This is a genomic window from Methanococcus maripaludis (genome assembly GCF_002945325.1).
GTDB classification, from domain to species: Archaea; AGJL01; Methanococci; order Methanococcales; family Methanococcaceae; genus Methanococcus; species Methanococcus maripaludis.
The window spans coordinates 688,637-919,322 of the sequence record NZ_CP026606.1; the positions used below are offsets into that span (position 1 = coordinate 688,637).

246 protein-coding genes, 8 tRNA genes, 1 rRNA gene and 2 pseudogenes (2 of these 257 cut by a window edge) are annotated in these 230,686 nt (G+C 32.9%); 109 read left to right on the top strand and 148 right to left on the bottom strand.

Annotation, left to right across the window (positions count from 1 at the left end; genetic code table 11):
* Positions 1-56, bottom strand: partial view of a fructose-1,6-bisphosphate aldolase/phosphatase gene (gene fbp / locus MMJJ_RS03680; RefSeq protein WP_013998745.1) — the beginning only. It extends 1,096 nt beyond the left edge of the window; the window shows 56 of its 1,152 coding nt (coding positions 1-56); it begins with the start codon at positions 54-56; the stop codon falls past the left edge of the window.
* A gap of 367 nt (positions 57-423) precedes the next feature.
* On the opposite strand from fbp, the gene iorA reads away from it, so the two are divergent.
* The 3 genes from iorA to MMJJ_RS03695 are packed head-to-tail and all read left to right on the top strand — an operon-like array spanning position 424 to position 4,095.
* The gene (gene iorA, locus MMJJ_RS03685; RefSeq protein WP_104837736.1) at positions 424-2,262 is read left to right on the top strand and encodes an indolepyruvate ferredoxin oxidoreductase subunit alpha; all 1,839 of its coding nucleotides are present in this window, start codon (positions 424-426) and stop codon (positions 2,260-2,262) included.
* Entirely contained in the window at positions 2,259-2,858 is a 600-nt protein-coding gene (locus tag MMJJ_RS03690; protein ID WP_104837737.1) for an indolepyruvate oxidoreductase subunit beta, read from the top strand. The genes iorA and MMJJ_RS03690 overlap by 4 nt, the downstream gene beginning before the upstream one ends.
* Positions 2,851-4,095 (top strand): phenylacetate--CoA ligase family protein, encoded by a 1,245-nt coding sequence (locus MMJJ_RS03695; protein ID WP_104837738.1) that lies wholly within the window; start codon positions 2,851-2,853, stop codon positions 4,093-4,095. Before MMJJ_RS03690 ends, MMJJ_RS03695 begins: the two co-directional genes overlap by 8 nt.
* 289 nt (positions 4,096-4,384) lie before the next feature.
* Here MMJJ_RS03695 and MMJJ_RS03700 read toward each other — a convergent pair whose 3' ends face one another.
* From MMJJ_RS03700 to MMJJ_RS03730, 7 genes are all read right to left on the bottom strand, one after another.
* On the bottom strand, positions 4,385-4,840 hold the full coding sequence (locus MMJJ_RS03700) for a hypothetical protein (RefSeq protein WP_104837739.1): 456 nt from the start codon (positions 4,838-4,840) through the stop codon (positions 4,385-4,387).
* Positions 4,841-4,848: 8 nt separating this feature from the next.
* Positions 4,849-5,289: a methanogenesis marker 5 protein gene (locus MMJJ_RS03705; protein ID WP_011170256.1), complete on the bottom strand. Its 441-nt coding sequence runs from the start codon at positions 5,287-5,289 to the stop codon at positions 4,849-4,851.
* Between the two features lie 20 nt (positions 5,290-5,309).
* Entirely contained in the window at positions 5,310-5,693 is a 384-nt protein-coding gene (locus tag MMJJ_RS03710; protein ID WP_104837740.1) for a DUF2111 domain-containing protein, read from the bottom strand.
* Positions 5,694-5,747: 54 nt separating this feature from the next.
* Positions 5,748-6,332 (bottom strand): tRNA(Phe) 7-((3-amino-3-carboxypropyl)-4-demethylwyosine(37)-N(4))-methyltransferase Taw3, encoded by a 585-nt coding sequence (gene taw3 / locus MMJJ_RS03715; protein WP_104837741.1) that lies wholly within the window; start codon positions 6,330-6,332, stop codon positions 5,748-5,750.
* Positions 6,333-6,455: 123 nt separating this feature from the next.
* Complete coding sequence (locus MMJJ_RS03720) at positions 6,456-6,800, bottom strand: DsrE/DsrF/TusD sulfur relay family protein (protein WP_011170253.1); 345 nt, start codon at positions 6,798-6,800, stop codon at positions 6,456-6,458.
* Between the two features lie 9 nt (positions 6,801-6,809).
* Complete coding sequence (locus MMJJ_RS03725; RefSeq protein WP_011170252.1) at positions 6,810-7,022, bottom strand: sulfurtransferase TusA family protein; 213 nt, start codon at positions 7,020-7,022, stop codon at positions 6,810-6,812.
* 156 nt (positions 7,023-7,178) lie between these two features.
* The gene (locus tag MMJJ_RS03730; RefSeq protein ID WP_104837742.1) at positions 7,179-7,868 is read right to left on the bottom strand and encodes an SWIM zinc finger family protein; all 690 of its coding nucleotides are present in this window, start codon (positions 7,866-7,868) and stop codon (positions 7,179-7,181) included.
* Positions 7,869-7,940: 72 nt separating this feature from the next.
* Here MMJJ_RS03730 and MMJJ_RS03735 point away from each other — a divergent pair, with 72 nt between their 5' ends.
* The 4 genes from MMJJ_RS03735 to MMJJ_RS03750 all read left to right on the top strand — a co-directional run bounded on the left by MMJJ_RS03735 (position 7,941) and on the right by MMJJ_RS03750 (position 11,527).
* The gene (locus MMJJ_RS03735) at positions 7,941-9,653 is read left to right on the top strand and encodes a 2-oxoacid:acceptor oxidoreductase subunit alpha (protein ID WP_104837743.1); all 1,713 of its coding nucleotides are present in this window, start codon (positions 7,941-7,943) and stop codon (positions 9,651-9,653) included.
* Between the two features lie 5 nt (positions 9,654-9,658).
* Positions 9,659-10,519: a thiamine pyrophosphate-dependent enzyme gene (locus MMJJ_RS03740; protein ID WP_104837744.1), complete on the top strand. Its 861-nt coding sequence runs from the start codon at positions 9,659-9,661 to the stop codon at positions 10,517-10,519.
* 46 nt (positions 10,520-10,565) lie between these two features.
* Positions 10,566-11,324 (top strand): N-glycosylase/DNA lyase, encoded by a 759-nt coding sequence (locus MMJJ_RS03745; protein WP_104837745.1) that lies wholly within the window; start codon positions 10,566-10,568, stop codon positions 11,322-11,324.
* A 65-nt stretch (positions 11,325-11,389) separates the two neighbouring features.
* Positions 11,390-11,527: a rubredoxin gene (locus MMJJ_RS03750; RefSeq protein WP_011170247.1), complete on the top strand. Its 138-nt coding sequence runs from the start codon at positions 11,390-11,392 to the stop codon at positions 11,525-11,527.
* A 20-nt stretch (positions 11,528-11,547) separates the two neighbouring features.
* Here MMJJ_RS03750 and MMJJ_RS03755 read toward each other — a convergent pair whose 3' ends face one another.
* From MMJJ_RS03755 to MMJJ_RS03775, 5 genes are all read right to left on the bottom strand, one after another.
* Positions 11,548-11,907: a hypothetical protein gene (locus tag MMJJ_RS03755; RefSeq protein WP_011170246.1), complete on the bottom strand. Its 360-nt coding sequence runs from the start codon at positions 11,905-11,907 to the stop codon at positions 11,548-11,550.
* A gap of 198 nt (positions 11,908-12,105) precedes the next feature.
* Positions 12,106-12,486 carry a hydrogenase maturation nickel metallochaperone HypA gene (hypA, locus tag MMJJ_RS03760; RefSeq protein WP_011170245.1) on the bottom strand — a complete coding sequence of 127 codons (381 nt, stop codon included), beginning with the start codon at positions 12,484-12,486 and terminating at the stop codon, positions 12,106-12,108.
* Complete coding sequence (locus MMJJ_RS03765; protein WP_104837746.1) at positions 12,486-12,947, bottom strand: RNA-binding domain-containing protein; 462 nt, start codon at positions 12,945-12,947, stop codon at positions 12,486-12,488. Before MMJJ_RS03765 ends, hypA begins: the two co-directional genes overlap by 1 nt.
* A 259-nt stretch (positions 12,948-13,206) precedes the next feature.
* Positions 13,207-13,455, bottom strand: coding sequence for a hypothetical protein (locus MMJJ_RS03770; RefSeq protein ID WP_104837747.1), 249 nt, complete (start codon positions 13,453-13,455; stop codon positions 13,207-13,209).
* A gap of 963 nt (positions 13,456-14,418) precedes the next feature.
* Entirely contained in the window at positions 14,419-15,003 is a 585-nt protein-coding gene (locus MMJJ_RS03775) for a 50S ribosomal protein L15e (RefSeq protein WP_104837748.1), read from the bottom strand.
* 226 nt (positions 15,004-15,229) lie between these two features.
* On the opposite strand from MMJJ_RS03775, the gene MMJJ_RS03780 reads away from it, so the two are divergent.
* Both MMJJ_RS03780 and MMJJ_RS03785 read left to right on the top strand, forming a co-directional pair.
* The gene (locus tag MMJJ_RS03780; protein WP_011170241.1) at positions 15,230-15,646 is read left to right on the top strand and encodes a translation initiation factor IF-2 subunit beta; all 417 of its coding nucleotides are present in this window, start codon (positions 15,230-15,232) and stop codon (positions 15,644-15,646) included.
* A gap of 57 nt (positions 15,647-15,703) precedes the next feature.
* Positions 15,704-16,792, top strand: coding sequence for a 60S ribosomal export protein NMD3 (locus MMJJ_RS03785; protein ID WP_104837749.1), 1,089 nt, complete (start codon positions 15,704-15,706; stop codon positions 16,790-16,792).
* Positions 16,793-16,829: 37 nt separating this feature from the next.
* Here MMJJ_RS03785 and MMJJ_RS03790 read toward each other — a convergent pair whose 3' ends face one another.
* Both MMJJ_RS03790 and MMJJ_RS03795 read right to left on the bottom strand, forming a co-directional pair.
* Positions 16,830-17,735 carry a homoserine kinase gene (locus tag MMJJ_RS03790; RefSeq protein ID WP_104837750.1) on the bottom strand — a complete coding sequence of 302 codons (906 nt, stop codon included), beginning with the start codon at positions 17,733-17,735 and terminating at the stop codon, positions 16,830-16,832.
* Between the two features lie 123 nt (positions 17,736-17,858).
* The gene (locus MMJJ_RS03795) at positions 17,859-18,827 is read right to left on the bottom strand and encodes a PQQ-binding-like beta-propeller repeat protein (protein ID WP_104837751.1); all 969 of its coding nucleotides are present in this window, start codon (positions 18,825-18,827) and stop codon (positions 17,859-17,861) included.
* 158 nt (positions 18,828-18,985) lie between these two features.
* Here MMJJ_RS03795 and MMJJ_RS03800 point away from each other — a divergent pair, with 158 nt between their 5' ends.
* Together MMJJ_RS03800 and MMJJ_RS03805 are read left to right on the top strand one after the other, a co-directional pair.
* Positions 18,986-19,912 carry a beta/alpha barrel domain-containing protein gene (locus MMJJ_RS03800; protein WP_104837752.1) on the top strand — a complete coding sequence of 309 codons (927 nt, stop codon included), beginning with the start codon at positions 18,986-18,988 and terminating at the stop codon, positions 19,910-19,912.
* Between the two features lie 11 nt (positions 19,913-19,923).
* On the top strand, positions 19,924-20,109 hold the full coding sequence (locus MMJJ_RS03805) for a hypothetical protein (RefSeq protein ID WP_104837753.1): 186 nt from the start codon (positions 19,924-19,926) through the stop codon (positions 20,107-20,109).
* Here the strand turns inward: MMJJ_RS03805 and MMJJ_RS03810 are convergent.
* Together MMJJ_RS03810 and MMJJ_RS03815 are read right to left on the bottom strand one after the other, a co-directional pair.
* The gene (locus MMJJ_RS03810) at positions 20,106-21,449 is read right to left on the bottom strand and encodes an AIR synthase-related protein (RefSeq protein ID WP_104837754.1); all 1,344 of its coding nucleotides are present in this window, start codon (positions 21,447-21,449) and stop codon (positions 20,106-20,108) included. The two genes, MMJJ_RS03805 and MMJJ_RS03810, sit on opposite strands and share 4 nt — an antisense overlap.
* Positions 21,450-21,521: 72 nt before the next feature.
* A complete protein-coding gene (locus MMJJ_RS03815; protein ID WP_104837755.1) occupies positions 21,522-21,902 on the bottom strand; it encodes a nascent polypeptide-associated complex protein in 381 nt (126 codons plus the stop codon).
* A 245-nt stretch (positions 21,903-22,147) separates the two neighbouring features.
* Between MMJJ_RS03815 and hypD the strand changes: the two genes are divergently transcribed.
* Entirely contained in the window at positions 22,148-23,230 is a 1,083-nt protein-coding gene (gene hypD / locus MMJJ_RS03820; RefSeq protein WP_104837756.1) for a hydrogenase formation protein HypD, read from the top strand.
* Positions 23,231-23,255: 25 nt separating this feature from the next.
* On the opposite strand, the gene MMJJ_RS03825 is transcribed toward hypD, so the two are convergent.
* The 6 genes from MMJJ_RS03825 to MMJJ_RS03850 form a co-directional block, all read right to left on the bottom strand.
* A complete protein-coding gene (locus MMJJ_RS03825) occupies positions 23,256-23,996 on the bottom strand; it encodes a heparan-alpha-glucosaminide N-acetyltransferase (RefSeq protein WP_104837757.1) in 741 nt (246 codons plus the stop codon).
* A 37-nt stretch (positions 23,997-24,033) separates the two neighbouring features.
* A complete protein-coding gene (locus MMJJ_RS03830; protein ID WP_104837758.1) occupies positions 24,034-24,828 on the bottom strand; it encodes a CBS domain-containing ParB/RepB/Spo0J family partition protein in 795 nt (264 codons plus the stop codon).
* 5 nt (positions 24,829-24,833) lie between these two features.
* Positions 24,834-25,064, bottom strand: coding sequence for a DUF504 domain-containing protein (locus MMJJ_RS03835; RefSeq protein WP_011170230.1), 231 nt, complete (start codon positions 25,062-25,064; stop codon positions 24,834-24,836).
* A gap of 9 nt (positions 25,065-25,073) precedes the next feature.
* Positions 25,074-26,534: a DHH family phosphoesterase gene (locus MMJJ_RS03840; protein WP_104837759.1), complete on the bottom strand. Its 1,461-nt coding sequence runs from the start codon at positions 26,532-26,534 to the stop codon at positions 25,074-25,076.
* A 134-nt stretch (positions 26,535-26,668) separates the two neighbouring features.
* Entirely contained in the window at positions 26,669-28,465 is a 1,797-nt protein-coding gene (gene infB, locus MMJJ_RS03845) for a translation initiation factor IF-2 (RefSeq protein WP_011170228.1), read from the bottom strand.
* A gap of 159 nt (positions 28,466-28,624) precedes the next feature.
* The gene (locus MMJJ_RS03850; protein WP_104837760.1) at positions 28,625-29,044 is read right to left on the bottom strand and encodes a nucleoside-diphosphate kinase; all 420 of its coding nucleotides are present in this window, start codon (positions 29,042-29,044) and stop codon (positions 28,625-28,627) included.
* A 199-nt stretch (positions 29,045-29,243) separates the two neighbouring features.
* On the opposite strand from MMJJ_RS03850, the gene purE reads away from it, so the two are divergent.
* A complete protein-coding gene (purE, locus tag MMJJ_RS03855; protein ID WP_104837761.1) occupies positions 29,244-29,720 on the top strand; it encodes a 5-(carboxyamino)imidazole ribonucleotide mutase in 477 nt (158 codons plus the stop codon).
* A 1-nt stretch (position 29,721) separates the two neighbouring features.
* Here the strand turns inward: purE and MMJJ_RS03860 are convergent, their stop codons facing one another.
* The 4 genes from MMJJ_RS03860 to MMJJ_RS03875 are packed head-to-tail and all read right to left on the bottom strand — an operon-like array spanning position 29,722 to position 33,536.
* Positions 29,722-31,614, bottom strand: coding sequence for a PINc/VapC family ATPase (locus MMJJ_RS03860; protein ID WP_104837762.1), 1,893 nt, complete (start codon positions 31,612-31,614; stop codon positions 29,722-29,724).
* Positions 31,615-31,674: 60 nt separating this feature from the next.
* Positions 31,675-32,064 (bottom strand): phosphoribosyl-AMP cyclohydrolase, encoded by a 390-nt coding sequence (gene hisI / locus MMJJ_RS03865; RefSeq protein WP_104837763.1) that lies wholly within the window; start codon positions 32,062-32,064, stop codon positions 31,675-31,677.
* Between the two features lie 20 nt (positions 32,065-32,084).
* Positions 32,085-33,062, bottom strand: coding sequence for a beta-ribofuranosylaminobenzene 5'-phosphate synthase (locus tag MMJJ_RS03870; protein WP_104837764.1), 978 nt, complete (start codon positions 33,060-33,062; stop codon positions 32,085-32,087).
* A gap of 12 nt (positions 33,063-33,074) precedes the next feature.
* A complete protein-coding gene (locus MMJJ_RS03875; RefSeq protein ID WP_104837765.1) occupies positions 33,075-33,536 on the bottom strand; it encodes a CBS domain-containing protein in 462 nt (153 codons plus the stop codon).
* 75 nt (positions 33,537-33,611) lie between these two features.
* On the opposite strand from MMJJ_RS03875, the gene MMJJ_RS03880 reads away from it, so the two are divergent.
* Positions 33,612-34,754 (top strand): TraB/GumN family protein, encoded by a 1,143-nt coding sequence (locus MMJJ_RS03880; protein ID WP_104837766.1) that lies wholly within the window; start codon positions 33,612-33,614, stop codon positions 34,752-34,754.
* A 129-nt stretch (positions 34,755-34,883) separates the two neighbouring features.
* Complete coding sequence (locus tag MMJJ_RS03885) at positions 34,884-35,918, top strand: tetratricopeptide repeat protein (RefSeq protein ID WP_104837767.1); 1,035 nt, start codon at positions 34,884-34,886, stop codon at positions 35,916-35,918.
* Between the two features lie 24 nt (positions 35,919-35,942).
* Here the strand turns inward: MMJJ_RS03885 and MMJJ_RS03890 are convergent, their stop codons facing one another.
* Both MMJJ_RS03890 and hypE read right to left on the bottom strand, forming a co-directional pair.
* Complete coding sequence (locus MMJJ_RS03890; protein WP_104837768.1) at positions 35,943-38,720, bottom strand: NosD domain-containing protein; 2,778 nt, start codon at positions 38,718-38,720, stop codon at positions 35,943-35,945.
* A gap of 250 nt (positions 38,721-38,970) precedes the next feature.
* Positions 38,971-39,975 carry a hydrogenase expression/formation protein HypE gene (hypE, locus tag MMJJ_RS03895; protein ID WP_104837769.1) on the bottom strand — a complete coding sequence of 335 codons (1,005 nt, stop codon included), beginning with the start codon at positions 39,973-39,975 and terminating at the stop codon, positions 38,971-38,973.
* A gap of 211 nt (positions 39,976-40,186) precedes the next feature.
* Here hypE and comA point away from each other — a divergent pair, with 211 nt between their 5' ends.
* The 4 genes from comA to MMJJ_RS03915 are packed head-to-tail and all read left to right on the top strand — an operon-like array spanning position 40,187 to position 43,137.
* On the top strand, positions 40,187-40,942 hold the full coding sequence (comA, locus tag MMJJ_RS03900; RefSeq protein WP_104837770.1) for a phosphosulfolactate synthase: 756 nt from the start codon (positions 40,187-40,189) through the stop codon (positions 40,940-40,942).
* 18 nt (positions 40,943-40,960) lie between these two features.
* Positions 40,961-41,752 (top strand): ATP-binding cassette domain-containing protein, encoded by a 792-nt coding sequence (locus tag MMJJ_RS03905; protein ID WP_104837771.1) that lies wholly within the window; start codon positions 40,961-40,963, stop codon positions 41,750-41,752.
* 25 nt (positions 41,753-41,777) lie between these two features.
* Positions 41,778-42,476 (top strand): GTP-binding protein, encoded by a 699-nt coding sequence (locus MMJJ_RS03910; protein ID WP_104838583.1) that lies wholly within the window; start codon positions 41,778-41,780, stop codon positions 42,474-42,476.
* 1 nt (position 42,477) lies between these two features.
* Positions 42,478-43,137 carry a (Fe-S)-binding protein gene (locus MMJJ_RS03915; RefSeq protein ID WP_104837772.1) on the top strand — a complete coding sequence of 220 codons (660 nt, stop codon included), beginning with the start codon at positions 42,478-42,480 and terminating at the stop codon, positions 43,135-43,137.
* A 9-nt stretch (positions 43,138-43,146) separates the two neighbouring features.
* Here MMJJ_RS03915 and larC read toward each other — a convergent pair whose 3' ends face one another.
* The gene (gene larC, locus MMJJ_RS03920) at positions 43,147-44,361 is read right to left on the bottom strand and encodes a nickel pincer cofactor biosynthesis protein LarC (RefSeq protein ID WP_104837773.1); all 1,215 of its coding nucleotides are present in this window, start codon (positions 44,359-44,361) and stop codon (positions 43,147-43,149) included.
* Between the two features lie 256 nt (positions 44,362-44,617).
* Between larC and truA the strand changes: the two genes are divergently transcribed.
* Genes truA through MMJJ_RS03935 form a run of 3 tightly spaced genes read left to right on the top strand, consistent with a single transcriptional unit; the run spans position 44,618 to position 46,797 of the window.
* On the top strand, positions 44,618-45,406 hold the full coding sequence (truA, locus tag MMJJ_RS03925; RefSeq protein ID WP_104837774.1) for a tRNA pseudouridine(38-40) synthase TruA: 789 nt from the start codon (positions 44,618-44,620) through the stop codon (positions 45,404-45,406).
* 13 nt (positions 45,407-45,419) lie between these two features.
* Positions 45,420-46,136, top strand: a complete 717-nt coding sequence (locus tag MMJJ_RS03930) for a hypothetical protein (protein WP_104837775.1) — start codon at positions 45,420-45,422, stop codon at positions 46,134-46,136.
* A 19-nt stretch (positions 46,137-46,155) separates the two neighbouring features.
* Positions 46,156-46,797, top strand: a complete 642-nt coding sequence (locus MMJJ_RS03935) for a MarC family protein (RefSeq protein ID WP_011170210.1) — start codon at positions 46,156-46,158, stop codon at positions 46,795-46,797.
* Positions 46,798-46,836: 39 nt separating this feature from the next.
* Here MMJJ_RS03935 and MMJJ_RS03940 read toward each other — a convergent pair whose 3' ends face one another.
* From MMJJ_RS03940 to MMJJ_RS03955, 4 genes are all read right to left on the bottom strand, one after another.
* A complete protein-coding gene (locus MMJJ_RS03940) occupies positions 46,837-47,280 on the bottom strand; it encodes a DMT family transporter (protein WP_104837776.1) in 444 nt (147 codons plus the stop codon).
* Positions 47,281-47,314: 34 nt separating this feature from the next.
* Positions 47,315-48,370, bottom strand: coding sequence for a mechanosensitive ion channel family protein (locus MMJJ_RS03945; RefSeq protein WP_104837777.1), 1,056 nt, complete (start codon positions 48,368-48,370; stop codon positions 47,315-47,317).
* Between the two features lie 17 nt (positions 48,371-48,387).
* Entirely contained in the window at positions 48,388-49,317 is a 930-nt protein-coding gene (locus MMJJ_RS03950; protein ID WP_104837778.1) for a tyrosine--tRNA ligase, read from the bottom strand.
* 232 nt (positions 49,318-49,549) lie between these two features.
* Complete coding sequence (locus tag MMJJ_RS03955) at positions 49,550-49,747, bottom strand: hypothetical protein (RefSeq protein WP_104837779.1); 198 nt, start codon at positions 49,745-49,747, stop codon at positions 49,550-49,552.
* A 668-nt stretch (positions 49,748-50,415) separates the two neighbouring features.
* On the opposite strand from MMJJ_RS03955, the gene MMJJ_RS03960 reads away from it, so the two are divergent.
* The 7 genes from MMJJ_RS03960 to hisH all read left to right on the top strand — a co-directional run bounded on the left by MMJJ_RS03960 (position 50,416) and on the right by hisH (position 54,842).
* Positions 50,416-51,033: a DUF2067 domain-containing protein gene (locus tag MMJJ_RS03960; protein WP_104837780.1), complete on the top strand. Its 618-nt coding sequence runs from the start codon at positions 50,416-50,418 to the stop codon at positions 51,031-51,033.
* Positions 51,030-51,320, top strand: coding sequence for a DNA-directed RNA polymerase subunit L (locus MMJJ_RS03965; RefSeq protein ID WP_013998699.1), 291 nt, complete (start codon positions 51,030-51,032; stop codon positions 51,318-51,320). The genes MMJJ_RS03960 and MMJJ_RS03965 overlap by 4 nt, the downstream gene beginning before the upstream one ends.
* Before the next feature lie 178 nt (positions 51,321-51,498).
* Entirely contained in the window at positions 51,499-52,140 is a 642-nt protein-coding gene (locus MMJJ_RS03970; protein WP_011170204.1) for a 50S ribosomal protein L1, read from the top strand.
* A 13-nt stretch (positions 52,141-52,153) separates the two neighbouring features.
* Positions 52,154-53,161: a 50S ribosomal protein L10 gene (locus MMJJ_RS03975; RefSeq protein WP_104837781.1), complete on the top strand. Its 1,008-nt coding sequence runs from the start codon at positions 52,154-52,156 to the stop codon at positions 53,159-53,161.
* Positions 53,162-53,242: 81 nt separating this feature from the next.
* On the top strand, positions 53,243-53,542 hold the full coding sequence (gene rpl12p, locus MMJJ_RS03980) for a 50S ribosomal protein P1 (protein ID WP_011170202.1): 300 nt from the start codon (positions 53,243-53,245) through the stop codon (positions 53,540-53,542).
* Between the two features lie 131 nt (positions 53,543-53,673).
* On the top strand, positions 53,674-54,219 hold the full coding sequence (locus MMJJ_RS03985; protein ID WP_011170201.1) for a TATA-box-binding protein: 546 nt from the start codon (positions 53,674-53,676) through the stop codon (positions 54,217-54,219).
* An 11-nt stretch (positions 54,220-54,230) separates the two neighbouring features.
* Positions 54,231-54,842 (top strand): imidazole glycerol phosphate synthase subunit HisH, encoded by a 612-nt coding sequence (gene hisH, locus MMJJ_RS03990; RefSeq protein ID WP_104837782.1) that lies wholly within the window; start codon positions 54,231-54,233, stop codon positions 54,840-54,842.
* 34 nt (positions 54,843-54,876) lie between these two features.
* On the opposite strand, the gene MMJJ_RS03995 is transcribed toward hisH, so the two are convergent.
* Both MMJJ_RS03995 and MMJJ_RS04000 read right to left on the bottom strand, forming a co-directional pair.
* Positions 54,877-55,776, bottom strand: coding sequence for a PHP-associated domain-containing protein (locus MMJJ_RS03995; RefSeq protein ID WP_104837783.1), 900 nt, complete (start codon positions 55,774-55,776; stop codon positions 54,877-54,879).
* Between the two features lie 20 nt (positions 55,777-55,796).
* Positions 55,797-57,323, bottom strand: a complete 1,527-nt coding sequence (locus tag MMJJ_RS04000) for an NAD(P)H-hydrate dehydratase (RefSeq protein WP_104837784.1) — start codon at positions 57,321-57,323, stop codon at positions 55,797-55,799.
* Positions 57,324-57,471: 148 nt separating this feature from the next.
* Here MMJJ_RS04000 and MMJJ_RS04005 point away from each other — a divergent pair, with 148 nt between their 5' ends.
* Entirely contained in the window at positions 57,472-59,580 is a 2,109-nt protein-coding gene (locus MMJJ_RS04005; RefSeq protein WP_104837785.1) for an acetate--CoA ligase family protein, read from the top strand.
* Between the two features lie 62 nt (positions 59,581-59,642).
* Here the strand turns inward: MMJJ_RS04005 and MMJJ_RS09495 are convergent, their stop codons facing one another.
* Positions 59,643-59,939 (bottom strand): iron-sulfur cluster biosynthesis family protein, encoded by a 297-nt coding sequence (locus MMJJ_RS09495; RefSeq protein WP_276329394.1) that lies wholly within the window; start codon positions 59,937-59,939, stop codon positions 59,643-59,645.
* Positions 59,940-60,112: 173 nt separating this feature from the next.
* Between MMJJ_RS09495 and psmA the strand changes: the two genes are divergently transcribed.
* From psmA to MMJJ_RS04055, 10 genes are all read left to right on the top strand, one after another.
* Positions 60,113-60,892, top strand: a complete 780-nt coding sequence (gene psmA / locus MMJJ_RS04010; protein ID WP_104837786.1) for an archaeal proteasome endopeptidase complex subunit alpha — start codon at positions 60,113-60,115, stop codon at positions 60,890-60,892.
* 98 nt (positions 60,893-60,990) lie between these two features.
* Complete coding sequence (locus tag MMJJ_RS04015; RefSeq protein ID WP_104837787.1) at positions 60,991-61,695, top strand: ribosome assembly factor SBDS; 705 nt, start codon at positions 60,991-60,993, stop codon at positions 61,693-61,695.
* A 29-nt stretch (positions 61,696-61,724) separates the two neighbouring features.
* A complete protein-coding gene (rpl37A, locus tag MMJJ_RS04020) occupies positions 61,725-62,015 on the top strand; it encodes a 50S ribosomal protein L37Ae (protein WP_011170193.1) in 291 nt (96 codons plus the stop codon).
* 54 nt (positions 62,016-62,069) lie between these two features.
* Complete coding sequence (locus tag MMJJ_RS04025) at positions 62,070-62,210, top strand: DNA-directed RNA polymerase subunit P (protein ID WP_011869173.1); 141 nt, start codon at positions 62,070-62,072, stop codon at positions 62,208-62,210.
* Positions 62,210-62,704, top strand: coding sequence for an rRNA maturation protein (locus MMJJ_RS04030; protein WP_104837788.1), 495 nt, complete (start codon positions 62,210-62,212; stop codon positions 62,702-62,704). Before MMJJ_RS04025 ends, MMJJ_RS04030 begins: the two co-directional genes overlap by 1 nt.
* Before the next feature lie 7 nt (positions 62,705-62,711).
* Complete coding sequence (locus tag MMJJ_RS04035) at positions 62,712-62,963, top strand: KEOPS complex subunit Pcc1 (RefSeq protein ID WP_013998692.1); 252 nt, start codon at positions 62,712-62,714, stop codon at positions 62,961-62,963.
* 57 nt (positions 62,964-63,020) lie between these two features.
* Positions 63,021-63,362 carry a prefoldin subunit beta gene (locus MMJJ_RS04040; RefSeq protein WP_011170189.1) on the top strand — a complete coding sequence of 114 codons (342 nt, stop codon included), beginning with the start codon at positions 63,021-63,023 and terminating at the stop codon, positions 63,360-63,362.
* A 37-nt stretch (positions 63,363-63,399) separates the two neighbouring features.
* Entirely contained in the window at positions 63,400-64,416 is a 1,017-nt protein-coding gene (locus tag MMJJ_RS04045; RefSeq protein ID WP_104837789.1) for a DHH family phosphoesterase, read from the top strand.
* Complete coding sequence (locus MMJJ_RS04050) at positions 64,409-64,783, top strand: dihydroneopterin aldolase family protein (RefSeq protein ID WP_104837790.1); 375 nt, start codon at positions 64,409-64,411, stop codon at positions 64,781-64,783. Before MMJJ_RS04045 ends, MMJJ_RS04050 begins: the two co-directional genes overlap by 8 nt.
* A 12-nt stretch (positions 64,784-64,795) precedes the next feature.
* Positions 64,796-65,065, top strand: a complete 270-nt coding sequence (locus MMJJ_RS04055; RefSeq protein ID WP_104837791.1) for a NifB/NifX family molybdenum-iron cluster-binding protein — start codon at positions 64,796-64,798, stop codon at positions 65,063-65,065.
* Between the two features lie 9 nt (positions 65,066-65,074).
* Here the strand turns inward: MMJJ_RS04055 and MMJJ_RS04060 are convergent, their stop codons facing one another.
* The 12 genes from MMJJ_RS04060 to MMJJ_RS04110 form a co-directional block, all read right to left on the bottom strand.
* A complete protein-coding gene (locus MMJJ_RS04060; RefSeq protein WP_104837792.1) occupies positions 65,075-66,865 on the bottom strand; it encodes a DUF2341 domain-containing protein in 1,791 nt (596 codons plus the stop codon).
* Between the two features lie 11 nt (positions 66,866-66,876).
* Positions 66,877-67,401, bottom strand: a complete 525-nt coding sequence (locus MMJJ_RS04065) for a hypothetical protein (RefSeq protein ID WP_104837793.1) — start codon at positions 67,399-67,401, stop codon at positions 66,877-66,879.
* A gap of 10 nt (positions 67,402-67,411) precedes the next feature.
* Positions 67,412-69,085, bottom strand: a complete 1,674-nt coding sequence (locus tag MMJJ_RS04070; protein WP_244901563.1) for a DUF2341 domain-containing protein — start codon at positions 69,083-69,085, stop codon at positions 67,412-67,414.
* Between the two features lie 20 nt (positions 69,086-69,105).
* A complete protein-coding gene (locus MMJJ_RS09430; protein ID WP_244901564.1) occupies positions 69,106-69,282 on the bottom strand; it encodes a hypothetical protein in 177 nt (58 codons plus the stop codon).
* 1 nt (position 69,283) lies between these two features.
* Complete coding sequence (locus MMJJ_RS04075; RefSeq protein WP_104837794.1) at positions 69,284-69,802, bottom strand: hypothetical protein; 519 nt, start codon at positions 69,800-69,802, stop codon at positions 69,284-69,286.
* Positions 69,768-70,217, bottom strand: a complete 450-nt coding sequence (locus MMJJ_RS04080) for a hypothetical protein (RefSeq protein WP_104837795.1) — start codon at positions 70,215-70,217, stop codon at positions 69,768-69,770. The genes MMJJ_RS04075 and MMJJ_RS04080 overlap by 35 nt, the downstream gene beginning before the upstream one ends.
* The gene (locus MMJJ_RS04085) at positions 70,195-70,611 is read right to left on the bottom strand and encodes a class III signal peptide-containing protein (protein ID WP_104837796.1); all 417 of its coding nucleotides are present in this window, start codon (positions 70,609-70,611) and stop codon (positions 70,195-70,197) included. The genes MMJJ_RS04080 and MMJJ_RS04085 overlap by 23 nt, the downstream gene beginning before the upstream one ends.
* A 33-nt stretch (positions 70,612-70,644) precedes the next feature.
* Positions 70,645-71,538, bottom strand: coding sequence for a hypothetical protein (locus MMJJ_RS04090; protein ID WP_104837797.1), 894 nt, complete (start codon positions 71,536-71,538; stop codon positions 70,645-70,647).
* The gene (locus MMJJ_RS04095) at positions 71,538-72,686 is read right to left on the bottom strand and encodes a DUF515 domain-containing protein (protein WP_104837798.1); all 1,149 of its coding nucleotides are present in this window, start codon (positions 72,684-72,686) and stop codon (positions 71,538-71,540) included. The genes MMJJ_RS04090 and MMJJ_RS04095 overlap by 1 nt, the downstream gene beginning before the upstream one ends.
* A gap of 125 nt (positions 72,687-72,811) precedes the next feature.
* Positions 72,812-73,201 (bottom strand): class III signal peptide-containing protein, encoded by a 390-nt coding sequence (locus MMJJ_RS04100; protein ID WP_104837799.1) that lies wholly within the window; start codon positions 73,199-73,201, stop codon positions 72,812-72,814.
* 1 nt (position 73,202) lies between these two features.
* On the bottom strand, positions 73,203-74,243 hold the full coding sequence (locus MMJJ_RS04105; protein ID WP_104838584.1) for an A24 family peptidase C-terminal domain-containing protein: 1,041 nt from the start codon (positions 74,241-74,243) through the stop codon (positions 73,203-73,205).
* Positions 74,244-74,256: 13 nt separating this feature from the next.
* The gene (locus MMJJ_RS04110) at positions 74,257-74,625 is read right to left on the bottom strand and encodes a cysteine-rich small domain-containing protein (protein ID WP_104837800.1); all 369 of its coding nucleotides are present in this window, start codon (positions 74,623-74,625) and stop codon (positions 74,257-74,259) included.
* 81 nt (positions 74,626-74,706) lie between these two features.
* Between MMJJ_RS04110 and MMJJ_RS04115 the strand changes: the two genes are divergently transcribed.
* Together MMJJ_RS04115 and MMJJ_RS04120 are read left to right on the top strand one after the other, a co-directional pair.
* Complete coding sequence (locus MMJJ_RS04115) at positions 74,707-75,393, top strand: HDIG domain-containing metalloprotein (protein ID WP_104837801.1); 687 nt, start codon at positions 74,707-74,709, stop codon at positions 75,391-75,393.
* Positions 75,394-75,433: 40 nt separating this feature from the next.
* Positions 75,434-76,165, top strand: a complete 732-nt coding sequence (locus MMJJ_RS04120) for an amino acid ABC transporter ATP-binding protein (RefSeq protein WP_104837802.1) — start codon at positions 75,434-75,436, stop codon at positions 76,163-76,165.
* Positions 76,166-76,193: 28 nt separating this feature from the next.
* On the opposite strand, the gene MMJJ_RS04125 is transcribed toward MMJJ_RS04120, so the two are convergent.
* Positions 76,194-77,315: a tRNA (guanine(10)-N(2))-dimethyltransferase gene (locus tag MMJJ_RS04125; RefSeq protein WP_104837803.1), complete on the bottom strand. Its 1,122-nt coding sequence runs from the start codon at positions 77,313-77,315 to the stop codon at positions 76,194-76,196.
* A 231-nt stretch (positions 77,316-77,546) separates the two neighbouring features.
* Here MMJJ_RS04125 and nrdD point away from each other — a divergent pair, with 231 nt between their 5' ends.
* The 3 genes from nrdD (at position 77,547) to MMJJ_RS04140 (ending at position 81,712) form a co-directional block, all read left to right on the top strand.
* Complete coding sequence (gene nrdD, locus MMJJ_RS04130) at positions 77,547-79,859, top strand: anaerobic ribonucleoside-triphosphate reductase (protein ID WP_104837804.1); 2,313 nt, start codon at positions 77,547-77,549, stop codon at positions 79,857-79,859.
* 131 nt (positions 79,860-79,990) lie between these two features.
* Entirely contained in the window at positions 79,991-80,692 is a 702-nt protein-coding gene (gene queC / locus MMJJ_RS04135; protein ID WP_104837805.1) for a 7-cyano-7-deazaguanine synthase QueC, read from the top strand.
* A gap of 15 nt (positions 80,693-80,707) precedes the next feature.
* A complete protein-coding gene (locus MMJJ_RS04140; RefSeq protein WP_104837806.1) occupies positions 80,708-81,712 on the top strand; it encodes an iron-containing alcohol dehydrogenase in 1,005 nt (334 codons plus the stop codon).
* 47 nt (positions 81,713-81,759) lie between these two features.
* Here MMJJ_RS04140 and hemL read toward each other — a convergent pair whose 3' ends face one another.
* The 7 genes from hemL to MMJJ_RS04175 all read right to left on the bottom strand — a co-directional run bounded on the left by hemL (position 81,760) and on the right by MMJJ_RS04175 (position 88,981).
* Positions 81,760-83,043: a glutamate-1-semialdehyde 2,1-aminomutase gene (gene hemL / locus MMJJ_RS04145; RefSeq protein WP_104837807.1), complete on the bottom strand. Its 1,284-nt coding sequence runs from the start codon at positions 83,041-83,043 to the stop codon at positions 81,760-81,762.
* Between the two features lie 9 nt (positions 83,044-83,052).
* Complete coding sequence (locus MMJJ_RS04150) at positions 83,053-83,331, bottom strand: EMC6-like membrane protein (protein WP_104837808.1); 279 nt, start codon at positions 83,329-83,331, stop codon at positions 83,053-83,055.
* A gap of 9 nt (positions 83,332-83,340) precedes the next feature.
* Entirely contained in the window at positions 83,341-83,580 is a 240-nt protein-coding gene (locus MMJJ_RS04155; RefSeq protein WP_104837809.1) for a hypothetical protein, read from the bottom strand.
* A gap of 78 nt (positions 83,581-83,658) precedes the next feature.
* Positions 83,659-85,137, bottom strand: a complete 1,479-nt coding sequence (gene putP / locus MMJJ_RS04160) for a sodium/proline symporter PutP (RefSeq protein WP_011170165.1) — start codon at positions 85,135-85,137, stop codon at positions 83,659-83,661.
* Between the two features lie 197 nt (positions 85,138-85,334).
* Positions 85,335-86,804, bottom strand: coding sequence for a sodium:solute symporter family protein (locus MMJJ_RS04165; RefSeq protein ID WP_104837810.1), 1,470 nt, complete (start codon positions 86,802-86,804; stop codon positions 85,335-85,337).
* 146 nt (positions 86,805-86,950) lie between these two features.
* Positions 86,951-87,874, bottom strand: a complete 924-nt coding sequence (locus tag MMJJ_RS04170) for a manganese-dependent inorganic pyrophosphatase (protein WP_104837811.1) — start codon at positions 87,872-87,874, stop codon at positions 86,951-86,953.
* A gap of 369 nt (positions 87,875-88,243) precedes the next feature.
* Positions 88,244-88,981: a hypothetical protein gene (locus MMJJ_RS04175; RefSeq protein WP_104837812.1), complete on the bottom strand. Its 738-nt coding sequence runs from the start codon at positions 88,979-88,981 to the stop codon at positions 88,244-88,246.
* Between the two features lie 120 nt (positions 88,982-89,101).
* Here MMJJ_RS04175 and MMJJ_RS04180 point away from each other — a divergent pair, with 120 nt between their 5' ends.
* Positions 89,102-89,446, top strand: a complete 345-nt coding sequence (locus MMJJ_RS04180; RefSeq protein ID WP_104837813.1) for an ArsR/SmtB family transcription factor — start codon at positions 89,102-89,104, stop codon at positions 89,444-89,446.
* Positions 89,447-89,448: 2 nt separating this feature from the next.
* A complete protein-coding gene (locus MMJJ_RS04185; protein ID WP_104837814.1) occupies positions 89,449-91,524 on the top strand; it encodes a heavy metal translocating P-type ATPase in 2,076 nt (691 codons plus the stop codon).
* A gap of 22 nt (positions 91,525-91,546) precedes the next feature.
* On the opposite strand, the gene MMJJ_RS04190 is transcribed toward MMJJ_RS04185, so the two are convergent.
* A complete protein-coding gene (locus MMJJ_RS04190; protein ID WP_104837815.1) occupies positions 91,547-91,957 on the bottom strand; it encodes a hypothetical protein in 411 nt (136 codons plus the stop codon).
* Between the two features lie 113 nt (positions 91,958-92,070).
* Here MMJJ_RS04190 and MMJJ_RS04195 point away from each other — a divergent pair, with 113 nt between their 5' ends.
* From MMJJ_RS04195 to glyS, 3 genes are read left to right on the top strand one after another with little or no spacing between them, the layout of a single operon-like run.
* Complete coding sequence (locus MMJJ_RS04195; protein ID WP_104837816.1) at positions 92,071-92,625, top strand: XTP/dITP diphosphatase; 555 nt, start codon at positions 92,071-92,073, stop codon at positions 92,623-92,625.
* An 11-nt stretch (positions 92,626-92,636) separates the two neighbouring features.
* On the top strand, positions 92,637-93,518 hold the full coding sequence (locus MMJJ_RS04200; RefSeq protein ID WP_104837817.1) for a triphosphoribosyl-dephospho-CoA synthase: 882 nt from the start codon (positions 92,637-92,639) through the stop codon (positions 93,516-93,518).
* An 11-nt stretch (positions 93,519-93,529) separates the two neighbouring features.
* Entirely contained in the window at positions 93,530-95,254 is a 1,725-nt protein-coding gene (gene glyS, locus MMJJ_RS04205) for a glycine--tRNA ligase (protein WP_104837818.1), read from the top strand.
* 1 nt (position 95,255) lies between these two features.
* Here the strand turns inward: glyS and MMJJ_RS04210 are convergent, their stop codons facing one another.
* Both MMJJ_RS04210 and MMJJ_RS04215 read right to left on the bottom strand, forming a co-directional pair.
* On the bottom strand, positions 95,256-95,924 hold the full coding sequence (locus MMJJ_RS04210; RefSeq protein WP_104837819.1) for a DUF434 domain-containing protein: 669 nt from the start codon (positions 95,922-95,924) through the stop codon (positions 95,256-95,258).
* A gap of 94 nt (positions 95,925-96,018) precedes the next feature.
* Positions 96,019-96,918 (bottom strand): DMT family transporter, encoded by a 900-nt coding sequence (locus MMJJ_RS04215; protein WP_104837820.1) that lies wholly within the window; start codon positions 96,916-96,918, stop codon positions 96,019-96,021.
* A gap of 137 nt (positions 96,919-97,055) precedes the next feature.
* Between MMJJ_RS04215 and MMJJ_RS09540 the strand changes: the two are divergent.
* Positions 97,056-97,609: pseudogene (locus tag MMJJ_RS09540) on the top strand (helix-turn-helix domain-containing protein).
* A 16-nt stretch (positions 97,610-97,625) separates the two neighbouring features.
* Here MMJJ_RS09540 and MMJJ_RS04225 read toward each other — a convergent pair.
* The 15 genes from MMJJ_RS04225 to MMJJ_RS04295 form a co-directional block, all read right to left on the bottom strand.
* A complete protein-coding gene (locus MMJJ_RS04225; RefSeq protein ID WP_104837821.1) occupies positions 97,626-98,855 on the bottom strand; it encodes an aldo/keto reductase in 1,230 nt (409 codons plus the stop codon).
* A gap of 157 nt (positions 98,856-99,012) precedes the next feature.
* Positions 99,013-100,155 carry an ABC transporter ATP-binding protein gene (locus MMJJ_RS04230; protein ID WP_104837822.1) on the bottom strand — a complete coding sequence of 381 codons (1,143 nt, stop codon included), beginning with the start codon at positions 100,153-100,155 and terminating at the stop codon, positions 99,013-99,015.
* A 9-nt stretch (positions 100,156-100,164) separates the two neighbouring features.
* Positions 100,165-100,830 (bottom strand): molybdate ABC transporter permease subunit, encoded by a 666-nt coding sequence (gene modB / locus MMJJ_RS04235; RefSeq protein ID WP_104837823.1) that lies wholly within the window; start codon positions 100,828-100,830, stop codon positions 100,165-100,167.
* Between the two features lie 9 nt (positions 100,831-100,839).
* Positions 100,840-101,643, bottom strand: a complete 804-nt coding sequence (gene modA / locus MMJJ_RS04240) for a molybdate ABC transporter substrate-binding protein (protein ID WP_104837824.1) — start codon at positions 101,641-101,643, stop codon at positions 100,840-100,842.
* Between the two features lie 526 nt (positions 101,644-102,169).
* On the bottom strand, positions 102,170-102,700 hold the full coding sequence (locus MMJJ_RS04245) for a flavoprotein (protein WP_104837825.1): 531 nt from the start codon (positions 102,698-102,700) through the stop codon (positions 102,170-102,172).
* Positions 102,701-102,769: 69 nt separating this feature from the next.
* Positions 102,770-103,003 carry a thioredoxin family protein gene (locus tag MMJJ_RS04250; protein WP_104837826.1) on the bottom strand — a complete coding sequence of 78 codons (234 nt, stop codon included), beginning with the start codon at positions 103,001-103,003 and terminating at the stop codon, positions 102,770-102,772.
* Between the two features lie 42 nt (positions 103,004-103,045).
* Positions 103,046-104,002, bottom strand: a complete 957-nt coding sequence (locus tag MMJJ_RS04255; protein ID WP_104837827.1) for a permease — start codon at positions 104,000-104,002, stop codon at positions 103,046-103,048.
* A gap of 819 nt (positions 104,003-104,821) precedes the next feature.
* Positions 104,822-105,949 (bottom strand): molybdopterin molybdotransferase MoeA, encoded by a 1,128-nt coding sequence (locus MMJJ_RS04260; RefSeq protein WP_104837828.1) that lies wholly within the window; start codon positions 105,947-105,949, stop codon positions 104,822-104,824.
* A 26-nt stretch (positions 105,950-105,975) separates the two neighbouring features.
* Positions 105,976-106,560 (bottom strand): FmdE family protein, encoded by a 585-nt coding sequence (locus tag MMJJ_RS04265; RefSeq protein WP_104837829.1) that lies wholly within the window; start codon positions 106,558-106,560, stop codon positions 105,976-105,978.
* A 17-nt stretch (positions 106,561-106,577) separates the two neighbouring features.
* A complete protein-coding gene (locus MMJJ_RS04270; RefSeq protein WP_104837830.1) occupies positions 106,578-107,354 on the bottom strand; it encodes a Rossmann-like domain-containing protein in 777 nt (258 codons plus the stop codon).
* A 29-nt stretch (positions 107,355-107,383) separates the two neighbouring features.
* The gene (locus MMJJ_RS04275) at positions 107,384-108,166 is read right to left on the bottom strand and encodes an ABC transporter ATP-binding protein (RefSeq protein ID WP_104837831.1); all 783 of its coding nucleotides are present in this window, start codon (positions 108,164-108,166) and stop codon (positions 107,384-107,386) included.
* Entirely contained in the window at positions 108,166-109,125 is a 960-nt protein-coding gene (locus MMJJ_RS04280) for a FecCD family ABC transporter permease (protein WP_011170141.1), read from the bottom strand. Before MMJJ_RS04280 ends, MMJJ_RS04275 begins: the two co-directional genes overlap by 1 nt.
* Positions 109,109-110,170, bottom strand: a complete 1,062-nt coding sequence (locus tag MMJJ_RS04285) for an ABC transporter substrate-binding protein (protein ID WP_104837832.1) — start codon at positions 110,168-110,170, stop codon at positions 109,109-109,111. The genes MMJJ_RS04280 and MMJJ_RS04285 overlap by 17 nt, the downstream gene beginning before the upstream one ends.
* 180 nt (positions 110,171-110,350) lie before the next feature.
* Positions 110,351-110,665: a hypothetical protein gene (locus MMJJ_RS04290; RefSeq protein WP_104837833.1), complete on the bottom strand. Its 315-nt coding sequence runs from the start codon at positions 110,663-110,665 to the stop codon at positions 110,351-110,353.
* 197 nt (positions 110,666-110,862) lie between these two features.
* Positions 110,863-111,681, bottom strand: a complete 819-nt coding sequence (locus MMJJ_RS04295; protein WP_104837834.1) for a DUF2202 domain-containing protein — start codon at positions 111,679-111,681, stop codon at positions 110,863-110,865.
* A 293-nt stretch (positions 111,682-111,974) separates the two neighbouring features.
* Here MMJJ_RS04295 and MMJJ_RS04300 point away from each other — a divergent pair, with 293 nt between their 5' ends.
* Together MMJJ_RS04300 and MMJJ_RS04305 are read left to right on the top strand one after the other, a co-directional pair.
* Complete coding sequence (locus MMJJ_RS04300; protein WP_104838586.1) at positions 111,975-112,199, top strand: hypothetical protein; 225 nt, start codon at positions 111,975-111,977, stop codon at positions 112,197-112,199.
* Positions 112,200-112,431: 232 nt separating this feature from the next.
* The gene (locus tag MMJJ_RS04305; protein WP_104837835.1) at positions 112,432-116,253 is read left to right on the top strand and encodes a NosD domain-containing protein; all 3,822 of its coding nucleotides are present in this window, start codon (positions 112,432-112,434) and stop codon (positions 116,251-116,253) included.
* A 97-nt stretch (positions 116,254-116,350) separates the two neighbouring features.
* Here the strand turns inward: MMJJ_RS04305 and MMJJ_RS04310 are convergent, their stop codons facing one another.
* Positions 116,351-117,376, bottom strand: a complete 1,026-nt coding sequence (locus MMJJ_RS04310) for a hypothetical protein (RefSeq protein ID WP_104837836.1) — start codon at positions 117,374-117,376, stop codon at positions 116,351-116,353.
* Between the two features lie 330 nt (positions 117,377-117,706).
* On the opposite strand from MMJJ_RS04310, the gene MMJJ_RS04315 reads away from it, so the two are divergent.
* Positions 117,707-118,411: an alpha/beta hydrolase gene (locus tag MMJJ_RS04315; RefSeq protein ID WP_104837837.1), complete on the top strand. Its 705-nt coding sequence runs from the start codon at positions 117,707-117,709 to the stop codon at positions 118,409-118,411.
* Between the two features lie 49 nt (positions 118,412-118,460).
* Here the strand turns inward: MMJJ_RS04315 and MMJJ_RS09445 are convergent.
* From MMJJ_RS09445 to MMJJ_RS04350, 7 genes and pseudogenes are all read right to left on the bottom strand, one after another.
* A pseudogene (locus MMJJ_RS09445) lies at positions 118,461-118,769 on the bottom strand (hypothetical protein); the annotation flags it as partial.
* A 554-nt stretch (positions 118,770-119,323) separates the two neighbouring features.
* Positions 119,324-120,292, bottom strand: coding sequence for a tyrosine-type recombinase/integrase (locus MMJJ_RS04325; protein WP_104837838.1), 969 nt, complete (start codon positions 120,290-120,292; stop codon positions 119,324-119,326).
* A 3-nt stretch (positions 120,293-120,295) separates the two neighbouring features.
* Complete coding sequence (locus MMJJ_RS04330; RefSeq protein WP_183547414.1) at positions 120,296-120,550, bottom strand: DUF2540 domain-containing protein; 255 nt, start codon at positions 120,548-120,550, stop codon at positions 120,296-120,298.
* Position 120,551: 1 nt separating this feature from the next.
* A complete protein-coding gene (locus MMJJ_RS04335; RefSeq protein WP_104837839.1) occupies positions 120,552-122,576 on the bottom strand; it encodes an ATP-binding protein in 2,025 nt (674 codons plus the stop codon).
* A 12-nt stretch (positions 122,577-122,588) separates the two neighbouring features.
* Positions 122,589-122,804 carry a hypothetical protein gene (locus MMJJ_RS04340; RefSeq protein ID WP_104837840.1) on the bottom strand — a complete coding sequence of 72 codons (216 nt, stop codon included), beginning with the start codon at positions 122,802-122,804 and terminating at the stop codon, positions 122,589-122,591.
* Between the two features lies 1 nt (position 122,805).
* Positions 122,806-123,030, bottom strand: a complete 225-nt coding sequence (locus MMJJ_RS04345; protein ID WP_104837841.1) for a DUF2080 family transposase-associated protein — start codon at positions 123,028-123,030, stop codon at positions 122,806-122,808.
* Complete coding sequence (locus MMJJ_RS04350) at positions 122,930-123,526, bottom strand: hypothetical protein (protein WP_244901568.1); 597 nt, start codon at positions 123,524-123,526, stop codon at positions 122,930-122,932. Before MMJJ_RS04350 ends, MMJJ_RS04345 begins: the two co-directional genes overlap by 101 nt.
* A gap of 404 nt (positions 123,527-123,930) precedes the next feature.
* Here MMJJ_RS04350 and MMJJ_RS04360 point away from each other — a divergent pair, with 404 nt between their 5' ends.
* Entirely contained in the window at positions 123,931-124,233 is a 303-nt protein-coding gene (locus MMJJ_RS04360; RefSeq protein ID WP_012192937.1) for a winged helix-turn-helix transcriptional regulator, read from the top strand.
* 690 nt (positions 124,234-124,923) lie between these two features.
* On the top strand, positions 124,924-125,202 hold the full coding sequence (locus MMJJ_RS04365; protein ID WP_211286628.1) for a helix-turn-helix transcriptional regulator: 279 nt from the start codon (positions 124,924-124,926) through the stop codon (positions 125,200-125,202).
* Between the two features lie 447 nt (positions 125,203-125,649).
* Here the strand turns inward: MMJJ_RS04365 and MMJJ_RS04370 are convergent, their stop codons facing one another.
* From MMJJ_RS04370 to MMJJ_RS04380, 3 genes are all read right to left on the bottom strand, one after another.
* Positions 125,650-127,311 carry an SIR2 family protein gene (locus MMJJ_RS04370; RefSeq protein WP_104837843.1) on the bottom strand — a complete coding sequence of 554 codons (1,662 nt, stop codon included), beginning with the start codon at positions 127,309-127,311 and terminating at the stop codon, positions 125,650-125,652.
* A 6-nt stretch (positions 127,312-127,317) separates the two neighbouring features.
* On the bottom strand, positions 127,318-127,518 hold the full coding sequence (locus MMJJ_RS04375; RefSeq protein WP_104837844.1) for a hypothetical protein: 201 nt from the start codon (positions 127,516-127,518) through the stop codon (positions 127,318-127,320).
* 551 nt (positions 127,519-128,069) lie between these two features.
* Entirely contained in the window at positions 128,070-129,788 is a 1,719-nt protein-coding gene (locus MMJJ_RS04380; RefSeq protein WP_104837845.1) for a DUF2254 family protein, read from the bottom strand.
* 122 nt (positions 129,789-129,910) lie between these two features.
* Between MMJJ_RS04380 and MMJJ_RS04385 the strand changes: the two genes are divergently transcribed.
* On the top strand, positions 129,911-130,855 hold the full coding sequence (locus MMJJ_RS04385) for an AbiJ-NTD4 domain-containing protein (RefSeq protein WP_104837846.1): 945 nt from the start codon (positions 129,911-129,913) through the stop codon (positions 130,853-130,855).
* 3 nt (positions 130,856-130,858) lie between these two features.
* Here MMJJ_RS04385 and MMJJ_RS09450 read toward each other — a convergent pair whose 3' ends face one another.
* The 5 genes from MMJJ_RS09450 to MMJJ_RS04410 all read right to left on the bottom strand — a co-directional run bounded on the left by MMJJ_RS09450 (position 130,859) and on the right by MMJJ_RS04410 (position 135,593).
* The gene (locus tag MMJJ_RS09450; RefSeq protein WP_244901569.1) at positions 130,859-131,290 is read right to left on the bottom strand and encodes a rhomboid family intramembrane serine protease; all 432 of its coding nucleotides are present in this window, start codon (positions 131,288-131,290) and stop codon (positions 130,859-130,861) included.
* 248 nt (positions 131,291-131,538) lie between these two features.
* Positions 131,539-132,684, bottom strand: coding sequence for a hypothetical protein (locus MMJJ_RS04395; RefSeq protein WP_104837848.1), 1,146 nt, complete (start codon positions 132,682-132,684; stop codon positions 131,539-131,541).
* Positions 132,685-132,801: 117 nt separating this feature from the next.
* Positions 132,802-134,625 carry an AAA family ATPase gene (locus MMJJ_RS04400; protein ID WP_158658971.1) on the bottom strand — a complete coding sequence of 608 codons (1,824 nt, stop codon included), beginning with the start codon at positions 134,623-134,625 and terminating at the stop codon, positions 132,802-132,804.
* Between the two features lie 105 nt (positions 134,626-134,730).
* Positions 134,731-135,099, bottom strand: a complete 369-nt coding sequence (locus MMJJ_RS04405) for a hypothetical protein (RefSeq protein WP_104837850.1) — start codon at positions 135,097-135,099, stop codon at positions 134,731-134,733.
* A gap of 83 nt (positions 135,100-135,182) precedes the next feature.
* Complete coding sequence (locus MMJJ_RS04410; protein ID WP_011868882.1) at positions 135,183-135,593, bottom strand: hypothetical protein; 411 nt, start codon at positions 135,591-135,593, stop codon at positions 135,183-135,185.
* 126 nt (positions 135,594-135,719) lie between these two features.
* Here MMJJ_RS04410 and MMJJ_RS04415 point away from each other — a divergent pair, with 126 nt between their 5' ends.
* Entirely contained in the window at positions 135,720-135,914 is a 195-nt protein-coding gene (locus MMJJ_RS04415) for a hypothetical protein (RefSeq protein WP_011868883.1), read from the top strand.
* Positions 135,915-135,949: 35 nt separating this feature from the next.
* Here the strand turns inward: MMJJ_RS04415 and MMJJ_RS09500 are convergent, their stop codons facing one another.
* The 4 genes from MMJJ_RS09500 to MMJJ_RS04430 all read right to left on the bottom strand — a co-directional run bounded on the left by MMJJ_RS09500 (position 135,950) and on the right by MMJJ_RS04430 (position 137,819).
* Positions 135,950-136,084 (bottom strand): hypothetical protein, encoded by a 135-nt coding sequence (locus tag MMJJ_RS09500; RefSeq protein ID WP_276329395.1) that lies wholly within the window; start codon positions 136,082-136,084, stop codon positions 135,950-135,952.
* Positions 136,085-136,483: 399 nt separating this feature from the next.
* On the bottom strand, positions 136,484-136,771 hold the full coding sequence (locus MMJJ_RS04420; protein ID WP_104837851.1) for a type II toxin-antitoxin system mRNA interferase toxin, RelE/StbE family: 288 nt from the start codon (positions 136,769-136,771) through the stop codon (positions 136,484-136,486).
* The gene (locus MMJJ_RS04425; RefSeq protein ID WP_012193240.1) at positions 136,761-136,991 is read right to left on the bottom strand and encodes a hypothetical protein; all 231 of its coding nucleotides are present in this window, start codon (positions 136,989-136,991) and stop codon (positions 136,761-136,763) included. Before MMJJ_RS04425 ends, MMJJ_RS04420 begins: the two co-directional genes overlap by 11 nt.
* Before the next feature lie 111 nt (positions 136,992-137,102).
* On the bottom strand, positions 137,103-137,819 hold the full coding sequence (locus MMJJ_RS04430; protein ID WP_244901570.1) for a purine NTPase: 717 nt from the start codon (positions 137,817-137,819) through the stop codon (positions 137,103-137,105).
* A 595-nt stretch (positions 137,820-138,414) separates the two neighbouring features.
* Here MMJJ_RS04430 and MMJJ_RS04435 point away from each other — a divergent pair.
* A complete protein-coding gene (locus MMJJ_RS04435; protein WP_104837853.1) occupies positions 138,415-139,341 on the top strand; it encodes an aminoglycoside phosphotransferase family protein in 927 nt (308 codons plus the stop codon).
* A gap of 5 nt (positions 139,342-139,346) precedes the next feature.
* Here the strand turns inward: MMJJ_RS04435 and MMJJ_RS04440 are convergent, their stop codons facing one another.
* The 3 genes from MMJJ_RS04440 to dph2 all read right to left on the bottom strand — a co-directional run bounded on the left by MMJJ_RS04440 (position 139,347) and on the right by dph2 (position 141,157).
* A complete protein-coding gene (locus tag MMJJ_RS04440) occupies positions 139,347-139,724 on the bottom strand; it encodes a hypothetical protein (RefSeq protein WP_012193241.1) in 378 nt (125 codons plus the stop codon).
* A 334-nt stretch (positions 139,725-140,058) separates the two neighbouring features.
* Positions 140,059-140,143 (bottom strand) — tRNA-Leu (locus MMJJ_RS04445).
* An 84-nt stretch (positions 140,144-140,227) separates the two neighbouring features.
* A complete protein-coding gene (gene dph2, locus MMJJ_RS04450; RefSeq protein ID WP_104837854.1) occupies positions 140,228-141,157 on the bottom strand; it encodes a diphthamide biosynthesis enzyme Dph2 in 930 nt (309 codons plus the stop codon).
* An 89-nt stretch (positions 141,158-141,246) separates the two neighbouring features.
* Here dph2 and thiC point away from each other — a divergent pair, with 89 nt between their 5' ends.
* The gene (thiC, locus tag MMJJ_RS04455; protein WP_104837855.1) at positions 141,247-142,527 is read left to right on the top strand and encodes a phosphomethylpyrimidine synthase; all 1,281 of its coding nucleotides are present in this window, start codon (positions 141,247-141,249) and stop codon (positions 142,525-142,527) included.
* Positions 142,528-142,599: 72 nt separating this feature from the next.
* Here the strand turns inward: thiC and MMJJ_RS04460 are convergent, their stop codons facing one another.
* Positions 142,600-143,220 (bottom strand): L-threonylcarbamoyladenylate synthase, encoded by a 621-nt coding sequence (locus tag MMJJ_RS04460; protein WP_104837856.1) that lies wholly within the window; start codon positions 143,218-143,220, stop codon positions 142,600-142,602.
* An 11-nt stretch (positions 143,221-143,231) separates the two neighbouring features.
* A complete protein-coding gene (locus MMJJ_RS04465; protein WP_104837857.1) occupies positions 143,232-143,993 on the bottom strand; it encodes an MTAP family purine nucleoside phosphorylase in 762 nt (253 codons plus the stop codon).
* Between the two features lie 108 nt (positions 143,994-144,101).
* Here MMJJ_RS04465 and ribK point away from each other — a divergent pair, with 108 nt between their 5' ends.
* From ribK to MMJJ_RS04505, 8 genes are all read left to right on the top strand, one after another.
* Complete coding sequence (gene ribK, locus MMJJ_RS04470; RefSeq protein WP_104837858.1) at positions 144,102-144,485, top strand: CTP-dependent riboflavin kinase; 384 nt, start codon at positions 144,102-144,104, stop codon at positions 144,483-144,485.
* A gap of 120 nt (positions 144,486-144,605) precedes the next feature.
* A complete protein-coding gene (gene ribB / locus MMJJ_RS04475; protein WP_104837859.1) occupies positions 144,606-145,349 on the top strand; it encodes a 3,4-dihydroxy-2-butanone-4-phosphate synthase in 744 nt (247 codons plus the stop codon).
* Between the two features lie 170 nt (positions 145,350-145,519).
* On the top strand, positions 145,520-145,732 hold the full coding sequence (locus tag MMJJ_RS04480) for a hypothetical protein (RefSeq protein WP_104837860.1): 213 nt from the start codon (positions 145,520-145,522) through the stop codon (positions 145,730-145,732).
* Positions 145,733-145,875: 143 nt separating this feature from the next.
* Entirely contained in the window at positions 145,876-146,346 is a 471-nt protein-coding gene (gene ribC, locus MMJJ_RS04485) for a riboflavin synthase (RefSeq protein WP_104837861.1), read from the top strand.
* 172 nt (positions 146,347-146,518) lie between these two features.
* On the top strand, positions 146,519-149,488 hold the full coding sequence (locus MMJJ_RS04490; protein ID WP_104837862.1) for a phosphoribosylformylglycinamidine synthase subunit PurL: 2,970 nt from the start codon (positions 146,519-146,521) through the stop codon (positions 149,486-149,488).
* A gap of 9 nt (positions 149,489-149,497) precedes the next feature.
* Positions 149,498-150,307: a phosphoribosylformylglycinamidine synthase I gene (gene purQ, locus MMJJ_RS04495; protein WP_104837863.1), complete on the top strand. Its 810-nt coding sequence runs from the start codon at positions 149,498-149,500 to the stop codon at positions 150,305-150,307.
* 135 nt (positions 150,308-150,442) lie between these two features.
* Positions 150,443-150,802 (top strand): hypothetical protein, encoded by a 360-nt coding sequence (locus tag MMJJ_RS04500; protein WP_104837864.1) that lies wholly within the window; start codon positions 150,443-150,445, stop codon positions 150,800-150,802.
* A 112-nt stretch (positions 150,803-150,914) separates the two neighbouring features.
* Positions 150,915-153,281, top strand: coding sequence for a CDC48 family AAA ATPase (locus tag MMJJ_RS04505; RefSeq protein ID WP_104837865.1), 2,367 nt, complete (start codon positions 150,915-150,917; stop codon positions 153,279-153,281).
* Positions 153,282-153,305: 24 nt separating this feature from the next.
* On the opposite strand, the gene MMJJ_RS04510 is transcribed toward MMJJ_RS04505, so the two are convergent.
* A complete protein-coding gene (locus tag MMJJ_RS04510; protein WP_104837866.1) occupies positions 153,306-153,770 on the bottom strand; it encodes a hypothetical protein in 465 nt (154 codons plus the stop codon).
* Positions 153,771-153,912: 142 nt separating this feature from the next.
* Between MMJJ_RS04510 and MMJJ_RS04515 the strand changes: the two genes are divergently transcribed.
* Entirely contained in the window at positions 153,913-155,289 is a 1,377-nt protein-coding gene (locus tag MMJJ_RS04515) for an HD domain-containing protein (RefSeq protein ID WP_104837867.1), read from the top strand.
* On the opposite strand, the gene cfbE is transcribed toward MMJJ_RS04515, so the two are convergent.
* Entirely contained in the window at positions 155,286-156,488 is a 1,203-nt protein-coding gene (gene cfbE / locus MMJJ_RS04520) for a coenzyme F430 synthase (RefSeq protein WP_104837868.1), read from the bottom strand. The two genes, MMJJ_RS04515 and cfbE, sit on opposite strands and share 4 nt — an antisense overlap.
* An 81-nt stretch (positions 156,489-156,569) precedes the next feature.
* Between cfbE and MMJJ_RS04525 the strand changes: the two genes are divergently transcribed.
* On the top strand, positions 156,570-156,854 hold the full coding sequence (locus MMJJ_RS04525) for a hypothetical protein (protein ID WP_104837869.1): 285 nt from the start codon (positions 156,570-156,572) through the stop codon (positions 156,852-156,854).
* A 2-nt stretch (positions 156,855-156,856) separates the two neighbouring features.
* On the opposite strand, the gene MMJJ_RS04530 is transcribed toward MMJJ_RS04525, so the two are convergent.
* From MMJJ_RS04530 to MMJJ_RS04540, 3 genes are read right to left on the bottom strand one after another with little or no spacing between them, the layout of a single operon-like run.
* A complete protein-coding gene (locus MMJJ_RS04530; RefSeq protein ID WP_048055735.1) occupies positions 156,857-157,603 on the bottom strand; it encodes an ABC transporter permease in 747 nt (248 codons plus the stop codon).
* 3 nt (positions 157,604-157,606) lie between these two features.
* Positions 157,607-158,464 (bottom strand): coenzyme gamma-F420-2:alpha-L-glutamate ligase, encoded by an 858-nt coding sequence (gene cofF, locus MMJJ_RS04535; protein ID WP_104837870.1) that lies wholly within the window; start codon positions 158,462-158,464, stop codon positions 157,607-157,609.
* A 21-nt stretch (positions 158,465-158,485) separates the two neighbouring features.
* A complete protein-coding gene (locus MMJJ_RS04540) occupies positions 158,486-159,613 on the bottom strand; it encodes a site-2 protease family protein (protein WP_104837871.1) in 1,128 nt (375 codons plus the stop codon).
* A 112-nt stretch (positions 159,614-159,725) separates the two neighbouring features.
* On the opposite strand from MMJJ_RS04540, the gene MMJJ_RS04545 reads away from it, so the two are divergent.
* The 5 genes from MMJJ_RS04545 to cfbA all read left to right on the top strand — a co-directional run bounded on the left by MMJJ_RS04545 (position 159,726) and on the right by cfbA (position 163,836).
* Positions 159,726-160,184: a PadR family transcriptional regulator gene (locus tag MMJJ_RS04545; protein WP_104837872.1), complete on the top strand. Its 459-nt coding sequence runs from the start codon at positions 159,726-159,728 to the stop codon at positions 160,182-160,184.
* A 1-nt stretch (position 160,185) separates the two neighbouring features.
* Complete coding sequence (locus MMJJ_RS04550; protein ID WP_104837873.1) at positions 160,186-161,154, top strand: ATP-binding cassette domain-containing protein; 969 nt, start codon at positions 160,186-160,188, stop codon at positions 161,152-161,154.
* Entirely contained in the window at positions 161,155-162,537 is a 1,383-nt protein-coding gene (locus MMJJ_RS04555; RefSeq protein WP_104837874.1) for an MATE family efflux transporter, read from the top strand.
* Between the two features lie 9 nt (positions 162,538-162,546).
* Complete coding sequence (locus MMJJ_RS04560; protein ID WP_104837875.1) at positions 162,547-163,308, top strand: ABC transporter permease; 762 nt, start codon at positions 162,547-162,549, stop codon at positions 163,306-163,308.
* A 90-nt stretch (positions 163,309-163,398) separates the two neighbouring features.
* Complete coding sequence (gene cfbA / locus MMJJ_RS04565) at positions 163,399-163,836, top strand: sirohydrochlorin nickelochelatase (protein WP_104837876.1); 438 nt, start codon at positions 163,399-163,401, stop codon at positions 163,834-163,836.
* 46 nt (positions 163,837-163,882) lie between these two features.
* Here cfbA and MMJJ_RS04570 read toward each other — a convergent pair whose 3' ends face one another.
* Together MMJJ_RS04570 and MMJJ_RS04575 are read right to left on the bottom strand one after the other, a co-directional pair.
* Positions 163,883-164,920 carry a TRC40/GET3/ArsA family transport-energizing ATPase gene (locus tag MMJJ_RS04570; RefSeq protein ID WP_104837877.1) on the bottom strand — a complete coding sequence of 346 codons (1,038 nt, stop codon included), beginning with the start codon at positions 164,918-164,920 and terminating at the stop codon, positions 163,883-163,885.
* A gap of 60 nt (positions 164,921-164,980) precedes the next feature.
* The gene (locus tag MMJJ_RS04575; RefSeq protein WP_011170106.1) at positions 164,981-165,625 is read right to left on the bottom strand and encodes a DUF116 domain-containing protein; all 645 of its coding nucleotides are present in this window, start codon (positions 165,623-165,625) and stop codon (positions 164,981-164,983) included.
* Positions 165,626-165,643: 18 nt separating this feature from the next.
* Between MMJJ_RS04575 and comB the strand changes: the two genes are divergently transcribed.
* Together comB and MMJJ_RS04585 are read left to right on the top strand one after the other, a co-directional pair.
* Positions 165,644-166,390 (top strand): 2-phosphosulfolactate phosphatase, encoded by a 747-nt coding sequence (comB, locus tag MMJJ_RS04580; RefSeq protein ID WP_104837878.1) that lies wholly within the window; start codon positions 165,644-165,646, stop codon positions 166,388-166,390.
* Between the two features lie 151 nt (positions 166,391-166,541).
* Positions 166,542-167,843: a phenylacetate--CoA ligase family protein gene (locus MMJJ_RS04585; protein ID WP_104837879.1), complete on the top strand. Its 1,302-nt coding sequence runs from the start codon at positions 166,542-166,544 to the stop codon at positions 167,841-167,843.
* A 71-nt stretch (positions 167,844-167,914) separates the two neighbouring features.
* On the opposite strand, the gene MMJJ_RS04590 is transcribed toward MMJJ_RS04585, so the two are convergent.
* From MMJJ_RS04590 to yhbY, 5 genes are all read right to left on the bottom strand, one after another.
* Entirely contained in the window at positions 167,915-168,070 is a 156-nt protein-coding gene (locus tag MMJJ_RS04590; RefSeq protein ID WP_011170103.1) for a 50S ribosomal protein L39e, read from the bottom strand.
* A 16-nt stretch (positions 168,071-168,086) separates the two neighbouring features.
* Entirely contained in the window at positions 168,087-168,686 is a 600-nt protein-coding gene (locus MMJJ_RS04595; protein ID WP_011170102.1) for a DUF7411 family protein, read from the bottom strand.
* A complete protein-coding gene (locus MMJJ_RS04600; RefSeq protein WP_011170101.1) occupies positions 168,687-169,046 on the bottom strand; it encodes a DNA-binding protein in 360 nt (119 codons plus the stop codon).
* Positions 169,047-169,071: 25 nt separating this feature from the next.
* Positions 169,072-169,497, bottom strand: coding sequence for a 30S ribosomal protein S19e (locus MMJJ_RS04605; protein ID WP_011170100.1), 426 nt, complete (start codon positions 169,495-169,497; stop codon positions 169,072-169,074).
* 229 nt (positions 169,498-169,726) lie between these two features.
* Positions 169,727-170,110: a ribosome assembly RNA-binding protein YhbY gene (yhbY, locus tag MMJJ_RS04610; RefSeq protein WP_011170099.1), complete on the bottom strand. Its 384-nt coding sequence runs from the start codon at positions 170,108-170,110 to the stop codon at positions 169,727-169,729.
* 236 nt (positions 170,111-170,346) lie between these two features.
* Here yhbY and mmp3 point away from each other — a divergent pair, with 236 nt between their 5' ends.
* Genes mmp3 through MMJJ_RS09305 form a run of 3 tightly spaced genes read left to right on the top strand, consistent with a single transcriptional unit; the run spans position 170,347 to position 173,246 of the window.
* The gene (gene mmp3, locus MMJJ_RS04615) at positions 170,347-171,852 is read left to right on the top strand and encodes a methyl-coenzyme M reductase-associated protein Mmp3 (protein WP_104837880.1); all 1,506 of its coding nucleotides are present in this window, start codon (positions 170,347-170,349) and stop codon (positions 171,850-171,852) included.
* Positions 171,853-171,901: 49 nt separating this feature from the next.
* Positions 171,902-173,062 carry a homocitrate synthase family protein gene (locus tag MMJJ_RS04620; RefSeq protein WP_104837881.1) on the top strand — a complete coding sequence of 387 codons (1,161 nt, stop codon included), beginning with the start codon at positions 171,902-171,904 and terminating at the stop codon, positions 173,060-173,062.
* A gap of 25 nt (positions 173,063-173,087) precedes the next feature.
* Positions 173,088-173,246, top strand: a complete 159-nt coding sequence (locus MMJJ_RS09305) for a hypothetical protein (protein WP_013998612.1) — start codon at positions 173,088-173,090, stop codon at positions 173,244-173,246.
* Between the two features lie 266 nt (positions 173,247-173,512).
* On the opposite strand, the gene MMJJ_RS04625 is transcribed toward MMJJ_RS09305, so the two are convergent.
* The 3 genes from MMJJ_RS04625 to MMJJ_RS04635 form a co-directional block, all read right to left on the bottom strand.
* A complete protein-coding gene (locus MMJJ_RS04625) occupies positions 173,513-174,853 on the bottom strand; it encodes an SLC13 family permease (protein ID WP_104837882.1) in 1,341 nt (446 codons plus the stop codon).
* A 381-nt stretch (positions 174,854-175,234) separates the two neighbouring features.
* Positions 175,235-175,378 carry a 50S ribosomal protein L40e gene (locus MMJJ_RS04630; protein ID WP_011170095.1) on the bottom strand — a complete coding sequence of 48 codons (144 nt, stop codon included), beginning with the start codon at positions 175,376-175,378 and terminating at the stop codon, positions 175,235-175,237.
* Between the two features lie 4 nt (positions 175,379-175,382).
* Positions 175,383-175,898 (bottom strand): DUF367 family protein, encoded by a 516-nt coding sequence (locus MMJJ_RS04635; protein WP_104837883.1) that lies wholly within the window; start codon positions 175,896-175,898, stop codon positions 175,383-175,385.
* 69 nt (positions 175,899-175,967) lie between these two features.
* On the opposite strand from MMJJ_RS04635, the gene MMJJ_RS04640 reads away from it, so the two are divergent.
* The gene (locus MMJJ_RS04640; protein ID WP_104837884.1) at positions 175,968-177,020 is read left to right on the top strand and encodes a TIGR01177 family methyltransferase; all 1,053 of its coding nucleotides are present in this window, start codon (positions 175,968-175,970) and stop codon (positions 177,018-177,020) included.
* A 23-nt stretch (positions 177,021-177,043) separates the two neighbouring features.
* Here the strand turns inward: MMJJ_RS04640 and acs are convergent, their stop codons facing one another.
* On the bottom strand, positions 177,044-178,954 hold the full coding sequence (gene acs / locus MMJJ_RS04645; RefSeq protein WP_104837885.1) for an acetate--CoA ligase: 1,911 nt from the start codon (positions 178,952-178,954) through the stop codon (positions 177,044-177,046).
* Positions 178,955-179,263: 309 nt separating this feature from the next.
* On the opposite strand from acs, the gene nifH reads away from it, so the two are divergent.
* Genes nifH through hypF form a run of 8 tightly spaced genes read left to right on the top strand, consistent with a single transcriptional unit; the run spans position 179,264 to position 188,705 of the window.
* On the top strand, positions 179,264-180,142 hold the full coding sequence (nifH, locus tag MMJJ_RS04650; RefSeq protein ID WP_104837886.1) for a nitrogenase iron protein: 879 nt from the start codon (positions 179,264-179,266) through the stop codon (positions 180,140-180,142).
* Between the two features lie 14 nt (positions 180,143-180,156).
* Positions 180,157-181,563: an FAD-dependent oxidoreductase gene (locus MMJJ_RS04655; protein ID WP_104837887.1), complete on the top strand. Its 1,407-nt coding sequence runs from the start codon at positions 180,157-180,159 to the stop codon at positions 181,561-181,563.
* Between the two features lie 31 nt (positions 181,564-181,594).
* Entirely contained in the window at positions 181,595-182,152 is a 558-nt protein-coding gene (gene hpt, locus MMJJ_RS04660) for a hypoxanthine/guanine phosphoribosyltransferase (protein ID WP_104837888.1), read from the top strand.
* Positions 182,153-182,167: 15 nt separating this feature from the next.
* Positions 182,168-182,776 carry a fumarylacetoacetate hydrolase family protein gene (locus MMJJ_RS04665; protein WP_104837889.1) on the top strand — a complete coding sequence of 203 codons (609 nt, stop codon included), beginning with the start codon at positions 182,168-182,170 and terminating at the stop codon, positions 182,774-182,776.
* A gap of 27 nt (positions 182,777-182,803) precedes the next feature.
* Positions 182,804-183,919 carry a DUF2117 family protein gene (locus tag MMJJ_RS04670; protein WP_104837890.1) on the top strand — a complete coding sequence of 372 codons (1,116 nt, stop codon included), beginning with the start codon at positions 182,804-182,806 and terminating at the stop codon, positions 183,917-183,919.
* A gap of 18 nt (positions 183,920-183,937) precedes the next feature.
* Entirely contained in the window at positions 183,938-185,443 is a 1,506-nt protein-coding gene (locus MMJJ_RS04675) for a thiamine pyrophosphate-binding protein (RefSeq protein ID WP_104837891.1), read from the top strand.
* Positions 185,444-185,472: 29 nt separating this feature from the next.
* Positions 185,473-186,345, top strand: coding sequence for a topoisomerase DNA-binding C4 zinc finger domain-containing protein (locus MMJJ_RS04680; RefSeq protein ID WP_104837892.1), 873 nt, complete (start codon positions 185,473-185,475; stop codon positions 186,343-186,345).
* A 44-nt stretch (positions 186,346-186,389) separates the two neighbouring features.
* Positions 186,390-188,705: a carbamoyltransferase HypF gene (hypF, locus tag MMJJ_RS04685; protein WP_104837893.1), complete on the top strand. Its 2,316-nt coding sequence runs from the start codon at positions 186,390-186,392 to the stop codon at positions 188,703-188,705.
* 49 nt (positions 188,706-188,754) lie between these two features.
* On the opposite strand, the gene MMJJ_RS04690 is transcribed toward hypF, so the two are convergent.
* The 6 genes from MMJJ_RS04690 to MMJJ_RS04715 form a co-directional block, all read right to left on the bottom strand.
* Positions 188,755-189,882 carry a Coenzyme F420 hydrogenase/dehydrogenase, beta subunit C-terminal domain gene (locus MMJJ_RS04690; protein WP_013998601.1) on the bottom strand — a complete coding sequence of 376 codons (1,128 nt, stop codon included), beginning with the start codon at positions 189,880-189,882 and terminating at the stop codon, positions 188,755-188,757.
* Between the two features lie 23 nt (positions 189,883-189,905).
* Positions 189,906-191,936, bottom strand: coding sequence for a formate dehydrogenase subunit alpha (gene fdhF, locus MMJJ_RS04695; protein ID WP_104837894.1), 2,031 nt, complete (start codon positions 191,934-191,936; stop codon positions 189,906-189,908).
* A 635-nt stretch (positions 191,937-192,571) separates the two neighbouring features.
* On the bottom strand, positions 192,572-193,579 hold the full coding sequence (locus tag MMJJ_RS04700; protein WP_104837895.1) for a deoxyhypusine synthase: 1,008 nt from the start codon (positions 193,577-193,579) through the stop codon (positions 192,572-192,574).
* 56 nt (positions 193,580-193,635) lie between these two features.
* Complete coding sequence (locus MMJJ_RS04705) at positions 193,636-194,139, bottom strand: 3-isopropylmalate dehydratase small subunit (RefSeq protein WP_011170080.1); 504 nt, start codon at positions 194,137-194,139, stop codon at positions 193,636-193,638.
* Positions 194,140-194,156: 17 nt separating this feature from the next.
* Entirely contained in the window at positions 194,157-195,371 is a 1,215-nt protein-coding gene (gene thrC, locus MMJJ_RS04710; protein ID WP_104837896.1) for a threonine synthase, read from the bottom strand.
* 271 nt (positions 195,372-195,642) lie between these two features.
* Entirely contained in the window at positions 195,643-195,987 is a 345-nt protein-coding gene (locus MMJJ_RS04715; protein ID WP_104837897.1) for an Sjogren's syndrome/scleroderma autoantigen 1 family protein, read from the bottom strand.
* A 49-nt stretch (positions 195,988-196,036) separates the two neighbouring features.
* On the opposite strand from MMJJ_RS04715, the gene guaB reads away from it, so the two are divergent.
* Positions 196,037-197,539: an IMP dehydrogenase gene (gene guaB / locus MMJJ_RS04720; RefSeq protein ID WP_011170077.1), complete on the top strand. Its 1,503-nt coding sequence runs from the start codon at positions 196,037-196,039 to the stop codon at positions 197,537-197,539.
* Positions 197,540-197,611: 72 nt separating this feature from the next.
* On the opposite strand, the gene ilvE is transcribed toward guaB, so the two are convergent.
* The 4 genes from ilvE to MMJJ_RS04740 form a co-directional block, all read right to left on the bottom strand.
* Positions 197,612-198,475, bottom strand: coding sequence for a branched-chain-amino-acid transaminase (ilvE, locus tag MMJJ_RS04725; RefSeq protein ID WP_104837898.1), 864 nt, complete (start codon positions 198,473-198,475; stop codon positions 197,612-197,614).
* A gap of 49 nt (positions 198,476-198,524) precedes the next feature.
* A complete protein-coding gene (gene mfnA, locus MMJJ_RS04730) occupies positions 198,525-199,679 on the bottom strand; it encodes a tyrosine decarboxylase MfnA (protein ID WP_104837899.1) in 1,155 nt (384 codons plus the stop codon).
* 144 nt (positions 199,680-199,823) lie between these two features.
* On the bottom strand, positions 199,824-200,669 hold the full coding sequence (locus MMJJ_RS04735; RefSeq protein ID WP_104837900.1) for a fumarate hydratase: 846 nt from the start codon (positions 200,667-200,669) through the stop codon (positions 199,824-199,826).
* A 15-nt stretch (positions 200,670-200,684) separates the two neighbouring features.
* The gene (locus MMJJ_RS04740) at positions 200,685-201,341 is read right to left on the bottom strand and encodes a histidinol phosphate phosphatase domain-containing protein (RefSeq protein ID WP_104837901.1); all 657 of its coding nucleotides are present in this window, start codon (positions 201,339-201,341) and stop codon (positions 200,685-200,687) included.
* Between the two features lie 77 nt (positions 201,342-201,418).
* On the opposite strand from MMJJ_RS04740, the gene MMJJ_RS04745 reads away from it, so the two are divergent.
* From MMJJ_RS04745 to MMJJ_RS04765, 5 genes are all read left to right on the top strand, one after another.
* Complete coding sequence (locus MMJJ_RS04745) at positions 201,419-201,988, top strand: cyclase family protein (protein WP_104837902.1); 570 nt, start codon at positions 201,419-201,421, stop codon at positions 201,986-201,988.
* Between the two features lie 305 nt (positions 201,989-202,293).
* Positions 202,294-203,358 (top strand): 5,10-methenyltetrahydromethanopterin hydrogenase, encoded by a 1,065-nt coding sequence (gene hmd, locus MMJJ_RS04750; RefSeq protein WP_104837903.1) that lies wholly within the window; start codon positions 202,294-202,296, stop codon positions 203,356-203,358.
* 59 nt (positions 203,359-203,417) lie between these two features.
* Positions 203,418-204,443, top strand: a complete 1,026-nt coding sequence (gene hmdB / locus MMJJ_RS04755) for a 5,10-methenyltetrahydromethanopterin hydrogenase cofactor biosynthesis protein HmdB (RefSeq protein ID WP_104837904.1) — start codon at positions 203,418-203,420, stop codon at positions 204,441-204,443.
* A gap of 28 nt (positions 204,444-204,471) precedes the next feature.
* Positions 204,472-206,004, top strand: coding sequence for a 5,10-methenyltetrahydromethanopterin hydrogenase cofactor biosynthesis protein HmdC (gene hmdC / locus MMJJ_RS04760; protein WP_104837905.1), 1,533 nt, complete (start codon positions 204,472-204,474; stop codon positions 206,002-206,004).
* Positions 206,005-206,044: 40 nt separating this feature from the next.
* The gene (locus tag MMJJ_RS04765; RefSeq protein WP_104837906.1) at positions 206,045-206,719 is read left to right on the top strand and encodes a metal-dependent hydrolase; all 675 of its coding nucleotides are present in this window, start codon (positions 206,045-206,047) and stop codon (positions 206,717-206,719) included.
* 18 nt (positions 206,720-206,737) lie between these two features.
* Here MMJJ_RS04765 and purT read toward each other — a convergent pair whose 3' ends face one another.
* Positions 206,738-207,904 (bottom strand): formate-dependent phosphoribosylglycinamide formyltransferase, encoded by a 1,167-nt coding sequence (gene purT, locus MMJJ_RS04770; RefSeq protein WP_104837907.1) that lies wholly within the window; start codon positions 207,902-207,904, stop codon positions 206,738-206,740.
* Between the two features lie 180 nt (positions 207,905-208,084).
* Here purT and MMJJ_RS04775 point away from each other — a divergent pair, with 180 nt between their 5' ends.
* From MMJJ_RS04775 to cofC, 6 genes are read left to right on the top strand one after another with little or no spacing between them, the layout of a single operon-like run.
* Positions 208,085-208,996 carry a DNA-binding protein gene (locus MMJJ_RS04775; protein ID WP_104837908.1) on the top strand — a complete coding sequence of 304 codons (912 nt, stop codon included), beginning with the start codon at positions 208,085-208,087 and terminating at the stop codon, positions 208,994-208,996.
* Positions 208,997-208,999: 3 nt separating this feature from the next.
* Complete coding sequence (locus tag MMJJ_RS04780) at positions 209,000-209,317, top strand: nucleic acid-binding protein (RefSeq protein WP_104837909.1); 318 nt, start codon at positions 209,000-209,002, stop codon at positions 209,315-209,317.
* A 12-nt stretch (positions 209,318-209,329) separates the two neighbouring features.
* Entirely contained in the window at positions 209,330-209,716 is a 387-nt protein-coding gene (locus tag MMJJ_RS04785) for an OB-fold nucleic acid binding domain-containing protein (RefSeq protein WP_104837910.1), read from the top strand.
* Positions 209,697-210,422, top strand: a complete 726-nt coding sequence (locus MMJJ_RS04790; RefSeq protein WP_104837911.1) for a biotin--[acetyl-CoA-carboxylase] ligase — start codon at positions 209,697-209,699, stop codon at positions 210,420-210,422. Before MMJJ_RS04785 ends, MMJJ_RS04790 begins: the two co-directional genes overlap by 20 nt.
* Before the next feature lie 12 nt (positions 210,423-210,434).
* Positions 210,435-211,052 carry an MBL fold metallo-hydrolase gene (locus MMJJ_RS04795; protein ID WP_104837912.1) on the top strand — a complete coding sequence of 206 codons (618 nt, stop codon included), beginning with the start codon at positions 210,435-210,437 and terminating at the stop codon, positions 211,050-211,052.
* Positions 211,053-211,098: 46 nt separating this feature from the next.
* Positions 211,099-211,767: a 2-phospho-L-lactate guanylyltransferase gene (gene cofC, locus MMJJ_RS04800; RefSeq protein ID WP_104837913.1), complete on the top strand. Its 669-nt coding sequence runs from the start codon at positions 211,099-211,101 to the stop codon at positions 211,765-211,767.
* 23 nt (positions 211,768-211,790) lie between these two features.
* Here the strand turns inward: cofC and argC are convergent, their stop codons facing one another.
* Both argC and MMJJ_RS04810 read right to left on the bottom strand, forming a co-directional pair.
* A complete protein-coding gene (argC, locus tag MMJJ_RS04805) occupies positions 211,791-212,822 on the bottom strand; it encodes an N-acetyl-gamma-glutamyl-phosphate reductase (protein WP_104837914.1) in 1,032 nt (343 codons plus the stop codon).
* A 133-nt stretch (positions 212,823-212,955) separates the two neighbouring features.
* Positions 212,956-213,477, bottom strand: a complete 522-nt coding sequence (locus MMJJ_RS04810) for a nitroreductase family protein (protein WP_104837915.1) — start codon at positions 213,475-213,477, stop codon at positions 212,956-212,958.
* Positions 213,478-213,645: 168 nt separating this feature from the next.
* Here MMJJ_RS04810 and MMJJ_RS04815 point away from each other — a divergent pair, with 168 nt between their 5' ends.
* Genes MMJJ_RS04815 through MMJJ_RS04830 form a run of 4 tightly spaced genes read left to right on the top strand, consistent with a single transcriptional unit; the run spans position 213,646 to position 216,981 of the window.
* On the top strand, positions 213,646-214,302 hold the full coding sequence (locus MMJJ_RS04815) for a sugar phosphate isomerase/epimerase family protein (RefSeq protein ID WP_104837916.1): 657 nt from the start codon (positions 213,646-213,648) through the stop codon (positions 214,300-214,302).
* 33 nt (positions 214,303-214,335) lie between these two features.
* A complete protein-coding gene (locus MMJJ_RS04820) occupies positions 214,336-215,145 on the top strand; it encodes a hypothetical protein (protein WP_104837917.1) in 810 nt (269 codons plus the stop codon).
* Positions 215,146-215,153: 8 nt separating this feature from the next.
* Positions 215,154-216,434: an alkaline phosphatase family protein gene (locus MMJJ_RS04825; RefSeq protein WP_104838587.1), complete on the top strand. Its 1,281-nt coding sequence runs from the start codon at positions 215,154-215,156 to the stop codon at positions 216,432-216,434.
* 7 nt (positions 216,435-216,441) lie between these two features.
* Positions 216,442-216,981: a zinc dependent phospholipase C family protein gene (locus MMJJ_RS04830; RefSeq protein WP_104837918.1), complete on the top strand. Its 540-nt coding sequence runs from the start codon at positions 216,442-216,444 to the stop codon at positions 216,979-216,981.
* A gap of 3 nt (positions 216,982-216,984) precedes the next feature.
* Here the strand turns inward: MMJJ_RS04830 and MMJJ_RS04835 are convergent, their stop codons facing one another.
* The 17 genes from MMJJ_RS04835 to MMJJ_RS04915 all read right to left on the bottom strand — a co-directional run bounded on the left by MMJJ_RS04835 (position 216,985) and on the right by MMJJ_RS04915 (position 225,933).
* Entirely contained in the window at positions 216,985-217,953 is a 969-nt protein-coding gene (locus MMJJ_RS04835) for an ABC transporter ATP-binding protein (RefSeq protein ID WP_104837919.1), read from the bottom strand.
* Entirely contained in the window at positions 217,944-219,581 is a 1,638-nt protein-coding gene (locus MMJJ_RS04840) for an ABC transporter permease (RefSeq protein ID WP_104837920.1), read from the bottom strand. The genes MMJJ_RS04835 and MMJJ_RS04840 overlap by 10 nt, the downstream gene beginning before the upstream one ends.
* 32 nt (positions 219,582-219,613) lie before the next feature.
* Positions 219,614-220,645, bottom strand: coding sequence for an ABC transporter substrate-binding protein (locus MMJJ_RS04845; RefSeq protein ID WP_104837921.1), 1,032 nt, complete (start codon positions 220,643-220,645; stop codon positions 219,614-219,616).
* 140 nt (positions 220,646-220,785) lie between these two features.
* Complete coding sequence (locus MMJJ_RS04850) at positions 220,786-221,310, bottom strand: energy-coupling factor transporter transmembrane component T (RefSeq protein ID WP_104837922.1); 525 nt, start codon at positions 221,308-221,310, stop codon at positions 220,786-220,788.
* 9 nt (positions 221,311-221,319) lie between these two features.
* The gene (locus MMJJ_RS04855) at positions 221,320-221,880 is read right to left on the bottom strand and encodes a CD3073 family putative ECF transporter S component (RefSeq protein WP_104837923.1); all 561 of its coding nucleotides are present in this window, start codon (positions 221,878-221,880) and stop codon (positions 221,320-221,322) included.
* Between the two features lie 102 nt (positions 221,881-221,982).
* Positions 221,983-222,543, bottom strand: coding sequence for an ECF transporter S component (locus tag MMJJ_RS04860; RefSeq protein WP_169929106.1), 561 nt, complete (start codon positions 222,541-222,543; stop codon positions 221,983-221,985).
* Positions 222,544-222,632: 89 nt separating this feature from the next.
* On the bottom strand, positions 222,633-223,250 hold the full coding sequence (locus MMJJ_RS04865; RefSeq protein WP_104837924.1) for a 4Fe-4S binding protein: 618 nt from the start codon (positions 223,248-223,250) through the stop codon (positions 222,633-222,635).
* A 52-nt stretch (positions 223,251-223,302) separates the two neighbouring features.
* Positions 223,303-223,377 (bottom strand) — tRNA-Asp (locus MMJJ_RS04870).
* A gap of 20 nt (positions 223,378-223,397) precedes the next feature.
* Positions 223,398-223,471 (bottom strand) — tRNA-Lys (locus MMJJ_RS04875).
* Between the two features lie 33 nt (positions 223,472-223,504).
* Positions 223,505-223,579, bottom strand: a tRNA-Asp gene (locus MMJJ_RS04880).
* Between the two features lie 16 nt (positions 223,580-223,595).
* A 5S ribosomal RNA gene (rrf, locus tag MMJJ_RS04885) occupies positions 223,596-223,710 on the bottom strand.
* Positions 223,711-223,750: 40 nt separating this feature from the next.
* A tRNA-Lys gene (locus MMJJ_RS04890) sits at positions 223,751-223,824 on the bottom strand.
* Positions 223,825-223,840: 16 nt separating this feature from the next.
* A tRNA-Tyr gene (locus MMJJ_RS04895) sits at positions 223,841-223,914 on the bottom strand.
* Between the two features lie 8 nt (positions 223,915-223,922).
* Positions 223,923-223,999, bottom strand: a tRNA-Pro gene (locus MMJJ_RS04900).
* 46 nt (positions 224,000-224,045) lie between these two features.
* Positions 224,046-224,119, bottom strand: a tRNA-Thr gene (locus MMJJ_RS04905).
* A 157-nt stretch (positions 224,120-224,276) separates the two neighbouring features.
* The gene (gene pdxS / locus MMJJ_RS04910; RefSeq protein ID WP_104837925.1) at positions 224,277-225,176 is read right to left on the bottom strand and encodes a pyridoxal 5'-phosphate synthase lyase subunit PdxS; all 900 of its coding nucleotides are present in this window, start codon (positions 225,174-225,176) and stop codon (positions 224,277-224,279) included.
* 118 nt (positions 225,177-225,294) lie between these two features.
* Positions 225,295-225,933: a protein-L-isoaspartate O-methyltransferase gene (locus MMJJ_RS04915; protein ID WP_104837926.1), complete on the bottom strand. Its 639-nt coding sequence runs from the start codon at positions 225,931-225,933 to the stop codon at positions 225,295-225,297.
* 89 nt (positions 225,934-226,022) lie between these two features.
* Here MMJJ_RS04915 and MMJJ_RS04920 point away from each other — a divergent pair, with 89 nt between their 5' ends.
* On the top strand, positions 226,023-226,508 hold the full coding sequence (locus MMJJ_RS04920) for a CBS domain-containing protein (RefSeq protein WP_011170045.1): 486 nt from the start codon (positions 226,023-226,025) through the stop codon (positions 226,506-226,508).
* A gap of 14 nt (positions 226,509-226,522) precedes the next feature.
* Positions 226,523-227,701, top strand: coding sequence for a cation:proton antiporter (locus MMJJ_RS04925; RefSeq protein ID WP_011170044.1), 1,179 nt, complete (start codon positions 226,523-226,525; stop codon positions 227,699-227,701).
* A gap of 19 nt (positions 227,702-227,720) precedes the next feature.
* Here the strand turns inward: MMJJ_RS04925 and MMJJ_RS04930 are convergent, their stop codons facing one another.
* Positions 227,721-228,872, bottom strand: a complete 1,152-nt coding sequence (locus MMJJ_RS04930; RefSeq protein WP_104837927.1) for an MFS transporter — start codon at positions 228,870-228,872, stop codon at positions 227,721-227,723.
* A 142-nt stretch (positions 228,873-229,014) separates the two neighbouring features.
* Here MMJJ_RS04930 and MMJJ_RS04935 point away from each other — a divergent pair, with 142 nt between their 5' ends.
* The gene (locus MMJJ_RS04935; RefSeq protein WP_011170042.1) at positions 229,015-229,212 is read left to right on the top strand and encodes a 4Fe-4S dicluster domain-containing protein; all 198 of its coding nucleotides are present in this window, start codon (positions 229,015-229,017) and stop codon (positions 229,210-229,212) included.
* Between the two features lie 30 nt (positions 229,213-229,242).
* Here MMJJ_RS04935 and MMJJ_RS04940 read toward each other — a convergent pair whose 3' ends face one another.
* Entirely contained in the window at positions 229,243-229,791 is a 549-nt protein-coding gene (locus MMJJ_RS04940; protein WP_104837928.1) for a helix-turn-helix domain-containing protein, read from the bottom strand.
* Between the two features lie 124 nt (positions 229,792-229,915).
* Here MMJJ_RS04940 and MMJJ_RS04945 point away from each other — a divergent pair, with 124 nt between their 5' ends.
* Positions 229,916-230,686, top strand: the 5' portion of a protein-coding gene (locus MMJJ_RS04945; RefSeq protein WP_104837929.1) for an aminotransferase-like domain-containing protein. 417 nt of this gene lie beyond the right edge of the window; the window shows 771 of its 1,188 coding nt (coding positions 1-771); its start codon is at positions 229,916-229,918; its stop codon lies beyond the right edge, outside the window.

Sequence of the window (230,686 nt, forward strand, 5' to 3'; positions counted from 1 at the left end):
CCACAAAGCCCTCCAACATCTGCCTTAATAACACTTAAGGTTACTTTTTCTTCCATACTTTTCCACCTTCATCATGTTTCGGATAAATCAAATCTACCTTAGTTCTATATTGTCATTAGAAAATATTTATGTTTTGCCAAATTTCGAAAAACAGTATTTTCAAAAAAATCCAATATACCTATTGATTTAAGTTTTATATATTTATCTAAAATCCGAGATGTTAAATAAATAACATATTAATGATTACTTTATTTTAAAAATAAAACAGTTTTAACTTCTTTTTTTATTATTAATCATTTTAATCTATTTTACGACACCACTAACACGATATCGAAATATTTATATTATATACTGGTTAAATTTTTAAAGTCACAACTTTTAAAGGAAAAATTAGTAATTTTAAAATCTATTAGAGGGAATTTTTTGAATAATAAACATTTTTTAATGGGAAATGAAGCGATTGCATACGGAGCAATTGCTGCAGGATTACAGTTTGGTGCAGGTTATCCAGGAACCCCTTCAACGGAAGTCATGGAAACACTAATTAAAAATGCGAAAAAATATAATTATTACGTTGAATGGTCTACAAATGAAAAAGTTGCACTCGAAACTGCAATTGGGGCCTCATTTTCAGGTGCAAGTTCCATTGTAACTATGAAACAGGTGGGATTAAATGTTGCATCCGACCCGTTGATGAGTTTAACGTATCTTGGAATAAAAGGGCCGTTAGTCCTCCTCGTAACCGATGATCCAGGACCCCATTCCTCCCAGACTGAACAGGATACGCGATCTTTTGGATTATTTTCAAATATTCCGGTACTTGACCCATCAAACTCACAGGAAGCCTACGAAATGACAAAATATGCTTTTGAAATTTCAAAAAGTTATGAAACCCCGGTAATTCTTCGAACTACAACGAGAGTTTCACACAGGTGCGATGATGTAGTACTTGAAGAAATAAAACCATCAAACGAAAATATAGAAGGATTCTCAAAAAGTTCCAGATGGGCAATATTTCCAAAATTAACTGCAAAAAGACATCCAATTTTAGAAAAATTACAAAAAACACTATCTAATGAATTTTCGGATTCAGAATTTAATTTTAAAACCGGAACTGGAAAAATTGGGATAATAACTTCTGGAGCGTCATACCACTACGTAAACGAAACTATTTCAAATAATAAAGAATTATTTTCAGTTTTAAAAATTGGAACTCCACATCCATTTCCCGAAAATAAATTACTCGAATTTACAAACGAAGTTGATTCAATAATCGTAGTTGAAGAACTCGATTCATATTTAGAAGACCAATTACTACAATTACTTGGAAAAATAGGAATTTCAAAGCCAGTTTATGGAAAGAAAAATAATATTTTTCCCTGCTGTGGAGAATACAGCGTAGATATTGTAAAAATTGGAATTAACAAAGTATTGGATAGTTTAAAACTTCAGAAACTCGAAATTTCCGAAAAATTAATCGATAAAACTGATATAATTTCACTTCCGGTAAGACCGCCAAATTTATGTGCTGGATGCATGCACAGAACGGTATTCTACGCATTTAAGGAAGTTTCAAAGGAATTAAAAAAACATAACATTCAAACAATATTTTCAGGAGATATCGGGTGCTACACATTAGGAAATGCTCCCCCATTAGAATTAATCGATACTTGTCTCTGCATGGGTGCAGGAATTAGTATTGCCGGAGGAATTTCGAGAACTACTAAAAATTCAAAGAATGTGGCATTTATTGGGGATTCTACATTTTTCCATTCGGGAATTCCTGCAGTAATTAATGCAGTCTACAATAATGCAGACGTTACAATCGCAGTATTGGATAACCGGACTACTGCAATGACTGGACACCAACCACATCCTGGAACTGGAAAAACTGCGCTTGGGAACCTTACAAAATTAATCGATATTGAGGGAATTTTGAAAAGTTGCGGAGTTGAATTTGTAAAAACGGTCTCTGCAGATGATTTTTCTGCATGTAAAGAAATTTCAAAAGAAGCTATTGATTATAATGGCCCTTCTGCAGTTGTTTTTAGAGGAAATTGTGTTTCAATCGTTAAATCCGATAAAAAATATGCCATTGATAAAAATAAATGTATAAGCTGTAAAATCTGCGTTGAAAGACTTGGATGCCCTGCAATAACTATGACTGGTGAAATTCCAGAAATTATGGAAAACTGTACAGGTTGTGGACTTTGTAAAGCCGTCTGTCCTGCTGATGCAGTAATTGAGGTGACCAAACAATGAACTTCAGTGTAATAATTTGTGGAGTTGGCGGACAGGGTGTTGTTTTAGCATCTCGTCTCCTTGCAATAACTGCAATGAATTCAGGTTTTCACGTAAATACTGCAGAAACGCTTGGAATGTCGCAGAGAGAAGGATCAGTAGTAAGCCACCTGCAGTTTGGTGAAACCATAAAATCTTCATTAATCCCAGAAGGCGGTGCGGACTTGATAATAGGCCTTGAATTATCTGAAGTTGCACGAAATTTACATTTTCTTAAAAAAAATGGTAAAATAATCACAAATTGCAAAATGATTCTTCCAAGTGCAAGATCTTCAAATGAAACATATGATTCAGAACAAATTATAAATTTTATTAATAAATACGTTAAATCAACAATTTGTATCGATTTCTCAAAAATTGCTAAACTCGCAGGAAATCCAAAATCAATGAATGTTTCAGTTCTCAGTGCTGCATTTTATACTGGATTTCTGCCTTTAGATTATAATGACTTTTTAAAAACTATCGAATCAGAAATTCCTGAAAAATATAGGGATATCAATTTAAATGCTGCCAAATTATCCGCAGAAACAATTATGCTGGAGGGCAATAATGAATAATAAACAACTGGAAACGTATGCATTGGTTAAAAAATTACTCCGACACGTTTCAGAGGGTAGTGACTTTTACAAAAACAAATTTTCAAAAACGGGTATAAATATTGATGAAATTAGTTCGCTTGAAGATTTTAAAAAAATTCCGTTCACTGAAAAAGAAGAATTAAGAAATGCATACCCTTTAGGCCTTCAGGCAGTTCCTGATGAAAAAATTGTCAGGATACACTCGTCATCCGGAACAACGGGAAGTCCTGTAATCATACCCTACACCCAAAAAGACGTGGATACGTGGTCAGAAATGATGATGAGATGCTACCAAATGGCGGGCGTTACAAATAAAGATAGAATACAGATCACTCCAGGATACGGATTATGGACAGCAGGGATAGGATTTCAGTTAGGTGCCGAACGTTTGGGTGCAATGGCAATACCAATGGGTCCAGGAAATACTGAAAAACAGCTTCAAATGATGGTGGATTTAAAATCTACCGTTTTAACATCTACTTCGTCTTATGCATTATTACTCGCAGAAGAAATACGGAAAAAAGGAATTCATGATAAAATTCACTTAAAAATAGGTGTAATCGGCTCTGAGAGATGGAGCGAAAAGATGAGAAATAGGATCGAAAGCGAACTTGGGATAAAAAGCTTTGATATTTACGGATTAACTGAAATATATGGGCCAGGAATTGCACTCGACTGCGAATACCACGAAGGAATGCACTACTGGTCTGATCATTTATTATTTGAAATCATCGATCCAGTTACTGGTGAAAATTTACCTGATGGAGAACTTGGAGAACTTGTAATTACAACACTTACAAAAGAAGGAGCCCCGCTTATAAGATACAGGACAAGGGATTTAACGAGAATTATTCCTGAAAAATGTAAATGCGGAAGTGAATATCCCAGAATCGATAGAATTCTTGGAAGGGCTGATGATAGAATCAAAATAAAAGGGGTAAATATATATCCGGGACAGATTGAAGATTTAATACATAAATTAAATGGTGTAAGTAGCGAATACCAGATTATCCTCAGCAGATTCGAAGGTAGAGATTCTATGCTATTTAGGGTAGAAGTTGATGTTTCAGAAAAAGATTTTGAAGAAACAAAACTTGCAATCATAAAAGCATTTAAAACATACATAGGAATTTCACCCGACGTTGAATGTTTAAAAGTTGGAGAACTTCCAAGAAGCGAAAAAAAGAGTAGAAGAGTCTTTGACAATAGGGATTAATTTTTTATTTTTATTTTAAAATTTTGTTTTGAAGAATTTGCATATTACAATAAGTCAGGAAGCCTGTAAACTCCAAAAGCCAATAAAAAAACAGCGATAACAAAAAATACCATCCATAAATAGTAAGATTCTAGCTTAGCGTGTTTTGACATTAGTTTTTTTATTAAACTCATATATATCACGTAGGTAAGTATTATTTCTGAGAAACCTAGTTTTTAAAAATATATATACTTTTGCAGAAAGTGGGACACAGTTCACAAAAATAATCGAAATTAAAAAAATGATATATTTAAAAGAATGACATTAATACATTTACAACTGAGACTTTTATAGAATTTACAATTCCTACTCCTTCCATCCTTATTTTATCTGCCTTTAAAGCACTTTGAGCAGAACTTACAGGATCATCAGAGTCCAAAATTTCCCGAACTGTGATTTCATCCGTATACATATTCATCGTTGCATTTTCCAAACTTCCTTTTTCAAAACTTGTAATAATTCCATTTTCAACAATTATGGAAACCTGTAAATCGCTTTCATTGGTTTTTATATTTAAATTTATTCTTTCATTTTTTGCAATATTTGTTGCAAACGGAATTTTGTCGAGATCTTCTGAATGATTCATTGCAATTGCTTTCATTTCAGAAAAAAGGTCAGTGATTTCTGATAAATTTATTATTTCCCCCGATACTGATGTTAAAACCAGTGAAAAAACCAATAATAACATAAAAGCTGTTTTCTTCATAAAAATCCCTATTTTTCTAAACTTTCCAAAAATAGTGCAATCTTTTTTACAACTACTTTTGCATCTTCATCATTTTCAGGATATTCAATATTTAAAACGGGCATTTCTTTTCTTCGAATGAGATATTTAGTAAGTTCATTTGTCCTTTCACACCCTACGCATCCAAATCCGATTGGCGCATGAACCATTACTATTGCCGCTTCCGCTTCATCAATTAAGGGGCCAATTAAAGACATTCTACCACGAACACCTGATGGAACCTCAATAGCCGCATATTTAAGGCCTTTTTTAGGGTCTTCATCAGTTATATTTAATGGTGGCGTGTCAATTTCGAGGTTTCTTACTTTATCCCCGATTGCATTATTGATCATTAATGGCTTGTGACCAAATCTCTCCACCAGATCTGCCAAAATAAGGCTATTTGATGGGAATATGAATACTTTTTTCAATATATCACCAGAATTGATAGTTATCTTGGAAAAGCTTCGTCAGGCAAAAATTTCGCCAGATCTTTTCTTCGAGTTATTGAATGAATTTCTTCAAATATTCCTGCAGTTAAATCTACAATACCTACTGCACCAGTAATTTCATCTTCTTCTTTTACTGGAACAACCACAACAGGCACTCCTGCGTATGGGCCACAAATAGGGGTTACCCTTAAAATTTCCCCGCAGTCTAAAACCTGCTTTAAAACATATCCTTCGTAATTGTCGTCTAATAATTTTCCTTTTTCAATCCTAACTCCCGGTTTATCCCTAGAACGCATTGTCACTGGCGATTTATTAACCAATATGTGTATAGCATAAGCCAGTGGAAATATGTCCTTAGAACTGGTGCCCTTCAAATCAAGCATGCTCTCACCACCTATTTAAGAACATATGTATCTCAAAGTATTAATATTTTTTAATCAATCTTGAAGTTCGACCAATTTATCATAAAACCGATTTAATGATTTTCTCGCATGTTTTAATTTTAAATTCCCTTCATCAAGCAATATATCCAAATATTCGCGATTAACCACCATTTTTCCATCGTATGCAATTGGAGCATCCATTTTAGCGGTCGTCATAATTTCTACAATGTATCTTTTACTTGAAATCGATTTTATTGAAGAAGCTTTTAGACCGTTGTGGTATGCAAGTTCTAAAAGCTTTTTACTGGTGTCCGCATTTCTTGATGCAACGTGTAAAATTGGAGAATTTAAAACAAATGAAATTTTTTCAAAATTTTCAGATTTTTTTAAAAGTGCTTCATCAATTTCATCGTAATTGGCATAATGGTGCCATTTTCCAAGCCATCTTGAGTTTATTTTTGGATTTTTATCCTTTGGAAACTCAATTATTCCACATCTCCCAATACAGCTACTTGTAGTGTAGTAATCTTTAAATTCATTTATTTTATCTACCAAATACATAACTTCAAGGTCCACAAAATCATTATCAAGTGCTTCTTGGAGTTTTTTTAGAGTAAATTCTTTATCATCATTAAACATATTTTCACTCGTTTTTAGAATAAGTTAAGTTTCAAAAAATAATATAAAAACATTAACCTAAAAGTAATGACTTAAAAATTCGAGTAAAATTATTAAAAAAAGTAAAATCAAAAAATAGAGAAATTAAAAGTTAATTGTTTTATCTGCTTCTTTTACGAAAGCTATTAAATCGTGCATTGTTCCAAAAGCAATTCCGTCAAGAAGTTCTTCTTCAGAAATTCCTCTTGCTTTTCCGCATGGACCGCATGCTTTTACTACTGCTCCTGCTTCAATTGCGTTTTCTAAAAGTTCTGAATATTTAGGAACTCCTGCTGGGTTTTGGTCTTTTTTACCAACATAAACCCCATCTTCGAGTAAAAATATATTAACGTCAATTCCCTCTAAAAGGGCAGTTAGTGCAAATCTTAAAGCAGAGTAAGCTCTTTCTTTTCCGTAAGGTGCATCTCCTATTATAACTGTAAATTTCAAAATTTCACCTTATTTTTTTATAACTATTTTGAATCCGTCTGAACTTTCTTCAGTGGATAGTACTTCATGACCTTTATCTTCCACGAATCTTACGATATTTTGAAGAGCTGGCTTGTAATCTCCAGTAACGGTTAATTCATCTCCAGAAGTTAATGAATCTAATGCTTTTTTTGTTTTTAAAACAGGCATAGGGCATACTGTTCCTGTAACGTCAAGTTCCATAATAAAACCTCCCGATATATATTAGATATACTAATATCTTTTAAAACATTGATTTATTTTTTACCAAAGCGCTAATCTGCTACAATTTATATTTTTAGGCAGATTATATAAATATATTTATTAATTATTCTAATAAAGCTTAAAATATTCTGAAAATTAATATTCCAAGAGTTCAAAGTACTCATAATCAATGATGTTATCTTTTACCATCCACAATTCACGATATTTTCTTGAAAGTTCGATTAATTTCTTTAAAATATCTTTATCAGTTTTTCCCCGCTCAAAAAGCTCGTCAACTATTAAAAATAATATTTCTTCAAGTTTTTTTCGCTCCTGAATGTATTTTATCACTTCAGGAATTATTAAAATAAGTTCTTCATTTCCAGCATTCTTTAAAAATTGATTCCTCAAAAACGAAGTGAAAGTAAATACATTTTTCTTTTCTATTTTTGTAAGTTCTAACATGTTTTTTGCAGTATCAAGAAGGTTTTTATCAGTTTTTATAAATTCATCCCATAAATTGTGTTTTTCGACAATACTTTCAAAAATTTTTAAAATTTCCAATTTATCAAGTTTTGAAAAATTTAAGAATAATTCATCCCCATCAACATATTTTCCAGATTTATAAGACTCTAAAAGAGCATATGCGTGTTTACAGTTGTATTGATAAGGACAAGTACAAATTCCGGTTTTTGTTTTTAAATCCACCTTTGTTATATATTTATTCCCCCCATAAACCGTTCCATGAAGGGTATTCCCTCGTTTTACACAGTATTTTACCATGTTTTTTAAAAAATATTCGCGTCCCCTTTCTCGAACCATTTCATCATATATGTCGTCATTCATGTTATCACGGAATCTAGCAATGTTAAATATATTCAAATTCAAATTTATATGTGTATTTGGTGGAGGGAAAATATGAATCTTGAAAAAGAAGTTTCGATAGTCCTCGGCGGCGCTGCAGGACAGGGGATACAGACAATTGAAGAATCCCTTACAAAAATATTGAAATTATCAGGATACAATGTATTTGCTACAAAAGAATACATGTCAAGAGTTAGGGGCGGAATAAACACTACTGAAATTGTAATATCCTCGGAAAAACAGCGTTCTTTTTTAAAAAGAATAGATTTGCTGGTAACATTTAAAAAAGGTGTTTTAAACCACCTCAAAGATAGAATTTCTGAAAATACAATTATTTTAGGGGAAAAAGAAAATATTGACGAAGAATTTATAAATAATAAAAATATTATTGATATTCCAATCCAAGAAATAAGTAAAAACATTGGAAACGTTTTGTTTTCAAATACGGTAGGTTCAGGAATAATACTTGGAATTTTTGATTGCGATTTAGAGCTTTTTAATAAATATCTCGAAGATAAATTTTCTAAAAAGGGAAAAGAAATCGTAGATAAAAATATAGAAGCTGCAGAAAAAGGATATGAACTTGGAAAAAAAATATTAAAAGATTTAGATTTAAGCTTAAATATAAAAAAAAATGAAAAAATTAATAATGAAATTATTTTAAGCGGTACAGAAGCTGTTGCACTTGGAGCTGCAAAAGCAGGTTGTAATTTTGTATCATTTTACCCGATGACTCCTTCAACAGGAGTTTCCACATTTCTTGCGACTCATTCAAAAGACCTCGGAATTATTGTAGAACAGGTTGAGGATGAAATTTCTGCAATAAATATGGCTATTGGTGCAGGATATGCGGGAGCTAGAAGCCTTGTTACTACATCGGGGGGCGGATTTTCGTTAATGTGTGAAGCGGTAAGCCTTTCGGGAATGACTGAAACTCCAGTTGTGATATATCTTGCACAAAGACCGGGGCCCTCAACTGGGCTTCCAACAAGAACTGCACAGGGGGATTTAGAACTAGCACTTTATTCTGGGCATGGAGAATTTCCTAAAATTATATATGCGCCGGGAAAAATTGAAGAAGCTCATAAAATAAGTCAGATTGCATTTAACATGGCGGATAAATATCAAGTTCCGGTTTTTGTATTATCTGACGAATATTTGGCGGACACGTATTACAATCTGTCAGATAATGAACTTGAAACCCTAAAAAAGGAAAATAACGTTGTAAAAACCAGCTTAGATTATAAAAGATATGAACTTAATGAAAATATCGTTTCAAAACGAGGAATTCCGGAATATGGGGAAGGAATTGTACTTGCGTGTGGAAACGAACATGATGAATTTGGAGATATTACAGAAGATATCGATTTAATAAACAAAATGACTGAAAAAAGGAATAAAAAGTTAGATTTAATTAAAAAAGAAGCGATTGAACCCGAATTCATTGGAAATGAAACTTACAAAAACCTGATTGTTTCGTGGGGCTCAACATTTTACCTGATAAAAGATGCACTTGAAAAATTAAATCTGAAAGATACTGCATTTTTACACTTCAACCAGGTTTATCCTATCTCAGATTCTGCTGAAAAATACCTGAAAAATGCCGAAAAAGTAATAAATATTGAATTAAATTATACCGGACAGCTTGGAAAGCTTTTAAAACGGGAATTTGGAATTGAAATGAATGATAGTATTTTAAAATACGATGGAAGGGTTTTTGCAGTTGAAGAAATTATCGAAAAAATCGAAAAAGTTTTGAGGGAGTGAAATTTATGGAAAACAGTTTATTTCAAAGAACCGAAAAACTAGATATTTCGTGGTGCCCCGGGTGTGGTAACTTTGCAATAAAAGCTTCACTTTCAAATGCCCTGACTGAATTAAATTTAAAACCTGAAAATGTTGCAATTATTTCAGGAATTGGACAGGCTGGAAAGATGCCCCACTACATAAAAGTAAATGGATTTCACACGCTTCATGGAAGGGCGATACCTGCTGCAACTGCCGTAAAAGCTACAAATCCAAATCTTACAGTAATTGCGGAAGGCGGTGATGGTGACATGTATGCGGAAGGCGGAAATCACCTCATTCACGCGATAAGGAGGAACCCAAATATCACGGTTCTAATACACAATAACCAGATATATGGCCTTACAAAAGGACAGGCTTCCCCAACAACGCTGATTTCTACAAAAACACCAACTCAACCTTGGGGAGTATTTGAGGAACCGCTAAATCCAATAGCACTTGCAATATCACTAAATGCATCTTTTGTTGCCCGTACATTTTCGGGAAACCTTGAAAAAACCAAAGAAATAATAATTAAAGCAATAAATCATAAGGGTTTATCGATAGTAGATATATTCCATCCATGTCCTTCGTTTAACAAATTAAATACTCTTCAATGGTACAAAGAAAATACTTATTTCTTAGAAGACCACGACGTAACTAATAGAAAAAAAGCATTTGAAAAATCCCTTGAAACTGAAAAATATCCGCTTGGAATATTTTATACCTGTGAAAAACCAGTATTTGAAGAAGTTGTTCCACCATACATTTCAGAAAAAACCCCAATCTGGAAAAGAGAACCAAATCTAGAAAAAATTGAAGAAATAATAAATTTAAAAAGAAGCTGATAAAACTCAACTATTTAATTAAATATTAAAAAATTTTGTGAAAATTATGAGAAACTTGGAAAAAATAAATGAACTTTTAGAAATATTTGGACATTTTGATGTAAATTTTGCTAAATACATGGAAGAAAAAATTGACACACAATATTTCGTTCTTGAAAATTTAAAAAACTCCATGAAAAACGATGAAATGTTTATAAAACTCGTAATTTTAAATTCGATTGTAAGCTACCAGTTATGTACTACTGGAGAGCTCTGGTGGGAAGAATTTTCAAAATACTGGTCAAAACATGATGCAAATAATGAAAATTTAGGGGAAAGTTACGTTAATTTCCTTGAAAATTCGAAAGGAAATAAGCGACTTTTAAATGTAAAGATAAAAAGAATTGAAAGGATTATTCCGTTTCTTGAAAACCTGAATCTTTTGGATTTTAAGAATTATTATTTAGATATGGAAAAATTGCTTGAAAATCTTTCAAAATACCTAAATTCTAAAAAAAATTCAAAAACAGTTGTTTTTGCAGTTAAAATGTTTGGATATGCTTCAAGAATTGTATTTAACGAATTTTTTCCATATCCAATGAATATTGAAATTCCAAAAGATTCAAGAATTGAAAAGTACACGCTTAAATTTACTGATGAAAACCCGATAAAATTTTGGAATGAAGTTTCTAAAACCGCAAAAATTCCGCCATTACATATAGATTCAATAATATGGCCAGTTCTTGGAAGAAATTTTGATTTTAAGTCTTGCGAGAATAAACTTGATGAAAATTTTAGATATTTACTTAAATTAACAGAACTATAAAATATTCGTAAAATTATATAAATTATTAATTCCAAATTAAACCTATTGAAAGGGAGGTAATCATTATGTCAGTTTGGAAATGCACAATATGCGGATATGTATATGATGAAGAAAAAGAAGGAAAAAAATTCTCAGAATTACCTGATGATTGGGCATGCCCAATTTGCGGTGCTAAAAAATCCGCATTCGTTGAACAAAAATAAAAAATAAAAAATAAAAAAAATTAAGCTTTATTACTTTTTTTAACATATTTTATGTATTTTGCAGCATCTTTTATTCGTGCCTGAAGGTGCGGTACATCCATTATTTCAAATTTATTGTACTTATCATGCATGTGAAATCTCAATGAAATCATCGACATCGTGTGTGCAATATCCTCATCGTCGAGATTCATCGAAACCACGTCAATCCTGCTTAATAATTCACAGACAAGACTTTTTGCCAGATCTAAATCTTCATCGTCGAGATTCATTGAATAAATATCTAGTTCGTCCATTATTTCATGAACTGGTTTGTCAGGATTTTCCAGAAGTGATTTTACGATATTATTCGAAAGTTCTTTTAATTTAATTTCTTTTTTCATTTTGTACACCAAAACAAGGGAACTTCGGGTTTTTGCAGGTTAATTATTTGGTTATATATTAAAATCCTTTCATCACTTTGAAGTAACAGAATATCAATCTTTGCATTTGAAATCATCCAAATTTCAACAAATAACATTATTTAAAAGATACTATATAAACGTTAAAATAAAAACTAATTGAATAAGTATAAAAAAGAATTATTCTTCGTCGTCAAATTCAATCGTCGCATTTACTATGTTAAATTCTTTCCCGCCTTTCAATTTAATGTTTCTTGATTCACATTTTGGACATACTACTTCAAGTTCGTCTTTAGTATCTAAATTTCCCTCGAATTCACAGTCATTGCAGAAAATTTTTGGTTTTACCATTTCTGCTTTTAATTCTGCACCTTTACAGATAGTATCTTCTGAAATAACCTCAAAAACAAACTGTAATTGATCCAGACTTATTAATGTGAGGTCCCCAATTTCAAGATTTATATCATTTACTTTTATTACTTTTCTACCGAGTTCTTCCTGCTGTTTTACCGCATCAAGAATCGCGTTTAGTACTGACGTTGCATATGAGAGTTCGTGCATTAAAAAACACCTCTTTTATCAAGCCTTTCCAAAACCCTTTCTTTTACTTTTTCTTCTTTTCCGCTTGGAACAAAAATTTTGAAATTTACCACGATTCTTACGGTATCGTCCCCATCAAAAAGTTTGCATTCTTCAAGATATGCTTTCTGTTTATCGAATCTTAAATAAAGTTTATTTTTCTCGATCCTGCTATCAAGTTCCTTTTTTAATCGGTTTACATTTCTTTCGTCGCTTTTTATCAAATCAATAATATAATTAAATACCAATTTTGCTTTTTTTCCAGAAATTTTAACGGTGTGGATTTCAATAGGATTTCCAAAATTTCCTTCTGTTTCTACAGTCTCGGTTTCTAAATCGTCTTCTTCAATTATTTCAGGTAAAAAGAAAACTATTGAATCGAGAACTTTTTCTTCGTCTTCGGTTGCGTTTGCAATCGTTGATATTGTGATGTTATTTACCATTTTCATAAACACCTTTATAGGTTAAATCCGGATAAGTCGACAGTTACCATTAATATATAAACGAATTATATTAAAAATATACCGCAGGTGTTAAAATTACCAGAACAGAAATAATTTAATAAAAAACTAAATATTGCAAAAAATAATCAAAAGACTAGAAATTTAACAGTTTCGCAACTTTAAGAGTTTTTAATAACATTTAATCTAAAAATTTACAAAATAAAGAATTTATGCGAAAAATACTTTTTTAAAAATTAATTTAATCTTCACTTTTTAACTTTTTAATGTGATACTTACGCCTCCCTCCAAGAATAAGTGAAATAATTTCATCTTTTCTAAATAGCACCATTATTCCAACTAAAAAAGTGAGTATTGCTCCAAAAAATAGGCCCAAAGTACAGTGCCCTGCCCCAAATAAACACAAAATCGCCGGAATCGCTATAATAATACATGATATGAAAAGACTATCTAAAAGAATTTTTTTAAATTGTTTTTCATCTTGATTCATGCTAATCCCCCACCTAAAAAAATTCAAAATATTTAAATTACACGTAAATCCCCGACATATTAAATTATGTTTTTAATGACTATTTAATTATTATTCTTGGAAATTAAAAAAAGTTATTATATACTAACCTTTCACGTTAAACACTATTTCATGCGAAAATGCTCCAAAACGTTATATTGAATTAAAATCCATGCTGTCCCAAATATAACGTCATATGCCGTTTTGATCGTAAACTATTAGTACTGAGTCAAATAATAGGATAAAACGGAACTTCGGTTCCTATGAGTTGTTATTATGGGGATTTTAACTAACTCGAGGATAGAATTAAAGGAATAAATAAGTATACAATAGATATACTAGATCCCATATTCCTTATTCAAAACTTTTAACTTATTTTTTGTATCAAAATATATTTTTGTTAATAAAAAAATCATTTTTTTAAAAAATTTGGGTAGATTACTACTTTTTAATCAAATTTCAATTATGATCTATTTTAAAATTTATTAAACGCAAATAATCTAAAAAAATATTAATAGGCCTGATAAAAAAAGCGGTCCTGTTTTAGTGATGATTGGGGATTTAACCGTATCAAGGATTTCATAACAATAGATACCTTAATAACTAAAACAGGACCAATTTTAAATAATATTCTATTTTATAAATACATTTCGAAAATCGAAACGATATCTACTGTTAAATGCACAACAGAACTATAAAATTGACTACTTTGTGGATAGGGGGCCACAAAATTCATAATACTTTAAAAAAAGTATATACCATATATTAAATTAATTAATGGGTATCCTATAAATTTTAACTATTATTTCTAAAATAAAATATCAAAAGTACGTGCTGTTTTAAAATACAGGCTTTCAAAAAAGTAAAAATTAATTGTCGTATAAAAATCGAGTAAAATAAAAACTAAAAAAGTTAATTAAAAGAATTAAAATAAAGGAAAGTTAATTATTTCGTTTTTTTGCCGTTAGCTCTGACACCAGGTCTTGCTTTTTCAGCACCTTTTCCTTTGTACATTAATCCTCTTCCTTTTTTACCAGCTGAGGTTAAACCTCTGTTTGCTCTTCCTTTGTGGTTTCCGGTGGAGAGCCAGCTGTAGGATTTGTCGTTTTTGATTGATGGGTGGCATGGATCAACTAAGATTATTTCATACCATTTTTGTTTTCCATCTTGTCCTACCCAGTAGGAGTTTAATACTTCCATGTTAGGGTATCTTTTAGCTGCTCTTTCTTCAGCAATTCTTTGAATGGATTTTGCCATTGTAATTTTGTTGATACCTAATGTTGCAGGTTTTTTGGAGTGTTTTGGTCTTGGTTTTCTTAAACCTCCTCTTCTAACACTAACTCTTACAACAACAATTCCTTGTTTTGCTTTGTATCCTAAGTTTCTAGCCCTATCAATTCTTGTAGGTCTTTCAATTCTTAATACTGAAGGTTCTTTTCTCCAGTCTTGCATTCTTGACCATTGTAACTCTTTAACGTATGAGTTAGCAGGTACTTTCCATGCTTCTTTCACGTAGTTGTACATACTCATAGTATCACTTGTTTCGTCGATTCTGTTTATGGGTTCAGCTTAATGCTACATGCCCTACGGGAATTCACCCGTCACTAAACTACTAGTATAACCTAGTCTTAACATCATGTATCGTGACAACTATATTAATTTAACGGCAAGTATATAAACAATGGACTAGAAAACAAGTTTAGAACTTGTACACTTTTTTACAACTATTAGTTTCTAATTTAAATTTGGTGAAAACATGGTCGACTACTTCGATTACAGCAGTTTATTGACAAGAGCGCGAGAACAACTTCCAGAAGAAGTTTTCAAAGACGTAAGGTTTGAAATTCCATCCGCAGACAGTTTTGTAGAAGGAAACAGGACAATCATTAAAAACTTCAAAGATATTGCAAAATTCATGGAAAGAGATCCACAAGAATTTGCAAAATACGTAATGAAAGAACTCGGTACCGCAGGAGACATGGAAGGTGTTAGATTAATCTTGCAGGGTAAATTTGGATGGAGAATGGTAAATGAAAAAATCCAAAACTACGTAAACGAATACGTACTCTGTCCAGAATGTGGAAAACCGGACACAAAAATCGTAAAAGAAGGAAGAATACACTTCTTGAAATGTACCGCTTGTGGTGCAATGAAACCAGTTAAGACTTTATAAGTACTCTTTTTCTTCTTTTTTTACTTAATTAATAAATTTTACATTTTTGGTGATATTATGAAAGGATTCTGCTACCGATGCGGTCATGAAGGCGAACTTCTTGATGGACTCTGCAAAATCTGCTACACCCACATGAATCCGCTTATTAAAGTCGATAACGAGGTCCACGTCGAAGTATGCCACATGTGTGGATCATACAAACGAAAACTTTGGCAAGACCCTCAAAAAAGGGAAACATACGAAATAATGGAAGAAATTGCTTATTTTGGAGTTAAAGATAATTTAAAAAAGGCCAATAAGAGCATCGATGTAGAAATAATGCCGCAAGAGCCACGCCAACTTCCAGGGGGAAAAAGGTCCCGTGTAGAAATCCCCACCGTTGTTTTTGCAAAAGGAAGGCTTGTTGGTGAAGATAACGATAGAGAAGAAGAAAGACACATTACAGTTTATCTTGACATGGTGCAGTGCCCAAGATGTTCAAGATGCATGTCAAACTACTATGAAGGGACACTCCAAGTTAGGGCAATGAACCGGTTTTTAAATGATAAAGAAAGGATAGAACTGGATGACTTCGTTAGAGATGAAGCTGGAAAACGACTTAATAAAGATAGGATGGCATTTATCTCAAAATATATTCCACAAAAAGAAGGATTAGACTATCAGATGGGTTCAATGGGCGCTATAAGAAATATTGCATCAGCGATAAAAGCAAAATACGGCGGAAAGTCGATTGAAACTGCAAAACTCGTTGGAGTAGATAAAGATACTGGAAAAGACATGTATCGAATCACAGTTGCTGTTAGGATTCCAGAATTTAAAATTGGAGATATTTTAGAATATAATGAAAAAATTTACGTTGTTTCCTCATTGAATGAAGCTAGAGTTTATTTAGAACCTGTAGAACTTGGGGATAAAATTGCACTTGTCTGGAACGAAATCGATAAATCTGCAAAATTAATTAAAAAAGGAGAAGATTGTGAAACTGCAACAGTTATTTCAATTACGCCTGATACGATAACAGCAATGGATGATTCAAATTACGAGATTTACGAGTATAATAATTCGATTGAAAATGTAAAAGAAGGAAATAAAATAAGAATATTTAAAAACGAAGAAATTAACAGGATCTTAGAAATTATAGAATAACTAAAAAATAAAAAATAAAAAAATTTTTTAATTTAAATTATTCAATTTCTTCAACGTAACATCCTGGCCCCACTTTCGTGTAGTAAACTGGGCAGTTCCAGACATCCTTGAATATATTTTCGATATCAATTACGTGTTCTTTTTTAGGTATTGTAATAATTGCAGGTCCTGAACCACTAATCGTTATACCGTAGACCATATCTTTTACTTTTTCTTTAACTTCGGAATAACCATCAATTAAATTGGCCCTACATGGCTCAACAACGCAGTCTTTTGACATGTATCTTCCAAAAAGATCTAGATCGTTGTTATATAATGCATAAACCATCCCTGCAGCTTTTCCAACATTGTTTACCATATCTTTTATCGGGATTTCTTTTGGAAGTATTTCTCTTGCGGTTTTTGTACTTACCTGAATATTTGGAAGTGCAACCAAAACTTCAAGGTCCACAGGGATGTGAAGTACCTCCAAAGGTTCATAACTTGTTGTAAGGGTAAATCCGCCAAAAATTGCAGGAGCTACGTTATCCGCGTGAGGTGCACCTGCTGCAACTGCCTCACCGAGTGAAGAATATTTAACAAGCTCTAATTTGGATAATTTTAATTCAAAAAGTTCATTTAACGCAAAAGCAATTCCTGCACATGAGGCAGAACTGCTTCCAAGACCGCTTCCTGGCTTTATTCCTTTAATTATATGAATATGAATTCCAGATTCGATTTTAAAATCTTGAATCATCTTTTTAGCAACTACGCCTGCAGTATTTTCATCCACGTTTGTAGGTATTTCTTCTGCTTTTTCCCCTTCAACAGATATAGTGATACCATTTTCTGTTTTTTCAACCTCTACAATATCATAAGGATTTGAAAGGGCAAGCCCAAAAATATCGTATCCTGGACCGAGATTTGCAGAAGTTCCCGGAGAACATACCTTTACTTTTTTCATAATACCACCAAAATAATCCTGAATATTGTTTATCGCTCAATAAACAATAAGTAAAAATAGATATAAAAATGCTACTTAAGAATTCACTCTTTTGAACGTAATAAAAAAGGTATTAAAGAAATATTAATTAAATAGTGCGTAGAATTTCCCGTTTCTCGTTCCAAAATAGATTGTTCCGTTTTCATCTATTACGGGAGTGGCTATTATCCAGCTTCCTGTCTCAAAATTCCATTTTTCAGTTCCGTCAGGGTTTATTGCGTATAAGTGTCCGTCGTATGATCCAAAATAGATTGTATCAGTGTTTCCAATTACCGGAGATGATTCAATACGTTTTCCAGTTTTAAAGCGCCATTTTTCAGTTCCGTCAGGGTTTATTGCGTATAAGTGCCCATCAAGTGAAGTTACGTAGATTGTTCCATCTTCAGAAATTGCAGGCCTCGTAACAGTCCAGTAACCTGCGTAAAAATTCCATTTTTCAGTTCCGTCAGGGTTTATTGCATAAACTTTATCTGAACCAAAATAAATTGTTCCATCTTTTCCAATCGAAGCTGCAGATGTTATCGCATCATTGGTTTTAAAGCGCCATTTTTCAGTTCCGTCAGGGTTTATTGCGTATAAATAATTATCATTTGAACCAACATAAATTGTTCCGTCTTCTGAAACTATTGGTGTTGCATATATCGCCTTTTTGGTTTTAAAGCGCCATTTTTCAGTTCCGTCAGGGTTTATTGCGTATAAGTGCCCATCAAGCGAAGTTACGTATAAAATATCCTCAAAAATTGTAAAGTCTGATACGATTGCTTTTTTTGTATCAAATCTCCACTTTTCAGTTCCGTCAGGGTTTATTGCATAAACTTTATCTGAACCAAAATAAATTGTTCCATCTTTTCCAATCGATGGCCTACATTCAATTATTTCACCAGATTTAAAAAACCACTTTACGGATCCATCAGTATTTATTGCATAAAGATTTTTATTGCTCGAACCAAGATATATGGTACCGTTTTTAGCTAAAATTGGACTTGAATCGATACTATTTCCGATCAAAAATTCCCATTTGATTTTACAATCATTTACGCCCCCACGCAACATGATATCCCCCGATATGGCTTTTGAATTTGCACATACAATTATACTTGTATGTTATATATTAGTTTTCATTGTCGTTAATTAAATCTAAATTATTTTAAATCAGAAAATAGAGAAGTATTATTGAAAATATTTAGTTAAAAACTAAAGAGGGGACGATAGTGGTTAAAAAAATAACCTTTGAAGAGGTATTAATTCCGATGGAAACTCCAGAATCGATGCATGAAGAATACGTTCAAAATTACCTGAAACTTACAAGAGGTACTGGCAAGTTAATGCTTTTTGCAGGCGATCAAAAAATCGAACACTTAAATAACGATTTTTACGGGGAAAATATTTCAAAAGACGATGCAGATCCAGAACACCTGTTTAAAATTGCTAAAAATTCAAAAATAGGCGGTTTTGCGGTCCAGTTCGGATTGCTATCAAGATACGGTCAGAACTATAAAGATATAAATTACATTGTAAAATTAAATTCGAAAACAAATCTTGTGGAAACAGACCAAAAAGACCCCGTAAGTCGTGCATTGTTGGATATTAACGATATATTAGAATTTAAGAAAAATTCTGGAGTTAATATTGTTGGAGTTGGATATACAATATATCTTGGAAGTGAATACGAATCAGAGATGCTTTCTGAAGCTTCAAAAATAATTTACGAAGCTCATAAGGGAGGTCTTGTTGTAATTCTCTGGATTTATCCAAGAGGAAAAGCCGTGCAAAATGAAAAAGACCCTGGATTGATTGCTGGAGCTACCGGTGTTGCATCATGCTTGGGTGCAGATTTTGTAAAAGTAAACTACCCAAAATCGGAAAATCCTGCAAAATCATTTAAAGAAGCTGTTATGGCTGCTGGAAGAACTAAAGTTGTATGTGCGGGAGGGTCAAGTACGGATATTGAATCATTTTTAAAACAACTTTACGAACAGATTCACATAAGCGGAGCGTCAGGAAATGCGACAGGTCGAAATATCCATCAAAAATCGTTATCTGATGCCGTTGCAATGTGCAATGCAATTTATGCAATAACAATTGACGGAAAAACTGTTTCAGAAGCTTTAAATATATACAGCGAAAGAAAATCTTAAAAGGTGATATTATGGATATGGAAATGATACTCGGACTTATTGATACCCTTGAACAGAAAGGTGTTGGAATTCAGCTGTCTGTTGAAAACCAGAAAACAGTCGAAATTTCAATAAAAAATAAAAATGTAGACATAAATATTGTGGATCCGTCAAAAATAGGAAAATTGATAAAAGAACTTAATATTAGGACTGATTAATTTTTAACCATTTCTTTTACTATAAAATCTTTCTTTTCTATTGCCATGTCGCATGTTTTTCTAACTTTTTCCTTCATTTCTTCAAAGTTATCAGGTTTTTGTTCCCCAACTACTTTTTTAACTGGCGTGTATGCAGCTTCCCTGAATTTTGGAATTAAAAGTTCTTTTTCGCCATTTTTATCAATTAAATAGCTAACATCTCCCTCTTTAACAACCCCAATTTGTTTAGCACCGGTTTTTTCCATTATCTCTCCGGCTTTATCTTTTGGAACAATTATCAAAAGGCTGTCAATTGAAACTCCTAAAGGATCGATATTTAATTTTTGAAGCATCTCGAGGACTTTCGGGTTTACGAGTTCATTAACTTTTTCTTTGTATATCTCAAGCGAAACTTTTGCAGTATTTGTGATCTCGAATGCATCACCCCTTAATCCGCCGTTTGTAACATCAGTCATTACGTGGATGTGTTTTAAAAGATCGTTTTCAATCAAATTTTTGCATGATTTTAAAAAATCAACATTTATTGTTTCATTTATTACATCAAACATTCCGTAATAGAGCGCAGTAGTAGAGATTGTTCCACCGCCACTTCCTTCAGTCATTAAAATTACATCCCCAACTTCAGCCCTTTTTCTTGCAGTTGGTTCTCCTTTTTCAATTGTTCCAATTGCACCAACAGCGCTGACCATCCTGTCCCCTAAAACCATGTCCCCGCCAACTCTTAAGGTACTTCCTGCAACAAGCGGTACATTAATAGCTTCAGAAACTGCACAGATTCCTGCAGTGTAATCAAATATTTTTGAAACGTCTCCATCGTCTGCAAGGTGAACATCACTTATAACTGCAACTGCATCTGCACCCATTACGTAAACGTCCCTTAAAGCTGCTCTTGCAACGTGAAATCCTGCAATAAATGGAAAATCACTTAATCTTGAGTGGGTTCCATCAACTGCAACTACAACGTGTTCTGCATTCGCACGTACAACTCCTGCATCGTCCTGTTCAGTACTGTCAACTTCAGTGTCCTGATTTGTACTTTCAATAATTCTCGCAATTTCGCGGTGAACAAAAAAATCGCCTTCTCCTCGGCTTCCGACACCCATTTTTCCCATCGTAATTCCGGATTCTGGGCAGTCAAGTAGATATTTTAAATTTTTATCTTCTGATTCACGGTATTTTTCAGTTGTTTTTACTTCTTCGACTACTGCTTCGACAAACCTTCTTGCCCATCCCTCATCAGTGTCTTTAACTTCAATCACTTTTTTAAAACCGTCTTCAATAATTTTAGACTCTGAAATTCCCTTTTTCAGACACTTTCTTACGTACCTTTCGATATCCATTCTCTCACCGGCCTTAGAAAAAAATTAAAAATAAAAATAAATAAAATATTCAATAATTAAAAAAATTAAAAATTAGTTTCCGAGTTTTAAAATTGCTTCAGCTAAATCCCCATTAACTTCTTCTAATGCTTTTTTAGCTTCTTCTTTTGAAACTCCGCACTGACTTGAAACCATTTCGATGTCTTCTTCGGTTACTTCAACTTTTACTTCGACATCTTCGATTTTTTCTTCTTCTTTTGCTACTTTTTTAGCTTTTCCAGTAATTGAATAAGTTTTATTTCCAAGCATGTCCATTACCTGAACTTTTGGCTTTTCAAAGACCAAGAGTTTGTCTTCAAGTTCGATTGTAACTTTGACAGCTTTTAAATCTTCGGCATCCATTCCGAAATCTTTCATCATTTTCTGCATTTGTTTCATCATTCTTGGATTGAACTTTCCTCCGCCAGGAAACATGATAAACACCTCATAAATAGTTCGAATATGTTTAGAATAACTATAATTCGATAACATGATATAAATACATTAATAAATTAAATCGAAATTACGGTTAATCAAAACCATGATTTATAAATCAGAATATTTTAATTAATTTTCGTTGCTAATCAGAGATTATTTAGGGTTTTTTACAAAAATTCACTATGCTATTTTTATATAGTACTCTGTCATAATTTTGGTATCTTAATCAGAAGAGGAATAGTATGGATGCAAAACTCATGAACATCAATAATAAAGAATTAATTAAGAAATCTATTCAGACAATCCAAAAACTCTCTGAAAAACTGGATGAAGTAAAAATAATGCACGTTTGTGGATCACACGAACATACAATCTGTAAATATGGAATAAGAGACGTTTTACCTGATAATATTACAGTAGTTCCAGGACCTGGATGTCCTGTGTGCGTTACAACACAAAAAGAAATCGATAAAGCAATGTACCTTGCAGAACAGGGCCACACTATTGCAACGTTAGGAGACATGTATAGGGTCCCAGGAAGTAAAAAATCATTAATGCAACTTCAATCAGAAGGGGCAGACGTAAAAATCGTTTACGGAATTGGGGATGCGGTAAAACTTGCAAAAAAACAGGATGAAAAGGTAGTATTTGTTGCAATCGGATTTGAAACTACTGCTCCAACAACTGCCGCAGAATTACTAAACAAACCTGAAAATTTCTACATATTAAATTCACACAGGCAGACCCCTCCAGTAATGGGATTTTTACTCGGCGGTGGAACTTCACTTAACTTAGATGGATTTATATGTCCTGGCCACGTTTCAACAATTACGGGGTTAAAACCATACTATGACCCTTGTAAGACGTACCATGCACCAATGGTTGTTGCTGGCTTTGAACCAATTGATGTAATGGCTTCAATCGTGATGATTTTAAAACAGCTCGTAAATGGTGACGCAAAAGTTGAAAATGAGTACACGAGAGGAGTAAGAGAAGAAGGAAACGTGATTGCTCAAAAAATTATGAATAAAATTTTTGAACCCGCTGATGTTGCATGGAGAGGCTTTCCAGTCATTAAAGACGGCGGTATGAAATTAAGAGAAGAATTCAAAAAATACGATGTTCATGAAAATATTGATGTTCCAGACATTAAAGAAACCATAAACAAAGCCTGTATTTGCAGTGAAATTTTAAGGGGAGAAAAACTTCCGCACGACTGTAAACTCTTTGGAAAAACTTGTGATCCGATGAATCCAGTTGGAAGCTGCATGGTTTCTGATGAAGGAACTTGCAGAATCTTTTACAAATACAGTAAATTTAGATAAATACAATATTCCTTTTTTTTATTTTTTACAGTGCTATTTTTGAAAATATTCCGTATTTTAAAATTAAAATTCCAACCAGAACTGGCTGGTGGATTATATAAATTATTAGCGTATTTTGCCCCAAAATACATATTTTGTTAAAAAATCTGTTTTTAAAAATTTCAAATGAATGTCTCGAAACTCCATTTTTGTAATATTTTTCTGAAAAGCTCATTCCAAGTAAGTATACTCCAAACCACGGAAAAATCGGGAAATAATCAAGCGTGTAAAAGTTAGTTGGAAGTATTCCAAGAGGAAGTAACCAATAGGTATCTAAAACAACTTCGCTAAATAAAACACCTAGAATCAAAAAAATAACTGAAAAAAACAGATTTAATTTTTTAAAACGGTAAAATATAATTCCCAAAATACCGGATATTGCCAAAAAGTGCATAATTCCAAAATATATCGTTCCAGAAGTTAAAAAATAAGCAGTAACCGCAGTTATAACTACTGCAATTACAGAAAGTTTTAAAAAACGATCAAGGTAAGATTTGTAAGTTAAATTTTGAGAAGCAACTTTTTTTGAAAAACTGACATTAAAAGAAACCCCTGAAATAAATACAAAACTGGATGCTACAAAAAGAGCGAAAAAACTCCAAAATAAAAGATATTCAGAGTATCCTAAAAAATATTTTAAATCAGTTACAAAATTTGAAATAACCATCAGTATTATTGCAAGTCCCCTGAAAAAATCAATCTCCAAAAATCGGCCGGTTTTCTGCATGCTGCAAACATCCAATTAAATAATTAATAATTAGAATTTAAAGCTCAAGGATATTTGCCCTGAGTTTATATGCACTACTGCAGTTCATTTTTTCTTCGTCGAGTATCTTAATATCTTTTAAACTTTTCAAACCCTGTTTTTCGGCAGTTTTTTCAATTCCCATCGTTTTATCAGTATTTATCTCTAAAACATGTGCTTCGAGTTCTTTTATGTTTGAAAGGCATGCTGCTACCGCCCTGTGGTGGCCATCAACCAAAATGTATTTTTCATTTACATTTGTCTTTATAACAATTATCGGTTCAGCGAGTCCCCTTTTTAATTCATAAGCCCTTCCATAAAGTTCATCTTCGTAAACGTTGGCCTGAGTAGGGATTAAATCATCAATCTGGATAGTTTCCCGTTTTGTAGTTACTTCGTAACCTAAATTTATATATGAATTTACAATTTTTTTGAGCTTTTTTGGAGTGGTTTTTTCAATTTGCGACCTTATTACATCAGTGTTTGTAATAATTCCAAGGATATTATTGTTTTCATCAACTATTGGAAGTTTTGAAAATCCGGTTCTAAACATTATCCTTCCAACATCCATTATTTTAGTGTGGGGCTTTGTAACGATCATGTCATCTCTTGGAGTCATGAATTCACTTACTTCATCCGATTCATCCTTACCAATAAGGTCGTGAACTGAAACAATACCCTTAACTTTTGAATTTACCACAACAGGAAATGTATCGTGGGTAGTTTCCTTTACAAGTTTTATTATGTCTGAAACCGTAGCATCAGGGGTTATAGAATGAACTTTTTTTGTCATGTACTCTTCTGCGTATACCATGATCCCTACCTTTTTTTGTAAATTATTTCCCCAGTCTTTGTATTCACAATCTCCAAAATTCTGTGAAAGGGAATGTGTGTTTCGTCAAAAACAAGAAAAGAGTCTTCAATAACGATATTTTTCAGAGGGACTGATTTTTCATCGTTTTCTGCGCCCCGGTGTAGATAATTTATAATATAATCCTCAGGATTATAATCAGGATGCCACAATAACTTGTTTATAAGTTCTTTTAGCATTATACCAACTTAATCCTGTCCAGCAGGTTCTTCTTCTTCGATACCCATGGTTTCAAATATTTTCGCTTGAATTGCTTCTTCCACGAGTTTTCTCAAAGACTGTTTATCTGAAACAGATTGGAAGATACCAAGTTCAACACTCGCTGCTGCGGAAGATTGATGGCCTCCCCCGCCAAACGCGGTTTTCATGATATTTCCGACATCTACTCTCAAATCTTTTGTCCTTGAACTTATATGGATTTCATTTTCAGCAATTCCAAAAATATAAGTCGTGCTTATTCCTTCCATTTTAAGCAAAAACTCTGCCGCTCTTGGTAGGGCATCTCTATTTTTTAATGTTCCGACATATGAAAGTGCAAGATTTCCTTTTATGATTTTTCTATTCATTATCGCTTTTCCAAGGATTTCCATGGTTTCTGTATCCATTTCTGGATTTTCGATCATTTCCAAAACTTTTGGATCCATTAAACCCTGTAAATAACTTGCAGCTTCGAAATCTTTTTTAGACGTTTTTCTCTTGAAATAGTTTGTATCTGAGGTTATCGCATAGTATAATGCAGTTGCCAAATCCCTATTCGGAGTTATATCGAGCCCCAGCAAATAATTGGTTAAAATAGTAGCTGTTGCACCGATTTCAGGCATTATATCCATGTACTTTGCAACAATATCGCTGTCATTGTGGTGGTCGATTATTACAGCCAATTTTGAACCTTCAATATCAATTGGAAGAGTTTTTGCGCTGGATGAATCAACTACTGCAATAGAACAGTACCGAGATAAATTTATATCATCAATCTGGTTTAATTTTATACTTAATAAGTTTACCATGGCTTTATTTTCATCATAACCTATTTTTCCGCCATAAGCAATCTCAGAATTAACCCCCCATTTATCAAAAATAGTTTTCAATGCCATTGCACTTGCCATTGCATCTGGGTCGGGGTTTCTGTGCATCAATATTAAAAAAGGAGCTTTGTGGTTTTCCTGTGTTTCGTCTTCTTTTTCGGAGTAATGTTCGTTAAAAGACTTTTTAGCGTTATTTGCAACTTCTTTTAATTCAGCTAATTTTCTCCTCAATTTTGATTTTTCTATTTCGTTTACCGCATCTTTTGCTGCACTTTCAAGAGGATATATAATTTTATTTATGTCTAAACCGTTGTATAATTCAGGGTATTTTATTATGCCCCTTGCAATGATATAAGCTTTTGAATTTAGTTCTGAAGTTATTTCTACAATTTTCCTGTTTAATTCGTAATCGTTTGTGAGAACTAAAAGCGTATCTGCCTCTTTTACTTTAGCTCTTTCTAAAACATCTAATTCGGAAGCATCACCAATTACATAATTGAAATCTCCATTTTCAAGAGATTCGAAAACAGCTTCATTTTTATCTATTACGGTTACTTTATCAATATTTTTAGCGTTATTCACAACCTTACGCCCTAAAGAACCATAGCCTATGACTAAAATCATGTTATGCCTCCGAAAGAGAAAATTATTAAGTTAAGTTAAATTTGAAAATTCCGAATAGTAGTCCATAACTACATTTAACGTAATGAGTATATATTGTTGATGTTTCGTCATTTGTATAAATGCGGTTTAATGGACTACATTCCCCAAAATATGTTATTTTCGATCTTCTGTTTCAATTCCATGTATCTTGAAAGAGCTTCTTTTTCATCACCCCTCAATTCATCCTTGAATTCGTGGTGTAATTTCCTTGCTTCGGGTTCTGGTACTTCGACATAGAGTATATCGTTTTCTTTTGCATTTCTACCAAGAACTATATTTCCATCGATTGAAACAGGAACCTGCATACCAACTTTTGCTTCTTTTATATTTTCCTGCTGGTTGTCCCTCATTTCCTTAACATATCCGAGTTTTTTTCCATCTTCAGACATTATAGGACTTCCAATTTTTAAAGTACCATATAATACTTCAACACCACATACTGCAGGCTCTTTCTGTCTAAAGATACAGTTTGGAAGGATTTTAATCATTGCTGGTTTTGTCAATCTGTTTATTTCATCAGATTTCATTAATTCTTCCATTTCTTTTGTCCATTCTTCGTGTTCTTCGACTAATTTATAGATAATTTTTCCTTCAAGCAATTTAACGTCTGATTTTTCGATTTCTGCTTTTGCATCGGCCAATACTTTTGTGTTAAATGAAATAATAAGCCCGTTTAAAGGATTCGTTGAAGCATATGATGAAGCTTCGATAACATCTTTTTTAGAGATGTCCCCAACTTCTGCTTTTTTGATTTTGGCATTTACTTTTCGAAGTTCATTTGCAAGAGCTTCCAATGAACCCATAGTATCTGCTTTAATGATTATTCCTTCGTCATCTGTTAGAATTGTAAATTCTTCAACTTCTTCAAGAACTTCTTCTTTTGCAGCTTCAACCTGATTTTTTGGAACAATTCTTAAAGGGCTTCCTGCAATAACACTATCCAAATCAGGTGCAGATATTTTAACACCTGTTGCCGCAGAAATCTGTTTTGAAGGCTTGAATTTATCTTTTGGATCCCTCATTTCGTCGAGTTCTTTTGGTTTTAAAAGTGCCTTGATTTTTGATACAAGAACGCCGTCAGGATTTCCAACAACTAAAAAATCGCCAGTTTTTGCAATTCCATCGTAAATTATTGCATCAATTGTTTTTCCAAGCCCTTTTTCTTCTTTTAATTCCAAAACTGTACCTTTTGCATAACCTTCAACGTTTAAAGCCAGTTTTTGTTCTAAAAATCTCTGTGCCAGTCCTGAAATTATAACAAGTAAATCTGGAACTCCTTCGCCAGTCATTGCAGATACTGGAACCACATTTATCGTTTTTGTAGTATCTTTAACTCTTGAAAACAAATCTGCATCAAATCCAAGTTCATTTAAGTGTTTTATAACATTTTCATAGAGCCTTATTTCAAACTCAGTCATTGCATTTGGGTGCTGATTTTTTTCGTTGAAATTTAAAATAAATGGACCTTCGCTTGAATTCCAACCTGGAATCCTATCCACTTTATTTGCAGCAACTACGAAAGGTGTTTTGCACTGCTTCAAAATATTTATCGCTTCAATTGTTTGAGGTTTAAATCCTTCATTTATATCCACAACAAGTATTGCAATGTCTGCTAAAGCACCCCCTCTTTTCCTAAGGGAAGTAAATGCTTCGTGTCCTGGCGTATCTATAACCAAAATTCCAGGAATAGATAAATCTGCCTTAAATAATCCTAAAAGGTCCTTTGAAACTTTTTTTATGGTATTTATCGGTATTTCACTTGCACCGATATGTTGAGTGATTCCCCCAGCCTCTCTCTGAGTAACCCTTGTTCTTCTAATTTTATCTAAAAGGGAAGTTTTTCCGTGATCAACGTGACCGAGAACACTCACAATCGGACATCTTAATGCCATAAAAATCACCAGTTAATATTAATTTCTAAAATCTGTGTTTCATCCAAGTACAAATTATAAAGTTGATAAAAATCCGAAACAGAAGTTAGTAATCTAAATATTATATAGTTTACTAACAAACTTGAAAATAAAAAATGGTTAAATACTGTTATTTAAAAATTATATTCCAAAAAATAAATCTATTTCACGTTCTGCACTTTCTAAACTGTCTGACGCATGAATTATATTTGCAGGAGTGTATAGTCCAAAATCTCCGCGAATAGTTCCAGGTTCTGCATCGCACGGACAAGTATTTCCAAGCATTTTCCTAACAGTTGAAATTGCGCGCTCTCCTTTAATAACCATTGCAACTATTCTGCCCGAAGTCATGAACTTTATCAATATTTCGTAAAACTCTTTTCCTTTGTGTTCACCGTAATATTCTTCTGCCATTTTTCCAGTGAGAGTCAGCATTCTCATTTCAACGATTTCAAATCCCCTATCTTCAAATCTTTGAATTACCCGTCCAACAAGCTTTCTTTCAACGGTATCCGGCTTTAATGCCACAAATGTTCTTTCCACTTCGTTTTCACAGACCATATTATCCCCCGATTTTTAATTTTATTTTAATTTTAATTTTCTTAAAGTATTATTTATTTTGGTTGTAGTTAAAAGTATACTAATTATTTATAAAAACTAAAATTTAAGATTAGAAATATTAAAATAAAAGATAAAAACATCATATGTAAAAACCATTGATTAATTTTATTTAGATCGTTAAAAATAAAACGGTGATTAAGTGATAACGATAATTATGGGAAGTAAAAGCGATGTAAAAATTGCAGAAAAGGCAGTTTCTATTTTAAAAGAATTTGAAATTGATTATGAGGTAAGAGTGGCTTCAGCACACAGAACCCCCGAATTAGTCGAAAAAATTGTTAAAAATTCAAAATCAAAAGTATTTATCGCAATTGCAGGACTTGCAGCGCATTTACCAGGAGTTGTTGCAGCAATGACTACAAAACCTGTTATTGCAGTCCCTGTTGAAAGTAAACTGGATGGACTCGATGCACTTTTAAGCGCTGTTCAGATGCCTCCAGGAATTCCTGCAGCTTGTGTTGGAATTGATAGGGGGGAAAATGCCGCAATTTTAGCTGCTGAAATGCTCTCCATTTCTGATGAAAGAATTGAAAAAAAATTAGCTGAATTTAGAGAAAATCAGAAAGAAAAAATATTTTCAGATGATTTAGAAGTTTCTTCACTTTTTAAAAACTAAATTAAAATTCTACGTAAATATCTTTTCCTTTTTTCATGGCGCTTGCCAGATCTTTTCCGATTGCAGTTTTTTTACTGATATTTACCGTACCGTTTGAACTGACTGTTGCAGTGCACGCGTACTCCCCATCAATGTAAATCTTAATATTTGCACCGATATAATCTTCTCCAAGTTCAACAATAACGTGTTTTCCAGTTTGACTCAGTTTTGTTGATTCATAATCATTTATAAATTCGTAAGTTTCAAAATCTTTTTCATTTTCTACGAATTCATCTTTTTCCCCGACACTTATTCTTAAACCAGTTATTTCTTCGAGTTTCGAGATTTCTTTTCCGCCTTTTCCAATTATTGCAGGAATGAACTTTTCTAAAACTTTTACTTCAACAGTATCTTTGTTTACAACCCTAATATCCGGCCTTGATTTTTTTGGAAGGTGTTTTTTCAAAACTTCTGAAATTTTTTCTTCTGCGTATGCTAAAACAGCCCCTCTTGATTCAGTAGTTTCTTTTATCGGCATTACTACAACTTGTTCCCCGTAGGTATATATTTCATATTCGGGGGTTTTTGTTAAAAAGTCGACTACTTCAATTACAGGTCTTGCAAGGTCTGCTTCTTTCATTCCATGCGGAACTTTAACATTAAATTCCACTTCATAGACTTTTCCAATCTTACCATTTTCAATAAAAACTACAGTATCAACAATTTGTGGAATTATTCCAAGTTCAACTCTTCCAATAAGCCTTTGAATTGAATCTATTGCTTTTGAAGCGTGAACTACACCAACCATTCCAACTCCGGCCATCCTCATGTCCGCAAAAATCTCAAAATCCTTTGTTTTACGAACTTCATCGTATATCGTGTAGTCGGGCCTTACCAAAAGTAAAATATCGCAAGTTTTTTCCATGCTTCCTTCAAGCGGTGCGTACTGCGTAATTTCCTCATCAACTTGCAAATCACGTGGACTTTCCATTGTTTTTACGATTTTATCCATATTTTTGTATCTTTCAGCAAGTGCTGAAACGAATGTAGATTTACCGCTTCCGGGAGCTCCTGAAACAAAAATACCTTCTGCACTATCCAATCGTACTTTTAAGTCTTCAGAAAGGTTGTAATCTTCCAAAGAAACTTTTGTAATTGGCCTAACTGCAGTAACTTCTAAAGCTTCTGAGAAAGGAGGTCTTGCAATAGAAATCCTTAAATTTCCAAGCTGAATTACAGTTGCTCCCCTTCGTTCAATTTCTACAAGTCCGTGATTTTGCTCAGTATATTTTAAAATATTGTCGATTATTACTTTTATTTCAGTTCTATTCATTATTTCGTCAGCAAATGGAATCAGTCTAACTTTTCCAGGTCTTCCTTTTTTAACATAGGGTAAACAGTTTTCTTTTAAGTGAACTGAACTTGTAATTTCATCAAAATATTCAATTAATTTTAAATCTACCTTTTCTTCATGAACTTTTAAGAAATGTGCACTGATATTTTGAGCAATTGCCAGATTGTACTGGATTTTGTCACTTGTAAAAAGTATCGAATCTGTATCTTTTGCAACTTTTCTAATCATTGCATCTATTTCACCTGCTCTTGCAAGCGAAACTTCGCCGGTTGAAGGTCTTTCTCCATAATACTCGAGTAATATCTCATTTTCTTTTGCAACAGTTACAAGTTTTTTTAATTCTTCAATTCCAAAATAGCCAATTTCCCGCCCTTTATTTGCTTGCGCTTCTAATTCAGAAATTACTGCTTCTGGAACAATTATTTTACATTTTTCAATTCTGCCGTCAAGTATTAATTCTGTAATTCTACCATCAATAACCACGCAGGTGTCTACAGTAATTTTACATTCCTTAAACTTTTTATTTTCATTTAAATTTTGATTAATCTCTTCGATAGACATAGTCTCACCATAAAAACGATAAAAAATATTTAAAATTTAAAAAATAAGTTAAATTAAATATTAATCTAATTTAGTCCCAATAACGGTAGAATCTCCAGTATTTAAATCAATCTTGTTGTGAAAACACGACATATATCCTTCATGACAGGCCCATCCGGTCTGTTCAACCGTGAAAAGAAGTGCATCTCCGTCACAATCCCGATATACATCTATTATTTTTTGGACGTTTTTGCTTTCTTCGCCCTTTTTCCAGATTTTATCCCTGCTTGTAGAGTAGTAGTGCATATATCCTGTTTCAATTGATTTTTCTAATGATTCTTCGCTCATAAATGCAGTCATTAAAACATTTTTTTGTTTATCTGTCGAAATTGCCATCAACAGCTTTTTTCCGTCGATATTTCTAAATTTCAAATCCATATTTTTTATAATTTCTTTTATATTTTTGTCCATTTTTTCCACAGATGTTTTAACTATTTTATTATTTCATATCCTGAATTATTTGCTTTTGTAGATATAATCTCGCCTTCAATTCCAAATTTATCGAAAAATTCATTGGAAATTTCAGTTATTGTATCTTTATCCCCTAAAGAATAAATTGTTGGACCAAAACTTGAAATTCCACTGTATGAAACTTCTTGAAGCTTTGATAATAATCCTTTTAAACTTTCTTTTTGAAGTCCAACTTCTGCACGTTTGAATCCTAAATTTTGAAGTTCATTTACAACTTTTCCAAATGAATCAAAGTCTTTTTCGATAACTGCGGGCATCATTTTCATTAAAACTAGCCTGCATATTTTTTGAACGTCTTCGGTTGGAACTGGACAGAATTTTCTAAATATGTCAACTTCCCTGTCTCCACAGACCTGTTCTCCTTTTGGAATTGTTAAAACAATATCCCAGTCAAAATCGTGTCGGAATAGTACAGGAGAGGGTTTTACATCCTTTGATGCTGAGGAAGGCCTAAAATCAATTTTATCTTTTCCTTCACCAAAAGTATGGCCCCCATCAACAATGAATCCGCCAGTTTCAAAAGCTGCCACACCAATTCCTGAAGTTCCGCCCCTTCCAGTAATTTTTGCCAGTGTTTCTGCGTTTAAATCTACGCCATAAACTAATGAAGTAATTTTTCCAGTAGAAAGTGAAACTTGTGTTCCACTTCCAAGTCCAGAATGGGATAAAATCGCGTCATTTACTTTTAAACTTATTCCACTTTCCCCAATAACATCTAAAACATTTTTCGCCGCATTTTTAATTCTTGATTCCAAATTTTCTTTATCTTTCTCATAAATTTCAATTCTAAAATCTATTTCTATCTCGCTACTTTCTTTTCCTTCAATTTGAAAATTAGGGTAATCCAGAGCAACTCCCACTCCACCATCAACCCTTCCAATTTCTCCGTTTAAATCAATTAATCCCATATGTATTCTGGAAGGAGAATTCAACTTCATTAAACTTCACCTTTAAATCATTGCCTCTATCAAGTCGCCCCTTGTTACAATCCCAACCAATTTCTCGCCTTCAACTACAGGTAATCTTTTTATTTTATTTTTTACCATTACTTCTGCTGCATTCGTTATCGGGGTTTCTGAAGATACACTGACTACTTTTTCAGACATTGCTTCAAAAACTTCTGTTCTTAATGCATTTTCCATGTCTCCCTTAAATTCTTCAATTTTTATCGCAGTTTTTAACGGTAACTCAATTAAATCAAAAGGAGATGGAAGCACTAAACTAAACCTATCGTCATGTGAAGTTAACGCCTTAATAATATCACTTTCGGATAAGATTCCGACCAGTTTTTCGCCTTCAACAACAGGTGCACCACTTATTTTATTTTCCCTGAATGTTGATATTGCTTTTTCGATATCATCGTCTTTATTCAGTGTTATTGGCCTTTTCATTACATCTTTAACAAAAATCATTCTTCCACCAGATTATTTATCAACAAATATATATAATCCATGATTGATATAGCTACTAGATATATTGGTGGTAAAATGTATATAAGGGTTAACAATGGCGTTACAGAATGCAACATCAGATTGGTAGGAACAGCTCACGTATCTGACGATAGTGTTATGGAAGTAGAAAACGCCATTATCGAAACTGATCCAGAAGTAGTAGCTATTGAATTAGATAAAGACCGATTTGTAGCCATGTTTCAAAATAAAAAAAATAACGTGGATTTAAAATCAGTCATAAAACAGGGTAAAGTAGGAATTTACATAGTGCACTCCATCTTAGCAAACTTCCAAAAAAACATTGGGGAACAGTTTGGGATAAAACCTGGAAGTGAAATGAAAAAAGCCACCGACCTTGCGATACAACACGGAAAACCAATTTCACTAATTGATAGACCAATTAATGTTACCTTATCAAGAACAGTTAATAAAATGACACTTAAAGAAAAATTTGACTTTTTGATGGGCCTTTTAACCGAACAGAACTTGGAATTAGATGAAAAAGCAGTTAATGACATGGTTTCAAATGCCGATGACTTAATTTTACTTTTAAAAGATATTTCCCCGTCAATTTATGAAACGCTTGTTGATGAAAGAGATAGATATATGGCAAAAAATCTCTTTGAGGCGAGCAAAGGAAAAGAAAATATCGTTGCAGTAGTTGGCGCAGGCCACGTTCCTGGAATTAAAAACTACCTCAAAAAAATGGAAATGGGGGAAGATATTGACTTAAAATCATTACTGGAAGTAAAAAAAAAGTCAAATATTTTAGGTAAAATAATTTCTATTGCAATACTTTTAATTATATTTTACGGATTTTACGCCGCATCGTCAAATCTTGAAGCATTAAAAACTCTTACAATGGAATGGGTGCTTATAAATGGCTGTCTTTCCTCATTGGGCGTCATTTTAGCACGCGGAAAGATCCAGACGATGATTGCAGCATTTTTAGCGGCACCTGTTACCTCGTTAATTCCAGTAATTGGTGCAGGATACGTTGCAGGATTAGTAGAACTTAAATTCAGGGACGTTTCCTTCAATGATATTGGAAAAATGATGAATACCGAAAATTTTAAAGAATTAATGGAAAATCAAGCGATGAGAGTTCTATTAGTCGCAGCACTTGCAAACCTTGGAAGCGCAATTGGAACTTTTTATTTTGTACCTAGATTTTTATAATGCGTTTGTATTTTCCAGAAATCTATTTTTTTAATAGCTTTTTTAAAAATAAAATACCCAAACTATTTATTTTGGCATTAATATATAAAAGCCCAATTAACGCTCAAATCCGCGGAGTGGTGAACAGGCATGCGAAAAATCGTCGTTTTTTTGACCGTAATTTTAGTACTTTTAATGGCAGGATGTATTGGAGATCAAAAATCAAAATCTTATAACGATAAAGGTCTTGAATTGTACAATCAAGGCAATTATGTCGATTCAATATCTGAATATAACCTCGCACTTTTAGAAAACCCAAAATCTGCTGAAATTTGGGTGAATAAAGGAAATTCGCTTTTAAAACTTGGAATATATGGCGAATCTACAGAATGTTTTAATAAAGCTCTTTTAATTGATTCTGAAAATTCAGAAGCATTTAATGGATTAGGGACAGTACTTTCAAAAACCGGCAATTACCAAAAAGCCCTTGAAATGTACGATAAATCGTTAAATATCGATTCTGAAAATTCAGAAGCCTGGAACAATAAGGGAATTACATTAACTAACATGCAAAGGTACTCAGAAGCTATTGAATGTTTTGATAGATCAATCTCAATTAATGCAAAAAATTCAGACGTTTGGTACAATAAGGGAGAATCGCAGTTTAAACTCGGAAAATATCAAGAATCCATTGATTCATATAATAAAGCTCTGTTAATTGATGAAAAAATGGAAACTGCACTGCTTGGAAAAGGAAATTCATATTTAAAACTGCAGAACTACGAAAGCGCAATAGAATGTTTTAATACTGCAGAAACTATCAATCCAAAAAGCGAATATCCCCCATACTACAAAGCAGATGCTTATCGAGATACTGAAAACTTTGAAGATGCTTTAAAATATTACGATGAAACATTGGAAATAAATCCCTCGAATGCAGACGTTTTGATAAATAAAGGAATTTGTTTTGATAAAATGAAAAATTATAGTAGTGCAATATCAAATTTTGATTTGGCAATTCAGCTTGATCCAAAAAATGTACAAATTTGGATCTTAAAAGGAAATTCATACGTTGGGTTAAAAGACTATGAATTTTCAATTTCTTGTTATAAAAAAGCCCTTGAACTTGACCCTGAAAATGAAAATGCTAAAGAAAATATAGATATTGTAGAAAAAATAATTTAATTCTTTTTTTAATTTATTAAATTTTTAAGCAACTGGATTTTCTGATTCATCTGGGGAACTATCGCTGGTTTCACTGCCAGAATTGTCTTCTGAAGAAGTATCCGAATTACTTTCTGATTCGGAAGAACTATCTGATGGTTCATCGTCTGAAGTTTCTGAATCTTCTGTTTCGGAATTACTTTCTGATTCCCCTCCCGGATTATCATCTGAGGTTGTATCTGAATTATCGCCAGAAGAAGTTTCTGAAGATTCATCTCCAGTAATATCCTCGGTTTCCGAAGGAGTTTCTGATTGTTCATCATCTGAAGTTTCTGATTCACCCGTTTCATCGTTACTTTGTGTTTCATCATCTGGAGAAGTTTCTGAAGATTCATCTCCAGTAGCCTCTCCCGTTTCTGAAGGATTATCTCCTGAATCTTCAGCACCTTCATCGTTATTGTCAGGTTCAGTGTCAGAGGTATCTCCTGAGTCAGCACTGCCTGAATCTTCTGGTTCTAAAGGAGAATCATTTTCTGAAGGATTATCTGAAATATTGCCCTCATCTTCTGCATCTGTATTATTTTGTGTTTCGTTATTTTGTGATTCATCAGTATTGTTTTCTATTTCCCCATTTGATTCATTTTCTGATTCATTCGGCGTAATTTCACCAGTTTCATTGTTTAATGGAGTATCTGTTGTTTTGTTTTCAGGATTTGAAGTTTCTGCAGGTTCTTGGGTATCATCAGTTATTGGTTTTGTATATGAATAATCTGGAACATCTATTTCAAACTGAATAACTTCATCAGAATTTATGTTTTCCTCATTATCCTCTGCATAAACCCTCAACGTGTGTATCCCGTACGAAAGATCTGTTAATGTTCCAGTATAGTAATTTGAACTTTTAGTCAGCGTGAAACTTACTTTTTCATCAAGCATTACTTTTACAGAATCTATTCCTGAATCATCTGTTGCTGAAACCTTAACCGAAACATTTTCTTCAAAAGAATCCCCGATTTCAGGTTCTATTATTTCAACTTCAGGAGGGGTGATATCGCCTTCATTTACGTCGAAAGTGACTTTTTCGTTATAATTTGAGTTTCCAGCAGCATCTGTTACAATTATCCATAAAGTGTGTGCGCCCCATTCTAAATTATCAAGAATATTTATATAATACCCGTTACTTTCGATTAAATCTACAGTATAGTCATCGATTTTTGCATAAGCTGAATATATGTCGGATTCGTCAGTGATTTTAACTTTTATCGAAACTTCGGAACCCTCTGCATAAGATTTTGAAACTGGGGAAATAATTTTAACTTCAGGAGGCGTTGAATCTGGAGTTGATATTGAAAATACCCTTGATTCGAAGGAATTTACATTTCCAACAGCATCTTTTGCATATATTTTAATCGTGTGTGCCCCGTAGTCCAAATTATCTAAAGATTTGGAATAGGTAGTTCCGTTTTGCACCATTATTTCTTTGTAGCTATTATCCACCTCGAGCATTACAGAGTGAATTTCTGAGTTGTCGGTTACTGAAACGTCAACTAATATGGTTTCATTTTCACCAAAGAAAGCATTTTCTCTAGGAGAAACAATGCTTACGACAGGAGGTACACTGTCAGGTGCTAATGGGATATTGTCAATATTCTCAGAATTAAGTTCATAATACGTTTCGGAAAGTGTGTCCCCATTAGAATCCTGATTCATTGCTTTTTGACTGAATCCCGTACCTTCAGGAGTGTACCAAACATTTCCTGCGGTAAATTCCCCTTCAAGTATATTACTTTCATTTATAATGGGAGCATTCCAGTAATTTTCACCTGAATCTTCAAAACGCACGTTTAAAGAATTATTAAACAAGTTATCGTAGATAGTATTATATTTCGTACCAAATTCCATAAAAATTCCTGATTTTACGTTATTTAATAATCTATTTTTAAAAAGCACGTTTAAATCAGAATTCCACAAGATTATTCCCTCGGAATTTTTAGAAATTTTATTCTTAGATATGGTATTTTCAAAAGATTTCCATGAATAAATTCCAGAATCATCGTTTTCAAAGATATTATTGCTTTCAATATTATTGAACTCAGATTCTCTTGTTAAAATTCCGTTATTCTCATTTTGATAGAGTTCATTAAATATTATCGAATTATTTTTTGAATCCCAAACAAAAACTCCATTATCTTCGTTTTCAAAAACGGTATTTCCCGAAATAAGGTTATTTTTTGAATTTAATAACTCGATTCCATTGTAAATGTTATTATTTACCGTATTTTTAGTAATATTGTTAAATTCAGACCCATCTAAAAATATTCCTGAAGTAACGATGCCGATAACCCCATTTTCATAAACTAAATTTTCGGAAATATCGTTATTTTTTGAGTTGAGTATGTAAATTCCGTCATAGGTATTCCCAAACACTTCGTTGTTTGAAATTTTACAGTTTTCTGCATTTTCAAGAACTATTCCGTAATCAAAATTCGAAACTATCCCATTTTTTAAACTTACGTTATTTCCAGATATTGATATTCCTCTTCCTTCATAATTTCCTGAAAGCTTATTTCCTTTTAAATCAATTATAATATTACTTTTATTAATTTCAATACCATTTGAAACTTTTAAATCAGTAGTTACCTCAACTATCCCATTTTCGGGAACATTTTCTATTGCATCCTGAATAGAATTATTTGATTCGAAAAATGCACCACTTTGATACCAGTAGTGAGTATTATTTACATATATTGTAGTATCTTCCGCACATACTCCTGAAATGGCCCCCAATATTACCATTACCAGAAATACCTTGAAAATTTTCATTAAAACCCCCTCTTCAAAATCGTATATTGAATTCCCCAAATTCAATATAACCCTTACAATTATAACTTTCTAAAACGCTATTATTATAGCTTATTGTTTAAATAAAGGATTAATTTCCCCCATAAAATAGATTAAACCAAAAATATAGAATTAATCGTGTGATAAAAGAATAATCATTTAGGGGTTTGAAAAAAGCCGAATTTTAAATATAATTAAATATAAAAAAGTAAATTTAAGTATTTCAAAAATTTTAGCAGACTCTAGGGATTGGATCGCCCATTGGCGTATCAACTATCCTTTTTCCGACAATTGTTTCCATTAAAACGCCTTTGTGTTCAGACGTTACATTTCCAATAATTTTAGCGTTTTTTCCAAGCGGATGTGCCTTTAAAATTTCAAGTATTTTTTCTGAATCTTCTGCTTTTACAGACATTACAACTTTTCCTTCATTTGCAACAGTTAACGGGTCGATTCCAAGCGCTTCACCAATGGCCTGAACTTCATCGCTTATAGGGATTTTGTCTTCGTAGATTAATATTCCTAAATCACTTTTTTCTGCCATCTCATTTAAAGAATCTGCAAGACCGCCTCTTGTCGGGTCTTTCATTCCATTAATTTCAAAACCTGCATTTAAAACGCTTTGAACAAGCCCGTTTACTGGAGCTACGTCCGATTTTAATTCTGATTCAAATTCAAATCCTTCTCTTGAAAGAAGTATTGTAAGACCGTGTTCCCCGATATTTCCGCTAACGATTATTACATCTCCTTCTTTCATTCCGCAATCCCTTACAGCTTTGCCAGAATCAACAATTCCGATACCTGCAGATGAAATGATGATATCATCAACATTTGAAACTTTTGTATCCCCTGTAATTATTGCAACACCTGCTTCTTTGCAGGCTTCATTTATTGATTTCATTATTTTATCAAGTTTTTCAATATCAAAGCCTTCTGGAAGTACTATTGAAAGAGAAAGTGCAACAGGTTTTGCCCCCATTACTGAAAGATCATTTACAGTTCCGCATACGGAAATTCTCCCGATATCGCCGCCTGGAAAAAATATTGGATGTACAGTGTGTCCATCAACAGTGAAAACTATTTCTTTATCCCCAATAGGTATGGTTGAAGCATCATCAAGAGATTCAAGACCAATTCCTCCTTCAATCTTCGTATTTTCTAAGTTACCGAGTATTGTTTCCTTAATTAACTTTTGCATTACGGTTCCGCCAGCACCATGCATTCGTGTAATATTCATGCGATCAACTCCAAATTTAAACTACTGATAATTAGTCATTTTATTTTTTATTGGTTGCGATATTGTTTTAATGCATGATATTTCTTATTGTAAATTAAATTCCGGGTACAAATGAAAAAATATATAATTGATAAATCATATAATATTTTAAAATGATATTATAATAAAAATTTTACCAATTCTATTTCTTATAAGATATGGACGTGGAAATATGAACGCATTTTCTTTTTTGAACTTGGAAAAGGGTATTGAAAATACCATGATAATTGATAAAGGACTGTCTCCTGATTTTATTAACGATTATTTAAAAGTATGTGGAAAATATATCACTTTTGCGAAATTTGGATGGGGCACAAGCGCTGTTCAATCCAGAGAACTGGTTAAGGAAAAAATTGAAAATTACAAAAAATACGGCATAAAAACATACCCTGGCGGAACACTCTTTGAAGTATGTTTCTCAAAAAATCTTTTTGAAGAATACTTAAAAGAGTGTAAGAACCTAGGATTTGAATGTGTTGAAATATCTGATGGTTCAATGGATTTAAAACCTGAAGACAAAGATTATGCAATAAAACAGGCAAAAAAAGCAGGTTTTATCGTTCTTTCAGAAGTTGGAAAAAAAAGTATCGTTTTAGATGGCGAACTTGAAATCCACGAAAGAATAGAACTCGTAAAAAAAGACCTTGAATCCGGTGCAGACTTTGTAATTATTGAAGGTAGAGAAAGCGGAAAATCAATAGGGCTTTTTGATGAAAAAGGGAACGTGAAAAAGGAAGAACTTGAGATACTTGCTGAAAACGTAGATATGGATAAAATAATACTTGAAGCACCTCAAAAAAATCAGCAGGTTGAATTTATATTACGTTTTGGGAATGACGTAAATCTTGGAAATATATCCTTTGAAGAAGTAATTTCACTGGAAACTCTGAGAAGAGGATTAAGAGGGGACACTTTCGGAAAAATTTAATTAAAAAGGGTGTAACTCATGAATATAGAAGAAATTAAGATTATTGGTGGATTTAACAAGTTTGGAGAATCCGAAAAAGTAACAGAACTAGTTGTAAAACGGGGAGAAATCTTTGGAGTAGTTGGACCAACAGGAAGCGGTAAATCAAATTTAATAAGCGATATTGAACAGCTCGCTCAGGGAGATACCCCATCAAATCGAAAAATACTCGTAAACGGAAAGGTTCCAGATGTTGAAATGAGAAGGGATCCAAGAAAAAGAAGAATTGCCCAGCTTTCACAAAATATGAATTTTTTAGCAGATATGACTGTTGAAGAATTTTTAATTATGCATGCAAAAAGCAGAGGCATGAATTCTGAAGGAATTGTTGATAGAGTAATCGAATTAGCAAACAAACTTACCGGAGAGCCGATTGAAAAAGACTACAACTTAACAATACTCAGTGGCGGACAGTCAAGAAGCCTGATGGTTGCAGATGTTGCAGTTATCAGTGACTCACCGATTGTTTTAATTGATGAAATTGAAAATGCAGGGATTAAAAAGCACGAAGCACTTGAACTCCTTGCCGGATGCGGAAAAATTGTCATGGTAATTACGCATGATCCGGTTCTCGCCTTAATGACTACCCGAAGAGTTGTTATGCGAAACGGTGGAATGACTGAAATCATCGAAACCACGGAAGAAGAAAAAGAAGTATCACAAAGATTGAGCGAAATTGATAGCTGGATGCTCTCTATGAGAGAAAAGGTAAGACATGGCGAAAAATTAAATTTAAAAGACATAGAAACACCAGCAGTTTCAGGTAATTAATTGAATTGGACGTGAAATATTGAAAATGATAATTGTTGCAGGAACCCCCGGTGCAGGAAAAACTTCTGTTATGACTCACACAATAAAACAGCTTTTAAACAAAGGAAATAAGCCAGCGGTTGTTAAAATCGACTGTTTATATACTGATGATGATGCAAGATATGGAAAACTTAAAATTCCCACACTTGTTGGATTAAGTAAAGATATGTGTCCTGACCACTTTGCAATTTATAATTTAGAAGAAATGGCAGAATGGGCTGAAAAAGAAGGTGTTGATACATTAATTATTGAAACTGCTGGGTTATGCCACAGGTGTGCACCGTACACAAAAAACAGTCTTGGAATCTGCGTAATCGATGCAACATCTGGCCCAAATACTCCCAGAAAAGTTGGACCTTTTTTAACGAGTGCCGATGTTGTTGCAATAACTAAAGGAGATATTATATCTCAGGCTGAAAGGGAAGTATTTAGAGAACGAGTTCTTGAAATGAATCCAAAATGTACTATATACGATGTAAATGGGCTCAGTGGACAGGGCTGTGCAGAAATTTCTGAAGAAATAATGGAAGCAAAAGATATTGTAGACCTTGAAAATGAAGAATTAAGGCATAACGCTCCACTTTGTGTTTGTACTTTGTGTGTTGGAGAAACAAAAGTTGCTAAAAAACACCATAGGGGCGTTTTAAGAAGAATCGATGGATTTACCAAATATATTGGTGAATAACATGGAAAACATTAAAGAAATTACCAAACTGCTTCCAGGATACAACTGCAAAGCTTGCGGGTTCAAAAGGTGTGATCTCTTCGCAGAAAAAATTCTTAAAGGAGAAAATCCTGAAAACTGCCCTTTGTTATTTAAAGAAGAATTTAAAGGAAATATTGAAAAAATAAAAGAAATTGCATCAACTTTAGGATCTCTTGAAATTAAAAAAACATGTGAATCCAAAACTGGACTTGTTGGACTTTTAGATGGATACGATGCTGACTTTTTACTCGACCCCCTTCCAGAAGAGCATTCTTGTAGGGAAACTTTAATAATCCTTTCAAAAAATCCAATAAAAAAAGGAGATCATATCAAATACCGACCTCTTGGATGCCCAATTCCACATTTTGCTGAAATAATCGATGACGCTCACGGAATGTATGTGGTACATCTTGAAGGCCCTTGTAACAGGTTTAATACAGAAAAAATAGAGTATATCGAAGTTGGAATTGCACTCATTGCTGCATTTGAAGGAGTTTATAATGGTAAAACTCCAGAAGTTGGAAAAACTGTTAAATTTATCCCAACTCACTGTATGATGCAGAAAGTCCATAGCGGCGTTGTTGTTGAGGTTGAAGGAAATAGGGTTTTAATCGAAGGAATTGATTTAAAAGTATGGTAATAGTATACATTAAAAGCCATATTTTTCATTTATTTTATTATTTGCATTTCTTAAAACATCTCTTAACGGAATATTTAGTTTTTTTGCAATTTTTTTCAGATCTTCAAATTCAGGTTTTATATTTACGATTTCTCCATTTAAATTAGATATTTTCACATCAAATTCAAAATTAATGCCATTTATATCAAGATTTAATTTTTCCATTCTTCTTTTAGCCCTTATTTTATCGTAATGATTAATTCTAACTCCCAAAGTTCCTGTTTCTTCAATTAAAATTTTTGCAAATTTTTCATGAACGTGATAAGGACATATTACAGAAATCATGCTTGATGGCCGATTTTTTTTACCAAATACAGGAGTTATAAATACATCAGGAGCTCCTTCGTTTAAAAGCCTTTCAACAGCGTATGCCAGGACTTCTGAAGAAATATCGTCGATATTAGTTTCTAAAATTACTGTTTTTTCAATTATTTTTTCATCCGTTTTTCCTTCAACAAGCCTTAAAACATTTGGAACATTTTCCATTCTTTTGGTTCCTGCACCATATCCTGTTTTTAAAAGAACTATTTCAGGATATGAATCCGTAAATTCATCTGTAACGTTTGAAAGTATTGCAGCTCCAGTGGGGGTCAATAATTCAAAATCGGAATCTACTTTTGAACATTTTATTTCGTGTTTACATAAAATTTCAAGCGTTGCAGGTGCTGGGCTTGGAATAATCCCGTGATCCATAGATATTCTTCCATTTCCAAGTGCAGGCGGTGTTGAATAAATTTTTCCATCTAAAAATCCATTTTTTTCTAAAATTAATATCGGTAAGACTATGTCAAAAACTGAATCTAATGAAGATATCTCGTGTAAATGAAAATGATCCCCGTGAAGCTTTTGTTCAGCTTCAATTAAATCTTTTATAATATTTTCACAGATTTTAACTCCTTTTTCCGACATTAGATTTTTAGAAGTATTTATGATAATTTCTTTTAATTCGTCGGGATTTTTTATTCGTTCTTCGTCGATTTCAATTTTTAACTGCTTTGCAGAAATTCCATTTACTTTTTCATCCATTAATACTGCATTAAATGAGTTGCAACTGTTTAATTTTTCTAATTCTGCGATTACGTCGTCCATTAAATCGTAAGAATTTGTAAGTGCAAGCAAAGATGAAACAAACATATCTCCAGACATCCCTGCAATTTTTGGGTCGATTACTAAAACTTTTGTCATTGTATCACAAGATATTGGTGTTAAACTAACCTATGTTTATGTTAAAATTTAAATATTTTTAAAAAAACTGAGTTTTCAAAACAAAAAAATTAAATTCTATTCCATCTAAACTTGGATGCAACAATTAAAAAATAGCTTTGAAATTACTGATAATTATTTTGAAATTTTAAGTTTTGATACTTTGATAAGTTATATATATTTGTAAAATATATCGAAGAGGACATTCCAAGAAATTCCAAAATATAATTGTGATAATATGTACATATTTAAGATTGCATACGATGGAAAATTAAGCTTTCAAACACAGCCTCACGGAGAAACAGTCTGTGACAGAATTTCAGATGCACTTTTAGACTGTGGATATTTAGATAACAAGGATAGAGTTCCATTGTATCATGGTGGAAGAACTGATCGAGGAGTATCTGCACTTGGAAATTACGTAGTGTATGAAATGGACAAAAAACCGGTGCTTCCAAGAGTTCAGTCTAAACTTAAATGGGACGGAATATGGGTTTTGGGATGTAAAGAGATTGAAATTTTTCCGGAAATTGAATACAGACACTACCAGTATACTTTACCAAATAAAAATCATGATGTCGAACTAATGAAAAAGGCATCTGAAAAACTAATCGGAACACATTACTTCCAGAATTTATCAAAAAGGGATAAAACAAAAGTAAAAGATCCAGTCAGGACGCTTTACGACATTAAAATATCTTCAAATGATTATTTCATCACAATTGATATATTTGGAGAGAGTTTTCTCTGGAATATGGTTAGAAGAATTATAAGGCTCCTTTCAGATGTTGGAAAACATAAATTTGAGAATCCTGAAAAATTTATCGAACTAATTTTATCAGAAGACTACAAAAAAGGCTATCCTCCATCCCCTGCCGAAGGTTTAATACTTGTTGACGTCAAAACTAATATTGACATTGATTTGGATAGTTATGTCATTAGAAACTTAAAAAATAGCTGGGAAAAATCCCTGAATAACAGTTTGATGAGACTTGGACTCTGTAAAACCGTTTTATCGAAAACCTGAAAAGAGTGATATTGTGAAGTACATCTCCTCAATAAGTGTCGACATATCTTCAAACGATGTCGAAACTAGCGAAGTTGTTAATGAAAAATTAGAACGAGAACTCCAGTTAGAAATGTCAAAAATTGGAGTAAAATCCACAATTACAAACGTTACTGGAGACGATATTGTAATTTCATCATTTGTTTCTGAAGATAAAATTGAAGAAGTTAACAACATCGTGTTTAAATTACTTTACAAACACGCTGAAGGTTTTGAAGATTTAAATGGGGTTTCTAATGATCCAGAAACTGCTGGAGAAGGTGTTTCATATGCACTTTCTAAAACACCTTCGGAATATGGAGATTCGATTATTATTGGATTTGATACATATTGCGGGGAATCTTTTGTAAATGAAGCAGCATTATTTGTTGAAGAAATTGGAAAAAAATTTGGATATGATTCTTCGTCAAGCGTTTCAGACACACCTACAAAAATTCCAGGAATTGGATATTCTGGAGTATCTACGGATGACCCTGTCGTGGTAATCACTCTTGAAAATGTGAAAGACTTGAAAAAAATTACAGGTATGATTTATGGGGGCCTTTTGGGATTTGAAAACGTTTACTTTGTTAAAAGGGGATCTCCAACAAATATACTACCGCCTGGAGTAATTTATACAATGACTGCCTTTTTAAACGGAAATGCTATCGATCTCTATGATGGAATAAAAAGAAAAAATAACCTGCTATAAATGAAAAAAAGTTGAAAATATGGACGTACAATTTATAATACTGGCATTTACATCATTATTTTCCATATTAAACCCATTTGGAGTAATTCCAACTTACTTAGTCCTTACTAGCCAGTACTCCAAAGTTGAGAAAATAAAAATCATACGTAAATCTATGCTTGCCGCATTTGCACTTCTAATGATGTTTGCACTTCTTGGAAATCAGATCATCGGGTTTTTTGGAATTTCAATTCCTGCAATCAAGATTACAGGTGGAGTTTTACTATTCTTAATTGCACTTGATATGATTCAGGGCAACACCTCCAAGGTAGAAAAAAGCCCTAAACTTGAATCCCATTTAAAAAGTCACAGCGAAGAAATTGAAGATATGGATGAAATTGCAATAGTACCGTTAACTGTTCCATTACTAACTGGTCCTGGTTCAATCAGCGCAGTTATTGCTATGATGGCGCAGACTAGTGATTTTGACGGAAAACTTTCCGTGATAATTGCAATATCACTTTGTATAATTATATCATACTTCGTACTGAAATTTTCAAAAGATTTAGAAAAAATGCTCGGTAAAATCGGATTTAAAGTACTTACAAAGATGATGGGTCTTGTACTTACTGCAATATCTATCCAGATGGCCCTTGATGGAATATTAATGGTCTTTGGATAATTTAATTATTTTTAAAACTTTTTTTATTCTTTTTTTATGTTATTTAATCAGAATTCTCATGCCCAACAGCAGTAATGAAATCCCAAATAGTTTAAGAAGCGTTATGGGTGATTTTTGGATTCCAAATATTCCAAAATGATCAATCAACGCACCACTTATCAATTGAACACCAACAAAGATTGAAAATGCGGAAAGTGCTCCAAGCTCAGGTACTACAATTAATGAAAGCAGTACAATAACTACGCCCATAATTCCTCCTAAAAGATAAACTGGATTTATGGCAGGTACTTTTGAAAGCTGTTTAATTGATGACGGATCACTAATTAAAATTATTAAACCAATTAAAACGAGTCCGATTATGAAATTTACAAATACTGCATTTTTAGAACCGATATGGTCCCCTAGTTTTGAATTTATTATCGGCTGAAGTGATGCTACAAATCCAACAACAATTGCAAAAATTAACGCCCACGTCTTATCCATAATTTTCCCTTAAAAATATAAAAATAAAATCTAATTATTCTTTTTTGTAGTATACTGTCTGAGTAGGGAATGCAAATTCAATATTTTCTTTTTCAAATTCTTCTTTTATTTTGATATTTATTTCATCCTTAGTATTTAAGAAGAAATCAAACCCGAAATCCCTTACAAAGTATTCAACTCTTAAATCAAGTGAAAAACTGCCAAATTCAACAAATGATACCCTTATTGGATCTACAACACCATGATGATCATTTAAAACGTTTTCTATTATTTCTTTTGCACGTTTTACTTTTTCAACTGGCGTGTCGTAAGTTAAACCAATTGTTGCTTTTACCTGCCTTTTTCTTCGCTCTGAAAAGTTTTCAATTTCAGTTTGAACAATGTTTGCGTTTGGAACTGTAATTAATGTGTCCCCAAATGAACGAACACGGGTACTCCTAATTCCTACTTCTTCCACAATTCCCTCTTTTCCGCCCCATTTTATCCAGTCGCCCAATTTAAAAGGTCGATCAACAATTATGATAAATCCTGCAATTAAATTTTCAATCGTGTCCTTTGCAGCAAGCGCAACTGCCAAACCGCCGATACCAAGTCCTGCAAGAAGTGCTGAAATGTTGTAGCCCACATTTGATAAAATAAGCAGGAGCCCTGCAATTAAAATCAAAAATTTGACCAGTTTTCTCATTAATGGAACAAGTTGGTCGTCGAGCGTATTTTCTGACTTTTCTACGATTGGGACAACATAATTTACAATTATATCATCCACAATTTTAAGTAAAAATAAAACTCCTGCAAAGGTTATTGCCACAGTTAAAGATTCATTGAGCCACAAAGCTAAATTACCAGATAAAACTAAATTATTTAATCCATACTTGAAAAATAAAACGAAAACCACAATTATTAATGGGATTTCTACTGCATCAAGTATTACATCATCTAATTTAGTTTTTGTTTTTCCTGCAAGAACTCTTACGTACTTATTTAAAAATATGTACATTACTTTTCCAAAGAATACCCCGAAAAATATGAATATTAAAAATATCATGTATGAATACAGGGTATTTCCAAAATATAATTGATCTAACGCCATAATTTCACTATTTATCCTTATTTATTCATTTTTTCGCGGATAGGTCTTAAAATTTCAATTAATTGTTCTGAAACGAGGTTTTTAACATCCATTGGGTGAAGTCCTTCAACAAACGCATTTTCTAAAGCTTCGTAAGATTCTAAAATTAAATCTCCACCAAATTTTTCTGGCCTTTTTACAGTTACAGGGTATTCTAAATAGTATTTAGCAATTTCTAAAACGGGGTTTCCTGAAACTTCTTTCATCGGACAGAATGCATTTTTCATTTTTTTCTTGATTGTAGCTTCATCGTCATCTACTGCAATGAAGTTTCCTTTTGATGAAGACATCTTACCTTCGCCATCAAGCCCCGTTAAAACAGGATTGTGTATGCATACTGGTGCTTTGTATCCCATGCTTGGCAAAATTTCCCTTGAAAGCATGTGTATTTTCCTCTGCTCCATTCCACCAACTGCAACATCAGCATTTAAGTGTTTTATGTCGTTCACTTGCATTAGTGGATATACCACACTTGCGACTTTCGGGTTTTCGTCTTCCCTGGCAATTACTTCCATACTTCTTCTTGCCCTGTTTAATGTAGTTGAAAGTGCAAGTTTGTAAACATCTATTGTATATTCGTCTTTTAACTGGAACCCACTTCCGTAAACGTAATCTGCAACAAGCCCCATTGCTTCGAATACTTTTCTGTTTTCTTCACCGAGAGCCCTTACTTCATCCATTGTTCCTTTTTGATTTAAGTAAGCGTGTAAATCCGCTAGTAAAATTACTATTTTAAATCCTGCCTTTTGAAGATCGATCATCTTTCTTATCTGCAAGTAATGGCCCATGTGAATTCTTCCACTGGGTTCAAATCCAATATATGCAATTTTTTCTTCTTTTTTTAAGAGTTCAGTTAATTCTTCGATGGATACTATTTCTGAAGTGTTTTTTAATATAGATTCTAACATGTTTTCGCCTGATTTTACAAATATTAACAATAAAAACGTTTATTCGTAATTTGGGTTATTATAATAATTCTTTTACAAAAGTAATTGTGTTTATACTAATGTCTAAACTTACCGATTTATACTTTTCTAATTTTTTGATAAAATTGAATAAAAATCTGATTTTAACAAACAAACAAAAAAGTCCAAACATTCAAGTTTTATCGCTAAAAAAAGTAATTTTAGAATAATTAATCTACTTTTTTGATTTCTTTTCCTTTTCTTCTCGTTTTTTTATGTTATTATATACCATACTTTCCAAATCCCTGTACTTTTCATGGGTTTTGAAAAGTCTTTCTAAATTAAAGCTTTTTTTTATCCTATTTCGCATGTTTTTCTTAAATTTCCAGTGGTCGAGCATTTCAGTTACGCTCGAATATGAAACATGTACCATTACTACCCCTCCGTTTATAGATATAATTCTCTTCAAAACCAGTTAAATAAATTTTTAGAGTTTTACTGACGCTAAATTTATAAATTGATTTTCAGCCGTGAAACGATTTAAGGCTTAAAAATAGATATTATTGATTATAATTTACAATTATACGTTTAATTAAAAAAATGACTCCATTAATCTGATAAATTTTAAATATATCAGAAATAAAATATATATTGTACAAAAAGGGGTGATAAATATGCCAGACACTAAAAAACAGCAAGAACAAAAGAAACTACAACAGCAACAAAAACAGGCTCAGCAACAACAGCAACAAAAACAGCAGAATAAATAAATTTTTTAATAATCGCCTTACTTTCTCTTTTTTAATTGGCTGAGTGAAATTTGATGAATAGAAGTATCCTGCAAATATTTAATGTTTTTATCAAACATAAAAATCAGATAGAAGTTTTGCAGGACTATTACCCATATGGGCAATAATCTATATAACATTTTTGTTGTGTAGTCGCCAATTGTTAAAAAAACTATTTTTATTCTGCCAACAGTTTTATATTTTTGAGACGTAATGTATAACTACATAGTTTTATATACGACACGGCTTAACCTTTTTGAAGTTTTATATCTATTTTTGAAGAGACGATTTTTGGATTTATCTGGTGAGAATTATGAAAAGAATAATATCAATAAAAGGAACTGAAGAAGAAATTATTGAAATCTGCGAAAGGATATCTAAATTAGGCATTGATTATTCATTTGACGCAAAAGCAAATTATGCGGAAAATAGGGCATATAACAGTGCAAGAATAAAGATATTTGGCGATGAAAAGTACAAACTCGTAGAAGACCATAAAAATATACTTACTATTATAGATACAGTCCATAATAAATACAATGCAGACACAAAAGGATTATTCGAGTACAAATTAAATGATTTAAAATATCCTGTGAACAAAGACCTTGTTTTGGATACTCTTTCTGCATTAAAAATTAATTTTAAATATTTAAAAGATGAAAACGTAATCAAGTGTGAAAGAAAAATTGAAGAAATTAACAGCATCTTAAAAGACATTCTTGACATTTATTCTGAACTCAACTTTTATAATATTGGCTCAAAACCTGTTAAAAATGTATTAACTCTTGCAGTATATATAACAGGGCGAGATATCGATGAATTAATCGAAGAAGGACTCGAAAAAGAATTATTTAGAGAAGAAGACGAAAAAATTGTTCTCAATAAAGATATAAATCTAACAAGAAAAGAACTTTTGAGCGTGAAAAAATGAACTACGTTAAAATCATTGAAAAAAACAAAAACTTCATCGAATTAGAATTAGTAAATGACGACCACTCTTTAAGCAATTTAGTAAAAGAAATATTGTTATCAAAAGATGGCGTTATTCTTGCATCATATGGCGTAGAACACCCGGTTTTAGATCCTGACACTGGAAGATACATTTCAAATCCAACGATAATGTTAAAAACCGATGAAAAAACAGATGCTGAAACAGTTTTAAAAGAAGCTTTGAAAGATATCGTCGATCTTTGTAACAAAACCCTTGAAGATTTATAATTGATATTTTATATCGGCATAATTTATTTTTTTAACTCGAAAAACCTTATTTTTAACTTGAATTCTAAAAAAGTGGCCTCTTTTAACTCAGTAACTTATATATAATAGTAAGTGATAGTATGTCTGCCCCATGTTTAGATCGCATTGGCGCGATTAAATAATTACAGGAGGCATCAACATGGACAGTGAAAAAATACTGAACGCAGTGAAGGAGGCTCGAACTCTTGCTAAGCCGCGAAACTTCACGCAATCCGTTGATCTCATCGTCAACTTAAAAGAGTTGGATCTTTCAAGACCTGAAAACAGGTTGAAAGAGCAAATCGTTTTACCAAGTGGAAGAGGTAAAGACGTAGCGATTGCGGTTATTGCGAAAGGTGACTTGGCTGCTCAAGCAGAAGATATGGGCCTCACTGTAATAAGACAGGAAGAATTAGAAGAATTAGGTAAAAACAAAAAAACAGCTAAAAAAATTGCTAACGCACACGGCTTCTTTATCGCTCAAGCTGATATGATGCCATTGGTCGGTAAATCATTAGGTCCTGTTCTAGGTCCTAGAGGTAAAATGCCACAACCAGTGCCTGCAAATGCAAACTTAGCTCCATTAGTTGCTAGATTCCAAAAAACCGTTGCAATAAACACCAGGGATAAAGCATTATTCCAGGTATACATCGGAACAGAATCAATGAGCGACGATGAACTTGCTGCAAATGCCGAAGCAATTTTAAACGTAGTGTCTAAAAAATACGAAAAAGGACTCTACCACGTTAAAAATGCATTTACAAAACTTACAATGGGCGCAGCTGCTCCTATTGAGAAATAGAGGGGTTGAAAATATGATCGAAGCTAAATCAGAACATAAGATTGCCCCTTGGAAAATTGAAGAAGTTAATGCATTAAAAGAATTACTTAAAAGTTCAAACATTATTGCATTAATTGACATGATGGAAGTTCCTGCGGTACAACTCCAAGAAATCAGGGACAAAATCAGAGATCAAATGACATTAAAAATGTCAAGAAACACACTCATGAAAAGGGCAATTGAAGAAGTTGCTGAAGAAACCGGAAATCCAGAATTTGCTAAATTAGTAGATTACATGGACAAAGGGGCTGCAATCATTGCTACCGAAATGAACCCTTTCAAATTATACAAAACACTTGATGAAAGTAAAAGCCCTGCACCTGTTAAAGGAGGCGCTATTGCTCCATGCGATATTGAAGTTAAAGCTGGATCAACAGGAATGCCACCAGGACCATTCTTAAGTGAATTGAAAGCAGTTGGAATCCCTGCTGCTATTGATAAGGGTAAAATCGGAATCAAAGAAGACAAAATCGTTGTAAAAGAAGGCGAAGTTGTTTCACAGAAACTTGCAGTTGTACTCTCTGCATTAGACATTAAACCAGTTACAGTTGGTTTAAACGTACTCGGAGTTTACGAAGATGGTGTTATTTACACTGAAAGTGATTTAAAAATCGACGAAGAAGAATTCGTTGGAAAAATCCAAAAAGCATTCACAAGTGCATTCAACTTGTCAGTTAACGCTGTTATCCCAACAAGCGCGACAGTTGAAACAATCGTTCAAAAAGCATTCAACGATGCAAAAGCTGTATCAGTTGAAAGTGCATTCGTAACAGATAAAACCGCTGATGCAATCCTTGGAAAAGCTTACGCTCAAATGATTGCTGTTGCAGGTCTTGCTGGCGATGACGCTTTAGACGAAGACTTAAAAGGAAAAATTTCGTCAGGCGCAGCTGCACCAGTTGCAGAAGCTCCAGTTGAAGAAAAGAAAGAAGAGAAAAAAGAAGAAGCTGCAGCTCCTGCAGGTCTTGGAATGCTCTTCTAAAATAACTTATAATACCAATAAAAATATATACATAAACGGATAATTTCAAAAAAAGGTTCATACATCTTGGAGGTGTACTTTATGGAATACATATACGCAGCATTATTATTAAATTCAGCAGGTAAAGAAATCACAGAAGACGCTGTTAAAGCTATATTAGTAGCTGGTGGCGTTGAAGCAAACGAAGCTAGAGTTAAAGCTTTGGTTGCTGCTTTAGAAGGTGTTGACATTGCAGAAGCTATCGAAAAAGCTGCAATCGCACCAGTAGCTGCTGCAGCTCCTGCAGCTGCAGCTGCTGCACCAGTTGAAGAAAAGAAAGAAGAGAAAAAAGAAGACACAGGAGCAGCAGCTGCTGCAGGTCTTGGTGCTTTATTCGGATAATTACTTTTCCGAATACTCTCTTTTTATTTTAGGCATATAAATTGGTATATTTAAATATATAATCAGAAGTATAAATGTTTATATACTATATAAATAGAAATTTATAGCAGATATATAAACTGGTGAAAATGATGGAACCTGAAATCAAAGTTGTAAACGTAGTTGTATCAACACAGATAGGAACTGATATTGACTTAGAATATGCCGCAGATATATTGGATAACGCAGAATATGAACCAGAACAGTTCCCGGGACTTGTTTGCAGATTGAGCGAACCTAAAGTTGCACTTTTGATATTTAGAAGTGGTAAGTTAAATTGCACCGGTGCACGATGTAAGGAAGATGCAGTAATTGCAATAAACAAAATCGTTAAAGAATTAAAAGAAGCAGGAATGGACCTTATTGACAATCCTGAAGTAAAAGTACAAAACATGGTTGCTACAACCGAACTTGGAATGGAACCTAACTTAGATGACATATCCACATTAGAATGTACAGAATACGAACCAGAACAGTTCCCAGGATTAGTTTACAGATTGAGCGAACCTAAAGTTGTTGTATTAATATTTGGTAGTGGAAAAGTTGTAATTACCGGATTAAAAGTAATCGAAGATGCATACATAGCATTTGATAAAATATCTAAAACATTAAAAGAACTTGAAGAAGAATTATATTAAACGGGATAATCGTGATTGCAATAATTGATTATAATGCAGGCAACTTGAGAAGTATCGAAAAGGCACTTGAATTATACACAAAAAACATCGTTGTTACAAGTGACCCTGAAACTATTTTAAGTGCTGACAAGATAGTTCTTCCAGGTGTTGGGAATTTTGGAGATTCAATGAAAAATATTTCCCAAAAAACAGGAGACTGCTCTTTAAATGAAATAATTAATAAATGCGTTCAAAAGGTTCCATTTTTAGGAATTTGTTTAGGTATGCAGTTGTTACTTGAAAAAAGTGAAGAATGTCCAGAAACTCCAGGCCTTGGTGTGATAAAAGGGGACGTTATAAAATTCAAACATTCTGAAAAAATCCCCCACATGGGTTGGAATACTGTAAATCAGGTTCAAGATATTCCCCTTTTTGAAGGAATAGCAAATAATGAATATTTCTACTTTGTACATTCATACCACGTGAATCCTTCAGAAAAAGACGTAATTTCAGGAACTACTAATTACGGTTACGAATTCCCGTGCATTTTGAATAAAAAAAACGTTTATGCTACCCAGTTCCATCCTGAAAAAAGTGGTAAAAACGGTTTAAAAATGATTGAAAACTTCGTTGAATTAATTTAATTACTTAACAAATAAAAAATAAAAAACTTAAAAATTAAATAACTTCTTGAATTACTTCTTTTAATTTCTGTTTTGCTTTCTTTTTAAGATATATATTCCCTAAAACCCCTGCTACAAGCGGTAGAGGTGTTCCAATGTACATTAACCCGCCAAATGCGGCAATGCCTTTTTTAAATTTTGAACAATTGTAATTTACAATATTATCGTCTTTTTTGACCATTGATTTTAAAAGTGCTTTTTCTGAAGCGTAAATCACGTTGTAGCTCCACAAAATTATATCCGAAAGTGGAGTTGGCGTTCCTTCGTAAGTTGTTTTTCTGTGTTTTATTGCATTAAATAAATCGTCTGCAGAGTTTCCTTCAAATTTAGTGTTTCCATTTCCAATCATTCTTGCTAAATGCGCATCACTATTTCCTAAAAATGCAAAAGGGGATTTGTGGTAGTTTTTTAAAACTTTATCAAGTGCAATATTATTTACAATTCCATCCCTGTGGTATGCGTTGTAAACTTCAACACCATCAAAATCAAGTTCAAATACTTTATCCCCTATTGCCTCACAAATCGGACTGTAAGGGTGAGGGCATACTGCAAGTCCGCCCTGTTCATGGATTCTTTCGATAGTTTCTTCGGCACTCAGCCTTTTTGGGATATCCTCATTTAAGAATAATCCTAAAATTTCACCATCTTTTGACATTATTTCGCTTCCAACTACAACTTCAATTCCAAACTCTTTTTCATATTTTTTTGTTTCAAGAGCTCCTTTAATCGTGTTGTGGTCGGTTACAGCAATGATATCCATGCCATTTGCTTTTGCACATTTCAGTACCTTTAACGGCTCTTCAACTGAATCTGGAAATTTTAGTCCCATATATTTCATCATTCCAGAATATTTAGTGTGTATATGCATATCTGCCTTAAATACATCATTTTCCATGAGTTCCCTCAATAAATTAATTAATATAAAAGTTCTTTAAGTGCTTTTGGCAATATTTTGATAATATCCGTTGAATTGTAATAATATCCGTACTCTTTTTCGAGTAAATCTCCGCAATATCCATTTATATAAGTTCCACAGCAGGCTGAAGGAAATGCGTCATTGCATGCACAAATTGCACCGATAATTCCGCATAATATATCCCCTGTCCCACCGGCAGTCATTCCCTGATTTCCAGTAATGTTCATTTTAATATTATCTGGATCAAACACTATATCGATACTTCCTTTTAATACCACTGTTGAATTAAAACCTTGGTTTTTAGCATACTTTTTAACATAATCCTTCATGTATTCAAATTCCTTTTTGTGCGGAGTGAATATAAAATTATTTTTAAATTCAAAATTACCATAATCAATCAACTTTATTGCATCTGCATCAATAACTACTTTTCCATTTGTTTCATTTAGGTACGAATTTACAAACTCTTTTGTACTCGAATTTAATGAAAGTCCGCTACCTAAAACCGTGCAGTCATAATTTTTAGACAGTTTTAAAAGCTCATCGGTATTTTTTTGACCGATATATTCGCCATTTAATTCATAAGGCATTAATTCAGGATAATTTCTAACAGTACCTATAACATTTGAAACTGACGCCACTGTCACAATATCTGCAAATTTAGAAGCTGCGAGGCCTGAAAAAACAGGTGCGCCGTGGTATTCTTTTGATCCACCAATAATCAAAACTTTTCCATTCTGTCCTTTATGGGAATTTAGTTTTCTTTTATTCAATAAATAAAAATCGCCCTTTCCAACCATGTTTTCAATATATTTTGGAATTCCAATATTTTTAACAACAAAATTTTTATTTTTGTTTTCAACTTTTCTTTTGTGGAGTATAACTTCCAGATCAGATTTCAGATTTCCAGTTTGAATATCCACACTGATTATTTTCAAATTTTCGTAGTATTTGCTCTTTAAATCATTCAAATAATCAACTATTGTTGAATAAGGATTTTTTAAATTTCCAGTAATTCCTGTTCCAAGCATTGAATCAATTACCAATACATTTTCATTTTTTAGTTCATTTTCAAGCGTTTTTATTAGATCAATTGCATTTTCATTTTCTAAAATATTCATATATTCTAAATTACCAAAAACTTCCATATTCTTGAGGATATTAAAGTTTTTTTGAGTTTCAGAAGTTCTTATTTTTCTTTCGTTTCCAACTAATACGACAAATGTAGCAAAATTATTCGATATGTGTCTTGCAATAACAAACCCATCTCCCCCATTATTTCCTGTTCCGCACAATACATACACTTTTGAAAAATCAAAGTTCAAATTAGCAATTTCTTCGTAAACTGCCCTTCCAGCATTTTCCATTAATTTTTCTTTTGAGATTCCGTACTGTTCTGAATTTTCGTCAATCACCTTTATTTCTAAAGAAGATACGTCCTTTTTATCAATAATCCCGAGTTTTTCTCTTAGCTGTTCAAATTCTAAAATATTTCCTGTTTTCTGAACGCATTTGATGTCTTTCATACCCTTCAACACCTGAAAACTGAATTTATCACAATCATTCAATCCGAAAAATACATATATTAAATTAAACTGTAATTACCTATTGTTAATTATTATTAATTATAATTATGATTATGTTTATCAGAATATAACAAACCGAGGGATTTATATGAACACGCTTGAAGGAATATTCAACCCAAAATCCGTTGCAGTAATTGGTGCATCAGAAATAGAAGGAAAAGTAGGACAGTCCGTAATGAAAAACTTGTTGAATTTTAAACAACACGGTGGAAAAGTATATCCTGTTAACAAAAAATACAACGAAGTATATGGAATTAAATGCTACGGTTCTGTTTTAGACATTCCTGAAACTCCAGACCTTGTAATTATATCGATTCCTGCAGAATATGCAGTAGATGCTATGGAAGAATGTGGAAGAAAAGGAGTAAAAGCTGCAATAATTATTACGGCAGGATTTGCAGAAACCAACAACCACGTGCTAGAAGACCGGTTAAAAGCAATTAGCGAACAGTATGGAATTAGAACAATCGGTCCAAACTGTCTTGGTGTGATAAATCTTCACAACCATTTAAACGCGTCATTCAGTAAAGAATTTTCAAAAATGGGAAATATTGCGTTTATATCGCAAAGTGGAGCGATCATGACTGCACTTCTTGATATTGCAAATTATTATAACCTAGGATTTTCAAAAATCGTGAGTATGGGTAACAAAATCGATGTTCAAGAGTATGAATTATTAAATTACCTTGAAAATGACCCTCACACGAAAGTTGTAGCGCTTTATATCGAAGGTTTAAAGGACGAAAAATTCATTAGTGCTGCTAAAAAAATCTCAAGGAAAAAACCAGTAATTGTTTTAAAAAGTGGAAAATCCGAAGAAGGTGCAAAAGCTGCTTCTTCACACACAGGAAGTCTTGCAGGAAACAACGCAGTATACGATGCAGCATTCAAAAAAAGTCGTGTATTTAATGTAGAAAGCTTTGAAGACCTCGTAAATCTTTTAAAAATATTTTCAGTACAACCCCCAATGAGATCCAAAAAACTTGCTGTTGTAACAAACGCAGGCGGATTTGGTGTTTTGGCAGCAGATTCTGTTGAAAAATGTGGACTCGAACTTGCAGACTTTTCGGCGACAACTGTTTCTGAATTGAAAAAATATTTACCGGATACATCAGGTATTTCAAATCCATTGGATTTAATTGGGGATGCAGATGTCAATAGATACAAACACGCATTTGAGTTGGTTGAAAATGATCCAAACGTAGATGGATTACTCGCAATATTAACCCCTCAAGGAATGACTGATGCTCTTGGTGTTGCTAGAGAACTTGTAAAACTTAAAAACTACATGATATGTAAAAAAGATAAAATTCCAATTGTTGCCTCATTTGTTGGAGGAACTTCCGTATTAGAAGCAAGAAGCTACTTACAGGAAAAAGGAATTCCTTCATTCATCTGCCCAGAACTTGCAGTTCACGCATTGGCTTGTTTATACAGACAAAGCCACCTCATGGACAAATACGACAGCCCTGAATACTTAAATGAAATCAGAGCCGAAATTGCAGAAGCTAAAACTAAAAACCCTGAAAAAATTGATGAACTGCTTGCAAATGCAAATGAAAGCAACTCAAAAGAGTTTTTAAAATTGAATGGATTTGCAATCCCTGAAAAATTTGTTGCCACAACTAAAGAAGAAGCTAAAGAATACGCTGAAAATTTAGGAAAAGTAGTAATGAAAGTTGTTTCAGCAGATATTTTACACAAATCAGATGCAGGTTGTGTTATAATCGATCCTAGTGATGCATCTGAAGCATTTGAAACGATAATGAAAAATGGGGAAAAATATTTGTTTGATAGAAAAATCGATGGAATTATCGATGGTGTCTTAATCGAACAGTTTGTCACCGGAAAAGAAATTATTATTGGTGCTAAAAGAGATCCAGTATTTGGGCCTGTTGTTATGACTGGGCTTGGGGGAATATTCGTAGAAGTTTTAAAGGATGTTTCCTTTGGAATTACCCCGATAACAAAAGAATACGCTGGAGAAATACTTCACTCCCTAAAATCATATAAAATCTTAGAAGGAGTTAGAGGCGAAAAAAGAAGCGATATCGAATTCTTAAAAGAATTGATCGTTAGAGTTGGAGTTTTAATGGAAACTTATGATGAAATAAGTGAAATCGACATCAACCCTGCATTTATCAAAGAAGAAGGCCAAGGCGGATTCGTTGGAGATGCATTAATTATAACAAAATAATACAATAAAAAATAGAAAAAAATAAGGTATGCTGTCTTTAATCCCTATTTAGGGTTCTTAAATTAACAGCATCCACCTGCTCCTTTTACTGCCAGGTATTTTCCGCTGAAAACGGATTTTTTAACGATGATATATACTTCGTTTAATACCTGTCTTGCCATTTTGTCGATAAAGATTCTAAACTCTTCATCGTAAATTTTTTCATCTGTTTCAAGGATTTTACTTGCTGTGTCAATCCCGAATTTAGGACCCCCTCAACCAAATCCTTCGAAAAACACGATCAAGTCTTTTGAACCCGTATCGCTTATTTTTTCGTTTATAAATTCCATTGCTTCTTCAGAAATTGTTACAGGGATCATACTATCACCTATCTGTACATGAATATATTAGATTTTCTAATATATTAATATATAGCGGAAGTGTGTTTCGGAGGATAAAAAGATAGATATATATAAAAATTCAGCGAAAAGTAGTTATTATATCCGTTAATTTACAATTCATACTTATTAATTTAAATTTTGGAGGCAATTATATGCAACAAATGGTTCCAGCATCAGGATACGATAGAGCAATAACAATATTCAGCCCTGAAGGAAGACTTTATCAGGTTGAATATGCTAGAGAAGCAGTGAGACGAGGAACTACTGCTGTAGGAATTAAGTGTAAAGATGGAGTGGTTCTCGCAGTCGATAGGAGAATTACAAGTAAATTAATTGACGTTTCATCAATTGAAAAAATATTTCAAATCGACGACCATATTGTAGCTGCTACATCAGGTTTAGTTGCGGATGCAAGAGTTTTAATTGATAGAGCGAGAATCGAAGCTCAGATGAACAGGGTTTCTTATGGTGAAGCAATCACTGTTGAAGCACTTGCAAAAAAAATCTGCGACATTAAACAGGCATACACTCAACACGGTGGTGCAAGACCATTTGGTTTAGCACTTTTAATTACTGGAATCGACAGACACAGTGCAAGACTGTTTGAAACTGACCCAAGTGGAGCTTTAATAGAATACAAAGCTACAGCAATTGGTTCTGGAAGGCCTATCGCAATGGAAGTTCTTGAATCAAAATACGACGAAAATATGACTGTTAGCGAAGGAATGGAATTAGCACTTTACGCTTTAAGTAAAACTACTGAAGAATTAAAGCCTGAAAATATTGATATGGCCATAATAAAAGATTCTGGAAAATTAGTTGAAAAAATAAGTGTTAATGAAATTGAAAAAATCGTAAAAGCAGTTTACGAAAAAGTTAAGGCTGAAGAAGAGGAAGCTGAAAAAAATAAAGGCGAAGAAGATAGTGAATAAGTTAAATTAAGATAAATTGAGAATAAATACCTGAAAAAACCCAAATTATGGTTTTATTTAATGCGGGGAAAGGTATATAAATAAAAGAAGGGATAGATATGGTGTCATTGGACAATGCTGTTATAGCAAGGCTTCAATCACATGGGGAAAAATTCGAAATACTCGTGGATCCATACTTGGCAGCTAAATTTAAAGAAGGACAGCCAATAGGCATCTCAGAAATCTTGGCCGCTGAAACGGTTTACAAGGACTCTGGAAAAGGAGAAAAAGTTCCAGAAGACGTACTTTTGAAGATTTTTGAAACGTTAAATCCTTTGGAAATTGCAGAACAGATACTAAAAAAAGGAACTGTTCAATTAACAGCTAACCAGCGAAAAGAAATACAAGAACTAAAAAGAAAGCAGATCGTGTCGATAATTTCAAAAAACACGATAAACCCCCAGACTGATACACCTCACCCGCCTAAAAGGATTGAAAACGCTATGGAAGAAGCTAGACTCAGTGTTGATATTTACAAAAGCGCTGAAGAACAAATTCCTAAGATTATTAAGGAATTGAGGAAACTTTTACCCATTAAGTTTGAAAAAAGGGATGTTGCAGTCAAAATTCTTGGAGAATTCGCTGCAAATGCCTACCACACACTTCATGAATATGGCGCAACTAAACAGGAAGAATGGTTGGGCGATGGTTCGCTTGTTCTTGTAATCGAAATTCCGAGTGGTATTGAAAACGAATTTTACATGCATTTGAACAAACTTACAAAAGGAACTGTTCAAACTAAAGTACTTAAAAGATATGAATAATCAATTTACGGATAGAAACAGGTGAAATAATGGTAGAATTTAGCCACACTAAAAAAATTGGTTCAGCAGGAAGATTTGGATCAAGATACGGTAGAAAAATCAGAGTAAGATTAAGAGACGTTGAAATCAAACAAAACAAAGATTACAAATGCCCTGTTTGTGCATTCCCTAAATTAAAAAGAGCAGGAACCTCTATCTGGGTATGTGAAAAATGCGGTGCAAAAATCGCTGGTGGAGCATACACTCCTGAAACTGGTGCTGGTAAAGTTGTTACAAAAGCAATCAGAAGAGTTATTGAAAGTAAAAGTAGAGAAATCTAATTTAATTATTTTTAAACCATTTATTTTTCATTTTAAGCTTTTTTAGGTGATATTATGGCAGAGTACAGATGTTCCAACTGCGGAAAAATCGTAACTCTTGATGAAATAGGATTAAAAGCTAAATGCCCTCACTGTAGTAACAGAGTTTTGATAAAATTAAGACCTAAAATAGTTAAAAAAGTTCAGGCAAGATAATGATAATTACGACTTCCAGAAAACCTTCTCAAAGAACCAGAAGCCTTGTAAATGATTTAGCGAGGGTTTTTAATTTTAAAATATTAAACCGAGGAAAAATTCCTCTCTCCGAGCTAATCGAAAATAAGGACGATATGATAATTGTAGAAGAACTAAAAGGAAACCCTGGAAGGCTCAAAATATTTAATTTTGAAAATAATAAAATTCTTTCTATGAACTTATCCTTAAAACTTCAACGGGAAGTTTCAGGAAAAGCATTTAAAAATTCTGGAAAACTGGGTTCAAAGTTTGATAAAAATACTGAACATTTAAAAGAATTCTTCTTTGAATACTTATTCAAAAAATTGAGTAATTATAAGGAAGAGAATTCTGAAGTTGTAATTACCTTTAAAACGGTTGATGAGTCCACATTTTACATTGAAGTTCACAAAGGCTCAGAAAATATGGGTCCGAGTTTGAAAATAAAAACTGTAAAAATACTCGATATTGAATAGTGTTATTATGACATATCCCAAATTTACATTAAAATTGACTTTTGAAACTCCAAAAAAAGCCAGAATTATTTATGAATCTGTTTATCCAGAACATGTCGCATCGCAAGTTCGATCAAAGTGCAAAATGGACCTTTTTGAAAATTCAATTATTATTTCGTGCATTTCTGACGAATTGAGTATCTTAAAAGCGTCTATTTATTCATATATTCGTTGGATAAAAGTTGCAGAAAGTATATATAAACTAACAGAAGATGAATAATAATTGGTAAATAAAATTAGTTTAAAAATAAATTAAACCTAAAAGAGGATTGAAATCATGGAATTACCTGCAAACGTTCAAAATCAATTAATGCAATTCCAACAACTCCAGCAGCAGTTACAAATGATAATGTACCAAAAACAGCAGTTTGAAACACAATTAAAGGAAATGGAAAAAGCTATTGAAGAAATGGAAAAATCTGATTCCGAAGAAGTATTTAAGATGGCTGGTGGAATCCTCGTTAAAAGAAACAAGGCTGAAGTAAAAGAAGAATTAAGTGAAAAGATAGAAACACTCCAGTTAAGAGTAACTACCTTTGAAAAACAAGAAGAAAAAATGCAGAAAAGATACACTGAATTACAAGAAAGCCTCCAAAAAGTAATGGGTCAGGGCCAATAAATTAATTTTTTACTATACTCTTTTTTAAGGTCTGTTTATGAAAAAAAAAATTGAAATATTGAAAGATTATCTAAAAAATGATGATATTATATTTCTATGTCACCATAACGCAGATCCTGATGCAGTTGGTGCTGCAATCGGTTTAAAACAGCTTGCAAACAGCTTTTCTAAGAAAAAATCAAAAGAAAAAAATTTAAAAATATCTGCAGATTCTGTAAGTAAACTTTCACGATCAATACTGAAAGAATTAAACGAAAAAATTGAAATTATAGAATATCCAAAATTACCAAAAACTGTTTTTTTAGTTGATACTTCTTCAATAAATCAGGTAACTGTAAATTCAGAAGAACTAACTAATTCAGATGTTATTTTAATAGATCATCACAAAAAAACCGATCTTATAAATTTCTGCAAATTTTATATTGTTGATGAAAATTCAACTTCAACTTGTGAAATTGTAGCAAATTTATTCAGAGAAATGAAGATTTACCCTCCAAAAAATATCCGAATAGGGCTTTTATGCGGTATTTTGTATGATACAAAACATTTGAAAATTGCAAAAGAATCAACCTTTAATATAATCTCGTGGTTGATGAAAGATGTATCTTTTCAAAAAGTACTTTATCTTTTAAGCCAAGAAAGTGATCCAAGCAAAAGAATTGCACATTTAAAAGCTTGTAGCAGGATGGAATTAATGGAACTTGATAGCTACACTATTGCAATATCCCATGCAAGTTCTCATGAAGCTTCCTGTGCAAAAACAATCGTAAGTATTGGGGCAGACATTGCATTTGTTGTTGCTGCAAGAAAAAGGGATCGAGAAATTAGAATAAGTGTGCGCTCAAGAAAAGCAATTTCAAAAAAAATCCACATGGGGGCCCTTATGGAAAAAGTTGCAAAAATTTTAGATGGGCAAGGTGGAGGGCATGCTGAAGCTGCTGGCTTAAATGCCCCTTGGAACAAAGAAAAAACTAAAGAAGAAGCAGTTGATTCTGTTCTTTCTGTCTGCATTAAGTCTCTTGAAGAAGAATTAAGTGGTGTAGAAAATGTCTGAAAAAAGCCTTGAAAAAAATGAAATTTTTGATTCATACTTTAAAAATTTAAGTGATCGGGAAAGAGCAGTTTTTGAAGGGGGTATTTCACTTGGAGCACTTTTCCACCAATTTGTTGGAACACCTGTTAGCGAAAAAACTAAAAAAAGTTTAGAAATTGCAATGTCTGAATCTTTGAAAAACCAGCCATTTATTGAAGATGTTTCTGTATCAATTGTTGGAATAATCGAAGATGGAAAATATGTTTCATTAACTGGCGAAATGCTTGATGTATCCCTAACTGTAAAAACTGAGAAAAACCGTGCTCTTTTAAGATTAAAATACATTAAAGAACTCGATTATCCATTAATGTACGTTGAAAAAATTTAAAAGGTGAAACTCATGAAAGTTGCAGTTCCAATGGATATGGACACAATTTCAGACGCTGATTCTGCAAAATATTTTTTAATATTTAAAATTGAAGAAAAGGAAGTTGTTGATACAAAAACACTATTAACTCTTGAAGAAATGTTAAAAGAAAAACCAAATGCAATTATCGTAAACAAACGCGAAAAATTTAATGGAAAAATGGAAAATTATTTTTGTGAAAAAAACGATGTTGACGTTTGCATTTTGGAATTTATCGAAGGAAATTTAGAAAAAATTGAATAAATTTTATTTTTATTGATATCCTTTTAATTTTAATCCATAACCGTACTCCCAAGATTTAAAATCTTCTCCTGCAAGCATGTCGATTATTGATGGGTAATTATCCGCTTCTTCATAGTACAGGTTATAATCACTTCCCAAAACATACCGGGTACCTTCTGCTCTTGGGGGCGTTATATAATTTATTCCTACTGTTTTTGATAAAGAGTAAATATTTGTTGTTGGTTCTATTGAAGCATATTTCCTAACACGGAAATTATCGAAATAGATATCATAAGCATCTATCAAACTTCCTCCTGAAGTACCCAGTTCAAAATAAGTTCCGTATTTCTCAAGATTCTCTTCTGAAATCATCCAATCGGGTTCATTGTCAGATATATAATCTTCCAAGGTACAATATTTTGCCTGAATATCGTCATCTAAAACTTCCAATTTAATTGTATACCATTCATTTTCAAGAGGAGCATTGAAGAAATCTGTTCCAACGTATGTCCGAAGTACATTATTATAATCAACAGGATATTCTTTGGAAAGTCCGAAGAAAATATCGAATACTTTCAAATCCCATATTAAATTGGATCCAGTAAGGGTAAATAATGCGCCATGTACGCTACTCATGTCAACTGAATAAAAAGCATCAGGGTGGGTTGTAGTTTCTGCCAAATATTCAGGGTCTGCAAAAAATCCAAGCATTGTATAAGGGCCAGGAGTGCTATCATGGAATGCAAAATAACCCATTGAATCAACTTCCACAATATACTCACTTAAACTTGTATTTTCTGTGGAGATCATTCTGGCAATGTCTGGTGCATCCTGACATGTTATAATATTTTCATTATAAAGACTGTTTGAATATATATTTGAATTGGAAATATACTCCCAATCCCCCCTGTAAACATTCCATTTTGAATAGAGTGAATTACTATCCTCAAAATCATCAAACATTTCAAATACTCTATTACCATTGCTTTCTGAAATTTTTGGATATGTTGACAAGATATATACTGACGTGTTTATATTCGCATCCAATATTGGAACTTTTAACCACAACACTGATGTTCGATCATTGTCATCGTCACTATAATCCCATACTTCAACCCAATAAGGGATATAATTCCCATTTTCGTCATAAAATCTAAGACCTTCTCCAGTAGGTTCTATTGAATAATCAAAATTAGAGTCGTTAAAAACCACTTTTACCTGAAAATCATACAGTGTTTCTGCATTAGGATTAGATACGTTTATTACTCCGACATATGTAGGTTTTATGTAATGGTAAGCATCCAAAACCGTTTTTACAGTGGAATATTGAAATGAAGAAATATTTTCTTCTTTGATAACGCCTTTGTTTCCTTGGATTTTATAATACAAATCATAATCCAATTTAAAGGTGAACCCGTCAACCATCGTAATATTTGTCATGCTAAAATTATAATCGATAGTATATCCTAAATTAGAATATTCTTCGCTTACATTTTCAAGATAATCCTTCACTATTATATCTTCCGTCCCATTTTTTAAATACGCTAAAGTATAATTAGTAGACTCAAAAAAAGGGTCTCCTGAAGGGTTGTTATTATAATTGTCGATTACTTCCAGCTCTGCATCATTTAATACTCGGTTAAACACTGTTGGAAGAGAGCTTTCGATTATGTGTTCTAAGGAAGAAGATTTTAAGTCTATTGAAGACGCTTCCATTTCAGTTAAAACTTGATTTTTTTGCAAATCCAATGTATTATATGTTAAAGTGGCAGTCAGTAACAATAATAATACAAGAGTTGTAGTGCTTTGAGAAAGATACATAAATTACCACCTTAGTTACCATATACTTTTAAAGAAACTTCGACGGGTTTACTGTTATTAAAGTAATAAATTGCTTTTTTGTAATCTCCTGAAACACTTTGGTATGCTTGTGTTTCTGAGATTTCAGGGCCTTTTATAGTAATACTACCCCCTTCATCCCATGCTACCCCATACCATCCTTCAGACCTATTCATAATCACAACGGAAGATACAATAACAATATTTTGATTAGATTTACTTCCTTTACTGAATACTACTTGATCATCCACAATAAAATCGTAGTTTTTAACATATAGCCTATTTGATAAAATGGATTCTGCAGTAGAATCTTCATTATTATTCCACAATAGTAAGGCTGTTTCAACAGTTCCATCAGTGATTATCGCTTTTAACTGGTAAGATACCTTATCATGCAATATATCTGATTTTATAACATCCTGATATGCTCCGGAATGTTCCACCAGCGATGTCGTAAAAAACGCCATTCCAATTGTAAGTATGACTATTGCAATGACCAAATCCATGTCAAATATCATTTAAAACACCTTAATTGTTCATACTAAGAATACATGACACATTATACTGCTTTAATTTTAAAACATATATTGTAGATGCTTCATCGTAATTTAAAGTTAAATCTACATTTGTAGCGGGGTCGGTACTTAATAGTTTTACTTCATTTGGTTCATAGTACTCCCAAGCATGCGTTGAAATAACTTTTTCAAAGTCGGTTAGTTTGTCACTAGTACCAAGTGAAAGTTCGTAAGGCACACCATTTACCATAAATAAAGCTGTGGTTGTAGCACCTGCCTTTGCAGTTATATTTGATATCGTTGAGGGCCTTCTTGCCGCAAAATACAGTATTTCCCCGGAACTGATGTTTTCGGTTTCTGAATTACTATTTGAATATCTCCAAGTTTTTACTGGAACATATAAATTTCTAGTCATTACATAGGTATCAGGAACTATTGTATAAGTATAATTTACATCAACCAAATTTACATTTGAAAAAGTGTAACTTGGAACCCCCTCAAAATGGTACTCTGTAACATCTACGGCATTTTGACCGGTATTGTAACTTAAAACTTCATAAACATCAACCAGAACATTTTCAGCATATTTTCTAACTTTTATATTGTCAAACCAGAATTCTTCACTGTGACTACCCTGCCCGGTTCCGATAAGAATGTGTTTTCGAGTACTTGAATAACTTGTAATTTCACAGGTTGTATCGAGCATAGAATCTAAGTTATAATTCGGATTTGTGTCTCCCAAATAACCATTAAACAATACCCAAAGTGAGGCTTTGCAAATTTTATCCTCATCTCCACCAACATTTTTATCTTCTTGTTCTAAAATTAATTTTTCATAATACCACTGATTGTCTTTTGTAAATATATTGGATAATACCGCGTTTGAATCTCCATTTTCACATATCGCAAAAACTTGATCATAACCATTAAATGAATTATAATAGTTATTACCTCCGTTATCAGAATAAAATCCAAGCATAGTATCAGGGCTATCCGCACTTCCACCAGTAGCTCCCGTATGCCCCTTAACAAGCGCATCCAAAATGTAAATGTCCCCATCAACAACAGATAATGGATCATCTGAAACTGCTCTTCTATACTCGATATCACTTGCTTGAAGGTGTGCTACATGATTGGTACCAGAACCTCCATTATAATAGGAAAGATCTGAATCTGTTGAAATTTCCCAATCGCCTCTTACAATATTCCATTTGTCATTGAAGTTTCCATCCTCAAAATCATCAAAGAATATAAACGTGTCCTCTCCGTCACTTGAATATGACCCGCCCTGGTTTCTTTTTAACAATATAGGCGTTGTTATCTCGCCAGGAAGGCTGTCAACTTTCACCCAGACTCTTGCTTCGTCGTTATAGTCCCATGTTTCGATCCAGTAATGAAGTTGAGTGTTTCCTTGCCAAAAACTGAGCCCTGAACCATCTGAGGAATAATCAAAATTAAAATTTGAAGGATTTAACGTTACGAGCACCTGAAAATCTGTAAGATCCTGAGTTCCGGGATTTGTAATATTTATTTCATAGTACCACGATTCATTGTATAAAAATTCCTGATCCATAGAATATGGATCAAAAGTACCAGGAATTGTTTCTAAACCAGAATATCTTTCAGAAACAGCTTTTAAAAACCTCAAATAATCAGGAACATAAGAATTCGAAGGAAATTCATGCATTTTAAATATCATGTCTGAAATTAAATTGCTTTTTCAAATTGTTCCATATCTCTCTTTTGTTCCTGATTAGTAAGATTTACGTGGGTAAATGTAAAATAACCCATGTAAAATACAGCTATAAATAAAATTACAACTGCTACAGCTTCATAAGTAAAGATGTATCCTTTTTTGGAAGTTAATTTTGATTTTAAAGTCATTTTATCCCTTTCTTCTCATCAAACATATCAAACATAAAATAAATACTAAAAAATTTACATCTGAGGATATTGGAAGTTTTATTATCGAAACTTCATGTTCTGTGATCTTAAAATTTTCTAAAACATAATATGGGCTAGAATTTTCGGTTTTCCAGATATTTGATTCTATTTTGAGTTCATTACTCCCATTTACCAGATAATTTGTAATATCGGTTTCGTTTTCTGATTTTTTATACGCGCCTGATCCAGTATTTGAAAGATCTTTTGAATATTCATGGATATTGTGGCCATTTACAAAAATCTTAACATACATTCCTTCTTGAAGATTTCCATAGTGAACATAACTAAGTTTATAGGTATAATTCTCTACTTTATCGATATTAAATGTTTCAGTTTTAGATTTTTCATCCACATTTACCTTATAATAATCAGAATATGAATATACTGAGGAAATTAATAAAAAAATAGAAAATACGAAAAAAAGATTATTGAATAGATATTTGTAATTTTTTTGTAACATAAAAATCCCCAAAAGATATGTTTACAGTATTTGGAGGGATTGAATTTACTGAATTGTTAACATTACTACTGGATATATTAACAACTCCATTATTATCGGGATCGGGACTAAATATAATATATGTAGTCGAATTTACACTAATTGTCTTATTTGAAATCATAATTGTATAATTTAGGTTACCCACTGGCTTAAAAGTTGCATTTATGGCAACATCTTTTGAATATGCTGTGATTGCATAATTTTCGAAATTATCAAGTATTGCATGCCCCCGTTCAACAGTTTCAGACTCTTTAAATGATTTTGCCATGTTTAATACATTTTGACCAGTAAATGCAAAAATTAATAATAGAAAGAGCATTGCGAGTATAAAATCAAAAGAAACCTGTCCTTTTTTAGTTGATGTCAATTTGAACATACTCATCCATCCTTGTTAAATTAACTGTTAATATCTTCAATGAAGTAGTTTCATGAGTAAATGAAGTGCTTCCAAGCTTATTTTTTAGAGTTACCGTAGTATTTGTTGAAATATTATAACCGTCCCCAGATATCGAAATTGACCTATTATTAATCTCCCATTTTGAAATTGGGGATTTAACATAAACCATCTTTGATGAACCCGGATCCGATACCGAAAGCAATTCAACACTGCTCTTAACTTTTGAAAGTGCAGCATGCGCCAAACTTGCCGAAGATAACTCTACAGATTTATTCAATCCAAAAATTCCTGGAGTCATTGTAGATACAACAACCGCTACAAGAAGTGCTAAAAATAATACGATAAATTCTACTGAAACCTGTCCTTTTGACATATCAACATTCCTCAAAAATTAAAAATAGGTAGTTTAAAGCATCCATATATCTTTGGTATTTTCTTCTTCATCATACCAATACATTTTGTATGAAAAACTTAATTCTTGATTTGATGAAGTAGTATATACGAGTGCAGGGACATCAAATGTTTTGTAAAACCCTGGGCCCAAGTCAAACACGGGAACTAGTGTGTTATCGAGCATTGTCGATCCATAACTGCTTAATTCGTTGTGATCACTTACCCAGTCAGAATATGAATCTACCCAGGTATTTACCGAATATTTACTTATAAATTTATCACAAGTGCTGTAATCCTTTAATACAATTGGTGCAGGTATCAAAATACTCAGCACATCTGTATCGTTTTTGACTATTGAGCCTTTCACATAAAGTTTAAAGTTATCAAGCCCTATTTTATCTTTTTTGGATGCAGGAATTATTTCACTTAAATCAATGAGTTTTGTTTTCGGATACGCTGCAGGGCCAGATATCTCCATTGTTCGAACCACTTCATCGTCATCTTCTTCATCGTCATCTTCTTTTGTAGTTAATACATCAACCCTTGTAGAATACATCTTTATATTTGCAGTCGTGTAAGGGGGGATCCAAAATCCTTCCTGTCCATTTAATTCTGATTTTGGAGTGATATCAAATGTAACTGGATCGGTAGACTCTTCTTCGTCGTCATCGTCACTCTCACCATTTGTTAATTCCATGAAATTTTTTGAAGATTTTAAATCTTTCTCGATATATTCAATTTCTTCTGGAATCGTTATGAATACGGAATATGGGTATTCGTTTGTAATTTCTCCGGTTAAACTCCAGTATGTATCCAGGGTAGCAACTGTAGTTTCAGAATGTGCATTTGGAATTATTGATATTAAAAATAAAAAAATAGTTAAATATTTTATATTAAGCATTTTCATCAGTTACCACCTGCTGCTTTTACAATGAATAGGTCCTCACTGTTTACTGCAACCAAGTTTGAAACTTTTTCGGTCGGTACTGCAACTATTAATAAGTAATTTACATTTTCATCAAATATTTGAGTGTTGTCTTCAATTTTATTAAGTCTTTCACCGTAGCTTCCAAATTTATCGATGACTGTTCCGATATCTAATTTATCAGCAGCAGTTGCATGAAGAACTCCTGGCAAGTTATTAAGGGTGTATGAAATTGATGAAGTACTTTCAACTGTTGATTCACTTCCCTCGTCGTTTACGACATTTGATACGGATCTTTCTTCACTATATCCTATATCTGGGAGAATCACGTAAGATGAATCAATTACTGCATAAGCAATAGGTGCTTCAGGAGTATTTTTGTTGTATACCAATATTGAATCTCCGGAAAGTGGTATTTTACCACACTGTCTTGAAGATACAACAACTGTAAGTTTATTTAAGTTAGATACTGGAGTTACCCTAAATTCTTTGAGCTGCATTATGCCCATTGAATCAGTAATTTCTAAAACGTCGTCTTTTGTCATGAAATATTCTTGACCAGACATTTCAACATAAAAGTATGAATCTCCAGACGATATTGTTTTTTCAAGCGATTTTTCAAGAATTTCTTTAACTTCTTCTTCCACGTTTGACTGTTTGAACAGCTCATCAACTTCTGCAGTTGAATTTGCAGCATTTATTTTTCTTTCGAGTTCATTTGCCTTTATACTGCTCCCATAATACTCCCCATACATATCCTTAATCTGATTTATGGCCAGAGTCTTATACTGCTTTATTTCCAAATATTTTTGGGCATCATCCAAAATACGTTCGATATTTTCCTCATCTTGACTTTGCTGTAGTTTAATCACATACGCTATTTTCTGAGGATCATTTGGATACTCAAAGAATAATTTGTCAATTGTATCTATTGCAACCGCCCTGTTATTTTCTAATTCTTCAAGTTCCCTGTTTTTTGCAGTGAAATAAATATTGTAAACCTCAAAAATCACAATAACCGAAACCACAATAACTAGTGCCATCCTAAGCTGTTTCGGAGGTATCCTAGAAGATTTTTTTGATTTAGATTTCAAACTCTTCAATTTACCACTATACTCTTCAGCAGGCATAAACTCCCTCCTTCCTGAAATTATAACAATGAAATAATAAATATGGATATTAAATATATTGTCAGGATCTTTTAAATATATTTTCTATTGTCTTCAAAATATCTATTTTAAAATTTAAAAAATTATTAACCTGACCAGGCTATGCTGAAATCATATTTTGTTGTATCTATATCCTGAGTCTCTACAACGTAATTTTTCACAAAAACCCGAGTATTAACAGGAACTGGTGTTGTATTTGAAATATACACAGTTATATTTTCATAATTATTACCTGCATTATCCCAGGTCATCCCTGCATAAATAAGTGTTCCCTCGGTTTGTGTCCCATTATATCCGGAATTTACGAGTGAAACCGCAGTTTTTGCACCCAAATCAATTTTATCAAGTGTTCTAGTTCCTTCGTCAAATGAAGAAGTTAAAAAATACGTAATTGTTATTGTAGATATCAAAAGTATCGAAAGAACGATTATTGAAAATTCAAAAGATATCTGACCCCGATTAGAACGTTTAAACATGTTATCCCACCAGATAATTTATAAAGCCCATATTTAGTAGGGTAATTACACAGTAAGCAACAAGCACAAATGGAACAAACGGATACGTAGTTAAAACATTTAATTCCCCGCCGATTTTCCCTTCATTTTGCAGTTTATTTAATAATTCCAGATTTTCATCCGAAAGACCTTCTCCATCAGTCATTAACGATTTTCCTTCGAGTTTACCCATTTCTCCATAAATCATGTGCTTGAAACGCTTCAAAATATTTGCATTTTCAACAGTTACTTCGCCATTTTCTTTTATTGTTACAATGTCCCGAATTATATCTCCCTCTTTTAAATCGCTGATTTGTTTTTTTGAAGATATTTCAGCACCTGTTAATGCGTATATTACCAGAGAAATTAAGGAAAGCTGTCCAATATACACAAAAAACGAAATAAGAACATTTTCGGATACAAAATACGCAGGATTGAGTAAATAAAATCCAACCAAGTAAATAGGCGTAATATATCCAAGTTTATTAGATATAATTCGATATTTTGGAATTTTTCGGGAAATAAATATCGATAAAATTATGTAAATCCATAGTATTGTCTTGGTATTTCCAATAGAATATATTTCTGTAATTGAAACTATTATTCCAATAAGCATTGCAAGATATGCGGAAGATGGAACAATATCTTTCCAGTAATTTTTTAATATTTTTGTCATCGGAAAAATTGCCGCAAACAATGCGCTTAAACCGATTAATATTAAAATATTTTTCGGAACGAAATATATAGTTTCTGCTGCAAAAAGAGGAGATAGTGCCGTAAACATCTTAACGTCTCCACCACCCATGCCGACCCCAAGAATTAAACATAAAATTAACGTTGCAAAAAACGAAGTTATGGCATCAAAACCAAAAAAATAATACCCGAGTGGTAAATTAACAATTAACATTAATATAATTACAAAATGGGGAATTATTCGCTCTTTGATATCAGTATATGTTGCAGTCAGTATCAGTAAAAAATTAAATAAATAAACTCCTAAAATTAAATTATCAAATCCAAACATGGTTTTTCCGCCCTTAAACTGAATTATCCTTTCCAAGTTTTTCTTCAACTCGCCTTTTTATATTCATTAAAATTTCATGATTATCAATAAATTCGATCGAATCATTTATGTTCTTATCTTTAGTAAGTTCTGTAATCTCTTTTAAAACTTCGGATGCGATTTCTGGCTTATGAATCCAGTTGCATTTCATACAGCTCCAGATTAAAGATCCGTCTTTTCTTTTTACAAATTCGCCCAAGTTTTCATCTTCACAGGGGTAAAATGGGCAGTAGCACCAAAGGCACGATTGATTTTCATAGTGGCATGGATAATATTCGCAATCCCTATTTGCTCCGCAGAGGGATAGAACTTTTTTTAAGTGGTCTTTTGCTAAATCTATCATATATGCACCATTTTCATTTATCGAATGAAATATATAGTAATTTAATCTATTTATTGTTTTATATATGCCCGAGGTGAATTAATGAAAGATCTAATCGCTCTTGCAGAGGAAATTAAGGACGAAAAATTAAGAAAAAAAGTTATTGAATATATAAATAATCCCCTACCCAAACATCCTGAAATTGAAAGTACTGGAATAACAATTGAAAACTCTCCTGCGAGCGTTAAACGGCATCATAAATACCCCGGAGGACTCCTTGAACATACAATTGCGGTTACAAAAATGGCTGTAAAAATGGCAGAAGCTTTGGAAGAAACATATGGAATTGAACTAAACCGTGATTTACTCATTTCTGGAGGAATACTCCACGACCTTATGAAACCGCAAAATTATCAGTTAAAAGATGGAAAATTCGACCATCTTTCAGATTTTCACCTTGATCATTTAACACTTGGAATTGCAGAACTTTACAGAAGAGATTTTCCACTCGAAGTTATAAAAGTTGTAGCAAGCCACCACGGAGACCACGGACCTGTAAGTCCCGATTCAATTGAAGCATGGCTAATTCATCATGCAGACAATGTAGATGCTGCAATTAATGATATAGGAATTAGAATATGTCAGGCAAGATCTAGGGAGTTTGGAATTGATGATTCACAAATTTATAAAATAGTTACCCCTTTAAAACTTTATGAAATGCGTAAAAAATTAGGAAAAGATAAATTAAAAGAATTTTTAAAGGAAAAATTAGAAATAAAGGATGAATAATTAATTTATTTTACTTTTAACTTTGAAAACAGGTGGAAAATTGATAGAAATGGTTAATATCCACAAAAAATTCAAAGAGGCCCATGTTTTAAAAGGAGTAGATTTAAAAGTGGCTAAAGGAGAAGTTTTAGTAATTGTCGGCCCAAGTGGCAGCGGAAAATCTACACTTCTTAGATGCATTAATGGACTTGAAAAAATTACTGAAGGACATATTTTCTTTGAAGGGGACGATATAACCGATAAAAAAGTAAATATCAATAAGATTAGGCAAAAAATCGGTATGGTATTCCAGCAATTTAATTTATTCCCCCATTTAACCGTTTTAGATAATATTACGTTTGCTCCGAGAAAAGTTTTAAACGTTCCAAAAAAAGAAGCGGAAAATTTAGCAAGAGAACTATTAAAAAAAGTGGGTTTGGAAGGAAAAGAAAATCAATACCCAATACAGCTTTCAGGCGGGCAGCAACAGAGAGTTGCAATTGCACGAGCTCTTGCAATGAAACCGGATGCAATGTTATTTGACGAACCAACTTCTGCGCTTGACCCTGAACTCGTAAAAGAAGTACTCGATGTAATGAAACAGCTTGCCTATGAAGGAATGACAATGGTTGTTGTAACTCACGAAATGGGTTTTGCAAAAGAAGTCGGCGACAGACTCATTTTTATTGACGATGGCCAGATTTTAGAGGACGGAAATCCCTCAGATGTATTTAATAATCCTAAAAATGAAAGAACGAAAAACTTCTTTGGAAAAATTCTATCACATAATTAATAATTTTAAAAATAAACATAAAATAAAATTAATATTTTTTTGAATGGTATTCAGATATTAAAACGACCAGATCTGAAAGTTCTGCATCTGTTTTTAAACCATAAGGATTGTAATGAACCCTTGTAACTTTAAATCCATTTTCTTTTAAATTTTCCATGATATCGTTTACCGGCGGAACCAGCTTTTTTATAAAACTGCAGAGCTCGTGAATATCAAAACAGCCTACCCGATTAATTTTTGATTCATTTGAAATCAGTTCTAAAATATTTACTGCTCTTTTTGAATAATTTCTAGTTTTAGCAGTATTTAATGCATTTTGAACGATATTTTTATCTGAAATGTCACCTAAATAGAATGGACCTGCGTATCCTTTTTCAGACCCTTCTTCAAATGTCTTAAATGATTTTTGTTCACTATCCTGCCGGATATACCCTAAATTTTCAATTGCAGAATCTGCTTTTCCGGCTCCCCGTTCTGTAACCATGAAAGTTCTTGCATAGTGATCCGTTACATGTGAAAATATCGGTTTTAATCCAATATCATATTTTGAAGCCATTTTTACAGCATATCCAATCATTAAACGTACTGCAAGTTCCTTATCGCCTTTTAAAGGCACCGCATTGTATTTTCTAATGCATGTTTTTCGGTATGCTCCGCATAATACCGCCGTATCTGTTGCAGTCATACATAAAAGTCCCCCTTTTGTGAGACTTGCCCTGATTCCACTATCTAAATAAGGAACCGGGGAACCAAATGGATCTAAATCAACTACATTAAATACTTTAAAGTTTTTTGAAAGAAGTACATTTGCATCTTCGTGAAATACTTCGACATTTTCAAGTTCATTTAATTTTAAATTCTCTTTTATCATTTTTACAGCGCTTGGATTAATATCTCCAATCGAAACTTTCAAATCCCCGTTAAATTTCAATTCTTTTGCGTATCGGATCCCTCTTGCACCACTGCCCCCGAGAGGATCGCACATTAAAAATTCATCTCTTTTGAAATCGTCTAAAAATGATTGAACAACTGAAACAGAAATATCCCGATTTGTTTCCATTACAGGATTATAAAATACAGTATCTTTCTTCGATAAAGTTGATTCCTCTGGAACCATCAGTTTTGTCTCGCCTTCACTAATTATTTTCATCCACTTCACCAGTAAATCTCCATAATTATCCGTTTTTAAGCTTATTTATATAATTAAAGCTCGAACTTCGTATCGATAATGATATATAGTAATCTTACTTATCCTATGATATTGATTAATATAATTCTAGTTATAAATACCCCCTGTAATATCGGGATTTAAATCGGGGTTATCCTCCCGATATTAACATTTATTGAATTATTTATTTTTTATTCTCTTTTAGGTGGTTCAATGATCTCTAATTCGAAATACGTCGATTTCAAAATAAATATAGTTAAAAGAAGCGGTAATGAAGAAACCTTCAACATTAACAAACTCGTAAAATCACTTTTAAATTCCGGTGTGGATTACGAGAATATAGACGAAATATTATCTGAAATTTACGGAAAAGTCTACAATGGAATGTCTACAGATGACTTAAAATCAATCCTTTACACAACATTAAAAGAATACGACAAAAAAACGGGCAAAAGTTACTCTAAAAAATATATGTCTGAAAATTGTCTGAAAATCAGGACATCTGAAAAAGAATTTGAACCATTTAATAAAGAAAAGATTGTAAAAGCTTTAATTCAGGAAGCAGGTGCTGATTTAAAAACTGCAGAAAGAATAGCTACAGAAGTAGAATCAGAAGTTAAAAATTTAAATGTAACATATCTTACTGCCCCAATGATAAGAGAAATTGTTAATACAAAACTTATTGAACACGGGCTTGAAGAATTCAGGCACAAACACACGAGACTCGGTATTCCGGTTTACGATATTGTCAAATTAATCGAAAGAGGATCAAAAGACAATGCAAACCTCATGCACAACCCTGAAAGTATTCATAAATGGGTTGCTGACGAAACCATGAAACAGTTTGCACTTTTAAATGTATTCCCAAAATATATAGCAGATTCCCACATGAGAGGGGACATTCACTTACACGATTTAGAATATGCGGCAGTTAGAACTGTTTGCTGTCAGCACGACCTTAGAAACTTCTTTAAATACGGTTTAAAAGTAGACGGTACTGGAAGGCATACAAGTGTTTCAAAACCTGCAAAACACCCGGATGTTGCATTGCAGCATGCTGCAAAGGTTTTGAGTGCGGCACAGTGTGAAATGTCTGGAGGACAGTCAATAGATGAATTTAACATCTGGATTGCCCCATACATGAGAGGACTTGAATACAGCGAAGTAAGACAGCTCATGCAGTTATTTATCTATGAAATGAACCAGATATATGCTGCAAGGGGAGGCCAGGTAGTATTCAGTTCAATTAACCTTGAACTGGAAGTTCCAGAATACCTAAAAGGTAAAGATGCAATAAAAGCAGGTCAAGTTGTTGGAGCTTACGAAGAATACGATTACGAAGTTAAAATGATTGCAGAAGCGCTTGTAGATGTTTTAATGGATGGGGATGCATACGGAAAACCATTCTTATTCCCTAATGTCATATTCAAATTAAGAGAAAATGCATTTAAAGATGAAAATAAAGATTTACTCGTAAAAATACATGAATTAAGCGCTAAATGGGGACTACCGTACTTTATAAACATGTTTGCAGATTATCAGCATGGAAACACCAATGCAATGGGTTGCAGAACCAGATTAAGCGGTGAATGGGGTAACTCTATTGAAGAAAGTTCCCTTCGAACTGGAAACATGCAGTGGTATACAATAAACCTTCCAAGAATTGCTTACGAAGCTGACGGTGATGACGGAAGATTATTCGAGATACTTGACGAAAAATTAGCTATTGCAAAACAAGCGCTTGAGATAAAACATGAAATTTCTAAAAGAAGACTCTATCACGACAATGTTTTACCATTCTTAACACAGGAATTCGATGGAGAACAGTATTACCGGTATGATAGCACCACGAAAACTTTCGGTTTCGTCGGTTTAAACGAACTTTTAAAGTACCATGTAGGAAGCGAACTTCACGAGTCACCAGAAGCACTTGCCTTTGGTGTAAAAGTAATTTCGCACATTAGAAAATACGCTGATGATTTGAAAAAAGAAACTGGCCTTAGGTGGACTGTAACACAAACTCCTGCTGAAAGTACTGCTGGAAGATTTGCGAAATTTGACCACAAATACTACCCAGAAGAAACAAAATCCGTGGTAAATGGAAACTTGAATGATTTAAGCAGTATATATTACACGAACTCTTCACACGTTAGGGTAAACGCGGACGTTACATTGGGTGAAAAAGTAGGTATTGAAGAAAAATTCCATGAACTTTGTAACGGTGGACACATAGGCCATTTCTGGAATGCAGAAGCTTATGCAGACCCTGAGGTTTTAATGGACATTACTAAAAAAATGACAAAAACAGATATTGGTTTTTGGACATACACGAAAAATTTGAGTATCTGTGAAAAATGCAGTCTTGCAATGAGCGGTTTAAAAGACAATTGTACTGGTTGCGGAAGTGAAAGTGTAGAGAAATTTTCAAGAATTACAGGATATTTGCAGAACGTTTCAAACTGGAACAAAGCAAAACAGCAGGAACTACTCGATAGAAAGAGTACACTTCCGGGAAGAAGAATTTAATCTTTTTTAAATATTTTTTATTTTAATTTCATTTTTTGTTCTTTTTTTAAGTTTTATCATTTAATTTATAAAATTTTAAATACTTTTGAAAATATAATTCCTGACTAATTTAAAATAATAAAGGTGTTTTGATGAAAGCTATCTGTGTACTTAGTGGGGGACTTGATTCTGCAGTAACGTCAATGTTTGCAAAATCTAAAAACTATGATATCAGTACTGTTACATTTAACTACGGGCAGATGGCACTAAATCAAGAAATAAAATCTGCTAAGAAAATATCAGATATTTTAAATGCTGATCACCACGTAATTGATATTAATTTCGTAAAAGAATTCAGTGAAAGCGGATTAAATACGGGAAACATTCCAGAACCTGAAAAAGAAGACCTCGATGATTTTGAAAAATCTGAAAAAACCATGAAGGCAGTTTGGGTTCCTGCAAGAAACATGATTATGTTTTCTATTGCATCAGGGTTTGCAGAAGGAATCAGTGCAGAAAAAATATTCTCAGGATTAAATAAGGAAGAAGGAGTAACTTTTCCAGACAACACAACTGAATTCATTGAAAGATTTAATAAAAGCCTTGAATATGGTACATTAAATAAAGTTAAGATGGTTGCACCATTATATGAATTAAATAAACCTGAAATTGCAAAATTAGGAAAAGAACTCGAATTAAAACTTGATTTAGAAGTTATAAAATACAGCTATTCATGCTACAAAGATAATGGTAAAGATTATCTACATTGTGGAACTTGCGAAAGCTGTATGAGAAGAAAAAGAGCATTTAAAGAAGCAGGAATAATTGATCCAACGAAATACCTCGTTGAATAGTGAAATAGTGAAAAAATGATTGTAATTCCAAGATATACGATAATTAAGGAAAAAGCATCTTTTAGGATACAAGAAATCCTTGATAATCTTAATTTAAAAAATCCCCTCGTAATTACTGGCAAAAACACTCAAAAATATAATAAAGACTTTGAGTTTATATACTACAACGAAGTTGAAACTTCAGATTTAGAAAATATTAAAAATTATGCAAATGACTACGATTCCATCATAGGAATAGGTGGCGGAAGACCTATAGACATAGGAAAATTGATTGCGCACAAATCCAAAAAGCCTTTCTTGAGCGTTCCAACAACTGCGTCAAACGACGGGATTGCATCCCCAATCGTTTCATTAACACAGCCTTCATATATGACAGAAGCCCCTATTGCAATAATTGCAGATATTGATATTATAAAAAAATCTCCGAAAAAACTTCTTTCCGCAGGTATGGGCGATATAGTGTCAAATATCACCGCGGTTTTAGACTGGGAACTTGGAAAAATTGAAAAATCTGAAAAATATAGTGATAGCTCAGGTATTTTTTCTAAAACTATTGCTATTGAACTTATGGATTATGTTTTAAATTCAAATTTAGAAGAATATCCAAAAAAACTCGTAAAAGCACTCATTGGAAGTGGAATTTCAATTGCAATTGCTCATTCGTCAAGACCTGCTTCAGGAAGTGAACATTTATTTTCACATGCCCTCGACACCATGAAAGAAAAATATGGCATCGATACAAATTCGCTACACGGAGAACAGTGTGGAGTTGGAACGTTAGCAATTGCTCAAATTTACCTTGAAGAAGGAAAAATTGGAAATGAAAATTTTGAAATGCTTAAAAATTCATTAAAAATAGTTGATGCTCCAGTTACTGCAAAACAGCTCGGTTTTGATGAAGAAATTGTAATTGAAGCACTTTCTTCTGCGCATGCTTTAAGAAACAGGCATACAATTTTAAGAAAAGGAATTTCAAAAGAAAAAGCGAGAGAAATTCTTGAAAAATCTGAAATTATTTAATTTATTTTAATCATTTGCTATTTTTAAAATTAAAAAAGAAGAAAATTTTACAATTTTTTCATTGCAATATCGATTGCATTCATTGTTTTTTCTAAAACTTCGTCGTTGTGTTTTATAGATGTAAAACAGCATTCAAATTGGGATGGAGCTACAAATACACCGTTTTCTAAAAGCGTGTAGAAATATTTCATGAATTTTTCAGTGTCGCTTGATTTTGCATCTTCATAAGTTACAATTTCTTTTTCATTGAAATAAATCTGGAATATCGAAGCTACATTGTAAACTTTTGCTGGAATATTGTATTTTTCAGCAGTTTCTCTCAAGCAATTTGATAAAATACCTGCTTTTTTAGTTGTTTCTTTGTAGAATTTATCATCAAGATTTTTAAGAGTTTCAATTCCTGCGGTAACTGAAATCGGGTTTCCGTTAAATGTTCCTGCCTGATAAATCTGTCCATTTGGTGAAAACTGTTCCATATATTCTTTTTTACCAGTTATTGCACCAATTGGAAATCCCCCGCCGAGAATTTTACCAACAGTTGCAAGATCTGATTTTATTCCGTAGTATTCCTGAGCTCCACCTTTTGAAAGTCTGAAACCCGTAATTACTTCATCAAATATTAAAAGTATTCCATTTTCTTCGGTAATTTCCCTTAAAAATTGTAAATATCCTTCTTTTGGAGGAATACAACCGACATTTCCCATTACAGGTTCAAGGATGATACATGCAATTTCATCTTTGTTTTCAGAAATTACTTTTTTTACTGCATCTTCGTCATTAAATGGAATTAAAAGCGTGTTTTTTGTAGTATCTTCAGGAATTCCGGGTGAATTTGGAGCACCGTGTGTTAAAGCACCGCTACCGGTTTTTACAAGTACGTAATCGTGAGCACCGTGGAATGCACCTTCAAATTTGATGATTTTATTTCTTTTAGTAACTCCCCTTGCAAGCCTTATTGCACCCATGGTAGCTTCTGTTCCAGAATTTACAAATCTAACCATTTCTGCACAAGGAATCCTATTTATTACTTCTTTTGCGAGAATAATTTCTTTTTCACTTGGAACCCCGTAAGCAGTTCCTAAATCCATCTGTGATTTTACGGCGTTTAATATATTTTCGTTCGCATGGCCCAAAACCATTGGCCCGTATGCTAAACAGTAATCAATAAATTCGTTTCCGTCTTCGTCGTACAAAAAGCAGTCTTTTGCAGATTTTACAAAAAATGGAAATGGCTTAAATAACCTTACAGGGCTGTTAACCCCTCCAACAAGGTATTTTTTTGATTCTTCAAATAGTTCTTTTGATCTATCCATTTTGATGTTCAATTCCACAAAACCACCTTAGTAAAAGACTCCGTTGTATGTCATTATCCAGAATACTAACCAGATGAAGAAAAATGGAACTACTCCGCTTCCCATCCATTCTTTCTGGTTCATGCTTTCTCTTCCAAATATCATTGAAGCTAAATTTCCAGTAATAACTAATGTGATTAACATGAATACAAACGATGCAACACCACTAAACATTCCTAAACCAAACGTGTAAACGTAGTTTGTAAGGTATCCAAATGCTGCACCAAATATTGCATGAAAAATTGAAACTTTTGCGTCTAATTTCATAAATTACACCTATTCTTTTGATATATCGGATAAAACATAAGATTTAATCTTTTCTTTTGGTCTTTTGCTATTCGTATATGTATAATCTAAAATTACATCTACTTCATCATTTACATAAAAATTACGGTTAATAAGTACTCGGTCATTAATATCTAGTAAAAAAGCAAACTTTCGCTTTGTTTTTAGCGACCCTTTGTCTATTAATAACTCTTCTTCTTTGAAAACAGGTTTAATCATTGAATAATGCATAGTACCCCAAAATAAAAAAATTATTTTAAATATGATTGGTACTTATCATATTTATTTCTTAGTTTTTTCTTAGATTTTCTATTTCATTTCAGAAACTGCCCTGTCAAACTCTTCTTGAATTTCTAATGACGGTTCTTTATCCATTAAACTTACAACGGTAATCATTACTGATGCAAGCAAAAATGCCGGAACAATTTCATAAAGGTCGAAAATTCCACCGCTCAAGTTTTTCCAGAGAATTACCATAAATCCACCAGATAACAGTCCTGCAAGAGCACCATTTCTTGTCATTCTCTTCCAGTACAGTGAAAGCAATATTACTGGACCAAATGCGCCACCAAATCCTGCCCATGCGTATGAAACTAGACCCATAACGCTGCTTCCAGGAACTATTGCAAAGTAATAAGCTATTGCCGCCACAACAATTACCGCAAACCTGCTTATCCATAAAAGCTCTTTTTGACTTGCATTTTTATTTAATAATGCATAAATATCTTCAGTAATTGCTGAAGCAGTCACTAAAAGCTGTGAATCTGCAGTACTCATGATAGCTGCTAAAACACCTGCCAAAAATAACCCTGCAATAAGACTTGGGAATAACCCTTGTGCCATTGCCATGAATACATGCTCCGGATCATCAAGTGGTGCTCCAAGAGCCACTGCACCGACCATTCCAACAAGTACTGCCATAAAAAGGCTGATTACAACCCAAGTGGTTGCAATTTTTCTTGCTTTTGGAACTTTATCAGCTGATTTGATTGCCATAAACCTTACAAGGATGTGCGGCATTCCAAAGTATCCTAGACCCCATGCAAGAGCTGATGCAAGTCCCATTATACCTAAGGATTCCCCATCTAGGTTGGTAAATGGATTTAGGTAATCTGGACTTATTGAATTCCATGCATTCATTGTAGCATCAATTCCACCCACCTGTGAAATCCCCATGATAGGAATTAAAAATATCGCAATAAACATGAGGGAACCTTGTATAAAGTCAGTCCAGCTAACTGCAAGGAAACCGCCGAGGAAAGTATAACCAATAATTACTAAAGCACCTATTGTAACTGCGAGAGTATAATCTACACCAAATACAAGATTGAACAACTTTCCGCCTGCAACTAATCCTGAAGACGTGTACAATAAGAAGAATAGCATAATAAAAAACGCTGAAACAATTCTTAACAATTTAGACTGATCCCTAAACCTATTTTCTAAGTAAACGGGTATTGTAATAGAATCTTTTGCAATTTCTGTGTATCTTCTAAGCCTTTCTGCAACGAACTTCCAGTTTAGGTAAGTTCCGATTGCAAGACCAACTCCAATCCATATTTCACTCATTCCTGAAAGATATGCAACGCCAGGAAGGCCCATAAGAAGCCAACCGCTCATGTCTGAAGCTTGCGCACTTAACGCTGCAACCCAACTATTTAATTTTCTGCCACCAAGCACATAATCGCTTATCGTTTCGTTTCGCCTGTAAAAATACATACCTACGCCCATTACCACGAGCAAATAGAGTATGAATACCAAAACGATACTCAAATTTTCTGATATCATAACTTCAACTCCATTGGAAAATCACACCGCAATGTGAAAATCCCATTTGGTAATACTCAAACAAATATCTTGATAATAATATATACAAATTTTGAATACGTTTTTGAGTTGGCAGTTAAAATTACTTAAAAAATTTGGGAAAAATCATCTAAAAGTCTCTAAAAATTACGAAATTGAATAAAAATTATTAAAAAAAGTTATTTTTTATTGAATATGTAGTCAAGGTGTTCACTTTCAAATGGTTTTGTAATGAGACTTACTGCCATTACAACAAATATCGGTGCAATCATTGCTAAAGAACCAACTGCAGGCATATAAACGCTGTTTATTCCAAAGTAATATGCTCCTCCAAACATTATTACGAGAGCAGATGTGATTCCTGCCCATACTCCTTGTTTTGTAGTTCTTTTCCAGTATAATCCTAAAAAATATGGGGCTAAAAGACATCCTGATACCAAACCCCATGAAAGAGCCATTAATGATAGAACATAGCTGTTTGGAACTATTGCAAGTATGAACGATAATACAACAAATAAAACGCACAACAATCTCATCAATATCATCGTGTTTCTATCTGATAAGTCAGTTTTTAATCTTCCTTTTACAAAGTCTATTGAAACAACGGAACTTGAAGCGAGCACGAGTGATGCTAAAGTAGACATTGAAGCTGAAATTACAAGTACGAGAATTAATGCTGCAACCCAGTCAGGAAGTGCAATTTCCATTATTTTTGGAACTATCATATCAGGACTTGTTAAGCCTGCTGCAGCTTTTGAAGCGCTATCTGGGTAGAAAACCCTACTTACAGTTCCAATATATGCTGCACCAAATGTAATGATAAATGCAAATGCTGTTGAAACCCATTTTGCAGAAACTGCTGCTTTTTCACTTTTTATCGTGTAAAATTTATGTATCATCTGCGGAAGGCCCCAGCTGCCGATACTCGTGAGTAATGCAAGACCCATTATCGGAATAAAGCTTGCTTCATTTATTGGGGTTACCAGCATTGGATCTATTGAACTTAAATTCGACAGCATTCCAAAAAACCCGCCAACTTCAGGGTTGCTGCCTAAAAAGAATACCATTAAAAGTACCCCAATTACCATGATGCACCCTTGAACGAAGTCTGCAAGTGTTGCCGCGATAAATCCTCCGAAATACAAGTAGATCGCAGTTAATGCCGCCATTAAAATATACGCATTCATTGGAGATATTCCAAATCCTTCAAATAAGAAATTTAAACCTTTATAAATAGATGCAGAATACGGAACTAAGAAGAAAAAGATGATAAACGCAGTTAGTGATTCTAAATTCTTGCTTTTATACCTTTTTTCTAAAAAACTAGGCATTGTTGATGCACCCAATCGTTGCGTCATTTCTCTTGTTTTTTTACCAAGAACCTGCCATGCTAAAAAACTTCCAATAATCGTATTTCCAACAACTATCCACATTGTCGGGATTCCAAAACTCCAACCCATTTTTCCAGCAAATCCTATAAAAATAACCGCTGAAAAATAAGCTGTACCGTATGAAAACGCAGACATCCACGGGTTTACGTTTCGCCCCCCGAGTAAAAAGTCAGAAACCCCTTTGATTCTTTTTTTCGTTATGGTAGCTATTCCTATAATCATAGCAATATAAACCGCCAAAAACACGTAGTGCCACATAATTAACCTCAAAAACTTTGATAACATTTGAAAAAATAGTTAAAATTCAACAATATAATTCCTATTTTATGGCATTTTTATTTATATTTATCTAATTTTTGAGAAAAGAGTAAAAAATGTATAAAATTTTAAAATATTTAAAATAATTAATTTGAATAGTATTTTTCAAGCGGAGGAACTACCTGTTTCTTTCTTGACATCAGTCCATCAATAAATACACTTTTTCCATCCAATTTAAGTTTAAATGCAGTTTCAAAAGCTGATTTGTTTCCTGCAACTAAAACTTCACTTCCTTCTCTCATGATGTCAGTTACAAGGAATAATACCATATCATATCCTTCTTTTTCAATCATTTCGTCGATTAAATTTTGAATTGCTTCTTTTTTAGATGCAACTTCGGACATGTCGATTACTTCGGCTTGGCCGATACCTACCTTTTTACCGCCCATGTCAAATGGTTTATAATCGATGTGTAAAATTTCTTCTGGAGTCATTTTACCAACAGTTGATTTTGCAGTCAGCATTTCCATTCCGTATGCAGTAATGTCTGAAATTTCTGCAATTTCTGCTAATTTTCCTGCGAGTTCCTTATCAAGTTGTGTTGCTGTAGGCGATTTGAAGAGTAATGTATCTGAAAGGATTGCTGAAAGTAAAACTCCTGCAATGTCTGCTTTTAATTCCTTATTTTTTCCGCCGATAATGTCGAGTATTCCTCTAAAGTAAAGTTCTGAAATTACACTTGCAGTTGATCCAACAGGTTTTGAGAGGTAAATAATTGGTTCAGTTGTTGAAATACCGATTTTGTGGTGGTCAATAATTCCAATTAATTTTCCTTTATCAAAATCATCGAGGTTTTGTGATTTTTCTGCATGATCTACCAAAAATAATTCTTTTCCTTCCGCAGTTTTAATTAATTCGGGTTCCATTAATCCAAATCTCTTTAAAATAAACTGTGATTCCGGATTTAATTCACCAAGTCTTGCAGGAAATGCATCTAAAAAATATGCAAGTGCTATTGCAGAACAAATGCTATCTGAATCAGGATTTTTGTGGCCTACAACGTACATCATCTATATCACCAAAAATGAAAAAATTAATGATTTTTATATTATTTAAGCCGGGAAAGACTATAAATACATAATGATACTTATTAATAACATCTTCAATTAACCGACCTACATGGAGCTTGTGAATACTCTCGCTGTGATAGCGGGTTCGAAATTGGAGTAACAAAACTTTAATCGAATTTTTGGGCGAGTTGTAAGAGTTGGTAGGATCCTTACTGTGAACACAATACAGCAAAAATTCGTACATTACTCTCGACATAGGGTTATCTGACCGACATGGTATTTTCCAAGGATGAAAGTTAGTGTTAATGTCGAGGGACACTTTTTCAATGAAAAAGAAAATAGAAGTAAAAATTGAAAGAAGAATGAATACTATTTTAAGGATGTTTTAGCAGTTTTATCAAATGGATTTCTCCTCATCGCAAGAGAGAACAAATATGGATAATTATTTTTCAAATATTTCATGTAATTTACCCATTCTATTGTTATTAATCTGTATGATCGAACCATATCTCCGTTTAAATGCATTATATCGTTTTCTGAACTTTCATGCAAATTTTCACGGCTTTCAAGTTCTTCTAAAAGGTGAAAAACTGCCCTAAGTAATTCAGTGAAGTGTTCGTGCTCCATTAAATTTGGATTTTCTAAAAGCCTCATTAAAAATTCTTTGTTTTTTGATAAAAATTCATAAATTTCCAAAATATCTTCTTTTGAAGCATTTAACGTATAATCCCGGTCTTTAGCATAATTTAGCGCATTTTTAAAGTCTTCGTCAACCCACGAATCTGTGACTTTTAATTTATTTCCGATTTCTTCAATATTTGGGTCGATTTTCGAGAAATATTTTAAAGATTTAGTTCCAGTTTCACTGAAAAATGTGCCAATTAGTATGTTTAATTTTTCAAGTCTCGCGCTTTTTTCCATGTCGCTTAAAATTCCAGAAATTACCACGGTTATTAAGAATACCTGAATTGGAACAAATGCTATTTTTCCAAAAAACGAATTTATTATTCCCAAATAATCATTAAATACTGCATACTGGACAATATACATTAAAATAGACGCAACTAATGCAGAAACCCAGAAGATTTTGTGCTGTTTTGTTTTCATAACTATCGCTTGGATTGAATTTTTTAGTTTTTTTATAAACATGTAATTGTTAATTTTCAATATACGAATATAAAAAATTATATATAACATTTGAACAATTGTTCAAATATGGGTGATAGTTTGTCCGATCTTTGCAGTGAATATTCCGTTCTTAACGAAAAAATTGAGAAGGTATTGGAAAAATTGCCCTCGAATGAGGATATTATCAATATTTCAAACATTATGAATTCGTTTGGGGACCCAAACCGGTTAAAAATACTTTTAGCATTGAAAGAAAGTGAATTATGTTCGTGTGAACTTTCAAATATTGCTGATACATCCATTTCAGCAATTTCGCACCAGTTAAGGATACTTCGTGATAGAAAACTCGTTAAATTCAGAAAAGAAGGTAAATTTGTATACTACAAACTTTACGATGAAAAAATTAGGGATTTTTTAGAAGAAATTGTTGAATTGAGGAAATAATTATGCAAAAATATATTCTTAAAGGGCTTTGCTGCGCAGGGTGCGCTTCAAAAATTGAAAAATTATTAAAAGAACTGGGTTACCCTTCTGCAGTTATCAATATGGCAACAAGCGAATTAATATTGGATGAAAAAGAGATAGAACTTGAAAAAATTACCAAAATAGTAACATCCACTGAGCCAGGAGTAATTGTAATTCCAAAACACTCTGAAATAAAACTAACAAACGAAATCGATTATAAAGAACTAAAAAAGATAATAATTTCTTCAATTTTTTTCGTTTTTGGACTTTTTAGCAGTTATTCTGGATATTCAGTAAATATTCAGCTGTTATTTTTTATTGTAAGCTACATATTAGTTGGACAAAAAGTACTTAAAAAAACATTTCAAAATATTAAAAGACTCGATTTCTTCGATGAAAATTTTTTAATGAGCATTGCAACTATCGGTGCATTTTTAATTGGGGAATATCCTGAAGGGGTCGCAGTAATGTTATTTTACAGTATTGGAGAATTTTTCCAGAATATTGCAGTAACAAGATCCAGAAATTCGATAAAATCACTTGTTTCGATAAAAGCAGAATATGCAAATATACTCGAAAACGGGGAAACACTAAAAGTAAAACCTGAAAATGTACAGATTGGTCAAACTATCGTTATAAAACCGGGAGAAAAAGTTCCAATTGATGGAATAGTTTTAAATGGAAAATCAAGTTTGGATACTTCTGCTTTAACTGGAGAAAGTATTCCAAAATCGATAAACCGTGGCGAAGAAGTATTATCGGGAATGATTAATCTAAGCGGGCTTTTAACTGTTCAAACAACCAAAAATTTCAGTGATTCAGCAGTTTCTAAAATTTTAAACCTCGTTGAATCTGCAAGTATCAACAAAACAAAAACTGAGAAATTTATAACAAAATTTGCAAAAGTGTATACTCCAATTATTGTATTTATTGCAGTTTTACTTGCAGTTGTTCCGCCAATAATATTTAACGAACCATTTGTTCCTTGGTTTTACAAAGCCCTGATATTATTGGTTATTTCGTGCCCTTGCGCTCTTGTGCTATCAATTCCACTCGGATATTTTGCAGGAATTGGAAGACTTGCAAAAGAAGGAATTTTAGTAAAGGGTTCCAACTATATCGATGTTTTAAGTAAAACTACTTATGTTTCATTTGACAAAACAGGAACACTTACTGAAGGAAAGTTTAAAGTTACAAAAGTCGTTTCAAAAAACGAATTTAGCGGAAAAAGGCTTCTTGAAATTGCTAAAATGGTAGAATGTAATTCAAACCACCCGATTGCAAAAACCATTATGGATTTTGGAACAATTTCGTGTAAAACTTCCCTTGATGACTTTGAGGAATTTAGTGAAGTTTTAGGGAAAGGAATAATCTCAAAAATAAATGGTAACGTGATAATTGCGGGAAATGAGAAACTGATGGAAGAAAAAAACATAAATTTTGAAAAATTGGATGTTTATGAAACTGCCGTTCATTTTGCAGTTGATGGAGTTTATGCAGGATATATCTTGATTTCTGACAAATTAAAAAAAGATTCAAAAGAAACCGTCCTAGAACTTAAAAAACTCGGCATTAAAAAAGTTTCAATGCTTACAGGAGATAAAAAAGATATTGCTGAAAAAATTGCATCTGAACTTAATCTTGACGAATATTATTCAGATCTCCTTCCTGAAGATAAAGTCAAAATAATCGAAGAGATTGAAGCTAATAAATCTAAAAAAGAAACGATTGCATTTGTTGGTGAAGGAATTAACGATGCACCGGTAATTGCAAGAGCAGATGTTGGAATTTCGATGGGAACCCTTGGAAGTGATGCCGCAATTGAAACCGCGGATGTCGTTATAATGAACGATAAACCCTCAAAATTGATTTCTGCGATTAAAATTTCGAAAAGGACACAAAATATTGCATTCCAAAACATTTTTGTTATTTTAATAGTAAAAATAGCATTTATTAGCCTTGGAATATTTGGAGAAACCACGATGTGGCAGGCCGTCTTTGCAGACGTTGGAGTTGCCCTTCTTTCCGTCTTGAATGCAGTTAGAATTTTAAAATAAGATTTAATAAAATAAAAAAATATTATTTTTTATGTTTTAGCATTTCTGAACCTTTTTCAGTTATATTATATCCATCGCCCAGTTTTGAGATGTATGCTGACTTTTCCAACTCTTCCAGATATTTTTCAACCATTTTACAGCCAATGTCTTCTAAAATCATTTCATACCTATCAATAGATTCTTTACATGGGCTGTTATATACATTGTACAAAATCTCAACGTATTCTTTTATAACTTCGTCATTTAATTTAAAAAATCCTTTTTCTAAATCGAATATTAATTCTTTTACGGATTCCCTATCTTCACCATAATGTTTCAATTTGTGTTCAATGTACAATTTTTCAATTTCATCTAACGATAACACACTTCCTTCAAATGCTGAAAGAAGGTTTAATTGAAATCTATTTAATTCCCCAGTTTCTGGTTTGGCCATTATTATCCCCCGGATAGTTTATAATAAAATTATTTTTTGTAAGGCTATAAATATGTGCAAGCCCGAGTTAAATGATAGTATTGAAATTAGGCAGATTGCATCCTGGTGATTTTATGAAAATTTATTTTGCAACAGGGAATCAAAATAAGATTAATGAAGCAGAAATTATATTAAAAGAAGCTAATTGCGAAATCGAACAGATTGAAATTCCTTACGCGGAAGTTCAGGGAAGACTCGAAGAAGTTTCTGCATTTGGGGTTTTAGAAGTTTTTGAAAAATTCAATAGACCCGTTATAGTTGAAGACAGCGGATTTTTCATCGAAAAACTAAATGATTTTCCAGGAACTTATTCAAGGTTCGTTCAAGAAACTATAGGAAATGAAGGGATTTTAAAACTTTTAGAAAATGAAACTAACAGAAATGCGTACTTTAAAACAGTTATCGGCTACTATGATGGCGACAACATCAAACTATTTACTGGAATTGTAAAAGGAACTATTTCAACAGAAATAAAAGACGGTGGGTTTGGTTTTGCCTACGACAGCATTTTTATTCCAGAAGGGAAAACTAAAACATTTGCAGAAATGACTACTGAAGAAAAAAGCGAAATATCGCACAGAAAAAGAGCATTTTATGAACTTAAGAATTATTTAGAAACAAACTTGTAACTAGTGAAAAAATGAAAGCATTTGACATAATGAAAGCTTCCCAGATCGCCTGTTGCTTTGAAGTTGGAAGTTTTAAACCTGGAAACGTCCATAAAAATAGAGACTACGACGATATAAAATATCACCACTTTATAAGCTCGGGAATTGCATTTGGGGATATAATTTACGAAGCCTGCCTTGAAAAAAATAATATCGGAAATTTCATTAAAAAAGGAGTAATTGAATCCAAAAAATGGTCTCCAACAAATGCAAATCTTGGAATAATTATGCTTCACATGCCAATAGCAATTGCCGCGTCAAACTTAGATAAATTTAGCGAATCGCAACTAAAAAAAGAAACAGAAAAAATTATTAAAAACACGACTGTTCAAGATGCAATTGAAGTGTATGGGGCAATTGAAATTGCACTTGCTTTTGTTAACACTCCTGAAAACGGGCCAGATTTAAAAAGTAAGGATGCTAAAGACGAACTTATTGAAAAAAATCTTACTCTTTACGATGTTTTTAAAATTTCATCCACTTGGGACAGTATTTCCAATGAATGGACCGAAAATTTTAAGATATCCTACAAAGGCTATAATTTAATAAAGGAATACTACGAAAAATACAATAACATCAATATTGCAGTTACCAAAACATTTATCAATCTACTCTCAAACTATCCGGACACGTTAATTGCAAGGAAAAAAGGTATCGATGTCGCTAAAATGGTTTCAGAAAAAGCTAAAGAAGTTTTAAATAACTTCAATGAGGAATCGGTTTTGGAATTCGATAAATTTTTATCAAAAGAAGGTAATAAGTTAAATCCCGGAACTACAGCAGATTTAATCGCATCTTCACTGTTAATATTTTTACTCGATAGAATCAGCAACGAAAAAACGATACTTTATTAAAAGGTGATTTTATGGATAAATACGATAAAATAATTGATTTAACTAAAAGAAGAGGATTCTTGTGGAATTCTTTTGAGATATACGGCGGAATTGCAGGATTTTTTGACTACGGACCACTCGGTGCAATCTTAAAAAATAACGTTATAAACACGTGGAGAAAACACTATATCGTAAACGAAGGATTTTACGAAATCGACAGCCCGACAGTAACTCCTTACGAAGTTTTAAAAGCTTCTGGACACGTTGAAAACTTCACAGACCCACTCGTTGAATGTAAAGAATGTCTTGAGTCTTTCAGAGCTGACCACATCATCGAAGAAAATGTTGATGTTGATACTGAAGGAAAAACATTGCAAGAACTTCAAGAAATGATTGAAAAAAATAACATTCGATGTCCAAAATGTGGCGGAGAATTTAAAGAAGTAAGCACATTTAATTTAATGTTTGCAACTTCAATCGGCCCGGGTGGAAAAAGAGCTGCATTCATGAGACCGGAAACTGCTCAAGGTATCTTTATACAGTTTAAAAGAATAAGCCAGTTCTTTAGAAACAAACTTCCATTTGGTGCAGTTCAGATTGGAAAAGCATACCGAAACGAAATTTCTCCTAGACAGGGTGTAATAAGATTAAGAGAGTTTACACAAGCTGAAGGTGAATTTTTCATTGATTCAAGGAAAAAAGAGAACTTTGAGAAATTTGAAAGCGTAAAAGATATGGTTTTACCACTACTTTCCGGTAAAAATCAAGAAAACGAATCATTAAGCGCTGAAGAAAAAATTGTCAGAATGAGCCTTTCTGATGCGGTTAAAAACGGAATAATCGCACACGAAGCAATTGCATACTACATTGCAGTTACAAAAAAATTCTTGATGGAAATTGGAATCGATGAAACAAAATTAAGATTTAGACAGCACCTTCCAAACGAAATGGCGCACTATGCTGCTGATTGTTGGGATGCAGAATTATACACTGACAGATACGGCTGGATTGAGTGTGTAGGTGTTGCTGATAGGACAAATTACGATTTATTAGCGCATATGAAAAATAGCGGCGATGATTTATCAGTATTTGTAGAACTCGAAGAAGATAAAGAAGTTGAAGTTTACGAAATCGAATTAAACTACAAATTAGTCGGAAGAACATTTAAAGGCGATGCAAAAGTTTTAGAAGAGTCTTTAAAAGAATTAGACGACAAAAAAATGGAAAAATTGGTAGAAGCTCTTGAAAAAGAAGGAAAATATGTTTTAAAAACATGTAAAAGAGACTTCGAAATATTAAAAGAATATTTAACTGCTAAAAAAGTTAAAAAGATCGTTAAAGGAGAAAAAATAATCCCTCACGTGATAGAACCTTCATACGGTATCGACAGAATTACATACTGTGTTATGGAACATGCTTTCAAAGAAGAGGAAGATAGAACCGTAATGGGCTTTTCAAATGCAGTTTCTCCAATAAAGGTAGGTGTTTTCCCACTTGTTAACAAAGAAGGAATGCCTGAAATTGCAATGGATTTGAAAAATAAATTAAGAGAAAACGGTTTAATTGCAGAATACGACGACAGCGGTGCAATTGGTAGAAGATACATGAGAATGGACGAGGTAGGAACTCCTTTCTGCATAACTATCGACGGAGAAACCTTAAAAGACAGATCAGTTACAATTAGAGAAAGAGATTCAAGAGAACAGTTTAGAATCCCAATAAACGAAGTTGTGCCATACATTAAAGATAAACTCTAAATTAAAATTCCAATTTTCCTTTTTTGATAATTTCTAAGAAATTTTTAACTTCTAAATTATAATTTTTTGAAACAATTTCTGGAATATCTAAAAATCCGGTTACATTTTTAATTATGTGAAAATCAGAAGTTGCAACAAATTCGTATTGTTTAAGCTCGAAATCGACTTTTTTTGATAAAATAACTTCCCCAGAAATTGAATATTTTTCCATTAAATTCCTTGTTATTTTTGAAATTTCACCGCTTTTACTTGTTTGTTCATCAAAATATACATCAAAATTATTCAAATTTAAACTCAACATAGTTTTTAAAATAATTTCAATCGTTTCTTCAGATTTTTCAGTTAATTTGTATCCTTTTTGGTATTTTAAATCACGAATTACATTATCTTCGCAAATTATCGCTACACCTTCGATTAATGATTCTAAAGTTATTAAAACATTAAATCCATCGACTGCGATGGATTTTGTTTTAAACTCTTTTGTTAAATCTGTTCTTTTTTTAGTTAAAACTTCCAAATGATTGTCAGAAAACATACACCGCCCAAAAAAGTTTCTTTCAAAACTATTTAACCCATAGTGATTTGTAACAAAATTTAAAGCGGATTTTTTTCGGTAATTTCGATTTAAAAGATATTTTAAGTCCTGATAAGTTTCAAAAAATGGGTTCATAAAATCGCCTTTATTGATTAAATAAAATTATAGAATTTATGAAATAAATTTTTTTATGAAACTAAATGATACAAAAAATTAAAAATAAAAGATACTAGTCTCGTTTAATGGTTGAATTAATATATACTCCGCTCATTATGAATAAAGTGCTTATTGCAGTTATTTTTGTAAATGGCTCCCGTAAAAAAATTGCAGAAAGCATAATTACAATTATTGGAACGAACTGGTAAAACAACATCGTTTTACTTGCCCCATGATATTTTAAAGATATCTGCTGTAATAGCTGTGCTAAAACCGATGCAAATACTGCCATATATATTATTGAAAGCCAAGTTTCCAGAGATGCATTTAATATCGCATTTATTGGGTTTTTTAGAATCATATATGGTATCAAAAGTACGACTGTTAAAATATACCCGTATGTTAATATTACCGATGGAGAATATTTTTGAGCGACTTTTTTACTGAGTACTGCGTATAATGCCATGCATAAAACTGCAGAAAACATTATAACATCCCCGATGTTAAATGAAAGGTTTTTAAGAACTTCTAAATTTCCGTTTGTAATTGTAATTAATACTCCAAAAAATGCAATAAATACCGCAAATATCCGTTTAATTCCAAAATATTCGCCTAAAACTATTGCCGCAATTATTGAAGTAACCATTGGAGTTGTTGCCATCAATAGCGCAGAATTTATTGCAGTGATATATTCAAGCGACATGAAAAATAATGCATGGTACCCAAACATTCCAAATAATCCTGCTAAAATCACGATATATGCATCGTTTTTCTTTAATTTCAAATTTTTATGTTCTTTCTTTAAAACTAAAGGTAATATTATTGCAGACGCTATTAAAAATCTTAAAAATGTTAATTCGTCCCATGAAAGTTCCAAAATTCCGATTTTTCCAGTTATAAATGCTCCGGCCCCGAAAAAAACTGCCGGAATCATCAGCAGAAATAATTCATATTTTTTCAAAAGTTTTTTCATTCATGACACCACTACAATAATACATCAGAGAACAACTTTGTATAGTATGTTACACAATTTGTATGATATTATGTAGTATAAATATATTATGCTATACAATACGTATGATATACTATACAAAAATAAAGGTAATATTCATGGAAAATCCCAGCCACGTAATTTCTAAAAACTTAAAAAAAATAAGAAATGAAAACGGATTGAGCCTTGACGCAGTTTCAAAGCTTACTGGAGTAAGTAAGGGAATGCTCGGACAGATTGAGCGTGAAGAAGTAAATCCAACAATAACCACTATTTTAAAAATTGCGAATGGGCTAAAAATATCTTTTACATCGCTTTTAAGCGAAAAAGAAGCTGATGTAAAAACAGTAGAACTTAAAAAAGTTCGCCAATTTACGACGATAGTCAAAAATGGAGATCTTATCCATTATTTACTTTTGAAGACAGCAGACCGTTTGAGATATATCATGTTGAAGCCGATTCTGGAATGGTAATGAGTTCAGAAGGCCACATTAAAAATTCAGAAGAAACAATAACGGTTTATGAAGGCGAATTAACGATATCAATAGAGGAAAATACTTACACCATTCCAAAAGGAAATTCAATTCGTTTTAAGGCAGATGTACCGCACAAATACGAAAATAACGGTTCAGAAATGACTAAAATGCACATGATAATATATTACCCAAAATAAATAAAATAAAAATAATTTAATTTTTTGATATTTTTTGTTTTAAAGAATTAAAAGAACTATAAATCGACATTGCTATTTTAGCTAGTTTTATTTTTAAATTAAATCCGCTTCCACCAAGTTCAGTTGAAACATCTTTTAAAAGTGCCGGAATATCAAGATTCTGTGGACATGATTTAACACATTTACCGCAATTTGTACAAAGGCCCGCGTGAGACTCTTCACCACCCATTACTCCACCTAATCTTGCAAGATACAAAAATCCAGTCTTTTTATCGTTAAAAATACTTTTTTCGTTGTACATTGAAAAGCAGGCCGGAATATCTACTCCAAATGGACATGGCATACAGTATCCACAGCCCGTACAGTTTATTTTCATTAATTTTCGATAAACATTTTTTACCTTATCATAAATTTCTAATTCTTCATTTGAAAGTGAATCTGGAGTGGTTTCGCTTGCAACTTTTAAATTTTCTTTTACGTGAGATTCTTCATTCATTCCAGAAAGAACGCATGTAACTTCGGGATGATTTAAAACCCATCGCAGTGCCCAGTCAGCAGGCGTTCTTTTAATTTCGTAGCTATTAAAAATTTCTTCTGCTTCTTTTGGAACTTTTTTTGAAAGGTTTCCGCCCCTTAATGGCTCCATGATAAATACGCCGATTCCTTTTGATGCGGCATAGTTTAAACCTTTGGTTCCTGCCTGATTTTGTTCATCCAAATAATTATACTGAATCAAACATGCATCCCAATCATATGCATCAATTATTTCCTTGAACGTTTCGGTATTGTCGTGGTAAGAAAAACACGCGTATTTTATTTTTCCACTTTTTTTAGCTTCTTCTAAGAATTTTAAAACTCCAAGATCTTTCATTTTTGCCCAACTGTCCTTTGAAAGACTGTGAATAAAATAGTAATCGATAAAATCCGTATTTAATTTTTTAAGCTGGGTATCAAGATACATTTCCATATCTTCATATTTTTTAACCTGCCACTGGGGAAGTTTTGTCGAGAGCTTTATTTTATTTCGGTAATTCTCTGAAAGAATTTCACCTAAAAAAGATTCACTTGCACCACCGTGGTAGGGAAATGCCGTATCAATAAAGTTTACACCATTATCTATCGCGTAGTAAATCTGTTTTTTTGCTTTTTCTTTATCAATAGATCCGTTTTTGGTTGGAAGCCTCATTGCACCAAATCCGAGTGCTGAGATTTTGTCGCCAGTTTTTTTAATTTCGCGGTACTGCATAATTATCCCTATTTCCAAGATTTTTTTGTGATAAATAATTGATATATTTTTAAGATTGACTACTCAGTCAAATAGTACTTTGTTTTTGTGATATATATATAGCATTAGGCAATAACTTCTTTTTAAAAAATTAAAAATAAATGTTAGACCAATATATTTAATTTAAATCGATTTTTTTCACACTTTGGGTCATTAAAATCGTTATTTTATCTTTTAAAAGTTCAATTTTACATTTTTCTCCGACCGCATAATTTAATTTTTTGAATTTATCATTTTGGGCCTTTGACATAAGTTTTAAGCCATTTTGGATTACTTCAAGGTATACAAGACTCGTAGAACCTTCATTAACCACATCTTTTATTATACATTCAAAAACGTTTTCTGTTTTTTCGCTGTTTATATCAATTAATTTTATATTTTCAGGCCTGATTCCAAAGGAAACCTCATTCATCGATTTATTAAATTTTTTTATCGACATTTTCATGTCCCGATAGTCCAATACTGAAAAATCAGGATTATTTTTATTGTAATCTATTTCTGCATTTGAAAAAATATTTATGTATCCAACGAGTTGTGCAACATTCGTGTTTATCGGGTTATAAAATATCTCTTCTGGAGTTCCGATCTGCTGAATCCGTCCATTATGAAATGTTACAACTTTTTCAGCCATTACAAAAGCTTCTTCAAAGCTGTGTGTCACGAAAACTACAGGGATTTTTAATTCTTTTTGAATACTCCTCAAACTTTCCCTTAAACGCATTCTTGAAATCATATCCAGTGCAGAAAACGGTTCATCGAGTAGCAGTATTTTTGGGCTTGGTGCAAGTGCTCTTGCAAGAGCTACACGCTGTTTTTGGCCACCAGAAATCTGATCAGGATATCTATTTTCGAGTCCTTCAATCTGAGTTAATACTAAAAGGTCAGATACCCTTTTTTCCTTTTCTTCTTCGCTTAAATGTTTAATTCCGTATTCAATATTTTCTTTGACTGTTAAATGGGGAAATAAAGCATAATTTTGGAAAACATAACCTAAATTTCGTTCCTGTGGGGGCATATTTATGTTTTTATCGGAATCGTAATAGATTTCATTGTTTACAATAATCTTTCCGTTATCAGGATCTAAAAGGCCGGCAATACAGCCCAGCGTGCTTGTTTTTCCAGAACCTGACCTTCCAAATAAAACTATTATCGAACCGCTATCTATACTGAATTTGGATTTTAAATTAAACGAAGGATTTTTATTCTTTTTTAATTTTTTCGATTCGTAGTAGTTTTTTTCAATATCTATTTCTAAAATCATAAATACCACTTAAAACTTCCATTTTTCAACAAATCTTCCAGTAAGAAATATCGTCAAAAATGACATTATAACTAACAATACTACCAATACATTTGCTAAATCGTAGTTTCCGGTTTGAAATGCCTGGTAAATTGATAATGACATTGTATTTGTTTTTCCAGGAAGATTTCCTGCAACCATTAATGTCGCACCAAACTCACCAACTGCTCGTGCAAAACTAAGAATTGCGCCCGCAACTATTCCTTTTTTAGATAGTGGAAGGGTTATTTTGTAGATTGTCTGTAATTCTGTTTTTCCCAAAGTGTATGATACATATTCAAGTTCCCTATCAACTGCAGAGATTGCAGCTGTCGTTGTTTTAACCATTAACGGAAATGATACGATAAATGCAGCTATTACAGCAGCCTGCCAGGTAAATAAAATTCCTGAGCCTGTAAATTTGTATATTAAACTTCCGATAAATCCATTTTTTCCAAGCTGTAGTGCAAGTAAATACCCCAAAACGGTTGGTGGAAGAACCATTGGAAGAGTTACTAAATTCTCCAGAATATCTCGCCCGTAAAATCGTTTTCTAGCGAGAATGTATGAAAGAATAACTCCAAAAATAACTACAAAAAATGTAGATATAAAAGAAATTTTTAATGTAAGTACTAAAGGAAATACTATTGAATCCATGAAGTATCACTAATTTTCTGCTGTAAAGCCATAATCTGTCAAGATTTGTTTTCCGGTTTCACTTGTTAAATAGTCTAAGAAAACTTGGGCTTCTTCTTTATTCTCAGAAGAATCTATGATACATACTGGATAAATAATTTCTGTAACAGTTGGTACTGTTGCTATAATCTCGATTGAATTTTCTTTTGCAATTTTTGCATCTGTCATATATACAAATCCTGCATCAACGTCCCCAGTTTCGAGGTAAGTTAAAACCTGTCTTACATTTTCTCCGTAAACCATTTTTTCTTCGAGTTCATCCCATAAACCAGAATTTGTGAGTGATTCTTTAGCATATTTTCCAACAGGTGCAGTTTCAGGATTTCCAATTGAAACTTTTGTTACTGCGTCACTTGTTAAATCTTCAACTGAACTAATGTTCGATGGATTTCCAGCTGGAACGATTAATACTAAACTGTTTGACGCAAAATTCGTTCTAGAACCAGCGCTTGTTAAATTTTCATCTTCAAGTATGTCTACGTGTTTTTTAGAAGCTGAAGCAAATACATCTACAGGAGCTCCCCCTTCAATCTGCTGTCGAAGCGATCCAGATGCTGCAAAATTTAATTCAACATTAATATTTGGATTATCTTCTTCAAATGCTGCTGCAATAGCTGTCATTGCATCAGTTAAACTAGATGCTGCCGAAACGGTTATCGTGGTCGTTTTTTCTGCTGATGACGAATCAGAAACGCATCCTGCAAAGAGTAACATTGCAGATAATAAAATTGCAGTTATAAGTCCTGTGATTATTTCTGATGACTTTTTGGCCATATTTTCTCCCCTTTATATATTATAACCGGAAGTACTATTCCGGGTTATGGGAAATTATAGATTTACGGTATATATAATTTCGCATGGAGCTATTAAAATATTTAAATTTGTAAATAAAATTTGTAAACAGATTTTACGTTATTTAATGGTCCTTAAGGAGATAAAATTGAATAAAATACATACAAAAATGAGGAATAATCAAAATCAAATGGAAAATTATATTAAATGTAACATAAACAATATATTACAATACATACTTAATTTAATCATTACTATCTGGCGTTTAATTAATTTAGCCCCCCCATAATGGATTAATTAAATATTATGCCCCTGAAATATTCTTAAAAAATATTAACCCAAAAACCATTTAATTTCTTTTTTTATTGAAGTATTGGTTTATTAATGTTAAAATTTTAAATATTTTAGCTAATTTTTTAAAATTGTATCTTTTATTAACCGCATTGTCCGGTTTTGTCAATATTAATCGTTTAAAAATAAAAAAAAGTAGTATATTTATATAGAAAACTTATTTTTGATTTAGCGCTTGTTCAACTGTTGACATGATCTGGGAAATTTCAGGGAACTTGCTAGGAGTTTCTTCATTTCCATTGTCAACAAAGATAAATCCGTCTTCTTTTAATTGTTTTATGTTTCTCTGAACGGCAGGATTGCTGTACATCATCGGGTTTATGTGCATTGCCGCAACGATGGGAGCTTTTGTAGACATGATTGTTGTTGCCAGCAAGTTATCTGCTATACCATTTGCAGCTTTTCCCAAGGTGTTGGCTGAAACCGGCGCTAAAATCAGCAAATCTGCCTTTTGTGATAATGATTTATGATTTGGATCATACATTTTAGGAAGTTCAAAAGCTTCGATTTGAACCGGTCTTTTAGCTTCCCTTTGAACCATCAATGGTGACACAAAGTTGACAGAATTCGGTGTCATGATAACATCGACTTCTGCACCCCTTTCGCGCAATTGTCCAATCAAATCCAGAGTTTTTATTGCAGGACTGCATGCACAGATACCTACCACAATATTTTTGTCTTTAAACATGGGTGATCTACCTATATGTCTTTTTAAATCTCAATTATTCTATATCAGACATATTAGTATATTCCAATATTAAAGTTTAGATAATTCATTTTTAATTTCTTCAACACTTGGTACTTTTCCTTCAAAGATTACTTCATCATCAACTACAACGCCAGGAGTTGACATTACATATTCTGCAATTTTTGCAGCGTCTGTAATTTTTACTACTTCTGCATCTATTTTGAGTTCTTCTACTGCTTTTTTCACGTTGTCATAAACTTCAACGCATTTTTTACATCCCATTCCTAATATTGTTATTTTCATGATTTTACCTCTAAATGTGTGTGTTAGTTAAAAATAATTAAATTAAAGGAGGATATTGAATAAATATCCAGTAATTACAATTGCAATGCTCGTAATTCCAAAGAATACCGCGATTAATTTTGGTTTTATTACTTTTCTAAGTAAAACTGCTTCTGGGAATGATAACGCAGTTGTCGCCATCATAAATGCAAGTGCAGTTCCAATTCCAACCCCTTTTCCAATTAAAGCTTCTGCGATAGGAATTGTTCCAAGAGCATTTGAATAAAGGGGCACTGCAATAATTGTTGCAAAAATTACTGCCAAGGGATTTTCAGGACCTGCATATTTTGCAAGCACTTCTTCTGGCGCATATCCATGTATTATTGCACCAATTCCAATACCTATCAGGATATAGAGCCAGACTCTCTTTACAATATCACGGGTGCTGTCGTATGCAAATTTTAACCGCTCTTTTTGTGTTAATTCTTTTATTTTTCGAGCCCTGCTTCTTATGCTGTATACATACTCTTCAACCTGATTTTCCATTCCAAGTTTGCCAATTATAAGTCCACCAACTACCCCGATAATAACGCCCGAAACCACATAAATCATTGCTATCTGCCAGCCAAATGATGCTAAAAGTACAGCAAACGCAGCTTCGTTTACTATCGGAGAAGTAATCAAGAATGAAAGAGTAACTCCTAATGGAACTCCTGCTTCAATAAATCCAATAAATATTGGAACTGAAGAGCATGAACAAAATGGCGTAACAGTCCCTAGTAGGGATGCCATAATATTTCCAGAAACTCCAGAGTACCTTTCAAGTATTTTTTTTGTTTTTTCAGGTGGGAAATAACTTCTAATGTATGAAATCGAAAATATCATAATAGACAGCAGTATAACAATTTTTAAGCTGTCGTATATGAAAAAATGAACGGATGAGCCAATTGCAGTATCCATACTCATATTCAGGACATTTTCTACAATATATCTCGCACCATAATCTAACCAGCCAAACATTTTTTCACCAAAAAATCACATAAAACGTGATTTACCCATATTATTATTTTTAAATTGGAAAACATGGGCTTTTGAATTTTAAAATACCTTTTTACAGGATTTAGGTATATTATAAAATATATTTATACTTTTCGATATACCGATATATATCGATATATATTGATGTATTTTTAAAATATTTAAATATATAGATATATACTCATTGCAATAAATAGATAATTATAAAAATACGAGATAAGTATTATTAATTGGAGTTAATTAACTTAATTAAATTAAGTAATTTATAAAAATTACTATTTGGCTAATTTGGTAAATAAACTCCGCAACAAATATGCATACTAAATTCAAACTACCACACCATTTTATGTTATACAAAATATAGGCTAAATTGTTTAATATAAAAATTCAGTTAATTTTTTTTCTATTATTTTTAAAAAAACATATCAAACTCTTTTCTAACGATATGTAAAAATAGACAATATATACCCAACATAATAAATTAAATAGAAAACTATATTAGGGTTGTATACAATATCTATTAATTGGATGTGATTAATTTATCTAAAAAAGTAACTACTTATCATTAACATTTCATGTTAAATGACACTCCCTAAATAGTTTTACTTAAAAAACAGTTCGACACCCTGTTTTAAAGTAACCACCACTCCTTAATTTTAAACCAGATTGGCCTTTGTGTTTAAAATTAAAAATTTGACCCAATACTTTTTTTATTTTTTAATCTTTTTAATCAAATGTATTTTTGATATTTTAATCAAATATATATATATATATATATATATATATATATATATAATAGTATTAAATCAGCCAGATTTTAACATTTTTTCTGACTTTTACTTCATTTTCACTAACATCAACAAGACCGTCAGCATTCGCAATTGAAGTAATCATGTTTGAACCCCGAAATGCAGGGTAAGCAATCCCGTCCTTTAATTTAACTGGAAAATAGTGTTTTATTCCAAGTTCTGAATTAAATTCTTCTGAAAGGTCGGCAGTTACCAGTTCTCGCTTAAACGTTTTATGAGCCGCGTTTAAAAACATTGGCAAAAGATATGCATAACCGCATACAAGACACGATGCAACATTTCCAGGAAGACATATTACAGGTTTTTCACTAACTTTTCCAGCAAATATTGGCATTCCAGGAATTGATTTTACTTTATGAAATAAAATATCTCCAATAGAGGATATAATTTTAAACATGTAGTCTTTTTTACCTTTAGACGTTCCACCCGAAGTTACAACAATATCATACTGTAAAACAGTGTTTTTTATTGCATAGGTTATTTTTTCAATATTGTCCTCAACAACCCCTAAAAAAACAGGCTCACAACCTGCCTTTCTAACAATCGCAGTTAGTGTTTTTGAATTTACTTCGTTAATTTCTGAAAGTTCATTTCCAATGGAGAGTATCGCAACTTTTGGGATATCGTAAACATTTATTTCAGCCATTCCGATTGATGCCAAAATTCCAATCGCTTTTTCATCAATCAAGGTATTTTTATCGAGAACTTTTGTATTTTTTGGAATATCTGTTCCTTTTTTAAAAATATTTGAATTTTTTGTCATTTTGACTATTCTTATCGTGTTTTCGGAATTTATCGTATTTTCGAAAGGAATTATTTTATCAGTGTTTTTTGGAATATTTGAACCTGTAGCAACCCATATACATTTTCCAGGGTTTATCAGCATGTCTACAGGGTCTCCAGCGTGAATTTCATCCGAAATTACTAAAAAATCATTATTAAATGCATCATTAGTTATTGCGTAGCCGTCAACTGTTGATTTATCACAAAGGGGGACATCCACATTAGAATAAACGTCATCAAAAAGCACTCTCCCGTATGATTCATAAATTTCAACAGAAACTTCACGATTACATTTAAATCCATTTAAAATATTTTGAACTTCATCAGCAGTTTTCATAAAAATACACCAGCATTACTCAAAAATTATTCGGCAGATTTTTCTGCACAATTTGGGCAGATATTTTCATCATCAATACCTTTTTTAATAAAAGATTCACCACAAAGCCCGCATACTGCAGAAAATTTTGGCTTTTTTTCAGAAACGTGAATTTCAACAGACTTCCATGAATAAATACTATCCCCTGCATCGATTAAATCAGAAATTACTTCTTCATGGGGCACTTTTTTTATATTCATAAACCAGTTGTAAAGTGCAGGGTATTTTTCAGCTTTTTTATGATCAAACACTATCCTAACCCCTGTACCAATATCATTTTCAGGAATTATCTTGTTTACAGTTACTGCCATGATGTCGTGGTCTTTTATGCTCAAACGTTTGTTTCCAGTCGTACAATTTCCAAGAACCTGAAATGCATCAGGCATGCAGTTTTTAGTTTCGCATGTTGCATAAACTCGCTCTCCGTCATTTATATCAAGAAATTTTTTTGCAATATTGTACATCTGTATCCCGATAAATGCACCTCCGCTTAAATGCCCGTGAAATCTGATAACGTCTTCTATCTGTTTTGAATATTCTTTGTCCGTTACTTTTGATAATACATCATTCATTTTTTTCACCGATTAATTTATTCATTATTATCTTTAACTTTCATGGAATATTTCGAAGAATTCCTGCTAAAAATTCCAAAAGAAGAACCGTGTTTTAAATCTGTGACTGTTTTATCAATATTTATTACTCTTGTTGATGCAGTGTGCGTAATTCCCGAATTTTTCAGGAAATCAGGGTTTATTTGAGCAGTTGGCCCTGTTAAAATTTTTAATTTTGCATTTTTTGAGCGCTCCAGCACAAAATCTATCGTGTCGTTTACAAGAGTTGTTCCCGTTATCACTACCGCGTCCATTTCTGGAAGTAAACGATATTCAAACGTATCATCAATTAATTCTGCACCGCAAGACGAAGAATTTCTCTCAAATACATATATTTCATAATTTTTGCCCTCAATTTCACGTAATTCATTTACAACTGGTGCAATATTCCCAACAAACCCTATTTTTTTAATATCTTTGTCTGATACAATCAAATCCAAAACATCTTCGTTCTTTGACTCAGTAAAATCTATATAATACTGGGAAACTGCATTTATCGCGGCCATTGCAAGTGTTCTTTCAGTCAGATTGTAGCCTTTAGCACATTCTATAATGGATTCAAGAGAAGTTTCATCAAAATCTCGTCGGTAATGGCATTTTGAATCGAGAACCATCGAAACTCCCATTTTAACCCCCTTTTCACCCTCAACAATTACATAAGCATAAGGTATTGCTATTGAATATTCTTTTAATGTTAATTTATCTCCATTTTTTAAAATTTCAAGTGTTTTATCAGCTAAATTGTCCACTATCATCATAACACCTCAATAATTCATTATAATCACTAAATCATAGTTTTTAAATAGTCTTTATCCGGAAGAACAACTTTTTGCCCGAATATATCTGCAAATTTAGTATTTATCCCGTAAAGCTCCTGAAAATTTTCAGGGCATACTGAGTTTTTATCCGCAATTTCAGAGAGAATTTTTCCATTTTTCATTAAAAATAGGTTATCGCAGAATAGAAACGCCAAATTTGGATCGTGAAGCGACAATAAAACGGTTTTATCCATTTCTTTTGATATTTTTTCGATTACTGAAAGTACAAGGTACTGATTTTTGTAATCTAAAAAAGATGTCGGCTCATCAAAAATCATCAATTTTGCATCCTGAATAAGCGCAGTTGCAACCATTACAAGCCTTTTTTGACCGCCACTAAGAGATATGAATTCTTTATCTTTCAAATGGCTAATTTTTAGTAATTTTAGTATTTCAGTCACTTTTTGTTCGTCTTTTTTGGAAGGACCCCTCAAAAAATTAACGTGTGGATTTCTGCCCATCAAAACAACTTCAAATACGGTGTATGGAAAATTTATCGAAAATTCCTGCGGTGAATATGAAATTAACCGTGATCTATCTTTATAATTCATTTGGGTAGTTTTTTCCCCGTCAATTATGATACTTCCAGATTTAACAGGAACAATTCCAGAAATACACTTTAAAATCGTTGATTTTCCAGCACCATTTGGCCCAAGTATACATCCAATTCCACTGTCAAGTTTAAAACTACAATCATTCAATATTTTGTTTTTCCCGTAATTAAAATTTATATTTTCAATATTCAACATTATTTCACCCCTCTTTTTGATAAAATAATAATCAAAATTGGTGCACCAATAAACGAAGTTATAATACTTATTGGAATTTCAGAAGGCGTTAAAGTTCTTGCAAGCGTGTCGCAGAGTAAGAGAAGTGTAGCACCTACAAAAGCAGATGCAGGAACGAGTTTCCTGTTGTCTACCCCGACTAAAAGCCTTGCAATATGTGGACTTACAACTCCAACCCACTGAATCATCCCTGCAAGTGAAGTCGATGCAGATGCAGCTAGTGTTGCAAGAAATATCGTTATATTTTTCAGTTTTTTTGAATCCACCCCTAAACTTTTTGCATTTTCATCCCCTGTTGCAAGGATGTTAAAAACCCATTTTAACATTACAAGCCCGATAATCCCGATTAACATAGGTATAACCGATATTCCCAAATCCACCCATCGAAGGCCTACAAAACTTCCAAGAAGCCAGAAAACTATCGTTGGCAATTTTTCATAAGGGTCTGCAACGTATTTTATAAGGCCGATCATTGCAGAAAAAAATGCAGAAATCGCCATTCCGGAAAGAATAAGCCCAACAATCCCACTTTTTAAAAGACTGCTGAGTTTATATGCAATATATACTGCAATAACACCAAATATAAACGCGGAAAACTGTACAAGATACGGATTGTACGCAAAAAATAAAATTGCAATAGATGCACCAAATGCGGACCCGCTTGTAACCCCCAAAATATTTGGGCCTGCAAGGTAATTTTTAAAAATATTTTGAAAAGAAACTCCCGCAAGCGCTAAAGATGCCCCTGCAAGCGATACTGCAATCGCCCTTGGAAGCCGGATATCAAAAAAAATATTGTTTGCAAGTGAATTTGTAAAAATTAAAGAAGGATCAAACATGTATCTTCCAACAAACAGGGAAAATAAAAACACGCCTGCAAACAAAAAAGGAAAAACATAATTTTTATTCAATATTATCACCAACGAGCGTAACTTCGTCAATACTTACATTAAAAAACCGTTCATATTCTGATGATGTAAGTTTTAAGATATCAAAGTCAGTATACATATCAGGGTGAAGTGTTTTTGCAGTCCAGTATAGCCCGAGAACATATTTTGGACCAAGTGTATCCCAAGATTCACCATCAAACGGCATTGCGTACACATTTCCGTTTTTAACTGCATTAATTTCTTTCCAGCCGTCGTCATTTAATATATCTTCTTTTACTTTAGTGCTTGGATACTCCATCGTGTGAGCACTCGTAATTATAATGTCAGGATTCCAGCTTGCTGCTTGTTCCACGTTAATTTGTGCTTTTCCGGTTGGTAAATCACTGGAAACAGTTTTTCCCCCGGCCATTGTAATTAAATTATTTTGATAGAATTCTCCGCCAGGAGTCCAGTATGAATTCTTTTTCTGGTCGTAAACTAAAAATAAAACCCTTGGTTTTTCATTTTCGCTGATTGATGCCGTTCTTTTTAAAACATCGTTTGTAGATTGATTGTAATAATCGATTAATTCCTGTGCATAAGCTTCTTTTTGAAATACTTCGCCCATCATTTCAATAGTTTTATAATAATTAGAAGATGTTTCTATGTCGATAAAAACAACAGGAACTCCCAAACTCTTTAATTGCGGGTACTGTCCCTGTTGTGAGCCCCAGGATGGCGCAAAAATAACATCCGGATTTAAACTTTTAATTTCTTCAACGTTGTCGCTTTTAATATCTTTTGACCGGGTTTTGAATTCTGGGTCAACTGCATCAATAAATTCATCAGCCCCCATAACGCCCCTTCCTGCAACAATTTTATCCCCTTCACCAAAAAGGTAAATTATCGGCGGTATCAGGCCATAATTAGAAACTACTCTCTCAACCGGTGAATTAATTGTAGAAGTCTCACCCGTAAAATCAGTAACTGAAACCATGTTAACCGCTGTTGTTGTATCCCCAACTTTAGATTCTGTGGATATGCATCCGGCCAAAAAAACCAGAAGTATTGAAAATAACACCAAATATGTCCTCATAAGTACACCTTTTATTCTTTGACATATTAATTACATAAAATTACTATTTAAATATTTTTATAACTAATTTTAATTAACATTTAAAATTTTGAAGTGACTTAGATATTAAATAATTAAAAAAATAAAAATTTACGAAATTTTAAGTCGTTTAAAACAGCTTTTTGAAATTTAAATCAGTACTCAATATTTAAAAAGTTCACTTAATTTATCGTGTGACATATTTTCATTTTTTTCGATACTACCGATTCCTTTTCGGGTTAATATAAGAAATATCGGGTTATTATCTGAAATTCCCATTTTAAATTCTTCATTACTATTTCCCTGAATATAAATCATTTTTTCAAAGGATAAAGTTTCAATGCTGTCCATTAGGCTTTCTTTTCCCTCACCATTAAATTCCTCAAAAACTTCATTTATATTAACTTTAAACGTTTTTTCTCGAGTTTTCCTGCCGTAAAGATAGTTTAAAAGTTCTTTAGTTATTGAGTCAGACATGTAATCACACCTCCGCTATTTCAGGTATTTTTTCTAAATATAATATATATTACTTAACTTTTATTAAATAATGTAATGTATTAATGTTATATTTCCCGTAAAATAATTAGAAATTAAGCTCAATGATTTTAAAAATTAAAAAATAACTAAAATATTTGAATTTAAGAAAAAAAACGGTTATTAAGATTTAATTGTAATTAACGAAACCAGTTCATTAAACCCTGCCACATCCATTCAAATACATTTTTAGACTCATTATTTGAACTGCTGGCACTATACTGGTTAGATTGTCCTGTTTGTGCGGTAGGATTTGTAGAATATCCCGTACCTGTTTCCATTTCGCTTGATATTATTTCATTATACTCTGATTCGCTAATGTACTGTGGCTCGTAAATTCCACCATTTTGTTCGATAACTCTCGTAAATGACCTTAAATGGTTTTTCGAACCTTTTTCAAGGTTATTATATACTGCAGTGATATCCTGATTGTCAGATATTTCATTTAATTTTTTTAAATCATTTATATCTAAATCTTCAATAGTTGCACCAACAGTTAATGCATCCAGCAGTGAAACTGAACCTTTTTCAACCAATGTGCTGTAAAGTTCTGCCAGATCCTGATTTGTAAATGCTCCTCTCGTGTCATTAGTAACGGGGTCTGTCAAATTATATTTGTCTAAGAGTAACTTTACTGCATTGGTGTGAGTACTTTCACTATTTGCGATATTTAAGAAAATTTGCTGGCCCCATATGTCATATAATTCCAAATAAACATCTCTTGCCAATTTTTCTTCTTCTCTCATCAACAATAACCCGTCAATTTCTTCTTGACTTAATTCTTCAACAGGATAATTACCAATTTCTTGCTGGTGATTTACCTGTGTATCGTCATATAATTGATACACCTGACCGCCCTGATTTTGCCCATAACTTTTATTTTGATTGCCGTATGCAGATATTGAACTTAAAATAACTAATAATAAAAGAAAGCTCGTAATAATTTTTTTATTACTCAAAAATATCACCCCCATTAATAATTATTATTTATTTAAAACCAAAGTATATATTTAATGGATCAGACGTTAATTAAATTTCAAAAGTATATCGAAGTTTATAACCGCTCGATGAAACATTTATAACTCTTTTAAACTGAAATTTAACTTTTTAAAAATTAGAATTACCCAATTTAAAGGATTTATTATCCCGTTTTAATGATATTAACGGGATATTGGGGTTAATTTTTAAAAAACTGAAAAAAATAAATACTTTTGAAAAAAGAAAGTATAATGAAGATCAGGGGGTGGTAAATATGGTTGATCTTTCAAAATACGATACATATGAGCTGATAAAAAAATATCGTGTTTACTTTAAAGAAGGCGAAAAACCTGCAAAAATAACGATTGAAAGGTATTTAAAAACTGGGGAATACTATGCAATTTTAAAGCTTCCAGATGGTAAGAAATTTAGCTCCCATCCTACGAAAACACCAGAAGATGCGTTAAATGATCCCGTAATTTCATTTAACGTAAAATAAATTTTCTTTTTTTCTGATTTTTAAATTTCAGAACTGCTCTTTTAATTTTATTTAAAGTAAGATTTGGTGGAAAAGTCCGATTTTATATCTTTTTAGATTTTCTAAATTTTTTAAAATGTTCTCCATGGGTATATTTTCTTAAAATTGACGTTAAAAATATAAATTAAAAAAATCATAACTCTCGAGTATTCAATATATTTTTAGGCATATAATGAAATGTTCGGGGTGAACAATGATAAAAAAAGTTTTATTTCTATTTTTGCTGCTTTTAGCAGTTTCAAGCGTTAGCGCTGTGGATTATACAATCAATGAAACAGATTTTGAAAATCAGACTGACGTTGATATGGCAGGATATACTTATCACGCGTTTATAGTTATTAATGAATCTGGCGAATATCAAGTAACTGCAAATTTTGCAAATAATTTTTCAAGTATCGACAATGTTGTATTCTTGATTAAAGACACTGAAAACGTTACACTCGACTGTAACAACATGTCTTTCACAACCAATACTATATTCGGGCCAAATTATCTAGTTTATGCTTACAATTCAAGCAATATTACAGTTAAAAATCTTAATTCCAACTGGACTAGGGATGTAATTCTTTTTGAAAATGTTAATGATTCTAAAATAGAAAACTCAGAAATTATCTCTGAAAGATATCCAATTGTTTTAGAAGATTCATACGGCATTACAATCTCAGAAAATACGCTTACCTCAGATACATACCCTGTTTATGCTAAATCTGATCTTATAAACAGTACGATTTCAGGAAATACAATTAACAATACTTGTGAATCCACTAGTTACGGCATATATTGTGATTATGCAGTTATAAACTCAATAATGTCAGAAAATACGATTATATCATGCGCAGACAGTAGTGCTTATGGGATTTACTGTGGTGACTATTTTGAAAACTGCACGATTTCAGGAAACAATATCTCAGTAAATGGAGGAAGTTTCCACGCTTTTGGTATATGTTGTGACGAGTATATCTTAGATTCAACAATTGAAAATAACGTAATAACAGTCACTTCAGAAACATACAATGCTTACGGCATTTTCGCAAATGAGCATATTCAAAACAGTACAATTTCAGGAAATAACATTACAAGTACTACAATAACTTCTTCGGCTGCAGCTATTGGCATTTATTCTGAATTAGATATGTTAACTAGCACATTTTCAGGAAATAACATTACAGCTAATTCTAATCATTATTCGGCAGGTATTTCTTCAAATAGGTATGTTCAAGATACTACAATTTCAGGAAATACAATTAATACAAATGCCACCCACAATTCCATTGATATTTGTGTCAATAGGGACCTAACAAATACGAATATCTCGGAAAATGAGATAACTGCGATTTCCGAAGCGTACAATGCCTATGGGATTTATACCTTTGGGGGTAAGATTTTAACTAGCACGATTTTGGAAAATAATATCACAGCTAATTCTTCTACTTATGATGCTTACGGTATTTTCGCAGATGGATATCTTCAAGATACTACAATTTCAGGAAATACAATTAATACAAATGCAGTTGACGACTCTACAGGCATCTATGTTTACGATTACAGTATCGTAAATACGGATATATTAGAAAATGCAATAACTGCGATTTCAGGAAATAAGGCTTATGGGGTATACACCGAGAATTACCATATTCAAGATACTACAATTTCAGGAAATAACATTACAATTACGGGAGATACTAACGCTCGCGGTATATATTCTAGCTATTATTTTACAGGCTCCATAATCTCAAATAACACAATAGATGTAACGGGCAATAATTCGTACATTTTAGGTTTTAATTCAGATTTTAATAACAATGAAATATATGGTAATATTCTATCCAGTTTGGGTAGCCAAGCATTTGGTATTTATCTTTCTGGCGATTCTGGAAATTATGAATTCTACGATAACAATATTACTGTAGCTGGTGAAGGTTCTGAAGCAATTAAACTTTCTTACTGGTTATCTGGACCTAACTCAAATATTTATAGAAATAACATCACATCAGAGCAATCTTACGCAATAGATATTATACACTGTCAAGGCGTTAGATTCTACCAAAACAACATTGATGGATTAATAAACAACGGAACAAACAACTATTTTGTTTCAAGTGAAAATATAACTTATTATTACAATGGAAATCCATACTCGGGCGTTCTTGGAAACTACTGGGCTGGATATTTAGAAGCTGATACGAATGGTGACGGTATAATCGATACGCCATACACAGAAAACTATACAAACGATACAAAACCACTTGCTGGAATTTGGGGTGTAGATCTTACATCAAATGCTCCAAAAGTGGATTACAATGATGGAATGATCCATATTACTGAAGAAAACTTTACAAGCGTAAGTCCTTATACTGGAGGCGGTAGTGCATACGTCGTAATTACTACCCCGGGTTACTACATACTGGACTGCGATTATGTAAACGATTCATCAATTTATAAGTTTATAGTGATTGAATCTGATAATGTAACTTTTGATGGAAACAATCACTGGTTAAATAAGACTGGAGACTACGTAGTCTATTCAAATACTGAAAACATGCTTGAAAATGTAACTGTTAAAAATTTAATGACTTCAAGCAGTATTTACATAACAGCTTCAAATTCAAATGTATCTTCAAACACTGCACAGTATGTTGGAGTTTACGGGGAGTATAACACGATTTCTTCAAACACTGCGTATGATGTTGAAGTTAGCGGAGAATATAATACGATTTCCACCAATACTGTGGAAAATAGATTTTATTTAGCATATGACGATGGATTAAATAATTCAATAATATTCAATAACACGGTAAACTCTATTGAACTAATCGGAGACAATAATAAAATCTCATCAAACACTGTAGATTATATTGATATGGAGGGCGATTGGGAGTATCTTTCGAATAATAACACAATCTCATCAAACATAATAACTGATTATATTTACGTTTACGGAGATTACAACACACTCGCCAATAACACCGTGGAAGACGAGATATACACCTGCGGATTGTATACCATAATTTCATCCAACACTGTAACAAACTCAAGCGATTATGCAATCGATTTTGATGGGGAGGGTGAAGGAGCTTACGCAACAGTCTTCAACAACACTGTTCTTGCAAGTGAATATGGTATTCGTTTAGATGATTGTGATGAAGACTATTCAAATATCTCTTACAATACGGTCTATTCATCAGAATATCCTCTAATAATTGGCGATGAAGTCACAGGATGTAATATTTACTTAAACAACTTTATCTACACAGATACAGTAAATATTTCGGGCATAACTCCTGGAGAAACTGGAAAAAACAGTTTCTTAAGTCCTTTTAAAATTGAATATAAATACAACGGAAATAGTTACAGTAATTTCCTTGGAAACTACTGGTCTGATTACAGTGGAACAGACGCAGATGCAAATGGAATCGGGGATACTTATTATCTATATGGATGTGACGATGAGAGCGACTATTTAGAAAACGATACAGCACCATTAATTGGAATGTGGGGAATTGATCTTATTCCTTACACGCCAGTAACAACCCATACAACAAGATCTTCCGGTGGCGGTGGAAGAAGTTACGATTCAGATATTTCAGATGAAATAGACTCAAAAGTTATTAAAAACTTCGTTTCAAGTGCAACAGTGCTCTTTGGAAACGAAATCGATCAGCAATTTGCTGAAGAATTAAGAGAAAGAATACAAAATGCAGAAGGATTCAAAATTTCTGGAAATGCAGTAATTGTTGGCGGACCAAAAGCAAATCCATTTGCGAGAGAATACAACGATCAGTTTGAAATGCCAATTTCAAACGACTACCCTGGAGAAAACAAAGGGGTTATTCAAGTTATGACTATTCAGGACAATTCTGGAAAAATCGTTAAAAGCTACACTATTGTATATATTGCAGGTTCAGATAGATTAGGAACACAAGCTGCTTTAGAATACTTTAAAACTTTGGATGAACTTCCAGACGGACCAATCATGGTCGAATGGACCGCAAATGGGCCAGTAGTTGTTGAATAACTTAATTAAAAAAATATTTTCTTTTTTTCTGATTTTTAAATTGAATTTGAAAAGTGTAACTTCTATTGTTTATTGTTTGAAAAATTAAAAAAAGAATTTAATCGCATTCTGGATATATAACATACGTAGCCCAGTTATTTTCAGGGAACGTTTCCCCTCCAAAACAGGTGTCGTTAGCCCATGCACTTTCACAGATGCAATTATATATTGGAACGCACTCGTAGTTCGCTTTTACTGCATCAATGTCATAGTCGTGCGTTGAAAACGTATCATTTATTCTTATTTTTTCGATACATACGCCACTAGGAAGGTCATATATGCGGTTTATAAACATATTCGTCACACCTGCGGTGCTACCCAAATTATTCGTAGCATTTCCTACCGGGTAGTAATTTCCGTTAAAATATGCTTCAATACCAATAGATTCAACCCAGTTTGGGTTCTGATTATATGTTACTTCATAAATTTCTAAATCAGGTGTGGAATTGTCCCCATCACCACAGATACTGCCGTCAAAACACAATTCTATTGATCCACCATGTCCAAGACTGGTAAATGTCTTTGTGCCTTGATCTGAACTATCATTTTCTCCAAGACATAGTAATGGATTGTATCTCCATGATTCAGTCGAATCAGGTGAACCGTTAATATAATTGCTGTAATTTATTGCCCAAGGATAATCAAGTGGCTCGTAGCCATAATCTATTATTTCATCACCTTGCTTACAAACTACGGCATGCGCTGCAATAGTTATGTTTGAACTACCTAATTCACTAATGTTAAGCGAACCAGAATACTCCGTTAAATAGGGATCAAACTCTTCATTGATTTCAAACTGTCCAACTTTCGGATTTCCAGTTTTTGTAAGATATCCTTCTGTATACCAGACATTACTGGTATCTGCCTCAGGAACTTCATTTAATGCAGCTAAATGTACTTCACAAAGTTCCCATGGTGAATTTATATCGTAATTAAAATACAATGTATCTCCAACCACGTTCAAGGTTAGAGTCCCTACTTTTTCATTCTGTCCTGCAATAATATCGTAATCTATCGCCACAGCTCCAGGGATTACTGAAAAGATCATTGAAAATAAAATAAATCCAACTAAAAACTTTTTCATGAAGACCCCCTCCAAAGTTTTTCGGAATTTTTAAAAATAGTTTTTACTAATTAATGGTAAATTAACCCCAATTTAATTATATATCCAGTAATATATAACTATATCTAAGTTAAAAGTGTTTTAATCGGGATTATTAAAAAATAACCCCATATAATAAATAAATTGTAAAAATAAAGCATAACAATTTATTTTTTTGTTGGAAGTTAATATTATATTAGATAATACTAAAACGTTAAAGATCAGTATTTCTGTAAAAATACATATTAAAATAATAATATTTTGAAATTATAAACCGGCCCTATTGACATTAATACGCGTATCGTGGTAAAAATGATTAAGAATAACGTTACAATCAATGGAATTCCTGCTATTTTGTGGGGAGAAGAACAAAACCGTGTTTTTATTGCAGTTCACGGAAATATGTCCAGTAAAGACGACACTGTAATTCAAATGCTGTCAGAAATTGCTGTTAAAAAGGGATATCAAGTTTTGAGTTTTGATTTACCTGAACACGGGAATCGAAAAAACGATAAAACTCCCTGTAAGGTGGACATTTGTGTAACTGATCTCGAAAAAATAATGAAATATGCAAAAAACCGCTGGAATAAGATAAGTTTGTTTGCCTGCAGTATGGGTGCATATTTTAGTCTTTTGGCATATCCTGATGAAAATTTAGAAAAAAGTTTATTTTTATCGCCCGTTGTTGACATGGAGCGGATTATTCAAAATATGATGAACTGGTTTGATGTAACCTCTGAACGATTAGAAAAAGAAAAAGAGATAGAAACCCCAAGTGGTCAGAAACTATATTGGGATTACTTTTGCTATGTAAAAGAACATCCCATCAAATCTTGGAATTTTAAAACATCTATTCTTTACGGATCTAAAGACGAGTTATGTGAATATGATACGTTGGATAATTTCGCCAAACGATTTAAATGTAATTTAGAAATCGTAGAATCTGGAGAACACTATTTCCATACAAAAAAACAGTTAACTTCATTTGAAAACTGGTTGAAAAAAGAAATTGAATGATTAAATTCAATATTAAAATTTTATTTAAAAAATAAAAAATGTATTGTTGGGAGTTTAATGCCTCTTCAAGTACTCGATAATCTTTCCATTCATTATGAGTTCTTTTAAAGCGTTTCAGGTTTTCAAAGAATTCATATTTCAACTCTTCAGATAAGTTTAACTGTTTTGATATTTTTCCAGCTTGAGTTTTTAATAATTGCATTTTGGAACATTTTGCATTATTGAATACTGATTCAGTTTGCAGGTAGCCACAACATTTGTTTTCAGTATCAACAAAAACTGGCCTGACCTTTCCAGTCAAATATTCTTTTTCATAATGGACTACAGCCTTCAAACATTTTGGACATATTCGAATCATCTAAAACCCCTCACGTAGTTATTGATAGTAATATACTACATGAAAGGTTTTTTATTTGAAATATAAATAATTTGTCCGTTAAATCGCGTATAAGTCTGTAAAAATCGTTTTTAAATTCTTAAAAATAGACTTGATATATCGGACTCGGAGATTTTGAAAATCGATATATCGGACTAGTGAAAAACCATCAAAATCGGTGCCATTGGTAAAAATCCGATATAGTTTGAGGAACTTTTTCGGGTCCTTTGGATGTAAAATACTGCAAAAAAGCTAAATCTTGTTAAAAACCCACGGTCTTGAAAGAAACCAAAAAAGAGTGCGTTATTTCAAAAAGTGGAGGGAAAGGGATTTGAACCCTCGAACCGCTACCGGATCGGATCTTAAGGACTAACTTATAATTTAGGCTTATTTTTAAATTTTAAAGATAATTAAAAGTTTTATTTTAAAATAAAGCTCAAATATTTGTTATTTTGTAAAATCTTTTAATCTTATTATCTGGGATAAAAACATAATTTCTAAAATAGAACAATAACCTAAAAATAGCTTCAAAAAATTTAAAGAAGCTTTTTCAGGTCTTTTAGCATCTTGTCTTTTCGTTCTCTTGAGTGTGAATAAAACAATGTTGTTTCAAGTGACGCGTGACCGAGATATTCTTTTACAATATCAATTGGAACTCCTTTGTCTAAGAAATCAACTGCTCGGCCGTGTCTTAAACTGTGCGTCACCAACCGCCTATTTCTTGCAATGATGCCTTTTTCTTTTAATTTTTTTACATGTTCCCTGAAAACTTTACTTATCCAGTTTTTTCGAATAATTTTCCCTTCGATCGTTTGGAAAATATAATTTTCTGGTTTTGAATTCGGATTGTACTGTTTATACTGGTTTAAGACATCCAAGGTATCTTTTGAACAAGTAACTGTCCTTTCCACTTTTCCTTTTGTATTTTTAAGTTTGAAAATTCCTTCTTTAAAGTCACAATCTTCGTATTTTAAATTTATAACTTCTGAAAGCCTACATCCTGTATCCCAGAGTAATCTTATGACTAAAGCGTCTCTTATCTGAGTTTTACTTTTTCCGTCAACGATACTTTGAATTACTTCGTTTAATTCAGCTTCAGATATAGCGTCATAATGTTTTACTTCGGATCTTGAGAATCGTTTTCTTTCAATTGATTCATCTGAAAAATCTAAAAAGTTTGAAAGCCTCATTGTTCTATAAAATACTTTTAAAAGGTTAAAATACCGATTTTGTGTGCTTTTGGATAATTTTCGCTCAGTATTTAGATAATTAAAGAACTGTATAAAATCTGAGTTTCTCATATTGTCAGGTTCCTTTTCCAAGCGCTTTTCTACAAAGTCTAAAAATATTTTTAATCTTACAACATCCGTAGTCATTGTATTTTTCATTATGCCATCAAATTCTCGCTCTTCTTTGAATTTAACAAGCCATTTGTTCATTTTTTCGGATTCTTCAGGGTTTTCTCGATTTGGTTTAAATACCAACTTATTTTTCAGATCTTGCATTGTCTACGCCCTTTGGTTTTCTCTCTCGATTAGTATTACATAATTTACAAGGTGATTTGTGATTTTTCCAGTCTTTTCGATAATTTTCTGCTCTTCTTGTGAAAGTTTCAAAGTCCTACTGCACTTTTTTGGCATTTTCGAAACTTTTCCAAGTTTTTCGACATCTACATAGTCAATGTTTTGGATCTGGTGAAAGTAGTATCTCACCGCCAAAACATCTAATGGTTCAATAAGGCTTAGATGGAGTTTTTCATTCATGTTAAACACCCTTCATTCGATAGGTTCCAGCGCTTATTTCTTCGATATCTCCAAATCCAATCAATTTATCAATTAGTTTTACAGCTTTACCGTCTGAAATATCGTATTCGAGCGCTCTTTTGATAATTGAAATTTTTTTAGCTAGATTGTGCTCACTATTTTCACATTGGAGCCGTATAATATCATAAACAACATTTAATTCGTTTCTTTCAACCTTTGAATTTCCAAAGAGTCGATCAATGTCAAAAGACTTAGTTTTTTGGTCGTATGCAACTTCTTTTAAGGACTCAGTCATCAGATAAATTGCAAATTTAGCGTCTTCCTCTTCAACTAGATCTTTTAATTTAAGTTTAGCATGAGCTTCTGAGAGCCTCACAAGTGCTTCGAGCTGTCTTGCGGTGATTTGAACAGAAGATTTTCTTAAATCAAGATAAAAGTCGTGAATTACCTGTTTAGACTCTTTTGTAAATTTAGGGGTTTTTTGCCTTGCATATGCAATGTATTTGCAGAAAAAATCAAAATCTATTTTTATTTCGTCAATTATTTCGTAAAATAAACCGATTTCTTTGTTTTTTGAGTCATCCATGTATGCAATATGCGTATCTAAAATATGGTTTGCAATTTCGCTGTCTCTTTTTCTATTCGGAGTGTCTTTTATTGGGAATATCAGATCAAATCTGCTTAATAGTGGAGCTGGAATATTGATCTGTTCAATTACAGGGATATTTTTGTCATATCTTCCATATTTTGGATTACAAGCGGCTAAAATTGAACATCCTGCTGGAAGTTTTGTATTAAGTCCGCCTTTACTGACATGTATTGTCTGAGACTCCATTGCTTCTAGAATATATGATAAAACACTTCTTTCAACGGTTAATTCATCAAGACATGCAGTACCGCCGTTTGCTTTTACTAATACTCCTGGTTTTATGACCCAAGTACTGTCTCCAATTTCAGTTTTTTCCTGGACCACACCAGCTGTCAACCCAACTCCTGAAGCAGTTGAAATCGAGCTGTAAACACAACCTGGAACTCCAGCAATGAATCTTAAAATATCACTTTTTCCAGTTCCAGGATCCGTTATTAATAAAATATGGCTGTCTGCTCGTTTTTTTCCTTTTTTAACACCTCTGACCTGCTGTAAGAGAATAGATTGCTTTATTATCTCGTTTCCTTTGATTTGTGGTGCAATTCTTCCCGAAAGAATGTTTAAAACGTCTTTGTTTTTTGCGAGACTTTCAAACTGTTTAATTTCATTTTCAGTGAATGATACATCCAGTTTTTCGGTTACTGGTTCGCAATTGTATCCTCCGATTAAAATGTCATGAAGCGGGATTTTCTTATTTTTCTGGTTTTTTATTGGAATTCCCGTGACTTTGATCCGTCCGCAGTAGATTCCGGGCGTGTATTCGAGTAATACACTTATGAATTTTGGAGGATCTTCGGGATCATCCATTAAATCCAACGGCTGCTGAATTTTTAGTTCCTGGTAATCTACATATTTTGATTCTTCATCCAGCAGCAACATATTTTGAGAACACTTTGGACACTGGGGCCCCATGTGCATTTCAAAAGGCCTTTCAATTGTCACTTTTTTCTTCTGGCCGCATGATGCACAGACATAAACTGCTTCTTTTAGGGCCAACTTGATTTTAGTTGCCATTACAACTATTCCTTCAACTTCAACGAGTTTTCCATAATTTTCCCCCTTAATGTCCTCGATAGTCATTGGTTTTCCGTTAGAATTTCTATTCAATGATTCTGGAAGATTTTTTACAGTAACGGTGCAGTCTGCATCAGCCATTTTGTATGAAAAATAAGCATCCGCATAAGCTTCATTTAAGAGTTCCAGTGCTGAATAGGGGTTTTCTTCCAGATAATCTAAAAATTCAAAGAAACCATAATCATGAACGTTTTTTAAATCAACTACCACTCTTTTGGTTTCAGATATTATATCATCGAGGTGAACTTCCTTAAAATACGGAACTAACCTTGACATTAACTTTGATTTTATTTTGTCATCCAAATTAAAACCCCCTCACTGTTTAACATCTTTTTGAGGTTCTGGACCTTCTGTTTCGACTTTTTTAATGATTCGATCCATCAGTGCTTTTACATCGTCGCATGCACTGATAATTCCCGGTCTAAATGCATCTTTGAAATCATCCTGGCTAGTTTCCCATAAATCAGTGTCTACAAAAACGAGTAAAAGTTTAAAAGTATTTCTTATTTCTTCAGTTTCTAATTTTATCATATTATTCAACCTCTTTTAACAATTGTTTAGTTAATTCTTCGTCTTCTTCAATTATGGTTATTAAAACGGTCTTGCCGATGTATTCTTTAGGTAGTTTTGGTTCAATATTTGCAGAATTGCCGTGTTCAGCTACTTTTGCAATAAATGTCGGAAGTGCTGATCTCGGCTTCCTCCAGGTTTTCTTCTTGACTTCTATTCTGACCACCTTTTGGATTAATTTCTTCATTTTCAAGCTTTTTTAAAGCCTTATTCAACAATTCAATAAGCTGGAAGATTTTTTCCGTGATTTTAGGTCTTAATGATATTTTAACACGTTCAGGAGTATTTTCCCAGTCATCTGTAAACAATAGTTCTAAAATCCGGTTAAAGTTCTTCAGGTGTCCTTTTCTGCAATTTTCCGAGCTTTCTGGAACGATCGTTCTTTCCAAAAGCCTCGTTTGAAGTTCTTCAATTATCCGGTCCTTTTCTTCGAGTTCGAGATTTTTGGTTTTAATTAAAGTTTCAATTTCTCGATCTTTTTGCTTTAATTGAAATTTTAGAAGTTCATTTTCTGCAAAAAGTGTTAAATTTTCGAATACTTTCCGAATCTGGCCCCGGAAGAAATCCGCGTAGTTTTTGTATTCTTCCGAGTGTTCTATGATTTTAAGTAGACATTTTTCGTCGGATTTTTCCATTTTCATGGTAAATACTTTATATGGCCCCAGTTCTCGATTTCTCGCCATAATACCGCTCCATGCGTATTACCCCTCTTTTTTAAATTTTAACTGATCTTTGAGTTGTAATGCTACTCTTGGAGGGTCTTCTTCAGTTTTTTCTTTTAAAATGTAAACAATGACCTTATGATCCACAAGATCTGAAAACGGATTGGGGTGTATTCTTCCACCGCCACCTTGTTTCTTGACTACTGCTTCGTACTTGATCAGAACGTCTTCATCATTCGGATGTTGAATAATTTCACCTCACCAGTTGTACACATATCCACAATATTGTGGACAATAATAACTTAACTTAATTATTATAAATAATTTACGCAAATTTGCGGATATAACTAAAATAGTTGTCATTACAAAATATAGTTAAATATACAAAATTGACCATATTAGCAAAATAATGGTCAGAGGATACTATGTTATTAAAACTGATTGCAAAAACACACGCTTCTGAAATAATAAAATCTCTTGAAAAAAACGATGAATTACACTTTGGGGGCATTTGTAAATACGTTGAAGGCCATAAAAACAGCATTAACCGAATTTTGCAGGAACTCTACGATGAAGGAATAGTTGAAAAACGGGAAGAAAATTATTCTCCTAAAATATCAAAATCGTATTATAAACTAACAGATTTCGGAAAAGAAGTATCGAAAATCATCGACCAGCTCGAAGTTTTGGAGCATAGATATTACGAAGCTAAAAATAAACCTCTTTAAAAAAATATTATTAACATTTATTTTGTAAGTACTTACGAAATCATTTTTAGTTTAAAAAAAGTTCAAGGTTTCTTTTTTCTTAACCTGTTTTCATTTATATATTAAACCTAAAATGTAATCAAAAGTCATTATCAAAAACAGTCTTTTTTCTTTTTATTTATTTTATTTCGTATATACAGAATTATCTAATAATCTGATTTTGTATATACGAAATCGTTTAAGTAATTCTTGCAAAAATAGGATTTGGTATTATTTTTTAGCATGTTTTGTATGAATAATTTATTTTGTATATACAAAATAATTGAAAAATTAATAAAAAAATAATCATTTGAATCAGAATGAGTTGTAATATTATTCTAAAAAATAAACTCTTTTAAAAAATAATACTCAATTTTATTTTAGGTAGGCACCTCAAATCCAAATAGATAAAAAATTATACTTAATCTTTTTTTCATGATTTAAAATTGAATATAAATAAAATCTATATTTGTAGATTAATGTAATGTTTTTAGATTGCCAAAACCAATAATTAATTGGGCCATTAAATAATTTGAGGTACCACTAATTCCAAGGATTTTAATTAAGGGTACCTTTTATTTATTTTTAAAAATCCAGTAAGTTATTAATCAGTATGATTTCATAATTAATTTATATGAAAATGCTTAATTGGGCGATAATGTGATTTTAAAAATGATTAATAAAAAGCACGTTAAAGAAATATTATATCTATTAAATAGTGTTGAGGAACTTTATTTTGCGGAAATATGTAATAATATCCCTGAAGCACACAAAGGAAGTATTAATCGGACGTTGCAGGAATTATATGATTTTAAAATGGTTTCAAAAAGGGAAGAAGGAACTGCTAAACTTTCAAAAACATTTTATTCGATTACAGATCTTGGAAAGGAATCATTAAAGTTTTACGAACTTGAAAAAGAAGTGGAAACCAAGTACAATATAACAGAATAATACTTTATTAAAAATAAACCTCTTTAAAGAAATAATACTAATAACTATTTTGTAGAGCTATACAAAATCATTTTTAGTTTAAAAAAAGTTCAAGGTTTCTTTTTTCTTAACCTGTTTTCATTTATATATTAAACTTAAAATGTAATCAAAAGTCATTATCAAAAACAGCCTTTTTTCTTTTTATTTATTTTATTTCGCATATACAGAATTATCTAATAATCTGATTTTGTATATACAAAATCGTTTAAGTAATTCTTGCAAAAATAGGATTTAGTATTATTTTTTAGCATGTTTTGTATGAATAATTTATTTTGTATATACAGAATAATTGAAAAAAGGATTTTGTATATACTGAATTTTAAAAAAGTTTAGTTTATTCTGTGGAGTAATTCAAAACTGGATCTGTTGAAAAACGTATTTTTTGAATTGTTGTAGGGAAAAACGAGCTTATTTTAATAATTTATTTTTTAAAATATCTCTTTTAAAAAACATTAAATTTCTAAAAAGGAGCTGTTTTGCATATGGATCTTTTTCATCACAATTAATATCTGCAGGGAAATATAAATCTGATTTTAAAAGCAATGCGTTAATATACGCTTCCAAAATCAATGTTCGAGGATCTTTTAATTCCACTAAAGAATTTTTAGCATCCATTAAATATTTCAAACCCATATGTTCTAGTCCTAATTTGGAGTAACATTCATAAACATGGCGAAGGGTCTGAATATATGCGTATAACTCACCAGAATTTCGATAATAGGATTCTAACTTAAAATTTATGGTCAAAGCATGGCAATAATAACCAATACGGAAAAAGTACTCTGAATAATTTGGTAAAATACAGTATTCTGAATTATTGTTCATATTTTTTGCAACAACCAATGCTTTATCCAATATTGGTTTAGCTTCAATATATCTCTTAGTTTCCAAATAGGATGTTGAAATGGTAATGTAAAACGGCAGTTGAAATGCGTATATATGTTTTAAAACTTCTTTGTCAGTATTTTGACTTTTTAACTCATTGATTAGTAGTTTAATATGATCTAAGGCACCTAAGCAGATTTTTTCTACTTGGGTATGCTTTCCAATTTTTAGATTTTTTTGTGCATAAAATTCCAAGGCACAAAGACGTTCTATAATATTTTCAGAAAAAAGTGCTTTTAAACTGTAATTCTCACTTAAATCCCATTCACCAACATTTCTCAAAAATTGAGAAATAACATAGTTTTTAAGCCTACTTTCAACATTTTTTGACCATATTTTTATTTTGATTTTCCACTCATTATTTTTGAAACTTAAATCGGTATATCCTCCGATATTCTCGGAATATAATTCCCAAATTGTTTTTACAAATTCATTGGTATCCATAAAAACTTCATGAAAATCATAACTCTTTAAAAATTCTTTTTTAGAAACGTCTGATTTAGAATGGTTTACAACGGCTATTTTCTTTTCTAGATTACTACATTTTTTAAAAATTGGGTTTATGTCATAAAAATCAGAAAAACTGTAACCCATAAAAATCAAACTATCATCATTGTATAACATGTCTTCCAAGACTTTTGCACGTATTTCTAAATTATTCTGGTTTGCAACGTTTTTTATCGTGTGTTTTAATGAATCTACGTTAGAAATGCAGCCGTGAATTTTGTAAATTTTCAAAATATTTTCGTCATTTAAAGAATTTTCCAGATCTTTTTCAGTTCTATATACTTTATAATCCCTATTTTCGACCATTCCTTCATCGATCATGGCTTTTTCTATTAGTTCATCAAAATTTGTAGTATATATGGATCCTAGAAAACCCTGTTTTGCTAATTTTGCCATTAAAACATGATTTGAATTTGGAATTCCACAGTCATAAACTTTCAAAAGCTCAGCCGATTCATTATTTAAAAATTCCATGTAAACTTCAAACGCTATGTCTTTTTTTAGTATTCTTTCAGCATCTTCTTGATTAACCATTTTTAATAGTATCTCTTTGATAAACTCGTTAACTGAAGGAAGGCCTGAATCATAAGAGATGCCCGAACCTACGAAAAAAGAAAGTTGGCCTTTTGACATACTTCTAAAATCAAATTTTTCTAAAATTTCGTTTAAGTTTTCCATAATATCTTACAAAATATCCAAAATACGATTTATTCCATTAAAAAGCATATCAATTGCACCATCAGGATCATTCGATGCTACTTTTATAAATTTTAAGGTAAATAATGATAAAAAAATCAGAGCAAACCCCATTAATATTCCCAAAATCGGGTGTAATTCTCCTTTTTTAGACCTAATCAAATTTTTAACTAAATTTAAAAGAATCAACCTATTCGCCCCCTAAATTTCGATATAATTATATGGTTGAATTTAAAATATATTAACTAATCGATTTTGAATTTGAAAAGAAAGGGCGATAAACCTTTTATGAATTAGAATCAGCTTTTGAAGAGTTAAAAGCAGATCAGAAAATAGTATACCAAATCGTTAAAGAATAATACTTTTTTAAAAATAAACCTCTTTAAAGAATATTACTCAAGATTATTTTATGGACGGTACATGAAACTCCCATTAATTAAAAAAATCCATTAAGTTTATTTTTTAATCATATTTTTATTTAAATACTAAACCAGCGGTTTTTTGAAAAAAGTAATCTTATCCACTTAACTATTTAGAATATTTGGGGCCATATTAGATAATTTCGTGTACCATCTAATTTTAAAAAATCTTATTTTATGTGCCATGAAATAATTTAAAGAAATGGGTAAAAAATAGGACTTAGTATTATTTTTTAGTATGTTTTGTATGAATAATTTATTTTGTATATACAGAATAATTGAACTGGGGATTTTGTATATACAGAATTTTTGAAATAGAACTTATTTAAGTTGAAAAGAATACATTTGATCGGTTATGATAATAACATCTGGTTCATCTTCCTTTTTTTTGTTCACGCGCATCTCATAAGTCTTTTTTTGGAATTCATCATATAATTTTAAGAATTTATCGTATTGTTCTGAAGTTAATTGTGTTTTTTTATGGGTTCCTGCAATATTCAAAAATTTGTTTTTTCTGATTTGATCTAACTCAAAATTTACTCCGTTATGCGGATTTGTTACGTCATTATCCCCTAATTTGTATAATTCAAGCAAATAATTTAAATTCTCTGAAAAATTGTCTTTTTCCGAAAATAAATACTCCATTAAGAAATAAATTACACTGTTTTCAACTACCAAATGATCATTAAAATCGAAACCATCACTACCATAGAGTTCTTTAATTTTTTTAAATAACAAATAAGACGAAAAATTAAAAAAATCGTCAGTGTCGTGTATTTTATTTATAAATAAATCGTAGTTGCATTGGCTAAGTACAAACAATACGTTAAGAAAATAATCCTTTCCGAGATCTGAATCAATAATCCCCTTTAATATCTCCTCTATTTCAACAGATAATGCTGATCCAAAAGTTGTTTCTAAAAATTTTGGAGATTTTAATGCATTTACTGCAATTAATATCATTTCTCGGTAAATGAATAGTAACCTACGTCTTTGAAATTCCTCAAAAATTTGTTTTTTGGATAAATATACTATAGTCCTATACTTATCAAGAAATTGTCTAACATCGATTCCGTCATTGATACTCCAGTTTATATCTCTTTTTTTGACAATATCACTAATTAAGTGCATATTTTTAATTATATCACGAGTATAGTCTTCATTATGGTTGATATTTGGATTTTTTAAAAGGCCATAATAAAAAGTAGCAAAATAACAAGGTAACTTTACATAAGTTTGTAAATCATTTGTTTTTGAGTATTCAACATATAATTTACTTTCAAAATCTTCAAATTTTTTATGAGTTTCTTCAAGTAAATATTTAAAAACCTCCTTATCTCGACTATCTGCAGTTTTTCTGAATAAAAGATCTAAATATTGTAGGGGATATTTTGAAAAATGGTTTTCATTTTTTCCAAAAAATCCCAATTTAATCTTTGAAAGATATTCTTTGGTATCTTCAAATTTAATTTCATCCAATACATTTTTTACAGTATTTTCGGGTTTCATAAACTTTATAATTTCATCGATATAAAAAAATAAAGCAATAAAGTTAGAAACGAGCACCATTAATCCAAAGAATACTATAAAAGAACTTAATAAATTAGTTGAAGGTAGAAATGCCCCGATAATTGAACTAAACCCTAAAGATAAAATTATTAAAAATAAATAAGCTTTAAAAAAACTTTTATTCATAAATAGGTCTAAAATACGGGTTGAATAATTATTCGAAGTTGAATTTATTGTTGCAACTGAAAACGCGACAATAAATGCACCCAATATTGATATTCCCGAACTTGCTGTTTTAAAAAGATTTTCAATATTATTGCTTGAAATATCTGCAGATACAGGCAGATAAAAATAAATTAAAAATGAAATTAAGGAAGATAAACCTAAAATTTTTTTCAGTTTTGGGCATTGTTCTTTAATATATTTGATATATGGCTTTATTTTGGGATCAATATTCTCTTTATTGCGCCAATATTTAACAATAAGAAACATTGCGATTAAAAAGAGCGAATATACTTTAAACATATCCATATAATTCACGAAAGAATTTATCAAACTTAAAAACCCCATTCACATTTAAAATATAATTACATTAAAATAGCCCCAACTTAAATATTAAATTTATGATTTTGATTAAATAGTGGGGTGGGAATTTGCCTAGCTTTTCACAACGAAACGGCTACAAAGAGCTGAATGAAGACTTATTTTATGAATGTATGCCTGAAAGTCTTAAAACCAGAATTTGGAATTTTATTCATGAAAATTTTTTAAAATACCAGACTTCGGATTTTTTAAAAGTAGTATGTGATGAATTTCTAAAATACGATCTTACTGATGAATGGTATATGGATAATCCGATTACAAATGTCATTAAACCAAAATACCGAAGTTTAAAATGGTTTGAAGTTTATGACCTTGTTGAATTCTGTTTTGATAATATAAAATATCTCGAAAAAGATAAAAAATTAACATATCACATCCATGAATCCTCAATATGGACACAAAATGAAAAATGGGCTTATTATCTAAATAAAGGATTTGTTCAAAAACAAGACTCCAGGGGACTTGCTTATTTAGAATATCCGTTTGAAAAATATCTCAAAGAAAGATTAAAACGATATTCAGTTCTTTTTAATACATTAATGGAAAAAGAAAGAGCTTCCTATCGACTTATCGAAAATAACATAGTTCCGATAACAAATACGGAAGAAATAAACGAAATTAAAACTGCTTTAAACCCTCCTGAAAAATATAAATTTGTCGGAGACCACCTAAAAAAGGCTTTAGAACTTTATTCGAACAAAGAAAAGCCAGATTATGAAAATTCAATAAAAGAATCCATTAGTGCTCTTGAATCCCTAGCTAAAATTAGATTAAATAATGAAAAAGGAACTTTGGGTAGGTTACTTCCACAATTGGGATTGCATGAAGACTTCGAACTTGGAATTAAAAAACTTTACAGCTGGACTTCTGATGATAAAGGTGGAATTAGACATGGTAAAAAAGGAGATACTGGAAGTTATGAAGCTGAAGCCCGATATATGCTTGTTACGTGTTCAACACTGTCAAATTATTTAATTTCGAAGCTTGAAAAATAAATTTTAAACTATTATTTCTTTTTTATAATAATTATGATAACAAAAAAATGCAGAAACCGCAATTCCGGAAAAGTGAACCATTCCTCCTCCACAATTTGATACTGAAAAATCGATCAGAAAAGTTAGAACTGAAAAAAACAATGCAAACATAAAGCTTGACCAAAATCCATTACTTTTTGAAAACTTAGTCTTATTAAATACAAAATTACCCATAAAATAATAAGAAATATACATAAATCCATAAACAACTCCTGAAATACCTATTCCGGAATAATTTATCGGTTTTTCATTAATAATCCAGTATGCAGTGAATGAGATTAATGGAATCAGCCATATGGACATTAATAAAAATAAATATGTTTTAAGATTTAGTTTATATTCTACAATATATCCAAAAATAATCAAATACAGCATGTTATATTTTAAATGATCCATATCACGGTGTAAAAAGATTGATGTTATGATTTGCCAGGGTTTTTGAAATAATTCTGAAGGAAAAAAGGCATAATTTCTGTAAAACTCGGAATTTTTAATCCACAGGTCTGCACTGTTGTAGTACTGAAGTTCGGGATTTATTTTGATAAAAAATACTGCCATGCAAATAAAAAATAATAACATGGTAAAATAAGGGATTTTTAAAAAAAATTTATATTTTTCAAATATGTGCATGGAAAGAACCCCCATTAAATAAATTGAAGATCTTCAAATTCTTCTTTTATTTTTTCAGCATATTGCTCTATTTCAGTAAATTCCAATGATAAACTTCCCAATATTGCTTTTTCTTCGTCATAATACCTACCTGCATGTATAATTGTCATAAAATATTCTTCAGAATAATCTTCTCCATTAATGTCTTCGTATTTTATGGTTAATTTATACCACGGGTCATTTATTGGATAACTTATGGCCGATTCTGTGATAATTACTCCCTCATATATCCTTAAAATTTCGTCAGGTAGTGGAATTATTAGATATTTTTTATCATAGGGTGGCAAAACCTCATAATTACGCCTAATTTTGGTTTGAACTGATGAACTACTTAAATATCCATTAATATCCGATTCTACCCGTAAATAACCAGAATTATTATCTCCTGGGGTATATTCTACGTTTAAATCATTTTTAACTTTAATGCGGTCTGTAGCAGTGTTATAATTTACATCAAATATTAATTTAATATTTTTTGAAAATCCCGTCCCCAGATTATAAATTTCGAAATAAGGAATCCGTATATTTCCGCAGATTAAATTATCAGAACTCAGACTAAGTTTATTTTCTCGTTTTTTCCACGTTAACTCATATTTCTTATCAGTATTGCCCGGCACACACCTTATTTCAAAATAATTATTTAATGGGGCTAATTTTGGGCGTTGTTGTAATTTTCTCTGTCGTTCCATTTCTTTTCTCTGATTAATTGTTTCATAAACCAGATACGCAGTTAGTGTAACCACCCCAATTCCAGAAAACCAGTCAGCAATACTCCCCCAGTACCCCAAATTTAAAAATTGAGATCCGAAAACGGCCCAAATGAACAATAATGCTCCGGAAGACATTATTAATTGTCCAGCTTCCTTTTGGAAATTTTTTAAGTATTCATTTTGAAACATAAAATAAATAACAATCCCAAGCATTAACCAAAGTAAATAAAATACCTTTGTGAAGCCATCCAATCCATTCATCCAGGGCATTGATTCAAAGTATGCAAACAATACACATATAATAAAAATTAAGAAAAATACGATTAAAACGTAAATTCCGAAAATATCTATTTTTTTGAGTTTTTCGTATAATGACTTAAGTTTAAATTTTAAATTAGATTTTTTGTCCAATAATATCCCGTCCCCTTTAAAATATAATTACATTAAAATAGACTCAACATAAATATTAAAGTTATTATTCAAAAAATTTAAAAAAGATAGTAAATACTGATAAATTAAAAATTAACTTTATATGTCTAATTTATTGTGTAATTCCTGAATAAAGTTATTATAAACTTCGTATTTTTCCAATATTTTCTTTTTGTCATTAATTTCTTTTAGATCTTCAATAACTAGTTCATTTATTTTTTTCTTGTATTCATTAAAATCGTCTGTTGAACCGGATTTCTTCTCTGTTTTAAACCGTTTTGCATATTCTAAAACTGGCATATCTACAGGTGTTTTAAACCCATCACCCCATATCTCGGATCCGGCATTATCTAAAATATCGGTTGGAAATAAATCTTCAGTAGTTGCAACATTCTTTTTTAATTTAACTAAATCCAAAATTTCAAAAATATTGTCCATAAATTCGGGATTTTGTTCCTTAACATCTTCAATAACCCGTCTTCCGGCAGTATCTGAATCTAACACTACAAAACCTGGAACTATATCTGTATTAAAAAATTTAACCCATTTTAATACTTCAGGAGTCCCTCCTGCATCAGTACATCTAACCTCGTTAATAATTTTTTGGTCAAATACCTGTTTTACAAAGGTTTCATAGAGTTTTCTGTCATTGGGGCCCTCAAATACAAGGATATTATTGCCCAATATATTTTTTAAAGAAGTTCCTAAGGCTCGGTATATTACTTCTTCTTTTATTGGGAAATTCACGTCGATTTCTTCAATAATTGTATTTCCATTTTTTTTAGATACAATAAGGTGATTTTTTAAATCTTTTTTAACCATAAATATGGAATGGGTTGATAAAAATACCACGTTATTTTTGGAAATATTCAAAAGTTCGTCTCTTAAGTATTCGACGCCACTAGGGTGCAAATGTACTTCCGGTTCATCAATTATTATTACGTTATTTTTCAATGATTCAATTTTATTTTGTACTGAAAGATTCAGTAAAATCGACATAAACTGCTTAAAACCATCACTTCTTTCAGTCATTTCCATTTTTCTATATGGTGTGTCTTCATCATATGTCAAAACAGTACAGGTCGTACTTTCCAATCTAACTTTTATTTTGATTTTATGTTCAGGCCATAATTGTTGTATGTGTGCCGTAGCTACATCTGATAATTTGGATTCATAATTATCCCGAGCACTTTCCTTATTCATTATTTGATCCAATATGGAATTCATATTTTTTTCGTAGCCTGCTAAATAAAAGATATTTTTCAAAGGTACAGATATATTCGGGTTTTGTTTAAAATTAACCAAATTTATTGGTTGGCCTATCAAATATTTTTCAGAAGATTCCCAAAATATAAATTTAGGTATTGCTTTTTTTAAATCTTCTAAAACGGCATTTTGAACCAGTTGACTTATTTTTTCTTTTGATATGGATATATAATTTGGAGAATTTTCTGCGGGAACATCATTTTTGTTTATTATGTGATTATTACTAGTTGGATTAATCCTATAATCCGATAAATCAGGATACGTAGTCAATAAATTATATGTTACAGCCGTTTCAGAATTATCCGGCTTTTTTACCAATATTACATTTACCCCAGATATTGAAATAGCACTTGCTAAATTTTTTGGAATAATAGAACTAATTTTAGTTAAAATATTGATACGATCATCGGAATTAAGCCAAAACTTATAGGTAAACATTATATTTTCATTGTTTTCCTGTGCTTCCATGTTACAATCTTTTACATAATTCAAAGTCTTTGGTTTATCAAAAACTGAAATCGATTTAAGAATATTACTTTTTCCTGAACCATTTACTCCAAAAAACATTGTATATTTATTATCCGATGTAGGAATTCTAATTATTTGATCTTTTATGCTTCTAAAATTCTTAATATGTATTTCTTTCAATTCTAACAATGTTTCGCCCCCAATTAAAATCTTAAAATATAATTACATTAAAATAGACCCAACATAAATATTAAATTTATGATTTTGAATTAAACCAAATTAAAAAAAGAATAGTTAAAACATTTTATTTTTAATAACATAGTAAAAATCAAGCTCATTTACATAATAAACATGATTTCCTCTTTTAATTTCAAATAAAACTAAACTTTCAGGAATTTTACGAGCTTCTAAAATCTGAAGAATTTTATAACTATCATCAGCTAAATCAAAACTTCCAGGAACTATTTCCTGAGCTGATACTTTCAAACACTTTTTAATTAAAATCCCGTCAAAACCGGATGATACGTCAAAGCTTAAATTGGAGTGAATTTTTCCAGATTCAAAAACCCCTAAATCTTCAAAATGTGAAACCGAGTCTATCGCAGAAATTAACTGACTTCTCAAAATATCGTTTAAACTTATGTGTCTCTCTTGATCCAACATGAACCTCACCAGATAAATATTTTATACGATAAGTATCTGGTAAAATAATATATAAAAATTGCGGATAAATGGAAAAAAAGAATTTATTGGTCTTTTGGAAAGAGCTTGACTGTTACATATTGGACCGTTTTTTCTTCATCTGGAATTTCAAACTCGCTTATCGAAAATATTGCTGGAACCCCTGAAGCGACCCGAAAGTCTTCGTGCAGTCCCCCTTCGTCAAATAATCCTAATTTATCAACGACTGCTTTTCCTGCGTGAAAGTATTTTCCAGGAGCTTCTTTTAATGTTAAAACCGCGTAGTAGTTTGGTTTTCCGTGCTTGTCTTTATAATATCTCGATTCAAGGATTTCATAATCAATAATATGAACCTTTTTTTCAATATATTCTCCCCATTCTGACTTTTCCCTATCAATCATGATTTCAGGAATCCCTAATGCTGTGTAGTAGAATTTTTCAAGGTTTTCTTTGGCTTTTGACTCGCGTTCATTCATCATCTCACAAATAAATTAAGTTGTTTATTTTAGTCTTTAAGTATTTAGTACATACTAAGATATTTATAGCATACGGTAACAAATAAATTAATAGTACGACAAATAACATTAACGGGCGATCAAAACATGGTTAAAAAAAATCTTCAAAATTACGGTAAATCAAAATCCGTTGTATTTGGAATCTCTGAAAGAGATCATCTCGAATTAATTGGAAATAATCCTGAAGAAATCGAGTTAAAATATGATAAAATTGACGGTGTTCCATGTATTGTGATTTATAACGCTGAAACTTACAGAAAAATGATTGAAAATAAGAAATAATTCTTTTTTAAACTGTTTGATTTAATTTACACTTTTTATCTAAACTGTCTTTTAGAATTTCTTTCGTGTTCTAAATTGATTAATTTTGATTTATCTACGTTTTTAGAATCTGATCTAACGTTAAAAAACCATTTAAACCATTTTAGTATAAAATTATCTTTTAAATCCAAGAAAATCCCCCTCGAAATTATTGAAAATTATGATATTACGTTGTAATTCATGATTTAAAAACCATAGTAAGTTGTTTAAAAAACACCTATTTTTTGGACTTTATTATGGACCATAAAAAAATTATATTTTTAAGCATATATTGGGACAAAAACTCAGTTTAAAAATCAAAGTACAATTATGATTATTTTTTGGTTTTTTGGACTGATTTTTAAAGGGTTTTTTATGAAACACACCTGTTTTTCTAACTTTTTTAAAATCTTGAAAAAATTGTAATTTTAATAGAATTTTCGGTTATAAAACCCGTTATAAAATCAAAGTAAGAATATTTTTAAATTTTATGGTTTTTCTAACTTCAAAAGGGACCTATTTTTTCAGGATCTTAAACCAGGAAATTAAACTTATTCAAAACTTTCCAAAATCAAATTTATTAGATATATCTTGTCATGATGATCGAAATCAATAATTATTATAGTATTTCCGTCTATTTTATAAGTTAAAACAAATGATTTATCGATATGGACTCTTCGAATTCCTTTCATATCGTTTCTAAGTGGTTTATAATGGTTAGGGTTTTCCATTATTTCTTTAATCTTTTTATTTATGATTTCAAGCTGTTTTTTATTTTTCTTCTGAAGTTTTTTAAATGCCTTATAAGCGTCTTCTGAAATCTCAATATTATAAGTCATTTAATCCAAACTCCTCTGAAAAGTTGTTTACTTTTATAAATTTACCTTTGCAGATTCTTTCAATCTTTTCGATATATTCCTGCCTTAGTTCGGGCTCTTCTTCAACTATTGAACGCATGAAAAACTCAACCTGTTTACTCATGCTCATTCCACGATCTTTACAGTGTTTTGAAAATTTTGAATATACTTCTTCATCAACATTGAATGATTTTACAGCCATGTTTTCACCTTATTTAATATTATATAATGTTAAATAAGATTATATAATTTTCCGCTAGTTGAGCGAAAAGGGCCTGATTAAAAAATATGCTACTCCCTGAAACAAATTTAGTTATTTCTCTTTTAATTCATAAAATACCTGTTTTCCATCCTTTTTCCTAATGATTGCACTACTTTTTTCCAGGCGTTTTAATGTATCATATAATGCTTTTGTACCGCCTTTAAAATTCTTTACAAGGTCTTTTGGTTGTGATCGGCCATTCTTTAAGATAGATAATACTTGTTCATTATCTGTTTCTCGTTTAATTGTTTTTTTATACCGTTCTGTATTAATATACTTTTCAATTCCGTTAAATTTACTTTCCATTAATTTAATTTTTTCAGAACTCTTTTTATCGTTTTCATTTATTTTGGCATTTATTTTTTCGGTCCAAGTTTTCATAACGTTCCAGTTATTATTTATTTTTTCTAAATCATTAATTCTGTTTTCTAATTCCTTAATTTTCAATTCCCTTTCTTCTTTGGTTTTATTTTCCTGTTCGATATATTTCAATATCTTTTCTAATGTTGCATCATGTTCCAGGATTTTTTCTGTATTGTTATTTGTATTTTCCAAGTATTCTGGGAGCCCTTCTTCTAGTTCTTTAAAGGTTTTAGAATGCCCTTTTACTTCTTTACTAATTCCATCAACTTTATTATTAAGTTTGCCTAACTCTAACGTTATTTTATCATTATCTAGTGTATTTTTCCCACTTTCATTATTATTTTCAATTGTTTTACGTATTTTATCTAAAATAATCCTCACCCTTAAATTAAATTTATTATTCACTATGTAAAAATAGTTATAATATAATTTTATCTTTAATTACATGGTATATTATCTATTAAACCAGATATAAAAGATTAATTTGAATTATAATGTAATTATTAAGAAAATAAGGGATATTGTTGACATTTGGTTAAATTCTCTGTTAGTTATCCATAATCAAATATGGCCTTGGACCCATATTGCCAAAAACCTAGGGTTTTGATACTGGTTAACAAATAAAATTGAAAAATGAAAATAATTTAAAAAAGATATATTTTGGTATAATCAATTAATAATTATTTTTTATACCGATAAATTCTTTTTTACTAAGAAAATGGAAAAATAAAAACATATACAAATTATTGCTCTTTTAAGGCTTTCAATGACAAATCTATAATATAATTGTAAAATAGTGAATTTAGGGTAAAAAAAATAGATTAAAAAACGGGTACCAGTCATAAATTAAATTGAAAAATTTTTCAAATTTTTTTGAAAGATCTTCTGGAATCAAGCCATAATTCAGGGATACATTTCTTAAATTTTTTATCCAATAGCCAACAATACTATCTTAATTTTAAATGTGATTTAATCGTCTAGCTTAAAATGGGGTTAATATATGTTTAAAGGGATTAATGGAAACGAATCATGGGATATCATTGAAGAAGTGAATAAGGGGTGGTCGGAAGATAAAAAATACCATATTATCACGAAGAATAAAGAAAATCTCCTGCTTAGAATATCAGATATTAAATTCTACGAAAGAAAACAGAAAGAATACGATATACTACTTGAACTTAGCAAATTAGACTTTGAAATGTCAAAACCAGTTGATTTTGGAATTTGTGAATCTGGGGTATACATGCTGCTTACTTGGGTTGAAGGCGAAGACTTAGAAACAGCCATTCTAAAAAAGAATACAATGGAACAGTACAACCTTGGAATAAAATCTGGAAAAATACTTAAAAAAATCCATTCGTTAAATATCTCTTCAAACCTGGATTCATGGGAAAAAAGATTTAATAAAAAGATAGGCATGAAAATTAAAGCATATTTAGAATGCCCATTAAAATATGAAAATGGGGAGGTATTTATTGAATATATAAATCGCAATAGGCATTTATTAAAGGATATTAGATCAACACTGCAACATGGAGATTACCATGTTGGAAATATGATTTTGACAAATAACGACGATATTGCAATTATTGACTTCAATCGTTATGATTTTGGAGATCCATATGAAGAATTTAACCGAATTATATGGGATGTAGAAGTAAGTAAGCCATTTGCAGTGGGTAAACTAGATGGTTACTTTAATGGAAATATTCCCGAAAAGTTTTTCCAGTTACTTGCCCTCTACATATCCGTCAATACAATCTCTTCACTGCCTTGGGCAATTCCATTTGGCGAAGAACAGATTAACATCATGACAGAACAGGCTGCAAAAGCGCTTATTGATTATGATTATTTCAATACTGCAATTCCAAAATGGTATACTGATTCAAAATGCATGATTATCAAAGAATTCCAGGATAAAAAGTAATATAATTATATTTTAACTTTCTTTTTAAGAATAGCTTGTTCGTTCTGAAGCGTTATGTTTAATGTCGATAGCCCACTGTTTAATGCCTCTTCAAGTACTCGATAATCTTTCCACTCATTATGAGTTCTTTTAAAGCGTTTCAGGTTTTCAAAGAATTCATATTTCAACTCTTCAGATAAGTTTAGCTGTTTTGATATTTTTCCAGCTTGAGTTTTCAAGATCTGCAACTTCGAACATTTTGCATTATTAAATACTGACTCAGTCTGCAGATATCCACAGCATTTGTTTTCAGTATCAACAAAAACTGGCCTTACCTTTCCAGTCAAATATTCTTTTTCATAATGGACCACAGCCTTCAAACACTTTGGACATATTCTAATCATTTAAAACCCCTCACGTAGTTATTGATAGTAATATACTACATGAAAGGTTTTTTATTTGAAATATAAATAATTTGTCGGTTAAATCGTGTATAAGTCTGTAAAAACCGTTTTTAAATTCTTAAAAATAGACTTGATATATCGGACTCAGGATTTTTGAAAATCGATATATCGGACTAGTGAAAAACCATCAAAATCGGTGCCATTGGTAAAAATCCGATATAGTTTGAGGAACTTTTTCGGGTCCTTTAGATGTAAAATACTGCAAAAAAGCTAAATCTTGTTAAAAACCCACGGTCTTGAAAGAAACCAAAAAAGAGTGCGTTATTTCAAAAAGTGGAGGGAAAGGGATTTGAACCCTCGAACCGCTACCGGATCGGATCTTAAGTCCGACGCCTTTGACCAGGCTTGGCAATCCCTCCAATGAAGCACATTACTTCGCATCTATACCTATACTGATCTAATATATATATTTTTCCTTTTTGAAAAATTTAAAATTAAAAAATTTAGTAGAAATTATTCTCTAAAATTTCGTCGAATTTGTACTCAAAATCGTTTGAAAGGTACATTCTGAGCTCTTCTGGAGTTATTAACGTGCTTTCGTAATTTTGGTAGTCGTCCATTACAATTCTCGGACATGCGCAGATAACGTATGCATCGACTTTGTAAAATAAATAGCTTTGAGATACGTTGTTTAAAATTATTGGAATATATTCAATGTTATTCTTCTTTAAAAGTTCAATTACGTTTTCAAACGACTTTAATCTGCACTGTCCTTTTTTAGTTGATAAAACCACACCAATTTTTTTAGGAGGATTTAATAATAACTTTGAAACTCGCCCGATTCTCAATTTTATCAGTTTTTTTATCTCTTGGTCACTTATTTCAGAAATTTCTCTAGTAATTGGGTTATAAATTCTAACAGTTTTTTTTAGTTTATAAGCCATCATAAGTGGGTGAAACCTTCCAGTTCCAACAAAAAGGACGTTTTCTGCATTTTCGACCGGAGCCCGGCATCCCAAAATTACGACAGGATTAAACTTTGAAAGTGCTTTTTTAAACTGAATTGTTGTCGTAACGGTTGAATTTTCCATTTTTTCAAGGATATTTTCAACGTCTTTCAAAAAATACTCGTTTTCTTTAAAATAAGCGTGAACGAATACCACAGGAATTTCTGAATGAACGTAAGAAAGTTCTTCGTGCCCGTAATGAATAATTAAATCTATTCCTAAAATTTTAACTTCTTCATCGCACAGATCACACGCTCCAAAACATGTTTCGCCCCATATCATGAGTTCTGAATCTATTTTGGTTTTTAAAAATTCTATTTCCTTTTCAACTGCCCTTTTAAGTCCTTCTGGTGCTTGGAATAATACTTTTCTCGCATTTTTTGTTTTTATCTCGTTTAAGACTTTATCTGTCTCTAAATCCCACATAATACCACTTCGAATATTTATTTAAATAATCACTACATACTAATACAGATGCTTGTATACTATTTAATTAAAGTTATAAAAGTGATATTATGACCCAGATGACTGACGCAAAATCCGGAATTACTACCGAAGAGATGAAATTCGTAGCAAAAGAAGAAGGAATGGATGTTGAAACACTCAAAAACCTGATTGCGAAAGGATACGTCGTAATTCCAAAAAACGTAAACAGAACCACAAAACCAGTTGGAATTGGCGATAATTTAAGAACTAAAGTTAATGTAAATCTTGGAACTTCTCCAGATTTTATTGATATCGCTTGCGAACTTAAAAAAGTTGAAATTTCAAATAAATACGGTGCTGATGCGATTATGGATCTAAGTACCGGCGGAAATCTTCCAGAAATTAGAAAAGAGATTATTAAAAACACGAATCTTCCAATCGGAACCGTTCCAATCTATGAAGTTGGTGTCGATGCAAAAGAAAAGTATGGAAGAGTCATCGATATGGACGAGGATTTGATATTTAACGTAATTGAAAGGCAGGCAAAAGAAGGCGTTGACTTCATGACCCTTCACTGCGGAATTACAAAACAAACTGTCAGCGCTTTAAATAACGATCCAAGGAAAATGGGCGTTGTAAGCAGAGGCGGTGCATTTTTAACCGCGTACATCATGTACCACGATAAGGAAAACCCACTTTACAAAGAATTCGATTACTTGCTTGAACTTTTAAAAGAGCATGACGTAACTTTAAGCCTTGGAGATGGAATGAGACCGGGATGCTTACAGGACAATACAGACAGGGCCCAGATTCAAGAATTAATTACATTGGGAGAATTGGTTGACAAATGCAGAGAAAAAGGAGTTCAGGTAATGGTTGAAGGACCTGGACACGTTCCGTACAACAACATTGAAGCAAACATGAAAATTCAAAAAACACTCTGTAAAAATGCGCCATTCTATGTTTTAGGCCCAATCGTAACCGATTTAGCACCAGGATATGACCACATCACAGCAGCAATTGGAGGAACCCTTGCAGCAATAAGTGGGGCAAATTTCTTGTGTTATGTGACTCCCGCTGAACACGTAAGGCTCATGAAAGAAGAAGATGTAAAAGAAGGATTAATTGCATCAAAAATTGCCGCACAAGCAGCAGATGTTGCAAAAGGGCATTCAATCGCATGGAAACTTGAAAAAGAAATGGCTGATGCAAGAATAAAGCACGACTGGGAAAGGCAGTTTGAAATTGCGCTTGACAGCGATAAACCAAGAAAAATGAGAGAAGAAATTCCTTCAAAAGATGAAAAAGCTTGCAGTGTCTGTGGAGACTACTGCGCCCTTTTAATGGTCGAAGAACTTGGAAAAAGATAATATAACTGATTTTTTAATTTTTTTATTATATTTTAACTTGAAATTTTAAAATTAAAAAAAAAGATGAAAAAATTATTCTTTTACTGCTTTTAAAATCTCTTCAAAGGGGATTTTGCCTTCCCTTATTAATTCTATTTTTCCATCGATTACTTTTACAATCGTAGACTGCACTTTGTATTTACATGGGCCTGTATCGATTATTAAATCTACTTTTTCTTTTATTATGGAATCAACTTCCTCAAGCGATGATGGAGCAGTTTTTCCGCTGATATTTGCACTTGTTGTTGTTAATGGAACGACTGCAATCTTTCTTATAACGTCGTTATCAGGAATTCTAACTCCTACATCATCTTTTCCTAAAATATCAGGAATAATATCTTTTTTCTTTAAAATAACTGTAATTGGGCCAGGCATGAACTTTTCAATTATTTTTTTTGCCATTTTGTCAACGTAAACGTAATTTTCGATTTGCTCTTTTTCACCGAGACTTATCGAAATTGGCTTATTTGGATCCCTTTCTTTTATTGAATAGATTTTTTCAATTGCCTTATTATCTAATGCATTTGTAGAAAGGCCGTAAAGGGTATCAGTCCCGCAAAGAATAATTTTTCCGCCCAATAACATTTTTTTTGCAGTTTCTATCTCTTTTTCATAATTTTTGAGATTACTTTCTGAAATCTCGAAAGTTTTCATAAATATCCCTTTTACATTACCGCGTTTTCGAGTGCAGATTTACAAAAACACGTTCTTTCCTTAAATTCATAATTAATAAAGTCGTCAACAACGTTTAAAATTTTGTCTTCCATTTCTTTCAGGGTTTCCAAAACTTCATCAACTGTTAAAACGTTTTTAGAAATACCTGCGGCATAATTTGAAACATTACAGATTGAAGTGTAGCACATTTCCATTTCTCTTGCTAAAACTACTTCTGGATATGCCGTCATTCCAACAACGTGCCCCCAATTTTTATAAATTTGAATTTCTGTTTTTGTTTCAAATCTAGGACCTTCTGTGCAGACGTAAACTCCTTCTTTGAAATTGTAGTTTCTTTTTTTAAGAATTTCTTTTGTAACTTCTTTTAATTCTGGGCAGTAAGGTTCAGTTACATCAACGTGAACAACTTTTCCATCGTCACCATCATAAAATGTGCTTTTTCTTGCTTTTGTAAATTCTAAAAAGTCGTTTGGAATTAAAAAGTCTCCAGGAACTACATCTTCACGTAAGGACCCAACCGAACTTAATGCCATTATTCTTTCAACGCCAAGCGTCTTTAAAGCGCAAATGTTTGCACGGTAATTTATTTTATGAGGAGGCGTATTGTGTTCAGCCCCGTGTCTAAATAATAAAACTACATCGCTTTCTTTGTCAATTAAAACTTTAGATTTTCCATATTTTGTATCGATTATTCTTTCTTCGCCCTTGTTTAATATTGAAGAAATTCCTGTTCCGCCGATAATTCCAATCAAATAATCACCCGAATGTGCCAAATATTTATGCGATAAAATAAAATTGTTAGATAATATTTTTGAATAAATACTAACGGTTTCAAATTATATATAGTGACGGTGACACTCTTGGAAATTTTTGGACAGGTTGTAAGCGGACTTGGAGAAGGTAGGTTTTTTGTTGGATTAACGCCTTACAAAAATAAATTTAAAGAATTAACTGGATTTACGCCATATGAAGGAACATTGAACGTAAAATTAAAGCATAATTTCAATTTAGATGAATTTAATCTTATAGAATTCGACGGATTTGAAATTGATGGGAAAAAATACTTTGGAGGAAAGGTAATTTTAATAAAACTATTCAATAAACACGAAAATTTTGTAAATTGCGCGATTGTTGCTCCAAAAAAGACCGATCATTCTAAAAAAACTTTAGAAATTATTGCACCCATTCAACTTCGAAAATTTTTATTATTGAAAAATTCAGATGTTGTAAAAATCGTAATTTAAAATAATTAAGTTAATTTTGCTCTTTTTTTATTTTTATTTTTAAATCCTAAATCCGTATCCTAACAGATATATAGTCTTAAAAACAGACTGGTAAAAACTTAAAAATAATAGAGTGATAATGTGACTACAGATTCAAAAAATGCGAGAAACTCAGAAGTAAAAATACAGGGAGATGAAAAAATCAGCAACGTTGAAAAAGCAATTGATGCTCTAAAAAGCGGAAAAATGGTATTACTTTACGATAGCGACGATAGAGAAGGAGAAACAGACATGGTCGTTGCATCTGAATTCATTACTCCAGAATACATCAGAGAAATGAGGAAAAATGCAGGAGGATTAATCTGCACTTGCCTTCACCCTGATTTCTGTGATAAATTGGGTATTCCATTTATGGTTGACATTTTAGATGTTGCAGCTGAAAAATACCCTGTTTTAAAAGAATTATATCCAAACGATATTCCCTACGACGAAAAATCAACATTTGCACTTTATGCAAACCACAGAACAACATTTACAGGAATTACAGATAACGATAGGGCATTAACTGTTAAAAAAATAACAGAACTCTGCAGCGAAGAAAGATTTAAAGACTTTGGAAAAGAATTCAGATGCCCTGGACACGTTGCATTTTTAAGGGCTACAAAAGGACTCGTTAAAAATAGACAAGGCCACACCGAAATGACCGTTGCACTTGCAGAAATGGCTGGACTCACCCCTATTACGACCATTTGTGAAATGATGGGCGATAATGGAAAAGCAATGTCAAAAGACCTTGTTAAAAAGTACGCTGAAGAAAACGACCTTGTTAGAATCAATGGCCAAGAATTAATCGAATACTATCTCAATAAATCCTCAAAAGAATAATTTATTTTTTGAATTCACTCGAATTTATCTTCTTTTTTAAAAATTTATCCATTAATTGCTTTTTTTCGCCGATTTTCTTTAATATACTTAGCGTATTTATTAATTCAAGGATATAGATAAATACCCCTAAAAATAAATTTAATACTGTTAACTAAAACCAGAGGGGGAATATGGAATTTATTTTACCATCAAATATAAGATCTGGAGCCATGCATTTTAAAATGAAGCATACTGTGCAGGCTAAAAAGAATAAAACTAAAATTAGAGAACTTTTTAGTAAAGCCGACGTTTATAAAGAATTTTACCACGATGCAATTTCAAAAATTGAGGAAAGGGAAAATAAAGCTAAAAAAGGTAGAAGAACTAAAAAGGCTAAAAAATAAGCCTTTTTATTTTTAATTTTTAAACTATTAATTCTTTTTTAAGTTTACTTTTTTAAAATTGATTTTAATTTGGGTTTGTGACATGTTTTTTATAGTTTAAATAAGCTATAACTTTGTAGATTCAATTTTACACAGGGGTAATCATGACAGTCAAAGTAGGCATTGCAGACACGACATTTGCACGGGTCGACATGGCATCTGCTGCAATCAAAAAACTAAACGAAATGACTTCCAATATTAAAATAATAAGATACACGGTTCCGGGAATGAAAGACCTTCCTGTTGCGTGCAAGAAATTAATGGAAGAACAAGGTTGTGAAATTACAATGGCACTTGGAATGCCTGGCGGAAAGGACAAAGACAAAGTTTGTGCCCATGAAGCGTCACAAGGTTTGATGATGGCCCAGTTAATGACCAACAAACATATTATTGAAGTTTTTGTTCATGAAGACGAAGCAAAAGATGGAAAAGAATTAGACTGGCTTGCAAAAAGAAGAGCTGAAGAACATGCTGAAAACGTATACTACATGCTTTTTAAACCGGAATTTTTGCAAAAAAGTGCGGGTAAAGGTTTAAGACAGGGCTTCGAAGATGCAGGGGCTGCAAGAAAATAAATTACTTTTTTCCTAATTCTTAAGTTTAAAAGATTTTAAAAATTCAGGATTTATGTTATTTATTTAAACCTTGAATTCATCTAGTTTTATTATATTCTATTCTTGTTATCGACAGAAAATTTATAAATTAGATTATTGTTATTATCCTTAATTTACTACGAGGGACGTATTCATGCAAACGATTAATGCTGAAAACAACGAAAAAATATACAGAATTGAGATAGATACGAAAGAAAAAAGTTCTGAAGCAAAAGTAATCGAAAAAAAGCTATCTGAACTTGGATACAGTGTATCAGCAGATGTAAGTAAGGTCTACACGATAAATTACGATTTTTCAATTGCGGATGTTGAAAAAATTGCAGATTCACTCCACAATCCAGTAACTGAAACACCAAGGATAAATGTTCCGTCAAATAATAAATTCGACTGGGCACTTGAACTTGGATTTTTACCCGGGGTTACGGATAACGTTGCAAACACGACCACTGAAATCATTAACGATCTTTTAAAAATCGATATTGGACTCAGCAAGGTATTTTCATCAAAAGTAGTATATTTAAGCGGAAATTTAGCGAAACACGACGTTGAAAAAATTGCAGAAGAACTTATCAACATTTTAATCGAGAGATACCACATAAAAACCTATGATAATTACGTTAAAGACTGCGGAATGGACTACATTATCCCAAAAGTAAATTTAACGTCTGAACCAAAAGTTATTGAAATCAGTCTAAATGTCAGCGACGATGAATTAATCGAAATCGGTAAAAAGGGAATATTGGATCCAGAAACTGGCGAAAGAAGAGGCCCTCTTGCACTCGATCTTGATTACATTACCGCAATAAAAGAATACTACCAAAAAGAAGGTAGAAATCCAACAGATATCGAATTAGAAGCACTTGCTCAGACATGGTCTGAACACTGTAAACACACTATTTTCGCTTCCCAAATCGATGATATCGAAGAAGGAATCTTTAAAAAGTACATAAGAAATGCTACAAATGAAATAAGGGAAGAACTCGGTGAAAAAGACTTCTGTATTTCAGTATTTTCTGATAACTCCGGTGGAATCATCTTTGACGATGAATGGATGGTAACTGACAAAGCAGAAACCCACAACAGCCCTTCAGCACTTGACCCATTTGGTGGTGCAATTACAGGAATCGTTGGAGTTAACAGGGATACAGTAGGATTTGGTCTTGGAGCACTTCCTGTTGCAAACAAATACGGATTCTGCGTTGGAAGGCCAGAAGATACGGAAATAATTTACAGGGGTCAGAATAAATCAAACCCATCACTTCTTCCAAGAAGAATACTCGATGGAATCGTTCATGGCGTAAATGTTGGTGGAAACCAGTCCGGAATCCCTACACCTAACGGATTTGTCTACTTTGATGATACTTACAAAGGAAAACCTCTCGTATTCGTTGGAACTATCGGTTTAATTCCAAGAAAACTTCCAGACGGAAGATTAAGCCATGAAAAATCGGCTGAAAATGGAGATAACATTGTAATTATCGGTGGAAGAGTTGGAAAAGATGGAATTCACGGTGCAACTTTCTCCTCAGAAGCAATGGACGAAGGAAGCCCTGCAACAGCAGTTCAGATTGGAGACCCAATTACTCAGAAAAAACTCTCTGATGCAGTGATCAAGGAAGCAAGAGATAAAGGAATCTACAACAGTATTACCGACAACGGTGCAGGAGGAATTTCCTGTTCAGTTGCAGAAATGGCTGAAGAATGCGGCGGTTTCGTTGTAGAACTTGAAGAAGTTCCTTTAAAATACCCTGGACTTGAACCTTGGGAAATCTGGATAAGTGAATCACAAGAAAGAGTTACACTATCCGTTCCAGACGATAAATTAGAAGAATTCATGGATTTAATGAAAATAAGAGGCGTTGAAGCTGTTGTGATTGGTAAATTTAACAATACCGATAGAGCAGTTGTAAACTACAACGGAAAGACCATAATGGATTTAGAAATGGACTTTTTGCACAATGGACTTCCAAAAAGAAAATTAATAACAAAACCATATTCCTACAGGACTGAAGAACCAGAAATTACTGTTGAAAACCAGTTGGAAACTTTTGAAAAAATACTTGGAAACCATAACAACTGTAGCTTTGAGTACATTTCAAAACAGTACGACCACGAAGTACAGAATAATTCAGTAATAAAACCACTTCAAGGAAAAGGAAGAGTAAATGGAACTGCTTCAGTTATAAGGCCTCTTTTGAGTAGCCATAAAGGGCTTGTAATGAGCCAATCGCTTCTCCCAAGATTAAGCGAAATCAGCTGCTATGATATGGCAGCATGTGCCATGGATACTGCAATTAGAAATTGTGTTGCAGTTGGCGGAAATATAAACCATATCGCGATAATGGACAATTTCTGCTGGTGCAGCTCAGATGAGCCTGAAAGACTATACCAGTTAAAAGATGCTGCAAAATCATGCTACGATTATGCGAAAATCTATCTTACCCCATTGATTTCAGGAAAAGACAGTATGTTTAACGATTTCAAAGGATTTGATGAAAATAACAACCCGATTAAAATTTCAGTGCACCCCACATTGATGATGTCGGCTCTTGGTGTAATCGATAACGTGGATAACACAAATTCAATGGATTTAAAATTGAAAGACGATTTAATTTACGTTATTGGGGAAACTAAAGACGAATGCGGTGGAAGTGAATTCTACCATGCATTTGGCGAAGTTGGTGGAAAATCTCCAAAAGTCGATGCAAAATCAGCTAGAAGATTGTACGAAAAAATGTACGAATTAAGCCAAAATGGAATATTTAGCTCATGTGCATCAGTTGCTGCTGGAGGACTTGTAATTACACTTGCAAAAATGGCAATTTCAGGTTGCCTCGGATTAGAAGCTGATTTATCAAAAGCTCCAAATGAAAATCTTGAATTTGAAAAAATCATGTATTCTGAAACACAATCAAGATTTATAGTTACTATTGCTCCTGAAAATGAAAAAGAATTTGAAAATTTAATGAAAGAATTCAAAGTCGGAAAAATCGGAAAAGTTACCGAAAAAGAATTCGTAATTAAGAATAATGAAAATATTGTGATAACTTCAAGCCTTGAAAACATGGACGAAGTGTACAGAAGTAGATTTGAGGATTTCTAGGTGATAAAAGTGGTTCCAAAAGTACTTGTAATGTCTGGATACGGCATAAATTGTGAAACAGAAACCGCCCACGCATTCCAAAAAGCTGGTGCAGAAACGGACATTGTCCACATCAACGATTTAATCGCCGGAAAAAAGAAAATGGCAGATTATGAAATAATCATGTTTCCAGGAGGGTTCTCATATGGGGACGATACAGGATCGGGTAACGCATTTGCAAACAAAATTAAAAATAACCTATTTGACGATTTAAAAGAATTTATTAATTCTGGAAAATTGATTTTAGGAATATGTAACGGATTTCAGGTAATGACCAATTTAGGACTATTTGCACTTCCTTCCACAGATTACGGGGAAAGAATTAGCGCACTTGAAGCTAATACTAATAATAGATATGAATGCAGATGGGTGCACATTAAAGAAAACGAATCAATTTGCGTGTTTACAAAAGGAATAGACATAACACACGTTCCGATTGCCCATGGTGAAGGTAGATTCTACTGCGATGAAAAAACTTACCTTGAATTAAAAGAAAATAAGCAGATTGTATTTAGCTACTGTGATTCTGAAGGAAATCCTGCTAATGGGGAGTACCCGTTAAATCCAAACGGAGCTTACTATGATATCGCAGGAATATGTGATAAAACCGGTAGAATATTTGGTTTAATGCCTCACCCTGAAAGGTCACTTTATTCAATAAGTGAACCAGAATATCAACTTAAAAAAGAAATTGCTAAACGAAATGGAGATACAGTTTCAGAATTTATCGAAAGTAACCTCCAAATATTTAAAAACGCGGTTGAATACTTCAATAAATAATTAAAACCCCATTTAATATTCCAATACTCTTTTTAATGATTTTTCGATACATTAATTTGAAATTTTAACTTTTTTCAGAAATTTATAAATAATTCCGCCCACATATTTTAAATTTATAACTAAAAGGGGGATTTGATGGAAAACTGGAAATTAAGCCACACTACAAAATGCTACAGTTGCGGAAAAATTGCAGATCAAATTATTGAAATTTATCCAAATCAAGCGTTAGTCAAATGCAGTAATTGCAATGCTACAAGATACTACGTTATTAAAAAAGCCGATATTGAAGATGAAAACAGTTTAAAAGAAGAAGTAGGCGTTAAAAGAAAATACGATAACTGGGTACTTCAAAAAGACATTGACTGTGCCAGATGTGGCCATTTTGGTCCGCAAGACATACTAATCACCGAAAATGGGATATATGTTCGGTGCAGACACTGTGGATTTACACGATACTACCGATACCACATTCACGACCCTGTCGGAGGGAAATAAATATAGTTAAATGATACCTGATAACCAAAAGATATATATAGAACTTCAAATGAATACTAAGTCAAATATTAAATTTAAATGTTTATTGAATTATACTTTGTGAGGTGGATTTATGGTAGATTTAATGGTCGCAGAAGCCTACCAGGGAGATGTAGGCAAGGGAATTGTAAGAATTGATCCGCTAACGATGGAAAAACTCTCTTTAAAAGCAGGGGATGCCATAGAAATTGCAGGAAAAGAAAAAACTTACGCAACCGTTTGGAGAGGATACCTCGAAGATCAGGGAAAAGGCATCATAAGAATGGACGGTATTTTAAGACAAAATACTAAAGCCGGTATTGGGGATAAAGTAAAAATTACCGTCGTTGAAGTAAAAGAAGCTAAAAAAATAACACTCGCACCTATGCAAGCTGTAAGATTCAGTACAGGGTTTGAAAGCTATGTTGGAAGCAGACTTGTAGAACAGGTCGTAGATAAAGGTTCCAAAGTTGTAATTGGAGTTTTGGGAACCGCATTTCCATTCATTGTAACTGGAACTACTCCAAAAGGACCAGTAAAAATTAATGAATATACCCAAATTGAATTAAAAACCGAACCAGTTACAGAATTAAAGGAAACCAAAGTTCCAAACGTAACTTACGAAGATATCGGTGGTTTAAAAGAAGAAGTCAAAAAAATCAGGGAAATGGTAGAACTTCCAATGAGATACCCTGAATTATTTGATAAACTTGGTATTGAACCGCCAAAAGGAGTATTACTTGCAGGACCTCCAGGAACTGGAAAAACTCTGCTTGCAAAAGCTGTTGCAAATGAAGCCGGAGCTAACTTCTACACGATAAACGGCCCCGAAATAATGAGTAAATACGTCGGTGAAACCGAAGAAAATTTAAGGAAAATATTTGAAGAAGCTGAAGAAAATTCGCCTTCAATTATATTTATCGATGAAATCGATGCAGTTGCTCCAAAAAGGGACGAAGCAAGCGGTGAAGTTGAAAGAAGAATGGTTGCCCAGCTTTTAACACTGATGGACGGCCTTGAAAGTAGAGGTCAGCTCGTAATTCTCGCAGCTACAAACAGACCTGATTCAATCGATATGGCTTTGAGAAGACCTGGAAGACTTGACAGGGAAATTACGATTGGAATTCCCGATAGACACGGTAGAAACGAGATTTTGCAGATACATACAAGAAATATGCCACTTCAACCAGATTATGAAAAATCTGATGTAATTTCAATATTAAATGAACTTGTTGGAGAATATGATAGGAGCAAAATCGAAAGCCTTGTCAAATTAGTCGAAAAAGCGTCATCAGAAGAAGAAATCGAAAAAATATTAAAAGATGGCGAAGTAGAGGACAAAGTAAAAGTAAAATTAAATCAATTAATGGTAAAAGAACTTGCAGACAAAACCCACGGTTTTGCTGGTGCTGATTTGGCCGCCCTTTCAAAAGAAGCTGCAATGAAAACTTTAAGAAGATTCCTGCCTGACATCGACCTTGAAAAAGAAGAAATTCCTCGAGAAGTACTTGATAAAATTAAAGTAACTAAAGAAGACTTTGTGGGCGGTTTGAAAGAAGTAGAACCTTCTGCATTGAGAGAAGTATTGGTAGAAGTTCCAAATATCAAGTGGAGTGATGTTGGAGGTCTTGAAGATATTAAACAGGATTTAAAAGAAGCTGTTGAATGGCCAATTAAAAATAAAGAAATGTTTGAAAGAATGGGAATAAGGCCCCCAAAGGGAGTTTTACTCTTTGGTCCACCTGGAACTGGAAAAACATTGCTTGCAAAAGCTGTTGCAAATGAAAGTGAAGCAAATTTCATCAGCGTCAAAGGCCCAGAAATATTCAGCAAATGGGTAGGAGAAAGCGAAAAAGCAATCCGTGAAATATTTAGAAAAGCAAGACAAGCTGCTCCAACAGTTATATTCTTTGATGAAATCGATTCAGTCGCTCCAAAAAGAGGAATGGACTTTGGAAGTAGCGGTGTTACTGAAAAAGTTGTAAATCAGCTTTTAACAGAACTTGATGGTCTTGAAGAACCTAAAGATGTAGTGATAATTGCTGCAACAAACAGGCCCGACATATTAGATCAGGCACTTTTAAGGCCTGGAAGACTCGATAGAATTGTATTAGTTCCTATTCCTAATGAAACAGCAAGACTTGAGATATTTAAAGTTCACACTAAAGGAATGCCTATTGGAAAAGACGTGAACCTTGAAAAACTTGCAAAAGAAACTAAAGGATATACTGGTGCAGATATAGAAGCAGTTTGTAGAGAAGCTGCAATGATTGCATTAAGGGAAAATATAAATTCAGAACATGTCGAATCTAGACACTTTGACGGTGCTTTTAAAAGAATTGCACCTTCTGTAAAAGATGAAGATATGGATGAATACAAAGACCTCGCAAAAGAATACGGTCAAAACGCAGGCGTATCCGAGATTGAAAAAGGCCCTGAAAATACCGGATACCACAGATAAATAAAAAAATGATTTAATATCATTTTAATTTTCATTTATTAGTTTTAAAACAATTTTTTTAATGTGTTTAAAGTATTTTGGGTGTATCATATAAACTGAATAAATCTTATTCCAATTTTCACTTGATGACTCATTCTCTCGTAAATCACATAACTGGTAAACTAAGGTTCCAGATTCGTTTTTCCATACTGTAAATTTAATATAATTTTCTTCGTAAGGAGCCTCGAAATCACGATATTTATATTTTTTAAGAATATTTACTGTTTTTTCTTCGTCTTCTGAAAGATTTATTTTTGAAATTTCTTTTTCAAGTATTCTAAAAAGTAAGGTCGTATATAAACAAAATTTTACGTAAACATACGGTTCTTTTACTTTGAAAGAATCTTTTTCGAATCCCAATAATCTTTCTTCGTATTCTTTAAGTAATGATAAAATTGAAATGTTTTCTGAGACATTATCTACAAAATAAGAGTTATTTTTAAATTCCATTTTTGCCACCTGAATTAGTAATAACGTAATATACAAATTTAGTATATTATACTTATGCTAACTCCAAAATTAAACAAGAAATTAACCAATCTCCCAATATATCCATATAATTTTATATATTTGTTTAAATATATTTTGTAGCATGTCAAAACTCAAAATAATACGGGATCCAATCCATAAAGATATCAAACTTAACGAAGAAGAGATATCAATAGTTGATATGCCCGAAATTCAGAGATTGAGAAATATCAAGCAAACCGGACTTACTTGCTTGGTATACCCCAGTGCAAATCATACCCGTTTTGAGCATTCTATAGGTACAATGCACGTTGCAGGCGAAATTGCCAAAAATTTAGAAAATATTGACAAAAATTTAACTAAAATCGTTGCATTACTCCACGATATCGGTCACCCTCCTTTTTCACATACTTTAGAAGTTGCAGGATATGACCATGAAGAATTTACGAAAGAAAAAATAAAAAGAATGAATTTTGAGAATTACACTTCAAAAGAAGTTTTAGATGTGTATTCTTCAAAAGGTCTGGAAGGATCTTTAATACACGGGGATGTCGATGCTGACAGGATGGACTATTTAGTAAGGGACAGTCACCACACAGGAGTTGCGTATGGTTCAATAGATATCCCCAGACTTATCAGAAGTATTGTGGTTATTGAAGATACAAATAAACTTGGAATTATAGAAAAAGGAAGAACTACTGTTGAATCACTCCTTACTGCAAGATATCAGATGTATCCAACTGTTTATATGCACCCCACCTCAAGAATCTCGGAAACCATGATTAAAAATGCAACAATAGACGCAATTAAAGACGACATCTTTAAATTAAGAGATTTATCTTTAATGGATGATATTGATTTAATATGTACATTAAGAAGGTCTGAAGGTTCCTCAAATGAGATTATGAGGAAAATAGATGCACGGGACTTATTTAAAAGTATTTCAGTCCAACGATACAATGAACTATCCCCAAAAGAAAGATGGAATTTGATAAATTTATCTGAGAATGAACTGGGTATCATCGAAAACGAGATGAGTGACTTTTTTGGATCGAGAATTTTTTTAGATATTCCAAAACCCCCTAAAATGGCAGAACACCGAATTACTGTCATAATGGGGGATAAAAAACAGAGACTTGATGAAATTTCGCCCCTTGCGGAAAGTTTAAAAGATGCTTACAAGAAATCCTGGAGTGTAATGGTTTATTCTGAACCCGAAACTGCAAAAAAATCTTCTGAAATTGTAAAAGATAAGAATAAATTTTTATTTGACTTCATTAGCGATGAAATTATTGAAAATAATATTTTAAACGTATTAAATGAACAGGGAACCGTTCAGGGAGTTACAAAACTTGCAGGACTTGTTAAAAAAAGCCCAAACGATACAGAATTCCATTCCGAACTTCAAAAATTAATATTTTGTGGCCTTGTTGACAAAAAAGTCGAACCTGTGCGCGGAACATATAGGTACGATTATACTGCAGCAAAACTTGATAATTAACACAATTTTGAACGGTATATCACAAGCGTATTTTCTTCAACAGCATAATTGTTAATATCTACGAATTCTAAATTAATAATCTCTTTTAAATTCTTTCCGACACTTCCAGAAAGCAGGAACTTAACACCTTTTTTATTATATTTTTTTATCAAGTCTGCAAGCTTTTTAATATTTATTTCTTCACAGGTGCATCCAATATCCCCACCAACAATTATTGTTCCGGTTTCAAATAAGTTTAAAAAATCAAAAATTGCGTAATCTATTGCTTTTAAATCAAGTCCAGGATTGATATTTTTAACAATTTGGTAATTGTTTTTCTTTTCTACATTCATCCGGTTTTTAATCTCAAAACTTTTTAAACTGTTTTTTATTTCCTCAAAGCCCATAAAATAAGAGCATAATTCTATTGCAAAAATTGAATTTTCGATAAAGTGGCTTCCAAAAACAGATTCGTTGAATTCAAAATCATTTTTTGAATAATTAAATTTTAAAGGGTATTTTGAAATTATTTTTGCATTTTTAACGACGTTTAAATTTTTGTGACATATTTCAAACCTGTTTTTAAGATCTTCGTTAACAAAAACGATTTTTGAATTTTTTAAAGAATCTATTTTGATAGATGCCTGTCTCCTACCCCCTGCAATTGAGTAGTTTTCCAAAATATTTGTTAATATCGAATAGTTTGAAGAAACGATTCCTAAAGAAATCTCAAATATCAAAAAATCGTAAATTTGAAGTTTTTTTTCTTCATTTAGTTTATTTAATATATTTAAAACATTTACTGGCGTAATTGAACCATCGCTACTATTATGGCAGAAAACGCTATATTTTTCGGATAAAATATGTTTTAAAAGTTCAGTAGTTGTAGTTTTTCCCTTAACACCCGTTACAGTTATCATTTTTTCAACGGTTTTCGGGTACTTTTTTGATATAATTTCAGAAACTGCTTCGTGAAAAGTTTTAAATTTAACGTCTATTGGACAGTGAACTGGTGCAATAACTTCGTTATATTTTAAAAAATTGGGCGTTTCTTTTTTTGAAATTATTTTAAATTTTGATAAAATATTTTTATTTTCTTCTTTAAAATTTTTGTCTCGTTCCACCTTACCATAAATATCCCAAATTACAGGAACTTTCCCTGATTTTTTATATTCTACTGCCAAATCTAAAGCACCATGGTTAATATCAATGATTAACATTTAGTCACCAGAAAGTTGTTTTAGTTACATTTTTAAATTATTAGATTAATATTCTATTGGGAATTATCTGGGGGGATAGTTTTGAACATAGATCTTTTTGCAATAGTAAATAGTATATCGGATTTATTATTTAATCAAGTCTACGACCTTTGCGGCATGTTTTACCCGATGTTTGTAGGCGGAATAGTTTCAATGTTTGTTTTTTTTGTATTTAAAAGCGTTAACAAAAGTATTATTGCGTTAGTGGTAACCGCAATAGTTATTTTCGCACTTCCAACAACTCCATACGAATGCAGGCTTGTTGCAGTCATTTTAGCTGCTGTTTCTTCAGTATTCTTCGTAATATTGTTTAGAAAAGTTCGTTAAATTTAAGAAGAAATCTGGTGAATAAATTCCTTGTAGAGCAGGTAGCATGCAATCGTTACAGAAAATATGTTAGATGCCATTATCATCCACATTATAGTTATCTGGACCTTTGCAGCTTCTAAAGGGTCCACGCCTGCAAGAAGCATTCCAACCATTGCTCCTGGAATAAATATGAGCCCTACTGCTTTTGTGGAGTTTAAATGTGGCGTTAATGCAGCTCGAACTGCTTTTTTAACAAACGTATTTACCGCCTGTTTTTCGGTTGCCCCAAGTGCAAGATAGCCCCAGAGTACGTCTTTTTCAGATTTTAAATCATTTAAAAATCTTTCGAGACCTATAGACATTGCATTTGTAGAATTACCAATAACCATGCCCATTAAAGGGATTAAATAGCGCACTTCAAATAATACCGTTTTTGATACTGTTAAAATGATCAGAGAAATTATTGTTATTGTAATCGTTGATAAAAATGCGGCACATACTATTTTTCTATTTTTTTCTTTGGTTACATTTCTTTTAACCATAAATGCTGAAACTGACACCATGAATAGTATCATAATACTGGCATAATAAATTCCAAGGTTAAATACTATTCCAATCACGTAACCAAGAACAACAAGCTGGATTAGTGCCATGATTTCTGCAATAAATATTTCTTTTCCAATCCCAAGTTTTTCCTTAAAAATTAATATTAAGGAAAGTAAAACGAATGAAAAAGAAATTAAAAGAGATTCAAACACTTTTATCATCTTTTAGCTTTTTTTGTATTTTATAAGGCATTCTGCAATTCTTTTATCAACATCAATTCCAAGGGACCTAAAGCCTTTTGTACCGGGTGCAGTGTTTACCTCAACAACGTAGTACTCTCCATCTTTTGGTAAGATGTCAATTCCCATAATATATCCATTCATGCACTCAGAACACTTTAAAGCGATTTCTTCAAGTTCCGAAGATACATTTAAAGGCTCGATTTGACCGCCAACATATAGGTTCGTTATGAAGTTATTACTTACTCGCCTATACCCGCCAACAACTTCCCCATCGATTACGAGTATCCTCATATCTTTATATGTGTCCCCTTTTTTAAAATCAACGTATTCTTGAATTAATTTGCTTTCCCATATCGAATTTTTAGAAAGTTCTTGTAATTCATCGTCAGAATTTGCTTTTTGTACCTTCATTCCGCATTTTGAAAATGAATTTTTCAATATAACCGGGTAATCTATATTTGTAATATCTAAAAAATGTTTTGCATCCCCATAATCTCGAATAAGTGCAGTTTTTGGCGTTTTTAACCCGTTTTTACTAAGAATTTTCGTTGTTTTAAATTTATCCGATGAATTATAGATTGTTTCGAGAGGATTTATAAAATAATGGCCTTCAGATTCCAGATTTTTTAAAACCTGCCATGAAAAAAGGGTTAACCTATCTAAATAATCCCCGATACCGCATCTTGAGTGTATTAAATCGGTTTCTATATTGAAATCAGTATCAACTAACAAATTATCGCTAGAAAGTAACAAAATATTACATTTTTCGCCCAAATCTTCAATAGCTTTTTTTAGGGAGTATATTGTCGACCCCCCTTCTGCACAAGCAATTGTTATCATCATTCACCTGAAAATTAACGTTTAAATAAATGAATAAATCATTGAAGCTAGTATTGCCAACCATACAAATATACTTATCGAGTTTAAATTCCTTTCACTAATTACAAATCCAACAAGATTTGCAATTTTTGAAACAAACCAGTTATTCTTTCTAAAGTCCCTTATTGCATCAGGCAGAGCCATCCAGATGTGGTATCCATCAAGTGGGGCTGCAGGAAGTAAATTGAAAAATCCTAAAAGCATGTTTAGTAGTGAAGTCCAGTAGAATGTTTGTAAAATATACATTACCGTTTTTGAAGGTTCTGAAACAATGCCCATTTTTCCTTCTTCTGATGTCGTTATGTAATATGAATTTACTTCGTTATTTCTTAAAACAGCAAGTTCGACTGATTGTTCAGGTTGTATATCGCCCACTGCATCGTAAAAGTCATTTAAAGAATTAACCATTTTTCCGTTTATCGAATAGATTACGTCGCCCTCAAAAATTATTCCGTAAGCAGGAGTATCTTCCAAAACATCCGTTATCGTTAATTTTGAATTCATCCCCGTAAAATAAGGCATTGCAAAAAGTACTAAGAAAAATACGAGTACGTTTGAGATAGGGCCTGCTGCCGCAATTGCACCCCTAATTTTAGGTTTTGAATCTTTGAATTCATCCCCAAGTTCTACAAATGCACCCATGGGAATTCCCAAAGCCAGTAAAAGCCCGGAACTCTTTATTTTTTGCCCAAAAGATGCTGCAACAATCCCGTGTGAAAGTTCGTGAATAGTAACTCCAATAATTATTGCTAAAATTCCAGGAATCCATGGGATTGTACTTCCAAACAAAAATATAATTGGTTTGGCAGCTTCTTTTTCAACAGTTCCGTCGAAAAGCCCAACAGTCGATAAAATAAATGCGTAAAACGTGTAAATGCTTATTACGACGCATACTGGAATTGATAAATATGCAAGTTTTTGCCATATACTGTATTTTCCAAGTTTTTTTATTATATTCATTCCTACTTGTGTCCTCAATATTCCAAAAATACCCATGTAAGTTTTTAAATCCAGATTAATTCCTAATTTATCTTTATTGTGATTTATAATGTACAGAACTGTCCAAAATATTAAAAAAAACAACAGTACTGCTGTTGAAGTAAGTTCCATTTTTTCTTCACCGATTGTAATTATCAACGTTATAAATAGAAATGTTTCGACAGTACTTAACTTTTTATATTGTGTATTTTAAAATATATCTTAAGATATATTTAGTGATATAATGAAGCATGGTAAAAAAGTAAAAGAACTCATAAAAATACTGATATTAAAATTTCTTGAAAAGGAAAACCTCCATGGATACCTTTTGATTTCAAATATTAAGGAAATTACAGGAATTTCCGTTAGTCCGAGCATGGTTTATCCAATATTGTCCAATTTAAAAACTGCAGGGCTTATTGAAGTTGAGAAAACGGAAGATAGGGGTAAAAAAATTTACAAATTAACCAATGAAGGTCACTCGTTTTTAGACAGAAACCAGTCTAAAATAGAGTACTGCATGAAAAAATCTGAAGCACTTTATTATTTCCATAACTTCGGCGGAATTGAGCTTAAAAAAGCACTGCATTTAGCGTTTGAAGAATTTATCGATATGGATGATGAAAAAAGAAAGAAAATTGGGGAAATAATGCAAAAATGTGCAAAAGATATTCGTTACCAGATCGAATATGGAGATGAGTAACATGCATGCAATTGAAGTAAAAAATCTGGTAAAAAAATTTGATACAAATGTGGCGGTAAATAACGTCTCATTTAATGTGGATAAAGGAGAAATTTTTGCATTTTTGGGGCCAAATGGGGCAGGAAAAAGTACCACAATAAATATACTTACAACACTTCTTAAATCAACGTCAGGTAGTGCAGTAATTTCGGGTTTTGATGCATCTAAAGACCCTAAAAAAGTTAGAAAAACTATAGGAATTGTTTTTCAAGATTCTACTCTTGATAACCAGTTAACTGCTTATGAAAATCTCTACATCCACGGAAAAATATATGGATACAAAGGAGAAGCCCTGAAAAACCGGATTGAAGAGTTACTCGAATTTGTAGAATTGCTGGATTTTAAAGATAAAATTGTAAAAAATTTCAGCGGCGGAATGGTTAGAAGACTTGAAATTGCAAGATCATTAATTCACGAACCCGAAGTTCTATTTTTAGATGAACCAACAATCGGACTTGACCCCCAAACAAGATCTCACATCTGGGAATACATTAAAAAGATGCAAACAAAAAATAACATGACGATATTTTTAACTACCCACTACATGGAAGAAGCAGAACTTTTGGCTGATAAAGTTGCAATAATTGATAACGGGAAAATCATTGCTGAAGGAATCGTAAACGAACTTAAAAAAATCGTTGGAAATGACTGCATCTCGGTAAAATTCGAAGAAATTCCAAAAAATGTGCCTTTTGAGAATTGCGAACTTAAAGAAAACGGAAAAGTAATTTATTATACCGAAAATGCTGATTTAAAAATTCCAAAAATATTTGAATTTGCACATGAAAACGGCTTAAAAATTCAGGAAATAAGTTATAAAAAGCCGAATTTAAACGATGTCTTTATAAAATTAACAGGACGGGAAATAAGATCTGAAAAAGATAAAAATCAAAAATCCATACTTCCCCTGGGAAAAAGGAGGAGATTTTAAATGAAAACTACAAAAGGAGTTCAAAATCTACTCGGAGACCCTAAAAAAGCCATTGTAAAAATCTCGCTACCCATGGTTATTGCAATGTCGTTTCAATCATTATATAACATAATTGATGCGATATGGGTTGCAGGACTCGGCTCAGACGCCCTTGCTGCAATTGGACTATTCTTTCCATTCATGTTTGCACTGATAGCAATTTCAAACGGTGTAGGTATTGGAGGAAGTTCCGCAATTTCTAGAAGAATTGGACAAAAAAATAAGGATGCAGCAGATAATATTGCGGTTCACTCAATTGTACTTGGAATAATTCTTGGAATTTTATTAACCGGAGTTATTCCATTTTTAGGAACCATTTTCTCACTTATCGGGGCATCCGGAAATACCGTTACTATGGCAGTTGAATACTCCACAATTTTATTCGGCGGTGCTGTTGCCCTGCTCTTCACAAATATTGCAAATGCAATTTTAAGGGGGGAAGGGGACACGAAAAGAGCGATGTATGCGATAATTCTTGGTTCAGTTTTGAATATCGTGCTCGATCCGATTTTTATATATGTATTAAATATGGGTGTAGCAGGTGCTGCTTGGGCAACCCTACTTTCACTAGTGATTACGGGCATTTTATTCGTTTACTGGCTTTTTATTAAAAAAGATACGTTTCTTAAAATTTCGTTTGAAAAATTCAAGCTGGATATTAACATCATAAAAGAAATATTCTCGATAGGACTTCCTGCTTCTATTTCACACCTCACTATGGCATTTTCAATGTTTTTATTGACTGCAATTGTTGCAAAAGCCGGTGGAAACGATGGAATTGCAGTATTTTCAACAGGCTGGAGAATTGTATCTATGGGAACAATCCCCCTCGTAGGGCTTGCAACAGGGGTTACAGTAGTAACTGGAGCAGCATATGGGTCCGCAAACCCTGAAAAATTAGAAATTTCTTATAAATACGCTTTAAAAATGGGAATTCTTGTTGAAACAATAATTGCAGCGCTAATATTGATATTTGAAAATCAGATTACTTATCTATTTACATATTCTGAAAATTCCGTGCATATTTTGGAGGGTTTACTGGTATTTTTAAAGTATATGTTCTTATTCTACCCGACACTTCCACTTGGAATGCTTACTGCGGCCATGTTTCAGGGCGTTTCAAAAGGAAACAATTCATTATTTATCTCCTTACTAAGAACGATAATCCTCCAGATACCGATGGCGTATACATTTGGAATAATATTTAATCAGGGATTAACGGGTGTCTGGTTTGGAATGATTTTAGGACACGTTATCGCAGTTTCTATTGCATATCTACTTGGAATATACACAATCAGACAGTTTAAAGCTACATTAACTCCAGAAACTGTAAAATTTAAGTAAGTGGTTATTATGGATGCGTTTTCAGCAATGTTTTATCGGCAACTTAGAAGATTTACACGTGCAAAATCCAGAGTACTTGGTTCATTACTAAATCCGCTCGTCTGGCTAGTTTTCTTTGGAATAGGCTGGAGCAGGGCATTTGATTTTCCAGCCGCAAGAGAAATATTTGGGGGAGTTGACTACCTGACATATTTAATTCCAGGAGTCGTTTCAATGACAGTATTTAGCGGAAGCTTCATCAGCGGTGTTACTGTTATTTGGGATAAACAGTTTGGATTTTTAAAAGAAACCCTTGTTGCTCCAACGTCAAGAAGCGAAGCAATTTTAGGCAGAATTATGGGGGACTCCATAACTGCACTCATTCAGGGCGTTTTGATAATGGTACTGAGCCTTTTTTTAGTATCTTTAAACCCTTTCGGAATGATTCCAGTAATTTTTACAAGTTTCATTCTTGCGGTAGCATTTGCAAGTGTTGGAATATCGTTAGGATTAAAAATAAACAGCCAGGAAGGTTTTCACTTAATATTTGGACTTTTAATGCAGCCATTAATATTTTTAAGCGGTGCATTTTACCCAATAGATGCAATGCCAACTTGGATGAAAATTCTGGCATATCTAAATCCCCTAACATATGCAGTTGATTCTGCAAGATATTTTTTAGCAGGCTTTTCAAGATTTCCAATAATTCTCGATGTTTCAATTTTAATTGTTTTGAGCGTTTTTCTCGTAGTTTTAGCCATGTACACGTTTGAAAAGGCGGTTATTGAATAATTCCGATTTAAAACGTAAATTATATATGGCTGTAATATAAAATAGTCATAAATATTAAAAATGAATTAAAAAATATTACAGGTGCAGATCATGGAAGCATTGGTTTTGGTAGGCCACGGTAGCAGACTCCCTCACTCAAAAAACGTTGTTATGGAAGTTGCTGAAAAAATAAAAGCAAGAAATATTTACGACATTGTAGAAGTTGGTATGATGGAATTCAACGAACCTACAATTCCCCAAACGATAAAAAAAGTAATTGATGCAGGTGCTAAAAAAGTAATTGTAACACCAGTATTTTTAGCTCCAGGAAACCACACTGAAAGAGATATTCCAAAAATACTTGGAATTTATGAAGGAGACGATGAAGGAGGACATGACCACCATCACGAACACCATCACCACCATCACCACCATCACGACACAGAAACTGTCGAAATTCCAGAAGGTGTTGAATTAGTGTACAGAAAACCAATGGGTGCAGATGATAGAATTATAGACATAGTCCTCGATAGAGCTAACGGACTTTAATTTAATCTTTTAATTTTAAAAAAAATAAAAAAAGTATTTTATTTAATTAAGCTACAATTACTTCTTTTTCTTCTTCGGATTTAGCTTCTCCGTAGAGTTTGTGTGCAATATCTTTTAAAACATCGAGTCCTTTTGCCTCGGTTCTTAATAATTCAAGATTTGCAATAACTTTGTCGCCGAATTTTTCTTTTACAAGTTCAAGTCTTTTTTCCTGTAAGCTTCTTCTTGCTCTACAGAAGTCACATTCTACATCTTCAGGAATAATCTGGTTTACAACAACTGAATCTACAGGTATTTTAAACTTGTTTAAAGCTTCCATTGCTCTTTCACTTTCTAAAATACTCATTTCTTCAGGAATTACAACAATTCTGAATGCTGTTCTTTCAGGGTTTGCCAAGATTCCTCTTGCTTTTGTAACTTTAGCTTTCATTGTTTCCATTTCTTCTAAAGCTTTGTCGTAATCTACTTCTTCGCCTTTACCGCCAAATGGCATGACTTTTTTCATCATGTTCATAAAACCGCTCATCTGTTTTTTGAACTTGATCATTTTAGTCATGTATTTGTCCATAATTTCCGGAAGACCTAAGAATCTTAAAGTGTGGCCTGTTGGTGCGGTATCAAATACAACTACATCGAATTCGTCGCTGTCCATGTATTTTAAAAATACATCGAATGCTGCGCTTTCATCAGTTCCTGGAGATAATGAAGCCATTTCAAGCTGGTCTTCAAGCATTCCGCCCATCATTGGGTTTTCGTCCATTTGTGATTTTAATTTTTCTTTGTATTCTGACATTGCAACTTCAGGGTCGATTTCTACAACATAGAGGTTTTCCATGCCGTTTACTTTTGTTGGTTCGTGACCAAATGACTGTTCAAAGCTGTCTTTTAATGAGTGAGCAGGGTCGGTTGAAACTACAACTGTTTTCAGGCCTTGTTCTGCACAGTAAATACCTGTTGCGGCACTCATTGTAGTTTTTCCAACTCCCCCTTTTCCACCAAACATGATGTACTTGGTTCCGTTTTCTTTTTCGAGTTTTTTAGTAGTAATTCCTTTCAATGATTCCTTTATTTTAGATAATACCAAAATATCACCTTATCGCTAATCTAAGATACTTAGTAAGTACACGTTTTTATAGGTTTTTAATTAACAGGGTTCATTTTTAAGTCGGCTAATTAATTCTTCGACATCCACAAGTGTTGAAATACATCCATCTTTCATTAAAAGCTGTCCTTGAACAGGTACATTTTTTCGAGAAAGAAACGTCATTCCGTGAAACATGTCGTTATGGCACGCTACTGCAAAAACGCCGTCCGGTTTTTTATCTTTTAATACCCGTTTTAAAAATGTTGAACCGGGAACTACGTAAGTTTTATACCCGTTTTCTTCAGCAACTTTTATTACCCTTCCAATCGGGCATTTTCCACAAAATACGCATTCTACGCCATCGGGACCCAGCTTTCCGGGACATTTTAGATCCCTTAAACAGTGTGGAAGGATTAAAACCTTATTTTTGGCTTTTTTAAAGTCTTCGCAATAGTACTTGTTATAAAAATCACTTGCAACTTTATAAAATGTATCTTCGGTTCCAATTATCAGAAAAATTCTTAATAGAATGGAGTAGAAGTTATTTGTAATATACAATGATAGTTTAGGAAACAAGATTTTATTTTTATTTATAAGGTAATAACCAAGACCAATTGCAGTTACAAACAATATCGCTGCTAAAACAATTAGTATTAACAAAATCATGCCTAAATAATCAAAAATTCCTATATCAGTAAAATTCATTTTATCACGGTGAAATTCATGAAAATTTCAATTTCTTTTGATTTTTTTGGTAGTAGTGAACTCCAGAAAACAGTCGATTTTAGCGATTACTGTGTTATTGTAATCGATGTTTTAAGAGCTTCTGCAACCATTTGTACACTACTTGACTTGTGCGATAAGATATATATAACAGGTAGTATCGAAAAAGCAGCGAATATAGAAAATTCTATAAAAATAGGTGAAAGAAACGCCAAAAAAATTGAAGGATTTGATTTTGGAAATTCCCCTGTTGAATTAACTGTAAACAGGAAATTAATAAAAGAACATTTCGAAAATGGGGGAAATATTGTTTTAACCACAACAAATGGAACAAGAGTTCTTGAAAATATCGTTTCAGATCATATTTTAATCGGTTCAATTACAAACGCACAAAATGTTGCAAAAAAAGCATACAAACTCGCAAAAGAAAATAATAAAGGAATAATGCTCGTTCCAGTCCACCGGAAAGGAAATTTTGCAATTGAAGACTTTATTGGGGCAGGAATTATTGCTGATTATATTTTCAAAGAATACGATGAAGAAATTCCTGATGAAAAATTTGAAGAACTGATTCCTGCAAGAGCTTTGACTAAATCTGACTGGTTAAGAAAGATATTTGAATCAAACTCTGGAAAAAATTTAAAAGAATTGGGTTACTTTGAAGATTTGATATTCTGTACGTCAAAAAACACTCAAAAATCCGTTGGAATTTTCGATAAAAAATCTGGAAGCATTTCTTCATTTTAATTTAGAAACTGATATATAATTAAACTTGGATTTTATATTAAGAATCTTATATGAAGAATTATTTTTAAATTTAAATGTTTAATCAACGTTTAATTTCACAGACTTAATGACTTACGGCTAAATGGAATAAAAAACGGTGGAGGAGAGTAAATTGATATGGTCTAAAGAAGAAACATGGGACAGAAAAGAAATTGAAAAAATACAGCTTGAAAGATTAAAAGAATCGGTAAAAAGAGCTTATGAAAATGTATCCCTGTATAAGGAAAAATTTGACAGCATCGGATTAAAACCTGAAGATATAAACACGTTAGATGACCTTAAAAAAATTCCTTTCACTGTAAAAGACGATTTTAGGGCAAATTATCCATTTGGAATGTTTGCAGTTCCTAAAAAAGAAGTTGTGAGAATTCATGCTTCATCAGGAACTACTGGAAAGCCAACCGTTGTAGGCTACACAAAAAAAGATATCAGAACTTGGGCAGAACTGATTTCTAGAGTTGTAACGGCTGCAGGTGTAACTGATGAAGATACAGCTCAAATCGCATTTGGTTACGGACTTTTTACCGGTGGATTCGGGTTACATTATGGTCTTGAAAATGTTGGGGCATCTGTCATTCCAATGTCAAGCGGAAACACGGAAAAGCAGATTATGCTCATGAAAGATTTTGAAACAACCGTTTTAATATGTACTCCATCCTATGCGCTTTATATTGCAGAAGTTGCAGAAAAAATGGGAATTGACCCTAAAAAAGACTTGAAAGTAAGAATAGGTCTTTTTGGTGGAGAAGCATGCTCTGAATCTGCAAGAGCAGAAATTGAATCAAAATGGGGCATACTTGCAACCCAAAACTACGGTATGAGTGAATTAATGGGTCCAGGAGTTTCTGGAGATTGTGAATACCAGTGCGGAATGCATATTTCTGAAGACCACTTCATTGCAGAAATAATCGATCCAAAAACCGGCGAAGTACTCCCTGAAGGAGAAATTGGAGAACTTGTAATTACCACACTTACAAAAGAAGCACTGCCAGTTCTTAGATATCGAACAAAAGATATGACAAGCCTCACTTACGAAAAATGTAAATGCGGAAGAACTACCGCGAGAATGCTAAAAATAAGGGGAAGAAGCGACGATATGTTAATTATTCGAGGAGTAAACGTATTCCCAACACAAATTGAAAGTGTTTTGGAAGGAATTGAAGAAATCGGACCGCATTATGAAATAATCGTTACCAAAAACGGACACCTAGACCAGATGACGATTAATATAGAACTTGCAGATGGAAAATTCCTCGAAAAATTCAGCTGCCTTGAACAGATTAGTAAAAAAGTAGACCATAAATTAAAAACTGTGCTTGGATTAAGCTCTAAAATAAATATAGTACAACCTAGAACCCTTGAAAGGTTTGAAGGTAAAGCAAAACGTGTAAAAGACTTAAGAAACGTGAATTAAATTACTTTTTTAATTTTTTTGAATTTTTAAATTTTAATTTTGAACTTGATTAAAAAAAGAAGATATTTTAATTATTTTTTAAGGTTTTTTCTTCTCCAGTGTCTCATTTTTGGGTGCTGTTTAACGCTTCCTTTTGTTCTTGCAATAGCAAACATAGGAACTCTTCTGTTTTGTTTTAAAGCTTTTGCAAGTCTAATTTTTTTACCCAAAGGTTTGTTGCCTGCCATCTTTTCACCTCTGAACTTATCTTTTTAAACCAATAACTCTTGATTGAATGTGTTTTGGGAAGTATTCAAGCGGATCGATTCCTCTTTGCCGAATTAACTCCCTTATTTCGGTTTCATAGTCTGATTTCAAAAGTTCTTCACTTTCTTTTTCAGAAATTATGAAATAATTGTTAACTAGATTTCTTAAAGTTTTGTGACCAAATCCCATTAAAGGAGTCACGTACTGAATATTTTTCCTCATTTCAAGACTCTGGATCTCAGAGTGATCAAGTCTTGGAACGCGGTCGTCTCTTCTCGTACCATCTGCAATTACATCGTATTTCTCGGAAATTATTTCGAGAACTTGCTTGTGTACAAACTGAATCCCGTTTCCAGGATATCCATCCTTTAAGATCATGTCAACAGATTTTTCAATTAATTCCCTGTCCATTGATTCGACTTTATGAGGATAGCCAATTATTTTGGCAGTTTCTTCTGCATGACGGTATGAATCCAAAACTCCGAAATTAACGGTTACTAACTGAATGTCATAGCCCAGATTATGCAAAATTATGGCAGAAAGGGAACTATCTTTTCCACCGCTGAATAAAACGTGAGCTTTAGCCATGTGAATCATTTATTTTCTCATTATAGTGATTTCTTTCTTTGCAGGTCTGTTCATCTCGTATATTTTATCGAGAAGGCCTTTAAAATACTCGTCAGTAAGCGGAACTGGAAGTTTTCCGGCCTGTGCGAGTTGTATTAATTGCATTTCAACCTGTTCTGCAAATTGAGGTTTTGCAAGTTTGATCCTTGCTAATCTCGACCTTGCTTCTTCGGAAAGAATCTGCCTGAGAATTTTTTGTTTTTGCATTTCGTACTGCATTTGCTGCTCTTGCATCTGTCTCTGTGCTTCAGGGTCATTTGCTGCCCCTTGGGCTTGAGCTTTTGCTTGCATTTCCTGCAATCTTCTTTGCCTTATTTCTTCTGGGTTCATCAAACCCCCTCATCAATAAAATTACTTATTGTGCTACTGAATCAGCTACTTCTTTTGCAGTGTTGTCTACTAAAGATTGGCCTTTTGGTGCAATGATTCTTCCACCTTTTTCAGCTTTAGTAAGTAATTCTTTAGCTTCTAAAGCTTGGAAAGCTGTCCTGATAATGTTTCCACTACCTTTAACGAATTTTTCAGGAGCGCACCCTCGGTTCTTCCTTCCACCGTAAACGCTTCTTAATCTTTCAACACCAACAGGGCCGTTGATGTATACTTTTCTTAATATTGCAGCACATCTTACGTACCACCAATCTCCGTCATCAGGTCTTCTCTCTTTGTGAGCTCCTGTTTTAACGAAGTTTGTCCATTCAGGCTCTTCTACGCCCATTTCTTTCAATTTTTCAGCTAATTTTGCGATTAAATCGTTTGCTGGTACATCGTAAACGGTTACCATGTAAACACCTCTAATAATAACGTTCAGTTCATCCTTTTGTAACTCATATTCGGATAATCTGGACAATTAACGGATTCATTAAAAATAATATTTAAAAATCCTTAAGACCGAGCAATCTTATTATAATAATTGCACCCCATATATATTACTTTCCCTGATTCCCAGTAATATAAAAATGAGTAAAAAATGAAAAAAAGGTTAAAATATCATCCGTTATTAAAATAACGTATTATCTCTTAAGGAGTGCTTTTTTAGACCGCATTTCTTCAAATTCTTCAACATACTTTTCTTTCTTTGTTTTCTTTGTGGAATACTTTTTCCAGCCTTCTTTTGGCTTAAAAATAGTAATAACATTTCCAACTACGCTGATAACTTCTGCACCAGTTTCTTTAGATATTTTTTCGGCCATTTCTGCTTTATCGCCATTTTCAAGTGCACTTTTTCGCACTTTAATTTTTATAAGGCTTTTATCTTTTATCTGCCTTTTAATTTCTTCTATGGTTTTTTCGATCCCTTCCTTTCCAACCCAAACTACAGGTTCGATTTCGTGCGATTGGGACCTTAATATCTTTTTAGCTTTGGATGATATTTTTACTTCAGTATTTTCGGTCATAATCTCTCTCCTTGATATGTATGCGTATAATTTGATACCATGAGTTAAAGTTTCAATTAAAACAGTAAAATCATTAAGATAATCAATAAATTAATCTGTCCGCTAAGTTATTTAAAATATCATATATATAATGTACAGTTAGCAACATACTATTGTTATTTAAGTATAAATATATTTTCGGAAAAATTTTGCCAACACATCTGAGATCTAGTTATGAACCCAAAGGGGCTGGTTATATGAATGTATTAGTAAATGATAAACCAAAATCTGGAAAAACGTTAAAAGATGTAATAAAAGACGAATATTATATCCCTGGGTCAAATATTGTAATTGTAAAGGGAACTGCCACAGTAATTAAGGAAGAAACCAAAAAATACATGATAAAAACGACCAAGGGTTCTTTTGTAGTTGGAATAACTGAAGAAAACGAAAGTGTTGATTTCTGGAATAAAAACTACAAATCTTTTGAAAAAAAATCCCCGATATGGAAAAGTATTTCTGATGTATCTTTTGGATCTATCGAGATAAATCTCCCAGTAAGTAGTTTAAAACAGAATTTTAAAAAGTGGGATGTTGTTTTAAGCGTTTCAGGGCTTGATACGAGTGAAGGAAATTTAATATTTGTTCAAAGAGATGTAACGGAATTATATGGTCTTGAAAATCCAAAAATAGGCATTTTAATTGGTGGAAAAAGAGTTTTAAAAGCCTTAACTGCCGATGACCAGATTATATCCATTGAAAAGATGCGAGAATCAAAAGAAAACATCGATTATGAAGTAACTACTGATTTAGATAAAGAAATTCAGGACGACTGGAAAATATACACATACTGTAAAGCAGAGCTTAATGGACCTTCAAAAAGTACAGAACATGCCCTTGCAATACTTGAAAACGGTACGTTGGAAATTTCAGAACATACAAATACATACGTTGCAGATTGCAGGCTTCAAACATTATTAATTGATGAAGAAAATCCTGAAAACCGAGATAGGGGAACAATCACGGTTAGAAATGTCGGAAACGGTGTTGGGAAAGTCTACATATATCAAGAAAACAGAGCATCTTCCCTATCCCATACGGTGGTTGGTAAAGTAACTGACGGAATTGAAATCGTTGATTTTTCAAATTCGGGAAAAATTACTGTAAAAACGAGTCCTGAAAGATTAAATTTAATTGGAAAAACTCAAAAAGATGCAAAAATTCTGTTTGAAAAACATGGAATCACATTTAAAATGGAAGGAAATACAGATGACGATGCAATAATCGTTGAACAGGTGCCTGAATATACCATGGACATATTAAAATCGAAAGAAGTTACTACAAAAGGAATAGAACCTGAAAAATTATTATATGTTGAAATATTTGATAAAGAAGCTCCAACTACTGCATGGTACTTTAGAAAAACTACCGGCCTTACAACAAAAAGAATAGGGACGTTAAAAATATATTTCAAACACGACGATATATCAATGTTTGAAAGAAATTGGGATTATTCAAAAGGATTATTACCTGAAAATACACCTAAAGGACCTGTTGATTCTGAAATAATTGCTGTTACGAACATGGCTAAAAGATATAAAGGATATATGGGCGTTAGGACCTCATCACATGATAAATACGGGCCAACAGGAGAAACATTTGAAGGTACAAATATCGTTGGGAAAGTAGTTAAAAACGCAGAAATTTTAAAAAGCGTTAAACAGGGCGAAAATATATACATACTTGAAGTTAATTCAAATTAGTAAAATTATATGAAATTTGTTTATTTATAATATAGATGGAGGAATGAGTATGGACTGGAAAGCTGTATCTCCGTACAACCCAAAATTAGATTTAAAAGACTGTTATTTGTATGATACAACATTGAGAGATGGTGAACAGACCCCGGGGGTTTGTTTTACGGGAGACCAAAAACTTGAAATTGCTAAGAAACTGGATGAACTTAAAATTAAACAGATTGAAGCAGGTTTTCCAATTGTTTCTGAAAACGAAAGAAAAGCCATCAAATCAATTACTGGTGAAGGATTAAATGCGCAAGTATTAGCATTATCAAGAGTTTTAAAAGAAGATATTGATAAAGCCATCGAATGTGACGTTGACGGGATAATTACATTTATTGCAACTTCTCCAATGCATTTGAAATATAAATTACATAAGAATCTTGATGAAGTCGAAGAAATGGGAATGAAAGCTGTTGAATATGCAAAAGACCACGGTCTTTTTGTAGCATTCTCTGCAGAAGATGCAACAAGAACCCCCCTTGAAGATATAATTAGAATTCATACAAATGCAGAAGAACACGGCGCTGATAGGGTCCATATTGCAGATACGCTCGGCTGTGCGACACCTCAGGCAATGTACCACATATGTTCTGAATTAAGCAAACACCTGAAAAAAGCACATATTGGAGTACACTGCCACAATGACTTTGGATTTGCAGTTATAAACTCAATATACGGTTTAATCGGTGGTGCAAAAGCTGTATCTACCACGGTTAATGGCATAGGTGAACGAGCAGGAAATGCTGCAATTGAAGAAATTGCAATGGCATTGAAAGTACTTTACGACCACGATATGGGATTAAATACTGAAATACTAACTGAAATATCTAAACTCGTTGAAAACTATTCAAAAATCAAAATCCCTGAAAATAAACCGCTTGTTGGAGAAATGGTATTCTACCATGAAAGCGGAATACACGTCGATGCCGTTTTAGAAAATCCTTTGACGTATGAACCATTTTTGCCTGAAAAAATCGGTCAGAAAAGAAAAATTATCCTTGGAAAACATTCCGGTTGTAGGGCTGTCGCACACAGACTACAGGAACTCGGACTTGAAGCTTCAAGAGACGAATTATGGGAAATTGTAAAGAAAACTAAAGAAACGAGAGAAGACGGTACTGAAATAAGCGACGAAGTGTTTAAAAACATTGCAGAAAAAATCATAAAATAACTTAAAACTTTTTTAAGGTGGGAATATGTTTGGATTTAGCTGGATAATAACTGCAATTATTGCCGCAATTGTTGTCTTTTTAATTTTAAAAATCATGTTTAAAATGGTATTTACAACAATAAAATTAATATTGCTTTTTGCAGCGATAATCCTATTGGTTTATGCGCTAAGCGTATTAATCTAAACCTTTTTTGATTTAACTTTTTTAAAAAATTTTTAAAATAGAAAATTTTCCCAATTAGTTTGGAGTGGTGACTAAGAGAGATAAGTAGAGATATTTGGGTAACGTCATGTTTGTACATAATGTGGCTATTTGATGGCTTAATGGTTGCAACCACAATAATAATTCATAGTTATAGTATATAATTATTACGAATTAAAAAAAAATCATACTAAAAATCATATTTTTTAAAATTAGTATTATCAATAAAATCAATAAAAAAAATAGAATTAAAATGGCCATATCCTTGGAATAACTGCAATTGCAACTACTGCACAAAGTATTTCAAGTGGCCATCCTGATTTTGCGTAATCTTTAAATGAATAACCTCCGGGACCAAGTATGATCATGTTTGGAGGCGTTGCAATTGGAGTTAGGAAACATGAAGATGCTGCAACTGCAATTGCCATCAATATCGGTTTTGCACTAACGTCAAAAGCATCTGCAAGAGCAATTCCAAGAGGCATTACCAAGGCCGCTGTTGCAGTGTTTGACATTACTTCCGTAATTAATGCAGTCAGTACGTATGCTGCGGCTAAAAGTGCCAATGGGCTGTGAACATACGTAATAACCGTGTTTGCAATCATTGTAGCTGCACCAGTTGCCGCCATTGCACTTCCAAGTGGAAGCATTCCTGCAAACAAAAAGATTGTTGTCCACGAAATACTGTTAAAAGCTTCCTGCATCGTGATACATCCAGTCATTACAACCATACACGCACCAAGCATGAATGCAGTTACAAGCGGGATAGTTCCAGTTGCTGTCATTAATACAACAAATGTAAACACGAGTGTTGCAATCCACATCTTGTTAGTTCGGTATTTCAAAGTATCTGACACAAAATCTTTTGCTTTTGCCTTAGATTCAGGCAGTAATTTATGCCCAATTGTTCCATAGTAAAGAATCCCTACGATAAATATAAGAATTCCAATTTTTGCAAACTCGAAAAATCCAAATGGAGCAATCCCTGATTTTTCAAGTGCATCGTTTACAAGCCCGTTTGGAGGAGTTCCAATTAAAGTTAACGTTCCACCAAGCGATGCAGCATAAGCCATAGGAATTAACAATTTTCCAGGTTTTAAACTTGCAGAAACACATATGCCCATTACAATAGGAATAAATGCTGCTGTTGTTCCAGTATTTGATAAAAATGCAGACATTGTACCGATTGCAAGCATTACAAGAAGCATTAATTTTAACTGGCTCTTTCCTGCTGCTTTCACGGTAAGTTGCCCGATTTTATCTGCAAAACCCGTCCTAAATACTGCTTCACCAAGTATGAATGCAGCCATAAACAGAACTACCCATTTATTTCCAAAATCGGCAAAGGCCCGAGAACTCGATAAAATATCTATCCCTGGAAAACTCAAAGCCACTGGAACTAGCATTGCGGTAACAGGCAATGGAAGTGCTTCTGTGAAAAATAACACAGCCGCAGTTCCAAGAATTATAAGTGTAATTATCGCTTTTTGGCTGTTTATTCCGTCAGCAGATTCTTCATCCACGTACGCGATTTTTGTAAAGCCAATTAAAAATACGGCGAGCACGAGTAAAATAAGTGCTTTTTTCATAAAATCACCTCTTTTATCTAAATTTCGATAAATTCACCTCGTCGAATCGACATTAGAAAAACTTTTTGAAAAATCGTGTAAAATGAGAATGCATATAAAACTAGGCTATCAGTTTTTGAATAACTACTAACTTGTTTGATTGGTAGTTTTTAAAGAACTTCTGGGAATTTTTCCCGAGTTAAAAGTTTAGTCTCCGACAAATTACCTGAATAGATACTGTTTCATTCTATCAGGAACTTTTATTCCTATATTCTGTGTGATATTTATTACTATTCATTTGAATCAGAATAGAATAATTCGTTAAACTTGAAAAATAATTCGTTAAAAAAGCGATTTTACAAAATAGAATATAAATTTAAACCAAAAAAGAAAAGTAATGGATTATGCCCTAGCTTCTTTAGCTTTAGGCCTTAAATTTGTGTATCCACATTTTCTACATTTTGTAGCTTTCCATGAGTTTCTTGAGTTACATTTCATGCAAATCTTTTTCATGAAGACTCTTTTGATTGCTTCTTCGAATGCCATTATTTCACCTGTTTCGCATGTTATTTAAAATTTCGTTCTGAATCCTAATGATTTCATCAGATGTTTTTCCACAATACTGTTCAAGTAATTCTTTATTAACATCTATAAAAGTGTTTCCCCATTTGAAACCATTCAATAAAGAGACGGCCTCATTTTTATAGTTTGCTATATAGAGGGTAGCCACTATTGCTTCTAAGGTAGTAAGTTTACAGGGTTTTCCGTAATTTACAGGATTTCCTGCAATTAAGAACGGTAAAACTCTTTGATTTCGGGCGTTTGTTTTTTTAAATACAATTTCAGCCTGTTTCCACGAACAGTCGAGTCCCAAAATTCCATATTTTTCGATAATTTCCCTATCTTCAACAGAAACGCTTTTTTCTGAATAGGGATTTAGTAAAAGTGAATTCCTCGGAACCTTGTTTGGGTTTGTAATTATTTTTGCGTACCCGAGTTTTCCCATTTTTAGTGCAGTACATCTTTTTGGGTCGCACTGTTTTTCATGATATATGAAAAGTTTCATTAAAATCACTAAGATATATATGAATATAACACCTATGATGTTTTGAAATTTAAACCTACTGGTGATATGTTGAATTTAAAAAACACAAAAGCAGGTTTTTTGTTAAGTGCAGAACACGAAAAACTACCCGTCGCAGAATTAAATGCTTTAATCGATATTTTTAGTCTTGAAGGTAATTTAAACTGCTTTAAAAATTACGTAATATTGGAAAGTTCAATCTCAGAAGAAATTATAAAAAAAATGGTTAAAAGGGGAGGATACACAAACGAAGGACACGTTATATTTTCAGAATCCCCAATAATTAACCAGAATGTAGATGAAACACTCGAAAATTTTTTTAAAAGTTCTGAAACACTCGATTTTCCAGTTGAAAGAGATGAAACTTTTGCAGTTCGTGTTTTAAAAATGGAAAAAGAAAGCCCATTTAATTCGATGGAAATCGAAAGAAAACTAGGGGGAATTATAAAGAAAAAAACTTCTGCACAGGTAAGTTTAAAAAACCCTTCAAAAACGGTTAAAGTCGTTATTTCAAACGATACAATGTATACAGGGATAGTTATTGAAAAACGAGATGTTGAATACTTCCAAAATAACAGGCCCCACTTAAGAGCATATTTTCATCCAGGATGCATAATGCCAAAACTTGCAAGATGCCTTGTAAATCTATCAAGAGTTAAAGAAGGGGAAATTGTTTTAGATCCATTCTGCGGAACAGGAGGATTCTTAATTGAAGCCGGATTTTTAGGATGCAGATTAATTGGTAGTGACATTGATGAACAGATGGTAAATGGTGCACTACTAAACTTAAACACATATGATTTATCAAAACAAGTCATTTCAATAAAGCAAAACGATGCTAAAAACGTCTCAAAATATTTGGAAGACCTGAAAATTGAAAAGATAGATGGAATTGTAACTGATCCACCATATGGAATTTCCACATCTAAAAAAGGGGACATGTTAGAAATATTTGAAAAAATTGTAGATGTTCTAAAAGATAATGATTATTTAGTATTTGCAGCACCAAACAGAATGGAACTTGATTTAAATTTAGTGGAATTCTACGAAATGAGAGTTCATAAAAGCCTTACAAGATATATTCACGTTTACAGAAAAAATTAAACTTAAAAAAAGAAAAAATTTATTTAATCATACTTGAAATCTTCAAGCTCTTTTTTAACTTCTTCTAAACTTGTGTTGTCTTCCAATGTGGTAACATCGCCTATCTCTTCGCCCATTATGAGTTTTTTCAATATTCTTCTCATTATTTTTCCACTTCTTGTTTTTGGAAGTTTGTTTACAAAGAATATCATTGCAGGAGTTCCAATTGGGCCGACAGTATCTCGAATATGTTTGATAAGTTCAGCCTTTACTTCATTTGATGGAAGTTCACGGTATTTTTCGTTTAATATAACAAATGCAACAGGAACTTCTCCTTTCACATCATCTGGTTTTCCAACTACGGCAGACTCTGCAACCATTTTATTTGATACAAGTTCGTGTTCAAGTTCTGCGGTTCCAATCCTATGTCCTGAAACATTCAATACTTCGTCAGATCGTCCCAGTACCCAAATGTATCCATCCTGGTCTTTTATTGCGTAGTCGGATGTTGAAAATTTATTTTTGAATCTATCCCAGTATGCAGCACGGTATCTTTCATCGTTGTTCCAGAGTCCTGCAAGCATTCCTGGCCATGGTCGTTTTATAATTAGATTTCCTTTTACATTTGCGTCAACAGGGTTTCCTTCGTTGTCTACAACATCAACATCAATTCCAATTCCAGGGAATGTTGCAGACCCTGGTTTTAATGGAACTGACTGGATTCCAATCGGTGGGTATATCATGTGGCCCCCAGTTTCAGTTTGCCAGTAGCAGTCGCAGATCGGGCATTTTTCTTTTCCAATTACTTTATAGTACCATTTCCAAGCTCTTGGATTTATCGGCTCCCCAACGCTTCCTAAAAGCCTCAATGTTGATAAATCGTGAGTATTTACCCATTTTTCACCATACATCATCAGCATTCTTATCGCAGTTGGTGCAGTGTATAGAATTGTAACTCCGTGATTTTCTACAATGCCCCACAATCGGTCGGGTTCCGGATAGTCTATCGCACCCTCATAGAGTACTATTGTAGCACCAAGCGATAATGGTCCGTACACTACGTAAGTGTGCCCCGTAATCCATCCAATGTCTGCAGTACACCAAAATACATCCATTTCATTTAATCCCCATGTCCAATCCATGGTTTTTGTAGCATAAGTTAGATATCCGCCTGTTGAGTGAACTACACCTTTTGGACTTCCTGTTGTACCGCTCGTGTATAGAATAAATAGAGGATGCTCTGATTCTACGGGAACAGGTTCTACGTAACTTTTAGCACCTCCCATCAATTCATCCCAGTAATAATCTTTTCCTGAAACTAAATTGAGGTCTTCACTTCCCCTTTTTGCATAAACTACGTGTTTTATTGAATTACAATTCAGTAAAGCTTTATCTAAGATTTTTTTAAGGTCAATCTCTTTTCCACGCCTGTATAAGAGGTTCGTAGTCACCAATATTTTTGATTTTGAATCGTTTATCCGATCAGCAAGTGCATCTGATGAAAATCCGGAAAATACAACGTTGTGAATTGCCCCAATTCTCGAACATGCGAGCATTGCAATAATTGCCTCCGTCATCATCGGCATGTATATTGTGACAACATCGCCTTTTTCAACGCCCAAATTCTCAAGAACGTTTGCAAATTTATTTACTTCCCGGTATAGTTCATAATAAGTTAAAATTCCGCAACTGCCGTCTTCTTTTTCACAGATTATGGCTGCTTTGTTTCTCCTGTTTCCTTTTATGTGCCGGTCTACACAGTTGTAGCTTGCATTCAAACTGCCGCCTTTAAACCATTTTGCATAAGGAGGATTCCAGTCCAGTACTTTATCCCATGTTTTATCCCATTCTAAACATTTTGCCTGCTCTCCCCAGAATTTTTCAGGGTCATCCAAAGCTTTTTGCTGTAATTCTGAATATTTTTCAAGCATTATGTATTTGTCTCCAGTTTTCATTATCATCCCTCAAATTTATTTGTCATTATTAATCATTATAGATACGACAAAGTATATATAAATTTCTACAGAGGAATTATTAAATCCGACAAGTAACGAAATATTGTTGAATAAAATAGGAATTATTTGTAGATTCAGTTAATTATCAGTTTTTTAAAAATAAGGGTTGTTAAATAAAAACAGCATTATCGTGATTTTTCAATCAATAGTTTATTAATAATAAATTATATTAGTTATTCCGGTTATATGTACTATATTGTTTTATTAATTTTACGAGAATCCTTCATATTCATGTTAAACGGTGATATTTTGAAACAGATTGCATTTTACGGGAAAGGAGGCATTGGAAAGTCCACTACTGTTTGTAATTTAGCAGCTGCGCTATCCAAAAGTGGTAAAAAAGTTATCGTTGTTGGATGCGACCCAAAACACGATTGTACATCTAATTTAAGAAGTGGAGAAGATATTCCTACGGTTTTAGATGTTTTGAGGGAAAAGGGAATCGATAAACTCGGGATTGAAACAATAATTCGTGAAAATTTACTAAAAAAAGAAGATATAATTTATGAAGGATTTAACGGAATTTACTGCGTCGAAGCAGGCGGCCCAAAACCCGGATACGGGTGTGCAGGCAGAGGAGTAATTGTTGTAATAGACCTCCTCAAAAAAATGAACGTTTTTGAAGATCTTGGTGTTGATGTAGTACTCTACGATGTATTAGGTGATGTTGTGTGCGGAGGATTTGCAATGCCACTTAGAATGGGACTTGCTGACCAGATTTATGTTGTAACGTCTTCAGATTACATGGCACTCTATGCTGCAAATAATATATGCAGTGGAATAAGCCAGTTTGTAAAACGTGGAGGAAGCACCCTTGGAGGCATAATTTACAATGTAAGAGGTTCAATGGACGCATTTGATATTGTAAGTGAATTTGCAAACCAGTTAAATGCAAACATTATTGGAAAAGTTCCAAATTCACCAATAATCAATGAAGCTGAAATTGATGGGCAGACAGCAATAGAATATGCTCCAGAAGAAGAAATAAGTAAAATATATATGGAACTTGCAGAAAGTATATACCAAAATACTACTGGGACCACACCAAATCCATTGGAAAACGCCCAGATTATGCAAATTGGAAAAATGATTAAAGAAAGAATAAAAAAACAGAAAATTACAGAATAGATGCGAGTGAAACCATGGATATAATCGTAGTTGGTGGCGGAACATCGGGTCTTCTTTCAGCACTTGCGCTTGAAAAAGAAGGACATAATGTAATAGTATTTGAAAAAGAAAGTTATGTTGGAGGTTTGTGCAGAAGTGAAAAAATTGATGGGTATTCGGTAGACATTGGGGTCCATGCAATTACCATGCTTGATAACGGACCATTAATCCGACTTTTAAATAAATATTCAAGATACCTTCCAAACTTCAGAAATTACGGGGATTACTACATAAGAACGGATAAATTGCATAGAATACCTGTTTCAATGCACGAATGGATGACCACACCTGTAATTCCAAATAAAGATAAAGTTTTGATTACTTCAAAGATTATGGATTTAATGACTATGGGTTTTACAAAAGATGCGTCGGTGTATGACTTTGTAAAAGAAATGGGCCTTAGCAATACATCTGTAGATTTTTTCAACACGATTGCATACTTTTTAAGTGGAGAAGACCTTGAAAATACGCCTCTTTGGAGATTTTTTACAGGTGCAGGGTACATTCCAGAAGATGACATTTTACCATTTATATATAAGGATATGAAGATAAATCCACTTAAATCAACGCTTGTAAAGAAATTTGGAACTGAAAGGATTATTAACATCTTAAACGACGGATTTATAAGTTCCATAAAAAACGGGTCAAAAAAATACATCAATAAATTCATGACTGAGCACAGATATTCAACACAAGGGTACCCTGTCGGAGGAGTTCAGTCCATCTGTAATTGTATAACTTATTCACTTACAACTGCTCAAATAAAAAACGAAGAAGTTAAAAAAATAACAAAAAACGGTAAAAAATACACCGTAAAAACTTCTGAAGGGGAATATACGTCAGATATTATCGTTTATTCTGCACCTGCAATTACGTTACCAAAAGTAGCCAAAATAAATAAAATTCAAAAAAACAAAGAAAAATTAAGCAACATCAAATTTACAAAATCGACAACTGTTTGGATCGGGGATGAAAAAAATTATTTCCCGTATTTAGGTTCAGAGATCTGGATAGATAACCCTTGCTGGGCATCTACTGTTTCAAACTACGATGAAAGTCTTGCCCCAAAAGGAAAACATTTAATGGGCTTTTCTTTTGTAAATTCAAAAAAAGAAGATGCTTTGAAAACTATTGAAAGTAAATTAAATTTAAATACTGACAAAGTCGACATGCTCTATGTTCAAGAAACGGTTCCAGAACAAGCTTCTTGTTCCATTGGACAGTTTTTCGTTTATCCGAAAATTGATGATACATTCTTTGTTGTTGGAACTGATTCTGATCCCAGAAGTATGGGTATAACAAGAGCCGCATATTCTGTTGAAGTCATGTTATCGGAATTTAAAAATATTTATGATACACAAAAAGAAACTGCTAAAAAATAAATTATAAATTAAATTTAAATTGGTGAATTATATGAGCAAATTATTAGAAGAATCGTTGAAAACATGCCCTATTGTAAAAAGAGGAGAATACCACTATTTTATACACCCCATATCTGATGGAGTTCCTCTTGTTGAACCAGAATTATTGAGAGATGTTTCTACGAGAGTTATTAAGATGATAGATACTGATGTTGATAAAATAGTAACTGCGGAAGCCATGGGAATCCCAATTGTAACTGCCGTATCCATTGCAACAGATATTCCATATGTTATAATGAGAAAAAGAGAGTACTTGCTTGAAGGAGAAATTCCAGTTCACCAAGAAACTGGATACAGTAAAGGAGAACTCTACTTAAACGGTATAAATAAAGGGGATAAAGTTGTAATCCTTGATGACGTTATATCAACAGGCGGAACCCTTGTTGCAATCATAAACGCTTTGAAAAGAGCTGGCGCAGATATCAAAGATGTTTTGTGTATAATCGATAGAGGAAACGGGCAAAACATCGTTGAAGAAAAAACCGGATACAAAGTAAAAACTATTGTAAAGATTGAAGTTGTTGACGGAAAAGTAAACATTTTAGAATAATTTTCGGGTGAAATTTTGGAAATAAACCCTTCAAAAATAGTATGTGCAGGATTAAATTACAAGAATCATGCAGAAGAACTTAAAATGAAGTTGCCAAAAGAGCCAGTTATATTTTTAAAGCCTACTTCTTCAATAATTTATAACGAAGAAGCCGTCAAAATACCAAAAGCATCTGAAAGAGTAGATTACGAAGCTGAACTTGCAATTGTAATTGGAAAAACGTGTAAATCTGTAAAAAAAGAAGATGCTAAAAATTACATAAAAGGATTTACAATATTAAACGATGTTACTGCACGAGACCTTCAGGAAAAAGACGGGCAGTGGACAAGAGCTAAATCTTTTGATACTTTTTGCCCAGTGGGTCCAAAAATAGTGTCTGGAATCGATGCAAATAACTTAAAAATACAGTTGAGAGTTAATGGAAAAATAAAACAGGATTCAAACACCAATAACATGATATTTAGTGTCGAAGAACTTGTTGAATTTGTTTCTTCGATAATGACACTTTACCCTGATGACATTATTTCAACAGGAACTCCTCCGGGGGTTGGAAAACTTGAAAAAGGAGATATTGTCGAAATTGAAATTGAAAACATTGGAATTTTGAAAAATTTCGTTGAATAAATTAATATTTTTTATTTTTGTGATAATTTGAAAATCGGAATTGTTGTACACGGGCCTGAAATCATTGATTCAGGATTTGCAGAAAAAATCTTTGCTATTTTAAAAAATTTAGATGAAAATATCAATTTACAGATAAAATTAGGGGGAACTATCGGGAGAGTTGCAGTAATTGACAGTTCTCTTGAAGATATCATTGACATTTCTGAAAAGTTAGTTCCATCAAAATCGCTTAAAAAACTTGAAAATAATGATATATTAATTCTTTTAAACTACGGAAAATCAAAAATTACTGGCCACACCTTCGGAAAAATTGTTGTTGAAAGATCAGGTGTTGAAAAACCAGTAATTCAGATTGAAAGGCCCGGAGAAACTGACGGAACGATAATTTTGTGGAATACTACAAAAGATAATGAAATTTTAGGAAAAATAGTAACTGAAATCTCAGATAAACTCGATTTGAACGTTGAAGAGTGTATCAGTAAGGGATTAAATTTCTGGGTTGAAGGAACTAAATCATTTAGAAAAATAAATGGGGTGGATATTAACGAGTCCATCATGTTAAACGGTATTATAATTGGACGAAGTAACCAAAACGACGTTACAATAGTTTCTGAAAATGGAAATATTGTTGATATCATTGGCGGAACTGTCAAGTGGCATGGTGTTGAAAAGTTAGGAAATATCGACCTTGAAAAAGTTGTTGTGAAAACTGGACTTTTGAGGCGCCACCCTTCAAAAAACCAAAAAATTGCCAAATATAACTTAAATTCAGATTTAGGAGAAGTTTTATTTGTAAACCATGCTGGAGAAGACGTTTTAGAAACGGTAAGGAACAAAAAAATATGTGCTGTTGTAACGGTTGGTGACGATACAACAACAATCTGCGGAGATATCCTCTCAAGATTCGGGGTTAAAATAATTGGAATTACTGATGGGGATAGAGACGATATCCTGAAAAATCCAAGTATTTTAAGAGGTTCTGTGGTATTCCTGATTAAAAATCAAAAAGATGACGATGTTGGAGAATTACTTGAAAGAGAACTCAGTAATCTGGAAAAATTGGGAAATTTTGAAAAATACGTGGAAACTATAAAACAAATAATGAAGAAAGAATATATTGAATTTGAAGAAATAATCCATTGAGTTTAAAATGGGGATTTTATGAAATATTTGGATTTTATGATAGATTTTTTTGAAAATAAAGGTGTTAAATCTGTTTTCGCATATCCTGGAGAGCAGATTCTTCCAATTTATAGGGCACTTCATGAAAATTCGAAAATAAACTGTATCGATGTAAAGCACGAACAGGCTTCAGCCCATGCAGCTGATGGATACTTTAGAATTACAAATGAAGTTGGGATCTGCCTTGCAACTGCGGGACCCGGTGCTACAAATTTAACTACAGGAATTGCAACTGCTTTTAAAGATTCTTCTTCAATTCTCGCACTTACGGGCAGGTGTTCTACAAATTATATTGAAAAGAATTATTTTCAAGAAATTCCGATGGATTTTTTAAATTTTGAAAAAGGATATTTTGTTGAAAATGCTGAGTCCAAATATTTAATAAATTCATATAATGATTCTTATGAAATTAAAAAGCCAATTTCATTAAATATTCCTGCAGATATCTACAATAAAGAAGTTATTGATTCAAAACTGGATTTAGCAAACAAAAATAATGGATCTGTTGAAACTGCAATTTCAACGATAAAAAAACATAAAAACGCTAAAAATCCAGTTTTACTTATCGGTCAGGGAATATACGGCAATTTAAAGTATTCTGAAATGATTGAAATTGGTGAAATTTTAAAAAAGCTTCAAATTCCAATAATAACTACATATCCTACAAGAGGAGTTATTGATGAGAATTTTGAAAATGCATACGGCATGGTTGGAAGAAGGGGAAGTTTAAAATCGAATGAACTCATTTTAAAAAGCGATGCGGTATTTTCAATAGGTGCGAGTCTTTCGTACAATACACTTCCAGAAAGCATAAGGGATAAAATTTTATATAATGTAATTCCCCTTAATTTAGGTATCAATAGTACCAACGACATTAAGACTATTGTAAATACATTTAATGAAAACGTTTCTTCCGGCCACGTTAAGCCGTCCGGACAAAATTTAAGCCGAAACGAATTTAAATTCGGCGACTATTCTACTAAAATCCATGAAATATTGGAAAACTTACCTAAAGATACAATAATAACTACGGATGCTGGAAATCACACTGTTTTCGTTTCTTTATTAAAAAAATGTGTGGCTCCGCGAAATATCATTTCTTCTCATTCAATGGGCACCATGGGCTTTGGACTTCCCGCTTCAATTGGTGTTAAATTTGGATGCAATGATTACAATATAAACCGAGAAGTCGTTTCCATCAGCGGAGACGGCGGTTTTCAGATGAATATCCAAGAACTTGGGACTGTCGCTGAAAACAACTTAAAAATACTTATTGTAGTGATGAAAAACAATCATTTAAACATGTTTGGCAAAATCAATACGCCCGATTTCAATAAAATTGCGGATGCATACGGAATTGAAAATGTTTACATTCAAAATAGCGATGAAATCGGTGAAAATGTATCTTACTTCTTAAAAAAGAGCATTCCATACGTTATGGTCGTAGAATGCGAAAATGAAATACTTCCAAAACCGTTTATTTAAAATTAACACATAACTTATTCGGTGAAAATATGTCAAACGAATTATTTGAGACCCTTACAAGTAACATTCACTTTAATGTGACAGAAATGGGTAGAAAAACGTGGAATCAGAACTGGATGGTTCCTGAAAATCTTATTACAATTGTAGGACTTAAGAATGGTAAAAAACCTGTATTTTACTACGGGCTTACTGAAAATTACAGAACAAACTTCGTTTTAAAAAAAGGAACTTCAGAAAATGGCAACAAATACATAAATGCCAGAGTTTACTTCAGATTCTGTAAAGATACAATTGTTGAAAAAGAAAAATACGTTGTTGCAAATGGATTTAACGGCCTATTACTTGGAATAAAAATAGGAAAAACTGAATTTATAAACACTTTCAAAAGTATGCTCCTTGAAGAGTACAGAAGAGGAGATACACATACTATCGAAGTTTTAGAAAGAATGAAAGATAGAAATGTCTTTGAATCCGTTGAAGAAAGTGCACAGTACATTGCTGATAGAGATTACAACTGGTTAATCGGCAGATTAAAATACAAAGGTAAATTATTCAATTATTCAGGCCAAGGCTACTGGTTACTTCCTTTGAAAACCCAGATGGAATTAACTAAAGGGTTCATTGAAGAGGAATGTGATTTAACAATTGATCTTGAAAATACGGAAGTTTTCGAAAACTACCTTATCTACGTTGACACAGTAAACAGTGTTGTTAGATACAATGGTGAGAGACTCTGTACTTCAGGATATTCACTTGCTGAAGAGTTAAAAAAACATAGTGATGAGAATACCTGTCCTTGGTGTGGAGAAAAGTTAAGACTTATCAAAACTAAAAAAGGAGAATTTTTAGGATGCTCTTCATACCCTAAATGTCTTTACAGACGATTCTTAAATAAAAAATAAAATATTTCTTTTTTTTAATTATCAATTTTTTTGGTGAAGTTTCAATGACTGCAAAACGAATAGATGTCAAAGGCATCGTTCAGGGCGTTGGTTTTAGACCATTTGTATACCGAATTGCTAAAAAAAATGACCTGAACGGCTACGTCAAAAATATGGGAAATTACGTTGAAATAGTTGTTTCTGGGAAATTAAATAATATTGACGCTTTTTTATCAGATTTGAAACTCGAAAAACCGCCACTATCAAAAATCGATAACATTTCAATTGAAGATATAGATGAAAATGAAAATTTAAACGAAATTTACAACGATTTTACAATAAAATTAAGTGATACTTCCGAAATCGAGGAAGAAGGAACGATTCCTCCAGATATATCGATATGTGATGAATGTTTAAAAGAAATAATGGATAAAAAGGACAGACGATCAAATTACGCATTCACTGCATGTACAAACTGCGGCCCAAGGTTTACGGTCATTGAAAAATTGCCGTATGATAGAGAAAACACGTCGATGAATGATTTTCCATTGTGCAAAAGCTGTATTGAAGAATATAAAAATCCAGAAGATAGAAGATTCCACGCTCAAGCTACCTGCTGTGATATTTGCGGTCCTGAACTTTTTATAACTGACACTTCTGGAAAAATAATAAGTAATGACATATGCGATGCAGTTAAATTCCTTGAAAATGGAAAAATTCTAGCAATTAAAGGAATTGGTGGAACTCACCTTGTTTGTTCAATTAATTCTGATAAATCAGTTTTAGAACTTCGAAAAAGACTTAATAGGCCAACTCAAGCTTTTGCAGTTATGAGTCGGGAGGAATATCTTGATTTATTTTCAAAAATCGATAAAAACGAATTAAATACAATTAAATCTGCAAAAAAACCAATTGTTGCCTTGAAAAAAAATGAATCTTATGAAAAATATTTTTCAAAACACGTTTCAAACCTGAACACGATTGGAGTAATGCTTCCTTATTCGGGCCTACACTACCTTCTTTTTGAAAATACTGATCAAATTGCATATATAATGACCTCTGCAAACTTGCCTGGGCTTCCAATGTCAATAGACAACGATCAGATTTTGGAAAAATTGGAAAATATTGCAGATTATTTTTTACTACACAACCGAAAGATTGTAAATAGGTGTGACGACAGCGTTTTAAAAGAAATAAATGGAAAAATGGAACTTTTAAGGCGTTCTAGAGGTTTTGCTCCAGAACCTGTTGAAGTAAATTATGAAAAAATTAAAAAAAGTTCAAAAAACATTCTTGCACTTGGCCCTGAATTAAACTCTGTTGCGTGTTTAGTTAAAAATAACAAGTTTTATTTAACACAATATATTGGAAACACGGGAAAATACGAGACTTTTAATTATTTAAAAGACGCTGTAGAAAATTTGATAAAAATCACCAATACAAACAAAATTGATGCAGTAGTTTGTGATTTGCATCCTTCGTTTAATTCAACACTTTTTGCAAATGAACTTGGAGAAAAGTACCAAATTCCTGTAACTCAGGTGCAACACCATGAAAGCCACTGCTATTCATTGATGGGTGATTCGGATATTTTTGAAAATAACGTCACAATTGCAATCGACGGCCTTGGATACGGAAATGACGGAAATATCTGGGGTGGAGAAGTATTTTTATTTAAAAATGGAAAAATTGAAAGAGCCGGACACCTTGAAGAACAAATTCAGCCAGGAGCAGACCTTGCATCAAAATACCCCTTAAGAATGCTTGCGTCGATACTAAATAAAGCTAATTTAAATGTTTCTGAAATTATTAAGAAATATAATTACTTTTCAGAGAAAGAACTGAAATTAATATTGTTCCAGCTTGAAAAAAATATCAATGTTTCAAAAACTACATCAACTGGAAGAGTGTTAGACTCCATTTCTGCACTGGTTTCACTTTGTTTTGAAAGAACATACGATGGTGAACCATCGATAAGGCTTGAAGCGCTTGCAAATGAATACACTGGAGAAATATCAGAAATTGAAAAATTGGTGGAAGAGTCCATTAAAATTGAAAATAACATACTAGATACCACTTCATTGGTTGTTAAATCCTTAAAAATGCTAAATAACAATGAAAAAATTGAAAAAATAGCATATTTCATCCATGTTGCAATTGCAGACGGGTTATCAAAAATTGCAATTGAAACTGCGAAAAAACAAAGTATTGAATATATCGGAATTACTGGTGGAGTTTCATATAACAAAATAATTTCTGAAAGAATCGTTGAAAACATTAAAAAAGAATCTTTAAAACCATTAATTCACGAAAGAATTCCAAATGGGGACGGCGGAATTTCATTTGGTCAAGCTATTGGCTATCTTTTAAATTCTAATTAAGTTATTTTAAAAAAAGAAAAAAGAAATTAGGCATTACCTGTAACTATTATTATTTATATAAAAACGGCATACTGTCGTCAATTCCTGGCACAAATCCAGTAGTTTCCCTGATTTTCAGTTGCGCTCTGTGATATATTTTTGCTAGTGGAATTTCTACAGGACATACGTCTTCGCACTGTCCACAGTTTATACAGCTGAAACTCATGTGTGAAAGCCTGATTCCCTGGAACATTATTGGATCAGGAGGTATTGTTCCTTTATCAAGATAGTCTTCACCTAAAGCACATTCTTTACAGAAACATATTGGACATACATCCCTACAACCGTAGCATTTTATGCATCTGCTCCAGTATTCATCCCATTTTTCAGGTGAAGGATATTTTTCGTCCAATTGTTCTTTTTGGAATTTTTTACCGAGATTAATCATTGATTTCTCGATTTTTCCCCTGATTTCAAGCGCTTTTTCAGAAGGTGCTTTAACATTTATGTAGCCTTCTTTTTGTGCGTTTTTAAGTAATTCTTCTCCTTTTTCGGAACCAACTTCTACAAAAGTCCATCCTTTTTCAGTACCCCAATTTCCGCAGGCAAGATCTGAATTTCTTGGAACTTTTAATTCGCATCTTTGACAGTTTGTTCTTCTTCCGTATCCTTCTTCTTCGAGTTCATCGATTTTGACGGATTTTTCACTTCCATCTTTTAATTCAATTATGAATTTTCCTTTATCGATTTCTTCTTTGATTACATCTTCTGGATCTACATCGTAAAAGAGTTCAATCATCTTTTTTGCTGTTTGTGGGGGAACTGTTCCACCACAATTCAATCCAATTGTATATAATTTATCTTTATCAATTTGATGTCTTTTTTCAAGCTCTACTATCGCCATTGCATCACATGGCTTTACAGATACTGCAAGATTCATGTCTTTCAAGTGCTTGCTTATCATGTTTCCAAACATTGTTGGAGCGCAGTGAAGTGAACCGCAAGTTTCTACCAGTTCTTTTGAGTCGTTAACCAAATAAGGAAGTCCGTCATAAACGTCTTCTCCTTTTTTAAGTGCTAAAACTCCATCAACCAGTTTTTTATCAAGAAGGTACTTGAAAAATGCAGTAACTGCCCCACCACATTCCGCATGCTTTAAAATATCTTCGTCCGTTGACTGAACTAAATAATAGCTCATTTAAATCACCTCAAAAATAATTATTAAATTTTTTCAACTTTAACGGCACATATTTTTAGTTCTGCGGTTTTTGATACTGGGTCATACGCGGAATTTGTTAGTTTGTTTGTTGCTTCCTCTAAAAAGTGGAATGACATGTAAACTACTCCTTTTATGACGTTTTCAGTTACTCGGGCATTTGCATTTACAGTTCCCCTTCTTGAGGAAACTCTAACTTTTTCTCCAGGCTTTATTCCCAATTCTTTGGCATCTTCAGTATTTATTTCAATGAAGTTTTCATCAATCTCATTTGTAATACTCTCACACCTTCTGGTCATTGTTCCAGAGTTGTAGTGAAAGATTATTCTTCCAGTAGTAAGTATGAGTGGGTATTCTTCATCAATAAGCTCATCAGCATCTTTATGTTCAACTGGAGTAAATTTACCGAGTCCGTTTGGCCTTAAGAATTTTTCTTTGTGGAGTATTGGAGTTCCAGGGTCTTCTGGAGTTTTACATGGCCACTGAAGTCCATCAATGCCGAGTCTTTCAAAAGACATTCCTGCATATTGTGGAATAACTTTTGCCATTTCATCGAATATTTCTGATGCACTTTCGAACTTGAGTTTTTCGCCAGCACCCATTTTTTCAGCAAGTTTTCGAACAATAAGCCAGTCTGGAAGTGCTTCCCCAGGTGCGTCAACTGCTTTTCTGATTCTTTGTACTCTTCTTTCAGAATTTGTGAATGTTCCGTCTTTTTCAGCCCAGCAAGCTGCAGGAAGTACAACATCTGCAAGTTTTGCAGTTTCAGTTAAGAAGATATCTTGAACTACAAAGAGATCTAAACTTTTCAAAGCTTTTTCAACGTGGTTTATATCTGCATCAGCAACCATTGGGTCTTCCCCAACAATGTGGAGATATTTTATCTGTTTTCCAGCTTCATGTAAAACTTCGGGACTTGTTAATCCAATTTCTCTGTTTAAATCTGCTGTTTCCCATAAGTCTTCGAGTCTTTCATAAGCTTCTCCAACTTTCTGGTATCCTGGGAATACGTTTGGAAGTGCACCCATGTCACATGCACCTTGAACGTTATTCTGACCTCTTAATGGGTTTACACCAGTTCCGGGCCTTCCAAGGTTTCCTGTAACCATTGCAAGGTTACAGCATGATTTAACGTTATCCACACCAAATGTATATTCAGTAACACCTAAACAATACATTATAGACGCGTTTTCTGCACTTCCGTACATTCTTGCTGCTTCGAGAATTGTTTCTGCAGGTATTCCTGAAAGTTCTGCTGTTTTTTCGAGAGTATACTTTGAAACTACATCTTTTAGTTCATCGTAACCTTCGGTTCTGTTTTTAATAAATTCTTCATCAGCCATTCCTTCTTGGATGATGATATTCGTAATAGTATTTATCAAATCGATATTTGATCCAGGAATAAGCTTTAAATGTAAATCTGCCATTTTTGCAGTGTGTGTTGTTCTTGGATCGATTGCAATTATTTTAGTACCATTTTCTTTGGCATTTACAATACTTCTTGCTATTAAAGGGTGAGCTTCAAAAGTATTGGAACCGTAGATAAGCAATACATCTGCTTGTGCTAAATCAGTGATTGAATTGGTCATTGCACCTGAACCAAAACATTCTCCGAGACCTACAACTGTTGGAGCGTGTCATATCCTCGCACAGTGATCTACGTTGTTCGTTTTGAGTACAGTTCTTGCAAATTTCTGCAAAGCATAGCTCTCTTCATTTGTGCCTCTCGCACATGAAAAGAATGCTACTTCATCAGGAGAATATTGTTTTAATTTTCCTGCGATAAGATCTAATGCTTCATCCCATGTAGCTTCAATAAACTCCCCGTTCTTTTTTATGAGGGGTTTTGTCAGCCTGTCTTCGCTATGAACAAACTCATAGCAGTAATTACCTTTTATACAGACTTTACCCTCGTTTACAGGGTGTCTTTTGAAAGGGTGGGAATCTACTACTTTACCGTCCTTAACTACGAGGTCAATACCGCAACCCGTTCCACAGTAGGGGCATATGGTATGAACAACCTTAAATTCGGTCATTATTCCACCTTTTAATTTTATACTTATTTTTAACCTGAAATGGGAAATACGGGCCAAATTAAAAATTTAAAAGCCGTTAAGTCACAAATTCAAAGTTAAAAATGAGTTTGAATATATTTTTTGAGAAAATGAAGATCTAGTCTCAAAAATTTGAATGTTCCATTGTGAATATTGTGGTCTTGTGGGGCCACACCCACACATATATAGTTACTACATATAATTACTTATCGATTTTATGTAATTAAAAATTATTAATATATATTTATTACTCGTTAAAAAGTTTCTTAAATTATCAATCTTGTACTTAAAACCCCTAAAAACGAAAAATATTCTTTAAAACCTGTTAAATAATACTCATATCGATAAATATTAATTTTTGATATTCTGTAAAATAGTCCTTTATATACGGGTTACCTCAGTTGATATAGTAATTTATATATATTACGAGAGTTACATAGTGTAATGTGCGATAGTTGCACATCTTAGAAAGTGACATTCATATTCCACTTTTAAAGATCACCCAAAATATTTGTCCCAACAATAGAGAGATATCAAGAAATATCTTTTCTTTATATCCTTTAAAAGAGCTTTTTTCAAAAAATTTTAAAAAATTTAAAAATAGTATTTTATGATTGTTATTTAAATACCCCATAAACGAGCATAGGAAATACGATCGTTGCGTCAGCCCAGATCTCGACGAAATCTGCTTTTTCTTGAATTTTACCCCATGAAACACCTTCTTCTGGAGGGGCACCGCTTAATGACCCATCCCATGGAACTGCTGTTGTAATGTATATCGCATAATCTGTTCCTTCCCTGAAGAGATTTGCATTTATTATGCTGTGTTTTGGAAGAGATCCACCCAAAACAATGCATGCTGTTTTATTTGCATCAATTGCCATGTCATTTAGTTTTACAATATCGCTTGCAACATCTATTTTTAAATCGGTTCCTTTTTCATTCTTTTTAAAGAAGTAGAGCATATCTCCAATTGAACCATCAGTAATTGCGGGGCAGAATATGGGTATTTTATTTACATAAGCCCAGTAAATAATGGATTTTTCTTTTTCTGCACCTAAATTTTCATCCATAAATCTTCCAAGTTCAAAACAAAACTCGCTTGCACTTATTATTTTATTTTCATCCTGCTGTTTTTTCAAAAGCGTTTCAAAAAATTTAGTCATGTAAGTCTCAAATTCGATGTACCTGTCATTTGGAACATATACATTTCCAATCCTGTTTATTCCTTTTTCTCGAAGATCTGATCCTGCCATGTCCCATTCTCCAAGAACAAACGGTTTTATACATTTTATAAAATCTTCTTCGATTCCGCCTGCAGTAGTAACCAGTACATCGACTTTTTTGTGTTTTACAAGGTAGGATATAATTTCCCTAAGACCTGATGAAACCATGTTTGAAGTATAGCCCATGAAAACAACTACTTCTTCGTTTTTTCTAACTTCTTCGATTTGTTTCCAAATTTTAACGGCTTTTCCAAGGTGTGTTGCCTGAAAACCTATTTTTTCATAATAATCTGTTAAAACGTCTTTTAAATCGATAGTTTCATCAAAATCAGGCCCCTCGATAAAAACACCGTTTAAATCCTCACTTTCCTTAAAAACTACATTTTTTGGATCTGACATAAAAATCACCGAAAAATAATGTAAAAAATAATAAAATAAAAACTAAATAAAAAAATTTAAGCTTTTGAAATCTTTTTCTTCAAATGTGGCATTAATCCGCCATTGTTTAAGATTTCCATCATGAAGTCTGGAAGATTTTGGCCAGTTAGTTCGACGCCAGTTGTAACATTTTTAACTGTACCTTTATCAAGGTCAACTCTCAAAACGTCGCCTTCTTTTACGTGTTTTGAAATGTCTTTACATTCTAACAATGGAAATCCGATATTGATGGAATTTCTATAAAAAATTCTTGCAAAACTCTCTGCAATAACCATTGAAATACCTAAACCTTTCAAACCAATTGGAGCGTGTTCTCTTGAACTTCCGCAACCGAAATTCTTACCGCCAACGATAATGTCGCCAACAGTAGCTTTTTCAGGGAATTCTGGGTCGGTTCCAGTCATTGCATATTTTGCAAGCTGTTCTTCGGTAGTGTATACAAGGTATCTTGCAGGTAATATTGCATCAGTATCGATGTTATCTCCAAAAACCCATGCTTTGCCTTCGACAGTCTTTTTCATAATTCCACCAGATTTAATTATTCGTCTATTGCTTTTCTGAGTACGTCCATGTCGCATTCAATTTCAGTAGGCATTGTACTTGCTTTGATTGCAGCGTCTGGATCTTTTAATCCATTACCTGTTGTGATACATACGATTTTTTGATTTTTGTCAATTAATCCCATGTTTATTAATTTAATAAGACCTGCAATTGATGAAGCTGAAGCAGGTTCTACGAAAATTCCTTCTGTTTGTGCGAGAAGTTTTTGAGCTTCGATAATTTCTTCATCGTTTACGCTTTCTGCAAGTCCGCCTGAAGATTTGATTGCATCAAGTGCTTTTGCAGCGTTTACAGGGTTTCCAATTCTGATTGCAGTTGCGATTGTTTCAGGATTTTCGTCAGGAACTATTTCGTCGAGTCCTTCTTTTATCGCTTTTACAATTGGCTGTGCACCTTCTGCTTGGATTCCAGTCATTTTTGGTAATCTGTCAATCATTTCTGTTTCTTTAAATTCTTTAAATCCTTTCCAGATTGCGCTGATGTTTCCAGCGTTTCCAACCGGTAAAATAACCATGTCTGGAACTTCAAAGTCTAACTGGTCGCAGATTTCAAAACCAATTGTTTTCTGACCTTCAAGTCTGAATGGGTTTACAGAGTTTAATAAATAGAGTTTGTTTTCTAATGCAAGGTTCTTAACCATTACAAGAGCTTCATCAAAGTTTCCGTTGATCTGGATAACTTTTGCACCGTAAAACATTGCCTGAGCAAGTTTTCCAAGAGCTACTTTTCCTCCAGGAAGAAGAACAATACATTTTTTACCTGCTCTTGCAGAGTATGCTGCAAGTGATGCAGATGTGTTTCCGGTTGAAGCACAGCCTACTACTTCAACACCAAGTTCGTTTGCTCTTGTAACCCCTACAGTCATTCCTCTATCTTTGAAACTTCCTGTTGGGTTTGCACCTTCGTTTTTAACATATAACTCTTTCATTCCTAATTTTTTTGCGAGATTTTCACATTTGTAAAGTGGAGTTCCCCCTTCGTGAAGGCTCACAATTTTTGCAGGATCTTTAACAGGCAGATAGTCTAAATATCTCCATACGCCAAGTTCTCTTTCCCTTAAGGATTCTTTTGAAACTTTTTCTTTTATACTTTCAAAATCGTATTTAATTTCGAGTAATCCGCCACATTCGCAGTTGTAAATTATGGCATCAACATCGTATTCTTTTCCGCATACTCTGCATTTTTGAATCATATTCTCACTTGTTATCTTGATTGAATACCACTATCAAATTATAAAATATAAATGTATCATTAATCAGGGAACTTTGAAATTAATAAAGCGAAACTTCAAACTTTTGGTTTAGAAAATCTAATAACATAAATCATAAATACTAATACCAATATATGGAAATTGGGGAATCTAATTATTAGCTATATGCCACCAATTGATACCAAACCATTGTAAATATTGTGCATCTTGGATAAGACCTATTTTTTTGGGAAAGCGTTTTTTCTTTCCAAATTTACAGATATTTTTTTATTTTTATAAGTGTTTTAATTGATGAAGTTATTTCGTGAATTCTGCCAATTTCTTCTTCAGAATCCAATTTAGAAAATAAATATTCGATTTTTCTATTTATTGTCCTTAATTTATCATCATTTTTTGAGATATTGTTTTCATTTATTTTTTTTAATTGTTTTTCTGATTCTTTTGAATCGCCTTTTAATTCAATTTCAGAAGTACTGCAGTTTGGGCAGTATTCCAAACCGTCTTTTTCGAACATTGGAAACCCGCAAGAACTGCAGTGTTTTCCAAGCATTTTTGCCCCCTTGGCAAGCTCTTTTGAAGCCATACTGATTTCATCCACGTTACCACCAGATTTATATATTAATTAAAATAATATACAAAAAAAGGTAATGGTGGTTATTTTGTTTTTAGATAAAATAGTTAGTGCTCAAAGAGCCTACACTTTTGACGATGTATTATTAGTTCCAAACAAATCCTTTGTTGATCCAAAAACTACGGATGTTTCGGTCGATATTGCAGGTTTAAAGCTTAATATCCCGATTATATCTGCGGCAATGGACACAGTTTCTGAAAAAGATTTAGCAATTGCTCTTGCAAGAAGAGGGGGAATTGCAGTAATCCACAGAAACATGACTGTTGAAGAACAGTTGAAACACGTTAAGGCTGTTAAAATGGCAGAAAATCTAGTAATTAGAGATGTCGTAACAGTTGAACCTTCCAGCAGTGTTTTAGATGCTGAAAGGATAATGTACGAATACAACGTGAGCGGTCTTCCAGTAGTTTCTGAAAACAAGACTCTTGTCGGGATTCTCACCACAAGAGACTTAAAATTCGTTCCAGATAAAAACGTGGCTGTAGAAACAGTTATGACCAAAGAAGTACTTCACGTACATGAAGATACACCATATGAAGAAATTTTAAACAGACTTTACGAAAACAAAATCGAAAGACTTCCTATTTTGGATAAAAACACGAAAGAACTTCTCGGAATGGTTACATTAAGAGATATCTTAAAAAGAAAAAAATACCCTGACGCAGCAAGAGATAGTGATGGAAAACTCGTTGTTGCAGCAGCTTGCGGTCCAAGCGACTTTGAAAGAGCTGAAGCATTAGTTTTAGCGGGTGTTGATGCAGTTGCAATTGATTGTGCACACGCGCACAACATGCAGGTTGTAGAAAACGTCAAAAAATTAAAAGAAATATTAAAAGGAACCAAAACAAAATTATTCGTTGGAAACATTGCAACAGGCGAAGCTGCAGAAGATTTAATTAAAGCGGGTGCAGATGCACTTAAAGTTGGAATTGGACCTGGTTCCATATGTACAACAAGAGTTGTTGCAGGAGTTGGAGTTCCCCAGTTAACTGCAGTTGCTGAAGTTGCTGAAGTTGCTAAAAAGTACGGTGTTCCAGTAATCGCAGACGGCGGTATAAAATACAGCGGTGACATTGCAAAAGCAATTGCAGCTGGTGCAAATGCTGTAATGGTTGGAAGTCTTTTAGCAGGTACAGAAGAAGCTCCAGGATCATTAATGACCATTAACGGAAGAAAATACAAACAATATAGAGGAATGGGTTCCCTTGGTGCAATGTGTGGAAGTTCCGGAAACGTTGCAGACAGATACTTCCAGAGTGGACACATGAAACACTCAAAACTCGTTCCTGAAGGAATCGAAGGTGCTGTTCCATATAAGGGGCCTACAAGCGATATTGTATACCAGTTAATTGGTGGTTTAAGATCATCCATGGGATACTGTGGTGCACAGAACCTTTCTGAAATGCATGAAAAGGCAAGATTTGTAATTATTACCCAAAGTGGACAGAAAGAAAGCCACCCTCACGATGTTTTAATCACGAACGAAGCTCCAAACTACCCAATAAACGCTGAAAGATAATTCTCTTTTTTATTTTTTATTTCTTTGAAAAAAGTTTAGAAATAGTTTTTAAAATAATTTAAAAAAATAATATTATTCTATATATTTTTTACCGGTTTTTGACCTTATTTCTTTGAATCTATCACTTAACTCTTTTGTAACAGGGCCTAATTTTCCGTTGTTAATTATTCTTCCATCGATTTCAACAACATGGATTAATTCTGCTGCAGTTCCTGTGATAAATATCTCATCTGCAACAAATAAATCGTGTAACGTCATTTTTTCTTCTATAATTGTATAACCTGCTTCTTTTGCAAGATCTACAACAGTGTCTCTTGTAATTCCTTTTAAAACACTTGATGAAAGAGGAGGTGTTTTTATTTTACCATTTTTAATAACAAATACATTGTCACCAGTTCCTTCTGCGACGTATCCTTCACTGTCGAGTAAAAAAGCTTCGTCTACACCTGCGTAATTGGCCTGAATTTTTGCTAAAATACTGTTTAAATAATTTAAAGATTTTACAGCAGGATTTAAAACATCTACAGGTAGTCTTCTTATTGATGAGGTTATAACCTTTATTCCATCTTCTCCAAGAAGTGGTTTCATATTCTCTGCAATACAGAAAATCGTTGCTTTTGGACATTTTCTTGGATCAAGTCCTAAATCCCCAACTCCCCTTGTAACTACAAGTCTTATGTATGCGTCTTTTAAGTTGTTTGATTTTAAAGTTTCGATAACAATTTCTTCCATTTCTACTTTTGAAGCAGGGATTTTCATAGCGATAGAATCTGCTGAATCATATAAACGTTCAATATGTTCTTCTAATTTAAATACTACTCCATCATATGCCCTAATTCCTTCAAAAACCCCGTCACCATAAAGCAAACCGTGGTCATATACGGATACTTTCGCATTTTCTTTTTCTACGAAATTTCCATCGAGATAAATTTTCATGACTAAACCACCATCAAAAATACTTTTAATGCATTTAAGAGTTTAATTCTTAATATTTTTTTGTATTTGAAAGGCTTTCTAAAAATCCGTCGATATGTTCAATTTCAAGATGCGGCATTACAACAATCCTTAAAGCATCTACACACCTGCAAACTGAAACGTACCAGTTCTCTTCTCGCAGTTTCATACATGTTTCATGTTTATTTTCATCTTTTAGTGCAACAATATTCATTACCGGATCAATTGCAGTTTCAAACCCATATTCTCTCGCTTTTTTCACTAAATGCGTTGTTTTTTCCATTGATTCGTTTACAAGGGTTTCATATCCATCTATTCCAAGTAATTTCATAATTCCCCAAGTTGACGCAACACCTACGCCAGAACGAGTTCCAATTATCGTTGCCTGCTGTTTTTCAGTTAAATACGGAGCATCCACATCCAGATATTTTTTAAAAGTATTATCCCTAAACAAAATTCCTCCGGCAGAAATTGGAGCAAGCCCCATCTTGTGAGGGTCTATCGTAATAGAAGAAACTCCGTTTAGTGAAAAATCAAAATCGTAATTATATCCATCTAATTTGTATTTATCGTCTAAAAATGGAATTACAAAACCACCAAATGCAGCATCCACGTGAAGCAAAATATCATTTTCAACCGCGATTTTTGATAATTCGCAGATATTATCAATTGATCCAAGTTCTGTACATCCTGCAATCCCTACAATTCCAGATACTTCGTTTTTAGAATCTTCGATATAATCTCGAATAAATTTTACATCCATTGTAAAATATTTCGTTAAAGGAGGCCGTACAACATTTAAATCCATCATATCTTTTGCTTTGTCAAAAGAAAAGTGTGCAGTTTCAGGAATTATGATATTTTGAGGTTTACCCTTAGATTTTGAGATATTTTTAAATGCCCTCATTGCCGTAAGGTTTGCTTCAGTTCCCCCTGAAATAATGTAACCAAAAACATTATTATTGTGCAAAATACCGCCAATCATTGAAACTACTTCTTTTTCTAACTTTGAAGTACCTTTAAATAATCCAGGATCTCCCAAATTTGTTTCAAAAAACATTTCTGAAATTTTTCGTGCCATTGGGTGTGGTTTTGTGCACATTGAGCCTAAAATGTAGCCTTCTTCGTATTTTAAATCCTGATTCCTGTATTCTCGTAATTCGTTTAAAATATCCTGCTCATCCATTGGTAATCTACCGGTAAGATTTTTTTAATTTCTTTGAGTTAATTGTTTATAAAATCGCTGCACTTTTTAAAAAACCTTTGTATCAGATCGTTGATTATTTAAAAAAAGAGATTTTTTTGTAATGATATAATTTTTTACAAACTTTTATAATTTTATTTTTCTTTTCGCTTTTCTATCAGCCCAGCACTGGATACATATTCCAACAGGAAGAGATGCAGTATGGCATCCATTTACCTCGATAAATACATCTAAAGCAGTTATCTTACCGCCGAGTCCCATTGCACCAATTCCAAGCTGATTTATACTATCCAACAGCTCTTTTTCCAGATTTTCAATTGTTTTTTCAGGATTTCTGTTTCCAATATCTCTTAAAAGAGCTTTTTTAGCAAGTTTCAATGAAATGTCTGCAGTTCCACCTATTCCTATACCCAATACTATTGGAGGACACGGTTTACCGCCCGCATTTACAACTGTTTCAAGGATAAATTTTTTTATTCCCTTTAAACCTTCAGAAGGAGTCAGCATCTTTAAAGCACTCATGTTTTCGCTTCCTGCCCCTTTTGGAAACACAGATATTTCGATTTCATTGTTCAAACTTTCGCTAAATTCAAAATTTATAAAAGGTGCACCCATTCCGGTATTCGTGCCTAAATTTTCCCGAGTAATTGGGTTTACAACGTTTGGCCTCAATGGAACTTCTGCGGTTGCCCGTTTTACGCCTTTTTCAATCTCTTTAATTATTTCAATTATTTTTTCACTTGATATTCCTTTTCCAATTTTTAAAAAAATAACCGGAACTCCCGTATCCTGACAGAGGGGGATTTGTTTAGTTTCCGCAATTTTATTGTTTAATTCGATTGCTTGGAGCGTATCCTTACATGCACCACACTCTACTTCTTCAGCGTGTTTTAATTTAGACTTAACGTCGTCTGGAAGATAAATTGAGGCTTCTTTAAATAATTCAACAACAATTTCTGAAATATTGCTCATAAAAACACCGGTAAATTATATCCTTTTTAAAATTTCTAAGGGATTTGTTTTTAATGAATTTTCAAGTTCTCTAAATGACATTCCTGCACCAAGTCCCACTTTTCTTGCAAATTCGTAAGTTATAAGATCACTTGGAGCGTGTGTATCAGTATTTATCACCATTGGAATTTTTAATTCCCTTGCAACAGATACCACGTGGCCGTTTGTAAGTGAGTGGCCTTTTCTGGAGGTTATCTCAAAAAATATGTTATTTTCAAGAGCATTTTGTGCAGTTTCAATATCAATTAGTCCAGGGTGTGCTAAAATATCAACATCTTCTGAAATTGATGCATAATAATTTGTTTTTTCAGCCACAGGCTCAACTGGAGTTTCCCCGTGAACTACAACAATTTCTGCACCCCCATCTTTACATTTTTTAGCCATTTTTGGAATTGATTTTGGGGGAATATGCGTTAATTCAACGCCCACAACAATCTCAATATCATCCATGTAGTTTGATAATTCTTGTTTTGCTAAAGTATTTTTTTCGATTAATTCCTTGTAATTACTTGCATCTGCATGATCCGTTATCCCTACTGCCCTATGTTCCAATACAGACGCCCTTCGTATGAGTTCTGAAGGAATAAGTTCTCCATCACTAAATACCGTGTGAGTGTGAAAGTCGTACCTCAAATTATCACCAAAGCCCAAATTTATAATGTATCCAATTATAACTAATATTAAATAAATAATTTCTATGTGGAGAAAATATGGTGGAAGAAAGAATAATAAACTTGTCTCATGAAATTAAGAATTTTGTATATCCCAATGACCCGGAATTTAGCGTGAAAACTAAAAAAAATGGCAAATACTCGGTTTCAGAAATAAAAATGGGCGTTCATACCGGAACACACATTGATTACCCGATGCATGTTGGACTTACAAATGAAAAATTTGAAAATGTTTTTGGAAACGGCTACTGTATTTCATTTAAAAATATGAATGATTTTTTTAAAAATGCACCTAAAAATTTAGAAATCCTGCTCATAAACACAGGTTTTTCAAAATACTGGGGAGATACAACATATTTTGAAAAAGAGTGCGACATTGAAAACCACGTTGAAAAACTAATTTCTATGAATTTAAAAGCTGTTGGAATAGACTGCTACTCCATTGGAAACTTTTCAATCCATGAAAAACTTTTATCTTCAAAAATTAAAATAATTGAAAATATGAAAAACCTTGAAATTTTGGAAAACAAAACTTTCAGATTCATTGGATTCCCGCTAAATATTGAAAAAATTGATGGATCTCCAATTAATGCAGTTGCATTTCTCTAAAAATACTTTTTTTAATTTATTTTTCAATTTTTCAAAAATTATTATATTGATATTTGATTTTTTAATAGCAATATTTATTTTGCATAGTACATCATAGTATTTATTGCTAAAAAAATAATTTTTATGTATGTATAAAATATTAATAACAAATACGTTAATGTGAAACACATGAAAAATTTTATTAATATATTTATATTTAACTCATTAGATTAAATAATCTAATGACTAATATTTATATAGGTATTAGCACTTAATAGCTTTTATATTACCTAGATTAATCTATAGTAAATACTGAGGTGTAAGATATGAAAGTGGCAATATTAGGTGCAGGATGTTACAGAACACACGCGGCATCTGGAATTACAAACTTTTCAAGAGCTTCGCAAGTTGCAAAAGAAGCAGGAATCCCAGAAATTGCAATGACCCACTCAACAATCACAATGGGTGCAGAATTATTACACTTAATCCCAGAAATTACAGAAGTTGTTGTTTCAGACCCTTGCTTTGCTGAAGAGCCAGGAATTGTAGTACTCGACCAGTTCGACTACAAAGCAGTTATGGAAGCACACTTAGCAGGAGATGCAGAAAAAGTAATGCCTGAAATCAGAGAAGCTGTAAAGGCTAAAGCTAAAGAAACACCTAAACCACCTAAAGGATGTATCCACTTCGTACACCCTGAAACAGTAGGTTTAAAAGTAACTGCAAGCGATGTTGAAGCAGTTAAAGATGCTGACATTGTAATTACATGGTTACCAAAAGGTGGCAGCCAGCCAGCAATAATTGAAAAATTCGCAGGCGAAATTAAAAAAGGTGCAATTGTAACACACGCTTGTACAATTCCAACACCAAAATTCGCAAAAATCTTCAAAGACTTAGGAAGAGACGACTTAAACATTATTGCATACCACCCAGGAGCAGTTCCTGAAATGAAAGGACAAGCATTCCTTTCAGAAGGTTTAGCTGATGCAGAAAAAGTAGAAGAATTCTACTGTATGGCAAAAACTGCAAGAGGAGAAGCATTCAAAATGCCTGCAAACTTAATCAGCCCCGTATGTGACATGGGTTCAGCAGTTACTGCACCAGTTTACGCTGCTATCTTAGCTTACAGAGACGCAGTAACCCAGATCTTAGGTGCTCCTGCAGACTTCGCTCAAATGATGGCTGATGAGGCAATCTCACAGATTTTAGATTTAATGAGAAACGAAGGCATTAAAAACATGGAAGACAAATTAAATCCTAAAGCATTAACCGGTACTGCAGACAGCATGTGCTTTGGTCCTTTAGCAGATATTCTTCCTGCATCATTAAAAGTTCTTGAAAAACACGCAAACGAAAACAAATGCGAATGCGGCTGTTCAATAAAACCTTAAGTATTACTAAAACCTATTTCTTTTTTAATTTTCAGCGTAATTTACAATCCGGTGGTTTAATGATATTTTCAAAAATAAGAGGCAATTTTAAGGACCTCAAAGATGGAAAAATAGATGTAAAACAGGGCATAATTACAAAATCGGATGCAATTGAATTATTTAATATTAAGAACTGGAAAGACTATTTAGAACTTTTTTCAATAGCCTCTGAAGTTAGAGACGTTTTTAAAACCGAAATTGAAATCACATCAACAGTTCACATAACTAATATCTGTTCCGTAACCCCAAAATGCAAATATTGCGGTTTTGCAGCAGGAACAAGTTCAGAAGGTTATGTAAAACCATTTAGATCTGATGACGACCAGATAAAATCGTCTTCGGTTGCAATTGAAAATTCAGGAATTAAAAGAGTCAGCTGTTCCTCAGGACACGGCTATAATGGAAAAGAAGTAATAAGGGCCCTAAAAGCAGTTAAATCAGTATCCAATTTAGAAGTTTTAGTAAATGCAGGAGCAGACTTAACTGAAGAATGTATTTTAGAACTTAAGAAATATAACATAGATACAATATGCTGTAATCTTGAAACTACGAATAAAACCGTGTTTAAAAGTGTAAAACCAGGCGAAAATTTAGAAGATAGAATAAATGTTTGTAAAATGGTTAAAAAACACGGGGTAGAACTATCTTCCGGTCTTTTGATAGGTATTGGGGAAACTTACGAAGATAGGGTTGAACACCTCTTCTTTTTAAAAGAACTGGATGTTGAAGAAATTCCAATAATGGGTTTTAATCCATACAAAGAAACACCAATGGAAACCTGTCCGAAATGTTCTGCAATTGAACAGGCAAAAACTATCGCTATTGTAAGGCTCCTGTTTCCAGATATCAGAATTACCTCACCAACCCCCACAATGGGTCCAGAATTAGCCCAATTCGCACTTTTAGGGGGTGCAAGTAACATTGCCACAGTAATTCCTGACAACCACCCGATGAACATTAAAGGAGTAGGGAATCCAAAAACCGGGAACCTCAACGACGTTATATGCATGATAAAAGAACTTGGATTAACCCCAAAACTAAATTAACTGCCATATCTGCAAATAAGGTGAAATTATGAAAGAACTCATAAAAAATTCATTAAACGATTTAGATTCTGCAATGGAACTTCGTGAACTTGTTATTAATAAAATTAACAATCAAAAATTGACAGAATCGGATATTATCGAAATTGTAGATACTGTTGATGATTTGAGTTTTGAAGAAACACAAAAATTGGGAAGCATTTTTCGAAGATTCCCATTAGGTTGCGATTTATTAGAAATTGGGGTTGGACCCTGCTCTTCATCGTTAACACTTCCACAATTTATCGAGAACTGTGTTTTTACAGACCATGTGGGTTTTCCAATACACCTTTGCGGATATGCTCTTGCAGATATTGCAGAAAAAGAAGGAATGAGTCCAATCGCAGTTATGAATGAAGTTTATAATAACGTTGAAGTTCCACTAGACCTCGACCATTTTGGAAGATTTGGCCCAATGAGATTTCCAAAAGAAATATCCCACTGTATGGGCGATTGCTACTACAACGGCCCGCCATACAAAGGTTGTCCTAGAGACAGAATTCACAAAAGACTCATTACAAAAGAAAGAGAGTATTCTAATGAGTTTGGAGACTGGATAAAAAAATCAGCAACGGTCTGCGTAAACGTTGTTGAGGAACAAGGTGGGGGAGACCACGGTGCAGATATTTCGGAAATGGAAGATGTTGCAAAAGCCGCTCAAAAATTTGGCAGAGGGGTTGAAGGAATATTCCACATAGGGGACGGTTACGAAGATTTGATAACTGGACTAAAAGCCTGCAACGATTTGGATGTTGACGTACTTGTAATTGAAGGAGGTCCTTTTAACAGGTCCAAAGACAGACTTAAAGATTTTGCAAAATCTGTCGCTGTTTCAAGAATCCTTGTTAAAGGAGGAGTTGTTGCAACAAACGGCGCGTATGAAGATGAATGCAGAGTTGGACTTAGAAGCGGATTAAACGTAATACTATCAGGATTTAGTGGTAACCACCACGGATATATGTGTGGATACAATATTAAAGAAGCACGACGGAATAATTTTGGACTTCCAAGAGTTTTAAAAATAATGAAGGAAGAAGCTGAAAAAATTAACATCTGCATTGCAAACAGGGAACTTTTAAAAGTGCTTGCAAGAAGCAGCAGATTTTTAAACCATAAAGAAAATCATCTTGTATATCCTTCAATGATTGGAGATTACTTCATAGGTGATGCCCACTGGGTTTCAATTACTAACAGCAAAATGTACAATGCGCCATACTTTGGAAAAACGCTTGATTCTCTTGAAGAAGAGTTAAATTGCGATAAAGTCGGCGTTCTTGGTGGAAGATATATCTCATGGGGTATTGCAAATGCGCTTAAACCTGAAGAACTATATGTAAGCGATGTTGACCCATGGGTTGAACATGCAACCGTCAAAATCTTAAATGATAATGGAATAAATGCATATGCTTGCAATGGAACCGATAAAAAGGCTCTTGAAAGTGCGGATAAAACAGTCATTACTACAATGATTCCCGAAATCGTTTTAAGAATAAAAAATAAATTTGATGCTGTATCATTACTTTAAACCTGCCAAAAAGAGGCAGGCGCTTCTTTTGGTGGTTAAAATGAACTGGAAAGGACATATTACTCTTGGAATATTAATGGGGCTCCCATTTATTTCTTCCCCTGAACAGATTTTTTTATTAGTTGCAGGAGCACTCTATCCTGACTTAGATCACGACGTAAAATCAGAAATAGTTCAGAGAGGGCTTTATATATCGGGGGGCCTTATTTTGGTTTCTATTTTGGCATACCTATTTCGACCAGAATACTTCAATACTGGTTTTTTTATAGCTGCTATTTTAAGCGGTGTGATTTATATTACGCCATATTATGCCGAACACAGAGGGATTACGCATACTTTTTTAAGTTTAGGCGTTATGTCAATTATTTTAGGTTATTTAACGTTTAAATTATCGATAATTTCCCCAATAATGGCTTCACTGATCGCTTTAATAATGGTTACAAACAATAAGCTTCTCGGGAAAAGTGTCGCAATTTCGGTTTTTGCATGGGTTTTGTACAATATGATTTCAACGTCTTTTACGACATTTCAGGGGTTGGAATTTTACATAATTCCAATCGCTATTGGTTATTTGTCACATCTCGTCGGTGATTGCATGACTCCGATGGGGTGCAGAACACTTTATCCATTAAATTATACATTTCATAAAAAAGAAGGTTATTTTGCAATAGCAATCTGGGTACTTTTAGTGTTTTACGTTATAAAACTCGCATAACAACTGAAAATAAAAAAATTATTTAATTTTTACAAGGTGCGCTACTTTTTCTGCATTTTCTCTTGCTTTTATTACCTCATCGGACACTGCAAGGGCGACACCCATTCTACGTCCAACTTTTGCAATAGGTTTTCCAAATAATCTTATTTTTGCATCTTTTACTTTTGAAGCTTCGTGAATTTCATATTCTGGAGCCCATTTGAGAATTTCTGACTTTATAACGTGGCTTGCACCTGGAGAAACTATATCAACGTTTACTGGAAGCCCCAAAATTGCCCTTGTGTGAATTTCAAACTCACTCATCTTTTGGGTTACCATTGTAACCATTCCTGTATCATGAGGTCTTGGAGATACTTCACTAAATATAACTTCGTCATCTAAAACGAAGAGCTCTACTCCGAAAATACCATATCCGCCGAGTTCATCAGTTATTTTCTTTGCCATTGCTTGAGCTTTTGCTTTTGTTGGTGCGCACATTGGATGGGGCTGCCAACTTTCGTGATAATCCCCATCAACCTGAATATGGCCTATCGGCTCACAAAACCGGGTTCCTTCTGCAGTTCTTGCAGTTAAAAGCGTAATTTCATAGTCAAACTTAATAAATTCTTCAACAATTACTTTTGTTCCGATTCCCCTTGCAGCGCTTTTTGCATAGTTCCAAGCTGTTTCGATATCACTTTCGGATTTAATCGTGCTCTGCCCTTTCCCAGATGATGACATTATTGGTTTTATGATACATGGAATTCCAATTCTTGTTACTGCTTCTTTTAATTCGTCTAAATTTTCTGCAAATTCGTATTTTGCGGTTCTTAATCCTAATTTTTCAAATGCAAGTCTCCTGATTCCTTCCCTATCCATTGTAAGTTTTGTCGCATTTGCAGTTGGAACCACGTGGTATCCTTCGCTTTCCATTTCTTTTAGAGTATCTGTGTTTATTGCTTCAATTTCAGGAACTATTAAGTCAGGCTTTTCTTTTTCGATTACTGCCCTTAAGGCTCCAGCATCCTTCATATCAATTACGTGGAATCTATGTGCTACCTGCATTGCTGGCGCGTTTTCATAAGAATCAACTGCAATACATTCTACACCAAACCTTTGCGCTTCTATAATTACTTCTTTCCCGAGTTCCCCGCTTCCGAGAAGTAAAATTTTCTTAGCATTTGAAAAAAGAGGAGTACCAACCATTGTTTCACCATGCGTGTTAATAAGGTTATTTTACAGTTTATAGATAAAAAATATAAATAAATTTTGTTATAATATATAATAAGTTTAATCGTGGCTTATTTTAAATTTTAACATTGATTGATTGTTTTGAAATAAAATTAAAACTTACAAATATAATTTTGAAAGTAATTGGTGAAGTAAATGCTCCAAAAAGACCCCTGTCTTGATGATATACTGGAAAATTCTGAAAAATTGGAAAATACTCCTGAAAATAAAAAAAACATTAAAGATATAGATACGATAAAATTAAGCGATATAATCGAAAAAATGATCGAAATAAACTCGATCGTTAGAATTGAAAAGATTTTTGAAGAGAAAATTGTATCCAATAATCCTGTTGTAAACGTTGTTGTAAATGACGGATTTGCCAGAGGGCTTTTATCGTTATGGTCTGAACAGATCGATCTTTTAAACGGTTTAAACGAAGGAGATGCAATATTAATTGAAAATGCACATGCTCCAAAAAAATATAAGGATAGAATTCATTTAGCACTCTCGAAATCAGGTAAAATCTCAAAAATTGAGTCGGATTTGCCGGCAATTGGTGAACTTTTAAAAAAATCCAATGCTCAGCGGAATGATTTCTCAAGAAAATCTATTTCTGAATTAAAAGAAGGAATGGGTGCAGAATTAAGGGGTTTAATCGTTGCAATCCATTCAAAAGAACCATATTTTCCAGTTTGTGATAAATGCAACAAGAAAATGACCTTGAAAAAGGATTATGCAGTCTGTAAGTGCGGAAATAAAGTCGATGAAGAAGATAAAAATTTAAAATGGCTGTTTTTATGCACTTGCACCCTTGATGACGGTTTTGGAACCATTCGAGTTACGCTAAATAACAATACAAATTATCTCGACTTTGAAGAGCTCAAAAAAATTATTATCGATGATGAAGAAATATTAGACGTTTTAAACAATAAATTACTTGGATTGGACATATTAACTTCAGGTTTTACAATATATGATGAATATTTAAAAGATACGGCTTTTAGGTGCAATAATTGGAACAAAATAGATATAATGGAAGAATTTAACAAGAATTTAAAGGGATAAATCATGTATAACCTTCACAAAATTGGAGATATCGGACAGTCGTTAGTTGAAAGTAAAATTGCGATAATTGGAACGGTTATTGGACTTGAAAATGATGAAAATTACGATAAATTAGAAATTGAAGATGCTTCTGGAAAAATAATTATCTCCAAAGATAAATCTGCTAAATTATCTACGGGTTCAAGGATTTTAGCATTTGGAACTTTAAAAATCACTCCAAAAGGGCTAATTATATTTTCAGAAGCCATTGTAGATATTAGCGAGTCCTCTCCGAAATTACTTGGAAAATTTATAGAAAAAATAAAAAATTACGAGATTTAACGGTGTAAATTCATGAGAATTCCTGCAAAAAAGATACCGATAAATGAAATAACCTCTGGAAAATTCGTTGAAACGGAAGGCCAGTGGGAATCAAATTATATTGTAACTAAAACTTCAAAACAAGTTTCAAGAGTTGCATTATACGGCATAATCGTTTCAAAATATTCCAATACTGCAAAAGAATTTTGTTCTATAACAGTTGAAGATTTAACGGGCGACATTAGAGTTTCTGGATTTAAAGGAATGGCCAAAAAGCTTGAAACTTTCAAAAAAGGAGATGTCGTGCTGGTTGTTGGAAGGCTTAGAAAAGATTTAAAGGAAAATATTTATGTATTTCCTGAAATCGTTAGAGAAGTTGAAGCTGACGAATTTTTCTTAAATGTATTTGAAAATTACTAGAGTGGTTGTATTGGATTTTGAAATAATTTCTCACAAAAATATCGATTCTACAAATACTTACGCATATAATCTTGGAAAATTGGGCAAAAAAAACAAAATAGTGGTTTCAGAAACTCAAAATCGCGGAAAAGGTAGATTGGATAGGTCATGGTTTTCTAAAAAAGGTGGACTTTATTTTTCAGTTTTAATTGGTATCGAAGATATTGGAAAACTTGAAAAAATAAATTTTTTAGGGTCACTTTGTGTTATAGAAACACTAAAAACTTTTTCAGATGAAAAATTTGAGATAAAATGGCCAAACGATGTTTTATTTGGAAATAAAAAGATATGCGGAATATTAACAGAACTACATGTGAGCAAAGGTTATTTAGTACTTGGAATAGGGTTAAATATCAATAATGAAATTGATCCTGAACTTAAAAACATTGCTACCTCATTAAAAGAAATTGAAAACGTCGAATTTAACGTTGATTTAATTTTAAAGAAATTTGTTGATATATTTGCTAAAAATCTAAAAATTGACGATGAATTACTTCTTGAAAGTTACAAAAAATACTCAAAAACTTTGTTTAATGATGTAAAATTAATAATGCATGAAAAAACAGCTACTGGAAAAGTTGTTGATATTTCTTACGATGGAATTCATATCGATACTGGAAAAATTGTTGAAGTCTTTAACGTTGGAGACTGCATTCATTTGAGATAAAGAGGTGATAATTTGATTTATAAATTGAATGGAAGAGGTTACGACTCGAATTCATATTTAATAGTCGATAAAAAAGTTATTTTGATAGATCCTGGAACTCCAGGAACTTTTGAATTTTTGAAAAAAGATATTTTAAAATACACTGATAAAATTGATTACATTATTAACACACACTGCCATTTTGACCATGCTGGAAGCGATTATCTATTTCAGAACGAATTTAATGCCCCTGTTTTAATCCATGAACTAGAGTTACCCCACCTTGCAGAAGATAGCAATGTTACAGTAAGTAAACTCTTTGGAATGGATCTGGTTCCACCAAAAGAAATTTTTACAATAAAAGAAGCTGATTCTGACTTAAAAGAAATTGGAATTGAGATAATACATACCCCAGGACACACTGCTGGTGGAATAAGCATAATATACAAAGATTCACTAATTACTGGAGACACCCTGTTTTCATACGGCGTTGGAAGATCCGATTTACCAACGGGAAGCCTAATCGAGTTACGAGAATCGATAAATTCACTTGAAAAAATAGCTTATAAAAAAGGAATTTTAAAAATATATCCTGGCCATGGAGAAGCTGGCGATTTAAGCGCATTTTCAAATGCAATGTTATTTATATAATTTAAACACCCAAAACTAATCATTATTTAAAACGTTGTGGTAAAAGATGTTAGCTGCACTAATACCCGTATCCCCCCTATCAAACGTAAAATCAAGATTAAAAGATTTTTTAAGTTCTGGTGAACGAATAGAGCTCATAAAAAACATTCTATTGGATACTTACGAAACCGTGAAAGAATGTGCCGATGCCTGCTACGTTGTAAGTAAGGATGAAGAAATTTTAGAATTTTCAAAAAATCTTGGAATAATTCCCATTAGGGAAGATAGCAATGTTAAAGGATTAAACGAAGCTATAAACTTTTCTTTAAATTTTATAAAAGAGGATTCTATTTTGATAACCCCTGCAGATGTTCCGCTTTTAAAAGAAGTAAATTTAAAAGCAATTATTAGCAAATCCGTTAAAAATTCAATAGTAATCTGCCCATCAAGGGGCGGAGGTACGAATTTACTTTTATTAAATCCGAAAAACTGCATGAAAACACAGTTTGAAGGATTCAGTTTTTTAAAACATATTGAAAAAGCCGAAAAAAACGATTTAAAAGTTATAAAATGCCATTCCTTCTATACTTCAATAGATGTAAACACTGTTGAAGACTTAGGAGAAATCTACATTCACGGAACTGATACGAAAACATATGCCTATTTAAAAAGCCTCGGTGTAGATGTGCTTCCAAAACACTCGTCTGCCGGAAGATTTAATGTAATAAGAAAATAAATAAAATATTTTTAAAAATTAAGTTAAGGCTTAAGCCCGCCAACGCCTAAACCCTCTTTTTCATCGAATCCCATGATAATATTCATATTTTGGATTGCCTGACCGCTTGCCCCTTTTACAAGATTGTCTATTGCTGAAACTACAACAATTCTGCCATACTGATCAATTTCAAATCCGCCAATATCGCAGAAGTTGGTTCCTCGAACTCCAGTTAAAGAAGGCATTCCCTCTTCAAATATTCTTATGAAAAATTCGCCTTTGTAGAACTCTTCATAGATTTCGATAACATCTACTCGGCTTACATCTTCTTTAAGGAATGAATGCGCAGTTGTCAATATCCCCCTTGTAACTGGCAGAAGGTGGGGAGTAAATGAAACTTTTAAATTTTTGTTTGCAAGGTATTGAAGCTCTTTTCCAATTTCTGGACTGTGCCTGTGTTTCGTTATTTTGTATGGTCCGATATTTTCATTTACATTTGCAAAATGAGTAGTTTGACTTGCTTCAACACCTGCACCACTTACTCCGGATTTTGAATCAAAAATTATCCTGTCTTCAACGAGATCATTTGCAACCAGCGGCGCCATTGAAAGAATTGCACCTGTTGGGTAACATCCAGGATTTGCAATTGTTTTTGACTTTTTTATTTTTTCCCGGTGGAGTTCTGGAAGACCATAAACTGCAGAATCTATTTTTCCGGAGTGTTTCAATCCATACCATGATTCATACATATCAATATCTTCAAATCTGTAATCCCCACTTAAATCGATTACATTTATTCCTTTTTCGTGTAGTGTTGGGACAATTGCCATTGATGCACCGTGAGGTGTTGCACAGAACACAATATCAGTATCGATGTCTTCTGGAGCAATATTTTGGAATTTTAAATCGTTATAATTACATAAATTTCTTACCTGGGGGTGAAAATCAGTGAGCTTTTTTCCAGCCTCTTTTCTTGACGTTACATTCACAACTTCGACTTCGTCGTGGTTTGAAAGGAGTCTTAGAAGTTCTGAGCCCGTATACCCCGTTCCGCCTATTATCGAAACTGTTTTCATTAAAACCACCTTTTAGAATAATGCGAAAATTTTGCTGTATAAATTAAAACTTGATGGGATAAAAAAGTAATGATTATCTTTAAAATAACCACCCCCATAAGTTTAAAAATTTAAAAGTTTTAAAAAAAGATTTTTAAAGATATCCTGTTGGCCATTTTTCATAATGTATTCTTTCTCTATCAAATTTTTCTACCGGAACCGGCTTTTCTGCAGGATTTCCTAATGCTACAACTGAAAAAGGAACTACATTTTCTGGCGCATGCAGAACTTTTCTCATTTTTTCGACTCGTTCATCTACAGGATAAAATCCAAGCCATACTGCACCAATTCCCCGATCTTGAGCTTCTATTAATATATTTTCAGTTGCAGCAGCACAGTCCTGAACCCAGAACTGCCCGCATGATCCATTTACGCGATCCATGTTACCGCATACAACTATTGAAACTGGTGCTTCGTTTAACATCCTTGCGTGCCTGTTTATTTTAGAAATTCCCGAAAGTGTGTTTTTATCACGAATTACTACAAAATCCCATGGCCTCTGGTCGCATGCACTTGGTGCTGCCATTGCTGCTTTTAAAAGATCATCGACTATTTCTTCTGAAACGTCTTCAGAAGTGTAGTGTCGGATACTCCTTCTTTCAAATATTGCATTCATATATTCCCCCTCTTTTTCGTTTAAATGTTATGTAACCCCCAAATTTGGTTTCCACATATAAAATATCAATCTTTCAAAAACATATATTTTACTGCTAACCCATATCTATTAGATATTCTAATGACAATTTTATATATCTTGATTGGTATAGTCTGTATCGGTGCTTTTATGATAGGAACTTGCATGCGATTTTCAAACCCAGAAAAAGGACTGGAATATACGGATTGGGGCCTTCATTTTTGTTCAAACATTGATGAAAACTTCAAAAAAGGACTTAATGGATTTCATGCACCTATCGTAGATATCGGAACTCCGAATAATAAAAAAGGACTTGAAACACTTAAAAATATAGTTAATAAGCTTGATAATGCAGATTATTTAACTATTCATCTTCATAACGGGAAAGAACCCGAATACAATACTCTTTTAGAAAATGTTTCGGAATTAAATGAATATTCTAAAGAAAAAAACATTACTTTGTGTATTGAAAATTTAAGAAATGGATTTTCTTCAAAACCTGAGAACATAATAAACGTTGCAGAAGAAACGGGGTGCAGAATAACTTTTGATATAGGCCACACACCGTATGAAAACAGAATGAACTGTATTGACCTTTTTTCAGATAAAATTTACAATGTGCACACTTACGAAAAAGAATGCGACAAAATCGGGCACGTTGCTCCAAAAGATTTAAAAAACTTAAAACCAGTTTTAGATGGCCTTTTAGATGTCGGCTGCGATTTTTGGCTTATCGAGCTTATGAATGTTGACGAAATCATCAGCACTAAAAACATGTTAAATAAATACCTTGAATTTCATAAATAAAATGACGTATCTTTAAGTTATTTAGGTGTTATTTTGGATATCGAGTTTAAAAAATCATTTAAAGAGTTAACTTTATCTAAAGATTCATTGAAAATTATCGAAGAAAATGGAATTGATTTAAAAAAAATTGCTGTTGGGGAGTTTTCCGGAAGAGACAGCGCTGCAGCAATTATAAAAGCTTTTGAAGACGAAGATATTGACGCTGTTTTGCCAGTTTTAGCATTTACCGGTACGGATTACGGTGAAAAAGAAATTTTCTACCGAAACTGGAATGTAATAGATAAAAAAATAAAAGAAACACATGAAAATAAGTTTTTACTGCCTCTTCATTTTATTTTTGAACCAAAACTCTGGAATGCACTCAATGGACGATTTATTGCATACACAATTCAAAAATATGGATATTACACGCCTTGCATTGGGTGCCATGCATATTTAAGGATGATAAGAATTCCACTTGCAAAACATCTTGGAAAAAAAATAATTAGTGGGGAGAGGATACTCCACGACAAAGATTTTAAAATCGACCAGTTCAAAGAAACTCTTGAAACATACTATAAAATATGCGATGAATTTGACGTAGAACTCCGTCTCCCGGTAAAAGATATTGAAAAAGGGTCAGAAATAAAAGAAATTATTGGTGAGCCGTGGGAACAGGGAAAAAACCAATATTCATGCATGTTTAGTGGAAATTATAGGGATCTGGACGGAAAGGTAATTTTTGAAAGGGAAAAAATTGTAAAAATCTTAAATGAATTTATATATCCTTCATCTATTGAAATATTGAAAAACGGGTATAATAACAACTTTAATTATATTGAAACCGTGAAAAAGTTCCTTTAATGAATACCATGAGAACATTGCTTTTATTATTAGATGGACTTGGAGATAGACCTTCTGAGGTTTTGAAAGATAAAACTCCGCTTGAATATGCAAAAACTCCAAACTTAGATTCTTTTGCGAAAAAAAGCGTCACAGGAATGATGACACCATATAAAAAAGGAGTCCCACTTGGAACGGAGGTTGCCCATTTTCTGCTATGGGGCTACGACCTATCAGAATTTCCTGGAAGGGGGATTATCGAAGCTTTGGGCGAAGATATTAAACTTAAAGATAATTCTATCTATTTAAGGGCCACTTTTGGATATGTAAAAAGAAAAAATGGCTTTTTTGTAAAAGATAGGCGTACTAAAAATATATCAATTGAAGAAATAAAACAGCTTATAAATTCCCTTCCAAAAAAAATTGGAGATTATGAATTTAATCTACACTACTCTTTTGATACACACTGTATTTTAGAAATAAGTTCTTCAAATTACGAAATATCGGATAAAATATCTGATAGTGACCCTTTTTATCGGGAAAGACACGTTTTAAAAGTAAAACCGCTTAAAAATATTTCAGAACGAATAGAAATTGAAAATGCTGTGAAAACTGCCGAAGTATTAAATAAATATCTTCTAAAATGCAGTGAAATCCTTGAAAATCATCCTGTAAATATTACAAGAAAAGAAAATAATTCCCAACTTGCAAATTTCCTGCTTACAAAGTGGGCTGGAAGATATAGGGAAATAGATTCTTTCCATGATAAATGGGGCATGAATGCTGCAATTATTGCAAAAAGCAGCGTTTTTAAAGGTTTATCAAAATTGCTGAAAATGGATTATTATCCCGAAGGCGATTTTCAAAAAGCATTTTTAAAAGGAATTGAATTAAAAAATTATGATTTTGTGCATATCCACACCAAAGAGCCTGATGAAGCAGGACATACAAAAAATCCGATTAATAAAGTCGAAGTTATCGAAAAAATAGATAAATGCCTTCAAAAAATAAATGAATTAAATGATGAACTGATTATTATTACTGCCGATCATTCTACGCCATCTGTTGGAACATTAATACACTCTGGAGAAGACGTTCCGCTTGCAATATTTAAAAATGGCATTATGAGGGATCGTGTTGAATATTTTAACGAAAAAGAGTGTTCAAAAGGCCAGTTAAATATTAAATCGAAAGATTTGATGAATTTAATACTAAACGATACAAACAAAACAAGACCTTACACTACAAGAATTGGAAATAAACTTTTAAATTATATTCCAGAAAATAATTCCATTGAACATTTGAAATAGGTAAAATATGCCCAATTTATACGCACATCTTGTTTTATCAAAAATATTTCTTGAAAAAGAACTTTTAAACGTAAATGAGAATTTAGACATGAATAATTTTTATTTTGGATCTTGTGTTCCAGATATTGGCTATTTTTCAGGTATTGAACGAAAAATTACTCATTTTTATGAATCCGATCCGGAAGATTTATTTGAAAATAGAACTTTTTTTGAAAAATCATTTTTAAAAGGTTATACACTTCACATACACTTGGATAATATCTGGAAATACGAAATAAGACTTAAAAATAATATATCAATTGAAAAAAATGCCGAAATCTACAATTATTTTGATAGCTTTTTGGAAAATAGATTTGATATAAAAATAAACTCTTTTAAAAGTTATATTTTTAAAGGAAACTGTGACTTTTTAAAAAAATTAAATATAGAAGAAGATACCTGTAAAAATTGGAAAAAAACCGCATTTTACACAGTTTCTGATTTTCAGTTCAATGAAAAATATCAAAAAATAATTGACAGTTATCTAAAAATTTTAAAAATAAATTAATAATTAAATTGAAATTATACTGTTTTTATCAAATTCAAACAAAATTTCAGTCCCGATTTTAAAGTCTACCGGTTTATTCGTCTGAATGGTAAATAATGAGTCACCACATTTTATAATGTATCTTACGACACTTCCCAAAAATTCATAATCCACTAATTTTCCATTGAAATTGCCCTTACCGAGTTCTATTGATTCAGGCCTTACGAAATACTTTTTATCGCCGGATTCAATATCCAATTTATTTAATATTGATGAAGGGAGTTCATTGATAATTCCAATAAATTTTGCAACGAACTCGGTTTTTGGGTTAGAATAAATAGAATAAGGGTCTCCAAACTGTTCTATTTTTCCTTTATTCATTACAGCGACTTTATCTGATATGGCCAGCGCTTCTTCTTGGTCGTGTGTTACATAAATCGTTGGAATTTCAAAATTTCTCTGCAGTTCTTTAAGCTCTTTTCTCATTTTTATTCTTAATTTTGCATCCAAATTACTTAAAGGCTCGTCTAAAAGCATTGCCTTTGGTTCTATCACTATTGCCCTTGCAATTGCAACCCTCTGCTGCATTCCACCGCTTAATTCACTAATTGGGTACTTTTCATATCCGCCAAGGTTGACGAGATCTATTGAATTTTTTACCTTTTCAGAAATATCCGATTTACTAAATTTTTTTAACCTCAAACCATAGGCAATATTTTCAAAAACGTTTAAATGGGGAAATAATGCGTAATTTTGAAATACTAATCCAATATTTCGTTTGTTTGGCGGAATATTCGTTATATCCTCACCATTTAAAAAAATTTTTCCCGCATCAGGCTTTTCAAATCCTGCAATAATCCTGAGACAAGTCGTTTTCCCACAACCGCTGGAACCAACAAGTGACACAAGTTCTTCGCCGCATTCAAAATCAGTATCTGTTAAAACCCCATGTTCTTCGAAGTTTTTTGAAATGTTTTCGAGTCTTAAATCCATTTTTTATCCCCTTTCAATCGTAATATTCCCAATATCCCGATTATCGACAAAATAACCATGAACATCGAGTAGCATGCCCCAACACCAAGCTGCCTGTTTATCGTTGATTCAAATACCATTGCAGATAGTACTTTTGTATTTGCCGTCATTAAAAATATTATCGAACCCAGCGACTTGATAGTTGCAATAAATGTATATATCATGCTGAATATTATTGCAGGCTCCAGTAATGGTAGTACGACTTTGTAAAATGTTTTTAATCGGCTTGCACCAAGATTAAGAGAGGCTTCTTCGACAGACTCTTCAATCTGGGAAAGTACCGAATTTCCAGTTTTAAATGAGAACGGGAGTTTTCGAACCATGCAGTTTAAAATTATGATTGAAGACGTCCCAGTAAGCAGCAAAGGGTAATTATTAAATGCTAAAAGGTATCCTAAACCCATAAATGTTCCAGGTATTGCAAATGGAAGTGTTATCACTAAATCCATCAGTTTTCGACCAAAAAATTTTCCCCGATATATAATATAGGAATAAGCGACTCCTAAAAAAGCCACCAAAATGCTTGACGACAGAGCATAAAATAGCGTGTTTTTTATTGCAAGCTGTCCTGCACTTATCGCTTCAAAAAAATAATCTAAAGTCAAAGCGTAGTTGTGGCCAAAACTTTTCGTAAAAGAAGCTACAAAAACCGCAAAAAACAAAAGATATGCAAGTATTGAGAAAAATATGGCAGGAAATCCAAGAATTATTTTTTGTATATTACTTAGTGAATATTTTGTTAGTTTAGATTTTTTGAGCTCGTAACCCTTATGATATTTTGAATAAAGATAAAATAAGGCCATAGATGGGAACAGAAGGATTACACTAAGTGTTGATGCCATTTGGGTGTTATACCTTCCAATTATTTCAAAATACGATGCCGTCGCAAGCGTGTTGAAATTTCCACCAACGATTATGGGGGTTCCAAAATCAGCCATAGACTGCATGAATATCAAAAGACCTGCACTCAATATTCCGGGAATTAATAGTGGTAGTGTTACTTTTTTAAAAACCTGAAATTCATTTGAACCTAAATTCCTTGCAGCATCCTCAAATTCTCCAGAAATCCCAAGAAGTACTGCCGAAATTATAAAAAATGCAGTTGTCGTGTAATCGATAGACTGCATTATTACAACACTTTTCCAACCGTATATATTTGGTTCAAGCCCTAATAAGCCGTAAGTAACTGCCCCGTGCCTTCCAAACAGGAATACGTAAGCAAGCGATGAAATAAACCCGGGGGTAATTATGGGTAGAAAAACTGCAATTTTGAAAAAATTTTTAAATTTAAAATCGGTTTTAAAAATGATAATTGAAAAAATAAAACCTAAAAATATCGAAATTATCGTTGAAAAGCACGCTACAACAATACTGTTTTTTAAAATGCCAAAATAGTACGAATCTGAAATAAATTTAGAATATGCATCAAGCGTAAAACCGTTTGAACCGTAAAATGATTGTAAAAATACTGTAAATACAGGATACATTATGAATATCAATAAAAAAACGTTTGCAAGGATATAAAAACCATTTTCAAGGATTTTTGGATAAATTTTTGTTAATGTCTCTTTATTAAATACTTCTTTCATTTACTGCACCTAAAAAAAAAATAAGTAAAAAATTATTCTGTAGTTGAAATTTCTCTGTATCTAGATTCCCATTCATCTAAAATCCTGTCCCGATTTTCCCCCCAGTACATGAAATCCATATCGAGGAAATCAAGATCTTTTGGGTTTGGAACACCATCGATAACTTCAATGTCGCCCCTTACAGGCACCCGAGGGCTTGCCTGCATAAGTACTTCCTGACCTTCTTTTGAAAGACACCAGTCAACAAATATTTTCGCATTTTCAGGGTGTTTTGCACCGTTTACTATCGAAACTGGGGATGGCCACCAGATAACTTTGTTTAAAAATGCAGATTTTACAGGTAATTCTGAATCTGCAATTAATGTCGTGTGTGGATCAGGTGCTACACCATAAGCGTATTCACCAGCAGTTACTAAGTTTCCAGGCCCGCTTCCACGTTTTGTTAAGAATGGAGTGTTTTGATAGAATTTATCAAGGTAATTCCAGCCTTCATCTTCACCATACATTTGAAGAATTCCACATATTGTAAAGTATGCAGTTCCTGAAACTGTCGGGTTGGATGCAATTAATTCTCCTTTGTAATCATCAGTTATTAAATCATCCCAAGTTTGTGGTTGAGGTAATCCTTTTTCAGATAACAAATCAGTGTTTTCCAAGATACCTATGGTAACAAGAGAAACTCCGGTCCAGTAGCCGTCTTCTTCAACAAATAATGGATCGATATCTTTTGCATTCGGGGATTTGTAAGCTTCAAGTAGCCCATCCTGCTGTGCACTTATGAACGCATCGATTCCTCCACCAAGCCATACGTCTGCTGAAGGATTGCTCTGTTCAGCTTTTAGCCTTGAAAGAGCTTCACCAGATGATAAAGACACGTATTCCATTTTTATGCCAGTATCTTTTTCAAATTCATCTGCAATTAAGTCAAGACTGCCATAAGCAACATATACTGTCACAACTTGTTCTTCTTGTGAAACATTAGAAGCTTGCTGTTCAGTGCACCCTGCAAATACGAGTACTGCCATAACGCAGAAAATTGCGAGTATGCCTTTTAAATTTTTCAATATTACACCTCCGAAAATACATTAGTTAGAGTGATTATCTTATTTAATGATATCATTAGCTCTTAAAATAAAATATATACTAATTATAATTTCTAATATCTAAAAAAGATATAAAATAATAAAAATATGTAAAAAATAATTCAGTCGTAACACTTCGAAAGAAGCGATCTTGCCCGGTTAATTGCTGAAATGTATAATTTTACAATTAAAGGGGAGATTATTGCATAGTAAGACCGATATTTATTAATTAATCCTTTTTTATTTAGCCCCCTTGAAAGCTGGGCATTTTTCGTAGTTTCAAACTCCCTTTTAGCAACTTCAAGTGTTGAAAATGTCATCCAAATCCCAATTCCCAAATCACGATTGTAACTTGAAATAAATTCAACTAACTTTTCAATTGAAACTGAATTTATAAACCACTGCACTGCAAAAATATATGCAAGCAGCCGGTATGCATTGTTAAGCCCATCCTGGCCCATTATAAAATAATAAAAAACAACCAGATACAGGGAAAATAAAATCCATCTTTTTGAAAATACTTCAAATCTTTTGGTAAGTAAAACAACCACAATGGACGCTAAAATTCCATAAAATGGATTAAAAATTACTAAAACAAGTAAAAAAAGAGTAAAAATTAGATAAATCTTAATTTTAAGGTATTTCATATTTTTTACCTAATTTACTTTTACGCCCAATTCTGAAAGTATGTCTTTTGGGAACGGTTTTATGATATAGTATACCAAAATACATGAGAGCAGTTTATCTACTAAATTTGCAGGTATTCTGGCCAAAAACGCTGATGAAAAAATATCCTGGCCTGAATGTAAAAATACCGCTGTTAAAAGGTCAACGCCTCCCCCAACAAGTCCGCCGTATAAATAAACTGCGATTGGAGTTCCAACCATTGGTGCAATTATTGCAAGCACTAACCCAACAATTACTGAATTTTTAAGATTTATTCCGTGTTTAACTGCAACATATCCTGAAACAAGCCCGATTACAATATTTACTATTGAAAATGGGATATATGACGGGTCGAGTATAAATCCAAGAAGAATGTTTGTAAAAAAACCCACCAAAGCTCCTCCAACAGGACCTAACAAAAATCCACTTAAAACAGTACCGATACTATCTAAAAATATAGGCAATTTTAAAAAAGTTGCAATTTGGCCCCCTATTGCATTTATTGCGATTCCAACAGGGATTGTTGTCATATAAAGTACTTTTTTATCCATGATACCACCGTCAATTTAATGGTAGTACTTCTGAAATATAAAGTATATAATAATGTCATTAAAATTATTAATAGTTAATAAACCCAATAAAAAAATAAAAGATTAATTCCCAAGTTTTAAGTTATAAATGGAAAGTTTGTCCTGCAAAACATATATCATAAAAAATGCAGAGATAAATGAGATAATTTTGTCTGCAAAATTGGTATACAGGCCTGCTGCAAATGCTGCTGTTGGAATACTTTCTCCAAAAGCAGTTAAAGTCTGGGTAATGTGGCCTACACCCCCTTCAGTAATTCCACCAAAGAAATATATCGAAAGAAGGTTTCCCATAATTGAAGAGACTATCGAGACAACTATTGCGGCAAGGAATATGTTTTTAATATTAATTTGATTTTTATACAACAGTATACCTGTTGTAAGTCCGATTAAAACATTTACTACTGAAAAAAGAAAGTTTTCTTCAGATAGTAAACATCCGGTTATCAAATTCGTAATAAGTCCTACAAGGGCCCCGATATGAGGGCCCAAAATTATTGCACTAAATATCGTTCCAATACTATCAAGATAAAGCGGAAATAAATATATGCTTTCTAGATACGTACCAAAAACATTTAGTCCGATACTAAACATTAGTATCCCTGAAAATAACATTCCGTATTTCAAAAAAATTCCTCCCCCAAATGAATGTTAATCATATCTGAGAAAGTAATATATAAATGTTAATAGTGGGTTAAAATCGTCTGATTTTGTAATCACTTTTTAACGGGACATATTTCTTCGCAGTCTTTACAGAAAATACATGAATTTAGATCTACTTTAATAATTTTGGACTTTAATGAATCTTTTGGGGATTTTAATGCATTAAGGGGGCAGAATTCAACACACTTAAGGCATAAATTACATTTTGAATTTATTGAAATTTTGCCATCTTCAAAAGAAATTGCTTTTTGAGGGCATTTTTGAATACACAGTTTACAGTTATTGCACTCATTGGTAACTTCAGGAACATTTAAAACAGGTATTTCGTTTTTTAAAATTGGAATTGTGCAAAATATTGAACATACTCCGCATTTTATGCATTTTTCAGAATCAACTGAAAATCGATTTTTTTCAATTGCATCAACAGGACATACATTCAAACACGCACCGCAGTGTTCACAGATTATATCTCGAAATTTAAAAACAGATATCGCATTTGTTGGACATACATCAACGCATAAACCGCAGCATATGCAATCTTCAAGTTCTGGATTTGTGGTTTCTCCAATAATTTCAGGATTTTTGTATGATCTGAACAGGTTGAAAAAAATATTTTTTAAAAATTTTCCTTTTGAAAAAATTTTGTTAAACTCTTCGCCTTCGTGAGACATGTTTTCACAATAAATCCAAATATATCGATTATAATAATTATTATTAAAAAAGCGCTCTGGCCGGGATTTGAACCCGAGTCACAGGAGTGACAGTCCTGTATGATAGGCCGAGCTACACCACCAGAGCATGTGAAAGTAAATTTTGAGCGGGCCCGAAGGGATTCGAACCCTCGACCGCCTGATTAAAAGTCAGGCGCTCTACCAGACTAAGCTACGGGCCCAGATTGCGTTTTGTATTGAAAATAGAAATAAGGCGCTCTGGCCGGGATTTGAACCCGAGTCACAGGAGTGACAGTCCTGTATGATAGGCCGAGCTACACCACCAGAGCATGTGAAATAAAAAGTGACTAACAGCGTCACATTGTTCCCACCAGATGGCAGTACTTAATGAATCGCAGGAGGGCTTAATTTCCGAGATCGGGATGGGATCGGATGTAACTCCTCCGCTATGACCGTTATGTCAGACCCTTCAGAGTTATTAACTCTGATAAATTTTTGAGCGGGCCCGAAGGGATTCGAACCCTCGACCGCCTGATTAAAAGTCAGGCGCTCTACCAGACTAAGCTACGGGCCCCGAAATAATATATGAGTCCCGCGAGCCGGATTTGAACCAGCGACATGCGGATCTACAGTCCGCCGTTCTACCAGTCTGAACTATCGCGGGAATATAAGTGGTGGGCCTGCCCAGATTCGAACTGGGGTTTCAGGATCCCAAATCCCAAAGGATGACCAGGCTACCCCACAGGCCCATTTGACAATTATTATTTGAACTTACCTATTTATAAAGGTAACTCAAGCCCCGGGGGGGATTCGAACCCCCGACCACCTGATTACAAGTCAGGCGCTCTACCAGGCTGAGCCACCGAGGCAATTTGTTCGCATACTCAATAATAGTATCATTATATATAAAGCTTTCGGTAGTTCTTTTTGGTAAATTATTTTTCAAATAATTATCGTGTTTTATGTTTTAAAAAGGTAGTATAAAAATTCAATTTAAAATAAAAATTGAGGTAAGTTTAAACAAAATTAAATTCCTCTTTTTGCAAGAAGCTTTTCTTCTGGAATTTCATCAATATTAATTCCGACCATTGCTTCTCCTAAGTTTTTGCTTACTTCCCCGATTACGTCTGCTTTATCGAAGTTGTAGGTTGCTTCAACAATTGCTTTTGCTCTTGTTGCAGGGTTTCCTGATTTAAAGATTCCTGAGCCTACAAATACCCCGTCACATCCCATTTGCATCATTAAAGCTGCGTCTGCAGGTGTTGCAATTCCACCAGCTGCAAAGTTTACAACGGGAAGTCTTTTGAGTTCTGCAACTTCTGAAATGAGTTCCATTGGAACTTTTAATTCGTTTCTTGCCATTTGAATTAATTCTGCTTCAAGACCCATTTCTTTGTATCCAACAACTCTTGCAATTCCTTCGTTAACTGCCCTCATGTGTTTTACAGCTTCAACAACGTTTCCAGTTCCAGCTTCCCCTTTGGTCCTAATCATTGCTGCTCCTTCATCGATTCTTCTCAAAGCTTCGCCCAAGTTTCTTGCACCGCAGACAAATGGTGCTGTAAATGCTCGTTTGTCGATGTGGTTTACTTCATCAGCGGGCGTTAAAACTTCACTCTCGTCAACCATGTCAACACCGATTGATTCTAACACCTGGGCTTCCACATAGTGTCCTATTCTTGCTTTTGCCATTACTGGAATAGATACTGCGTCTTTAATTTCTAAAATCATTTCTGGGTCAGACATTCTTGCAACGCCACCCTGCACCCTAATATCCGCAGGAACTCTTTCTAAAGCCATTACAGCAGCAGCACCTGCTTCTTCTGCAATCAATGCCTGTTCCACGTTTGTAACATCCATTACAACCCCGTGTTTTACCATTTTCGCAAATCCCCTTTTTAAAAGGTCTGTTCCTAATTTTTTCATGTTATCTCTCCATTTTAGATACGTTCCATATACTACGCGTTTCAAAATTAATTTTGTTTTCAAATATAAAAAAGTATGTTGATTTTTTAATATTTTAATTTAAAAAAGATAATTAATATTAAAAGCCATTTTCACCAATTAATGGAACAAATGCAACCTCTAAAAGTTTTTCTTCGGATATACTACCGTTTATTTTCGTATATCTCATTAGCGTTTGAAAGTGGGCCCCAACGGGTGCAATTAAAATTCCACCATCATGTAACTGTTCGATAAGTGCTTTTGGAACATCCGGACCTGATGCAGTGACATATATCCTATCGTATGGAGCATTTTCTAAATAACCTTTTGTACCGTCCCCGAAAACCACTTCAACGTTATTATATCCAAGTTCTGAGATTATTTTCTTTGAATTTTCAAAAAGTTCAGGTATCCTCTCGATAGTTGTAACTTTTCCAGATTCGCCAACAATTTCTGAAACTACTGCTGCATGATAGCCTGAGCCAGTTCCAACTTCAAGTACATTCTGTCCCTCATCCAGATCAAGTTCTTCGCACATTATTCCAACCATGTGTATTGCAGAAATAGTCTGCCCATATCCTATCCCTAAAGGGCTATCAACATACGCATAACTTTCCATACTCTTCGAAATAAATTTGTGCCGTGGAACACTTAAAAGTGCATCGATTACACTTTGTTTTTTAATATATCCCTTTGAAATCAGGTTTTCAATAACTGAAACAATTTCATTTAAAGGCATGTACCCAACCACCCCCTGTTAAAAAAATTGTTTAATATTTATATGTTCAAAAAGATATATAATTCGGCTCTAAACTCTTTGGTGAATATATGGAAAATCTTGAAAATGCACTTGGAAAGTATCATAACATTAAATTGAAACATGTAATACCTCCTGTAGACATGATGCCTGTTGTTTGCTATAATGACCCAATAATTAAGGTTATGGAACTTTTAAGATCACGACACCACGTTTGGGTTATAAATTGTAAAGAAGAAGGCAGTTTGCTTGGTGTTATTAAATATTTGAGTGTAATTGACTTTTTACTTCCTCCAGACAAGCATAACCTGTACATAGGCAGTACTCGTTCTGCATTGAAATCCGTTATTGGCGGTGCAAAAACTGCAAAAGAAGTCATGGAAAAAAATGCACTCACTATCAATCATAATTCTACAGTTATCGATGCACTGTTAAAGATGAAACGGTACAATGTGCAGATATTGGCAGTTTTAAATGACGAAGAAAGGTTAATTGGAGAAATAAGTTTAAAAATATTAATTGACAAATTTTTAAGTCTTTGTTTGGCTCAAGAATAATTAGAGGGGTTTTAATGGATATTAGCTGGGTGTTGTTTACCATTGGAATTGCGATAATCTTTGGTAAACTTGGTGACCACCTGATGAATAAATTAGGATTTCCGGGAGTTCTCGGTGAAATGATTATGGGAATGATCCTTGGAAATCTAGTATATTTTGGATTAGTAAGTCCTGACCATCTCACAATTCAGAATAATGAAATTTTTGATTTTTTATCACGTTTAGGCATTATATTTTTGTTATTTTTAGGTGGGCTTGATACTGACCTGTCGGTTTTAAAGAAAACTGGCAAAATTGCTACAGTTTCTACTGTTTTTGGTGTTTTGGTTCCGCTTGTAATGGGTTACCTTGCACTGCAGTATATGGGTTACACTGCCGCTGAATCGTTTGCAGGAGGAGTGGTATTAACTGCAACGAGTATTGGAATTACTGTAAGGGTAATGATGGACATGGGTGTTTTAAAAAGTGAAGTTGGTGCAGCATCGCTCAGTGCCAGCATTATGGACGATTTTTTAGGCATAATGCTGATAATATTTGCAGTTGGTACTGGAAGCATCCTTGGACTTTTAGGAAAATTCGCAATTTTCTTTATAATTACAGGATTCCTTGCCATGAAACTTGTAAATAAGTTTATTTCGTTTTCAGAAAAACTCCATGTAGAAAAAGGAATACTGTCTCTTGCAATAGCAGTCATGTTTTTATTCTCATTTTTAGCAGAAAATTGGTTTGAGGCCGCTATTGAAGGCTCATTTATGGCAGGTTTAGTACTTTCAAGAACTGCCGAAGGTAAAAACTTAATTGAAGACGTTAAAACAATAGGCTACAGTATATTAATCCCTTTATTCTTCGTATATACGGGGGCATCCTTAAATTTAACAATTTTTGGAGATTTTGATGCACTCTACCTTGCTTTAGTACTAACTGCAATTGCAATTGTAAGTAAAGTCGTTGGAAGAGGATTTGGTGCGAGAATCATGGGTTGGAATATGAAAAAATCGCTTCAAATGGGGATTGGATCGATTCCTCGAGCAGAAATTGCATTGATCAACCTTATGGTTGCAATACATGCAGGAGTAATTTCTGAATCCAATGTCGGAAAATTCATTGCTGCAACAATGATATTCATTACAATATCGATTATTTCAACACCGCCACTATTAAAATGGGCATTTACAGAAGAAGTAGAAAATTAAATCATTATTTATTCTTTTTTTATTTTTTTATCGCAATATATGCAATGTAACTTATTAAAAATGAAAATACTGCCCCTATTTTATACATGTTAGAAATTCCAACGATATCGGAAATATAGCCGAGTAAAACTGCTCCAAAAAATATTCCAACATTTATACTTGCAGTGTAAAGGCCCATTGCTTCACCCTGTCTTTTATCCGGAATATCTCGTATTGCGATCGAATTAATGCCCGGAGTACTCATTGAAGCCCCTATTGATGAGATAATTAACGAAATAAACATTGTAGTAAATGACGTGGACATTGCAAGGATAAACATTCCCAAATTTCCAATAATTATTCCGTGTAAAATTATTCTGTTTCCTTTTTCATCAAAAATTCTTCCAAACATTTTTTGAGTTACTGCAAGAACCAGATTCATTGCTGCAAGCATTATTCCGATTTTAAAGGCAGAAACTCCATAATCATAAGCGTAAATTGCAAGATATGCTAAAATTGCGCCTCTAGAAATTGTTAATGCAATATTTATTATAAATGCCGCGCTAAAATTCCTCATTTTTAAAAATTCCAGTGAAAATAAATTTTTCCAAGATAATTTTTGTTTTTCTTGGGTTTTTGGAGTATCTTCAAGTTTAAAATATGCTATTATTGATGCAATTATACCTAAAAGCCCACCTACATAAAATGGAACCATAAATCCATACATATCTGCAAGTAATCCCCCAAGCAGCGGTCCAACCCCAAATCCTAAAGATATCGCAGAATTAAATAACCCCATGTATTCTCCAAGTTTTGATTTTGGCGAAGTTTGTGCGATATATGAACCTGCAACAGGATTTACGAATGCAGAAAAAACTCCTGTGAATGTCCTAACTATCAATATACTTGCAAATCCTGATGCAAAACCATAAAATAAAGTTGTTACACCATAAAGAAGAGTTCCGCCCACCAAAAATACTTTTTTTCCGTAAGAATCTGATAGGGTTCCCGCAGGAAGCTGAAATATCGTCCTAACTAGTGCAAAAGATCCAAAAATCAGTCCTATCTGGAAATTTGATAACCCGTATGATTTTGCAAATATCGCGAGAAGTGGCGAAATTAGCCCAATACCGAGCATCGTCACAAAAATTGTGATCCATAGAACGTAAATTCCTTTCATTTCTTCTTTCATGACTTTTCACTTTATGGTTTATAACAAAAATCTCCCTTGAGGTATAAATACAATGGGGCAATTAGAAACATTTACAAACCTATAAAAATATGTAATGCTTAATGAGAATAAACCTGAAAAAATTACTAATTGAGGTGTAATTATGGTATATAAAGTAAACGAAGACGAATGTATCGCATGTGGAGCATGTGTTCCAGTATGCCCTGTACAAGCTATCTCAGAAAACGCTGATGGTAAAGCAGTTATTGACTGTGCTAAATGTAACGACTGTGGCGACTGTTCAGACGTATGCCCTGTAGAATGCATTAAACAGGAAAAAACCTGTGGATGCTGTCAATAATTTATTTTAACCTTTTAATCTATTTTTAAATTACTCGTAATGAAGGATAAGATTTAATTTTGTAAGTTCTAAACCCCTATTTTCATAAACATGTGAGTTATTGGCATTAAACCTGATTGTATCATTTTTTTTAAGGAAATAATCAATTTCCCCTATTGAAATTAGCAGTTCACCTTCGAAAACAGTTATAATTTCTTCGGTTCCTTTCACGTGGCCTTCAGAATAATACTTGTGTCCAGGCTTTATCTCGACAATATACGTTTCAAATCGTTTATCATCCTCAAAAGGAATTACTGGATAAAGTTTGTGGCCTTCACCTTCGAAAACAGGATTTAACTCTTCAAAGGGAATCTGATCAATCTCGGGTTTTTCGTTCTTTAAAAGTGAAGTGAATGAAACTTTTAAACCATTTGAAATCTTTAAAATTGTTGAAATTGTAGGGTTTACTTCTCCTCGCTCGATTTGACCGAGCATGCTCTTACTTACTCCAGTTAGATTAGATAACGCATCTAAACTTAGATCTTTCTTTTTACGGATTTTTTTCAGATTTTTAGAAATTGCCTTATTAAGATCCTTCATGACTTTTCCTCGTGCACTATAATGTATATATAGATTAGATATACTACAATATACCCAATATACTGTATATTTGTATGTTATGAACTACCAAAATATATCTTTATCGAAAATTTAAGGGATGCGTATGGCATTAAGCTACTCAAAACGGATGGAAAACATTAAATCTTCCGAAATAAGGGAGATCTTAAAAGTTACTCAAAAACCTGAAATAATATCTTTTGCAGGCGGACTTCCTGCACCAGAACTCTTCCCAGTAAAAGAGATAAAAGAAATTTCTGGAATTGTTCTCGACGAGATGGGTCCTGAATCCCTACAGTACGATATAACGGAAGGATACCCTCCACTCAGGCAGCAAATTTCAGAACGGATGAATAAAGTACTAAAAACAGGGCTTACAGAAAATAATATCTTAATCGTCTGTGGATCCCAGCAAGGATTAGATTTCTCTGGAAAAGTATTCTTGGATGAAAATGATGTAGTATTGTGTGAAAGTCCAACATACCTTGGAGCAATTAACGCCTTCAAATCATACGAGCCACAATTTAAAGAAGTTCCAACTGATGACTTTGGAATGATTCCAGAAGAACTTGAAAAAATTTTAAAAACTACCAAAAATGTAAAACTCATTTATGCGATCCCTGATTTTCAAAACCCCACTGGAAAGACCTGGACTCTTGAAAGAAGGGAAAAATTCATGGAAATAATTGAAAAATATGAAATTCCTGTAGTGGAAGATAATCCTTACGGGGAATTAAGATTTGATGGAGAAATTTTGCCTTCGTTAAAATCAATGGATAAAAATGGTCTTATAATTCATTTGGGAACGTTTTCAAAAACATTCTGCCCAGGGCTTAGGGTTGGATGGATTGCTGCATCTGAAGATATCCTTGAAAAA

Coding starts and splice junctions, on each gene's coding strand:
- MMJJ_RS04675 (WP_104837891.1), top strand. CDS start 183,938: ATGAAATATTTGGATTTTATGATAGATTTTTTTGAAAATAAAGGTGTT.
- MMJJ_RS03765 (WP_104837746.1), bottom strand. CDS start 12,947: ATGGTAAATAACATCACAATATCAACGATTGCAAACGCAACCGAAGAC.
- MMJJ_RS03835 (WP_011170230.1), bottom strand. CDS start 25,064: ATGCTAAAAGAACTTATAAACAAGTTATTGTGGCATCCTGATTATAAT.
- nrdD (WP_104837804.1), top strand. CDS start 77,547: ATGATCTCTAATTCGAAATACGTCGATTTCAAAATAAATATAGTTAAA.
- MMJJ_RS04195 (WP_104837816.1), top strand. CDS start 92,071: ATGAAAATTTATTTTGCAACAGGGAATCAAAATAAGATTAATGAAGCA.
- cfbE (WP_104837868.1), bottom strand. CDS start 156,488: ATGTTAATCATTGATATTAACCATGGTGCTTTAGATTTGGCAGTAGAA.
- pdxS (WP_104837925.1), bottom strand. CDS start 225,176: ATGAAAAAATTAGGAACAGACCTTTTAAAAAGGGGATTTGCGAAAATG.
- MMJJ_RS04270 (WP_104837830.1), bottom strand. CDS start 107,354: ATGATAGTGGACAATTTAGCTGATAAAACACTTGAAATTTTAAAAAAT.
- MMJJ_RS03970 (WP_011170204.1), top strand. CDS start 51,499: ATGGACAGTGAAAAAATACTGAACGCAGTGAAGGAGGCTCGAACTCTT.
- MMJJ_RS04530 (WP_048055735.1), bottom strand. CDS start 157,603: ATGATAAAAGTGTTTGAATCTCTTTTAATTTCTTTTTCATTCGTTTTA.
- MMJJ_RS03940 (WP_104837776.1), bottom strand. CDS start 47,280: ATGGATAAGACGTGGGCGTTAATTTTTGCAATTGTTGTTGGATTTGTA.
- MMJJ_RS04290 (WP_104837833.1), bottom strand. CDS start 110,665: ATGTCTGACTCAATAACTAAAGAACTTTTAAACTATCTTTACGGCAGG.
- hmdC (WP_104837905.1), top strand. CDS start 204,472: ATGAAAGAACTCATAAAAAATTCATTAAACGATTTAGATTCTGCAATG.
- MMJJ_RS03795 (WP_104837751.1), bottom strand. CDS start 18,827: ATGTTGCGTGGGGGCGTAAATGATTGTAAAATCAAATGGGAATTTTTG.
- MMJJ_RS04780 (WP_104837909.1), top strand. CDS start 209,000: ATGTATAACCTTCACAAAATTGGAGATATCGGACAGTCGTTAGTTGAA.
- MMJJ_RS04680 (WP_104837892.1), top strand. CDS start 185,473: ATGTCAAACGAATTATTTGAGACCCTTACAAGTAACATTCACTTTAAT.
- MMJJ_RS04840 (WP_104837920.1), bottom strand. CDS start 219,581: ATGAAAGAAGTATTTAATAAAGAGACATTAACAAAAATTTATCCAAAA.
- MMJJ_RS04085 (WP_104837796.1), bottom strand. CDS start 70,611: ATGTCAAAAGGACAGGTTTCAGTAGAATTTATCGTATTATTTTTAGCA.
- MMJJ_RS04110 (WP_104837800.1), bottom strand. CDS start 74,625: ATGATAGATTTAGCAAAAGACCACTTAAAAAAAGTTCTATCCCTCTGC.
- MMJJ_RS04125 (WP_104837803.1), bottom strand. CDS start 77,315: ATGAAAATAATTAGTGAAGGCGAGACAAAACTGATGGTTCCAGAGGAA.
- MMJJ_RS04230 (WP_104837822.1), bottom strand. CDS start 100,155: ATGATTTTAGAAATAGATATTGAAAAAAACTACTACGAATCGAAAAAA.
- guaB (WP_011170077.1), top strand. CDS start 196,037: ATGGTGGTTATTTTGTTTTTAGATAAAATAGTTAGTGCTCAAAGAGCC.
- purT (WP_104837907.1), bottom strand. CDS start 207,904: ATGGTTGGTACTCCTCTTTTTTCAAATGCTAAGAAAATTTTACTTCTC.
- modA (WP_104837824.1), bottom strand. CDS start 101,643: ATGGCCAAAAAGTCATCAGAAATAATCACAGGACTTATAACTGCAATT.
- MMJJ_RS04765 (WP_104837906.1), top strand. CDS start 206,045: ATGAACTGGAAAGGACATATTACTCTTGGAATATTAATGGGGCTCCCA.
- hisI (WP_104837763.1), bottom strand. CDS start 32,064: ATGGACAAAAATATAAAAGAAATTATAAAAAATATGGATTTGAAATTT.
- rpl37A (WP_011170193.1), top strand. CDS start 61,725: ATGGTAGAATTTAGCCACACTAAAAAAATTGGTTCAGCAGGAAGATTT.
- MMJJ_RS04920 (WP_011170045.1), top strand. CDS start 226,023: ATGGAAAATCTTGAAAATGCACTTGGAAAGTATCATAACATTAAATTG.
- MMJJ_RS03805 (WP_104837753.1), top strand. CDS start 19,924: ATGGATATGGAAATGATACTCGGACTTATTGATACCCTTGAACAGAAA.
- cofC (WP_104837913.1), top strand. CDS start 211,099: ATGTTAGCTGCACTAATACCCGTATCCCCCCTATCAAACGTAAAATCA.
- MMJJ_RS04865 (WP_104837924.1), bottom strand. CDS start 223,250: ATGTCTCACGAAGGCGAAGAGTTTAACAAAATTTTTTCAAAAGGAAAA.
- MMJJ_RS04460 (WP_104837856.1), bottom strand. CDS start 143,220: ATGAAAACTTTCGAGATTTCAGAAAGTAATCTCAAAAATTATGAAAAA.
- thrC (WP_104837896.1), bottom strand. CDS start 195,371: ATGATTCAAAAATGCAGAGTATGCGGAAAAGAATACGATGTTGATGCC.
- MMJJ_RS04365 (WP_211286628.1), top strand. CDS start 124,924: ATGATTAATAAAAAGCACGTTAAAGAAATATTATATCTATTAAATAGT.
- MMJJ_RS04150 (WP_104837808.1), bottom strand. CDS start 83,331: ATGAAATTAGACGCAAAAGTTTCAATTTTTCATGCAATATTTGGTGCA.
- hmd (WP_104837903.1), top strand. CDS start 202,294: ATGAAAGTGGCAATATTAGGTGCAGGATGTTACAGAACACACGCGGCA.
- MMJJ_RS04935 (WP_011170042.1), top strand. CDS start 229,015: ATGGTATATAAAGTAAACGAAGACGAATGTATCGCATGTGGAGCATGT.
- MMJJ_RS04080 (WP_104837795.1), bottom strand. CDS start 70,217: ATGTTCAAATTGACATCAACTAAAAAAGGACAGGTTTCTTTTGATTTT.
- MMJJ_RS04405 (WP_104837850.1), bottom strand. CDS start 135,099: ATGTTGGATCAAGAGAGACACATAAGTTTAAACGATATTTTGAGAAGT.
- MMJJ_RS04090 (WP_104837797.1), bottom strand. CDS start 71,538: ATGAAAATGCTTAATATAAAATATTTAACTATTTTTTTATTTTTAATA.
- MMJJ_RS04105 (WP_104838584.1), bottom strand. CDS start 74,243: ATGTTTGGATTTGATAATTTAATTTTAGGAGTTTATTTATTTAATTTT.
- hypF (WP_104837893.1), top strand. CDS start 186,390: ATGACTGCAAAACGAATAGATGTCAAAGGCATCGTTCAGGGCGTTGGT.
- MMJJ_RS04095 (WP_104837798.1), bottom strand. CDS start 72,686: ATGCCTGCTGAAGAGTATAGTGGTAAATTGAAGAGTTTGAAATCTAAA.
- MMJJ_RS04440 (WP_012193241.1), bottom strand. CDS start 139,724: ATGATTAGAATATGTCCAAAGTGTTTGAAGGCTGTGGTCCATTATGAA.
- hypD (WP_104837756.1), top strand. CDS start 22,148: ATGGATGCAAAACTCATGAACATCAATAATAAAGAATTAATTAAGAAA.
- MMJJ_RS04705 (WP_011170080.1), bottom strand. CDS start 194,139: ATGAAAAAGACTGTCGAAGGCAAAGCATGGGTTTTTGGAGATAACATC.
- MMJJ_RS04575 (WP_011170106.1), bottom strand. CDS start 165,625: ATGAATTTTACTGATATAGGAATTTTTGATTATTTAGGCATGATTTTG.
- MMJJ_RS04190 (WP_104837815.1), bottom strand. CDS start 91,957: ATGGCCAAACCAGAAACTGGGGAATTAAATAGATTTCAATTAAACCTT.
- MMJJ_RS03730 (WP_104837742.1), bottom strand. CDS start 7,868: ATGAATGACGACATATATGATGAAATGGTTCGAGAAAGGGGACGCGAA.
- MMJJ_RS03890 (WP_104837768.1), bottom strand. CDS start 38,720: ATGAAAATTTTCAAGGTATTTCTGGTAATGGTAATATTGGGGGCCATT.
- MMJJ_RS04015 (WP_104837787.1), top strand. CDS start 60,991: ATGGTGTCATTGGACAATGCTGTTATAGCAAGGCTTCAATCACATGGG.
- MMJJ_RS04790 (WP_104837911.1), top strand. CDS start 209,697: ATGTATTTGAAAATTACTAGAGTGGTTGTATTGGATTTTGAAATAATT.
- ribC (WP_104837861.1), top strand. CDS start 145,876: ATGACAGTCAAAGTAGGCATTGCAGACACGACATTTGCACGGGTCGAC.
- MMJJ_RS04830 (WP_104837918.1), top strand. CDS start 216,442: ATGCCCAATTTATACGCACATCTTGTTTTATCAAAAATATTTCTTGAA.
- MMJJ_RS03875 (WP_104837765.1), bottom strand. CDS start 33,536: ATGATTTTTGTTAAAGATGTAATGAAAAGGCCAATAACACTGAATAAA.
- MMJJ_RS03950 (WP_104837778.1), bottom strand. CDS start 49,317: ATGTTAGAATCTATATTAAAAAACACTTCAGAAATAGTATCCATCGAA.
- MMJJ_RS03885 (WP_104837767.1), top strand. CDS start 34,884: ATGCGAAAAATCGTCGTTTTTTTGACCGTAATTTTAGTACTTTTAATG.
- MMJJ_RS03975 (WP_104837781.1), top strand. CDS start 52,154: ATGATCGAAGCTAAATCAGAACATAAGATTGCCCCTTGGAAAATTGAA.
- MMJJ_RS04035 (WP_013998692.1), top strand. CDS start 62,712: ATGACATATCCCAAATTTACATTAAAATTGACTTTTGAAACTCCAAAA.
- queC (WP_104837805.1), top strand. CDS start 79,991: ATGAAAGCTATCTGTGTACTTAGTGGGGGACTTGATTCTGCAGTAACG.
- MMJJ_RS04350 (WP_244901568.1), bottom strand. CDS start 123,526: ATGGCGAGAAATCGAGAACTGGGGCCATATAAAGTATTTACCATGAAA.
- MMJJ_RS03965 (WP_013998699.1), top strand. CDS start 51,030: ATGAACTACGTTAAAATCATTGAAAAAAACAAAAACTTCATCGAATTA.
- MMJJ_RS04690 (WP_013998601.1), bottom strand. CDS start 189,882: ATGAGCTATTATTTAGTTCAGTCAACGGACGAAGATATTTTAAAGCAT.
- MMJJ_RS04285 (WP_104837832.1), bottom strand. CDS start 110,170: ATGAGGACATATTTGGTGTTATTTTCAATACTTCTGGTTTTTTTGGCC.
- comB (WP_104837878.1), top strand. CDS start 165,644: ATGAAAATTTCAATTTCTTTTGATTTTTTTGGTAGTAGTGAACTCCAG.
- hpt (WP_104837888.1), top strand. CDS start 181,595: ATGAGCAAATTATTAGAAGAATCGTTGAAAACATGCCCTATTGTAAAA.
- MMJJ_RS03790 (WP_104837750.1), bottom strand. CDS start 17,735: ATGAAAAAAGTAAAGGTATGTTCTCCGGGAACTTCTGCAAATCTCGGT.
- MMJJ_RS09430 (WP_244901564.1), bottom strand. CDS start 69,282: ATGACTTTAAAATCAAAATTAACTTCCAAAAAAGGATACATCTTTACT.
- MMJJ_RS04345 (WP_104837841.1), bottom strand. CDS start 123,030: ATGAAGAAATTAATCCAAAAGGTGGTCAGAATAGAAGTCAAGAAGAAA.
- MMJJ_RS03740 (WP_104837744.1), top strand. CDS start 9,659: ATGGAAAACAGTTTATTTCAAAGAACCGAAAAACTAGATATTTCGTGG.
- MMJJ_RS04165 (WP_104837810.1), bottom strand. CDS start 86,804: ATGTGGCACTACGTGTTTTTGGCGGTTTATATTGCTATGATTATAGGA.
- MMJJ_RS04055 (WP_104837791.1), top strand. CDS start 64,796: ATGAAAGTTGCAGTTCCAATGGATATGGACACAATTTCAGACGCTGAT.
- MMJJ_RS04075 (WP_104837794.1), bottom strand. CDS start 69,802: ATGTTACAAAAAAATTACAAATATCTATTCAATAATCTTTTTTTCGTA.
- MMJJ_RS04265 (WP_104837829.1), bottom strand. CDS start 106,560: ATGAATGATGTATTATCAAAAGTAACGGACAAAGAATATTCAAAACAG.
- psmA (WP_104837786.1), top strand. CDS start 60,113: ATGCAACAAATGGTTCCAGCATCAGGATACGATAGAGCAATAACAATA.
- MMJJ_RS04515 (WP_104837867.1), top strand. CDS start 153,913: ATGTCAAAACTCAAAATAATACGGGATCCAATCCATAAAGATATCAAA.
- ilvE (WP_104837898.1), bottom strand. CDS start 198,475: ATGAAAATTTATCTCGATGGAAATTTCGTAGAAAAAGAAAATGCGAAA.
- larC (WP_104837773.1), bottom strand. CDS start 44,361: ATGACAAAAGTTTTAGTAATCGACCCAAAAATTGCAGGGATGTCTGGA.
- MMJJ_RS03750 (WP_011170247.1), top strand. CDS start 11,390: ATGTCAGTTTGGAAATGCACAATATGCGGATATGTATATGATGAAGAA.
- MMJJ_RS04510 (WP_104837866.1), bottom strand. CDS start 153,770: ATGGAATTTAAAAATAACTCTTATTTTGTAGATAATGTCTCAGAAAAC.
- hypE (WP_104837769.1), bottom strand. CDS start 39,975: ATGAATATTACACGAATGCATGGTGCTGGCGGAACCGTAATGCAAAAG.
- MMJJ_RS03690 (WP_104837737.1), top strand. CDS start 2,259: ATGAACTTCAGTGTAATAATTTGTGGAGTTGGCGGACAGGGTGTTGTT.
- MMJJ_RS04420 (WP_104837851.1), bottom strand. CDS start 136,771: ATGACTTATAATATTGAGATTTCAGAAGACGCTTATAAGGCATTTAAA.
- MMJJ_RS04925 (WP_011170044.1), top strand. CDS start 226,523: ATGGATATTAGCTGGGTGTTGTTTACCATTGGAATTGCGATAATCTTT.
- MMJJ_RS04360 (WP_012192937.1), top strand. CDS start 123,931: ATGTTATTAAAACTGATTGCAAAAACACACGCTTCTGAAATAATAAAA.
- MMJJ_RS03910 (WP_104838583.1), top strand. CDS start 41,778: ATGATAATTGTTGCAGGAACCCCCGGTGCAGGAAAAACTTCTGTTATG.
- mfnA (WP_104837899.1), bottom strand. CDS start 199,679: ATGGATGAGCAGGATATTTTAAACGAATTACGAGAATACAGGAATCAG.
- MMJJ_RS03745 (WP_104837745.1), top strand. CDS start 10,566: ATGAGAAACTTGGAAAAAATAAATGAACTTTTAGAAATATTTGGACAT.
- MMJJ_RS04155 (WP_104837809.1), bottom strand. CDS start 83,580: ATGCATTATTCAATGATTAAACCTGTTTTCAAAGAAGAAGAGTTATTA.
- MMJJ_RS04210 (WP_104837819.1), bottom strand. CDS start 95,924: ATGAACCCATTTTTTGAAACTTATCAGGACTTAAAATATCTTTTAAAT.
- MMJJ_RS04625 (WP_104837882.1), bottom strand. CDS start 174,853: ATGAAAAAAGCACTTATTTTACTCGTGCTCGCCGTATTTTTAATTGGC.
- MMJJ_RS04425 (WP_012193240.1), bottom strand. CDS start 136,991: ATGGCTGTAAAATCATTCAATGTTGATGAAGAAGTATATTCAAAATTT.
- MMJJ_RS04045 (WP_104837789.1), top strand. CDS start 63,400: ATGAAAAAAAAAATTGAAATATTGAAAGATTATCTAAAAAATGATGAT.
- MMJJ_RS04700 (WP_104837895.1), bottom strand. CDS start 193,579: ATGTCAGATCCAAAAAATGTAGTTTTTAAGGAAAGTGAGGATTTAAAC.
- MMJJ_RS03725 (WP_011170252.1), bottom strand. CDS start 7,022: ATGGAACTTGACGTTACAGGAACAGTATGCCCTATGCCTGTTTTAAAA.
- MMJJ_RS04260 (WP_104837828.1), bottom strand. CDS start 105,949: ATGAAAACTGCTGATGAAGTTCAAAATATTTTAAATGGATTTAAATGT.
- thiC (WP_104837855.1), top strand. CDS start 141,247: ATGACCCAGATGACTGACGCAAAATCCGGAATTACTACCGAAGAGATG.
- hypA (WP_011170245.1), bottom strand. CDS start 12,486: ATGCACGAACTCTCATATGCAACGTCAGTACTAAACGCGATTCTTGAT.
- MMJJ_RS03840 (WP_104837759.1), bottom strand. CDS start 26,534: ATGATTTTAGTCATAGGCTATGGTTCTTTAGGGCGTAAGGTTGTGAAT.
- MMJJ_RS03880 (WP_104837766.1), top strand. CDS start 33,612: ATGTATATAAGGGTTAACAATGGCGTTACAGAATGCAACATCAGATTG.
- MMJJ_RS04170 (WP_104837811.1), bottom strand. CDS start 87,874: ATGATGTACGTTGTAGGCCACAAAAATCCTGATTCAGATAGCATTTGT.
- MMJJ_RS04735 (WP_104837900.1), bottom strand. CDS start 200,669: ATGAGCAATATTTCAGAAATTGTTGTTGAATTATTTAAAGAAGCCTCA.
- MMJJ_RS04560 (WP_104837875.1), top strand. CDS start 162,547: ATGGATGCGTTTTCAGCAATGTTTTATCGGCAACTTAGAAGATTTACA.
- glyS (WP_104837818.1), top strand. CDS start 93,530: ATGGATAAATACGATAAAATAATTGATTTAACTAAAAGAAGAGGATTC.
- MMJJ_RS04745 (WP_104837902.1), top strand. CDS start 201,419: ATGGTGGAAGAAAGAATAATAAACTTGTCTCATGAAATTAAGAATTTT.
- infB (WP_011170228.1), bottom strand. CDS start 28,465: ATGGCATTAAGATGTCCGATTGTGAGTGTTCTCGGTCACGTTGATCAC.
- MMJJ_RS04380 (WP_104837845.1), bottom strand. CDS start 129,788: ATGGATATGTTTAAAGTATATTCGCTCTTTTTAATCGCAATGTTTCTT.
- MMJJ_RS04915 (WP_104837926.1), bottom strand. CDS start 225,933: ATGCCTTTAAATGAAATTGTTTCAGTTATTGAAAACCTGATTTCAAAG.
- MMJJ_RS04060 (WP_104837792.1), bottom strand. CDS start 66,865: ATGTATCTTTCTCAAAGCACTACAACTCTTGTATTATTATTGTTACTG.
- MMJJ_RS04000 (WP_104837784.1), bottom strand. CDS start 57,323: ATGAAAGACATCAAATGCGTTCAGAAAACAGGAAATATTTTAGAATTT.
- mmp3 (WP_104837880.1), top strand. CDS start 170,347: ATGAATGTATTAGTAAATGATAAACCAAAATCTGGAAAAACGTTAAAA.
- MMJJ_RS04250 (WP_104837826.1), bottom strand. CDS start 103,003: ATGAAAATAACAATATTAGGAATGGGATGTAAAAAATGCGTTGAAGTT.
- MMJJ_RS04595 (WP_011170102.1), bottom strand. CDS start 168,686: ATGATTCACATGGCTAAAGCTCACGTTTTATTCAGCGGTGGAAAAGAT.
- MMJJ_RS04505 (WP_104837865.1), top strand. CDS start 150,915: ATGGTAGATTTAATGGTCGCAGAAGCCTACCAGGGAGATGTAGGCAAG.
- MMJJ_RS04545 (WP_104837872.1), top strand. CDS start 159,726: ATGAAGCATGGTAAAAAAGTAAAAGAACTCATAAAAATACTGATATTA.
- MMJJ_RS04325 (WP_104837838.1), bottom strand. CDS start 120,292: ATGCAAGATCTGAAAAATAAGTTGGTATTTAAACCAAATCGAGAAAAC.
- MMJJ_RS04025 (WP_011869173.1), top strand. CDS start 62,070: ATGGCAGAGTACAGATGTTCCAACTGCGGAAAAATCGTAACTCTTGAT.
- cofF (WP_104837870.1), bottom strand. CDS start 158,464: ATGATAACAATTGCTTGTGCAGAAGGGGGGTCGACAATATACTCCCTA.
- MMJJ_RS03755 (WP_011170246.1), bottom strand. CDS start 11,907: ATGAAAAAAGAAATTAAATTAAAAGAACTTTCGAATAATATCGTAAAA.
- argC (WP_104837914.1), bottom strand. CDS start 212,822: ATGAAAACAGTTTCGATAATAGGCGGAACGGGGTATACGGGCTCAGAA.
- MMJJ_RS09305 (WP_013998612.1), top strand. CDS start 173,088: ATGTTTGGATTTAGCTGGATAATAACTGCAATTATTGCCGCAATTGTT.
- MMJJ_RS03985 (WP_011170201.1), top strand. CDS start 53,674: ATGGAACCTGAAATCAAAGTTGTAAACGTAGTTGTATCAACACAGATA.
- MMJJ_RS04255 (WP_104837827.1), bottom strand. CDS start 104,002: ATGTTTGGCTGGTTAGATTATGGTGCGAGATATATTGTAGAAAATGTC.
- MMJJ_RS04225 (WP_104837821.1), bottom strand. CDS start 98,855: ATGCAGTACCGCGAAATTAAAAAAACTGGCGACAAAATCTCAGCACTC.
- rpl12p (WP_011170202.1), top strand. CDS start 53,243: ATGGAATACATATACGCAGCATTATTATTAAATTCAGCAGGTAAAGAA.
- MMJJ_RS04555 (WP_104837874.1), top strand. CDS start 161,155: ATGAAAACTACAAAAGGAGTTCAAAATCTACTCGGAGACCCTAAAAAA.
- MMJJ_RS03995 (WP_104837783.1), bottom strand. CDS start 55,776: ATGGAAAATGATGTATTTAAGGCAGATATGCATATACACACTAAATAT.
- MMJJ_RS03780 (WP_011170241.1), top strand. CDS start 15,230: ATGGTCGACTACTTCGATTACAGCAGTTTATTGACAAGAGCGCGAGAA.
- MMJJ_RS04590 (WP_011170103.1), bottom strand. CDS start 168,070: ATGGCAGGCAACAAACCTTTGGGTAAAAAAATTAGACTTGCAAAAGCT.
- MMJJ_RS03815 (WP_104837755.1), bottom strand. CDS start 21,902: ATGTTTCCTGGCGGAGGAAAGTTCAATCCAAGAATGATGAAACAAATG.
- MMJJ_RS04315 (WP_104837837.1), top strand. CDS start 117,707: ATGATTAAGAATAACGTTACAATCAATGGAATTCCTGCTATTTTGTGG.
- MMJJ_RS03870 (WP_104837764.1), bottom strand. CDS start 33,062: ATGAAGTTGAATTCTCCTTCCAGAATACATATGGGATTAATTGATTTA.
- MMJJ_RS04500 (WP_104837864.1), top strand. CDS start 150,443: ATGGAAAACTGGAAATTAAGCCACACTACAAAATGCTACAGTTGCGGA.
- MMJJ_RS04310 (WP_104837836.1), bottom strand. CDS start 117,376: ATGAAAAAGTTTTTAGTTGGATTTATTTTATTTTCAATGATCTTTTCA.
- MMJJ_RS04490 (WP_104837862.1), top strand. CDS start 146,519: ATGCAAACGATTAATGCTGAAAACAACGAAAAAATATACAGAATTGAG.
- MMJJ_RS04850 (WP_104837922.1), bottom strand. CDS start 221,310: ATGAAATACCTTAAAATTAAGATTTATCTAATTTTTACTCTTTTTTTA.
- hmdB (WP_104837904.1), top strand. CDS start 203,418: ATGATATTTTCAAAAATAAGAGGCAATTTTAAGGACCTCAAAGATGGA.
- MMJJ_RS04550 (WP_104837873.1), top strand. CDS start 160,186: ATGCATGCAATTGAAGTAAAAAATCTGGTAAAAAAATTTGATACAAAT.
- MMJJ_RS03960 (WP_104837780.1), top strand. CDS start 50,416: ATGAAAAGAATAATATCAATAAAAGGAACTGAAGAAGAAATTATTGAA.
- MMJJ_RS03915 (WP_104837772.1), top strand. CDS start 42,478: ATGGAAAACATTAAAGAAATTACCAAACTGCTTCCAGGATACAACTGC.
- MMJJ_RS03945 (WP_104837777.1), bottom strand. CDS start 48,370: ATGGCGTTAGATCAATTATATTTTGGAAATACCCTGTATTCATACATG.
- MMJJ_RS04655 (WP_104837887.1), top strand. CDS start 180,157: ATGGATATAATCGTAGTTGGTGGCGGAACATCGGGTCTTCTTTCAGCA.
- MMJJ_RS04070 (WP_244901563.1), bottom strand. CDS start 69,085: ATGCATGAATTTCCTTCGAATTCTTATGTTCCTGATTATTTGAGGTTT.
- MMJJ_RS03710 (WP_104837740.1), bottom strand. CDS start 5,693: ATGCTTGATTTGAAGGGCACCAGTTCTAAGGACATATTTCCACTGGCT.
- MMJJ_RS04245 (WP_104837825.1), bottom strand. CDS start 102,700: ATGTTTAAAGACAAAAATATTGTGGTAGGTATCTGTGCATGCAGTCCT.
- MMJJ_RS04275 (WP_104837831.1), bottom strand. CDS start 108,166: ATGTTGAATATTGAAAATATAAATTTTAATTACGGGAAAAACAAAATA.
- MMJJ_RS03735 (WP_104837743.1), top strand. CDS start 7,941: ATGAATCTTGAAAAAGAAGTTTCGATAGTCCTCGGCGGCGCTGCAGGA.
- MMJJ_RS04635 (WP_104837883.1), bottom strand. CDS start 175,898: ATGAAACTTTTCATATATCATGAAAAACAGTGCGACCCAAAAAGATGT.
- MMJJ_RS04410 (WP_011868882.1), bottom strand. CDS start 135,593: ATGAATGAACGCGAGTCAAAAGCCAAAGAAAACCTTGAAAAATTCTAC.
- MMJJ_RS03935 (WP_011170210.1), top strand. CDS start 46,156: ATGGACGTACAATTTATAATACTGGCATTTACATCATTATTTTCCATA.
- MMJJ_RS04175 (WP_104837812.1), bottom strand. CDS start 88,981: ATGAAAACAAAACAGCACAAAATCTTCTGGGTTTCTGCATTAGTTGCG.
- MMJJ_RS04825 (WP_104838587.1), top strand. CDS start 215,154: ATGAGAACATTGCTTTTATTATTAGATGGACTTGGAGATAGACCTTCT.
- MMJJ_RS03905 (WP_104837771.1), top strand. CDS start 40,961: ATGAATATAGAAGAAATTAAGATTATTGGTGGATTTAACAAGTTTGGA.
- MMJJ_RS04855 (WP_104837923.1), bottom strand. CDS start 221,880: ATGGATAAAAAAGTACTTTATATGACAACAATCCCTGTTGGAATCGCA.
- MMJJ_RS04040 (WP_011170189.1), top strand. CDS start 63,021: ATGGAATTACCTGCAAACGTTCAAAATCAATTAATGCAATTCCAACAA.
- MMJJ_RS04630 (WP_011170095.1), bottom strand. CDS start 175,378: ATGGCATTCGAAGAAGCAATCAAAAGAGTCTTCATGAAAAAGATTTGC.
- MMJJ_RS04810 (WP_104837915.1), bottom strand. CDS start 213,477: ATGAATGCAATATTTGAAAGAAGGAGTATCCGACACTACACTTCTGAA.
- MMJJ_RS04030 (WP_104837788.1), top strand. CDS start 62,210: ATGATAATTACGACTTCCAGAAAACCTTCTCAAAGAACCAGAAGCCTT.
- MMJJ_RS03955 (WP_104837779.1), bottom strand. CDS start 49,747: ATGGTACATGTTTCATATTCGAGCGTAACTGAAATGCTCGACCACTGG.
- MMJJ_RS04940 (WP_104837928.1), bottom strand. CDS start 229,791: ATGAAGGATCTTAATAAGGCAATTTCTAAAAATCTGAAAAAAATCCGT.
- MMJJ_RS03695 (WP_104837738.1), top strand. CDS start 2,851: ATGAATAATAAACAACTGGAAACGTATGCATTGGTTAAAAAATTACTC.
- MMJJ_RS04815 (WP_104837916.1), top strand. CDS start 213,646: ATGATAGGAACTTGCATGCGATTTTCAAACCCAGAAAAAGGACTGGAA.
- MMJJ_RS04930 (WP_104837927.1), bottom strand. CDS start 228,872: ATGAAAGAAGAAATGAAAGGAATTTACGTTCTATGGATCACAATTTTT.
- MMJJ_RS04300 (WP_104838586.1), top strand. CDS start 111,975: ATGGTTGATCTTTCAAAATACGATACATATGAGCTGATAAAAAAATAT.
- MMJJ_RS04600 (WP_011170101.1), bottom strand. CDS start 169,046: ATGAACCCAGAAGAAATAAGGCAAAGAAGATTGCAGGAAATGCAAGCA.
- MMJJ_RS04435 (WP_104837853.1), top strand. CDS start 138,415: ATGTTTAAAGGGATTAATGGAAACGAATCATGGGATATCATTGAAGAA.
- MMJJ_RS04340 (WP_104837840.1), bottom strand. CDS start 122,804: ATGATAAAATTAGAAACTGAAGAAATAAGAAATACTTTTAAACTTTTA.
- putP (WP_011170165.1), bottom strand. CDS start 85,137: ATGATATCAGAAAATTTGAGTATCGTTTTGGTATTCATACTCTATTTG.
- cfbA (WP_104837876.1), top strand. CDS start 163,399: ATGGAAGCATTGGTTTTGGTAGGCCACGGTAGCAGACTCCCTCACTCA.
- MMJJ_RS03860 (WP_104837762.1), bottom strand. CDS start 31,614: ATGTCTATCGAAGAGATTAATCAAAATTTAAATGAAAATAAAAAGTTT.
- MMJJ_RS03770 (WP_104837747.1), bottom strand. CDS start 13,455: ATGAATCAAGATGAAAAACAATTTAAAAAAATTCTTTTAGATAGTCTT.
- MMJJ_RS04140 (WP_104837806.1), top strand. CDS start 80,708: ATGATTGTAATTCCAAGATATACGATAATTAAGGAAAAAGCATCTTTT.
- MMJJ_RS04215 (WP_104837820.1), bottom strand. CDS start 96,918: ATGAAAAAACTTTTGAAAAAATATGAATTATTTCTGCTGATGATTCCG.
- dph2 (WP_104837854.1), bottom strand. CDS start 141,157: ATGTGGGATTTAGAGACAGATAAAGTCTTAAACGAGATAAAAACAAAA.
- MMJJ_RS03825 (WP_104837757.1), bottom strand. CDS start 23,996: ATGCAGAAAACCGGCCGATTTTTGGAGATTGATTTTTTCAGGGGACTT.
- MMJJ_RS03700 (WP_104837739.1), bottom strand. CDS start 4,840: ATGAAGAAAACAGCTTTTATGTTATTATTGGTTTTTTCACTGGTTTTA.
- modB (WP_104837823.1), bottom strand. CDS start 100,830: ATGGATTCAATAGTATTTCCTTTAGTACTTACATTAAAAATTTCTTTT.
- MMJJ_RS04305 (WP_104837835.1), top strand. CDS start 112,432: ATGATAAAAAAAGTTTTATTTCTATTTTTGCTGCTTTTAGCAGTTTCA.
- MMJJ_RS04620 (WP_104837881.1), top strand. CDS start 171,902: ATGGACTGGAAAGCTGTATCTCCGTACAACCCAAAATTAGATTTAAAA.
- MMJJ_RS04200 (WP_104837817.1), top strand. CDS start 92,637: ATGAAAGCATTTGACATAATGAAAGCTTCCCAGATCGCCTGTTGCTTT.
- MMJJ_RS04775 (WP_104837908.1), top strand. CDS start 208,085: ATGCTCCAAAAAGACCCCTGTCTTGATGATATACTGGAAAATTCTGAA.
- MMJJ_RS04835 (WP_104837919.1), bottom strand. CDS start 217,953: ATGGATTTAAGACTCGAAAACATTTCAAAAAACTTCGAAGAACATGGG.
- MMJJ_RS04100 (WP_104837799.1), bottom strand. CDS start 73,201: ATGTTTAAACGTTCTAATCGGGGTCAGATATCTTTTGAATTTTCAATA.
- MMJJ_RS04480 (WP_104837860.1), top strand. CDS start 145,520: ATGGAATTTATTTTACCATCAAATATAAGATCTGGAGCCATGCATTTT.
- MMJJ_RS03830 (WP_104837758.1), bottom strand. CDS start 24,828: ATGGTATACGCAGAAGAGTACATGACAAAAAAAGTTCATTCTATAACC.
- comA (WP_104837770.1), top strand. CDS start 40,187: ATGAACGCATTTTCTTTTTTGAACTTGGAAAAGGGTATTGAAAATACC.
- acs (WP_104837885.1), bottom strand. CDS start 178,954: ATGAAAACTGGAGACAAATACATAATGCTTGAAAAATATTCAGAATTA.
- yhbY (WP_011170099.1), bottom strand. CDS start 170,110: ATGACCGAAAATACTGAAGTAAAAATATCATCCAAAGCTAAAAAGATA.
- MMJJ_RS03775 (WP_104837748.1), bottom strand. CDS start 15,003: ATGAGTATGTACAACTACGTGAAAGAAGCATGGAAAGTACCTGCTAAC.
- MMJJ_RS04785 (WP_104837910.1), top strand. CDS start 209,330: ATGAGAATTCCTGCAAAAAAGATACCGATAAATGAAATAACCTCTGGA.
- MMJJ_RS04115 (WP_104837801.1), top strand. CDS start 74,707: ATGAAAGATCTAATCGCTCTTGCAGAGGAAATTAAGGACGAAAAATTA.
- MMJJ_RS04370 (WP_104837843.1), bottom strand. CDS start 127,311: ATGGAAAACTTAAACGAAATTTTAGAAAAATTTGATTTTAGAAGTATG.
- MMJJ_RS04185 (WP_104837814.1), top strand. CDS start 89,449: ATGCAAAAATATATTCTTAAAGGGCTTTGCTGCGCAGGGTGCGCTTCA.
- MMJJ_RS03810 (WP_104837754.1), bottom strand. CDS start 21,449: ATGGATATCGAAAGGTACGTAAGAAAGTGTCTGAAAAAGGGAATTTCA.
- MMJJ_RS03850 (WP_104837760.1), bottom strand. CDS start 29,044: ATGGTCTGTGAAAACGAAGTGGAAAGAACATTTGTGGCATTAAAGCCG.
- MMJJ_RS04330 (WP_183547414.1), bottom strand. CDS start 120,550: ATGAATGAAAAACTCCATCTAAGCCTTATTGAACCATTAGATGTTTTG.
- MMJJ_RS03785 (WP_104837749.1), top strand. CDS start 15,704: ATGAAAGGATTCTGCTACCGATGCGGTCATGAAGGCGAACTTCTTGAT.
- truA (WP_104837774.1), top strand. CDS start 44,618: ATGTACATATTTAAGATTGCATACGATGGAAAATTAAGCTTTCAAACA.
- MMJJ_RS04605 (WP_011170100.1), bottom strand. CDS start 169,497: ATGGTAACCGTTTACGATGTACCAGCAAACGATTTAATCGCAAAATTA.
- MMJJ_RS04050 (WP_104837790.1), top strand. CDS start 64,409: ATGTCTGAAAAAAGCCTTGAAAAAAATGAAATTTTTGATTCATACTTT.
- MMJJ_RS04540 (WP_104837871.1), bottom strand. CDS start 159,613: ATGGAACTTACTTCAACAGCAGTACTGTTGTTTTTTTTAATATTTTGG.
- MMJJ_RS04005 (WP_104837785.1), top strand. CDS start 57,472: ATGAACACGCTTGAAGGAATATTCAACCCAAAATCCGTTGCAGTAATT.
- taw3 (WP_104837741.1), bottom strand. CDS start 6,332: ATGTTTAATGATGATAAAGAATTTACTCTAAAAAAACTCCAAGAAGCA.
- MMJJ_RS04415 (WP_011868883.1), top strand. CDS start 135,720: ATGGTTAAAAAAAATCTTCAAAATTACGGTAAATCAAAATCCGTTGTA.
- MMJJ_RS04065 (WP_104837793.1), bottom strand. CDS start 67,401: ATGATATTTGACATGGATTTGGTCATTGCAATAGTCATACTTACAATT.
- MMJJ_RS09450 (WP_244901569.1), bottom strand. CDS start 131,290: ATGGATCATTTAAAATATAACATGCTGTATTTGATTATTTTTGGATAT.